We start from the raw sequence: 230,686 nt of genomic DNA, 5'->3' as shown, positions 1-230,686 counted from the left end.
AATCAGGTTAATATTCCAGTCACGTTAACACTGAACGGCAATACACTTACATCCATTCGCAACGGGAATGCAACGCTGGTCTCAGGTACAGATTACACGTTGACAGGCAATGAGGTCGTATTAAGTAAAAACTACCTGGCTTCACTGCCAAATGGCGCAGCGACGCTAACCTTTCAATTCAGCGCAGGCGCTCCTGCGACCTTGAATCTGCTCATTAAAGACACGACAGCTGCACCTGTTGGAACCTTACGTATTGAGATGTTTAACAGCAACACTTCAGCAACGGGCAGCTCGATTAGTCCCAAATTCAAACTGACAAATACGGGTACTACAGCCTTGAATCTGTCTGATGTGAAAATCAGATACTATTACACGATAAACGGTGAACAGCCTCAGAACTTCTTTGCTGACTGGGCGACTGCTGGCAGTGCGAATGTAACAGGCACGTTCAGTGCACTCAATCCGGTACGGACAGGTGCTGACCACGTGCTTGAGATTGGATTCACAGCTTCCGCTGGAACTCTGAATGCAGGACAAAGCACGGAAATCCATACGCGCATCTCCAAGAACAATTGGACCAACTATACGCAAACGGATGATTATTCTTTTGCAGGTAGTCAGACTTCCTATACGGACTGGTCCAAAGTCACCGGTTATATCGCGGGAAGTCTCCAATGGGGAATTGAACCATAAGTGAGTGATTTAACGAAATAGGATTGAAATAGGGGTCCTGATTCGCCAAATGATCAAATGGCGAGTCGGGGCTTCTTATTTTGTCGAAATATAGTGTAAACTATAGATAGTTACCATTGCTTAAAGGATCGTTTTAAGATATAAAAAGATGTACAATCAATTTAAAATTAATGTAACCGCTAACACTGGAAAGTGTTTATAACCGATATATAATAGTTGGTATAGCCTGTACAGATATAGAGGAAAGATTAGACAAGGGGGTCGCGATCATGAACCGGTTGTGCAAGGTGCTGATTGTTGACGATGAGTTTCTGGTAAGACAGGGCATAAAGCACCATATGAACTGGGAAGCGGAAGGATTTATCATTGTGGGTGAAGCTTCCAACGGTGAAGAAGGATTACAGCAGGTGAACCTGTTAAAACCGGATATTGTGATCACCGATATTGTCATGCCTGTCATGGATGGCGAAACGTTTGTCCGTACACTAAAAGCCAGTAATCCACAGATTGAAGTTATTGTACTTAGCAGCTTCAGTGAATTCGAGTATGTGCGTTCAACGCTTCAGCACGGGGCAGCCGATTATATACTGAAACCCAAGCTGGATACAAATGAATTATTGCAAGTCCTTCAACGCACAGCGGGTAAAATTCCCGAGCTACAGTTCGAGCCTTCGCACGATGGCTGGAGACTTGGGCAACTGATGGAGAAGATGCTGTCCGGATTTACACTGGATGAAGATAGCGAAATGCCGATGATTCGAGATACCTTTCCGTATGAATCCTTTCGCTTGCTTGTGTATAAACCCGTGGGTGCTGGAGGGTATCCACTGAAGCTGGATCAAGAACAGATTGAATCCAAGCTCCGCAGCGATCTGCCTGAAGTAGAATGTGCAATGGTTCCCGCAGAGGGTACATTACCTGTGATGCTTCTTAATGTCGATCCTGCGCGAGATGAATGGATGCTTGAACGGATCAGACAGTTGGCCAGTGAAAATGCAGCAGGAGAAGGCAGTCCTGGTTGGGTGCTTAGTGAAAGCTTTACTTCATTTGAACAGATGGGTGTTGTTTACCGGGAACATCTGATTAAGCTGATTGAATATCGCTTTTATTATAAGCATCGACCAATCCTGGTGTATGGTGAACTGCCTCCAATGCATCCCGCAGGTTACCAGTTTAATGTGAATATGTTTTTGCAGCATGTGAAGCGTAACCGGGTCGAAGCGGCAAGGGAGTATTTACAGGATCATGCAAAAACACTTGGACGGGATTATATTGCCGATGTGTTTGAGATCAAATCATTTCTCGGTAACTTGATCTTCAACGTGACCATTACCCTCGCGGATATGGATGTCCAGTCCGCCGGGCTGGAAGAGAGCAAATATACGTATTTTAAAAATGTGGACGTGGCTTCAAGTCTGGACGAAGTTATGACTGTGCTTGACCAATTCATGACGGAAGTTCAGGAGTGCACCGTTGGTGCGGGTGGAAAACGAAGTGATCCCAACATGAAGATGCTGCTGGATTACATGCATGAGCACTTTGATCAGCCGCTCGGGCTTGCTGAAGTAGCCAAGCATTTTCATTTTAATCCATCGTATTTATCAAGTTATTTCTCATCTCACAAAAAAGAAGGATTTAATGAATACTTAAATAAAATTCGGATAGAAAAAGCCGAGGAATTGCTCCGATCCGATGATGTAACGATCTCTGAGATTAGCAGTATGGTAGGCTATTCCGATCATAGTTACTTTTGCAAGGTGTTCAAAAAATTCACCGGATTATCACCAAGCCGATACCGGCGCAAATTCTGGGCATAAAGTCAGAAGGATAAGATCATGAAGAAATGGATGAACCAATTATCTCGTCTCGGATTGTTTCCCAAGTTGTTTCTGGTTATGGTGGTCAGTATTGTCCTCGTTTCTGTACTCATCTTATGGACGACCATTCACATGTCAACCAATCTGTTTACCGAGACGTTCAGTATCACAAACTCCAAGGTGCTTAATCAGATCAAGACAAATTTTGAGTCATTTAACGAGGCCATTGCTGCCGTATCGAATAATGTGACGCAGAGTGGATCGATCCGAGGATTCCTGTCCGAAGGAGATGCCGATTCCCTCACGATGGCCAAATCCTTCTATAATATGAGGGAAACGATGGATCGAATTCAATCCATAACCGAATCCTACGAAGTAGGGATAACGATTATCGGGATTAATGGACGGAGCTATTCCACGAATCGCGCTCACCTTCAGTTGTCCGTGGATGAATTGAAGCAAGAGCCAATTACGATGGAAGCTGCTGAGACGCCCAGTCGTCTTATCTTTGATGATTACCAAAACGAGGCAATGATCGGGAGTCAGCAGATGATCTCTGCGACGAAGGCGTTGACGGACCGAACACGCAGCCGAATATACGGTACGCTCTATGTCACGATGAGAGAAGACATATTCCGGCAATTTTACAGCAGCTTTACAAGTCGTGGCAATGATGTGGTCATTATGAATGAAAAAGGTGAGATTGTATCATCGAATCGTGAAGACTGGATCGGAACAACTCAGCTGGATTTGCTATCGTATGCCCGGGATATGAACAACAACTCTCCGAGAAGTATTAATGCTCGTGTGATGGATCAGGATAGCGTTGTGCTATCCGAGTATCTACCGTTCTATCGGTTTTACATTGTCAATGTCGTGGATAAGGATCTGGCGATGGGTCAACTCATCGACATGAAGACGGTTGCCCTGATCTGTGCAGCTATTGTTGTAGGTGCCCTTATTCTGGTATTTCTCATCACCAGCCAGATTACCAAGTCCCTGCGCAGACTTGTGAAGCAGATGTCCAATATTACAAAAAGTGATCTGGACAACTATATTCCGGTGAGTGGAAGCTACGAGAGCAGGCAGCTGGGCCATGCTTACAATTACATGCTTGATGAACTGCATGATTATGTGGATCAGTTAGTACAGACCCAGCATGAACAACGTAACGCAGAGCTTGCGGCATTACAGAGTCAGATTAATCCTCACTTCTTGTACAATACACTTGCATCTGTCAAAGTTCTGGTGCAACAAGGCAACAAAGACAGGGCTGCGGAGACCATTAATGCATTAATTGGATTGCTGCAAAATACGATCAGTGATGTGAGTCAGACTGTTACAGTGGAACAAGAAGTCGAGAATTTGAAAAATTATGTCTTCATTAATCACGTCAGATATGGTGGCCGGATTAAAGCAGCTTTCTACGTGGCTCCGGATTGTACACACTATCATGTACCCAAACTGATGATCCAGCCGTTTATCGAGAATGCATTTTTCCATGGATTCATCAAGAAAGAAACGGGTACGATTCATGTCATGGTTTCCAGAGCGGGAGAATCACTCATCTGTGAGATTATGGACAATGGGGATGGAATTGAAGGGCTTGTCATGGGAGAAACGTTGCCCAATCCAAAGAACAATCGTCAACTATTCAGCGGTATCGGTATTCGCAATGTACATGACCGTATTGAGTTATTATATGGTACACCTTATGGTGTCACCATTATGAGTACGGTTGGGGAAGGAACGAGAGTCACCGTTACACTGCCTTTAATCACGAGTTGAATCGAAACCCGATTCGATTAAATACACTTAAAATCGAGATCCCTCGCTTCTGTTTTCTACAGAGACGGGGATTTTCACGTGTCAGAGGTAAAGCGGGTGAAATCATTTTTGTACTATTTCAAGATCAAGAAATTACAAAATCAAAAGAAATTACAAAAAACCAAATTTAATGCAAACGGTTTCTGTAAAGGTTTTCATTGTGGCAATAAGATGACAAATCCGTACAAAATTATTACTAACGAATGGAGATATGGGAATGATAAGATGAATACATCGAAAGCAACCGCTTTCAGAAAACGCAAACAAATTACACACAAAGAGGTTGAAGGGGAGTTGAATGTTTTGAAAAAAATGTGGGTATTGATGCTCGTTACAGTACTGCTGTTGTCCGCATGTTCATCCGGTGGCGGAGGTAATTCCGCTAGTGGTGGTGACGAAAAAACAAACGAAATTACGGTCTGGGCTTGGGACAAAGCTTTTAACGTAGCTGCAATGGAAACAGCAAAAGAAGCATATCAAAAAGCAAATCCTGATGTGAAAATTAACATCATTGAATACGCTCAAGCTGATATCATTCAGAAACTGAACACAGGTCTTAACTCCGGAACTGCCAGCGGTCTTCCAAACGTAGTTCTGATTGAAGACTATCGTTCACAAAGCTTCCTGAATGCATATCCGGATGCGTTCAAAGATCTGTCTTCCAGTATCACGGCTTCCGATTTTGCAGATTACAAACTCGGACCAACAGCGTTTGATGGCAAACAATACGGAGTACCATTTGACTCCGGCGTTGCTGGTTTGTACTACAGAACAGACCTGCTGGAGCAAGCTGGCTACAAAGCAGCTGACCTGCAAGACATTACTTGGGATGATTACATCCAAATTGGTAAAGACGTAAAAGCTAAAACAGGTAAAGAGCTTCTTTCTCTTGACCCGAATGACCTTGGTTTGATTCGTATGATGATCCAAACTGCAGGTAAATGGTATTCCACAGAAGATGGTAAAACACCTGACATTGCTACTAACGCTGCACTGAAAGAAGCTTTCATCACATACAAAGCGATGATGGATGCCAACATTGTTAAATTGCACTCTGACTGGAGTCAATTCGTTGCCAACGCCAATAACGGTAGCGTAGCAACAATTCCTACAGGTAACTGGTTCTCACCATCTGTACGTCAAGAAGCTTCCCAATCCGGGAAATGGGCTGTAGCTCCAATGCCGAAAATGGCTGGTCAACCAAACTCTGTTCACGCATCCAACTTGGGTGGTAGCTCTTGGTATGTTATGAACAACGTTCCTGGTGCAGATCAAGCAGCTGATTTTGTAGCAAAAACATTTGGTTCTGACAAACAATTGTATCAAGATCTGTTGAACAACATCGGCGCAATTGGTACGTACAAACCAGCAGTTGATGGCGAAGCTTATGCGAAAGCAGACGAGTACTTCGGCGGACAAAAAATCTTCACAGACTTTGCGAATTGGACGAAAGAAATTCCAAGCGTAAACTATGGTATCAACACATATGCCATTGAAGATATTCTGGTTGTAGAAATGCAAGCATTCCTGAACGGTAAATCAATCGATGACGTTCTGGCTGATGCACAAAAACAAGCTGAAGCACAATTAAACTAAGATACCCAAGGTAACTTATAGAACCCTAGGAAACATCGGAGCCGTCTCCCATGTCCGGCGCAAGTCGAACCGGATATGGCGAGAGGCTCCGTGGGTTCTACCCATGTTCCATGGAGAGAGAGGAGCCATACTGTGAAAGCCATGAATACAGGAGACAGTCTCCAAAAGAAAAATAATTTGACTGGATGGGCTTTTGTTTTGCTGGCTGTTGTCGGGATTGTTGCATTTTACTTCTACCCGATGATCCAAGCGCTGCTCTTATCGTTCAAGTCTGGTGTAGGAGCCAATCTTGAATTTTCGGGCCTTTCTAACTACAAAAGATTGTTAGTGGATACAACGTTCCGTACAGCATTATCGAATACATTTATCTACTTGATTATTCAAGTGCCTGTAATGATTATTCTTGGTTTGTTTATTTCCGTATTGCTGAATGACAGCACACTACGCTTCCGGAGCTTCTTCCGTACAGCGATTTTCTTGCCTTGTGTAACTTCATTGGTAGCGTACTCTGTTGTATTCAAATATTTGTTCGCACCAGATGGAATGGTGAATCAATTCCTTATGGGCTTGCACATTATTGGCGATCCAATTCAATGGATCACAGACCCGTTCTGGGCTAAAATTACGATCATAATCGCCGTTACTTGGCGTTGGACCGGATATAACATGATTTTCTATCTGTCATCCCTGCAAAACATCGATCAATCGATCTATGAAGCTGCAAGAATTGACGGAGCGAATGCTTTTACACAATTCTTCAAAATCACAGTACCTTTGCTTAAACCGATTATCCTCTTCACGTCCATCACATCAACGATTGGTACATTGCAAATCTTCGATGAGATCATGAATATTACCAAAGGTGGTCCAGGTAATGCGACCATGTCGATTTCACAATACATCTACAACCTTTCGTTCAAATATTCACCGGACTTCGGTTATGCAGCAACAGTGTCTTATTCCATCGTAATCTTGATTATTGTATTGTCCATCATCCAGTTTAAAGTGGCAGGTGATAATAAAAATGGCTAAAGCTAAAGCAAAACGGATTTTCACGTATGTGTTCCTATCCATCGTCGCCTTTGTATCCATTTTCCCTTTCTTCTGGATGCTGGTCAGTTCAACAAATGCATCAGTCGATGTCACCAAGGGTAGACTGCTGCCCGGTTCAGCTTTTATTGATAACTTCAACAAACTGATTGATTCGACAAATCTGGTACAGGCTCTCGGAAACTCGGCGATTATCTCTGTAATCTCCACTGTCTTGGCACTGTTTATTGGTTCCATGGCAGGTTATGGCTTCGAGGTATATCGCACGAAGTCCCGTGATGTCGTGTTTAATATCCTGTTGTTGTCCATGATGATCCCGTTTGCAGCGATTATGGTACCATTGTATCGTATGTTTGCAACAATCTCGGGAGTTGCACCGGTTATCGGAATCAACACGATGGCAGCAGTGATCCTGCCAACCATCGCAACAGCGTTCCTGATCTTTTTCTTCCGTCAGAACACCAAAATGTTCCCGAAAGACTTGCTGGAAGCTGGACGTATTGATGGTTTGAGTGAACTCGGCATCTTCTTGAAGATCTATATGCCAACCATGAAAACAACATATGCAGCGGCAGCAATCATTACATTCATGAGTAGCTGGAACAACTATCTGTGGCCACTCATTGTATTGCAAACACCTGACCAACAAACGATTCCACTGTTGATCTCAAATCTGGGTGCTGGTTATTCTCCGGATTACGGAGTAATCATGACAGCGATCGTTATTGCAACACTGCCCACAGCAATCGTTTTCTTCATCATGCAGAAACATTTTGTTGCAGGTATGGTAGGTTCCGTGAAGTAATGAAAACAGCATAATCCGTGCAAATGACGGGTGCAGGAAAGAAGAGAGGGCGCTGTTATGGCGTACCTCTGTCTTTTTTGTTTATGTAAAGCAAAAAGGAAATCCAGAGTAAACCTTGAATAAGTCAAACTATAACGTTTTAAAGGGAGAGAGAGCCGATGAAAGCAACAAAGGCAGATATCAACTGGTTGGGGGACGTAAGTGTATTTGAGGTGAACCGTCTTCATGCCTATTCCGATCACCGTTATTACCAAACAATGGAAGAGGCAGTAGGTTCAGGCGCGATGTCCATGCGTTATGATCTGAATGGTACGTGGAAATTCAACTATGCAATTCGTCCAGACAGCCGTTCTGAGTTTTTCTATACATCCGATTTTTCCAGTGAAGGCTGGGATGATATTGAAGTTCCGGGGCATATCCAACTTCAAGGATACGGACAGATTCAATATGTAAATACACAATATCCTTGGGATGGCTTGAACGACATTCGTCCACCAGCATTACCACAGGATAAAAATCCGGTTGGAAGTTACATTCGCACATTCCACCTGCCAACAGGTTGGGAGTCGAATCCGGTATATATTTCTTTCCAAGGTGTGGAGTCTGCATTCTATGTATGGCTTAACGGACAATTCGTAGGATACGGGGAAGACAGCTTCACGCCATCTGATTTTGACCTGACGCCATTCCTTCAGGATGGAGAGAACAAACTCGCAGTTGAGGTGTATCAACGCAGCACAGGCAGCTGGCTGGAAGATCAGGATTTCTGGCGTTTCTCCGGTATTTTCAGAGATGTGTATCTGTATACGGTCCCAACTGCACACGTACGTGATGTTCATGTTCGCACAGATCTGGACAAGTCCTATACCAACGGTACATTGCAACTAGATTTGAAACTGGAAGGAAAAGCGGTTGCTGGAGCGCGAGTAGAGGCTGAACTTCGTGATCGTGAAGGCAATACTGTTAAAACGTTTGAATCCAAAGTTAACGATGGGCAAGTAAGTCTTCGTGAAGATATCGGTACAGTAAACCTGTGGAGCGCAGAGATTCCGTACTTGTACCGTCTCTATATCCGTGTATATGATGCTGCAGGTACACTGGTTGAGGTTGTTCCTCAAGCCGTTGGTTTCCGTACATTTGAAATGATTGATAAAGTGATGCACATCAACGGTAAACGTATCGTATTCAAAGGTGTGAATCGTCATGAGTTCAACCCGCGTCGTGGACGTGCGGTTACGAAGGAAGATATGCTGTGGGATGTTCGTACGATCAAACAGAACAACATGAATGCTGTACGTACGTCACACTATCCAAACCAAAGTCTTTGGTATGAGTTGTGTGATGAATACGGACTTTATGTTATTGACGAGATGAACCTGGAGACACACGGATCTTGGCAGAAACTTGGCGCCGTTGAGCCTTCTTGGGTTATTCCAGGTGACAAACCGGAATGGCATGATATCGTTATGGACCGCGCTGTGTCCATGGTGGAGCGTGACAAAAACCATCCGTCCATTCTGATCTGGTCTTGTGGTAATGAATCACATGGTGGTGAAGTCATCTACAAAGTATCCCAATACTTCAAATCAGCTGATCCAACACGTCTGGTACATTATGAAGGTGTATTCCATGATCGCCGTTTCGATGAAACAAGTGATATGGAGACTCGCATGTATGCCAAACCGGCGGACATTGAGGAATTCCTGAATGCAAACCCGACGAAACCGTATATCAGCTGTGAGTACATGCATGCCATGGGTAACTCTATTGGCGGTATGCACAAATATACGGAGTTGGAAGACAAATATCCGATGTATCAAGGTGGATTCATCTGGGATTACATCGACCAATCCATTTATAAAAAAGATCGTTACGGCAAAGAATTTCTCGCTTATGGCGGAGATTTTGGTGATCGTCCATCAGACTATTCGTTCTGTGGCAACGGTATTGTCCATGCTGACCGTAAAGTAACTGCGAAAATGCAGGAGGTTAAATTCCTTTACCAGAACATCAAGCTGTTCCCGGATCGTGAAGGTGTCAAAATCGTGAACGGTAATCTGTTCGCAGATACATCTGCGCTGGAACTGGTATACAGCCTGGAGCGCGCGGGACATGAAGTGCTGCGTGGAACATTGGAAGTGAACGTGGATGCACAAAGCGAGACGGTAGTGAAACTTCCGCTGGGTGCAGAAGCTCTGGTGAGCGGCGAGTACGCTGTGAACACTGCATTTGTGTTAAAAGAAGCTACAATGTGGGCTGACAAAGGCGAAGAAGTGGCATTTGGACAGTTTATTTTCACACAGGATCAGGTAAATGATGCAGTCGAGACGGACCTGAACCTTGTAAGTGATGTACAGGTTATTGAAGGTGACGTTAATATCGGTGTTCGTGCTGGCAAGACACATGCGCTGTTCTCCAAACAGTTTGGGACACTGGTTTCCCTGAAATTGTCCGGTCGTGAGACTATTGCTGTACCACCTGCACCGCTCTTCTGGCGTGCAATGACGGATAATGACAAAGGTATGGCGATGGGCTTCGAACTGGGCGCCTGGTATGCAGCGAGCCTGATGCCACGTTCTGTAGAGTGGAAAGCGGAACAGAAACCGGATCAATACCGGATCGAGTTCACGTACAAGCTCAACATTTCAGAGGATGTACAAGTAAAAGTGGCTTATACCGTGCATGCAGATGGAAGTGTACGTGTTCATAATACGTACAAAGGTACAGCAGGATTGCCGAACCTACCAATTCATGCATTGTCCTTCAGAACATCACCTGACTTCGAAAACGTGGAATGGCTCGCGATGGGACCAGAAGAAAATTATGCAGACCGCGCATTTGGCGCACGTCTGGGCATCCATGGCAGCAAGGTAGCTGATACCATGGCTCCATATCTGGTACCACAGGAATCAGGCAACCGTACGGGCGTACGTTGGGCCAAATTGACAGACAACGCGGGACGTGGCTTCAAAATTGAAGCATCCGGAACTCCGGTTGAGCTGAATGTATCACCATATACAGCATTTGAGCTGGAGAACGCACAGCATGCGTACGAATTACCTCCTGTGCACTATACGGTCGTGACTGTAGCAGGTAAACAAATGGGTGTTGGCGGTGATGATAGCTGGGGTGCTCCAGTTCATCCGGAATACCTGATCCCTTCAGACGGCGAACTGACATTTGAATTTGTCATTCGAGCACTGTAAGTAAAAGAATCGTACAGAATAAAGAATGTATACTATAAAGAACAGAGGTCTTCGCTCATCGGAGGCCTCTGTTTTGTTATGTCAACGAACAGCTTGAGAGGCATTGTATGAAACCGTTCTCTCTCCAACCTCGTAATGTACGAGACAGGAAACATAAGAGGGGGTTCAAGATGAGTAAAAAAGCAAAGACAGGTATATGGGTGACGGTGTTGGTCTTTCTGGGCATCATTGTTGGATGTTTCATATGGTATTTCAATACCGCTTCAGGTGAACGTGCACTCAAAACGATGAGGTCCAATAACTCGGGCGGCCTGGAGAGGGTTGTTAAAGTGTACAGCAATAATGGTGAATTGATTCAGACCTATGACGGCAAAATTGACGTGGAAGATACGGAATACGGCAATAAAGTATTATTTGATCTCAATGGGAAACGTGTTGTGATCTATAATGCAACGATTGTTGTAGAAGAGAAGTAAAGCGTAAATCGCAGTCTTGAAGGAACGCTGGTTCGGAATTTGGAATGACACCCTATTGCTTATATGGTAAAATTAAGGAAATGATATTAGGGTCGGGTGAGATTTTTATGGTGGAGATGTACCTCATAATCACTGTTGCAATTTTGGGAATGATCCTGTTCTATAGCTTGATCGCTTATTTTTTGATTCGTTTCATTTCGAAAAAAGCTTTCAAGCTGACGTTAACCAAATATGAAATGATGGAGATTATAACCTGGCTCGCCGTGCTGTTTATTACCTTCATGATGATTAAGACGGGTTCGATAAATCTTCTCTTGCCGGTTGTTTTACTTATCATTCCATTGATCAATTTACGACTTGCCAATCGGAAACATAGAGAGCTGAATTAGCATAGCTTCCTGAGTTTGTAATACACAAGAATGATAAACATTAGGAAAGTAGGAAAGGTTGACGGAGTTTACATCACTAGTCAGCCTTTTTTAGTTTCATTACGAATGTTGAAAATGAACAAGGAGGAGTTTAGTGATGATTCTGGGCCGATCAACTGACACTTCAGGTTTAACGCAAGTTGCCAATCTTGCGCATGTGAAGAAGGAGAATGTCATCTATTTTGATCTGGTGGTCAGTGAGGATCGGTATAAGACATTAAGCAAAAGCAAACAACGGTATGTGTTAAGCCATGAGTTTTATGCTTTTTTGAGTGAAAAGATTAAGAAATACAAGATTGAACATCTAGATTCAAATGAATTTATCGCAAATATGGGCATGTGGCTGAGGGAGATCGGATGGTTGCAGACTGAAGAGGAAGCCGAAATAAGTGAATTTGAAGAAAAATATAACTAACATAATAAATGAAAACTTAAACAACAAAAAGAAGCCCTCTTTCGAGAGCTTCTTTTTCATGGGAGAGGAGAAACCGGACGAAGAGCTTATGGGGAAACGTAAGTCTTCTCCGCGGTTGTCTACGACACTTGTGATGTCGATAATTATAGAATCGCCCGATTGTTTCCTTTTTATACATATGCGTCAACAATTCGTCAACAATTTTCCAAGGGAAATGAAGACCGCACATTTTTCAAACTGAACCCGAGTGTGGTACGATAGTTGTATCAATAAACTTACATAGAGAAAAGGTGACTCGTCAAGTGAGAGTGGTATCTGGGAGTGCAAAAGGCAGGCCGCTGAAGGCTGTTCCTGGCACGGGTACGCGGCCGACCACCGACAAGGTGAAGGAAGCGTTATTTAGCATGGTTGGTCCTTATTTTGAGGGCGGCACAGCATTGGATCTGTTTGCAGGCAGTGGAGGTCTCGGTATTGAGGCGCTGAGCCGCGGCATGGACAAGGCTGTTTTTGTTGATTTGGAATCGAAAAGTATTGAAGTTATCCGCATGAATCTGAAGGCAACCAAGCTTGAAGACCAGGCGGCCGTATATCGTAATGATGCAGGTCGGGCATTGAAGGCACTCGCCAAACGAGGCACAACGTTTGATCTGGTGTTTCTTGACCCGCCATATCGCATGAAGAACGGGCACGAGTTGATGTTAACCATGCACGAACTGGAGCTTCTGGAACCCGAAGCAACCATCGTGCTTGAATATGAATCCAAACATGATTACCCTGAGCAATTCGGCCCGTTTGAACAAACGCGCAAGGCTTTGTATGGGGAGACGGCAGTATCCATCTACTATTATTCGCCTGAAGCAGTTGAAGATGGAGAATCCATTACACCGGAAGAGGAGGCTCCTCATGACTGAAATGATACATCGACAGGAACGGATCGCCGTATATCCTGGAAGTTTTGATCCCGTAACGATGGGGCACCTGGATATTATCGCCAGAGCGTCGAAGCAATTTGATCGCGTCATTGTGGCTGTGTTGAACAATATGAGCAAAAATCCGCTGTTTACGGTGGAGGAACGCAAGAAATTGATTACGGAAGTAACCCGCCATCTACCAAATGTAGAGGTGGACAGTTTCCGCGATCTGACAGCCAATTACGTCCGGCAAAAGGAAGCTCAGGTCATCGTTCGAGGTATACGCTCGGTAACTGATTTTGAATACGAGTTGCAATTGGCATCGACCAACAGCAAGTTGAACCCGGATGCGGAAACCATATTTATGATGACAAATCCTAAATATTCCTATTTGAGTTCCAGCATCGTCAAAGAAATCGCTCATTATCATGGAGATGTTACAGATCTTGTCTCACCTGAAGTGGAAGCTGCGCTCCGTCAGAAAATCAGCGAGAAAACCGGCGGTTAAACCAGAAGGTAAGACCCGATAGACTAATCATGACTGCAAGAAGTAACGCAAGACCCATACATGCAGCAGGGAAGACACTCCAAATGGTGTTGATCGTGTATGTGTTACCTGGACTATGTATGAATAGCCAACCGAATGGTGTTGAAAGGTCCTGCTCTGCATTCGTCTGTAATGTGGTCCAGACTTCTGTGCTTTATAACGGCTGAACGGCATCCATAGGAACAGACTGATGAAAAAGGCGATTAATCCATGAGTCAGGCGAACTCCAGCAAAGTACAACATCGATTTGGTGCCCGGACCAGTTGTTTTCAAGACAACAGAAACTTGCAGATGGGAGCATAAACCACCCCATCCGAGAACGGCTGCAAGTAGAGACATGAGCAGCATGGGTGTTAATGAAGTCTGGCTCAAATGATAGGTGCCCAGGTGAAGCTCGAAGAAGGCTGGCCAAAGCGCAGCAGAGGAGCCGGGAGTCAGATAAAGGGAGACCAACCGGATAAACACGGCAAAACCGATCATGTATCCTCCAGTCATCATCAAGGTCTGTACAGCTTGGGATACGGTGTCACCGAGCAGTTTGCCAAATCCTCTTCCATCACGACTATGGGCTTCCCTGGCTGCAATCATCATATCGGACCATATACTGCGTCGTTTAGACGTAGCATGGTGGGGTGCAGATGAGCGACTTGTGCAACTTGCAGGACTTGTAGGCTGAGAATCAAGAGAGCTGTTATCTGCTTGCAGGGCTGTCGAGCCAACCCTGTTTGTTCGGTTACCCGGTGCAGGCAGGAGACGCGTGGCAAGAATGGCAGCAATCCAGCCGCTGATCCAGTGGACCACGAGTAGAAAATATCCGGCCGCTGGCTGGTGGAGAAAAGCAGCACCGACGACCAGTATGATCATCATTGGATTGGCAAAATGAGATGCCGCCGCAAGGACAACCGCCTGCTTGGCGGTAATTTGTCTATCCTGAAATAAACGGGATACCGCATCTGCTCCTGCCGGGAATCCGCCGCACATGCCAACGGCAATCGCCAGACCTGCGTTGCCTGGAAGTCTAAACCACCGTTGCATCAACGGTCCGAGCAAGGCGCCGATCGCGTGGGTGAAGCCAAACGCAGTGAGCATTTGGGATAACATAAGGAACGGGAGCATGGCAGGGAAGATGATTTTCCACCATATATCCAGACCTTGAATAGAGGCATCAAACGCTTCTTTGGGGGACGCAACTACCGCAATGACCAACATTAAAGCGCCGGTGCTTAGGATTATCGTTCGTAACGGGCCAGAATCTCTAACCTCGCTCTGTAATGTCATCGTTTCACCTCATATCAGATAACGCCGATTTGGCATCTGAATCGTTATGGACGGCCGAATGACGCCCGAAGGGCGGTTCGGCCTTGACCGGACAGGCTATTGTTTACAGCGGCCTATCCGGCCTGTACCATTGTATGCACAAGGACCAGAGTGTTAGACTTGAAAAAATGATTAAACAAGATGGAATTACTATCGCTGATTAGTGTAGAGTTCAGCTTATATAGAGATACAAAGAACGGAGGCTCATGCGATGAATCGGATTCGGAAATCTGGCGGATTCAGAGCTTCGATCTTTGTGATCGTGGTGGCTCTGGTCGTCTATGTTGCCGTGTACATGCCAACGCCGTATATCATATATATGCCTGGCAGTGCAGATGAAGTAAAACCAATGGTAACCGTTAAGGGTGGAGACCAGGAAGAACGCGGTGTGTTCATGATGACAACCGTGTCGGCAACATATGCCAATGTGTTTTTGCTAGGAACCTCTCTGTTCAATAAAAATGCTCAAGTGGATAAAAAGGAAGACCGACTGCGCGGCAAAAGCGAAGCGGAATACTCTGCTGAACAGGTGTGGTTCATGAGTGACTCACAATCCTCCGCAATGGAGGCTGCATATGAGCAGGCTGATGTGGCTTACTCTATTGTACCTGAACATATCTTTGTATTTGGACTGTCCGAAGACCCCAAACCGGAAGGAGACATTGCTCCGGGAGATATCATTCTGGGAGTGAACGGAACAGCTACGCCGGATAATACGGTGCTTTCTGCCCAGTTAAAAGATAAAAAGGTCGGAGATACAGTCGAAATGCAACTGGAACGTGGTGGAGAGACCATTAGCCGGGACGTGAAACTGATTCAGGTAAAAGACAGTAAAACGGGTGAAACCCGCCCGGGACTCGGCGTTATGATTGGTGCGGTTCAGAAGGTGAAAGCTGAAGATCCGGACAAACAGATCTCCTTTACAGATACTCAGGTTGGTGGTCCGTCTGCCGGCTTGATGTTTACGTTGGAGATCTATAACCAGTTAACACCTGGAGATCTGACCAAGGGGCATCGAATTGCGGGTACGGGTACCATTACCAAGGACGGTGTGGTGGGTGCCATTGGTGGTGTAGTGCACAAGATTGTAGCAGCTGATCGAAAAGAAGCGGAGATCTTCTTTGTGCCGAAGGATAACTATAAGGAAGCAGCAGCCAAGGCTGAACAGATCGGCACCAAAATGAAACTTGTGCCTGTGAGCACGGTGGATGATGCGCTGGCTTATTTGAAAACCTTGTCCGTGAAATCATAGGTTATAATCGGGCGGGAAGAGATCGAGTTGAGTTGAACCGCATGAATAAAGAACGGATGAAATCGGAATAATTGAATACAGTGGAATGAAGTGTGATCAAGAGATTTGAGAAGATCAACAGAAGTTAATAAGGAAATCCCCTAGTTGCGAGGTGCCTGAGAGGCGCGCAGCAGCTAGGGGATTTTTTAATTTTATAGTTGAGTAACGAATAGTGGATATCAATAATCTGTTTGATGATGGAATGAAAAGCTTCTTAGGAGATGAAGCCTTATGGGCCAAAGCGGATTACAGTCTCACAGGCGACTCATAGTAGTCACTGAACATCTTGCGTGTGTCCCTATGCTCGCAAGCGAGCCCATACGCAACCTGAGCTTGTATATCCAGTTCAAGTTGATTGTGTGTGAACGTCGACGGTTTCAGCACAACAGGAAGCGATGCAGTCTTCTTCATTTGTTTAAGCAGGCTCTGCCCTTGAGCATTAAATCCGAGGACTCGTAGATATCCGGGTCCGGCAGCCAATTGCTCTGGTGAACACTCGGCTTTGGTGTGATTCAGGAGCAGGTGGGCGAGCATACGCTGGAGTTTGGTGCGTGTGTATCGTTTGGTCTTCAGTGCATTCAGGAGTGCTTCGACTGAAGGCTCCGGGAGCTGAGCGAGTGCACGGCTCAGTCGGTGTTCCAGGCCTTCCGTGACTTCGGCGATGCGTTCCAGCTCGGAGGCACGGCGGGTGGCCGCAAGGTGCAACAGCGGCTGTGCAAAGCGCTCCCAGTGTATGGGAGCGCGCCCTTCCTGCCATTCGCGATGCAGAATGGCAAGGGTTGCCGCCGGCACGTATGGCGCGGCGGCGTTGGGTCCGTCCGCCATCAGCAGGCGGCGGACGGCTGTGGCACTGGCGATCGCCCCCGGCCCGGGCGTCGCCTCATGATACGCGGCACCGGTACGCGCCGCCGTAAAGGGCTGGATCGCGCTGCCAAGTCTTTGCAGCGCGATCAGGTAGTGCAGCCCAAGCGAATTGTTGGGCTGCTCCAGCAGTGCAGCGGCGTCGTGAGCATCGACGCCGCCGGGCGCCAGTGCCGCCGCCGCGCCTGCGTACGCGGCGGGGTAGCTGGCGCCTTCCCGCAGGCGGCGCGCGATGTCCTCGCGCATCCCTGCGGGCTCCACAGCCAGCACGCGCGCAATGCGCTGCAGGCTGTCCAGGTCGCCAGACTCGCTGCCAAAGCAGAGCGAGTCCACAATGCCGGTGCGGTGCAGCAGCGATACCGCACCGAAGGCAAACCACTCGGCCGGTTGGACCGCGTACGCAACCGGCAGTTCAAGCACGAGATCCGCGCCTGCGTGCAGCGCCATCTCGGTGCGTGCCCTTTTACCAACGATGGCGGGTTCGCCACGCTGGAGAAAAGGGCCGCTCATAACTGCAACAACGGCGTCTGCGCCGCTTAGCCGCCGAGCTTCTTGCAAATGATAGACATGCCCATTGTGCAAGGGGTTATATTCAACAATGACGCCTACGGCTTTCATGATTAGACGTACTCCTTTCGATTGGATAACCGAGTATGTATAACATCCATTCCATCATAGGGGATGTCATGTATTAGATCAAATCATGCGCCAATTCAGACAAGAAAAAGGCACAAATCCAACATCAGCAGATGTCAGACTGTGCCTGCAAATCTATTGTATATTACAGATTTTTGATAATTGGAGAACGACTTCTTCATCTTAATAAGTCATCTTAATAAATCATCATACATCTCGCAATCAGCACGCTTAGACACTTTCCGGCGCGGGAGATAGACTTGCTTTCGGCCCAAAAAATTCATAATGAATGTTGTCCGCTGTAACACCAAGCGCCTGAAGTTCCGTATACACTGCCTGCATGAACGAAACGGGTCCGCACAGATAATAGGTGGCATCCAGTTCATCAATCACTTGACGAAGCCAGGTAGCATCCATATAACCTTCCTTATGAAAATACTCATTTTCACGATCAGCCTCCTCAGGTTGAGTATAACAATAATAAGCTTTAACGCCCTGATTACGTTTGGCCAGACTGTTCACATGATCACGGAACGCGTGCGATTGACCATTGGGACTTGCATGCAAAAATGTAATGGGACGATTCTCATTCAAGTTAACTAGCGTGTCTAACATGCTGATCATTGGCGTTAAGCCAACACCACCACTTAGGAGAACAACAGGTCGTTTATCGTCTGCAATCAGCGTGAAGTCGCCAGCAGGAGCGGATAGCTCCACCAGACTACCTTCTTCAATGTGATTGTGGAGATACGTGGATATAACTCCGTCAGGGCGCTCTAATACACCTCGCTCACGTTTAACGGAAATGCGATAGTAGGGTTTACCCGGGGTATCTGAAAGGCTATACTGACGAATCTGGGTAAATGACTGTGCCTCTGGCTGGATTTTGATACTGATGTATTGTCCCGGTTCATAACTGGCAATGGGCTGACCATCGTCTGGAACGAGGTAGAAGGACGTGATGATTTCACTTTCCTGCACTTTCTTGGCAACCTTGAAGGTACGAAATCCTTCCCAGCCACCCGTCTGGTTTTCCGCTTTTGTATACATATCCTGTTCGATCCCGATAAAGGCACCTGCGATGACATTATAGGCTTCGCCCCATGCTGTGATAATCTCATCCGTTGCTGCGTCTCCAAGGACATCTTTGATGGCTTGAAGCAGATAGGTGCCGACAATCGCGTATTGCTCAGGAACGATACCCAGGCTGCGATGTTTATGTGCAACTTGCCGGACGGCAGGCAGGATGGATGACAGATTATCGATATGCAGGGCAGCGGTGTATACCATATTGGCGAGGGCGGCTTGCTGTCGTCCCTGTTTCTGATTTGCGTGATTGAAAATATTCAATAGTTCCGGATGAGCTGCGAACATCGTTTCGTAAAAATGGCGTGTGATCGCTTCACCGTGAACTTCAAGTACGGGTACTGTAGATTTAATGACTCTAATGGTGTGCTCACTTAACATACATTTTCCCTCCCGATATGATATGAAATAGTTGGATAATAAATCGGTCATGGAGCTGATCGTGCTTTGGTTTATAGCAAGTATAGATAGGGGGCAAGCGGGTCTGTGTGATATAGATCACACTAAACGTTAACGAAATGTGACCAGTGTTTGCAAGGAACTACAACTAAAATGACGACTTGTGATTTATCTTGAAGTGAGTCTATAATAGACCAGATGGAGTAAACGGTTCTGAGCCATTGGTTTTAAAAAGGGTGTAAAGTTAAAAGTGTTGACAAACGTCTTGAAAAATCGGTATAATGATTTTTGTTTGTTAAGTCAATTTCATAATACTTTTAACGATGAATCGTCAGAATACATACAGTCAGGATATATTGCTTTACAAAAGCAGTCTTGACCTGTATAACTGTCGTGATACGTTTGACATGCATTATGAAATTGGTTTCGTTTGGAGTGATGGAAATGTTAATGCCATTTCGCAAAGTGGCTACCAGTGATGGCCCCCTGAAGTTTAACGAACAGTGGGATATCAAGGAACTGGTTTCTAACCGACAAGATATCACAGCCGTTACCCCGCTGACTGCGGACTTATCTGCAGAATTCAGAGAAGGTGACGTTGTGGATGTTCATGGCAAGCTGACCATAGGAGTGGACATGTTGTGCTCCCGTTGTCTTAAGCCGATCAATGAACATTTTCATATTGATTTTCATGAGCAATTCAAGCAGGGAAAACAGCCAGAGGAATTACACGAAGACGATGATACGCTCTATGTGGATGGAGATAGCGTTGATCTGAAGGGTTATGCCGAGGAAGCTTTTCTGCTGGATCTTCCGTTTATACCGCTATGTAGCGATACATGCAAAGGGTTATGCCCCAAGTGTGGCCATGAGCTGAACGAAGGTGACTGCGGTTGTGATAACCAGGTTATCGATCCGCGGCTTGCAGGGCTCAAGGATTTTTTTAAATGAGCATGATTGAAAATCGAACATTTTAAGACTACCTGCAAAGGTTGATTTTGATAAGGAGGTGGGAATAATGGCAGTACCTCAACGGAGAACGTCCAAGACGCGTCGCGACAAACGTCGCACTCACTTTAAATTGGCTGTACCGGGCATGGTGAAATGTGAACAATGTGGCGAACTTAAACTTAGTCACCACGTGTGCAAAGTGTGCGGAACGTACAAAGCAAGAGAGATCATCTCTCAATAATAGTTGGACATTAAGTAGCACTTCATTTCGATGAGGTGCTACTTTTTTTGGATTAGAGAGTGTAGGTAGAGTGAGCTAACAAGCATGAAATCCTTGCTCCACAAGGGTGAATTGTTTTTGTTAGGCCAGTCTTTCTTTTTGACACGGGATGAGATATACTATAGTTTAGTACCAGGTTCTAAGATTTGACGTTACATATAGATGAACCATAATCCGTTTGAGAACGACCCTGGTGACCAGGGATGCAACTATAGAAGCAACACGAAAGAATGGTTGAACTGGCCGGACGGGACGGTTCCGTAAACGATACAGCGGGGGGTGTCAGGCATCGAACGTGTACCGAAGAGACAGAGGCAACAGCAGTTAACCAAAATGATAGAAGAGAACCCGTTTGTGACGGATCAGGAACTTACACGCCAATTGAAGGTGAGTATTCAGACGATTCGTCTTGACAGGCTGGAACTTGGAATACCCGAACTTCGGGAGCGGATGAAACTGATGGCAGAGCTCTCGTATGATCAGGTACGCTCGTTGCCCTTGCATGAGATTATCGGTGATATTGTGGATCTACAACTGGATAAAAGCGGGATTTCCCTGTTTGAGATTAAGGAAGAACACGTGTTTTCCAGAACAGGCATTGCACGTGGACACTATGTCTTTGCACAGGCCAACTCCTTGGCTGTAGCGATTATTAATGACGAGATCGCGTTGACTGCATCAGCAGACATTCGCTTTGTCCGTTCGGTTCATTTGGGAGAGAAATGTATTGCAAAGGCTTATGTGAGATCGATTCCGGGTCAAAAGGGCAAAGCCAAAGTGGAAGTATTCACTTATGTAGGTGAAGAAATGGTGTTTCAAGGCAACTTTGTAATCTACCATTCAGGTGGAGAAGACAGCGGAGAAGGAGGTCATTTGGAATGAAAATCGTCATTGATGCCATGGGAGGCGACAATGCACCTGCATCAACGGTAGAAGGTGCGATTGCCGCAGCCACGGAATGGGCGGATACACAGATCGTCCTGATCGGCGATGAAGCCAAGCTGGAACCTCTTTTGAGTCAGTCAGGTGTGAGACCTGCCAATCTTACGGTCCGGCATGCTTCCGAAGTTATTGGTTCGGATGATGAACCCGTCAAAGCAGTGCGTCGCAAGAAGGATGCCTCCATGGTGGTCGCAGGCCGCATGCTGAAAGAGGGCGAAGCGGACGCGATGATCTCGGCGGGCAATACTGGAGCGTTGATGACAGCGGGTTTGCTTGTTGTAGGTCGCATGGAAGGCATTGAACGTCCGGCGCTTGCGCCTATGATTCCAACGATTGATGATGTAGGTGTGCTTGCGCTGGATCTCGGAGCGAATATGGATGCCAAACCGGAGCACCTTGCACAATATGGCCTGATGGGCAGTTTGTATCGGCAAAAAGTGCAGGGCATTGAGTCCCCACGAGTGGGCTTGCTCAATGTAGGAACAGAGCCAGGCAAGGGAAATGAGTTAACCAAACATGCATACCCTTTACTGGAACAACTCCCAATTCGGTTTGTCGGTAATGTGGAGGCACGTGATGTGCTGACTGGTGCTTGTGATGTGCTTGTATGTGACGGTTTTGCAGGAAATATCCTGCTGAAGTCGCTGGAAGGCACAGCAGGTGCCATTTTCGCCTTGCTTAAGGAACAATTTTCATCTTCTCTCAAAAGTAAACTGGCTGCAGCTGTACTAATGCCTGAGCTGCGTGGGTTGAAACGAAAGCTGGATTATACGGAGCATGGCGGAGCGCCACTCCTCGGTTTGAGCAGACTGGTTGTGAAAAGTCATGGATCTGCTGATGGCAATGCCATCAAAAATGCTGTGCGCCAAGCTCGGATTGCAGTGCAGAACCAGCTGGTAGAGAGCATATCTAAGGAAATTAGCGGGAAGTGAGTGACGATATGAATAATTTGCGCCCAGTAGGGGTTATTGGTACAGGGAAATATGTGCCTGAGAAAATTTTGACGAATAGCGATCTGGAGAAAATGGTCGATACCAATGACGAGTGGATCGTCAGTCGTACAGGAATCAAAGAGCGTCACATCGCTGCACCTGATCAGGCAACTTCTGATCTGGCATACGAAGCGGCTATTAAAGCCCTTGAATCTGCAGGCATGACAGGCAGTGATCTTGATCTGATTATTGTTGCAACCATTACTCCGGATTCTTCGTTCCCGTCGACAGCCTGCATCTTACAGGACAAATTGGGTGCAAAAGGTGCCGCGGCATTTGATCTGTCGGCTGCTTGTTCCGGATTTGTATACGGTTTGGCTAGTGCTACGAGCTTCATCCAAAGCGGTATGTACAACAATGCACTTGTTATCGGTGCGGACTGCTTGTCTCGCATTACGGATTATACAGACCGTAACACATGTGTCCTCTTTGGTGATGGAGCTGGCGCGGTAGTCGTTGGTGAAGTTCCGGAAGGTCGCGGCTTCAAAGCATTCGATCTAGGTGCTGAAGGTTCTGGCGGTAGTCTTCTTCAGATGGAAGGCGGCGGTTCCCGTCTGCCTGCTTCCGCAGAGACCGTTGAAAATAAAAAACATTACATCTACATGAACGGTCGTGAAGTGTTCAAGTTTGCGGTACGTGTCATGGGGACGGCTACCATTGAGGTATTACGCAAGGCTGGTATGGAGCGTACGGATGTGGATCTGTTTGTTCCTCACCAAGCGAATATTCGGATTATCCAATCTGCGATGCAACGACTTGAACTTCCTGAAGAAAAGGTTGTAGTCAACGTGGATAAGTATGCAAACACATCGGCAGCTTCCATCCCGCTTGCTCTGGTAGAAGCTGCGGAGGAAGGTCGCATGAAAGCCGGAGATACCGTCCTGATGGTTGGATTCGGTGGCGGTTTGACATGGGGAGCATCGGTACTCGTTTGGTAAAATAGACATCTGGGAGATGAATGAGATGGGTAAAATAGCATTTGTATTTCCCGGACAGGGATCACAGGCTGTAGGCATGGCCAAGGACGCTTATGAGTCCGTGCCTGCGGCAACCGAGATTTTTCGCACAGCAGATGAAACATTGGGTTTCTCGCTGAGCAACCTTGTATTTGAAGGACCGGAGACCGAGTTGAAACAGACATCAAATACACAACCGGCTCTGTTGACAGCAAGTATTGCCTTGCTTGAAGCTTTCAAAGAAAAAGGAATTCAGCCTGACTATACGGCTGGACACAGTCTGGGAGAATACAGTGCACTGGTGGCAGCGGGCGTTCTTTCGTTTGCTGACGCAGTGAGCACTGTGCGGGCACGTGGTCAGTATATGGAACAGGCAGTACCGGGTGGACAAGGAGCGATGGCTGCTGTGTTGGGTGCGGATCGGGAAGCGCTGGGGGTGCTTTGCCGTGACGTATCTGAAAGTGGTCATGCGGTTGAACTTGCCAATATGAATTGTCCGGGACAAATCGTCATTTCTGGTGTGAAGGAAGGCGTAGCTGCTGTCGCGGAACGAGTGAAAGAAGCAGGCGGTAAACGCGCCATTGCATTGGAAGTAAGCGGTCCGTTCCACTCTTCATTGATGAAGGGTGCAGCCGAGAAGCTGGCAGAGAAACTGAAAACCGTTACGTTCTCACCAGCAGCGGTTCCCGTAGTCGCTAATGTGACTGCAAGACCTGCAGAGGATGGACAGGTTCAGGATTTGTTGACAGCTCAGGTCTATTCTCCTGTATTATGGGAAGACAGTGTGACATGGCTTATTGAGCAAGGCGTGGATACGTTCATCGAGATTGGATCTGGCAGTGTATTGACCGGTTTGATTAAAAAAACAGATAAAACCGTAAAACTGTACAATGTGAACAGTCTTGAAACGCTCGAAGCAACGGCAAGTGCGTTGAAGTGATTAGCAGGGATTAGATTTGGGGAAAGGAGGAATGATTATGTCTAAACCATTAGAAGGTAAAAATGCACTCGTTACCGGGGCATCCCGGGGCATTGGGCGCAGTATTGCACTGGCACTTGCAGAAGCTGGAGCGAACGTAGCCGTGAATTATGCGGGTAGCCAAGCGGCAGCTGAGGAAGTGGCGGAAGCGATTCGTGCCAAAGGTGTCAAGGCGATTACACTTCAAGCCAATGTTGGCCTGATGGATGAAGCTGAACAAATGGTCAAAGCCACACTCGAAGCATGGGGCAACGTTGATATTCTGGTGAACAATGCCGGTATTACCCGTGATAATCTGATCATGCGTATGAAAGAGGAAGAATTCGATCAGGTTATTGAAACCAATCTCAAAGGTGTGTTTAACTGCCTTAAGGCGGTTACACGTCCAATGATGAAACAACGGTCGGGAAGAATTATCAATATCTCCTCGGTTGTAGGTGTTCTCGGTAATGCTGGACAAGCGAACTATGTTGCTGCCAAAGCAGGAGTTATTGGCCTGACAAAGGCATCTGCTCGTGAACTGGCTTCTCGTGGAATCACAGTTAACTGTGTTGCACCAGGTTTCATTGAGACAGATATGACAAAAGAGTTGTCCCAGGAGCTGGTGGACGGTATGCTAAGTGGTATTCCGTTGTCCCGTTTGGGTCAGCCGGATGAAATCGCCGGTGTAGTCACTTTCCTGGCTTCACAGGCTTCATCTTATATGACAGGGCAGACGCTGCATGTCGATGGTGGCATGTACATGTAATTCTTCCCGGACTTGAACAATAGTCGGGGAACAGGCGCTGGACGATCCGAAATGCCGGAAAAAGGCCGGGTTCCCCGGCCGGGAGCCGCATATGTCTTCTATGGCATTTTGCCTGCGATTCTCGTATAATACCAAAGAAGGAGGTGAACCGGATGTCCGATGTATTGGAGCGTGTAAAACGTATCGTCGTCGACCGCTTGGGCGCAGACGAAGCTGAAGTTACACTTGAAGCATCTTTCAAAGAAGATTTGGGTGCTGATTCTTTGGATGTAGTGGAATTGGTCATGGAATTGGAAGATGAATTTGATTTGGAAATCTCTGATGAAGATGCAGAAAAAATCACGACCGTAGGTGAAGTTGTAAACTACATACAATCTCATACCTAAAGTCATTTTTAGTCCCGCACATGTTTTCGAACAGGCGGGACTTCTCATCATTCATTGGTTTTTCTCATTCCGCAAGCAGCTCTATTCAAACAGGCCTATCTTGGTTGAGTAGATGTCTGTTTGCGGATATTCCCACAAAATACTTGCGTAATGCAGTCGATATAGAGGTGACTCGGTTTGAAACAAAGAGTAGTAATTACCGGAATGGGCGTAATGACATCGCTCGGAAAAGATTTGGAAACGTTCTGGGGCAGTTTAATGGCAGGAAAGTCCGGAATTTCTCAGATTGAGGCGTTTGATGTTAGTGAATACACGACACAGATTGCAGCTGAGATCAAGGATTTCAACCCGGAAGAATATATGGATCGCAAGGATGCTCGCAAAATGGACCGTTTTGTACAGTTCGCTGTGGCAGCCGGCTTCAAAGCCGTTGAAGACAGTGGTCTGAAAATTAACGAGAATATTGATGCAGAGCGTTTCGGTGTATCCATCGGATCAGGTATTGGTGGATTGGGTACGTGGGAGGACCAACATAATGCATTGTTGCAAAAAGGTCCAAAACGGGTAAGCCCATTCTTCATTCCCATGATGATCTCCAACATGGCTTCAGGCCAAATGTCCATTTCTCTTGGTGCCAAAGGTCCTAACATTAACGTGGTTACCGCTTGTGCAACAGGTACACACTCTATCGGAGATTCCTTCAAACTGATTGCCAATGGTGATGCAGATGCCATGATCTGTGGTGGTGCGGAAGCAACAATCAGACCAACGGGTCTTGCAGGGTTCTGTGCGATGCGCGCAATGTCTACACGTAATGATGATCCTGCGAAGTCCAGCCGTCCTTTTGATACAGAACGTGATGGTTTTGTTATGGGCGAAGGCGCTGGTGTTCTGATTCTGGAATCCCTGGAGCATGCTCAAAAACGTGGTGCACGTATTTATGGTGAAGTGATCGGTTACGGTCTGACAGGTGATGCACATCACATGACAGAACCAGATCCAGACGGAGCAGCACGTTGCATGAAGATGGCACTTCGCAATGCGGGTATTGAGCCTGAAGAAGTGGATTACATCAATGCACACGGAACTTCGACGCCTGTAGGTGACAGATCCGAAACGCTTGCGATCAAAAAGGCGTTTGGTGATCATGCGTACAAGCTCGCCGTGAGTTCCACTAAATCCATGACGGGCCACATGCTTGGCGCTGCTGGTGGTGTAGAAGCGGTCATCTGCGGATTGTCACTGACACATCAGACACTGGCTCCAACGATTAACCTGGAAAATCAGGACCCTGAATGTGATCTGGATTATGTACCAAATGTTCCACGTCAAACCAAAGTTAATATTGCCATGTCCAATTCATTTGGATTCGGCGGTCACAATGCCACCATTATTCTCAAAAAATTTGAAGCATAAGGGGCTAGTTCGTTTGAGTGAAGATCTGAAGCAGTTACAACATAAACTTCAAATCAAATTTGACAACAGGCAGCTTTTAAAACAAGCGTTTACCCATGCTTCTTATGTAAACGAACACCGGTTCAGTCAGCATCAGGACAACGAGCGCCTGGAGTTTCTGGGCGATGCCGTGCTGGAACTGACTGTATCGGAATACTTGTATCATTTGTATCCTAACCGTCCGGAAGGTGAATTAACTAAGCTGCGGGCATCCATTGTCTGTGAGCCTTCCCTCGTCAAATTTGCTGAAGCGTTGGGTTTTGGGCAGTATGTACTTCTTGGTAAAGGTGAGGAACTAACTGGAGGACGGACACGGCCGGCTCTGCTGGCGGATGTGTTTGAATCTTTCATTGGTGCATTGTATCTGGATCAGGGGCTTGCGCCTGTCCGGGCATTTCTCGACCAGCATGTCTTCCCATTAATCGTATTGGGCAGCAAGCTGCAAATGAGTGATTACAAAACGGAACTGCAGGAACTTACTCAGCATCACAATATGGGAGCTTTGGAATACCGTATCGTTGAGGAACGGGGACCTGCCCATGAACGTGAGTTTGTCTCGGAGGTCCATATGGGTCAAGAACGGCTTGGTAGAGGCACAGGACGTTCCAAAAAGGAAGCGGAACAACAGGCTGCATCTGCAGCACTTGATCGACTGAAGCTTCCGGAAGCCGGAGCTTAACCGATAGCGCATAGACAAACGAAGAGCAAAGAGCAGCCCGCGGGTCCGCCCCGGCGGAAGTAATCGGCCGGACTGCTTTTTGCTCTTTTTTTTGTAAAGAGGTTCAGGGGGAGTTAGCCTGATACTTAGGCGCTGGAATGCAATACTTGAAATTTGCAAGAGGAGGTGACGAGAAACCCTATGTTTTTAAAACGGATTGAATTGGGTGGATTCAAGTCATTCGCCGACAAAACGGAGATGGAGTTCGTTCGTGGCATTACGGCTGTTGTAGGTCCGAACGGAAGTGGCAAGAGTAATATATCGGACGGAATTCGCTGGGTTCTGGGGGAACAAAGTGCCAAGTCGCTGCGTGGTGGCAAGATGGAAGATATCATCTTTGCAGGCAGTGACGCACGGAAGGCCGTTAATTTCGGTGAGGTGTCGCTAACACTCGATAACGAGGATCACGCACTTGCGTTGGATTTCGGAGAGGTGACGGTGACTCGTCGTGTACATCGCAGCGGAGATAGTGAATATTTTATTAACAAGCAATCTTGTCGTTTGAAGGATATCACGGAGTTGTTTATGGATACCGGCATCGGTAAGGAAGCCTACTCGATTATTGGACAGGGGCGAATCGAAGAGATTCTCAGTACCCGTTCAGAGGATCGCAGAGGTATCTTTGAAGAAGCTTCAGGTATCGTTAAATATAAATCCCGCAAGCGGGATGCGACGCGCAAACTGGATGAGACAGAGCAGAATTTGCTGCGTATTCATGATCTGGTGACTGAACTGGAAGATCAGATTGGACCGCTAAAGGAACAATCGGAGAAAGCGATCCACTATAAAGAACTTCGTTCTCAGCTCAAATCGCAGGAAATTTCCATGTATGTGTACCAGATCGAACAGATTCATGCATCCTGGAGTAAGGCCAATGAGCGACTGCAATCCCTGAAGCAGGAAGAGGTTGGACTCGCAGCGATTGTCTCTACCCATGATGCCAAGCTGGAAAATGATCGGAATGCGCTGCGTATCCTGGAAACAGAGACAGAGCAACTGCAAGCCGCTTTATTGCAATTCAGTGAAGCGACAGAGAAAAGTGAAGGGCTTGGAGAATTGCTCAAGGAGCGCTCCCACCATCTGCAAACAAATCAGGAGCAGCTCAAAGTAACGCTTGCCGCCAGTGAAGAGAGACATCGCGAACGGGAAACCGAGCTGCTTGCACTTCGTGAGAAGTTTGGCAAACTTGAGCATGAACTGAATGATGTGAGAAATCAGTTGTCTCAGGAAGAAGCCAAACTCATCGGTGTCACAGGCGGCATTAGTCAGCAGCAAGAGGAAAGCCTCAAAGGCAATTTGCTGGAACTGATGAATCAGATGGCTCAGACACGCAATGAAATTCGTTATGTGGATCAGCAGAAAGACACGCTGGAGCGCAGAATGAATCGCGCGGCTGAGGAATCGGGCAAATGGGAAGATCAAAAAGAGACACTGGAAAGTCGCAAAGCGGACATTGAGAAAAAAGTTGTTCGCTTGGGCAAAGAAATCAGTGATCTACGTGGTGGTTACATTACGGAAAGTGAACGACTCCAGTCGCTGCAGAAGCTGCTTGAAGAAAGTCGGGGCACAGTTCGTAAATGGGAACAGAAGCGTGAAGCTCAAGTTTCCCGCCGCGATACGATGAAAGAGATGCAGGATGATTTTGACGGATTCATGTTGGGTGTCAAGGAGGTCCTCAAGGCTTCACGCAAAGGCACACTTAACGGTGTTCATGGAGCTGTAGCTGAACTCGTCAAAGTTCCAGAAAAGATTGAACTTGCTGTAGAGACAGCGATGGGAGCATCCTTGCAGCATGTGGTCATGGAAAATGAATCAGTTTCCAGACAGGCAATCGCTTTCCTGAAGCAACGCCAGTTGGGGCGTGCAACATTCCTGCCTCTGGATGTCATTCGTCCTCGTGCCATTGGAGCAGCTGAACGTTCCATGATCGAAGGTATGGAGGGTTTTGTGGGGATCGGTGCTGATCTCGTTCAATTCGAATCCAAGTACGCTTCGATCATTGGCAGCTTGCTCGGTAATGTTATTATTGCCGAAACGCTGGAGGTTGCGAATAAAATTGCGGCGCGCTGCCAGTATCGTTTCCGGGTTGTGACACTTGAAGGTGACGTGGTCAATGCGGGTGGTTCCATGACGGGTGGTAGCCAGCACAAGAAAAATGTGAGTCTGCTCAGTCGGAAACGGCAGCTGGACCAGCTCGATCAAGATATTTTGGATACGGAAAATCAGATCGTGAAACTGCATCGCAGTGTGGATGATGTAAAAGTTCAACTGGAGCAGTGTCAGGACAAACTGGATGAACTTCGTCAGTCCGGTGACGATACCCGAAATGCAGAACAGCAGGCTTCGATGGAAATGAAGCAGGTAGAGCATGAGCTTCGCCATGTGCTTGAACAGGTTGCCGTTGCCGGGCAGGAGAAGAGCGGCTTTACTGAAGAGATCAAAGAGCTGGATACGGCTCGCATCGTCGCTGTGAAGAAGCTAGAGCAGCTTGAAGAGGAAGAAAAAGCGACTCATCGTGCCATTCATGCAGCTGAGTTTGCTCGGAAAGCCAATGAATCCGCGAAGGAAGAATTGCAGAGCCAACTCACCGAATTGAAAGTGCGCGAAGGCAAGCTCGATCAGGAGCGATTCTCCAATGGAGAACAATTGCGACGTCTGGAGCGAGAAGTGGAGTCGTTGGTGAAAGATCTTCGTCAGAATCGCACGTTGCTGGCTTCGATGGAAGCAGATTTCAAGAAAACACAGACCGAGAGTGTCAAGCAGATTGAAGATCTGAACCAGTACAAGCTGAAAAAAGCGGAAGCTTCCCAGGAGCTGGACTTCAAACGTGCTGCCCGAAGTGAGTTGTCTAAAAAGCTTGAGCTTGCCGAGAGCGAAACGAAGGAACAGCGCACGCAGTTAAAAGCTGTGGAAGAGCAGATGCGACAGACGGAAATTTCCGTGAACCGGCTGGATGTTGAGCTGGAAAATATACTGCGAAAACTGACGGATGAATACGAACTGGGCTATGAACTGGCCAAAGAGCGTTATCCTGTGCCGGAAAATGTGGAGCATACACAGGCAGAAGTACAGAAGCTGAAACGCAGTATATCCGCCCTGGGTGATGTTAACCTGGGAGCGATTGAGGAGTTCCAGCGGGTCAATGAGCGATACGAGTTCCTGAGTGAACAGAAGAATGACCTGGTGGAAGCTAAAACAACGTTGTATCAGGTTATTCGGGAAATGGAAGACGAGATGGCGAAGCGATTCAAGATCACGTTTGATGCCATCCGCCGTGAGTTCGGTACCGTGTTTACCAAGCTGTTTGGCGGGGGACGTGCTGACCTTGTTCTGATGGACCCGGAGCGCTTGCTTGAAACGGGAATAGATATCGTGGCTCAGCCACCAGGCAAGAAACTGCAAAACCTGCAACTGTTATCCGGTGGGGAGCGGGCTTTGACGGCAATGGCTTTGTTATTTGCCATTCTGCATGTCAAACCTGTACCATTCTGCGTGCTGGATGAAGTTGAGGCAGCGCTGGACGAAGCTAACGTCGTACGTTTTGCCCAGTACTTGCGTGAATTCTCCGAACAGACACAGTTCATCGTTGTTACCCATCGGAAAGGTACGATGGAAGAGGCTGATGTGCTGTACGGTGTTACGATGGAAGAGGGCGGAGTATCCAAGCTTGTTTCGGTTAAACTGGAAGATGAGGAAGCAGTAATTGCCTGATCTGATCCAAACCTGCGAGACAAATGAACTCATTGTAATCATTGAAAATCATTCAGATTGAGCATTTTTGCAAAAGCGCTTAGATTATGTACACGATGGAGGGGCTTTATGAGTTTTTTTAAAAAGCTGAGAGACAGCATTGCAAGCAAAACGGAGTCGGTCACCAAACAGTTCAAGGATGGATTGGAAAAGACACGTAAAGGGCTAGTGGAAAAAGTGTCGGATCTCGTAATCCGCCGCAAAAAAATCGATGAAGAGTTCTATGAAGAATTGGAAGAGATTCTGATTGGAGCAGACGTTGGCGTTAATACCGTTATGAATCTGATCGAAGATCTGCGCGTTGAAGTGAAAAAACGCAAAATTGAGGACGCGGCTGAACTGCAGCCTGTGTTGTCTGAGAAACTGACGGATCTTCTTCGCGGTGAACAGAATAACGAATTGAAAATGAACCCGAATGGCATTACCGTTATTTTGTTCGTTGGCGTTAACGGTGTTGGTAAAACAACAACGATTGGCAAGCTTGCACATCGATTTAAACAGCAAGGTAAAAAAGTCATCATGGCAGCTGGAGATACGTTCCGTGCCGGAGCCATTGAACAGCTGGAAGTATGGGGACAACGTGCCGGTGTCGATGTTATCAAACAGCAATCTGGTTCTGATCCAGCAGCGGTTATGTATGATGCGGTACAGGCAGCGAAACAACGGGGTGCGGATGTTTTGCTCTGTGATACAGCAGGTCGTTTGCAAAACAAATCGAACCTGATGGACGAGCTTAACAAGATCTATCGTGTCATTCAGCGTGAAATTCCGGATGCTCCGCATGAAGTACTGATGGTACTGGATGCAACAACAGGTCAAAATGCTTTAAACCAGGCTAAACTTTTCGGTGAGAAAAGCGGTGTAACTGGCCTCGTACTGACGAAACTGGATGGAACAGCCAAAGGGGGGATCGTTGTTGCGATCCGTCAGGAGCTGGACTTACCTGTGAAGCTCGTAGGACTGGGTGAGAAGATTGATGATCTGCAGCCGTTTGATTCTGAGCAATTTGTGCATGCTTTGTTCGCCGGATTGATCCAGGAACAGCCAGCGGAAAGTGCTGAAGAAGAGGAAGCTAATTCCTAGAATCATTAATAATAGGATGAATTAATAATGTTAACCGTATTGCCAGTGATATACGTGATAAGTGTCACGTGTAATGTCACTGGCAATACGTGTATAATGGAGGAATAAAGAAGGCAATGTTAAAGGGTTAGAAAGGACGGTTGAAAATGGCCAATACGTATACCTATTCTCGCCGTGAAGAAGTCGCCAATGCGGTGACACATGGAATCGGCGCTGCACTCAGTGTAGCTGCACTGGTGATATTGATTGTATTTTCAAGTATGAAAGGCACGGCTTGGCATGTGGTCAGTTTCACGATTTACGGGATCACCATGCTGCTGCTCTATACAAGTTCTACACTCGTGCATGCATGGAAAGATGGAAAAGTGAAAGATTTATTTGAGATTTTCGACCATTCTTCCATTTATTTGTTTATTGCGGGATCGTACACTCCGCTTTTGTTTATTGCTGTTCGCGGTACACTTGGATGGACCCTGTTTGGTATAATCTGGGGTATCGCATTATTCGGCGTGATCTTTAAGGCGTTTTTTACGAAAAAGTTTCTATTCATGTCCACGATTTTCTATATTGCGATGGGCTGGCTCATCGTTATTGCCTGGCAACCTCTTATGGCTGCCATTCCTACAGGCGGCATTGTGTTGCTGGTTGCTGGAGGCCTGATGTATACACTGGGTACGCTCTTTTATGTGTGGCGTGGATTTCCGTACCACCATGCGATTTGGCATCTCTTTGTGCTAGCAGGAAGTATTCTTCATTTCTTTATGGTACTGCTGTACCTGACACCACTTCGTTAGAACACCATAAACGGATGCATCTCCACGGACTGAGACGCATTCGTTTTTCTTCTACATAGAGGTGATCGCAGAGATACAGATAGGATTTCCTTGTTGTAAAAAAGGACATAAACCACCGGTTAAACATCGAAATAACATATCATCAGAGCTGTTTTGATTGTGACAAGTATTTTTGCTTGACAACCTGATTTGTTTTAGGTATTATTAGGAACGTTGCAAGAGTGTAAAGTGTTTTTCCTTGACGAAGGGAGTGCCCCGATGTGAGTCAAGAAAATCGGCTTGAGAAGACAAACCGGATTAACTTGCTGTTTGCTTTTTATGAATTGTTACTTACCGAGAAACAGCAGACTTTTCTAAAGTATTACTTTCATGACGATTTCTCACTTGGTGAAATTGCAGCCGAGTTTGAGATCAGCCGCCAGGCGGTATACGAGCATATCAAGCGTGCCGAGCAAGTGCTGGAAAATTACGAAAGCAAGCTGGGCTTGCTGGAAAAGCATGAACGGCGTAATCGCAATCTTGAAGATTTGCAAAATGCATTGGAACGCGCAGGCGTATCCATTGATAACAACAAACAAATACACGATATTGTTGCTCAGCTTAGTGAATGAAAAATTGGCTGAGCGGAACGTATCGGTCTTGAAAACAGTATTAAAGCTTAAGGAGGTGGGATCATGGCATTTGAAGGATTAACGACCCGATTACAGAATGTGTTCAGCAAGCTGCGCGGCAAAGGCAAGGTGTCTGATGAAGATGTAGCCGAGGCTATGCGCGAGGTACGTCTGGCATTGCTCGAAGCGGATGTAAACTTCAAAGTGGTCAAGGAATTCATCGCCAAGGTGAAAGAGAAGGCTGTTGGCAAAGAAGTGATGGAGAGCTTCACGCCGGGAATGGTCATCATCGACATCGTTAACAAGGAACTAACGGATTTGATGGGTGGAAGCCAAGCCAAATTGGCTAAAGCGAACAAACCGCCTACGGTGCTGATGATGGTTGGTTTGCAGGGTGCTGGTAAAACAACCACATCGGGTAAACTGGCTAAAATGCTGCAAAAGCAAAACAGCAGACCATTGCTTGTTGCAGGAGATATTTATCGTCCGGCAGCGATCAAACAGTTGCAAGTACTTGGCGAGCAGATCAAAGCGCCGGTATTCACACTGGGAGATCAGACAAGCCCTGTTGAGATCGCACGTCAAGGTCTTCAACATGCCAAAGATAACGGTAATGACTATGTTATTATCGATACAGCTGGACGTCTGCATGTTGATGAAGAACTGATGGAAGAACTTCGCCAGATTCACAGCGTAGTGAATCCAGATGAAGTACTGCTTGTCGTAGACAGCATGACAGGTCAGGATGCGGTTAACGTAGCAGAACACTTTAACCAGCAGCTTAATCTGACCGGGGTTGTCCTGACAAAGCTGGATGGAGATACTCGTGGTGGTGCTGCGCTTTCTGTCAAAGCAGTTACGGGTTGTCCAATCAAGTTTGCTTCCCTTGGAGAGAAACTTGACGCTTTGGAGCCGTTCCACCCGGAACGTATGGCTTCACGGATCCTCGGTATGGGTGATATGTTATCTCTGATTGAGAAAGCACAATTAAACATTGATACCGATAAAGCCAAGGAAATGGAACGGAAGATGCGTAATGCAGAATTCACGTTTGAAGATTTCCTGGAGCAGATGGATCAAGTGAAAAAGCTGGGACCAATCGATCAGATCATGGATATGATTCCCGGCATGGGCAAGATGAAACAAGCCAAGGATCTGAAGGTTGATGATAAACAGATGGGCCGGATCGAAGCGATCGTTTACTCAATGACGACCGAGGAGAAACGCAACCCGGACATGATCAACCACAGCCGCCGGAAGCGTATTGCTACCGGAAGCGGAACATCTCTGGCTGAAGTAAATCGTCTGATCAAGCAATTTGATGAGATGCGCCGCATGATGAAACAGTTCTCGGATATGATGGGACCTAAAGGCGGTAAAAATAAAGCGATGAAGCAGCTTAAAGGTATGGGTAAAGGAATGAAGTTTCCTTTCCGTTGATTTAAGCGAAGCTGGATCATATACAGATTTCATTGAAGGAGGTGAATTTTCAAATGGCAGTTCGTATTCGTCTGAAACGTATGGGTGCTCACAAAGCTCCTTTCTACCGCGTAGTGGTATCGGATTCCCGTTCCCCACGTGACGGTCGTTTTATCGAGGAGATCGGTTACTACAACCCGGTTGAACAACCGGCTGTTGTTAAGATCGATGAAGATAAAGCATTGGCATGGCTTCAAAACGGTGCACAAGCATCTGACACTGTCCGCAACTTGCTTAGCAAAGCGGGCGTGATGAAGAAGTTCCACGAGTCTAAATTATCTAAATAAAGTGCTGATTCGGAGGGTCATCTATGGAAGAATTAGTAAGCATAATTGCTAAGGCTTTAGTCGATCATCCGGAAGATGTGGCGGTTCGGACGGTTGAGAAAGACCGGCTTGTCGTTTATGAGTTAACCGTTCATCCTGACGATGTCGGGAAGGTAATTGGTAAACAGGGACGAATCGCGAAATCACTTCGTACGGTCGTCACATCAGCAGCAGTTAAGATGGATAAACGGGTTACCGTTGATATCATATCTTAAAGATATACGAAAGGGGGTTAGGATGCATGTCCTAGCCCCTTTTCGTGCATGCTGAACTTAATAGGTTGGATTAGATATTGAATTAAAATATTTTTGGGTATGAGTGACTTCGGAGTAGTGTAGGGGACGGGATCGATTCTGGAGAAGCGTTAGCGTTAGCGTTCGCCTTTATCACCTCATTTTCACCTTTTAAAGTAAGTTCGAAAAATGAGGGGTAACAGCGATCGAATGAACGAACCGTCGCCGGAACGACCGTACGAGAGTCGAAGTAGCTGTTTAGTTTGATTTAATTTCGTAGGAGGAACGTATGGCAGAGTTTATGAATGTAGGTAAAATTGTCAATACGCATGGAATTCGCGGCGAGGTAAGAATCATGCCTTTAACTGATTTCCCGGAAGTGCGTTTCGCGAAAAATGCAGAGTTGTTTTTCTTTACACCAGATAATCATCCCGTTATGGTTAACGTGGAATCTTCACGTTTGCATAAAAATATGTATATTCTTCGTCTGAAAGAGTACGGCAACATTAATGAAGTAGAAAAGTTTAAAGGCGGCATGGCCAAAGTGTTAAAAGAGAACCTGGCTGAGCTGGACGAAGGTGAATACTACTTCCATCAAATCGTTGGGTGTTCGGTCATAACCGAAGAGGGTGAAACGCTTGGATCCATCTCTGAAATTTTGACTCCGGGTGCCAATGATGTATGGGTTGTCAAAACGCCAGCAGGTAAAGAAGTGCTGATTCCCGTTATTGATGATGTAGTGCTTGATGTAGATATCGAACAGAAGCAAGTGAAGATTCACCTGATGGAAGGGCTGCTGTAACATGAAAGTGGATGTATTAACGCTATTCCCGGAGATGTTTGACGGTGTGTTCGGAGCAAGCATTCTGGGTAAAGCTCAAACGAAGGGGCTCGTATCCCTTGGTGCAACCAACTTCCGAAATTATGCGACCAATAAACACAATACAGTAGATGATGCTCCTTACGGCGGAGGTGGCGGCATGGTGCTGAAACCAGATCCGATCTTTGCTGCTGTAGAAGATGTTCTGGAGCAACGCGGAGAAGCTGCGGCATCGATGAAACCTCCACGTATCATTCTAATGTGTCCGCAAGGTGAGACGTTTACACAGAAAAAAGCAGAAGAACTTGTGCAAGAAGATCATCTGATTTTTATATGTGGACATTATGAAGGTTACGATGAGCGTATCCGCGAATTTCTCGTGACGGATGAACTATCCATTGGTGATTACGTACTCACGGGTGGGGAGTTGCCTGCAATGGTTGCGATTGACAGCATCGTACGCCTTATTCCCGGTGTGCTTGGCAATGAGACAAGTGCCGTGACAGATTCATTCAGCACTGGACTCCTCGAATATCCACACTACACACGTCCACCCGAGTTTAGGGGCATGAAAGTACCGGATATGCTGTTGTCGGGACATCATCTGAACATTGAGGCATGGCGCAGAGAACAGTCGTTGCTTCGTACGCTGGAGCGCAGACCGGAGATGTTGGAAACGGCCGATTTGACGGATAAAGAACGTATTTGGTTGAAAAAGATACGCTCAAACCGTAAACATAGCACAGAGTAAGTATATGTATCGTATAAACACGTAAATATTATTTTCCAGAGTTCGAAAAGGTCGACCTTGATACCAAAGGTTGGCTTTTTTTTGTGTACATTGAAAAGAATACTGGATTTTCATTAGTATATTTTATAAAATATAAGTATAATTAATGAAACAAAGTTTCATTAAGTGAAACAAAAGGCGGTGTATGAATGACTTACAATATTATTGGTCTTGATCATATTCAGCTCGCAGCACCAGAAGGTTGTGAAGCGGAGGCGCGTCATTTTTTCCATAAAGTACTGGGCTGGACGGAGATTCCCAAACCTGAAATTCTGAGAAAACGAGGTGGTGTATGGTTCGAGTGTGGCAGACACCAAGTGCATATTGGAGTACAAAAAGATTTTATTCCCGCCACAAAAGCTCATCCGGCATTTCATGTACAACATTTGGATCAGTTACGTGATCAGCTCATTCATAACCAAATTCATATCGTAGATGACGAAGCAAGGGCAGATGAAGGTGTAAGACGTTTCTATATAAATGATCCTTTTGGCAATCGTCTTGAGTTCTTAGAGTGGGTTTAAAATCATTCATTTAAATCGTTTAATTACGTAGGCACTTTTTTGCATGATTCTAAATAGGGTTGTAAAAGAAAGGAATTTTCTTTATGGTGAACTCAGCTGGATTTGAATAATAAAGATAGCTGAGGAGGAAGGTTATGAATCATCAGCCTTATGAAATCGCCAGAGTAGATATTAGCCAAGCTGGAGAACGCTGCAAAATGCTTTTGGGAGATCTAAACGGGGATGGCAGACTTGAAATGTTGCTGGTACAGGCAGATGGGGGTATAGACGATCGGTATGTCCCACATCAGGTATGTTGTTTGACTGCGTTTGATCTGGAAGGAACATTACTATGGCAGGTTGGAACTCCTGATCCCGATGCAGGTGGTCCGGGTTCAGACTATCCCGCTCAGATCGCAGATTGGGATGGAGATGGAAATAATGAAGTATTGTGTGTTATGGACAAACAATTTCTCGTGTTGGATGGCCGGACCGGAGAGATCAAAGAAACACGTGATCTGCCAGGGGATGAAGCACATGACTGCATTATTCTCGCCAACCTGACTGGTAACCAGCAGAAAATGGACATTATACTGAAAGACCGCTATAAGACGTTATGGGCACTTGACCATGATTTTAATTTGTTATGGAAGCATGAAGGGAATCCGGGACATTTTCCATGGGTATATGACATCGATGGAGATGGGAAAGATGAAGTGATGGCCGGATATGACATGCTGGATCATGATGGGACGTTGTTATGGTCTTGTCATAATCTCGAGGATCATGCTGACTGTATATGGTTTGGAGACGTTGACGGTGATGGGGAAGTTGAGGTTGTTATCGGTGGCAGTGTCACGGTCATGATGGACCGCTATGGTAATGAGAAGTGGCGTTATGAAGATTCGATTGAATCACAGCATATTGCATTGGGTCATTTTTGTACTGGAATGGAAGGTTTGCAGATTGCAGGCCTGGACCGGATTGTCCGAGGGGATGAGCATGGTAAGGATGGAATGTTCATGCTGGATAGCGCAGGGCAAGAAATTTGGAAAGAAAATCGCGCGACTCGGGGCTGGTTAACCATTATAGAGCCTGTGTGTGACTGGGATGAGGGTGGACTCGATTATATTTTGGCGTATCGCAGAGGTGGAGATGTGTTGCCTTCTTTGGTAGATGGAGATATGAAAACGGTTACTGAATTCCCGAAAGAGGGATATGCGGTACATGCAGATCTGGTTCAGACAGGGAAAGAACAGATCATTATCTATGACGCAGAGGAAGCGGTGATGTATTCCAGCTCTCCGATGACATTATCACTTACCGATGCAAAAAAAGCCAAGCCACAGCTTAAAAGGCTGTATAGCTCGACTCTGTATCTAGGCGGTGAAGTTAATCTCTAGGTTTCACTGCTCATTCTCAGATGCAGGTAATCCATTCTGCGGACTGGATTCCGGCTGAAGCAAGGACGCCAGGTCAGTACCTGTCGTGACCGTCAAGCGAGGTAGCTTCATGGGATGATCTCCTGGATGCACAAATCCAGACTTTACGGTAAAGGCCATGCGATATCCATGTTGTTGTAACTTGTAGATCATCTGTGTGCTGGTATAACCAAAAGGATAGGCCAAATAAGGTGTGTCTATTCCGGTTTCCTTCATTTGTTCGATATCATCATCCAGAAGACTGGTGTCCAGACCGACAGGTACGCTGTTCCCACAACGCATAAATCCCTTATGATGCAGGTTATAGGTATGGCTGTTGAACTCAAATACGTCGGTTGCTGCCTGCATCTCTGGCTTGGAGATGAAACTGTTGATGGCGGGCTCAAATACCGAAGGTTTATCCTGAATTTTACTGCCTATGACAAACAGCGAGGCATGAAAATTATATTTTTGAAGCACAGGGTAAGCTAATGTATAATTGTTCTGGTATCCGTCATCAAAGGTAATAACAATGGACTTCAGTGGTAGGGATATCTTCCCGTTAACATATTGTTCAAGCTGATCCAGTGTAATCGTACGGTAGCCTTCATCGTGCAGGTATTTCATATTTTGCTCAAAATCCTCCAGATTAATGATGGATTTATTATCTGTCTCGTGATTGTTCAGTTTGGGCTCTATGTAATGATACATCAGTACAGGAACTTCTGTAGCAGTACCTTGTTCAATCTTGAAGGTAGAACGATCCAGTGCAGATTGGTTAGAGAAGTCAGTGTGTGACAGCTCGAATGCTTTGCGTTTGACTATGTCCCAAGATGTGCAGGCTTTGTGTGACAGTGCGTTCGTTGGATGAGTTACGGCATATGCATATAGTGTAATGGAGCATGTGAGCATGGCAAGTAAGACAAGTGTGATCTTTTTCCAATATTTCATAAGTCTAAGAGTTCTCCTTTTAAAGTGGTCAATAAGTTATATCATAGACGATATTTCTACACCGGAAGTTACAGTATTTTTTCCTGTATCAGGTTGACTTGCAGATGAGAGCGTTGATTCACGGTCCATATGAGAGAATGTATTTTAGAATGAAGTCAACATGAGATGGATGAGTATCAGCATTGCTGATTGATCAATAGGCATTTTGTTTAATTTCTCTTGTGTTTTGATATGCTGCGTGATACAATAAGTCTGTTATGTGGAATACGGCGGTCCTCTATGGATAATGAAGGAGACAAGGTGATCTCTGGAAGAAGTATGAACGCCTGTACGGAAGGAGGGAGTCATAGATGAATATCGTTCAAGCGATTACACAAGAACAACTTCGTAAGGATATTCCGAGTTTTCGTCCTGGTGACACTTTGAAAGTGCACGTTAAGGTAATCGAGGGAACTCGTGAGCGTATCCAATTGTTCGAAGGTGTTGTGATTAAACGCCGTGGTGGTGGAATCAGTGAGACTTTTACAGTTCGTAAAATTTCTTACGGTGTAGGTGTGGAAAGAGCTTTCCCGCTTCATTCCCCAAAAATCGATAGAATCGAAGTGGCTCGCCGTGGTAAAGTGCGTCGTGCGAAGCTTTATTATCTTCGTGAACTACGCGGTAAAGCAGCGAGAATTAAAGAAATTCGTTAATATAACGGATACCGGGAAGGGCTTGGAGACAAGCCCTTTTCGTTTTTGTCCGGGAAAAGTTGAACCGGAGGTACACTTCCGAGTAAAATGGTATGGCAACACATGCGGTGAATAGTCCGGGAGGCTTGTAAAATCAGTTATTGAAGTGCGTGTTCAAAAGACCGGTTTTAGTACCGACTTTTTGAACAACCTCTTGAAGGCATTTGAATTGTGGATTAAATGTACTGTAATGCTTGGTGAAAGATTACATAACTGATGTGAATGTTTTGTATCCATCCATTGAGTTATTGGAACGATACAGAATGCTGGATGTGTGTACTGCTATAAACATGTACTGTGAAGAGAGGAAGATCTTGAATGGAACAAGAAGTTCAACATGACCGGGGCAATCCTGCCGAAGAGAAAAACAGTCGATCCAAAAAAGCCAAAAATGAAATTGTTGAATGGCTTAAAGCCATTGTTATCGCATTAGTTCTCGTCATTCTGATTCGGTGGTTGCTCTTCAAACCGTTTGTTGTGGACGGTCCGTCCATGCAGCCGAACTTTGAAACGGGTGAACGTGTGATCGTCAACGAGATCTTATATGATATCAGAGAACCGAAGCGCGGTGAAGTTATCGTCTTCCACGTACCATCCGAAGGTCGAGATTTCATTAAACGTGTTATTGCTGTAGAAGGTGATACAGTTGAGGTTCAGGACGATACCGTGATGGTTAACGGTAAAAAGGTTGATGAAACGTATATTCAAGGAGCCATTGATGCAGCTGAAGCCAATGGTGGAACCTATAACGTGAAGGATTTCCCGAATGAGCAGTTCCCTGATGGCAAAGTGCCGGCAGGTCATGTGTTTGTCATGGGAGACAACCGTCCAAATAGTACAGACAGCCGTATGATCGGTTATGTTTCGTTAAAAGATATTATTGGTCGTGCAGATGTGATTTTCTGGCCGATCGGTGAGATTAAGTGGATCAACCACTGAAATTGAAGTAAATAATGAGGTGAAGACAAGGTGACGATACAATGGTTTCCAGGTCATATGACTCGAGCCAGACGCCAGATTCAGGATAAGTTAAAGCTCATCGACGTGGTCATCGAACTATTGGATGCCCGTCTGCCTGTCTCCAGCCGTAATCCGATGATTGACGAAATATTGCTGGATAAACCCCGGATGATTTTGTTGAACAAATCGGATTTGGCAGATGCTAAAGTGACGCAAGAATGGATTGAATATTTCAAAAAAGAAGGAATTACTGCTTTTCCTGTAGATGCTTCGACGGGAACCAATGTTAAAGATATTCCCGTGCAGGCCAAGCTTCTTCTTAAAGAAAAAATTGACCGTCAAATTGCCAAAGGGATTAATCCTCGTGCGGTTCGTGGGTTGATCGTAGGGATTCCCAATGTAGGTAAATCAACACTGATTAACCGACTGGCTGGACGGAGTATTGCGTTAACAGGAGATCGTCCTGGTGTGACGAAGGGGCAACAGTGGATCAAGGTAGGCAAAGAAATGGAGTTATTGGATACTCCAGGTATTCTGTGGCCTAAGTTCGAAGATCAAAATGTAGGTTATCGTCTTGCCGTAACAGGTGCAATCAAAGAGGAAATTCTGAATGCAGAGGATATCGCTTTTTTTGGAATCAGTTACCTGATGCGTTATTACTGGGACGCTTTGGAAGAGAGATACGGACTTCAGGAGTTCTCCAAGGATGCAGATGATTCAGACAGTGTTATTGCGATTATGGAACAAGTCGGACGTATCCGTGGATGTGTTGTAAGCGGTGGACGCATTGATCTGGAAAAGGCATCACGAGCATTTCTGCGTGAACTGCGAGCGGGTAAAATGGGACGTTTTTCTATGGAAGCTCCCTATTAAAAAAATGGACTCTACACGATGAAGATCATTATCTTCATTTGTTCATTTCATATATACAAGTGCCGAAAGAAGCGGCCGTTACCGGATTACCGGGAGCGGTCGTTTTTTTGTGTATACAAACGCGGAAGTAGAGCTGGAACATACGTTGAAAACGATAAAATGGAAGAGGATTGAAGAACAGTACGCTTTATGGAATTGGCTGGCCTATATATCAGGTGGGTCAGAATCGTGCTATGATAAATGGTGGTGCAATTTAAACTAGACGAGGTCTGATATATTCAATTTAAACCATCAAATACCGATAAATGAAGACATCACTATCTTTATATTGTAAATCTCAAGGAAAAGTTTTGCTGAGAGAGACAGGTTGTACAGAACAAAAGACAGAGGATCTACGTCTATATTATAAAAAGTTGTAAGTGATACGCATGCTGAAAAAGCGTGGGTAGAGGAGATGAGTATTATGTTTGAAAATAATGAAGAGATCGGGTTGAATCTACTGGATACCCCGATTGGACAAAAGAAGAAAAAAGAAGCCAGTGAACCTCGAGACCTGTTGCTCTACGAGCGGGAGTATTGGGACAGTGGATTTGAACGTATTGCTGGCATTGATGAGGTAGGACGGGGCTGTTTGTTTGGGGATGTTGTTGCAGCGGCGGTTATTTTACCGAAGGATCTCATCCTGGAAGGTGTGAATGACTCCAAGAAATTAACGGAGAAAAAACGAGATGTACTGTATGACATCATTATGGAAAAAGCGCTGGCGGTAGGTATCGGGTACGCGGATGCAGAGACAATTGATCGGCTTAACATCAAGCAGGCTGCGAGACTTGCGATGAAACGAGCTGTTGAAGCATTGGGAGAAACTCCTGATTATATGCTGGTGGATGCCGAGAAGGTGGATGTGAATGTACCTCAACTGTCCATTATTAAAGGTGATGCCAATAGTCAATCGATCGCAGCGGCATCTATTATTGCCAAGGTAACGCGAGATCGGCTGTGTAAGGAAGAATGGAATACGTTATATCCGGAATATGGTTTGTCGATACATAAAGGATATGCAACAAAAGTTCATCGGGAGCAAATTATGGCATTGGGGGCAACCCCGATGCATCGGCGCAGTTTTCTGGGCAACCTGCTTGGAGAGCAGCAATCTTTGTTTTAACACAGGTTTGAAGAAAGGAGGGGGAGAGATTTGAATATCGGTTCCATGATAAAGGGGTTAATGGGAGATAGTAAGCCCGGCAATGCCAAACCGCTTGAATTAAAGGAAGGTCAGGTGGTTCGTGGCTCCGTCGTTAGTGTATCCGATGATGGGGGAGAAGCAGTTCTGCAGATTCAAGGTGTGCAGGTGCGCGCCAAGTTGGAGACTCCACTCCGTCCGGGTGAGACCACGTTGCTTCAAGTGCAGCCTCCAGGTGAAAATGGCATAACGGTAATGAAACCTATGTCCGGAACACTTGCTGAGCTGCCACAAGCTTCGCTGAACAACCTGCTTAAGGATGTAGGACTGCCGGATACAAAAGGGAACCGGGAACTGTTACTTGCCATGCAGCGTAGCGGAGTGCCGCTAACGAAGGATAATGTGGCTATGGTCCAGAATATGATGACTGCCAAACCTGCACAGGTCCCTGTGGAAGAATGGGTGCAGGCGACAGGGATTGCTTTTCAGCGTGGCCTTCCGGTTACGGCGGAAACAGTAAAAGGATTACACCAGACGGTGTTTGGTCCCCCTCTGCACCAGTTGTTAAGCGGGTTGGCTGACCAGTTGGAAACGATGCTGACTCAAACAACAGGCAAACCGGTATTAACCGGAGAACAATCTGCTGCGATGAAACCAGCTGTTGTGGCTGGTGTACCTGTCGTGCTGAATGGAGCACAGATGGAAGAAGGATTAGCTGCATCAGGCAATGGTCGTCAGGTGACTGGAACCGGAACACCTGCTTTGTCAACGCAACAAGGACAAGCGGGATTGGCAGGATCTATATCCATGACGGATGGCGGAGCAGAAGATGCAGGTACTGCGGTGAAAGGAAACCTGCAGACCGGCGGAGGCGCAGCAAATGCTGAATCTGCGACGAAGGCAGTTGCCAGCAACGTTGAAACGGCTGGCAAAGGGGGCGCAGGTATTCCGTCTGGAACCGGAATACCTGGAGAGAGCCCGCGAGGGGCTGACGCGGGGCAAGCTGGGAGCCGCCCGGGTTCACCGGGGGCGGCAGCTGAATCTCTGGCTGGCCGTGTAAGTGCGGGCCAGCCTGAAGCAGGCGCGGCCGGGCGGACTGACGGCCGCGCTGAAACGCCTGCTGCTGCGGGGACTCCGTCCGCAGCAGGCCAGGCGGCGCCAGCAGCGCCTACGGCAGCGCAGCTGGCGCCCAAGCTGCTGGCGCTGCTGGACGCCCTGCGCAGCGCGTCCACTGCCGCACCGGCACAGCCTGGTGCGGCAGCACAGGCCGCCCCTGCATCGCAGGGCGGCCAGGCGGCTGCGGCTGCCGGAGGCGTGCCGCAGCCGTTGCCAGCCGGCGCTGATGCGCCGCCGGCTGGCGGTAGTGCCGCAGCACCTGCGGGAGCTGCGGCAGTGCACGCGCCTGTCACCCACGAGGGGGACCCGTGGGTGGGGCGCGTGCTGAAGCTGCTCGGTGCGGAGCACGAGCAGCAGGCCGTTCACGGCGCGGCAGCGCAGCCGCGCGTGGGGGATGCGGCGAGTCCGGCGAATGCGGACACGCTGAAGGGCTTGCTGCTGCAGCTTGCCAGCAGCGAAGGTGCACCAGCGGCGCTTAAGGATGCCGCCGGACAGGCCGTGCAATATCTGACAGGTCAGCAGTTATTGCTGACAACAGATCGCAGTGCTACCTTTGCACAGATGCACTGGTTTATTCCGATCACTGGACCGGACGGGGAAGAAACGGCGTCTGTTCAGATTCAATCACGTCGTGGACCTCGTGGAGAGCTGGATGCGTCCAACTGCCGTCTATGGTTTGATCTGGACATGAAAAGTCTTGGGCCTACTCTGGTAGATGTCCATGTGGTTAATAACATTGTCAGTCTGCGTGTATTAAATGATCGCGAAGGAATGGGACCGCTCCTGGAGAGCGGACGAGAGGTCATCCATCAGGCATTGGACAAGCTGGGCTATCAACTGCTGACCTTCAAGGCGGAACCGTGGCCTGTGGGGCAGGAACCGGGCGCGGAACGAAAAACGCGGGCCTCGGACTATAGTCCTGAACGATACAAAGGGGTGGACTTGAAGGTATGAAAGACGAGTCGTCACAACCGGACCTGCTTTCCAAAAAGGCGGTTGCCCTAAAATATGTCCCTGGAGAGAGTGAAGCACCTGTTGTTGTAGCCAAGGGGCGCGGCAAAGTGGCAGAAGCCATTCTGGATAAAGCCAGAGAAAACGGCGTGGCTGTTCAGGAGGATGCAGCACTTGTGGAGGTGCTCTCCAAATTGGATCTGGATGAACAGATTCCGGCAGAACTGTATCAACTAGTCGCAGAGGTGCTAACGTATGTCTACCGTGCAGATCGACTGGCCTCAGGACGTGAGGAAAATGAGTCATGGTAGAACGTAGATTGGGCCAGGGGCCGGATCTAAAGCTCACACGACAGCAGAAGGGTCGATTAGGTGAAGAGGCTGCCTGTCAATGGTTGCGAGAGAACGATTATCGGATCATTAGACAGAACTGGCGTTGCCGTAGCGGTGAGATTGACATCATTGCTTCCTGCGAGGGTCTGATTGTCTTTGTAGAAGTAAGAAGCAGAAGTGGAGCCGCTCAGTACGGTACACCTCAGGAATCGGTTGATATGCGTAAAATGCAACAGGTGCGTTCAACCGCATCCGTGTATTTGCAAATGAAAGGAGAGACGGAACTTCAGATCCGTTTTGATGTAATTGCCGTAATGCTTGATCAAGCAGGAAAAACTGTCTCTGTGAATCATATTGTTAATGCTTTTTAAGAATTACACTAGAAGTTATTGCTGTATTAGATGATACGAAACGTATCTTTTTTTAATGTGAGTCGGTCAGTGATTTCGAAGTACAAGTTTAATTATGTCTTATCTTTGCATTCGTTTTAGTTTTAAAATTAGTTAATATACTAAAGCCGTAGTTCCTATTCATACAGGAACTGCGGATTTTTTTGATTTAACTATGAAATCACTAAACAGAGGAGAGAGCATTGATAATAAAATCATTGTATTTCAGAAATTTATAGATACAAAATGTATCATTTGTAATAAACTAAGAAAGTTGAAAAATTTAAAGAGAGGTTGGTGGGATGTATGAAAGAGCTTCAGAATACTTCGAACAACACAGTAAAAAAAGTATGGGAGTGCCCTCGGATGGAAGTGATGGATATCAGCGAGACCATGAACGGTGGACAGGGGATTTGGCAATATGTTTGGGACGGAGAATTCTGGAAGCTTGAACTTATGGTCAGTTAATTTAAGAGGCTAAAGAGGAATGTTTGATCAATAAAATAAATGGTGAGGTGTAGTGAGAAGATGCAGATAAGTATCAAATGGATAATACGACTAAGTAGACTATCTTTATGTTTCATTTTGTTTGGAATCATGTATTCCGGAGTTTCTTATGCAGCCGATCCATCTACACAGGCAAGTGTATCAGGTAAAGTTATTGATCGTCAGGGACTACCTGTCAAGGACGCTACTGTCAAGTATTGGCTTAATTATCGTGGGGATACGTCAGAAAAAAGCGTGAAGACGGATGGGAATGGACGGTATCATATTATAGAGTCCGTTGAAGACAATACGGAAATTACTTTTGTAGTTGAAGCAGAGGGTTATGTGAGGTACAGACACTATAGCTCCTACGGATTGTCCGGTGGAGAACAAATACAGCTAGATTTTCGTATTTATGAACCTTCCACGATTGTGGGAACAGTCAAAGATCAGGCGGGCAAACCTGTTCCAGATGCTCGTATAAAAGTATCAAGTGTCTTTGATCGTATAGTGAAATCTGATCAGCAAGGTCGATATGTGGTTACAGGAATTGATTACGCATATAATCCAAACACTGCAATATGGGTAGATGCCGATGATTATATGCTATATGAACAGGGTCGCTTGAGTGTCCGTGAGGGAGGAACCTTGAGAGTGGATGTTGTTTTGGCAGAGGCGGCACACGTGCGGGGAAAAGTTGTAGATGAGTCGGGCAATCCAGTAAGTGGGGCTAAAGTTAATGCTGGAGGTTCGGCAACAACAGATGCTCAAGGTAACTATTTTATAAAGCGCGTGCCAACAGGCACCAGAACAATAACGGGGGAAGCAACAGGATACTTAAAATCTACTCAGAACGTTATCCTCGTACAAGGAGATCATAATACGTTTAATATCGTACTTAAGAAAGATGCAGATATTACACCTCCAGTAACCAAGTACAGATTAGTTCCTATTACAGATACTGTGAACGGGAAAATATACATCAAAGGATTTACATTCAGACTTCAGGCAACAGACGAAGTCAAAGGTTCGGGCGTAAAAACAACGCAATATCGAATCAATGGGGGAGAATGGAAGAACTATGAAGGACCCGTCAAGTTTTATGCCCCTGATGTCAAGGTGGTAGAGTACTATAGTACAGATGTTGCAGGTAACCAGGAGAAGTACAACAAAATGGATTTTGTTAATGGCACATTTGAAGGGAATGGCACGTTTGAAGGGGAGAGTTACGACGATTGATTAATCGTTGATATGATATGTGAATGAATAACATGAGAATAAAAGACGGTTCTGACTTGATGATCTCTCGTGGTGAATCAAGATTCAGAGTCGTCTTTTCTGTTCGTAATGACCTTAACGGTAATGACCTCAGCCGCCCCTTTGAATCTCGTGATCAGATGGGTGTATAATCAAGAAGGTAAACTGGTATTTTTTTATGTCATAAAGAAATTATATTGAATGTACAAGACCGCGAATCACTATTGCGGCTGCAAATGATTTTATAAACAGGAGGTACGGCCGATGAGTAAAGCTACGAAAACAATAAATGAAGTCAGAAATGCGATTCAAAACCGTCGTACGGTGAAAAAATTCAAAAAAGAAGCTGTTCCTACACAGCAGATTATAGAATTGCTGGACACCGCAGTCTGGGCTCCTAACCATAAACTGCGTGAACCTTGGAGATTTTTGTTGTTTACCGGAAATGGACGGAAGAAACTGGCTGAGGCTATTGATGCAGAAATGGGAGAAGACAATAAATTCTCAGCCAATATTATGCAAGTTCCATCCGTTATGCTTGTCGTGCTGGAAGAAGACCCAAGACAGAATATCTGGGACGAAGACTTCGCTGCGGTCAGTGCATTGGTTCAGAACTTTATGCTTGCAGCCTGGAGTGAAGACATTGGAACGTTCTGGGTGACCAAGCCATTCTTGTACGCTCCCAAATTCCGCAAACCGCTTGGAATAGAGGCGGGAGAGAAGATTGTAGGCATGATTTATATGGGATACCCTGATGTTATTCCTTCTGCCAAAGAACGCACACCAGCTAAGGACAAACTCACTCTTTTTGAATAATAAATTATTAAATTATTGTAGACCTTAGCTATATACGATCCCCTTATGTTTCAGGGAGATCCACGTACAAGTACCTTTCTTCACAGAAGAGAAGGGCTTGTACGTTTTTTGTCATGTGGGCGTATCCGTATTGTAGAATCTCTATAAGAATCCTTCTCGATCTTCCTCTGCTGTCTGCAGTTTCATGCCCATTTCACTGCCTTTGGGTAAATCGGTCTGTTCTTTCCTCCATATGCTTCTAAAATAGCTTTAAAATAAATTAAGATCCAGTTGACGATACTGGATGGCTTCAGCCACATGAGCTGTCACAATTTCACCTTCATGGTCCAGATCGGCAATGGTCTGTGCCATCTTGATAATCCGATCATGTGCACGCATGCTCAGGTTTAACGTTTGCAGTGTTTGCTCTAACAGTTGCTCTGCCTCTTGGGGGAGATGGATCGTTCGTCGCAAAAGCGTGCCGGATAGCTGGCTATTCCAACGAACCGAACTATTGGCATAACGTGTAGCCTGAATTTGATGAGCGTGGATCACTTTTGTCTGCATTTCTTCAGAGGAAGGGGAAGCAGCAGACTTGCGCCACTCGCCTGGTGGAGGAACCTCAACCTGAAGATCAATACGGTCCAGCAGTGGTCCTGAAATCTTAGCTCGGTACGCGGCAACACGGGATGGACTGCATATGCAGCGTTGCTCCTCCGAATGAGCGGACAAATAACCGCAGGGACAGGGATTCATGGAACATGCTAGCATGAACTGGGCCGGAAAGGTGAATGCAGCGCGTGCCCGACTAATTGTCACTGTGCGATCCTCTAACGGCTGCCTTAATACCTCCAGCACTTGGCGTTGGAATTCAGGTAATTCATCCAGAAACAATATGCCCCGGTGGGCAAGGCTCACTTCACCCGGTTTTGGGATACCACCGCCTCCAATCAGACCAGAAGTGGATATTGTATGGTGAGGCGAGCGAAAAGGTCTATCTGCAATCAGGCCTTGAGGCGCTTCTTTCAATTTGCCTGCGGCACTTAATACTTTGGTTACTTCTAACGCTTCATCTTCTGACAAAGGTGGAAGGATGGTAGGCAACCGTTTGATTAACATTGTTTTGCCCGTGCCTGGCGGTCCAACGAGCAGTATATTATGCATGCCGGCTGCAGCAATCATAAGCGCGCGTTTTACATGGTGCTGCCCCAGAACATCGCTATAGTCGTCTGCAAATAATGGTGTTTGTCTCGGCTTCCTATCCGCCATCTTATGAGTCTTATCAGTTATAGGAGCAGCGAGGTGTACATAATTTTTCAACACGACTGGTCCTGCATTCGAATTATTTGGTATTTCCACTGAACTAGCGGGTTGATCTGGGTTTTCTGGAGCAATATCTTGTAAATGACGAATGCCAAACACCTGGATACCTCGAATCAGTGACGCTTCCTCCACGTTATCCAAAGGCAAAAGCACGGAAGTAAAGCCTTGTCGTTTGGCCAGATCCACCATGGATAAAATGCCGGGCACGGACCTGATCGAACCGTCCAGCGCGAGTTCGCCAACCACTAGTGTCCGTTCCTGGGGGGGGAGCACAAGCTGGCCGCTTGTCATGAGTAAACCAATAGCAATAGCTAGGTCAAAGGAGGATCCTTCCTTGCGCAGATCAGCGGGGGCCAGATTGATTGTGATCCGCTGTAACGGATACTGATATCCGCAGTTTTTAATCGCTGCACGAACACGTTCAACGGCCTCCCGAATGGCTGAATCCGGTAAACCGATGATGGATGTCTGTGGCAGACCATTGGATAAATCGGTTTCCACTTCGATCAGAACGCCATCGATTCCGTACAAACACGCACTGTGTAATTTTCCGTACATGACAAAGAAACACCTCACTCGATTCTTGACTCCGCATGATACGGGCCAGTCTACGAATTAAGGTGCTTCCTCAGCTTCTACTAAGCATTTTATATAAAAGGAATCATGGAGTCAACCTGTCATTATCATTGCTGTAGTCATCTTTCCTGATCCCTGAATTTTAGTTATGGAAGGAAATCATTAAAGCGAATTTATTCCATTGACCTTATGTATTATTTTTATTGAATCATGGGGATGTACTGCTGGTCATCTATTCATGTTTTTATTTTACACAATCTAATTTAACATAATTAAATTGAATAGTAAAATCATTTGTGCTCAATTATTCTGTTTTTTTTCTAATTTGTGATAAGATAGATTTATAGTTCCTTTTTTATAAGGAATAGAATGCACAATAGGCAGGTGAGAAAGATATATGCAGACTGACAGTTTGAAGCTGGATAACCAATTATGCTTTGCCATATATGCTTGTTCACGTGAGATTACGAAGATGTACCAGCCCTATCTAGAGGTGCTCGGCGTAACGTATTCACAGTATCTGGTTCTGATGGTATTGTGGGAACGTGAAGAATGTACGGTTAAGGAGATCGGGGAGGCACTCTATCTCGATTCGGGAACGTTGACACCACTTCTCAAACGGTTGCAGTCAGCAGGACTTATTAATCGCGAACGCTCTGCTCAGGATGAACGAAAAGTATTAATTACATTAACCGACTCCGGCCGTGAGCTGCGAAACAAGGCATTGTCCATACCTGAATCCATTCAGGGAGATGCGTGTTTGAACAGTACAGAGTTTGAAGCTTTGCTGGGTCAGTTCAAAGGGTTGCTGGAAAAAGTTCACGAAACCAACACGAACGCAGCCAAAAAATAAAATGTAGTTTTACATCAAGGAAACCTTAGCTTTTAGCTGAGGTTTTTCCATATATACCCAAGCATTCACAATATGGGATCATACTCATATCAAAATACTGTCTATTAACCATTAATTTTTTAAGGAAAGCGTTTTAAAAACGTGTTACAATGAATTGGGTTTAAGTGAAAATAGTCAACATTTGTCTTTTGTTAGTCTACCAACCCGCCTTGTTGCAGTCATGTTGATAGGAGGATTCGAGAATGAATATCCATGAATATCAAGGAAAAGAAGTACTGAAACAGTATGGAGTTACCGTTCCAAACGGAAAGGTTGCTTATACAGTCGATGAAGCGGTTGCGGCCGCAGAGGCACTGGGCAGTCCGGTGACTGTTGTTAAAGCGCAAATTCACGCAGGTGGCCGGGGTAAAGCCGGCGGCGTAAAAGTGGCGAAGAGTACGGATGAAGTTCGTGCCTATGCTTCCGAAATTCTGGGCAAAGTATTGGTAACACACCAGACTGGACCAGAAGGCAAAGAAGTGAAACGTCTTCTGATTGAAGAAGGATGCGATATCCGCAAAGAGTATTATGTGGGTGTTGTTGTGGACCGTGCCACAGGCCGTGTAGTTATGATGGCTTCCGAAGAAGGCGGTACTGAGATTGAAGAAGTAGCTGAAGCTACACCTGAGAAAATTTTCAAAGAAATCATTGACCCTGCCATTGGATTGCAAGTGTTCCAGGCCCGTAAACTGGCTTACAGCATTAAGATTCCGAATGAACTGGTGAACAAAGCTGTTAAGTTCATGCTCGCGCTGTACACTGCATTTGTCGAAAAAGATTGCTCTATTGCCGAGATCAATCCTCTCGTTGTTACCGGAGATGGAAACGTTATCGCGCTAGATGCAAAATTGAACTTTGACTCCAACGCCCTGTTCCGTCACAAAGACATTTTGGAACTGCGTGACCTGGATGAAGAGGATGAAAAAGAAATCGAAGCTTCCAAATACGACCTCAGCTACATAGCACTTGATGGCAACATCGGCTGTATGGTCAATGGTGCGGGACTTGCGATGGCGACGATGGACATTATCAAATACTACGGTGGAGACCCGGCCAACTTCCTTGACGTTGGGGGCGGTGCAACAACGGAGAAGGTGACTGAAGCATTTAAGATCATCTTGTCCGATGCCAAAGTAGCTGGGATCTTTGTTAACATTTTCGGTGGCATCATGCGCTGTGATGTTATCGCCAATGGTGTTGTTGAAGCCGCGAAGCAGCTTGGCCTGACCAAACCGCTGGTTGTTCGTCTTGAAGGAACTAACGTGGAGCTTGGCAAACGTATTCTGGGTGAATCTGGCCTGAATATCGTTCCTGCTGATTCCATGGCCGATGGTGCACAGAAAATTGTTGCCCTCGTAAAATAAGTTCATTCCTTAGTACCGGAGCTGTCCGGGAATTGAAAAATAACCGTAAGGATGTGAAGCAACGTGAGTATTTTGATCGATAAAAATACAAAAGTCATTACGCAAGGCATTACGGGTTCAACGGGAATGTTCCACACGAAGGGCGCATTGGACTACGGAACCCAGATGGTAGGCGGAGTTACACCGGGTAAAGGCGGAACTAATGTGGATATCACGTTGGAAGACGGTACAGTAGCTAGTTTGCCGGTGTTCAACACTGTGCAGGAAGCGAAGGAAGCTACAGGCGCAACAGCGAGCGTCATTTACGTTCCTCCTGCATTTGCAGCAGATTCCATTATGGAAGCTGTTGATGCTGAGCTGGACCTCGTAATCTGTATTACAGAAGGTATTCCGGTTCTTGACATGATCAAGGTTGACCGCTTCATGGAAGGTAAAAATACCGTCCTGATCGGACCAAACTGTCCAGGTGTCATTACACCAGGCGAATGTAAAATCGGTATCATGCCTGGTTATATCCATATGGCAGGGCATGTGGGCGTTGTTTCCCGTAGTGGAACACTTACCTATGAAGCCGTTCATCAACTGACGACTCGTGGCATTGGACAATCTTCTGCTGTAGGAATCGGGGGAGACCCTGTAAAAGGCTCCGAGTTCATTGATATCCTCAAACGGTTCAATGAAGATCCACAGACTCATGCGGTCATCATGATTGGTGAGATTGGTGGTACAGCTGAAGAGGATGCTGCAGATTGGGTACGTGAAAATATGACCAAACCGGTTGTTGGTTTTATCGGTGGCGTAACAGCGCCTCCAGGCAAACGGATGGGCCATGCTGGCGCTATTATCTCTGGCGGTAAAGGTACAGCCAAAGAGAAGATTGCGAAGCTGGAATCATGTGGAATCAAAGTAGCACCAACTCCTGCTGAGATGGGTTCGACTTTGGTGAGTGTACTTGAGGAACGCGGTATTTTGAATTTGTGCACGACACATTAATTCTTTTTCGTTATAATAGAAGAAACGGCTCGGAAATGATCTATTTCTGGTAGACCGACTATCATGGTTACGGAAAAGGTAAGCAACCTTTTGTCCTTGAACAGGGCGAAGGGTTGCTTTTTTGCGTTTTTTTACGGGAAAAGAGGGAGGAATTGTCCCTCATCCGCGTAAACGCTTGCATTCCGTGGTCACTTAACACACAATATGAGGGAAGATCTCTTCCCGCTCTGGGAGGTTTATGGTATGGAAGAACGATGGATCTTGTTTGGGTTACATGAGATGGAGGGCATTGGCAAAAAAACAATCTCGAAACTGATTCTGGGACAACATGAATTACCCGATCTATTGAATTATGGGGAAAGCGACTGGGTAGCAGCAGGCTTGCGCAAAGATCAAGCTGCACGTTTGACTAGCCAATTTACTATCGACTGGATTGAGAGTAAAAGAGAACACGTTTACAATCAGGGGATAGAGGTTATTACTTATCTGGATCAGAATTATCCCATATTAATGAAGGAAACCGTTCAGCCTCCCTGGGTAATGTATGCTCGAGGGGATGTTAGTTTGCTACACAATTCGTCTATTGCCATGGTGGGAACTCGTATGCCGACCGTGTATGGGCGCAAAGTTGGAGAAAAGCTGGCAGAGCAATTATGCAATGCAGGACTGACGATTGTAAGCGGGCTTGCCCGCGGTATTGATAGCGTGTGTCATGAGGCAGTACTACGTGCTAAAGGAAAAACGATTGCAGTATTCGGAACAGGGATTGATAATATATACCCACCCGAAAATACAAGCCTCGCCGAGCGAATCGCGGAGACGGGTCTGCTTTTGTCGGAATATCCACCAGGTACGCGAGCGCGCCAGGGATTATTTCCGGAACGGAATCGAATCATTGCCGGTCTGACATTGGGAACATTGGTTGTTGAGGCTGACACTCGCAGTGGTTCACTCATTACAGCAGATGCTGCGCTTGAAGCAGGCAGGGATGTATTTGCAGTCCCTGGACCTATTACATCGCCGAAAAGTCGGGGAGCACATAATCTTATCCGTCAAGGGGCCAAATTGGTCACTTGTGCAGCAGATGTATTGGAAGAGTATCGATTGGGCTTGCCAAATGCAGAACAACTTCCTTACAATAGAGGACGTTCGACCGAAACAACCGAGCCTTCCGGGCGAGGGATATTCGCTGAGGTTAAGCTCTCTCCAGATGAACAACGTGTGATTTATCTGTTGGAACAGGGAGAACAATCATTGGATCAACTGGTTGAGCTGCTTGGTTGGGATTTTGGACATTTGCATTCAGTTCTGTTATCTTTAATCATAAAAAAGCAGATTAGCCAATTACCAGGCACTAAATACGCGAGGGTATGACGAAGCTACAACCTACGTAGTGCGTGGAAATATATAATTAGCAGAAGTTATTAACTATGCATAAGCTTACAGAAACAGTTTCATGACAGTTTCATGACTGAGAGGAGGATGAACCTATGGCGGATGCACTCGTAATCGTGGAGTCGCCCTCAAAGGCGAAGACGATAGGCAAATATTTAGGCAGCAAGTTCATCGTAAAAGCTTCGATGGGGCATGTTCGCGATTTGCCAAAGAGTCAGATCGGCGTTGAGGTAGAGAATGATTTTAATCCGAAATATATTACGATCCGCGGCAAAGGTTCAATCTTGAAAGAACTGAAGGATGCACGGAAGAAAGTGAAAAAAGTGTATCTCGCAGCTGACCCGGATCGCGAAGGTGAGGCTATCGCATGGCATTTGGCCCATGCCCTTGAACTGGACGATACGGCAGATTGCCGGGTTGTATTTAATGAAATTACAAAACAGGCGGTCAAAGATGCGTTTAAAACGCCGCGGAAAATCAATATGGATCTGGTTAACGCGCAGCAGGCAAGACGTATTTTGGATCGGCTTGTTGGATATAAAATTAGTCCGTTATTATGGAAGAAAGTGAAAAAAGGTTTGTCTGCAGGCCGGGTTCAGTCCGTGGCTGTTAAAATCATTTTAGATCGTGAAAATGAAATTGATGATTTTGAGCCGGAAGAATACTGGAGCATTACCGCCAAACTGACAGCAGACGGCAATCCGTTTGAAGCCAAGTTTCATAAACTGAACGGGGCCAAAACAGAGCTGGGCAGTGAAGCGGAAGTGCAAGCGATCCTGAAACAGATCGAAGGTGCAGACTTTACGATCAAGGAAGTTAAAGAGAAAGAACGGAGCCGTAACCCTTCCGCCCCGTTTACGACGAGTTCTCTGCAACAGGAAGCGGCGCGTAAATTGAATTTCAGAGCTTCCAAGACGATGTCGGTCGCCCAACAACTATATGAAGGTGTAGACCTTGGAAAAGAAGGCACAGTAGGTCTCATCACGTATATGCGTACGGACTCCACACGAATTGCGGCATCTGCACAAGAAGAAGCCAAAGAGTATATCGTTGGTAAGTATGGTGAGCCATTTGCACCTGAGACTCCACGAAACTATTCCAAAAAAGCAGCTAATGCTCAGGATGCGCATGAAGCGATTCGTCCAACTTCAATTCTGCGTGATCCTGACTCAATCAAGTCATTCATGAGTCGCGATCAGTTCCGGTTGTATAAACTGGTTTGGGAACGTTTTGTAGCGAGCCAGATGTCTTCGGCTATCCTGGATACACTCTCTGTAGATATTGCTGCGGGGGACACCATTTTCCGTGCAGCAGGTTCGAAGGTACGGTTCCAAGGTTTCATGAAGGTATATGTTGAAGGAAACGACGATGGTACAACCGATGAAGATCGTCTGCTGCCTCCGTTGAAAAGTGGAGATGTGCTTGAGAAGCAGGAGATTGAGCCAAAACAGCATTTTACACAACCGCCACCCCGATATACGGAGGCAAGGTTGGTTAAGACGCTTGAGGAATTGGGTATAGGGCGTCCAAGTACATATGCGCCAACACTGGAGACCATTCAGAAGCGCGGATATGTTGCGATAGAGGAAAAGAAATTCATGCCAACGGAACTTGGCGAACTGGTCATCGAACAGATGGAAGAGTTTTTCCCGGAAATCCTGAATGTAGAGTTTACCGCAAACATGGAAGGTGATCTTGACCATGTGGAGGAAGGTTCCGAGGATTGGGTCAAAGTACTCGCAGAATTCTATGAATCTTTTGAGAAACGCCTTGAGTTTGCGGAAGAAGAAATGAAAGAAATCGAGATTGAAGACGAAGTATCGGATGAGATCTGTGAGAAGTGCGGCAAACCGCTGGTTTATAAACTCGGACGTTTTGGCAAGTTTCTTGCGTGCTCTGGCTTCCCTGATTGCCGGAATACCAAACCGATTATCAAGGATATCGGCGTGACTTGTCCGAAGTGTAAGGAAGGTCATGTTGTTGAGCGTCGTAGCAAAAAGGGACGTATTTTCTACGGTTGTGACAAGTATCCTGAATGTGATTTTGTCTCATGGGACAGACCTTCAGCCAAACCATGTCCAAGTTGCGGATCGCTAATGATTGAAAAGCGGAACAAAAAGGGAGCACGATTGCAGTGTACTTCATGTGATCATCAGGAGCCGGTGGATGAACCGGATGACGAATCAGCAGATTAGTATATATGTGAATCAATTCAATTATAGTGAAATATGAAATTGCTTTATGGGGGTAAATGATTTTGACGAATGAACAACAAGTAACCGTTATTGGTGCCGGGCTGGCAGGAACAGAAGCGGCCTGGCAGATTGCAAGTCGCGGCGTACGCGTAAAATTATACGAGATGAGACCTGTTGTGAAAACGCCAGCTCATCATACGGATAAATTTGCAGAACTGGTATGTAGCAATTCGCTACGTGCGAATGGATTGACCAATGCAGTGGGTGTGTTAAAAGAAGAAATGAGAATGCTCAATTCTCTTGTATTGTCAGCAGCAGACAAACATGCGGTTCCCGCAGGTGGAGCACTTGCAGTGGACCGGGATGGCTTCTCGGGTGAGATTACGTCTACGTTGCACCAGCATCCGCTCATCGAAGTGGTGAATGAGGAATTAACTTCTCTGCCGGAAGATGGCATCGTTGTTGTTGCAACGGGGCCGCTGACTTCACCTGCTTTGTCTGAGCAAATCAAGGCACTAATGGGGGAAGAGTATTTCTACTTCTATGATGCAGCTGCACCGATCATCGAAAAAGATTCAATTGATATGAATAAAGTGTATCTGGCTTCCCGTTATGATAAGGGTGAAGCGGCATATCTGAACTGTCCGATGACAGAAGAAGAGTTTGATGTCTTCTATGAAGCTCTCATTACTGCTGAAGTCGCTCAATTAAAAGAGTTTGAGAAAGAAATCTACTTTGAAGGCTGTATGCCAATCGAAGTGATGATGAAACGCGGAAAACAGACGGCTCTGTTTGGTCCAATGAAACCGGTAGGTCTGGTTAATCCTCATACAGGAGAGTTGCCACATGCGGTTGTTCAGCTTAGACAGGACAATGCAGCTGGAACCCTGTATAACTTGGTGGGCTTCCAGACGCATCTGAAGTGGGGAGAACAGAAACGAGTCTTTTCCCTTATTCCTGGACTTGAAAATGCAGAGTTTGTCCGTTATGGCGTAATGCACCGCAATACATTTATTAATTCCCCTAAACTGCTTCGTCCAACGTATCAGTTTAAAGAGCGTCCAAACCTGTTCTTTGCAGGTCAGATGACGGGTGTAGAAGGATATGTAGAATCTGCTGCATCAGGGCTTATTGCTGGCATGAACGCAGCCAAAGCAGCTCTTGGGCAGGAACTGGTGGTATTGCCGGTTGAAACAACCCTTGGCAGTATGGCTCAGTATATTACAACAGCTGACTTCAAACACTTCCAACCAATGAACGCAAACTTTGGTTTGTTGCCGAAGCTGGAAACGAAAATCCGTAACAAAAAGGAAAAAAATGAAGCTCTTGCACAGCGTGCACTGGATGGTATCACTAGTTTTGCTGCGGCAGAAGGTCTAACTGTTCCGGAACGCGTATAAATTATTCGTGGGAGGAGGCTGATATCATGGATATGTCATTTCATGCTACAACGATCTGTGCTGTTCGTCATAATGGTAAGGCGGCAATTGCTGGAGATGGTCAGGTGACCATGGGCCAGAGCGTCGTGATGAAGAATACAGCCAAGAAAGTAAGACGGTTGTACCGTGGACAGGTTGTTGCCGGATTTGCCGGTTCTGTGGCGGATGCCATTACCTTGTTTGAGAAATTCGAAGGCAAGCTGGAGGAGCACCATGGTAACCTGCAGCGTGCTGCTGTAGAGCTTGCCAAGGATTGGCGTCAGGATCGGATCTTGCGTAAGCTTGAGGCATTGTTGATTGTGATGGACAAAACAGGCATGTTGCTCATCTCAGGTGGCGGCGAAATTATTGAGCCTGATGATGACGTTATCGCTATCGGATCAGGCGGGAACTTTGCCTTATCTGCTGCACGTGCATTGAAACGTCATGCTGTGAATCTTGAAGCGAAGGACATTGCGCGCGAATCGCTTCAGATTGCCTCGGAGCTTTGTGTGTATACCAACAGCAATATTATTGTAGAAGAGTTATAGGCCGAAGAAATCTCCCGTAGTGGAGCATGATATTGAATCTGCTCCAGGACGTCTAGGGGATTCTTTGTCCTTGTAAGGTAAAATAACTTCAGCATACTGGTAGGAGGGAAGCAATATGAATACTCAAGCGTTAACACCGAGACAGATTGTTGCAGAGCTTGACAAGTATATTGTAGGTCAAAAGAAAGCCAAAAAATCGGTAGCGGTAGCTCTTCGCAATCGTTATCGGCGTAGCCTTTTGCCTGAGCACACTCAGGACGACATTGTGCCTAAAAATATCTTGATGATTGGACCTACCGGTGTGGGTAAAACGGAGATCGCCCGTCGCCTGGCTAAACTGGTAGGTGCGCCATTTGTGAAAGTGGAAGCTACCAAGTTCACTGAAGTAGGTTACGTTGGTCGTGACGTTGAATCGATGGTGCGTGATCTGATTGAGACATCACTGCGGATGGTGAAGCTGGAGCGGACTGAAAAAGTGAAGGACAAAGCTGAAGAAGCTGCCAATGAACGAATTGTACATATTTTGGCTCCTTCACAGTCCAAGTCCAAGAATCAGCGTAATCCCTTTGAGATGATCTTTGGGAATAATGGCAACAACGTTCAGGAACAGGATGAGCCTGAACCGGATACTGGGGTTGCCGAACGCCGCCGTAAGATCAAGTTTGATTTGTTATCTGGCAAGTTGGAGGATGACATCATTGAAATTGATGTCGAAGACACTGCACCTAACATGATGGACATGTTTGCTGGTCAAGGTAATGATCAGATGGGCATGAACATGCAGGAGATGTTTGGTAGCTTGTTGCCTCGTCGTACGAAAAAACGTAAACTCGCTATTAAAGAAGCGCGTAAAGTGTTGATCCAGGAAGAAGCAGGGAAATTGATCGACATGGACGATGTTACCCAGGAGTCCATTCGCCGGGCGGAGCAGACAGGTATCATATTCATTGATGAAATTGACAAGGTTGCCAGTCAAGGACGCGGTAGTGGACCCGATGTATCCCGTGAGGGTGTGCAACGTGACATTCTGCCTATCGTAGAGGGCTCTACAGTAATGACGAAGTATGGTCCTGTCAAAACGGATTATATTCTGTTTATGGCAGCTGGCGCATTCCATGTCGCCAAACCCTCTGATCTGATTCCGGAGCTTCAGGGACGCTTCCCAATTCGTGTGGAACTAAGCAGTCTAACACTGGAGGAGTTTGTATCCATTCTGACTGAACCTCAAAATGCACTGACCAAGCAGTATGTTGATCTGTTGCGGACAGAGAATATTGAGATTGAGTTCTCGGATGAGGCCATTCGCGAGATTGCCAAATTGGCTGAATCCGTCAATCAAAATACAGAAAATATAGGTGCTCGTCGATTGCATACGATTCTTGAAAAGCTTTTGGAGGATTTATCTTTTGAGGCACCTGAGCTTACACTGGAACGTATGGTGATTACTCCGGAGTATGTCCGGGAGAAATTAAATGATATTGCGCTTGATCGTGATTTGAGTCAGTATATCCTGTAACATGGAGCTAGCAATGTAGCTGTTAAAACGATGCTATAAATGAACGATATGCACGAGAGTAGAGAACATTTGTGTGATCGACAAAGGGAAGCAATCCTTTAGCGAATCACAAAGGCCCTCATACTTAACGCATATCGTTTATTTTTGTTTCCATCTAAAGGATTTCGATGTTACAACCGATAAAAGATGTGGGGTTGTTGTACGGGATCGACAAAACCTAGGACTTGTGCCGCATGTATACGAAGTTAAAACCTATCGGAGTGATAATTATTCTTCGTTTCAATACCCAACGATTCCCATTAAAAGGATTTTCCTTATTCCAAGTCTGGTCATCGGTTTAGTCGATAGATTGGTAAATGTTGCGTAAATGCGCAAAATGATGAATTGTAGAAAAGTGTGAAGCCACTAATTGTTTTCTTAAAATTAAAATATAGAGACTCTACTTAATTGTTAAGAAAGTGTTGTGTAGGAAGGGCGAGTTTTCTTCATTCTTGAAAGATAACTTGTCAATTGATTAATATACAGCTTTGTATGTATACCTATCGTATTGTCCATAAACCCTTAGTATAACGGCAAAAAATTCTAACATAATCAACTATGAAATATTCGGAAATATACATAATTACGGGCGTTGTAAGCTCATGTTGAGACTTGAAAGCTTTTTTAAATTTAAAGAATGTTTAAGAACAATAAGGGAGAGTATTAACATACTTTTGTTTTGGGCCCGAACATTTACGAAAAAATTCATAATTTGCAGAAAATACACAAAAAGCCCCGTCTTTCAGAAAAGATAGGGCTTTTTTCTTATTGTAATAAATCCCAAACTCGAAGAAACTTATGTTATACGACAACATCAGAGTTAATTCTACTTAAGTCCTAGAAAACCGTGTAAAGACGAATGTTTTTGTCGAAAAAAACATAAGAATTTTCAAGGGAAAAGATTCAATCTTTTTCCATTACTTCTAAAGAGAGGAGGGGGATTGTGAATCTTTTAAACGATATCAGCTTTAAAAGATTGCAAGGTGCACTCGATGCGTCCAATATCAGACAACGAACGATTGCTGACAACATCGCGAACGCCGATACCCCGTATTTCAAGCGCTCGAACGTTTCTTTTGAAGAAATGTTGCAAGGGCAAATGAATGGAGATATGCCTGTTCTTAAGGGTAAAGTAACTGATGCAAGGCATTTTGTCATAGGTCCTTCCTCTTCCGTACCAACGCCAGTAGTTAATATGGACCAGTCAACCTCCATGAATAACAACGAAAACAATGTCGATATAGACAGAGAAATGAGTCTTCTGGCGGAGAATCAGTTGCGTTATAACGCTTATATTCAGCAAGTGAACGAACAAATTAAAATCATGCGTGTTGGCGTGGAAGGGAGATAACCTAAATTGAACATTAGTAATAGTTTTAGTATCAGTAGCTCAGCTCTGACAGCCCAACGGTTGCGGATGGACGTTATATCTTCCAACATTGCTAACGCAGAGACAACGCGCGCGAGCGTATCTAATGGTGAAGCGGTCCCTTACAAACGTAAAATGGTTGTGCTTGAGCCGAATAAAACGTCATTTGGTACGATGCTGCAAAATCAGATGAGAGGTAGCGGTTCAGGAGATGGTGTAAGAGTAACGGAGATTCGCGAGGATCAGTCACCTTTGAAACCTGTGTATGACCCTTCTCATCCGGATGCCAATGCAGAAGGATATGTATTTATGCCTAATGTGGATATTGCGAAAGAAATGGTCGACATGATTTCTGCCTCGCGTTCCTATGAAGCAAACGTAACAGCACTGAATTCAACCAAAGCGATGATCTCCAAAGCTTTGGAGATTGGAAGATAATCTGCTTAGAAATGAAAATAAGAAAATACAAACCAGGGATGAAGGGGAGGGACATTAATGATTCAGAACAACATGTTTAGCACACAGGGGATACAACCGCTACAGATGAAGAGTGCAACCGAAAGTAAGCCTTCTACACCAGCCGAAACCATTCAGAGCTTCGGTACATACTTACAGAATGCATTAGGGTCCGTTGCAGCACAGGAGGCTCAATCGCATGAAATGTCGAATCAATTTTTGGTCGGCAAAGCGAATGTGGATCAGGTGATGATTGCTTCAGAACAGGCCTTGTTAAGCCTACAACTCACAACTCAAGTCCGAAACAAAGTGGTCGAAGCATACCAAGAAGTTATGCGAACGCAGTTATAAAATAACCTACTTGCGCTTCGATAATAGCGCTGATCATTACAACAAAGCAGCTGCGATGCTGCTCCTGATCGTCAACCTATGAAACGGCTAGGGTTGAGTAAGGACAGACTAAGCAAAGTTTCGGATGGGGTGACAGAGTGAATGAGAGAATCGCCCAGTACAGGGATAAGGCATCCCAGTATTGGAATAGTTTTAGCAAAAAACAAAAAGTATTATTTATATCCACCTTCCTGTTTCTGATTTTGGCTGCAGTTGTACTCACGATGCAATTGTCAAAAACGGAATATGAAGTTGCTTTTACAGATTTGAATGCAAGTGATTCAGCGGGCGTGATCAGTTATCTCGATTCATCTAGCATTCCATACAAATTAAGTTCAGATGGCAAGACCATATCTGTACCGAGTACAAGTGTTGCAATTGCAAAGGTGAATGTTGGATCTCAAGGGATTATTCAGAATGGTTCATTAGGGTATAAGTCATTCGAGGAGTCATCATCCCCCATCGGGATGACGGATAAAGAGTTTGATGTAAAGTACAACAACGCTATAAACGGAGAAGTTGAACAGTTACTTCAGCGGATGCAAGGGATACAGGATGCCAAAGTACTCGTTAATATGCCGAAAGATAACATCTTTGCTGGTTTAGAAGAACAAGACAAAGCATCAGCATCGGTAGCTCTCCAATTCAAACCGGGTTATCACCCAAATCAGGCAGCGGTAGATGGCTACTTTAACTTGGTTAAGACTGCAATTCCTAATCTGCCTGTTGAGAACATCACAATTACGAACACAGATGAAGCAGAATTGATTCCAACTGCCCGAGGTGGCAGTGGCGGGTTGTCTTCCGAAGTTCAAGAGAACATGGCATTACAGAAAAAGTTTGAAAACGATGTCCGTAACAACGTAAAGCAATTCCTTTCCCAGATTGTAGGCGAAGACAAAGTTAATGTTTTGGTAGCCTCCAAGCTTAATTTCGACAAAGAAACACGTAAGGAAAATCTGGTCACACCTGTTGATGTAGATAATATGAAAGGCATCGAAATCAGTGTGCAGGAGATTCAAAAGAGCTACACTGGCGCAAGCAACCCAACAGGTGGTGTTGCTGGCACAGGACAAGAGGAAGTTCCGGGTTACCCTTCATCTGATGCAACCGGTAATTCTACCTCTGAAGAATCATCAAGCACTATAAACTACGATGTTAATCGAATCGCCAAGGATATCATTTCCAGTCCGTATACTGTAAAAGACTTAACCATTAACGTTGCAGTTGAACCACCAAATGGAGAAACAGAATTACAGGGACCGGTTCAGGACGCAATTGAGAACATTTTGGTTAACATTGTTCGTGCTTCACTGGCAGACTCAGGTACTGTAATAAGTGACGCCGATCTGACAAAGAAAGTTTCAGTCATGTCACAAGGATTCCAGTCTGCCTCTGCAGACAATACAGGTTTCCAGCTTTCCTCAACGATGATGTGGGGTGGAGGCGCACTCATAGCGGCATTGATCGCAGCGGTAGTTATTTTGTTAGTACGCCGTCGCCGCAAACAAAACGAAGTCGAAGAAGAAGAGATTCCTCTTCCAATAGCAACAGAGTTCCCGTCCATTACGCTGGACAGTGTAACGAACGAAAGTCAGGTGCGCAAACAATTGGAGAGTTTGGCCAAGAAAAAGCCAGACGAATTCGTCAATCTGCTGCGTACATGGCTGGCTGACGAATAGAGGTGAACGCATTGGCGAAGGCAAGCAGTCAAGGTTTGACTGGCAGACAAAAAGCAGCAATTTTGTTGATTACATTAGGTCCGGAAGTGTCGGCTCAGATCTTCAAACATCTGCGTGATGAGGAGATTGAGCAACTTACATTGGAGATTGCCAACGTTCGCAAAGTTGATTCTTCCGAAAAGGACATGATCATGGCCGAGTTTCACCAGATCTGTCTGGCGCAGGAATATATCTCCCAGGGCGGTATCAATTACGCCAGAGAAATCCTGGAGAAAGCTCTGGGTTCTTCCAAAGCACTTGAAGTCATTAACCGTTTGACAGCTACGCTGCAAGTCAGACCGTTTGACTTTGCACGCAAAGCTGATCCAAATCAAATTTTGAACTTTATTCAGAATGAAAGTCCGCAAACGATCGCTCTGGTTCTGTCTTATCTCCAGTTCGAACAAGCTGCAGCGATTCTGTCATCTTTACCACAAGAGAAGCAGGCAGATGTCGCTCGCCGCGTCGCAGTTATGGACAGTACTTCGCCAGAAGTTATCTCTCAAGTGGAGCGGGTTCTGGAACAGAAGTTATCTTCTACCGTAACGCAGGATTACACCAATGCGGGTGGTATCGAATCGATCGTTCAGATTCTGAACGGAGTCGATCGGGGTACAGAACGTACCATTTTGGACTCGCTCGAGATTCAGGATCCGGAGCTTGCAGAGGAAATCAAAAAACGCATGTTTGTATTCGAAGATATCGTCAATGTGGATGATCGATCGATTCAGCGCATTATTCGGGATATCGACAACGCAGATTTGCAGCTGGCACTCAAAGTGGCAAGCGAAGAAGTTCGGGATGCCGTGTTCCGGAATATGTCGAAACGGATGTCCGAAACATTCAAAGAAGAGATGGAGTTCATGGGACCTGTGCGATTGCGTGATGTTGAGGAAGCTCAGACACGTATCGTAGGAACGATACGCAGATTGGAAGAAGCCGGTGAGATCATTATCGCACGCGGTGGAGGAGATGATATCATTGTCTAATTTGATTAAGTCTTTCCAGTATGTACCCGTTGATGACCGTAAAAAACTTGAAAATCATCATCATTATGGTGGTGCTGAGGAGTCTGAAACGGAATTATACGGTGATAGTGCTGAAGATTCTGAAGCAGAAACGCTTCAAGCACGCGTGGACGAAGAAACAAAACGTCTTACCGCAGAGATGCTGGAAGATGCCAAGGAGTTTGCAGAAAAGCAAGTACGTGAAGCTTCAGAAGAGGCAGAGCGCATGCTTCAAGAGGCCCGTGAACAGATCGACAGCTGGTGGCAGGAACAACGACAACAGGATGAACATCTCACCGAAGCGCTACGTTCACAAGGTTTCCAACAGGGTTTTGAAGAAGGCAAAGTACAAGCTGAACTGGATCTCCAGGTGCAGATCGAAAAGATGATGAATGAAGCCCAGGAAGTGCTCAAGGAAGCTTATGTAGCTAAAGATCAGATCATTCAGGAAGCCGAACCGTTCCTCGTGGAGCTCGCTTGCGGGATCGCTGAGAAAGTCATTGATAAGCAACTTACCATTGAACCCGATCATACATTGGAACTGATTCGTGAGAGTTTGTCACGTAAACGGGAGCAGGGTTTGATCACACTCTGTGTGGCACCTGATCAGTTTACATTTGTACAGGCAGCTCGTGAAGAATTGTCTCTGTCCATTGACTCTCAGGCAGAATTGCAGATTTTGCCTGATTCAACGGTCAAAGATAAAGGATGTGTCATTCGTTCTTCGTTCGGAAGTGTAGATGCGAGAATTGATACACAGCTTGCTGAGATTAAAAAAGAACTGGTCCGCATAGCACTTGAGGATGAGGAGCGAAAAAATCAACATGAAGGTTCTTAGTTCACAGCGATATATGGAACATTTGCGCCAATTCGATCCTGTTCGTATTAACGGCAAAGTTACTCAGGTCATTGGTCTTATGGTGGAGTCAGAAGGGCCAGATGCAAGTATCGGTGACGTATGTTATATCTATCCTGGTAAATCGGCCAAACCTCTTCAAGCCGAAGTTGTTGGGTTTCGAGATAACAAAGTGCTGCTTATGCCACTGGGAGAACTTCAATCCATCGGTCCTGGTTGTGATGTAGTAGGTACAGGTAAACCACTCGGCGTTCAGGTAGGCTCCGAATTGCTCGGTAAAGTGCTGGACGGACTTGGGCAGCCGCTAGACGGCTCCCTTCTCCCATCCAGAATGCCGATGTACTCTACCTCCAATACACCGGTTAATCCAATGGATCGTCCACGTGTACTTGAAACGATGGGTGTTGGTGTAAGAGCTATCGATGGATTGCTGACCGTAGGTAAGGGACAGCGTGTAGGTATTTTTGCCGGCTCTGGTGTTGGTAAGAGTACATTGATGGGCATGATCGCTCGTAATACAGCAGCAGATGTCAATGTCATCGCGCTTGTGGGTGAGCGTGGACGTGAGGTGCGCGACTTTATTGAACGGGATCTGGGTCCAGAAGGACTGGAACGCTCCGTAGTCATTGTTGCAACTTCAGATCAGCCTGCTCTGATCCGGATAAAGGGAGCAGTTATTGCGACCACTATTGCAGAGTATTTCCGAGATCGTGGAATGAACGTGATGCTCATGATGGATTCGGTAACCCGATATGCAATGGCACAAAGGGAAGTTGGTCTGGCCGTAGGTGAACCTCCGGCAATGAGAGGATATACGCCATCGGTTTTTGCAAGTTTGCCCAAACTGCTTGAACGGGCGGGTACAGGACCTACCGGTTCGATTACAGCCTTTTACACCGTTCTGGTCGATGGGGATGACATGAATGAACCAATCGCGGATGCGGTAAGGGGTATTCTGGATGGACACATTGTGTTAAATCGATCCATTGCAAATAAAGGTCATTTTCCAGCGATTGATGTGCTAGCCAGCATAAGTCGTGTTATGAAGGATATTGCTCCGGAAGAGCAGTTGGAAGCCGTTAATAATATGAAACGTTTGATGGCTGTGTACAAGGAATCGGAAGATTTGATCAATATTGGAGCATACCAGCGGGGATCAAATGCAGCCATAGATGAATCGATAGACCAGATTGATAGTATATGGAACTTTACCAAGCAGAAAGTCGACGAGAAAGTCACTTTAAGTGAAGTACAGGAACGTTTGATTCTTGAATTTGCAAGGAGATGAATGGTTAAGCGATGAAATTTCGATATCATTTCCAGAAAGTTGTTGACCTGAAGAGTAATGAAAAAACACAGGCAGAGTGGATGTTATCCACAGCGATCGGTAAACTTCAGACAGAGGAAGAACATCTGATACAACTTCTGAACGATAGAAATAATCTGATCGGGATTATCCAATCTGCTACGGAAAATACAGCGTCTGTAAACAGTCTGCAGGAGATGCAACGTTATGTACATCACCTTGACGAGTGCATTTCACGCAAAAACAGTGATGTTAAACATGCTCAGGTCAATGTGCAACGGAATCAGACGTTTCTGAACGGTAAGATGGTTGATGAAAAAGTATGGCTTGGAGCGAGAGACAAGGCCAAGATCAAATTTCAGCAGGAGATGCTCCTCCGGGAACAGAACGATCTGGACGAGATGGCTACTGTACGCTTCGCTGCCAAAGCCGGACGCGCGAATTGATGTGAGCCGGACGCGAAGTTGTCTCGTGAAGGAGGAATAAACGATGGCTGTTAAAGATGATAGCGACATTGAAAAAGAGTCGGGAGGCGGTTGGGAAAAATTTCTGATGATTTCAATCCCGATTGTATTCACCGTAGTACTGCTAGGTGTACTACTTACGCTATTTAATGTAGATATTCGTAATAATTTGTTTGAATTCGCCAACAAGATACCAGTAGTCAAGGAATGGGTACCTGATCCTGTACTGGATCCGGAGAAGGAGAAGCTGGAGAAGAGTGAGCAGCAGGTTGAAAGTGCTGAAGCCACAATCGAAAAGCTGAAATCCCAAGTAACTGCCAAAGAAACAGAGCTCAAGGCAGCACAGGAAGCGACAACAACTGAAGCGAAGAAGGCCACGGACCTTCAGAAGAAGTTGGATGATGCGGAAAAAGCGGCTGAAACGGCTACAGCAGCAACGCCAGAGACGGAATCTGATTATCAAAAACAAATCAAAGATTTGGCTAAAATGTATGCGGACATGAGCCCAAGCAAAGCTGCACCGATTTTGCAAAATATGACGAATGAAGAAATGGTATTGTTGTTGAATGCCATGCAGTCATCTGCTCGGACCAAGGTACTTGAAAAGATGGACCCGAAAACAGCAGCCGATGTCACCATGATGATGAAGGATGCTAAACCGTCCGGGGATCTGGCACTGGACGCACTGCAATCCAGATTGAAAAAAGAAACCGCAGCAACTTCAACTGCATCCACAACCACAAGCAAAAATCTGGATAAAAACCAGCTTAGTCAAACATTTGCTTCGATGTCTGCTTCAAGTGGTGCCAAGCTATTATTGGAAACATACAAGTTAAGTCCTGACAAAACATTGACCATTCTGAATTCAGTAGATGATGCAACACGCTCTCAATTGCTTGAGAACATGTCTTCAGAAGACTCGGTTGCAACTGCAAAAATTTTGAACAGATTAATGGGTAACAAGTAGAGCTGATTACACTGTATAACCGAGAGGAGGTGAAAATAAATGTCGATTGTATATCAAATGGCATCCACAGCATCTGCAAAAGCAACGGGAACAGGTCAGACAACCGGAGCACAATCCAAAGGTTCAGCTGCAGGTGCTAGCGGTGAATTTCTCCAAACTCTTGCACAATCGCTATCTGGAGGAAACACAGAAGGTGATAGTTCAAGCGCTACCGGAAGCTTAACTGCCAATCCGTTGGTGTTTTCCTTTGCTACAAGTGAAGAAGGAGAAACGGCATCAATCACGGCTATACTGAATTCGTTGTTCACGGACTTGGATTCACTTGACGAAGCTTTGGAAAATGACCCAGCTCTACTTGCAGGTTTGCAAACTCTGATTCAACAGATGTATACACAATTAAGTAATCCTTCAGGTACTAATGCAGAAGATTCCGACGAGTCTTCGAACGGAGCGGAAAGCGTAAAAACAGTACCCGCAATTGAACTGTCGCAGCATCCGGCAGCAGTACGTTTTGTTCTGCAAGATATGCTTACACAATTAGTAGCTGGAATGAATGACCCTGAGAGTAACGTTGCAAAGAACACTCCTGAATTCAAACATTTGTTACAATCTCTGCAGAGTCAGCTTCAAGAGGCTGGAGTCGATACCACTAGTAACAAAGGATGGACTGAACTGAAATCCATACTGGATACATTGACTGCAGTTAAGGATCAGACTGCACAGGTCGCTCCAAGTACTTCGCTTCAAACATCCAAACAGGATTCGGTCGTACCACAAGTTCTTGTTGCGGCAGTGGCAAATTCTGGAACCCAGGTAAAAGCTGAGGCTGAGACAACATCTGCTTCAAATGCAGGTGGAGAAGTGGAACACTCAACCATCATTACTGCAGGAGAGCTGTCCTTGCGTTCATCAGGTACTACAGCAGGAAAACCGGCTGAACCTGTAATGCAAACATCACAGTTTGCCAAGGAAATGACACAGTTTGTTGTTAACAAGCTGGATATTGTCCAGCAAAAAGGATTTTCCGAGGCGACCATCTCACTTCGGCCTGAGCATCTAGGTAAATTGGATGTTCAAATTACCTTGCAGAACGGGCAGTTGGTTGCACGGTTTATGACTGAGCATACGATGGCTAAAGACATGCTTGAACAACAAATGACGCAGCTGCGTTCTTCACTTCAAGCCCAGGGGATTCAGGTGGAACGACTTGAGGTTACCCAGAACAGTTCAATTGGATCACAGATGTATCAGGACGGAGGCCGTCAGCCGGGAAGTAACTCTCAGCAACAACGCCGTTCGCGTGAGCGTGAGGAACAATCGGATGATGCTATAGCTACAGCAGGGATTCAAGAAGAATTGCGTAACTGGCGTAGCGAGCAAGTCGAAGGAAACGAATTACAAAGAGATACATTTAGTGCTAAGGCTTAAACAGAAATGAGGTGAGCATATGGCTAATGAAATTGTTTCAACGAATAATACCTGGCCGAACTATTCGGCAGCCAATAAAGCAACCACAAGTGCTGCAACAAAAGAATTGGGTAAAGATCAGTTTCTAAAAATCCTGATTACCCAGCTGCAAAATCAAGACCCGATGCAGCCGATGGAGGATAAGGAATTTATCGCTCAAATGGCACAGTTCAGCTCAGTGGAACAACTGGTCAATATTTCTACCCAGCTCAAAACATTGAACCAGTCCCTTGGTGCTGTATCCGGTATGATTGGCATGGAGGTAAGTTGGCTTTCTTCTAATAAAGATGATAACGGAACTCTTCGTCAGGGTATTGTAGATTCCATCATTGTAAGAGATAGCGTTCAATACGCAAAAGTGGGCAACGACGAGATTAAGCTGGATGAGATCATTCAGGTGAATTATCCAAAACAGGCAGAAGAGAGTCAAACTCCAGTACAGAACGTTCAGGATGTAACCCTTGAAACGAACGAGAGCCAAGAAGTTGAATCATCCGCTGAAACGGGTGATACGGAAGATAGCGGGAAAACGATATGAGTGATCGCATAACGGTTGGACAATTATACGCAGGCCCGATTACACCGAATATGCTTCAAAGACCCAAAACGGGAGAAGCTTCGGCTATACCCGAAAAACCTTTTGCAAAGGTGCTGGAAGATAACCTTCTGAAATTGAGCAATCATGCTGCCAAACGATTGGAACAGCGTGGTATTGAACTCAAGACCGAGCAAATGGAACAGATTGGTTCTGCTTTGGACAAAGCTGCTGCCAAAGGAGCCAAAGAGTCATTGATTTTAATGCAGGATATGGCTTTTATCGTCAATGTCAAAAATCGTACTGTGGTTACAGCTATGGATAGTGAGAGCATGAAGGATAATGTGTTCACTCAGATTGATAGTGCCGTAATCATTTCTTGACCGGCTGGCCCTTCTCGGGAGCCGGAATGCCGCTGACCGACTGATGCGGTAACCAAATGAAGACTGGGAGGATTTTTAAAAATGTTGAAATCAATGTACTCAGGCGTTTCCGGGATGCGGGGTTTCCAAACAAAACTCGACGTAATTGGTAACAATATTGCGAACGTAAACACGGTTGGCTTCAAAGGCAGTCGGGTTATGTTCAAAGATATTATGAGCCAAACAACGGCAGGGGTAACTGCCCCTGGCGATGCAAGTGGTGGTGTCAATGCAAAACAAATCGGTCTTGGTGTATCGGTAGGTTCAATTGATACGCTGCATCTGGCAGGTAGCCCAATGACAACGAATAATCCAACAGATCTTCGGATTAATGGAGATGGATTCTTCTTGGTACGTTTGAGTGAAGATCAGGAAGTACCTTACCTGACTCGTGCGGGGGATTTCCATGTGGATGCTGCACGTAACCTTTTGACTTCGGATGGATTGTTTGTTCTGGATAACGGTGGTGGAAATATTACGATACCGGATGATGTTGTTTCCTTCACGATTGGTCAGGATGGAACAATTAACCAGACCATGGCAGACGGAACCATCGAAGCGGGTCCACAGATTGGAATAGGTAAAGTTGTCAATCCAGAAGGCCTTGAGAAAATTGGGGGCAACTTGTACCGTATGACAGCAAACGCGAATCCGGATGGGGTGCTGGAACCATTGACAGCGAACAGTGCTGAGGACGGAACAGGAGCAATCATTGCTGGACAGCTCGAGATGTCTAACGTGGATCTGACTGGAGAGTTTACTGAGATGATCGTAGCTCAACGTGGATTCCAGGCAAACTCCCGGATCATTACAACGTCGGATGAAATACTTCAGGAAGTTGTTAACCTGAAACGTTAATAACTGATTAATGAATTTTTAAAACGTGGGGGAGCTTGCTCCTCCCACTCTGATCAAGGGGGCTTAGCATGATTTCGGTTACGCGGTTAAATGGTTCTCCCATGTGGTTAAATGCGCTGATGGTTGAAATTGTGGAAGAGACGCCGGATACGTATATTACTCTGGTAACTGGAAAGAGACTGATTGTGCTTGAAAAAGCCGCAGACGTTATTTCCAAGATTAAAGATTACAACCGTGAAATCGGGGTTCAGGCAGCCACTATTAAAGTGCAGCAAACGGAGGAATCCTGATGAAAAAAATGATGCCCTGGCTTGCAACAATGTTGCTGGCGATAACACTCATTGTGGTGGTTGTGTTTGTATTTATGCAAGGACAGAACGGGAATAAGGACGACACACATACGGCGGCAGCTGCTGAAGAAAAAAAATTGACTGCGGATGAAATTGTAGAGGTATCGTCAGAGCTTGCACAGATTAAAACGAATCTGGCCGATCCGGATCGTATTATTATGGTTAGTTTTTCTTTCAAGTTATCTGACAAAACAGCCAAAGAAGATTTTGAAAAAATTAAAAGCATTACGGTGAAGCCCATTATTATTCAGGCACTTGCAGATACCAAGGCTGAGGAACTGAGTTCGGCCAAGGGTATGAAACAATTCAATGAGAAACTGACAGGTCTAATTAATGAGGCATTGCCTGAGCCGAAATTGAAAAGCACTAGTTTTTCAGACATTGTTATAGCACCAATGTAATGAACAGAACACGCTGTAGACCTGTAAGGGGGTGAGAACATGGTGGATGTATTATCACAAAATGAGATTGACGCCCTATTAGCAGCCCTTTCTTCTGGTGAAATGGACGCAGAAGAATTGAAGAAGGAAGAAACTCAGAAGAAAATTAGATCGTACGATTTTAAGCGGGCAGTGCGTTTTTCCAAAGACCATATCAGAAGCTTGACTCGTATTCACGAAAACTTTGCACGCTTTCTCACCACTTATTTTTCAGCCCAACTGCGGACGTTCGTTCAAATCAATGTCGTTCAGGTCGAACAGTTGCCTTATGATGAGTTTATCCGTTCTATTCCTAAGATGACGATATTGAACATTTTTGAAGCGGAGCCACTACAGGGACGAATGGTGATGGAAGTCCATCCAAACGTGGGATATGCGATGCTGGATCGCCTTCTTGGTGGAACCGGGAGTGCTCCAACAAAGATTGCATCGATGACGGAGATTGAAACGACCATCATGGAACGAATATTCAGCCGTGCATTTGAAAGTTTGCAAGAAGCATGGAAGACCGTGTTGGATATTACCCCGAGGATGGAAGCGCTCGAGACCAATCCGCAATTTATGCAGATTGTATCTCCCAATGAGACCATTGCTCTGATCTCGCTCAGTACCAAAATTGGTGACACGACAGGCATGATCAATCTATGTATACCGCATGTCGTTCTTGAACCTATTATGTCACGGTTGTCAACTCATCAGTGGTTTGTTTCGGAGAAGAAAACGAGAGCTCCAGAGGAGTATGATGCTCTAAGAGAGCGCGTGAACAAAGCCAAGTTACCCATCGTTGCGGAATTGGGAGAATCCAGAATTTCAATTGCAGAATTTCTGGGTCTATCCGTTGGTGATGTCATTACGTTGAACAAACCAGTTGATGAGGGACTTTCCATTAAAGTGGGTGACAAACTGAAATACATGGGCAGTCCGGGAACAATCAAGGACCGTGTGGCTGTGCAAATAGACGAGATTGTCACCGAAGGAGTTGAAGAATTTGACGAGTAAGGATTATTTATCCCAAGAAGAAATCGATGCTTTGCTCAGGCAATCGGAATCGATAAACAGCTCGGAACCCGCAGAAAAGACGGTTGATGATTTTTTGACCGAGCTGGAGCAGGATGCCTTGGGGGAGATTGGTAACATTACATTTGGTAGCGCGGCAACAGCCTTATCCACGCTATTAGGCCTCAAAGTAGATATTACAACACCTAAAGTTTCTATCATTAGTCGAACGCAGTTTGAAGAAGCTTTTCCTAAGCCACATGTTGCCGTTCATGTGAATTACGTGGATGGATTCGAAGGCATTAACTCACTTGTTATCAAGAAGAGAGATGCTCAAGTCATCGCTGATTTGATGCTGGGTGGCGAAGGAAATCCGGTCGATGAAGAACTGAATGAAATCCATATTAGTGCGGTACAGGAAGCGATGAACCAGATGATGGGTTCCTCTGCAACCTCAATGTCCACGATTTTTAATCGTTTTGTGAATATTTCCCCTCCGGGAATCGATATTCTCAATCTGGAGAGTGGAGAGGGTGTAAGTAATCTTCCAGCAGATGAGACCCTCATTCAAGTTTCATTTCGTTTGTTAATCGGGGATCTGATCGATTCCAATCTGATGCAGTTGCTTCCAGTTCATTTTGCCAAAAACATGGTAGATATGCTAATTGGAGGCGCTCAGGAGTCAACTGCCAGCGCACCAGTGGCATCAACACCTGAACCTGCGCCAGCAGCTGTACCAGCAACGCCACCACCGGTTGCGGAGCAGCCGCCCGTTCAGCACCAACAGGCTCCACAACAGCCTGCTCAGGACTATAACGGATATGGACAGGCCCCGATGGGTATGCCTCAAGGAATGCCGCCACAGCAGCCGTATGGCATGCCACCGCAGCAACCTTATGGTGCACCTCAACATTACGGTGGAATGCCAAATAGGAATGTTAACGTACAACCAGTTCAATTCGCCAATTTGCAAAATGGGGCGTATGGTCAGGTAGACGAAAACAATTTGAATTTATTGATGGACATTCCCCTTAAAGTCACCGTAGAATTAGGAAGGACCCAGAAGCAAATTAAAGATATTTTGGAACTGTCACAGGGTTCGATTGTCGAACTGGATAAGTTAGCCGGGGAACCTGTCGATATTTTGGTGAATAACAAACTGATCGCCAAGGGAGAAGTTGTCGTTATTGACGAAAACTTTGGTGTTCGTGTTATAGATATCGTTAGCCAATGGGACCGAATTCAGAAATTACAATAAGCACAATTTAGGGAGGACTTGAATCAAGATGGCAAACCGAATTTTAGTCGTAGACGACGCTGCATTTATGAGAATGATGATCCGGGACATTTTGTCCAAAAATGGATATGAGGTTGTTGGTGAGGCACAGGATGGCTCACAAGCAATTGAGAAATTTAAAGAGCTTCGTCCGGATCTGATCACAATGGACATCACGATGCCTGAGATGGACGGTATTGCAGCTTTGAAAGAAATCAAGAAGATTGATGCTAACGCAAAAGTGATTATGTGCTCCGCGATGGGTCAACAAGCGATGGTAATCGACGCTATTCAAGCAGGTGCTAAAGACTTTATCGTTAAACCGTTCCAATCTGACCGGGTTATCGAAGCGATCAGCAAGACACTGGGCGTTTAAGAGACATGATGATGGCTCAGGGTGATATTCCAGGAGGAGCTGGCGTGGGAAGTAATTATTATTTACAGCTTGTATGGGTGATTGTTGTCCTGGCCGTCATCCTGGCCCTTATTGTTTATCTGATTCGTTTTTTAAACAAACGGAATCAGCAAATGTTCCGGCACGGCACAATTCGTACCCTGGGTGGGGTTGGACTGGGGCAAAACAAGTCGTTGCAAATTATGGAGATTGGTGGATGTGTATATCTGCTTGGTGTAGGTGAAGACATCCAGTTGATAGACAAGGTTTCGGATCTGGAAGAGGCCCAAAGAATTATTGATTCCTTCGAACGAGATGCTGCTGCACAACAAGGAAATCTCTCACCTCTCATTGCCAAGCTCACAAAACGTTTCCGTAGAGAAGAACCGCCGCGGGAAATGGAACTAGAGGACACAACTTCTTTTCACGAAATGTTTGAATCCAAACTTCGGCAGATGCCTAACCGTAAAGAGAAGATGGAAAAGCTCCTGGATAAAGACAATACTACAGATCGGTCGAGGGATTCATGAAGAAAAAGATTTGGTTAGCGTGTTGTTTATTAGGACTTATCAGTCTGGCATCTGTAACGGTTGCCTTTGCCGAACCCATTCCGAATATTGATATTCAGATTGGAAACGGTGATGGAGGGACACCAAGCACGAGTTCACTGTCCATCATTCTGTTAATTACGGTGCTTAGTATTGCTCCAGCAATGCTTGTACTGATGACCAGTTTTACTCGGATTGTGATTGTGCTCGGTTTTATACGTACATCTTTGGGTACACAACAAATGCCACCCAATCAGGTGCTGGTCGGATTGGCGCTATTTCTGACACTTTTCATTATGTCGCCGACGTTGTCTTCCATAAATCAGGTAGCGCTTCAGCCCTATCTCCAGGGAGAGCTTACGCAAACCGAGGCACTTGAAAAAGCAGCGGATCCCATAAAGAAATTTATGTTTAGTCACACCAGAGAAAAAGATCTGTTACTGTTTATGAAGTACAATCAGACTGAACAACCAAAGACCTACCAGGATATCCCAATTACTGTTATGGTGCCGGCATATGTAATCAGTGAGTTAAAGACAGCATTCCAGATGGGGTTTATGATTTTTATTCCGTTTCTGGTTATAGACATTGTTGTCGCGAGTACACTCATGGCAATGGGGATGATGATGCTTCCGCCGGTCATGATCTCATTACCTTTCAAAATACTGCTCTTTGTCCTTGTGGACGGGTGGTACCTGGTAGTCAAGTCACTGTTACTGAGTTTTAACACTTGATCCGGAAAGTTAAAGGAGGACGGTCATGACTTCGGAATTTATTATCGGTCTGGCCGGGAAAGCGGTATACACGTCATTGCTGGCCAGCGCACCCATGCTTATACTAGCTCTGGTTGTAGGACTTGCAATCAGTATTTTTCAAGCGACAACTCAAATTCAGGAACAAACATTAGCTTTTGTACCCAAGATTGTTGCCGTACTTCTGGCAGTACTTTTGTTTGGACCTTGGATCTTAAATATCTTGGTCGATTTTACGTTTAACATTCTCGATAATCTATACAGATACATAGGGTAGGCTTTAGCAGATGGAGACATTGTTGCAAAGTTTCCCTGTCGCTCTGCTTATGTTTTGTCGAATCACATCATTTTTTGTAACTGCGCCAGTTTTTTCGGCTCGAAATGTGCCGGCTTCAGTTAAAATAGGTATCTCTGCATTTGTCACATTATCTGTCTATCTGATTTACGGAATAGACCAGACCGTACCCACAGACCTGAGTTATGTCTTATTGATCATCAGAGAGATTCTAATTGGCTTGCTTTTAGGTTTTGTGGCTTATCTGTTGATGACGGCTGTTCAGACTGCGGGGACCTTTATCGATCTACAGATCGGTTTTGGTATGGCCAATGTATACGATCCAATGACAGGTGCTTCAGCTCCACTTACGGGTAACTTGAAGTATGCATTTGCTATGCTTCTGTTTCTGACGATGAATGGTCACCATTATTTGCTGGATGCGATAGTTTACAGTTACCGGTGGGTACCATTATCTAATGTGTTTTTCCTACGGTTGGCAGATGGAAGTATTGCTGAATTTTTGATTCAGACCTTAGGTCAATCATTTATGCTGGCTTTTCAGATGTCGGCTCCGATTGTAGTTGCGTTGTTTTTGACGGATGTTGGATTGGGTTTTTTGGCCAAAACTGCTCCTCAATTTAATGTATTTGCAGTTGGGTTGCCGCTTAAGTTACTCGTTGGTCTTGCTATTTTGCTTTTGCTGGTTCCCAGTTTCTCCTTTGTATTTAGTCAATTGTTCGAAGCGATATTCAGATCGATGGAAAAATTGCTTGGAACCATTGGACAAAGGCCCGGCTGAGTGAAACGGAGGAAAAGACACGGATGAAACTTCAACTCGACCTCCAGTTATTTTCAGGGGAGAAGACGGAGAAAGCTACCCCGAAAAAGAGACAGGATACACGAAAAAAAGGACAGGTTGTAAAAAGCGCTGAACTATCTGGCGCATCCATTCTCCTAATCGTGTTTTTGATCATGATGGTATTCAGCAATTTCTATAAAGAACGTATAGTTCGTCTGTTTACAGATATCTTCATCAATCGATTGAGTATGGATATCACCGGAGAGAATGTGATGGCGCTTATGATGCGCTATGGCATTGAAGTTTTGTTATTGATCGCTCCCGTTTTGCTGGGTGCGTTACTTGTTGCTTTGATCGTTAACTACATGCAAGTTGGTTTTCTTCTTGTAGGGGAAGGTTTGAAGCCAAAACTTGAGAAACTGGACCCGATTAAAGGTTTCAAAAATATATTCTCTCTCCGCTCATTAGTGGAATTTGCTAAATCCATTTTGAAAATGTCGATTATCGGTTATCTCGTTTACAGTACAATTAAAGGCTACCAGTCAGATATTGCTTCACTTTCTCATTTTTCATTGGATGCTATTTTACATTTCGCTGCATCGATCACTTTAAGTCTTGGTATCAAGATTGCAGTGGCATTAATGATACTTGCGATATTTGATTACATGTATCAGAAATATGACCATGAGAAGAAGATTCGTATGTCCAAGCAAGACATCAAAGACGAGTACAAGAAAATGGAAGGTGATCCGCTGATCAAAGGTAAAATCCGGGAACGCCAGCGTCGTATGGCTATGCAGCGCATGATGCAGGAAGTGCCGAATGCGGATGTAATCATCACGAACCCAACTCACTTTGCGGTTGCGCTAAAGTATGAAGGTTCCGAGATGGAGGCACCACAGATTATTGCCAAAGGTCAGGATTATGTCGCCTTGCGTATTAAGGAAATTGCCAAAGAAAACGGTGTTATTACCATGGAAAACAAGCCGCTGGCACGGGCATTGTTCCAGAGAGCCGAGATTGGTGACGCTATACCGGCCGATTTGTTTCAAGCGGTAGCTGAAGTGCTGGCTTATGTATATAAACTAAAGGGCAGAACGAAATAAAAGGGGATCGGAGGCCGTACATTCATTGAAGATTAAAGATATAGCTGTCCTTGCGGGTATCATTGGCATTGTGTTGATGATGATTCTTCCGATCCCAACCTGGCTGTTGGACTTGTTGCTGGTCGTCAATATTTCAATTGCACTGATGATACTCCTTGTTGCAATGAACAGCAAAGAAGCGTTGCAGTTTTCTATTTTTCCAGCTTTGCTGTTGATCACTACACTATTCCGACTGGCACTGAACATTTCGACAACCAAGCTAATCCTTGGTGATGGGGATGCCGGAGCCGTAGTTGCTACCTTTGGTAGCTGGATTGCTGGAGGGCAAATTGCGATTGGATTTATCGTGTTTTTGATCCTCGTTGTCGTTCAGTTTATCGTCATTACAAAGGGGTCTGAGCGTGTAGCTGAAGTTGCTGCCCGATTCACCCTCGATGCGATGCCTGGTAAACAAATGAGTATTGATGCGGATCTGAATGCGGGTCTAATCAACGAGCAACAAGCTCGTGAGCGTCGTTCCAAAATTGAACGTGAAGCCGATTTTTATGGAGCGATGGATGGAGCAAGTAAATTCGTAAAAGGTGACGCAATTGCAAGTATTATCATCCTCCTGATCAATCTCATTGGTGGATTTATAATCGGTATGACTGTGCATGGGATGGCTTTTGCAGATGCAATGTCAACGTACTCTGTATTGACTATCGGAGATGGACTGGTAAGCCAAATCCCTGCTTTGCTTATTTCCACAGCAGCAGGACTTATCGTCACCAGAGCGTCTTCAGAAGGAAACCTGGCAGATGATATTACGGGGCAACTGTTTACATATCCAATACTTATTTATATCGTAGCTTTCGTTATTGCCATGCTCGGTTTCTTCACACCAATTCATGTTATTACTACACTTCCGTTGGCAGGTGTGTTGGCATATGCCGCGTGGCGTATGCAGAATAATCTGAATTTGAAACAAGTAGCGGAAGAACAGTTGGAAGAAGAACAGCAGATTGAAGAGGTTAGAAGTCCTGAAAGTGTAATTAACCTGCTTCAGGTGGACCCTATTGAGTTTGAATTTGGTTATGGTTTAATACCGCTTGCTGATAATCAGCAGGGTGGGGACTTATTGGATCGGATCATTATGATTCGGAGGCAGTGTGCTCTTGAACTGGGGTTGGTCGTTCCGGTCATACGGATTCGAGATAATATCCAGCTCAGACCTAATGAGTATGTTATCAAAATCAAGGGTAATGTGGTAGGTGGCGGAGAACTGTTGTTGAATCATTACCTTGCCATGAGTCCTGGCTATGATGAGGAGTCTGTGACAGGTATTGAAACGACAGAACCTGCTTTTGGACTTCCGGCACTATGGATTGATGAAGTAACCAAAGACAGAGCCGAACTTGCAGGATATACGGTCGTTGATCCGCCTTCCGTTGTGGCTACACATCTCACGGAACTGATTAAGAAACATGCGCATGAGTTACTTGGAAGACAAGAGACAAAAGCACTTGTGGATAATCTCAGAGAGAACTATTCTGCCCTTGTGGATGAACTGATCCCTTCTCTACTTTCCATTGGTGATGTACAGAAAGTGCTTGCTAAGTTATTGCGTGAGAAAATATCTATTCGGGATATGGTTACCATCTTCGAGACACTGGCTGATTATGGTACGTATACGAAGGATCCTGATGTGCTGACTGAATACGTCAGACAATCCCTCTCACGTCAGATTACTCAGCAGTTCTCACAGAAAGGTGAGACACTTCGAGTGATCACGGTTGGACCTGGTCTTGAGAAGAAAATTGCTGAAAGTGTGCAACAATCGGATCAAGGCAGTTATCTTGCGCTAGACCCTGTATCTACACAAAGTGTATATCAGAAGCTGAGTGAACAAGTGAACCGATTGATTCAATCAGGTCAACAACCTGTTGTATTAACTTCTCCAACCATTCGGATGTATCTGCGTCAGGTTATTGAACGTACTATGCAGGACATTCCTGTGCTTTCCTACAGCGAGTTGGAGCCGAATGTTGAAATTCAAAGTATCGGGGTGGTGAACTTATGAGAGTAAAACAATACGTTGTTGAGACCATGCCCGAAGCTATGCTTCAAATTCGCAAAGACCTGGGAAGTGATGCCGTTATTCTGTCCACCAAAGAGATTAAGGTGGGCGGTGTGCTGGGAATGTTTCGTAAAAAAAGGATTGAAGTTGTAGCTGCAGTGGATAAGGAAGAAAACAAGCAAACAACAAAGCCAGTACAAAATCAATTCACACCTGTACCTCGTGCATTTGTACCTGAGGCTTATCGGCAAACAGCTCGTTCGTTTGTTGCGGCTTCTGATGAGTCGGCTACAACGAATACAGCTGATCAAAGTTTACAGGACCAATCTGCTGCTGCCCCGTCTGTGTTTGAATCGCGTAAAATCGGTTCAGACATAGACAGCGGCTCAGGTTCTTCGAGCACGGATCATAAACCGCGACCGCAAGGGGCGGATTTTTCGGGTTCAACAACTGGTCCAAAGCCAACAGGTTCAGACCTGCAGCAGGATAAGTTGATGACTGAATTGCAAGATCTTAAACAAATGGTGACTAGGCTTTCAAAGCAAGGTACTTCTGCGGACCCTGTGCCAGAGGAACTGCATACGATCCGAGAACGTTTGACAGAACAAGATGTCTGGCCTGAAGTATGGGAATCCTGGTTTGATTCAATTCAAGCAAAATGGTCTGAGGATGGATTGAAAGAACAGGATGTAGAACAAGTGGTGAAGCTTGAGGTCATGCACTTTTTGGAGCAACGTATTGAAGAAGGCATTCTTCCTACCACGCGAATCGTCTATGTAGCTGGACCAACCGGTGTAGGGAAAACGACGACAATTGCGAAATTAGCCGCTGAACAAATGTTCAAAAAACAGCGTAAAGTTGGATTCATTACATCAGATACGTATCGGATTTCGGCAGTAGAACAGCTTAGAACGTATGCATCTATACTGAATGTTCCACTTGAGGTGGTGCAATCGCCCGGTGATACACAACGTGCCATTTCTCGATTAGAGAATTGTGATTTGATCTTTATGGATACAGCGGGTAGAAACTATAGAAATGAATTACTTGTTTCGGAACTGCAAAGTTTGCTTGCTCCTGTAGAGAATAGCGAAACCTTTCTGGTCATGAGCATGACCTCCAAAAGTGCTGATATGGTTCAGATCACGGAACATTTCAGTAAATATGGTCTGGATAAGGTGATTTTCACCAAAATGGATGAGACTGGGAGCTGCGGTCCGCTATTTAACTTGTTACACCGTTTTCCACTCAAGCTCGCATATGTGGCAAATGGACAAAATGTTCCGGACGATTTGTTGAAACCAGATGCAGATTCGTTGTCTAAACAGTTGCTGGGAGAATGGTCACAATGAAGGATCAGGCAGCTGCACTTCGAAGTATGGTCTCCGCGCCATTGGAATTGGAAGGCATTGAGCGAGATATTCGATCCTCAAAAATCATTACTGTGGCCAGTGGTAAGGGAGGCGTTGGTAAATCCAATTTCACACTGAACTTTGCCTTGGCATTGCAGGCTTTGGGGCAAAAGGTACTTGTATTTGATGCCGATATTGGAATGGCTAATATTGATGTTCTTATGGGTACGTCTTCTTCCTATAATCTTTACCACCTGTTGTACCGACAAAAATCCATAAGGGAAATCATACAACTGGGTGCCAGTGGCTTGCCTTACATTGCTGGAGGATCGGGCATGAAAGAGTTGTTCTCATTGTCAGATCGTGATCTGGAGTTTTTCGCCAGTCAAGTCGAGGATATTGCCCAGGAAATGGATTATGTCATCTTTGACACTGGGGCAGGACTCTCCAGAGAGAATATGAAGTTCATCGGTGCTGCTGATGAATGCCTGATTATAACTACACCTGAACCGACTTCAATAACCGATGCTTATGCTTTAGTCAAAGTTATGCACGGCCAGGAAAATGCTACGCCCTTTCGGATGATCGTTAACCGGGTGGAAGACGAACGAGAAGCGGAACGGGTGGCAGAAAAAATAGCTGGAGTGGCGAGGCGGTTTTTGCAGACGGATATTCCGCTGCTTGGGTATATTTCAGAAGACGCCCAGGTAGTCAAGGCGGTTAAAAGGCAAATGCCCTATAGTCTGGCTTATCCGAATGCCAAAGCCTCCAAAGATATAGAGAAACTTGCTCTTCGTTATCTGGCTGTACCTGCAACTCCGGGATCCGGAACCTTGACAGGAATCAGGGGATTTATGAATAAGTGGCTTAAACGGACAACATGATTTCTGAATAAAGGAAACAGGGGTGACACAACATGGCGGTGTATCAAGTATTGGTTGTCGATGATTCCGCTTTTATGCGTAAGATTGTTACGGATTTGATCCAAGCGGATCCGGAATTCAAGGTTACGGCAACGGCATCAAACGGTAGAGAAGCGATTCAAAAATCACTAGAATTGAAACCCGATATTATTACAATGGACGTTGAGATGCCCGAAATGAATGGGTTGGATGCATTAAAATCAATTATGAAGGAATCCTTCGTTCCTGTGATTATGCTCTCTGGTATCAATGAACAAGGCATGAAAGAAACCATTATGGCGCTTGAAGCCGGGGCATTTGACTTTATTCGCAAACCATCTATTTCACATGACCAGGATATTGCTCAAGTAGGTAAAGCCTTGGTTGAGCGCATGCGTGCTGCGATGAATGAGATCAAAAGAAAAGCTGATCGTGAGTTATCCATGAAAAATAGAGACATGTTGCGAGGAGCAGTTGCTTCCCCAACTCAGCCAGTGCAGAAAGAAATGCCGGTCAGGGATCCAGCGGAGCCTGTGAAAAAAACGATCGAACCTGTCCAAACGAGTCAACGCTCTCTTCGAGAGCGGACTGAAGCCTTTCAGGCCAAATCAAAGAAACCAATTGAACCAGTGTCACCTTCAAAACCAGGTCGCGTAGAGAACAAACCGGAGCCATTGCCAAAAGCTGAGCGCAATTTGGGGACGAAGGCAGAAAAAGCAGTGAGGTCAGCTAATCCAGTACAGACTCCAAAGGAAGTTCGACTACCTAATGCAGCTAGAGTGGCAGCTGATCAAATAGCGGCAACCTCTGCCTCTGCAAAAGCCAAGGATGTAATCAAGCCCAATCCTGTCCCCAAAGGTGGAGGGGGGCTGGAAGGACCATTCAACAAACTTGTGGCAATAGGTTGTTCTACGGGTGGACCGAGGGCTCTCAAGACATTGCTTGAGCAGTTGCCTGCTGATTTGCCTGCACCAGTCATTATTGTGCAGCATATGCCGCCCAATTTCACACGTTCTCTGGCTCAACGATTGAATACATTCAGTCCACTGCATGTGGTTGAAGCTGAAGAGGGCATGGTTCTGAAAAAAGGAACCGCCTATATAGCACCCGGCGGATTCCATGTGAAAGTTAACAAAACAGCAGACGGGAAGTTTATCGTGAAGCTGACTGAAGATCAACCAGTGAATGGACATAGACCTTCAGTGGATACGATGTTTGAGTCACTTCTGCCGTTTACATCTTTACAAAGGCATCTTGTTTTGCTAACGGGAATGGGAAGTGATGGAGCACGTATGATGAAGAGATTATACGAAGCTGGAGTTACATCAACCTTTGCCGAGAATGAAGAAACATGTGTTGTATATGGTATGCCGCGTTCTGCTGTAGAGCTGCAATGCGTTCGTCATCTTCTGCCATTGCAGGAGATTGCTTCTAAACTTGTTCAAGCAGTGAAATAACGGAGTGTAACTCACGGAGGAGGTGCCTCACAATGGACATGAACCAATATTTATCCATGTTTATTGATGAGTCTAATGATCATCTGCAATCGCTTAACGAAAACATGCTTCAACTTGAAGGCAATCCGGAAGACCTGGGCATAGTTCAGGTTATATTCCGCTCTGCTCATACCTTGAAGGGTATGGCAGCAACTATGGGCTTTGAAGATTTGGCATCACTGACACATAAAATGGAAAATGTGTTGGATATGGTTCGTAATGAGAAGTTGAAAATGAAGGATTACATTTTTGATACCATGTTCAAGAGTCTGGACGCTTTGGAAACCATGGTTCAGGATATTACCGAAGGTGGACAAGGTAAAGCAGATGTATCGTCAATCGTAGCTTCACTTCAGGCCATTGAAAATGGTGAAATGACAAACGGAAATGGACCTGCTACAGAAACAAACAAGCCGACTAACGTTTCAATCTCTTCGGCTGTGGAGCTGGATGAATTCCAATATTCAGTGCTGGATCAGTCGATCGCCGAAGGTCATCGTGTGTTCTACGTGGATGTGCTTGTTAGCGAGCATAGCCAGTTAAAAGGTGTACGGGCTTATATGGTCTTTGATATGCTGGAACGTTCAGGTGAAGTCGTTAAGGCTTACCCATCCGTTCAGGATATTGAGCAGGAGAAGTTTGAGCGCAGTTTCTCGTTGTATTACATAACAACTAAAGAGGCGCACGAACTGGAAGAAGGCATCATGAGTATCTCTGAAATTGAAAGTGCAAAGCTCATTCAACTGGATCAGGAGACTCTTCAGCAGATGGCCAATCAGGTAGCAGCTACAGTTGAAGCGCCACCCGCTCCAACAGCTGTAGCTGAGGTTGCTTCGCCGGATAAGAATTCTGTACCCAAAGAAGAAGCCACAACGGCACCAGCTAAAACAGCTGCACCGAAGCAAGCTGCTGCACCTTCACGTACCATTCGTGTGGATATTGAACGTCTCGACGTATTGATGAACCTGTTCAGTGAATTGTTGATTGACCGTTCACGTCTGGAGCAACTGGCCAGTGAAACAGGCAACAATGATCTATCCGATACAGTAGCTCATTTAAGTCGAGTTAGCACAGATTTGCAAAATATTGTACTGAAACTGCGGATGGTTCCGGTAGATACCGTATTTAATCGATTCCCGCGCATGATCCGTGATCTGGCTAAGACACTTGATAAAAAAATCGATCTGGTGATTACAGGTGCTGAAACGGAACTGGATCGTACGGTAATTGATGAGATTGGTGATCCGCTTGTGCATTTACTGCGTAACGCGGTTGACCATGGTGTGGAATCCATTGCAGAGCGTGTAGCTGCAGGTAAACCAGAGATGGGTACAGTAAACCTGCGTGCCTTCCACAGTGGAAATCACGTATTTATCGAGATTGAAGATGATGGTAAAGGTATCTATCGCGACAAGCTTTTGAAAACCGCGATCAAACGTGGTGTTGTAACCGAAGAACAAGGTGCCAAGATGAGTGACGATGAAGTGAACCAACTGTTGTTCGCACCTGGTTTTAGTACTGCTGATATTATCTCGGATATCTCTGGCCGGGGCGTTGGCTTGGATGTAGTAAAATCGAAGATTACTTCGCTTGGCGGTAATGTAACGATTCATTCAACTCCAGGCAAAGGCACGAACTTCTCTGTTCAGCTTCCGTTGACTCTATCCATTATTGCTGCAATGCTTGTACGACTTGGTTCAGAGAAATACGCTGTTCCGTTGTCCTCCATTGTAGAGACGGCCATTGTACAACGTGAGCAAGTTCGTAATATTCACGGCAATAAAATGATCACGTTCCGTGAGTCACTGATTCCGTACTTGTCTTTGAGCGAAGTTTTCTCCGTACCGGATTTCAATGACGCTGATGAGCAGGAAACAGAAATTGTCGTGATTCGCAAAGGCGACCGTCTTGCAGCCGTAGCTGTTGAAGAATTTATTGGACAAAGTGAGATTGTTCTCAAATCAATGGGAACCTATCTTCCTGCTATTGAAGGAATCTCTGGAGCAACCATTCTCGGAGATGGACAAGTAGCCCTGATTCTTGATCCTAATGCATTTATTAAATAAGCATAGAGCTAAGTCTTACATTTAATAGGGAGGTTTTTTACATGGAAGAAGAGTTGAAAGTCATCGTCTTTAAATTGGGTTCCGAAGAGTATGGTATTGAGGTAGACAAGGTTCAGACGATTGAGCGCATGATGCCAATTACCCGTGTTCCCAAAACACTTTCCTTTGTAAAAGGAGTTATTAATCTACGCGGTGTTGTAATTCCAGTCATTGATCTACGCGGTCGTTTCTCCCTTCCGGAAACGGAATACACGGATCAGACTCGTATTGTTATCGTAGGTGTAGACGACATGCAAGTTGGCTTTATCGTAGATTCTGCCAATGATGTTATTGATATCAAGAGCAGTGCGATCGATAGCCCGCCAGAAGTGGTTGGCGGCGTCAAAGCGAGATACCTGCGAGGTGTTGCTAAATTGGAGGATTCACGCTTGTTGATTATGCTCAACCTAAATGAAGTATTAAATAAAAGCGAGATTGTACAGCTGGAAAGTGTTGAGGGCTAGTACCGTGGAGATGTTCAACCGATTTGAGGTATTCCAGATGGATGTGCTCAAAGAGGTCGGTAACATTGGAGCAGGCAACGCCGCAACGGCGTTGTCTCAACTCCTCAACAGACCGATTGACATGGGTGTACCTACAGTACAAATGCTCCCTTTTGAAGAAGTTGCCGAAAAAGTGGGCGGAGATGAACGCATCGTGGTTACCGTGTTTCTTCGTGTAGAAGGCGAAGCACCGGGAAATCTTTTCTTTATGATGACACCAGAGGCTGCTAAAATGTTGTTGAATAGACTTGCAGGGTTTGATCTGAAAGAAGGGCTCGCTTTTACAGATATGGAACAATCAGCGCTTTCCGAAATTGGAAATATTTTGGCCGGATCCTATCTCTCTTCTTTGGCAGATTTCACAAAGTTGTCTATGTATCCAACTGTTCCAGGACTTGCCATCGACATGGCAGGTGCCATTCTAAGTTATGGTTTGCTGCAATTTGGCGAGATGGGGGACGCTGCATTGTTGATTGACACATCTTTCTTTGAAGGTGAAGATCAAGTGGAGGGTCAGTTTTTCCTCATTCCGGATCCACCATCCTTTGCAAAGATATTTGAATCGCTAGGGGTGCCACTGAGCCATGATTGAGGACAAAAGCGTCGTTAAAGTCGGTATGGCGGATTTAAACATCGCTCATCTTCCTGGTGTGATCCGTACGACTGGCTTGGGTTCGTGTGTGGGATTAACAATGTATGACCCACATTTGAAGCTGGCTGGAATGGCGCATGTCATGCTTCCTACTTCAGAGATCGCCCGTGAAGGGAAACTGAACACTGCGAAATATGCGGATACGGCGTTGCCTGAGCTTTTGGAAAAGATGATAAAACTAGGCGCTTCTCACTCACGTATTGTGTCTAAAATGGCCGGAGGCTCTCAGATGTTTGCCTTTGCTGGCGCTGGAGATACAATGCGCATTGGGCCAAGGAATGCAGATTCTTGTCGAGAGTGGCTTCAAAAACTCAACATCCCTCTTCTAGCAGAAGATACGGGTGGGAATTATGGACGAACGATTGAGATGGATTGTGAAACTGGACTTTTGACTATTCGAAGTGTACAAATGGGTGTAAAGGAACTATAAGACTATGATAGGAAACTACCGCATTAATCTTGGAGCAGGCATCGTTGGGTTTATTCTTACTTTTTTTGTAGCATACAGCAGCAATGTGCTGATGACCAGTTTAATTCGCGGATTGATCGGATTCGTAGCCTGGTTTGTCCTTGCATATGGTTTACGCTGGGGATTGGGATTGCTGCTGAACCCTCAGATCGAGGGAAATGGGTATGGTTATGATTCACCAAATGCTCAAGATCAAAGAGGTTCACAGGTGGACATTAAAATCGAAGACGATGGACAAGAGCTGAATGATTTGCTCAAGAGTGGACAGAACCGCTTCATCTGGGGACGATCTTCCGCCATCTGAGACGAAAGCTCCAACGGGATTCGCCCCTTTGGATCCGCCTAAACTTGTCCGGACCAAGGATCCGGAGGAATTGGCGCAGGCCGTTCGTCACCTGACAGACAAATAAGGAGGGTGAAAGCAATTGAACGAGCGTAAAGCTTCACATTTGAACCATTCTGATCTGTGGGAAAAGTGGAAAGAACATGGAGATCTTGAAGCCAAGAAAACTTTGATTGAAAAGTATCTTCATATTGTAAATTATGTATCCGGTCGACTGGCTGTGGGTTTGCCCAAAAATGTTCCCAAGGATGACTTGGAAAGCAATGGCGTTATGGGTTTAATTGATGCATTGGAGAAGTTCGACTATGAACGTGGTCTGCAATTTGAAACTTATGCATCATGGAGGGTCCGCGGAGCCATTCTTGACGGTCTGCGTCAAGGTGATTGGGTTCCGCGTTCTGTGCGGGAGAAGGCCAAGCGAATCGAAGACGCCTACCAACAGCTGGAACAAAGTTATCTCAGGTCTGTTAGTGATGAGGAAATGAGCGAGTACTTGGACGTATCCACTAAAGATTTTCAACATATGCTTCAGGAAGTGGCAGTCATGTCACTTTGCTCGCTGGAGGACCCAATTCGTGAGGAAGAGTCTGAGACTCGTCTGTCTTTGATGGTGGATGAGAAAGCCAAAAATCCGGATTATAAAGTGAATGAGTTTTATTTGAAGGAAGCTTTGGTGCAAGGGCTTGACAAGTTGACGGTAAAAGAGAGAACGGTTGTTTCACTATTGTATTACGAAGATCTTTCTCTTAGTGAAATTGCTGAGGTTATGTCTCTTTCTCCGTCTCGTATATCCCAGTTACATTCCAAGGCAATATTACGATTACGCGGCACGTTGGACAAACAGAAAGATTTGTTGATGCGTAAAGATTAATAGAGAGAAGTAATATCATTGGAGTTTGGGGAGTGGAAAGTCTAAAAGGGGGAAGAATTGCGGTGACACAGCGGACTGCTTTGGAACAATGTTTAAACATTGTTTTATCGGACGACAAATGCACAGCCTACCTTGAATTTTCCAAAGAGGAAGAAGGCTTTGCCTGCACGATCGATGAACTTGAACAATTTGTGGCAAACAAGGGCATCAAACAAGGTGTATCGCGAGAGGCACTATTACTTTTTGTGAACAACCCTGAAACCTATTTGAAAGATAAATACAAGATTGCAGAAGGTGTCGCTCCCATTCAAGGAACAGATGGCTTCATCAAGGTTCTGGTTGGAATGGACGATACGAATGAACGACGACCACTGGAATCGGAAGATGGAACTGTCGATTACAAAGAAGTGACCCGGTTAAACAATGTCCGTAGTGGCCAGATCATTGCAGAGCGGATCGCTCCTAGCGATGGCATACCAGGCAGGGCAGTAACGGGTGAGGAAATTCCTTATCGTCCGGGAAAAGAAGCTCGGTTTAAAGTTGGGAAAAACGTTGTGATTAACCCGGATGGTTCTGCGATGTATGCTGCACTGGATGGGCTGGTTACCAAAACGGACGGTAACAAACTGAATGTTTTTCCGGTCTATGAAGTCAATGGTGACGTTGACTACAATAACGGTAATATCGACTTTGTAGGTACAGTTGTCATACGCGGCAATGTACTTACCGGATTTAAAGTAAAAGCAGCAGGTGACATTCGTGTCGTCGGAGGTGTCGAAGGAGCTGAACTGGAAGCAGGCGGCTCAATCGAAATTACCGGTGGTATTATTGGTTATAACAAAGGACTGGTACAAGCAGGCCATAATGTTAAATGTACTTTCATTCAAGAAGGCAACGTGGATGCCGGTGAAGATGTTCTGGTTTCCCAAAGTATTATGCATTCCAATATTCGTGCAGGCCATGGTGTCATCTGTGCGGGCACCAAGGGTCTTATCGTTGGTGGCTCGATCCAAGCTGGTCAGAACGTCTCAGCGCGTGTTGTGGGCAACAGCATGTCCACGGTCACTTCCATTGAGGTTGGTGTGCTACCAAAGCTGCGTAACGAACTCAATGATTTGCGCAAGGAAGTCAGAGAGCAGATGGATTCCTTGGATAAAACGAAGAAAGCTTTGACATTGCTGGATCAATTAGCTGCCGCTGGACAACTAACTCCAGATAAGATGTCGATGCGAATCAAGCTGAATGCTACGCAGAAATCTGCTCTTCGCATAAGTGAAGAAACGAAAATGCGTATCTTTGAAATTGAAAAGGCACTTGAAGATACAAGTAAGGCTCGTGTTGATATTCTGAAGATGATTTATGGAGGCTCTAAAATAGTTATCGGCAGATACACGAAATTTATTAAAGATCCAGTGAGTCGAATTTCATTTTATTATCACGATGGTGATATTACGATGGTTCCATACGTTTAAGTACAGCATTCAGGCACAGGAAGAAATCCATTCGAAACCGTGAGGTGAGCGTATGAGTTTCAAAGCAGTGGAGTTGCAGATTGCGGTACCACGAACAAGTGAAGCGGGACGTTATCAAAGTGAAGCCCAGCAGCGACCGATTACGGATCAGAATCTTTTGGCAGAGCAAACGTCGAAAGAAGCAAATGAAGCAAGGCAACGAAGTGAAGCAATGGACGAAACTTCACAGACTTCGGTGCGTGATGGTCATAACCATGATGGGGATCAGCAGAGTGGTTCCGATGGACAGGAGACTGCTCAGGCTCAAGAACATGTCAAACCTGCAGAGCATCCGTATAAGGGAAAACACATAGATCTGTCTTTATAATAAATGGTTGTTATGGACATGCAGTCTTGCGCACCGATGGTTGAATCAGAAGGAGAGAACCCAATTTGTCACCATGGATCATTATTGTCATATTAGGGGCCTGCGCCATCGCCTACGCTTATATTATGCCTCGGAAAAACAAGGCGCAAGAGCCTGGGCATCAACTGGTGCAGGAAATGGAATCTACGCTTGAACACTACATGACCGAGATCGAAAACGATAATGATGCTCTTATTCAACGTGTGGCTGAAATGAAGGGAGAAGCGACAGCAGCCGATCAACGTATGCAATTGCAACTTCAGGAATTACAGCAGCGGTTGGATCAGCTGGAACAGAGCAAAAAGAATGAACCTGTCGCAACTGTTCCACATTCCGGTAATGTATCCGTACAATCTTCCGAAGGTTTGCAAGCACAAGCGCTTGTGAAAAGTGTACAAGCAGAGGCAGCCCAGCAGGCGTTAGAAGCAGACCTACAGACCAGTGAAGTCGAATCTTTGCCTGGGCGTGATTCGATTAAAGATCGATATGCAGAACTCTTTAATCTACATGCTGAGGGTAAGTCGATGGATGCCATATCCAAGCAGACAGGCATTCAGCGTGGTGAGGTACAGTTAATACTGCAACTGGCAGAACGGGAGGAAAGCTAAGTCATGGACAAGCGATCCTTATGGATTGGTCTGGGGAGCGGTATGATTATTGGTGCAGTTTTGCTTCAACTGGCCACAGTAGGACAAAATGCATTATCTGATAGTAATCTTGACCCTGAGCAGACCGCCAATATGACGAAAGAACAGCTGGAAACAGTCGCAAAAAGCCTGGATATGAAGTTGGTCGGTTCTGAGGAGGAATTGTACACAGAAGCTGAGTGGGTAGAGAAGAAAAAGCAGGAAAGCAGTGAGTTGCAAGGGGAAACAGCAACACCACCTGAGGCAGTAACCTCTACGGAAACACCTGCAGAGCCTGAGAAGCCACAAGAGCCTGCTGCAAGTGAAGGTGAAGGGCAGAAAGAGATAACTGAACCGAAGACAACAGAACCTGTAACGCCGAGCAATCCGAAAGGCGCAACAGTATCATTTAAAGTACGTTCAGGCAATAGTCTGGCGATCGTTGCAGCAAACCTAAAAACCGCGGGAATCGTAGATGATGCTCAAGCATTCATAAAGGCTGGCAAGGCTGAGCGAATCAATACCAAAATCCAAGTGGGTACCTATGCGCTTGAAAAAGGCGAAAGTTTCAAATCCATTATCGCAAAAATTACGAAAGAACCGTCAAACTGAGCATGCTCGGACAGGACGGTTTTTGCGTATTAAACGGTGCATTTTCAAAGCTTGATAATAATTAGCGTTGAGTTACATATCAAGTTTAAATTGATTCGATACTAGGAAAAAACGAAAAGTAGATTTTAGCTTTAAAGACTGTTGCATCGGACAGTCAGTTATGCTATATTAGATAACGGTGTTAAAACACACGCATGTGCTAATTTTGTTGAGGGTGCTTTCCTTATGGAGAGTCTTGGCGAAAAATGATGCCGGCGGAGGACACAATAAAAACCATATTAGGAGGTGTGTGAAGATGGCAGTAATCTCCATGAAGCAGCTTCTCGAAGCTGGGGTACACTTCGGTCACCAAACTCGTCGTTGGAACCCAAAAATGGATCGTTATATCTTCACTGAAAGAAACGGAATTTATATCATCGACTTGCAAAAGACGGTGAAAAAAGTCGAAGAGGCTTACAACTTCGTTAAAGGAATCGCAGGAGAGAATGGTAAAATTCTTTTCGTGGGTACTAAGAAACAAGCTCAAGATTCCGTTAAAGAAGAAGCTGAACGTGCTGGTCAATTCTACATTAACCAACGCTGGCTCGGCGGTACCCTGACTAACTTCCAAACTATTCAAAAACGTATTGATCGTTTGAAACAGTTGGAAGCTTGGGAAGAAGACGGTACATTTGCTGTATTGCCTAAAAAAGAAGTTATCTTGCTTCGCAAAGAAAAAGATCGTCTGGAGAAATTCTTGGGCGGTATTAAAAATATGAAAGGCCTGCCAAGCGCCCTGTTCATCATCGATCCACGCAAAGAGCGTATCGCTGTTGCGGAAGCTCGCAAATTGGGTATCCCAATTGTTGGTATCGTTGATACTAACTGCGATCCGGACGAGATCGATTATGTTATCCCAGGTAATGACGACGCGATCCGCGCTGTTAAATTGCTGACAGGTAAAATGGCTGACGCTGTAATCGAAGCTAACCAAGGCGAAGAAACTTCAGCTTAATAGATTCGAACATATGTTATAAACTAAATGAAAAGGGTGGTTGGCAGGTGGATAACCTCTCACTGCCCTTTTTTTAGAGTGTACGTACAATACTTAATTTTGGAGGGAATTTATAATGGCAGTTAATGCGAGTGCAGTAAAAGAACTTCGCGAAAGAACGGGCGCTGGTATGCTCGATTGTAAGAAAGCACTGGAAGAAGCAAACGGTGATGTAACAAAAGCAGCTGAATTGTTGCGTGAGAAAGGTCTTTCTGCAGCAGCAAGCAAAGCAGGCCGTGCAGCAACTGAAGGTGTTGTTGAATCTTACATCCACGCTGGTGGACGTATTGGTGTCTTGGTCGAAGTTAACTGTGAAACAGACTTCGTTGGTAAAACGGATCAATTTAAGGATTTCGTTAAAGATGTAGCTATGCAAATCGCTGCAGCTAATCCTAAATTCGTTACACGCGAAGAAGTTCCTGCAGATGAGCTGGAAAAAGAAAAAGAAATCCTGAAAGCTCAAGCTCTTAACGAAGGCAAACCAGAGAAAATCATTGAAAAAATGGTTGAAGGCCGTATCGGTAAATACTACGAAGAGTACTGCCTGATGGAACAAACTTTCGTTAAAGATCCAGACAAAACGATCTCTCAATTGCTGAACGAAAAAATCAGCCAAATTGGTGAAAATATCTCCATCCGTCGTTTCGTTCGTTACGAACTGGGTGAAGGTCTTGAGAAAAAAGTAGACAACTTCGTAGAAGAAGTAATGTCCCAAGTAAACAAATAAGACGGTTTCTATAAACCGGCGAGCAGAATTGATTTTCGAAGATATAAGAATGATGAAACTTCGAAGCGTAAACTCCCTTATATCTCAGGAAAACAGTGCCTTACCGGTTAAACGTTTTTCCTAAAAGAGCGGAACACAACTGTGTTCCTTTCTTTTTAAGCAGGAGGCCATGCGCGAGAAGTTTTGTTGGTTGGACACCAAGCGTGTTCGATTCAAAGTGGAGGGTGAATAATTGGAACAGCCAGTATTTAAACGTGTTGTCTTAAAGGTCAGCGGTGAGTCTCTTTCCGGTCAAAACGGCTACGGTATTGATGCAGATACGATCTCGTCGATTGCCCAACAGGTAAAAGAGGTTGTTGCACTTGGTGTACAGGTTGCTATTGTATGTGGCGGCGGAAACATCTGGCGTGGAATTGCCGGTAGTGAAAACGGCATCGATCGTGCAACTGCCGATTATATGGGTATGCTGGCGACAGTAATGAACTCGCTGGCACTGCAAGATGCTTTGGAACAGATTGAAGTGCCTACGCGTGTACAGACATCTATTGCAATGCAACAGATTGCAGAGCCTTATATTCGTCGTAGAGCTATTCGCCATCTGGAGAAAGGCCGGGTCGTTATTTTTGCAGCAGGTACAGGTAACCCGTTCTTTTCCACGGATACAACAGCAGCACTGCGCGCAGCGGAGATTGAAGCAGAAGTTATCTTGATGGCCAAAAATAAAGTTGATGGTGTATACTCAGCAGATCCATTTAAGGACAGCACAGCTGTGAAATTTGATCAGTTGACTTACATGGATATTCTTAACAAAGACCTTGGTGTAATGGATTCGACGGCATCCTCGCTTTGTAAGGACAACAACATCCCGTTGATCGTATTTGCCATTACGGAACAAGGTAACATCAAACGTGTTGTTCTGGGCGAACGTATCGGAACAATCGTTAAAGGGAGTGTAGATTAATGCCACAAGCGGTTAAACAACATGCCGAAGAGCGTATGGAAAAAGCAATTCAAGCATTGCGTCGTGACCTGGCTACTTTGCGTGCAGGCCGCGCAACTCCAGCTCTTCTGGACCGAATTCAGGTAGAGTATTATGGAGCAATGACGCCATTGAATCAACTCGCTAATATCAGTACTCCGGATTCCCGTACACTGATGATTCAGCCTTGGGACAAATCCTCCATGGGTGACATCGAGCGTGCCATCATGAAATCGGATCTGGGTCTTACTCCAGCCAATGATGGTAGCATGATCCGTTTGTCTATTCCGGCATTGACGGAAGAACGTAGAGCGGAACTTGTTAAGTTGACGAAGAAGTTCGGTGAAGAAGGTAAAGTAGCGATTCGTAACATTCGCCGTGACGCGAATGATGACATCAAGAAAATGGAGAAGTCAGATATTTCCGAGGATGAATCCCGGAGACATCAGGACGATATCCAAAAATCGACCGACAAGTTTATTGCTGAAGTCGATAAGGTACTCGCTGCCAAAGAAAAAGAAATCATGGAAGTGTAAGACAAGCGCAGCCCCTCCAATACGGTGGGGTTTTGTCTCTTTTTCCAAGCTTCAGATAAAGAAACTTCAGGGATTTTGGAGGAACAGGAATGATCAAACGGGTTCGGTCGTGGTGGAATGGGGCTGACAAGCAGGAAACGCTGACTATATCCGAGGACAATATCCCGCAGCACGTCGCCATCATCATGGACGGCAATGGACGATGGGCCAAACGTTTGGGACTCCCGCGTATAGCCGGGCACCAAAATGGCATGAAGGCGGTCAAACGTGCGACCATCGCGGCGGATGAACTGGGCATCAAATATCTGACGATGTACGCTTTTTCGACAGAAAACTGGACGCGTCCAAAAGAAGAAGTGGATTTTCTGATGCGACTTCCGCAAGAATTTCTAGCCATAGAGCTGGATGAACTTATAGAAAAAAATGTGCGCATTCGCATGATGGGTCAAGAAGAACATTTACCTTCTCATACCATTAATGCCTTGCGGGAAGCCATTCGTCTTACGGAACATAATACAGGCCTCGTTTTGAACTTTGCAATGAACTATGGAAGTCGTCGTGAAATGACGGACTGTGTTAAACAGATCGCTCTGCAGGTGAAATCGGGGGAACTATCGGCAGAGGACATAACACCTGAACTCATTGATAGACATATGCTGACGGCTGACATGCCCGATCCGGATCTGCTGATCCGGACGAGTGGAGAGTTGAGATTAAGCAACTTTATGCTCTGGCAGCTTGCATATAGTGAATTATGGTTTACGGATATATACTGGCCCGAATTTGGCAAAAAGCATTTGCTTGAAGCAGTAGCCGAATATCAGCGCAGAACAAGGCGTTACGGCGGTTTGAAATAGATGGAGGATGAAGCCGTTGAAACAGCGATTAACGACAGGAATCATAGCAGGTGTGTTGTTTTTAGGTTTTTGCATGCTGGGCGGACCCTGGTACCATGGTTTGGTATTGCTTATGGCTCTCATCGGTTATTATGAATTTGTTAAAATGACCGGGGTGATGCCTTTTTCAGGTGTGGCCCTGATTGGATATGCTGGTGTTTTTGCCATCGTGTTTCCTTGGGAAATGCTTTGGGAGGTAAGACCGCTATCCTTATTTCAGGTCATCTGGATAGTAATGCTTGTACTGATGACAGCTTCGGTTGTCACCAAAAATAAGGTTCCCGTGAATACAGTGGCGATGCTTTTCCTTGGCGTGTTGTATATAGGAATCGGTTTCTATTACATTGCAGAATCCAGACATCTGCATCATGGATTGTTCTGGACGTTCCTGTTGCTGGGCTCCATATGGGCCAGTGATGCAGGAGCTTATTTTGTAGGGAAACTAATTGGTAAAAACAAACTGTGGCCTTCCATCAGTCCAAACAAAACCGTGGAGGGTGCACTGGGTGGCATCGTGATTGCAATTGTTACTTCTGTTATTTTTGCATTAGTATCAGATGGTTTGCTTTCCTGGCAGAGAGCGATTGTGATCGGAATTGCCTGTGCAGTTGTAGGTCAGATGGGTGACTTGATCCAGTCTGCATACAAACGTGTATATAATATCAAGGATTCAGGCAGTCTTCTCCCAGGGCATGGAGGCATTCTTGATCGGTGCGACAGCTGGATTGTTGTTTTTCCATTCGTACATATACTAATGCTACTGCCCTACTAAAGAAGAACATGAGTCTGAGATAACAGCATTGTTCGCCGTAGGCATTGGATAATTAAAGATGAGGTGCAGCATGAAAAAAATTGCGATTCTCGGGTCAACCGGTTCCATTGGAACCCAGACACTGGATGTAGTTGATATGCATCCAGAACTCTTTCAAGTGGAGGGACTGGCTGCCGGAGGCAATACAGACCTGCTGATCGAACAAACCAAACGTTACCGACCGAAGAAGGTATCGGTGGGGTCCAAAGAATTAGCGGAGAAGGTAGCTCCACATTTGCCTGTAGGAACGCAACTGTTTTATGGCACAGAAGGACTCGTAGAAGTTGCGGCAGGAACCGATGCGCATACGGTTGTTACAGCGGTGGTGGGGAGTGTTGGATTGGAGTCAACGCTTGCTGCCATAGACGCAGGCAAACAGATCGGGCTGGCCAACAAGGAGACATTGGTTACGGCGGGGCATATTGTTACTACAAGAGCGGCTGCCAAAGGAGTCTCTTTGCTACCCATCGATAGTGAGCACTCTGCGATATACCAATGTTTGAATGGTGAAAACAGAGAACGCTTGACAGGCATTACACTCACCGCTTCAGGTGGATCATTCCGTGATCTTACCCGTGAACAGTTGAAGAGCGTGACTATAGAGGATGCACTTAAACATCCGAATTGGTCAATGGGGTCCAAAATTACGATAGACTCGGCAACTATGGTTAACAAGGGTCTCGAGGTCATTGAAGCACATTGGTTATTTGGTCTTCGATATGATCAGATTAATGTATTGCTTCACCCAGAGAGTGTTATTCATTCCTATGTGGAATTTGATGACACAAGCATCATCGCACAACTGGGTAATCCGGATATGCGAGTTCCAATTCAATATGCACTGACTTACCCTGATCGCTTGCCATCACCAGCACAGCGTCTGTCTCTTGCTCAAGCTGGGAAATTACATTTCCGTGAAATGGATATGGAACGGTTCCCGTGTTTAAGAATGGCGTATGAGTGTGGTAAAATGGGAGGAACCGCAACAACGGCGTTTAATGCAGCCAACGAGGTTGCTGTAGCCCGTTTCTTGCGTAAAGAGATTTCATTCCTTAAAATAGAAGATATTATTGCTTCTGTGCTGGAAGCACACCACAATGTGGACGAGCCTGATCTGCAGGAGATCGCGCGTTGTGATCAGGAGAGCCGTAAGCTTGCGGCCAGTCTGTAATCTCTTTTTTCATAACAAATTGGAAGAAGTGATTCTCTTGTGCGGCATCAGAGAATAATGATAATCTAGAGGGACAGACTGCGGTATGTGCCGTGAAGGAGGATGGATAGGGATTGGAAACCATACAAGTGGTATTTCTAACGGTGCTCATGTTCTTTGTCATCGTGACGGTTCATGAATGGGGGCATTATTATTTTGCCAAACGCGCCGGTATTCTTGTACGGGAGTTTGCGATCGGTTTTGGTCCCAAATTGTTCTCATATAAAAGAAACGAGACTCAGTTTACATTACGTTTGTTGCCTTTTGGTGGATATGCACGGATGGCAGGGGAAGATCCGGAACTGGTAGAGATCCAGGAAGGACAGACCATCGCGGTAAGATCAGCGGATGACCAGGTGAAGATGATCTATCTGGATCAGTTGGATAATCGTAAAAATGTAATACGTGGTGAAGTCATCTCCATTGATATGGAGAATGCACTGAAGCTTCAACTGGATGTAGATGGTGAGATTCAGGAGTATCGTATTCATCCTCAAGCAATGTTGGTAAGCCGTGGCAAACAAACGCAGATTGCACCGAAAGATCGTCAATTCGGCAGCAAAACCGTTGGACAGCGTGCATTGGCTATTTTTGCGGGCCCACTCATGAACTTTATCTTGGCCTTTGTGCTGTTTGCTGTATATGCACAGATGGCAGGAGTTCCGGTGGAAAATCCAAAAAATCTTGAAATTGGTGAAGTGCTTGAAGGTGGGGCAGCCGATCAGGCGAACCTGCAAAAGGGTGATATTATTGAGACGATCAATGGTACTGTTATTGGTACAGATTCACAAAAAATGGTGTCGATGATTGCCGATTCCAAAGACAAGCCGATGGAATGGACGCTGCGCCGGGGTTCGGATACGTTTAATATAACGATTACTCCACGTGCTGTAGAAGGACAAGAGGGCGGTAAAGTGGGAATCGTACCTACGTTACCAACCCGATCTGTTGGATTTGTAGAGACATTTAAAGTCTCAGGCGTGGCCATGGTTGATACAACCAAAATAATATTTGAAGGTTTTAAACATCTGATCAATCAATTCAACATGGATGATATTGGTGGTCCAGTTCGTACATTTGAAGTGACAGGGCAAATTGCTAAACAAGGGATTGAACAGTTAACGAGATGGGCAGCGATTTTGAGTCTATATCTTGGGATATTTAACCTGCTACCAATACCTGCACTGGACGGCAGTCGTCTGGTATTTTTGGGAATTGAAGCGCTGCGCGGCAGACCTGTTGATCCCAATCGTGAAGGCATGGTGCATTTCATCGGATTTGCGATGTTGTTTGTGTTAATGCTGGCAGTAACTTACAATGATATATTACGTTTAATTAACGGATAATTACGGTTGGACTAGGCTCTGGACATTCAGAGATAGTCGTTATGGGAGGACGCTGGAGTCTTATGTCAAAGGAAAATGATAAACAGTTCGTGACTGAAATCACACCACAGGGTGAGGACTTCTCACGCTGGTACATTGATGTTATCAAAAAAGCTGATCTCATGGACTATGCACCCGTACGCGGTTGTATTGTGTTTAAACCAGACGGCTTTGAAATCTGGGAACATATTAAGGATGAGTTGGATCGTCGTTTCCGGGAAACGGGTCATCGCAATGCGTACTTCCCGATGTTCATTCCTGAGAGCTTCTTTCAAAAGGAAAAAGAGCACGTGGAAGGTTTTAATCCTGAATTACCATGGGTTACGGAAGCCGGCGGAGAGAAGCTGGAAGAACGTCTGGCAATCCGTCCTACATCCGAAACGATTATTGGTCACATGTATTCCAAGTGGATTCAGTCTTATCGGGACCTTCCGGTACTGATCAACCAGTGGGCTAACGTAGTTCGTTGGGAAAAAAGAACGTTGCCGTTCCTTCGCACAAGTGAGTTCCTGTGGCAGGAAGGTCATACTGCGCATGAGACCGAAGAAGAAGCACGTGAAGAAACGATGAAAATGCTTGAGATTTATCGTGAAGTGGTTGAGGAGTACTTGGCTATTCCTGTAATTGTGGGTCAGAAAACCAAATCCGAGAAGTTTGCGGGTGCGGTGGATACGTACTCGATCGAAGCCATGATGAAGGATGGACGTGCAGTACAAGCAGGTACATCTCACTACATGGGGACGAACTTTGCAAAAGCATTTGAAATCCAGTATCTTAGCCGCAATAATGTGCTGGAGCTGGCTTACACTACTTCATGGGGAGTAAGCACACGTTTGATCGGTGCATTAATTATGGTTCACGGAGATGACCGTGGTCTCGTACTTCCTCCTAAAGTGGCACCAACACAAGTGGTTATGATTCCAATTGGACCTCCGAAAACGCGTGATGCTGTTGTTGGTCGTGCAGATGAGTTGTTCACTGAGTTGAAAAAAGCTGGAGTCCGTGTGAAAATGGATGATCGCAGCGATGTTCGCCCAGGTTGGAAGTTCAATGAATACGAGATGCGCGGTGTTCCGATTCGTCTGGAGATTGGTCCACGTGATATGGAAAATGGCGTTTGTGTACTCGTATCACGCATCACAGGTGAGAAGAAAGTGGTAGAACAAGCAAACCTGGTAGAAGAGATCCAGGCTATGCTGACACAGATCCAGGTAGATATGTTAGAGCGTGCTCGCACATTTATGTCGGATAACTTCTACTCTGTGGATACACTCGATGAGATGAAAGAACTGATGGAAAATAAACGCGGGTTTACACTGGCTGGATGGTGCGGTTCAGAAGTTTGTGAAGATAAAGTAAGAGAAGTCACAGGTGCAACAAGCCGGAACATTCCGTTCCAGCCTGCGGAAGAAAAGCATACGTGCCTGGCTTGTGGTGAACAGGCGGAACACACGGTTGTGTTTGCAAGAGCATACTAAGTCAGGATCACTTGACGAAAGGCACTTATTCACCGTTTAAGTAATGAATGGAGAGCTTCTGTCGGATAAAATGAGTCGGTGCGAGTTCGGATCGGTGACATTTTTGAATGCAGGGGCTTTTCATGCTTTAAGGGGGTACAAGGAGGAACACGATGAGCGGATTCGAGGAGAAGAGAAAACGGTTTGAGTTGTTGATGAAACAGGCAGAGCTTCCGGCTGGTCTGTTAGAGCCCTATTTTTTGGATGGATGGATTGAACAAGTAGAGACCAATCGAAGTAATCGGGAATGGAATATTCTGATTGCGAAGGATACGTTGGTACCCGCTCCAATCTATCGCACATTTTGCCTGCATATTCAAGAGAAGATGAATCATATCGCCAAAATTTCATTTGGCTTCAAATACACGGACCAAGTACAAAATGGTGATATCGTCAGTGAATATTGGAATCTGTTTCTGGAGTGGGTTACCCGTGAGATTCCATCTGTAAATGGTTGGATGAACCGGACAACCTTTGAATGTGAAGAGGATCTTCTACAACTGACAATGAGTGATGCAACGTCGATGGAATTGGCTCGTAAGAAACAGATTGATCAGGCTATTACGAAATTCTATGAAAAATACTTTCATCTACCTCTTCGCATCAAGATGCAAGTGGGTGAAGTGGGAAGCAATAAAGAGGCCATGGAACAGTTCCAAGCCCAAAAACGTGTAGAAGAACTTGAGGTCATCGAGAAGATGATGAGTGAAGTGGACACAGAAATCCTGGTGGATGAGGAGCAGGGTGATCTGCGTTTGCAAATGGGTTATGACATCAAGGAACCTGCAGTACCCATGCAGGAAATCCAGGATGAAGAGAAAAAGGTCACGCTTCAAGGTTCGGTGTTTGGACTGGATCGTAAAGAACTGCGAAACGGAAATACGTTGTTTACCTTCTACCTGACCGACTTCACGGATTCCATGCAAATGAAGATGTTTGCCAAAACAAAAGAGGATGTTAAAATTCTCAGTTTGTTGGCTAACGGTAAATGGGTAAAAGTGCGTGGTCGTGTAGAATATGACCGGTTTATGCAAATTCCTGAACTCGCCATGATTCCTTCGGATTTGATTGAAGTTAAAGCACCGCCGTCTCGCAAAGATAATGCACCAGAGAAACGGGTGGAGTTCCATTTGCACTCTACAATGAGTACGATGGATGCTGTAACTTCAATTGACAAATACGTGAAAATGGCAGCCGAGTGGGGACATAAGGCGATTGCTGTCACTGATCATGGTGGGGTGCAGGTATATCCCGAGGCTTCCAAGGCTGCTAAGAAAAACGGGATTAAGATGATCTACGGCCTTGAGGCCAATGTCGTGAATGACTCTGTTGCCGTTGTAATGGCTCCTCAGCCATTGGATCTACAAACAGCAACATACATCGTATTTGATATCGAGACCACAGGTTTGTCGGTAACACAGAACAAAATCATTGAGATTGCAGCCGTGAAGATGCAAGATGGTAAAGAAATCGACCGATTTGCAACGTTTGTGAATCCGCATGAACGCATTCCCTACAACATTCAGCAGTTGACCAATATTAATGATGACATGGTTAAAGACGCACCTGAGCTGGAGCCTGTTATCCGTGATTTTGTGCAGTTTGCTGGTGATGGTGTGCTTGTTGCGCATAATGCACGTTTTGACATGGGCTTTATCCAGGCTTCCCTGAAGCAAATTGGAATGCCAGAGCTTCCTAACCCAGTCCTTGATACGTTGGAACTGGCACGATTGTTATTTCCAAAAAATAAGAACCACCGTCTGAATACGATGGCGGATAAATATAAGGTTGGACTTGAAAGTCATCACCGTGCCATTGATGATACGGTTGCACTCGCGGGTATACTGATCGGATTATTAAATGATGCTGCTCAGATGAAAGGATTAACGAGGCTTGATCGCTTGAACGATTATGTAGGTGTCGACTTGTCGAATACAAGACCTTTCCATTGTGGCATCTATGCATTGAATGATGTCGGTAAGAAAAATCTATATAAGCTGGTATCTCTCTCTCATACGGAACATTTCAAGCGGGTACCGTGCATTCCCAAATCAAAACTGATAAATTTGCGTGAAGGCCTTGTTATTATATCGGGCTGTGAAAAAGGGGAGTTTTTCGAAGCGGTGCTTAACAAATCGCTCGAAGAAGCGGAAGAGATCGCTGAGTTCTATGACATACTGGAGATTCAACCACTTACAATGTATATGCATTTGGTGGATAAAGGGTTGGTGGCTACACCCGAAGAAATCAAAACAGCGATCCGTAAAGTCATTGATATAGGTGCAAAACTTAATAAACCGGTCATAGCCACAGGTAACGTGCACTATTTGGAACCACGTGACAAGTTATATCGGGATATCACCATTCACGGTATTACAGGATTTAGTCCACTGAAAGATCAACGTAAACCGGATGCACATTTTAGAACGACAGAGGAAATGCTGGAAGAATTCCAGTTTCTGGGTCAAGAGAAAGCATACGAGGTCGTTGTTACAAATACGGTGGAGTTGTCTGACCGATTTGAGGAAATTAAGTTATTCCCGGACAAACTGTTTACTCCGATTCTGGAAGGTGCGGACGAAGAAATCCGTAATACCTGCTATAACACTGCCAAGTCCATCTATGGTGAGGAATTACCAGAAGTAATCGTGGCACGACTAGAGAAAGAACTCATTCCAATCATTAAATACGGTTTTTCTGCCAACTATCTGATCTCGGAACGCTTGGTTAAAAAATCAAATCAGGATGGTTATCTCGTAGGTTCGCGGGGATCGGTAGGCTCCTCGGTTGTTGCTACATTCCTGGGGATATCCGAGGTTAATCCACTGCCTGCTCATTACATTTGTGTGAATTCGGAGTGCAAACACAGCGAGTGGTTCCTGGACGGCAGTGTTCGGAGTGGTTTTGACCTTCCAGAGAAAGAATGTCCGAATTGTGGTGGCACACTTAAAGGAGAAGGCCAGGATATTCCGTTTGAGACCTTCCTTGGATTTAAAGGAGATAAAGTTCCCGATATTGACTTGAACTTCTCTGGTGATTATCAGCCTCATGCTCATAACTATACGAAAGTACTATTTAGTGAGAAGAGTGTTTTCCGTGCGGGGACCATTGGTACGGTGGCTGAGAAAACAGCATTTGGTTTTGCCAAGAAGTATGAGGAAGAACATCACAAGAAATGGCGCGGAGCTGAATTGAATCGTTTGGCCTCTGGCTGTACTGGGGTGAAACGGAGTACTGGACAGCACCCCGGCGGTATTGTCGTGGTACCTGATTATATCGAAGTCGAAGACGTTACACCTGTTCAGTTTCCGGCTGACGACGTTAATGCGGAGTGGAAAACCACACACTTTGATTATCATGCTTTTGAAGAAAACTTGCTGAAACTTGATATTCTGGGGCACGATGATCCAACTATGATGCGGATGTTACAGGATTTGACAGGGGTCGATCCGACGACCATTCCGATGAATGATCCCAAAGTCATGAGCATGTTTAACTCAACCGACGCTCTGGGTGTAACACCGGAACAGATTAGGTCGCCAGTCGCGACGTTTGGCGTGCCAGAGATGGGAACGAAGTTTGTACGTCAGATGCTTGTTGAATCCCAGCCGACGTCTTTTGCCGATTTACTGCAGATTTCCGGATTGTCCCATGGTACAGGGGTATGGCTTGGAAACGCTCAGGATCTGATTAAGAACGGAACGTGTAACATTAAGACGGTAATTGGTTGTCGGGATGATATCATGTTATTCCTGATCTATAAAACGGGAATGGACGCAAGTCTTGCCTTTAAGATTACCGAGAGTGTTCGTAAGGGACGGGGGTTGCCACAGGAATGGATTGACGAGATGAAGAATTGTAAAGTGCCTCAATGGTACATTGATTCGTGTCTCAAAATCCAGTACATGTTCCCGAAGGCTCACGCGGCCGCTTATGTTATTTCGGCAGTACGTACGGCGTTCTTCAAGCTGTATCATCCGATTGAATATTACGCAACTTACTTTACCGTGCGGGCGGATGAGATTGATATCGAACTGATGTGTCAGGGATATGACGCGATCTATCGCAAAATTACGGAAATTGAGCAATTAGGTTTCCAAGCACCTCCAAAAGAGAAAAACATGTTACCTGTCCTGGAAATGGGTCTGGAAATGGCAGCACGCGGATTCTCGCTGAAGTCCATTGACTTATACCGTTCGGAAGCGACAAAGTTCATCGTTGACGGAAAATCACTAATCCCTCCATTTTCGGCGTTGGCAGGAATCGGGGATAATGCTGCTCGCAATATTGCTGCAGCAAGAGATCATGGTGAGTTTCTATCGGTCGAGGACTTCCAGCAGAAGTCGAAAGCAAGTAAGACCATTGTTGAACTCCTGTCGAATATGGGATGTTTCCGTGGCTTGCCAGAGAGCAATCAGCTTTCCCTTTTCTAGGATTGAATTTGGATTTAAACATAGCGATTGTTGGGGGAACGTAATTTTTCCTTCATTAGTAAGTAAACTACCTGAACCATCGCTTACTTGTCACTATTACCAGACTATGTTATAATTTTTGAAGTGAACGAGATAGTACGAATTTCTAAAGAGTGGGGAAACCCACTCTTTAGTCTTTGGTATACAAGAATCTTGGGTATTGAATAATCTGCCAGTGCTTTTTTGCTGGTGTAACCTAAGTTGGAGGTTATTGGTTTTGAGCACAACGAACATTAAATCTACCGTGGAAGAAATGATCCAACCCTACTTGAACGAACAAGGCTTCGAGCTGGTTGACATCGAATACGTCAAAGAAGGCAGCAACTGGTTTTTACGGGTGTATGTCGACAAAGAGGGTGGCATCGACATCGACGATTGCGTCTTGATCAGCGAAAAGCTGAGCGCCAAGCTGGATGAGAACGATCCGATTCCAACCATCTATTTCCTTGAAGTGTCTTCTCCCGGTGCGGAGCGTCCACTGAAAAAACCTGAGGACGTTACCAAATCTGTAGGCAAAAATGTTTTTGTTACAACCTACGAGCCGGTGAACGGATTGAAGGAATTTGAAGGCAAGCTGCTTTCCTTTGATGACGGGGAACTCGTGATCGAAGCAGGCAAAAAACAGCATGCCATTTCTTATGATAAGGTTGCCAGTGCGCGCCTAGCTATTTTGTTTTAAGTGCCTTGTTCACTTTATTAATGAAAAAGACACATCTCACGATAACGGCAAGGTGCTCATGAGTTCAGAGCCTTTCGCCGTTTTACGTATGAGATGCCATGTTTGAAAGGGGGATCAACATTCATGAGTATGGATTTTATTGAAGCAATGAATGAATTGGAACGGGAAAAAGGGATCAGCAAGGATGTGCTGTTTGAAGCGATCGAGGCTGCACTAATTTCCAGCTACAAGCGGAATTTCAACACGGCCCAGAATGTGCGTGTTGACATGAACCGTAATACGGGAGTTATTCGGGTGTATGCCCGTAAATTGATCGTGGAAGAAGTCCTGGATTCACGTACCGAAATTTCATTGCCTGCTGCACGAGAAATCAACCCACACTTCCAGCTGGAAGATATTGCGGAGATTGAAGTTACGCCGCGTGATTTCGGACGTATCGCCGCACAAACTGCCAAACAGGTAGTGACCCAGCGGATTCGTGAAGCCGAACGCGGCCTGATCTACAACGCTTTCGTAGATAAGGAAGAAGATATCGTTACGGGAGTGGTGCAGCGTCAGGATTTGCGCAATATCTACATCGATCTGGGCAAAATCGAAGCGGCTTTACCGCTGACCGAATTGATGCCGAACGAGAAGTTTGTTCATGGTGACCGTATTAAGGCGTATATCACCAAGGTCGAGAATACGACGAAAGGGCCGCAAATCATTTTGTCCCGTACCCATCCGGGCCTCTTGAAACGTCTCTTTGAACTGGAAGTGCCCGAGATCTTTGACGGTGTAGTTGAAATTCGCTCCGTCGCTCGCGAAGCAGGGTTCCGCTCCAAGATTGCCGTTCATTCCCGCAACGAAGAAGTTGATCCAGTTGGATCATGTGTAGGTCCTAAGGGAATGCGCGTGCAGACCATTGTGGGTGAGCTGCGCGGTGAAAAAATCGACATCGTTCGTTTCTCCGATCAGGTAGACGAATATGTTGCTAATGCACTGAGTCCTTCCAAAGTATTGGAAGTTCATGTATTTGAGGAAGAAAAGATGGCTCGGGTTATCGTTCCGGACTATCAACTGTCGCTCGCAATTGGTATCAAAGGCCAAAATGCCAGATTGGCAGCCAAATTAACCGGCTGGAAAATCGACATTAAGAGCGAGAGCCAGGCGGAACAGGAATTCGGCAGAGAAAAAGATTCTTCTTCTGAAATGCATCAGGATTCCGTCTCCGTCGACTAAAGTAAAGTACGGGGGGCGCTGACGTATGAAACCAAAAAAAGTGCCGCTGCGCAAATGTGTGGCATGCCAAGAAATGATGCCCAAAAAGCAGCTGATTCGCATTGTTAAAACGCCAGAGGATGAAGTGCTGATCGATTTGACTGGCAAAAAATCCGGACGTGGTGCCTATTTATGCGGCAAAGAGTCCTGTTTTAAGCTCGCACTCAAAAACCGGGCTTTGGATCGGGCGTTAAAAGGCAAAGTCTCACCTGAAATTTACGAGCAATTAGCAGCTGACTTCATCGCGGTTGAGGATGAATTCAAAGCAGCACAGGAGCGTGAACATGACTAATATTAAAACGCTGTCTTATTTGGGACTCTCTATGCGTGCAGGTAAACTTGTAACAGGTGAAGAAATTGTACTTAAAGCGATCCGTTCTTCCGAAGCTAAAATGGTTATTGTTGCGGGTGACGCCTCAGCCAATACACAAAAGAAATTTCGCGATAAATGCGGAACTTATAAGGTTCCTCTGTTGATCGGATTTGACCGGGATAGTCTGGGTTCAAGTATCGGTAAAGACACGCGTGTTGTTCTTGCAGTAACGGATCGAGGGTTTGCAAAAATGATCTCCAAGCAAGTCGGTATAATGTCGGAGGTGGAGTATATTGAGTAAACAGGAAAACAAGGATAAATTGCGAGTTTATGAATATGCGAAGTCCCTTAATATGAGTAGTAAAGAAATTATAACCATTCTTAAAAAGCTGGAAATTCCCGTAAACAATCATATGAGTGTCATGGAGAATGGTTCAGTCGGTAAGGTGGAACAATTTTTTAAAGATATAAAATCCACTGCTGCTTCGAAACAAGGCAACGATGCAAAACCAGTTGCTACTTCGGCAGTGCGCAGTGACAAACCAGTGGACAGCAACAAGCCGGCCGGCGGAGTGAACACGCCGAAGAGCAGTAACCCATCCGGTAGTCCCGTACAAACAAAAATACAACAGGAAAAGCAGGTAGGTATGAACAATAGACCAAATTCCAACAATAACAATGGCACCCAAAGACCCAGCGGCCAAGACAGCCGCAACAGAACGAACTCTTCCCAAGGCTCAAGCCAAGGAGGACAATCAACTAACCGTCCAAGACCAGCTCAAGGTGGACAAAGCAGTACTGCATCCCGTCCGCAAGGATCGGGTCAACGTCCGAATAACAGCGGTGGCGGTCAAGTAAGAACTTCAGGACCTAACAGCGGTGGTAATACAGGTACTGCTGGCAACCGTAGCGGTGGGCAAGGTCAGAGCCAAGGACAAGGCCAACGTCGAAGCGGCCCAGGTGGTACTACTGGCAGCAACAACAACAGTGGTAACCGTTCGAACAGCGGTGGCGGTGGACGTCGTTATGATGACAACCGTGGCGGTAACTTCCGTGGTAACCGTGGTGGCAAGAACAACCGCAACAGAAATCAACAACAGTACCAACAACGTGAGAAAATTGATAACACACCTAAGAAAATCATCGTTCGTGGTGATATGACTGTAGGTGAAACAGCGAAGTTGCTCCATAAGGATGCTTCCGAAGTTATCAAAAAGCTCATCGCTATGGGCGTTATGGCAACAATCAACCAAGAGCTTGATATCGAAACGATCCTTCTGCTTTCAGGTGAATTCGGTGTTGAGGTTGAAGTGAAGATTGTGCTTGAAGATGACCGTTTTGAAACACTGGAAGAGAATGATGATGCTGCTGACTTGCAAGCTCGTCCTCCCGTAGTTACAATCATGGGTCACGTTGACCATGGTAAAACAACTTTGCTGGATGCCATTCGTTCCACGAATGTAACAGGCGGCGAAGCAGGCGGAATCACGCAACATATTGGTGCATACCAAGTCGAAATCAACAACAAAAAAATTACGTTCCTGGATACTCCGGGTCATGAAGCGTTTACAGCGATGCGTGCACGTGGAGCACAGGTTACGGATATTACAATTATTGTTGTAGCTGCCGATGACGGTGTTATGCCACAAACGGTTGAGGCAATTAACCATGCCAAAGCTGCGGGGCTTCCAATTATCGTGGCTGTCAATAAAATTGACAAACCGGGCGCTGATCCGGATAAGGTAAAACAAGAATTGACTAACTATGAACTCGTTCCGGAAGAGTGGGGCGGAGATACCATCTTTGTTAACGTATCAGCAAAACAAAGAATGGGTCTGGAAGGTCTGCTTGAAATGATTCTGCTCGTTGCAGAAGTGAACGAATACAAAGCGAACCCGGACAAACGTGCCCGTGGTACAGTGATTGAAGCCGAGCTGGATAAAGGACGTGGCCCAGTTGCACGTATCCTCGTACAGCACGGTACATTGAAAGTCGGCGATGCTTTCGTAGCAGGTAACTGCTTCGGTCGTGTCCGTGCGATGGTCAATGACAAAGGTCGTCGTCTGAAAGAGGCTGGACCTTCAACACCTGTAGAAATCACAGGTTTGACTGAAGTTCCAGGTGCGGGAGATCCATTCATGGTGTTTGAAGATGAGCGCAAAGCGCGTTCCATCGCTGACAAACGTGCGATTACGCAACGTGAATCCGATCTGGGTACACATACTCGCGTAACGTTGGATGATTTGTTCCAGCACATCAAAGATGGCGAGATCAAAGATCTGAACGTAATCATCAAAGGTGACGTACAAGGTTCGGTTGAAGCGTTGAAAGGTTCCCTTGCGAAGATCGAAGTTGAAGGTGTACGCGTGAAAATCATTCATAGCGGCGCTGGTGCAATCACTGAGTCCGACATCATTTTGGCGGCAGCATCCAATGCCATCGTGATTGGTTTCAACGTTCGTCCTGATAACCAGGCGAAAGCAACTGCAGATCAAGAGCAAGTAGACATTCGTCTGCATCGCGTAATCTACAGTGTTATCGAAGAAATTGAACAAGCGATGAAAGGTATGCTTGATCCGATCTACAAAGAAAAAGTTATCGGTCATGCTGAAGTTCGGAGCACGTTCTCCATCAGTAAAGTGGGTACCATCGCTGGTTGTATGGTTACCTCGGGTAAAATTACGCGTTCTGCGGAAGCACGCCTGATTCGTGATGGCATTGTCCTTTACGAAGGTAAGCTGGATTCCCTGAAACGTTATAAAGATGATGCCAAAGAAGTAGCACAAGGTTACGAGTGCGGTATCACACTTGATAAATATAATGATCTCAAAGAAGGCGACGTTATCGAAGCTTTCATTATGGAGACAGTACAACGATAAGCAAGGAAGCATGAGGTGAACAACGATGGCTAAGATTCGTACAGGTAGAGTGGGCGAGCAGATCAAGAAAGAAATCAGTCTGCTCATCCAGTCTGAACTGAAAGATCCACGTATCGGCTTTATTACGGTAACGGGAGTCGAAGTGACAGGAGACTTGTCGCAAGCCAAAGTTTATCTGAGTGTCTTCGGTGAACAGGAACAAAAAGATAACACGCTCAAAGCTCTGGCAAAAGCAAATGGATTTTTGCGTTCCGAGCTGGGTAAACGTATCCGGTTCCGGCATGTTCCCGAATTGATATTTAAGATTGATGAATCCATCGCTTATGGCAGCCGAATTGAGAAGCTGCTTGGCGATATTGGTTCCGACAAGAACGAATCCCAGTAACAGAATAGAGGAGACGGCAATGCACACTTATGAACAGGCGCTCCAGGCCGGAAAGCAATTTCTGCTGGAGCATGATGATTACCTGGTCGTGTCGCATGTACAGCCGGACGGTGACGCAGTCAGCTCGACGGTAACGGTGGGCTGGCTGCTGTCATGTCTGGGTAAGACATTCACGATGATTAATGAAGGCGAAATCCCCGGGCGCATGCAATTTTTGTGGGAAGCAGGCAACATTGTGAACATGACCGAACAACCACTGCAGCGAAAATATAAAGCTGTTATCTGTGTGGATTGTGCAGACTTTGCCAGAGTAGGTTTGACACGTCATTATTTCGAAGACGATGCTGTTATTTTGAATATTGATCATCACCCTACAAATGACGGTTATGGTACAGTCAACATCATTAAGTCAGATGCTGCTGCAACGGCTGAAATTTTGTTCGATTTTCTTAACCTGTTCCAAGTAACATGGGATAAAGATGTTGCGACGGCAGTTTATACAGGATTGCTTACCGATACAGGTGGGTTCCGCTATGCCAACACCAGTCCAAATGTAATGACAACGGCATCCAGACTGCTTGAACATGGCGTGGATGGACCCTATCTCGCCCAGACCTTGTTGGAGCAGGTGACTCTTCCACAAGTTCGGATTTTGAATCAGGCACTATCAAGCCTGCAGATGACAGATGATGGAAAGATAGCCTGGGTTGTTATTACACCAGATGATATGGTCGCTTGTGGAGCAGCTAATGAAGATCTTGAAGGGGTAGTGAACTATCCGCGCAACATTCAGGGCGTGGAAGTTGGTATCTTTTTCAAAGTCATCAACGAGAATGCAGTCAAGGTTTCTTTGCGTTCAGCTGGTAAGATTGATGTTGCTGCACTAGCACAGACCTTTGGCGGAGGCGGGCATGTGCTTGCAGCCGGATGTCGTCTGGAAGGCAGACTTGATGATATTGTCGCAAAAGTACTGAAGCAGGTGAATTCACAATGGTAAAGCCATTTGAAGGTGTACTTCCGGTATATAAACCGGCGGGATTTACTTCTCATGATGTTGTAGCCAAAATGCGTCGCATTCTCAAAATGAAGCGCATTGGCCATACGGGCACACTTGACCCACAAGTTACAGGCGTTCTGCCGCTCTGTCTTGGACGGGCGACACGTGTGGTGGAGTACATGCAGGAGCTTCCGAAGGAATATCTGGCTACGCTTAGATTGGGACTGTCTACTGACACAGAGGATATGACAGGGGAAGTCATTGAGCGGGCTGAAATGACTGTGGAAGTAACACAAGAACAGGTTCAACAGGTGCTTGAGCAGTTTCTGGGCACGATCTCACAGGTACCACCTATGTATTCTGCGGTAAAGGTAGACGGCAAACGTCTTTATGAGCTTGCTCGTGAAGGTAAGACGGTAGAGCGTAAGAGCCGTGAGGTCACAATCTATGAGCTCGAACTTACAGGAATTGAGACTCAGGGTGAGACCACCGATATATCCTTCCGGGCCTTATGTTCAAAAGGTACCTATATTCGGACATTGTGTGTAGACATCGGCCGACAACTCGGATATCCATCGACCATGGTTCGACTGGAGCGTACGATATCGGCAGGTATCTCTGCAGATCGTTGTCTTCGTATTGAAGAAGTGGAACAACTTATGGCTGATGGGACTTTGGCGGAGGCGCTTATTCCTGTTGACGAGGCTATTGCTTCGATTCCGGCCCACAAGGTTGGAGAAGAACAGGCCAAAGGAGCACTTCAAGGTCAGAAACTGTCTGCACGTCTTCTGGAACCCCCTGTAGAGCAACCTGGTTTGTTACGGTTGTATGCTCAGGATGATACGTTTCTGGGGATATTTGAACGGGATGAACTAAAACCAACGGTGAGGGCAGTTAAAGTCTTTTTACCGGAATAAAGAGGTCTCGGGCTTGAAGCTGTTGTGGTGATGCTCAAGCTTGGCCTATCTAGTGAAATGCAGGTGAATGATTGTGAAAACCGTAATGCTAACCTATCCGCAGACGTTACATTCGACTGAGCTGAGCACACTTCCGCAAGTGCTTGCGATTGGTCAATTCGACGGACTGCATCTCGGACATGCAAGTGTCATTTTATCAGCTGTCCGCATTGCGCGGGAAACGGGCATGCAGGCAGCGGTCATGACCTTTCATCCACATCCGAAGGAAGTTATGCGCAAAGGGGATTACGAGGGTTATTTAACTCCCTTAAGAGATAAAGAAGACATCTTGGCAGGAATGGGCGTTGATGTACTTTATGTGGTGGAGTTCAATGAAGATTTCTCCCGGTTGACGCCACAACAATTCGTACAGGACCTGTTGATTCCTCTTCAGACACGAACAGCAGTGGTGGGTTTTGACTTCCGTTTCGGTCATAAGGGTGCTGGGGATGAACAGCTTCTTCGTACTTTGGGAGAAGGAGAGATGACGGTGGAAACCGTTCCTCCTTTCTTGTTAAATGGTGAAAAAGTGAGCAGTTCTCTCATTCGTGGCCTGTTGAAGCGTGGGGAGATGGATGAGGCCAGTCAGTGGCTTGGCCGACCTTACAGCATCAGAGGAACCGTCATTCACGGGGAGAAGCGTGGACGAACGATTGGATTTCCTACAGCCAACCTTGAACTCACGGATCATTACGTTACCCCGTCGAAGGGTGTTTACGCTGTTCGTGTGCAGTATGGCGAACAGGAACTGCACGGCGTAATGAATCTCGGTGTGAAACCTACGTTTCACGAAAGCGGGATGAAACCTACGTTTGAAGTGCACCTGCTTGATTTTGAGGGACACTTGTATGACCAGGAACTAAAGGTTGAGCTCGTTCACTATATTCGTGCAGAACGAAAGTTTGACTCTATTGATGCATTGATTAGCCAGATTCGTGAAGATGCATTAACTGCCGGCCGCCTGTTATCTTAAAGGTTCTGGATTAAATGCATGTTTACATTTACTTTAACTAGGCAATTATGATATACTGTACTACGTTGTCGATTGAGACAACATTAACCTTGGCTTGGTTGCTTGCTCTCACCGGCGGTGACGAGGCTAATGGCGATTATATTGAAGGAGGTGAACAGGATGGCATTGACTCAAGAACGTAAACAACAACTGATCGACGAGCACAAAACTCACGAGTCCGATACAGGATCTCCAGAGGTGCAAGTTGCTATCCTTACGGAAAACATCAGAAGTTTGACAGACCACTTGCGTACGCATAAGAAAGACCACCACTCACGTCGTGGACTTTTGAAAATGGTAGGTCAACGTCGTAAGCTTTTGGCTTACGTGAAAAACAAAGATGTTAAACGTTACAGCGCACTGATCGAAAAACTCGGATTGCGTCGTTAATTATCGTACATGTTTTCAAAACCAACCTGGCTGTTATCCGTCATTCTTTTGTCTAAAAGGACAAGCGGAACTTACAGCCGGGTTGTTTTGTAGATGAACATGTTGCCATATATTTGTAGATGGGGCTCCGTGAGGAGCTTTTGTTGTGCAGGTTAGCATGTTGAAAGTTCCATACATAGCTAATGAATGCTGGACAAGCAGGAAATACTGTGAATATGCAGAATCCATTGAATTAGGAACGAATAAAAGGAGGGGTTTCATGGAACAGCGTGTTGAAATGCAGCTTGGTGGAAGAAAGCTTACGTTTGAGACCGGGCGTTTGGCCAAGCAGGCTAATGCTGCCGTTAAGGTAACATACGGGGATACCGTGGTATTGTGTACCGTGACAGCATCAAGTGAGCCGAAAGATCTGGACTTTTTCCCATTAACGGTGAACTATGAAGAAAGATTGTACGCCGTAGGTAAAATCCCGGGTGGATTTATTAAACGTGAAGGCAGACCGAGTGAGAAAGCTATTCTTTCAAGCCGTCTGACAGACCGTCCAATTCGTCCATTGTTCCCGGAAGGCTTCCGGAATGATGTACAAGTTTTGAACATCGTTATGAGTGTGGACCAGGATTGCGAACCGCAAATCGCTGCAATGATCGGTACATCAGCAGCATTGAGCATTTCGGATGTTCCATTCAGCGGACCGATTGGTGGCGTGAAAGTTGGACGTATTAATGGTGAGTTCATCATTAATCCAACGATTGCACAGCTTGAAGTCAGTGAACTTGAGCTGGTGGTTGCAGGAACTAAGGATGCCATCATGATGGTTGAGGCTGAAGCAAACGAATTACCGGAAGAAGTAATGCTTGAAGCAATCATGTTTGGACATGACGAGATCAAAAACATTGTTGCGGTAATCGAACAACTCGTGCAAGTTGCTGGTAAAGAAAAAATGGCTGTTAAGTTGCATGCCGTTAATGCTGAAGTCAACAGCAGTGTGCGTGATTTCGCAAGTGCTCGTCTGGTTGAAGCCGTTAAAATTGCCGAGAAGCATGCTCGTCAAGATGCAATCGATCTAGTGAATGACGAAACTGTTGCTCACTTTGAAGAGAAATATATTGAAAGTCCTGAATTGCTTAAAGACGTGAAGGAAGTCCTGCACGATATCGTTAAAGAAGAAGTGCGCCGTCTGATCACACATGATAAAGTTCGTCCGGATGGGCGTGGACTTGCTGAGATTCGTCCAATTGAATGTGATACTTCCCTGCTGCCACGTACGCACGGTTCAGGTTTGTTCACACGTGGACAAACTCAAGCACTTAGCATCTGTACCCTTGGTGCACTGGGCGATGTTCAGATTTTGGACGGAATCAGCCTTGAAGAAACGAAACGTTTCATGCATCACTATAATTTCCCACCATTCAGCGTAGGTGAAGCTCGTCCATTACGTGCTCCAGGCCGTCGCGAAATCGGACATGGTGCTCTGGGTGAGCGTGCGCTTTCCAAAGTCATCCCTTCCGAAACAGACTTCCCATACACGATTCGTCTCGTATCTGAAGTTCTGGAATCCAACGGTTCAACTTCCCAGGCAAGTATCTGTGCCAGCACACTAGCTATGATGGATGCAGGTGTACCAATCAAAGCTCCAGTTGCGGGTGTAGCTATGGGTCTGATCAAAGATGGAGATCATGTATCCATTCTGAGTGATATTCAAGGTATGGAAGATCACCTCGGTGATATGGACTTCAAAGTAGCCGGAACACCTGAAGGTGTAACTGCGATTCAAATGGACATCAAAATTGATGGTATTGATCGTCAAATTTTGTCTGAAGCATTGGCTCAAGCCAAAGAAGGTCGTTTGCACATCTTGAGCAAAATGACTGAAGTGATGAATACGCCACGTGAGCAGTTATCACAATATGCACCTAAAATTACAACGATGCATATCAATCCGGACAAAATCCGTGATGTGATCGGTGCAGGTGGTAAAATTATCAATAAAATCATCGAAGAAACCGGTGTTAAAATTGATATTGAACAGGATGGACGTGTCTTTATCGCTTCTTCCAACCAGGAGATGAATGATAAAGCCAAAGCGATCATCGAAGGTATTGTGCGCGAAGTATTGGTCGGCGAGATTTATGTCGGCAAAGTAAAACGCGTAGAGAAATTCGGTGCATTCGTTGAAGTGCTTCCGAACAAAGAAGGTCTGGTACACATCTCGCAACTGTCAACTGAACGTGTTGCCAAAGTGGAAGATGTTGTAGCTATCGGTGATTCCATTACGGTAAAAGTAACGGAAATTGACCCACAAGGTCGAATCAACTTGTCCCGTAAAGCAGTTTTGACTGCTGAAGCTCCGGCTCAATCCTAGGATACCGAAGCGACAGGTTATAAATGGATAGATTGAATGAAGAGACAGAATGTGAATTTCTGGCTCTTTTTTTAACGTTTAAATTTGTAAAGCAAGGATGAAACCATGGCTTAGCATTCATATTTTTGCCCTTGTCCTCATATGATGGGGACAAAGACGGCGGGAGGATGGAGCTGTGGGAAACCAATCCAAAAAGCTGGCGGCTGTTCTGGCGGGTGTGACTGCGGTCATATTGATCGGACAAGTTGGCAGTGTACGTACATACATTACGGAGATCCGTGATGGGCCAGGTACGCAAAATGCTTTTGATATGTTTAAGGAGGCAACTGGGGAAGATGCGCTGTTGTCTGCGATTCGGGATAAAGCGGCTGAAACGAAAATTGCTCCGGTGAATGCCAGAGTGGATCGGGTATGGAAAGCGATTCCTGGTTATAATGGCATTGAGATTGATGTGGAAGCGACATACCGTAAGGCGCTGAGTGGAACGTTGAATACCAAAATAGCGTATGTCTACCGTCAGATTGAGCCGGAGATTCAGCTTAAAGATTTGGGTGCACATCCGATCTATCGGGGCAATGCAAACAAACCGATGGTTTCTTTTATGATTAATGTAGCCTGGGGGAACGAGTACATTAAACCGATGCTGGATACGCTTGATGCCGAGAAAGTGAAGGCTACTTTTTTTCTGGATGGAAGTTGGTTAAGCAAAAACGTTGAACTGGCCAAAGAAATTCAGAAACGTGGGCATGAGATGTCCAACCATGCATATTCTCACCCTAATATGAGTCGATTGAGCGCAGAACGGGCCAAGCTGGAAATTAGCAAAACCCAGGATCTGCTCCATAAAACACTGGGCGTAGAGAATCGTTGGTTTGCTCCGCCTTCTGGTGACTTTAATCAAAAGACCGTTGACATTGCTTCATCCATGGGACTGCAAACCGTGTTATGGACAGTAGATACTGTGGATTGGCGTAAGCCAAGCCCGGATGCCGTTGTTGCCAAAATTGCTAAAAATACCGAGGCAGGCACGTTAATTCTAATGCACCCTACAGCTGCTTCTTCGGGAGCTTTAAAGGGCATGATTCAATCCATACGGGCCAAAGGTTTGGTGCTCGGAACAGTAAGTGAGACGCTGTCTTCGGAACGTGTAATTACCTCTGCGGTTGAGTGAACGTTGTTTTTTTGTTAATATCAAACAGTTGGAACCAAATGTCGATTTCAATTTCAAGGTTGAGATCAAGGCAATTATAGAGATGTAGGAGGGCCACCATGAAAAAAATTCAGCTGGGCAATGGCCTCAGAGTTGTCATGGAACAGATACCGACCTGCCGTTCTGTGTCTTTCGGAATATGGGTCAAGACAGGTTCGCGCAATGAGCAACCTGCAAGTAACGGAGTATCACATTTTATTGAACACATGTTGTTCAAAGGAACAGATCGTTATGATGCCAAGGCGATTGCGGAGCAGTTCGATGCGATCGGTGGTAACGTGAACGCGTTCACTTCCAAAGAATACACGTGTTATTATGCTAAAGTGTTGGATGAACATTTGCCGATTGCGGTTGATGTATTGTCTGATATGTTTTTCCGCTCCAAAATGGATGATGGTGAATTGATCAAGGAGAAAAATGTCATTCTGGAAGAAATCTCGATGTATGAAGATACGCCTGATGATATGGTTCATGATCTGATGGCCTTGGCCGCCTATGGTGAGCATCCACTCGCATACCCAATCCTGGGTACGGAAGAACGTCTCAAAGCGATGGATTCCAGTCATCTGCGTGCATATATGAAGGAGCACTACACGATTGAGAACACAGTCATTAGTATCGCGGGTAATATTGATGACAGTGTAATCGATCTGATGGAGAAACATTTTGGTGCTTTTGATGTAAATGGAGTAACCGAAGCAGTCACGATGCCAGCCTTCCAAAGCGGACAGCTCTTTCACAAAAAGAAAACGGAACAGAATCATATCTGTATTTCGTTCCCGGGGTGTAAAATCGGAGATCCCCTGCAATTCGCTATGGTTGTTCTGAATAACGCCATTGGTGGAGGCATGAGCTCCAGACTGTTCCAGGAAATTCGTGAGAAACGGGGTCTTGCGTACTCCGTGTATTCCTATCATAGCTCTCATGCGGACAGCGGACTTTTCACGATATATGCGGGTACAGCACCGAAACAGACCAAAGAAGTGCTTGATCTGACCAAAGAGGTTCTGCGCGACCTGGCTGTAAACGGCTTGTCCGAAGATGAACTTCGTAAAGGAAAAGAACAGCTGAAAGGCAGCTTGATTCTGAGCTTGGAAAGCACAGGCAGTCGCATGAATCGTCTGGGTAAAAACGAACTCATGCTGGGCAGACACCATACGCTGGATGAGATGATCACCAAAATTGAGCAAGTTACCATGGACGATATTAACGCGGTACTTGATCTGATGTTTGCTGAACCTTTTGCACTTGCTATGGTTGGCGCTTCAGATAAGACGATCGCTGGATTGAGAAGGGATGATTTTGTTGCATTACGTTCAAATACAGAAACTGCCGGGCAATGAAGATATTAAACTGCCTCAAAAAATGTCGGAGCTGGCATCCGGCTTTGATGTAGTAGCTGCACTTCAGGAAGATGTTGTGTTGCAGCCGGGTCAGCGTACGCTGATTCCTACCGGACTTGCGATGGCAATGCCAGCTGGATTGGAAGCACAGATCCGTCCTCGGAGCGGACTGGCTTTCAAACATGGAATTACCTGCCTCAACACACCGGGGACCATTGATGCGGATTATCGCGGAGAAGTTAAAGTTCTGTTGATTAATCTGGGTCAGGAACCGTTCACGATTGTACGGGGAGAGCGCATCGCACAGATCGTCTTCCAGACCGTGCCTGCGGTTGAATTGACGGAAGTGAATGAACTTTCGGAAACGTTACGCGGTGAAGGCGGATTCGGTCATACCGGGAAATAAGCAGCGTAAATATACCCATTCTTTAGAGTCGCCCCTGACAGGGGCGGCTCTTTTTTACATTCGAGAAACGGAAGGTGGAATGCAATTATTGTTTTCACCCCCCTGTGGGCCCCTGCATACGATAAGGCATACATGTGGTGAAAGGAGTGACGTCCCGATGCTGACCGGAGTCCGGATTGTAGTCCTGGGCGGAGATGCGCGGCAGCTTGAAGTCATTCAAAAGTGCGCTGAGCTGGATGCAACGGTAAGTGTGGTGGGTTTCGATAAAATAGAGCGTTCCATTCCAGGGATTGAGCACCAGGAACTGGAGGACGAAGTGTTTGCTTCCGCAGATGTACTGGTACTGCCTGTCGTCGGTTGCGATGACCTGGGAAAAGTAAGTACTTCATTCAGTGACACACCGATCTATTTGAAAAAGGAACATATTGCAGCATTACCGGAGCATTGTATTGTGTTCACAGGTATGGCAAAGCCGTTCTTGCGCGAACTTTGTCTTGAAAATGGGCTGCGACTTGTTGAAGTACTTGATCGTGATGATATTGCACTTTACAACTCTATTCCAACAGCTGAGGGAGCCATCGCCATAGCTATTCGGGAGACGGACTTCACAATCCATGGTTCGGAATGCATTGTGCTTGGCATTGGTCGAACAGGATTCACAATGGCCAAAACACTGCAGGGACTTGGAGCAAATGTACGGGTGGGAATCAGGCGGGAAGAGGATGCTGCCCGCGCTACAATAATGGGCTGGAAGCCTTTCATGACAACGGATTTGGCCGCTCAAACCGGGGAAGTTGACTTGCTTTTTAATACGATACCGACTATGATAATCACAGCACAAATCCTGTCCAGAATGCCGCAAAAGGCTGTCATTATCGACCTCGCATCCGCTCCTGGCGGCTGTGATTTCAGGTATGCCGACAAACGCGGTATCAAAGCGCTACTTGCGCCTGGCCTCCCCGGCATTGTTGCTCCCAAAACGGCTGGCGGCATTATTGCCAACGCGTTGATCCGTTTGCTTTTGGAAGAACTGAACGCACGGGAGGTTAAATCATGAACTGGCAGGGAAAAACGGTAGGTTATGCAATTACGGGTTCTCATTGTACGTTTGAAGAGGTTATGCCGGTAATTAGCCGCTTCGTAGCTGAAGGTGCCAACGTCATTCCGATTATTTCGAATTCGGTTCTGACGACGGATACACGCTTTGGTACGGCGCAAAATTGGCAAAAACAGTTGAAAGATATAACAGGTAATGATATCATTTCTACAATTGTTGAAGCGGAGCCATTAGGGCCTTCCAAGCTGCTTGATGTGCTGGTTATTGCTCCATGCACAGGGAATACAACAAGCAAGCTGGCTAATGCGATGACCGACAGTCCAGTGCTAATGGCAGCCAAAGCGCAGATGCGCAATCAGCGTCCGCTTGTGCTCGCGATTTCCACGAATGACGGTCTGGGCTTGAATGCTGCGAATATCGCCAAATTGCTCGTGGCTAAATACTTGTATTTTGTGCCATTTGGGCAAGACGATCCAGTGAAAAAACCAAACTCGTTAGTCGCCAAAATGGAATTGATTCCAGAGGCTTGCTGGAGTGCTCTTGAGGGCAAACAGTTGCAGCCGATGATTGTGGAGCGTTCTTCACAGGCTTGATGGAACAATGATTCGGTGACAACGTTTATGCGCTTGGAGAAATGAAGAAGGGTTCGAGAGACAAAGAAAATCATGGGGGACGATATGCTGGATTGAACAGCTACTATGTCCACGTTCCTGTCTATAAGGCATTCCTGCTTGCGGGCAGTACAGGTTAAGCAAGCGGGAGAGGTCTATTGTGAATGTATGCGTCATGACCTCGATAACTGAAATTATCGCATCAGAACGCTCCCTAGAGTGATCCATTTGTTAATTTGACCCGTGTCCAGTCTTCTTGCGTACACAAATGGAGGAATAAAGATGCGTATCATGGTACAGAAATTCGGAGGCACGTCTCTCTCCACTGTTCAGGCGAGAGAGCATGTGCTCCGTCACGTTAAACGTGAACTTGAAGCAGGATTGAGTCTGGTCATCGTTGTGTCTGCGATGGGACGCCGCGGCGAGCCATATGCGACTGATACGTTGCTGGACTGGGCTGCACAGAACGGAAACGCACTATCCGCACGCGAAAAGGATTTACTGCTGTGCTGTGGTGTGAAATCATATCTGCGACAACGTTGAGCAGTTTACTCGAACATGAAGGCATTCCAACTACAGTGCTGACCGGTGCACAAGCAGGTTTTGTGACGGACGACAATTTCGGGAATGCCCGGATATTGGATGTCCGTCCTGTTCGTGTGTTGGAGCAGCTTCAACTTGGCCGTGTCGTTGTTGTAACCGGATTCCAGGGGCAGACAGAGAACGGAGACTTCACGACACTGGGTCGTGGGGGAAGCGATACGTCTGCTACAGCTCTGGGTGCAGCATTACGTGCTGAAATGGTGGATATCTACACAGATGTGAACGGGATACTTACCGCTGATCCGCGAATTGTTGAGGATGCACGTCCACTGACTGTTGTGAGTTATGCAGAGATCTGTAACATGGCCCACCACGGGGCCAAGGTAATCCATCCACGTGCGGTTGAGATTGCGATGCAATCCCAGATTCCAGTACGGGTAAGATCTACTTTTGCAGACACGGAAGGAACGCTGGTTACGCATCCGGAAGGATTCCAGGATGTGCAGACAGGCATTGTTGACCGTTATGTAACAGGCATCGCCTACGTGAGCAATGTAACGCAAATTACGGTGGATGTGGCTGGTGGTGCAGATCGATTGCAACTAAAAGTGTTCAAAACCATGGCTGAGAATTCAATCAGCGTTGATTTTATTAATGTTACCCCCTCGGGAGTTGTCTATACGGTTTTTGACAGTGATTCCGAGAAAGCCATACAGGTATTGCAGGAGATAGGTCTCAAGCCACAAAGCCTGTCCGGTTGTGCCAAAGTGTCCGTCATTGGCGGAGGCATTAATGGTGTACCTGGAATCATGGCTCGAATCGTGGAGTCCTTGACACTGGCAGACATTCAGATCCTGCAATCGGCAGATTCGAATACAACGATCTGGGTACTCGTAAAAAAAGAAGATATGGTTCAGGCCCTGAGGGCACTTCACGCCTCATTCGAACTTCATTTGTAAATAACTGAAGTTAGAGGAGCCAAACCTGTTTTGAAGGAGGAATCGAATTGGACTTTGGAAGATTGATTACAGCAATGGTCACTCCGTTCAATGAACAAGGAGAGATTCATTGGGAGGAAACGGCACGTCTAATCGACTATCTAATTGTAGATCAAAAGTCGGAGACGCTTGTGGTTTCTGGAACAACAGGGGAGTCTCCAACACTTAGTGATACTGAGAAAGTTCAATTATTCGAATTTGCAGTGAAACATGCGGCCGGTCGGTGCAAAATTATAGCCGGAACGGGAAGCAATAACACGGCACATTCCATCCATTTGACACAGGAAGCTGAACGTGCCGGAGTGGATGGCATATTGTTGGTTGTTCCGTATTACAACAAACCTAGCCAAGAAGGTTTGTTCAAACATTTTGAAGCGATTGCAGGCTCCACCAAGCTGCCAATTATGCTCTATAACGTGCCTGGGCGTACAGTAACCAGCCTGTCAGCAGCGACAACGCTTCGTCTTGCACAGATTCCTAACATCGTCGCTACGAAGGAATGTGCGTCTATGGAGCAGGTTACTTTGATTGCAGCAAGTGCTCCAGAAAATTTCAGAGTTTATTCCGGTGATGATGCTTCAGGCTTACCAGCGATTGCGGTTGGAGCACATGGAATTGTCAGCGTGGCCAGTCATGTCGTAGGGGCAGAAATGAAGAAAATGATTGACGCCTTCTATGGCGGAGCACCTCTTCAGGCTGCTCAGATTCATCAGCAGTTGTTCCCGGTGTTCAAAGGCCTGTTTGAGTGTCCACAGCCTCTACCAAACCCTGTAGCGGTGAAATATGCGCTGACATTGCGTGGTCTAGACGTTGGTTCCGTACGGTTGCCACTTATTCCGCCAACGGAAGAGGAGCAGGTTTATATCAAAGGTTTGCTTAATTTGTAATCATTTTGGTTGTATATGGACTATTTTATTAATCATGGGAATATCCTTCAGATCAGCAAAAGAACCGCTCCTCTTCGTAGAGGCTGCGGTTCTTTTTTTTACGAGTAATGTGAGGTTTCTTTTCCACTGCTAAGGGGAAACCTACAGGTTAACGAGAGAGTGACTTGTTTTTTTTGTTTTTAATCATGTATAATGATGTCAAGTGACTGGGTGCGGTATTTTTTTGAAATTGAAAGCGACATCGTTTCGTGGTGTAGCTTTGCGGTGAAAAAGGAAGGAACGGCTAAGAGGGAATTTCAACTCCAACTTGTTGGTCAAAGGGAATAACTTCGAAGAACTTCTTCCAAATATCGTGAATAAAGGTGTTCTTTTGCATTCATCCCGATAGGTGGGTATGTGATGTATGGACTACTTTTCTTAACTTACAATAAATAATAAGGTACGACGTCCAACTACCATAGGAGGTTTAGATTCATTTGTCTAAGAAAAATAATAACGATAAACTGATGATTTTTGCTTTGGGCGGCGTAGGCGAGATTGGTAAAAACATGTACGTCATCCAATACGCCAACGACATTGTAGTCGTAGATGCTGGTCTTAAATTCCCGGAAGAAGATATGCTTGGTATTGATATTGTCATCCCTGACATTTCTTACCTGACTGAGAACCGTGACAAAGTAAGAGGAATCATCCTTACTCACGGACATGAAGATCACATTGGTGGTCTGCCATATGTTCTCAAACATCTGAATGTTCCTGTATACGGAACAAGACTTACGCTTGGACTTGTAGAAAACAAGTTGAAAGAAGCGAATTTGCTGGGTGAAACAAAACGTATTCTGATTGATGCTGATTCCGAGATCCAACTTGGATCTGTTCTGAAAGCATCGTTCTTCGCTACTAACCATAGTATTCCGGATTCTGTTGGTGTATGTGTCGAAACACCGGAAGGTGCAGTTGTTCACACAGGTGACTTCAAATTCGACCATACTCCAGTCAATGGTCAATATGCAGATCTTCAGCGTATGGCACAGATCGGAACAAATGGCGTGTTAGCGCTGTTGTCCGACAGTACGAACGCTGAGAAACCTGGATTCACACCATCGGAGAAAAATGTAGGTATCGTTCTGGAAGATATCTTCCGTAAAGCTAGTCAACGTGTTGTTGTAGCGACATTTGCTTCCAACGTACACCGTATCCAACAGGTGATCAATGCAGCAGAAGTGACTGGACGTAAAGTTGCAGTTATCGGACGGAGCATGGTGAACGTGGTTGGTATTGCTTCAGAACTGGGTTATCTTGAGATTCCGGATGGCATGATCATTGAACCTGAAGAAGTAGGCAAAATGGCTGCTGATCGTGTCGTGATTCTCTGTACAGGAAGTCAAGGTGAGCCAATGTCAGCATTGACACGTATGGCTCGTTCCACACACCGTAAAGTGGACATCCTGCCAGGCGACACCGTTATTATCGCAGCAACACCGGTTCCAGGTAATGAAAAATATGTAGGCCGTACGATTGATGAACTGTTCCGTTTGGGCGCTAACGTGCATTACAGCGGTGCTAACAGTGGTGTCCACGTATCTGGTCACGGTAGCCAGGAAGAGCTGAAACTGATGCTCAACCTGATGAAACCGAAATTCTTCTTGCCAATTCACGGTGAATTCCGTATGCAGCGTCGCCACGCGGTTCTTGCTGAATCTGTAGGGGTAGAACCTGAGAACATTTTCATCACGGATATCGGTGAAGTGATTGAAATTCAAGGTGGAGCAGCACGTAGAGCAGGTAAAGTTACTGCAGGTAATGTGTTGATCGACGGCTTGGGTGTAGGCGATGTGGGTAACATTGTACTTCGTGACCGCAAATTGTTGTCACAAGATGGTATCCTTGTTGTTGTGGTAACACTGAGCAAACAGGATGGAAAAATTGTTTCCGGTCCTGACATCATCTCTCGCGGATTTGTGTATGTACGTGAATCGGAAGGACTACTGGATGAGGCTAACCGGATCGTTAGCAGCACATTGCAGAAGTTGATGAGTGAGAACGTTAACGAGTGGGCTTCACTCAAAACAAATGTTAAAGATGCACTGGGACGCTTCCTGTATGAGCAAACTCGTCGTAGACCGATGATTTTGCCAATCATTATGGAAGTTTAAAATAGGCTAAACAAAAACATATATTCAGGCACACAGTCGCCCCTTCTCTACGAGTAATATTGGACGGTTCCTCGTAGAGAAGGGGCTTTTTTGCGTTTTCAGGAAGATCTGCAATAGGGTCAATATGTGAAGCAATTTGATGTAGTGAGTATAAGGTGGTTGGAAAAATCCCCATACTAAGGAAATACATTAAATGTTTCTGGAGAAGGGGATTATTGAAATGAATGAACGTATGAATGGCAAGCAGGCATCAAGATCCAATCAACCGGAAGTTGAAGCACCGGAGATTCCGATTCAGGAGGACAAGGCCATCTCTCCCGTGACAGAGACTATTCAGCAATTTGGGCAGACACAGTCGCCTGCAGGTGAATCGAATATTTTCTGTATGACCATTATTGGACAGGTCGAAGGGCATTTGATTTTGCCACCACAAAATAAAACAACAAAGTATGAGCATATCATTCCACAGCTGGTGGCTGCAGAACAGAATCAGCGTATTGAAGGTATACTGATCATTTTGAACACGGTAGGGGGAGATGTAGAGGCGGGTCTGGCCATTGCAGAGATGATTGCTTCTCTGAGCAAACCTACGGTTACTGTGGTCATTGGAGGCGGGCATAGCATTGGAGTACCGATTGCTGTAGCTTCAACATATTCCCTGATTGCCGGAAGTGCCACGATGACGATCCACCCGATTCGGATGAACGGCCTTGTCATTGGTGTACCTCAAACGTTTGAGTATATGGAGAAAATGCAGGAAAGGGTTGTTCGATTTGTGACTTCTCATTCGAATATCTCTGAAGAGATGTTCAAAGAACTGATGTTTAAGACCGGTGAGTTAAATCGGGATATTGGTACAGCTGTAGGAAGCGCAGATGCAGTGAAATATGGATTGATGGATGCAGTAGGCGGGATTGGGCAGGCTATTGCCCAGTTAAATCAGCTCATAGGAGACAAGAGACAGACCCTGCAGGCGGGAGGTTATACCCAATGACATTATATACAGTGATGCCCCCGGAACAACTCTGGTCGGGAATGTGGAAAGAGGGCGAAGATACAAAGGAGATCAAGATGAATGGTTTATTGATGCAGGTGAGACCTGTTAATGACAATGAAGCCGTTATTGTACGTTTGCTGGATTGTCCACTTGAAGCTTATCTCAATCCTGCTAATATGCCCGGTTCGACCATTCCGCTTTCGGGTAACTTGGGATCAGCATAACGCGACGAATTCAGACAAATTGAGCAGAAAAAGAACATATGTACGGATTATATTTGTATGGTATAATATTCTTCTGGGGGTGACCTGATTTTGGCCAGAAGAAAAAAGAGGAAAAAAAAGGGCGCTGGTTTTAGTGGCGTTTTAAAATATGAAATTTACGGGATTGTGCTTATTACCCTTGCTGTCATAGCATTATCGGGTGAAGCCACCGTTGGACGTTCGCTTTCCAAGATGTTCGGACTGATGCTTGGTAAGTTTTATTTTGCGATTCCACTTGTTGGTATTTATTATGGTCTCATGGTGATGATTCACCGGAAATGGCCGAGTGGCTGGACTACACGCAAAACAGGACTGGTATTGCTGGTCTTTGCTTTAACCCTGATGAGTACCGTCTCTGCAATGCACCAGAAGCTCATTCCGGTTGGTGCGCTTGAGCCTGGTGCTGTGATTACGCAGGTACATAATGATATGCAAACCGAGTTGCTAACCCCTGCTGCACCAGGGGAGAGGGACTCCATGCTTAACAAGGACATCAGCGGTGGTTATCTCGGAGCAGGGCAATTTGCTCTTTTCCTGTGGCTGTTCGGCAGCCTTGGGGCGAGACTCATCATGATTGTCATGTTTATCATCAGTTTTATGCTGATTACAAGTCTATCTTATGTGGATCTGATTCGAATATTCCGAACCAAGATCTGGGATGCCGGGAGTTCGATGTACAAAAAGCTGGAGTCGAGGCCCTCTGCACGTTCTGCTTCAGCATCTGATGGAAGGAAGAAAGGTAACACTCGTAAAGTGGTGCCTGTTCCTGTTGAAGATGACGAAGACGAGTATGAGGATGAATTAGAGGAACAGCATCTGCCAAAACGAAAAGCGCCAATATTCTTCCAACTTTTTGGGAAATGGGGAGCTAATCGTGAACAGGCGACATCAGGACGTGAAATGGATGAGGTCGATTCGGCAGAAACAGAACAGATTGTGTACCGCGCCGAACAAGAACACAATGTAGAGGCGTGGCAGGATGCGACCGAAGACGTAGCGAACAAATCAGCTTCATCACGTGTTCCTGTTCAGGCTAAACCTAACTCAGCGCCGATCATTCGAGACTTTTTCGAGCACGTCAGAGCAGAAGAGGCAAGCATTGAAGATGATCTGGACGATGCTTATCCGTTCCCGGATGATCTGGCCGATCCAAACGTAGTACAACAGGGCGAGCATGCCATTAAAATAACGGATGAACTGGTTGAGACAGAGTGGTCTGCATCCGATGCGGGTACGAACGGATTGAATGCTGTGGATGAGATACAGAGTGGAGAAGAAGTACCTAATGATGCAATGCAGGGAACAGATACTCCTACTCCTGAAGGGCAGGACACACAACCGGTGAAACCACCACCGCCACCTCCTAAGCCGTACAAGCTGCCGTCATTCCGTCTCCTTGCCAAGCCAAACAATGGGGGCAAGGCGGGTGACCAGAAGGATTATATGCAGACAGCACGCAAGCTGGAAGCTACACTGGAGAGTTTTGGTGTTCGCGCCAAGGTGCTTGAAGTGGTCCGGGGCCCTGCCGTTACAAGGTATGAAATTCAGCCTGATATTGGTGTTAAGGTCAGCAGGATTGTCAGCCTAACTGATGATATCGCGTTGGCTCTGGCGGCAAAGGATATTCGGATGGAAGCACCGATTCCCGGAAAGTCTGCTATTGGTATCGAAGTACCTAATGGCGAGGTATCGGTTGTAACGATGCGTGAGGTAATGGAGACGGCGACGTTCCAGGATGCAGAATCCAAAGTGACCATTGCATTTGGCCGAGATATCTCGGGTCAGACGATTATTGGTAACTTGGCTCGTATGCCCCATTTGCTGGTCGCAGGTGCTACAGGTTCCGGTAAGTCGGTGTGTATTAACGGTATTATTACCAGCATATTGTACAAAGCCAAGCCGGATGAAGTGAAGTTCCTGATGGTCGACCCCAAGATGGTTGAGTTGAACGTATATAACGGAATTCCACATCTGATGGCACCAGTAGTAACGGATCCTAAACGAGCGTCACTTGCTCTCAAAAAGATTGTGGTTGAGATGGAGAAACGATATGAACTGTTCTCCAAATCAGGTACGCGTAACGTCGAGGGTTACAATAATCTGATGAAAGATAATCCTGCGGCTGTTCTGCCTTATATCGTTGTCATTGTGGATGAGCTTGCAGATCTGATGATGGTTGCAGCCGGAGATGTGGAGGATGCCATTGCACGACTCGCTCAGATGGCTCGTGCAGCTGGAATCCATCTGATTATTGCCACACAACGTCCATCTGTTGACGTTATTACCGGGGTAATCAAGGCTAACATTCCATCGCGGATTGCCTTCGGCGTATCCTCCCAAGTCGATTCCCGAACGATTCTGGATATGGGTGGGGCTGAGAAACTGTTGGGCCGTGGAGACATGTTGTTCATGCCAATGGGCGCATCAAAACCGGTTCGTGTACAAGGTGCATTTATGAGCGATGAAGAAGTCGAGAATATTGTAAACTACGTACGTGGTCAAGGTGAAGCGCAGTATGATGAATCCATTGTACCTGAAGTGGATGATTCCATTCAGGCAGCAGATGAAGTACAGGATGAGTTATATGAGCAAGCTGTACAGATTATTTTGGAGGCAAAACAAGCTTCAGTCTCCCTGTTGCAACGTCGTATGCGGGTTGGTTACACACGTGCAGCGCGTTTGATTGACTCCATGGAAGCCCGGGGGGTAATCGGTCCTTACGAGGGCAGCAAACCAAGGGAAGTGTTGGTTTCGCTTGAACAGTATCAACAGAATAAAATAAGCTCGTAGTGTAACATGGATACAATGAATCGTTTAAGCCCTCAACCTTATTGGTTGAGGGCTTTTTGCTTGCTCAGGAGACTGAAGTTTTGCCATCTACTCCAAAGATCGGATGATTTGGTGCATAGGAAACAAGCAGGCTTGTCATAATAACCTTAGCGATTCTGTTAATCCCACAAGAGAAAGGTAGAGCACAGTCGATGCGAAAAATGAACCTATGGCTTTTCACTGCTATTTTGCTGATATCCGCATTGGGGATTCGTTATTTGCTTCCTGCGAATACAGCAACTGAAAGTTCAGCCGAGCGTACACCGCAGGTAGAAGAAAAGGCCTTGCCTACGTTTAGCAGCAATACAGTGAAATATGGAAGTTATGGTCAGGATGTATATGAGCTTCAGGGGCGTCTGAAGTACCTGGGATTTTACAATGGTAAAATCGACAGTAATTTTGGCAGCAGCACGCTGAAATCCGTCAAATGGTTTCAATCCGAGTTTGGCATGAAGGCAGATGGTGTGGTTGGAGCTGAGACCAAGCTCAAGCTGTACAATGCGTCAACCAAATGGTCGCCAACAGAGCCGCCGCTACACAAGGGATCCTCAGGTGGGGGTGGAGGCGGCAACAATACGGCAGATAAAGAGCAAGACAATATGGGATCTGCCAATGCACTTGGTCTCTCGGAGAATGAACTCAAGATTATGGCTAACGCAGTATATGGTGAAGCCCGAGGGGAACCGTTTGAAGGTCAAGTCGCAGTAGCAGCAGTAATTCTGAATCGCGTAAATTCACCAAGTTTTCCAAGTACGCCTTCTGGTGTGATTTTTCAACCAGGTGCATTTACGGCTGTAGCGGACGGACAGATCTATCTGGAACCGAACGCACAAGCCAAAAAGGCAGTTGAGCAGGCCCTGAATGGATGGGATCCGTCCGGTGGATGTCTCTATTATTTTAACCCGAAGACAGCAACATCCAAATGGATCTGGACCCGTCCACAAGTGAAAACAATCGGACAGCATATCTTTTGTATGTGATGATGTTGGAAGCAACCAGAAGGCGTGACTTCGGTTGCTTCTTGCCTTTTGAATGGGTTAAAATGGTTGTTACGTTTAGCTTAATACGATTGCATGATAAATGACGCCGTAAAGGGGTTTTGACATTTGAATACATCAGGATTCGAACGAGGTAGCAAGAGAGAGTTTCGTATACATGTGCTTCCGACTAAACGTTTTAAAACGTTTGCTATATCGCTATATGCAGGAGTTCCCTTACGGGAAGATACAGTAACCAAAGTAGCGCTGACACCTTTTGTTCTGCGACGGGGCACGGAGTCCTATCCGGAAACAACGCAATTTCGTGAGCAACTGGAGCATCTGTATGGAGCAGGTTTTGGTTTTGACGTTTATAAACGCGGGGATTACCAGATTGTACAGTTCCGAATGGATACCATTAATGATTCCTTTGTTGGAGGAGATGAACAGCTACTGGATCGTTCATTTGCCTTCCTTGGAGAGGTTCTTACACGACCTGCACAGGAGAATGGACATTTCAGGACGTCTTATGTACAAGCAGAGCGAGAGACTGTTCGTAAAAAGCTGGAGTCCATCGTGAATGATAAAATGCGCTATGCTGCTGAACGCAGTATTGAGGAAATGTGCAAGAACGAGCCGTACCGTCTTCACCCACTGGGTGAGCGAAAGGATCTGCCCGGAATCGAGCCTGACACACTGACTGCGTCTTATCAGGAGTGGCTGCAGCAGGCGAGTATGGATCTGTATGTGGTGGGTGATACGACATTGGAGGAGGTTGAGAACCTTGTTCAACGTCATTTCAATGTAGATCGAACGTCCTCCTCCGATTACCAGACACAGGCAGCGTTTCGAGGAGATAAGGAAGTGGAGACCGTTGTTGAGCGACTGAATGTGAGTCAGGGAAAACTCAATATGGGACTCCGTACATCTATCACTTATGGAGATCCTCAGTATGCTGCAGCACTAATGTACAACGGGATTCTCGGTGGTTATCCTCATTCCAAACTGTTTGTCAATGTTCGTGAAAAAGAAAGCCTGGCGTATTACGCGTCTTCGCGATATGACGGACATAAGGGCATTGCAACGATTCAATCCGGGATTGAAATCCCTAATTATGAGAAGGCCGTCACGATCATCAAGCAGCAGCTGGAAGAAATGAAAAGCGGTACAATCAGTGATCTGGAAATGTCCCAGACCAAAGCAATGATCCGTAACCTGCTTAAGGAAATGCAGGATTCTGCTTTTGAGATGATCGCTTATGACTTCAATCGACAGTTGTCTGGCAAAGAAAGAACGGCTGAAGAACTGTTGGCTCAGGTAGAACATATTAGCAAGGAAGATGTGCGTGAGGCGGCAGAACAATTCCGTCTGGATACGATTTATTTCTTGCGGGATGAGAAGGAGGAATAATCGGTGGAGAGCATTCGGTATGAGCATTTGCAGGAGACACTATATTACGAAGTAATGGATAACGGACTGCATGTCTATATTTTGCCAAAACCGGGATTCCAGAAAACGTATGCTACGTTTGCAACCAAGTATGGATCGGTGGATAATCATTTTCAGGTTGAAGGACAGGAAGAAGTGAAGGTCCCTGATGGGATTGCTCATTTCCTGGAGCATAAAATGTTTGAAGAACCAACGGGCGATATTTTTGCCACGTTTGCATCTCATGGTGCTTCAGCTAATGCGTTTACGAGCTTTGATCAGACGGTTTATTTGTTTTCAGCGACCGAATATGTGAATGAAAATATACAAACATTAGTCAACTTTGTGCAAAATCCTTACTTCACGGATCAAAATGTGGAAAAGGAAAAAGGCATTATTGGACAGGAAATTGACATGTATGCTGATAATCCGGATTGGCGTGTTTATTTTGGATTGATCGAAGCCATGTATCTGAAACATCCGGTGCATATCGATATAGCAGGAACGGTGGAATCCATCCGTACGATTACCAAAGAGATGTTATATGAGTGTTATAACACCTTCTATCACCCGAGTAATATGCTCTTGTTTGTGGTGGGTGGTGTAGATCCACAAGAGGTCATTGATATGGTTCGATCGAACCAGGAGCGGAAGGATTATAAGCCACAGGGGAGTATTCAACGCTTCTTCGAACCGGAGCCTGAGCAGGTAGGAGAAGCCAGACGGGAAGCAAAACTGGCTGTTTCACTGCCCAAATGTCTGTTTGGATTCAAGGAGATGGACATTGGACTTACCGGAGAACAATTGTTACGGCGAGATATGACAACGCAGCTGATGATGGATCTTTTGTTTGGCTCAAGCACACGATTATTTCAGAAGCTCTACGATGAAGATCTGATCTCGGACAGCTTTGGACATGAGTATAACAGTTCGCCGCAATATGCGTTTTCAGCCATTGGTGGTGATACAAAAGACCCGGATCAACTGCTCGCGCGTATACGTGAAGAAGTGGATGCCATTGTAGAAAAAGGGTTTGATTCCACGGATTTTGAACGTGCACGCAAAAAGAAAATAGGCGGATATTTGCGTATGCTCAATTCTCCGGAGAACATTGCACATGAATTTACACGTCAGCAATTCCGTGGCGGTGATTTTTTCAATATGCTCCCGCTCTATGAATCGATTACACTGGAAGATGTAAATCTCAGACTGAGAGAGCATATTCGCTGGGATCAACTGGCTGTATCGCTAGTCGTGAGTCCTTGATATGGAGAGGGGAACAGGACAATTGAAGGCAATCGGGGAAATGACTGTACTGGTAACTGGCGCAAGCGGCGGCATTGGAGCGGCTATCGCAGAACGCTTCGCCAGAGTGGGAATGAATGTTGTTATACACTATATGAAATCGCATGAAGCAGCGAATGAAGCCGCCAGACGGTGCATGGAACAGGGCAGTGGAAAAATCATGACCGTGTCTGCGGATCTTCGCAGCCGGGAACAGATTGAGCGCATGCGTGAGAAGCTCGAGTCGCATAATCTCATGCCAGATATTCTTGTGAATAATGCAGGAATCTCGCACTACGGGATGTTGTCTGATGTTACAGAGGAGATCTGGGATGAAGTGATGGCGATTAACCTCAAAGGCACGTTTATGTGCACACAGGAAATGATGCCTCACATGATCTCCCAAAGGTATGGCCGAATCATTAATGTATCGTCGATCTGGGGACTGTCTGGTGCTTCTTGTGAGGTGCTGTATTCGACAACCAAGGGTGGGGTAAATGCATTCACCAAAGCGCTTGCGAAAGAACTCGCACCTTCCGGAGTAACTGTAAATGCCGTTGCTCCTGGCGCCGTTCAGACATCCATGCTGAACCATCTGGATCAGAGTGAACTGAAAATGCTGGAAGAGGAAATTCCGGCAGGAAGACTTGCTCAACCTGATGAAATCTCATCACTGGTTTATTTTCTGGCCCTCCCTGAATCGGGTTATATCAATGGGCAGATCATCAGTCCAAATGGCGGTTGGTTAACGTAAAAAGCAAGAAAGCTTGACTGGCTGTGAACAAAACAGGTGAAGGTTGCTGAGAAGCAGTCGTCTTCCGGATTATTTTCAAAATGTTCGTATATAAAATGCCTCGAAAGCACATATTACAACTGTTGATTTTAAATCTCATGCGTCATCTAAGGAGGATTTATCATGTCAACAGAAAAAACAGTGCTCTCCAGTTTTGACACATGGAAGAAGTTTCTGGGTGACCGCGTACTGCAAGCAGAGAAGATGGGGATGAGTGAAGAAACCATCAACAAACTTGCGTATGAAATCGGCGACTTCCTTGATGAGAAAGTCGATCCGGCGAACCATTCCAACCGGGCATTGAAAGAGTTATGGGATGTCGGCGATGCAGATGAGCGTCGTACGATTGCGTGCCTGATGGTCAAATTGGCCAAACAAAACGCATAAGATTACAGATGAAGAGCTCCCGCAAGGGGGCTTTTCTCTAATATTACAAACGGATTACAGAGCTGTTCTTGTAATTCATTTTCATTTTATATATCATTAACGTGACCCATTTTTAGAAGATGTCTCAGATTGTTGTCCAGTGGACACGTTCTGTTGCTGTCGAATAATGTGGAATAATGCATTACGGGGTGTTGAAATGGAATCTAAACAATGGTACATGGAATATAAAATACATAAGAACAGACCCGGTTTGTTAGGCGATATTGCCTCTATGCTGGGGATGCTTGAAGTGAATATATTGACCATTAACGGTGTTGAAGGCAAAACTCGAGGCATGCTGCTTGAATCGGATGATGATGAAAAAATCCGTTTGCTTGGTGAAATGCTTGGCAAAGTAAACAGCATCACCGTATCGGCTTTGCGTCAACCTAAATTGGTGGATATTTTGGCCGTGCGTCATGGCAGATACATTGACCGTGACTCGGATGATCGCAAGACATTTCGTTTCACACGAGATGAACTTGGGTTACTTGTGGACTTTTTGGGTGAAGTATTTAAGAGGGAAGGCAATCAGGTCATCGGTTTGCGCGGAATGCCTCGTGTTGGTAAAACGGAGTCTATTATTGCGGGCAGCGTATGTGCAATGAAGCGATGGACGTTTGTTTCCTCCACACTTCTTCGTCAGACGATAAGGAGTCAAATGTCCGAAGACGAATTGAACCCGAACAATGTCTTCATCATTGACGGAATTGTAAGTACGATTCGTTCCAGCGAGCGGCATTACAATTTGTTGCAGGATATTATGTCGATGCCAAGTACTAAAGTTATTGAACATCCGGATATTTTTGTGCAGGAATCCGAATATGATTTTAATGATTTTGATATTATTATTGAACTTCGCAACAATCCGAATGAAGAAATTATTTATGATACGTTTACGGCTAGCTACACCGACGAATTGTAAGGAACCGTACGGAATCATGAAATAGATTAGCAACAACTCAAGAGATAAACATAAGGAGGAGATGGCATGTCTGAACTGGGTCAGCAGTTAAGGGAGGCCCGGCTGCAAAAAGGGATGAGTCTTGACGATGTACAGGAAATGACAAAAATTCGCAAGAGGTATCTGGAGGCCATAGAAGCAGGAGACTATAAAGTGCTGCCGGGTAGCTTCTATGTGCGTGCTTTCATCAAAACCTATGCGGAGACCGTGGGACTGAATCCTGATGAGCTGCTGGAGGGACACAAAAAAGACGTACCCGCAGAAGAGACGGAAGCAACGATGGAACCGGTTATTCAGAAGCGTTCCAGCCGTCCGGTTGAGCGTAGTAATCGGTGGATGTCTGTCGCGCTGATGTGGACCTTCCCTGTTTTGATCGTAGTACTGTTGTATGTATACGTGGTGTATAACAATGGTGATGAATCAGACAATCCGGGGCTTGATTCAGTCAAAATTACAGACAGTCAACAACAGCCTGAGGATAAACCGGATCCACCTGCCGACAACGGTCAGGCATCTAATCCGCCTGCGACAGATTCAGGTACTGACGGTACTGGTGAGGGCGACGCTGGCGGTAATGGTGGCGGTACAGACACTGAAGGACAGACGGACGGTCAAACTGATGGTCAAACTGATGGTCAAACCGACGGACAAACGGGAGAAAATCAGGAAGAACCGACAGACAATTCACCGTCTAATGTGACTGTTGCAGAAGATGGGAAATCAGGAAATATTACGAACTTTAAAGTTAACGGTAGTGCAGGGCAACCTGTAACGGTTACGATCAAAGCAACAGGTCATAGCTGGCTGGAAGTGTACAAAGGCGAAAACTCCAGTGGAGAGAAGTTGGAGTATGGTAACACAGCCGAAGGTGACAGCTATACCTTTGAGTTGGATAGTACAGGCATGTATATTAAGTCCGGTTACGCTGCAGCGACCACGATTGAGGTTGGCGGGCAAGTTGTAACGGATGGCAAGGCGACCAATCGGATCCGTCTGAAGCTTGGTGAAGACAGTAGTAACACTACTTCTTCCACAGGTGTTGAAAATGGATCAACGGACGGTACAGGGGGTACCACGGGTAGCGAATAACCAGGTCAACTGCAGGAGACAATAATCGTGTCTTAACTTGCAGTTAACTTTTGGTGAAGTGAGGTGGATGGCTGTGACAGTCAGCTGGATCGTAACAGGTTTAGGGATCATTGTCAGCCTCCTGGGTTATTACCTGACTCCAAGTGCTTGGGGTTACGGAATATTGGGTTTTGGACTTGCACATGTACTTTTGGGTGTGCTCGATATGTTCAGACAGCCCAACCGCAGCCGCTATTAGTTGGAAGCTGGATCAGCAAGCATTTTTGGCAGCCACTTGAAGTGGCTGCCAAAAATGCTTTTTTCTTTGTGTAAAACAGCTTGAAATTAGACTTTTGCTTAAGGTATCCTCTATAATGTTACAGAACATACGATTAACTGAAAGGGTGACTGGTTTGAGCTCAGAAAATTCATTTGATATCGTGTCCAAAATGGACTTGCAAGAACTGACAAATGCCGTTACACAAACCGAGAAAGAAATTGGCACTCGTTATGACTTCAAGGGCAGCAAGAGCAGCCTGAAACTGGATAAGGATGCGTTAACGATCGTATCTGATGATGAGACCAAACTCAAGGCTGTCATTGACGTGCTGCAATCCAAAATGGCGAAGCGTGGTCTACCATTGAAAAACATTGATTACGCAAAGGTAGAGCCAGCGTCTTCTGGTACAGTCCGCCAGCGTTTGAATTTTAAACAGGGGATTGATCAGGACATCGCCAAGAAAATCAATATTCTTATTCGGGACTCCAAGATGAAAGTGAAGAGTCAGATTCAGGGAGACCAGCTGCGGGTAACTGGTAAGAGTAAAAATGATTTGCAAGCTGTCATGCAGCTGCTAAATGGTGCTAACCTACCTCTGGATTTGCAATATACAAATTTTAAGTAATATGGTCTTTTTGTAGCTAAAGTGTTTTTTGACACGGTATTGGGCGTATATTATACTAAGTGTGCATTGCTGGCAGTCAAGCATCAAGTCCAGTCCTCATCGTTTGCTGACTTTGTGAAAAGCAGTACATCTTCTGGAAGTCACCGGAACGTTTAAAGCGGTTTTGCTTTTGAGCGGTTGACTTTATTTTTTGCGTTTCTACATAGTGGGATCATGTTAATCTGGATTGACATTGAAACTGTACATTTCATGTTCCGGATGATGATAACGGGATTATGATGATTGTTTGGAGTAATGGAGGATATGAGGGAGGGCGTCTTGTGAATTTACCCAACCGGATTACGCTTGCACGAATTTGCTTAATCCCTTTTTTGATGGTGTTCCTGCTCGTGGATTTTCCATTTTATCCAGAGCCGTTGCAGCTTGGAAGCTTTTCGCTTCCGTATAATCAACTGATTGCTGCTGTTATTTTTATCATCGCCGCAAGCACAGATGGAATTGACGGATACCTTGCGCGGAAAAATAACATGGTTACCAATCTGGGGAAACTGCTCGATCCACTCGCAGACAAGCTGCTGGTTACTGCAGTATTGATCTCGCTTGTGGAGATGGGCAAGCTGGATTCCTGGATTGCAGTTGTTATTATTAGTCGTGAATTCGCAGTTACCGGCTTGCGTCAAATTGCATTGCTTGATGGTTCGGTTGTTGCCGCCAGTGCTTGGGGCAAGCTGAAGACTGTAGTGCAGATTGTGGCGATTGTGCTGTTGCTGTTGAACAATTTCCCGTTTTCATACACGGGTATTCACGTCGATATTATTGCGGTATGGGCAGCAGCGCTTATTACCATCTGGTCGGGTATCGATTACTTTATCAAAAACAAAAATTTGCTTCATTTAACAAAAGCATAATGGTTTGTTCTTAAATGGGTAATCATGAAGGAAGCATTGGGTCAGGGGCAATAGGAAATTATCCTATTGCCCTTTGATCACTCACCACGTGTATAGGAGGATGCTCAATGAAGGCAGAAATCATTGCAGTTGGCACAGAGTTGCTGCTTGGACAAATCGTCAATACCAATGCCAGATACCTATCCCGTGAATTGGCTGCGATGGGGATCGATGTATATTTCCAAACGGTGGTTGGGGATAACCTGAACCGACTTAGTGAAGCTATTCGCATTGCGCAGAGCCGTGCAGACGTTATTTTATTTTCCGGTGGCATCGGACCTACCCAAGATGATCTGACCAAGGATGCGCTCGCAGCTGTTCTTAACCGAAAACTGCATACAGATCGAATGGCAATGGACAAAATTGAGAGCTTTTTCAGAGATCGTAATGTGGACATGACAGAGAATAACCGACGTCAGGCGATCGTTATTGATGGCGGAACACCTCTGGCCAATGAAACGGGCCTTGCGGCAGGAAATGCGATTTCTGACAATGACAAATATTATGTTGTGATGCCTGGACCACCTAAAGAGCTGATTCCAATGTTTGAACAGGAAGTCAAACCTTGGCTGTTCCAGCATGTACTTACAGAAGAGATGCCGATCTATTCCCGAATGCTCAAATTCGCAGGTATTGGTGAATCTGCTTTGGAAGATCGACTATTGGATCTGATTGATGCGCAGACAGACCCTACGATTGCTCCTTACGCGAGCGAAGGCGAAGTTACGGTACGTGTCTCCACAAAGGCTGCGAGTGAGGGAGAGGCGAAGCTGAAGCTGGATGCGATGGAGGTTCAGATTCGGGAGCGTTTGACAGAACATCTCTACGCGAACGAGGATGTGCCTATAGAGTACACGATTGTAACCATGATGTCTGACATGGGGCTGACGCTCAGCGCTGCTGAGAGCTGTACAGGAGGGCTTGTCATGCAAAGTCTGACCTCTGTACCCGGAAGCGCATCAATGCTCAAAGGTGGAATTGTTTGTTACTCCAATGAAATTAAAGAAAAGCTGCTGAATGTGCCTCATGATTATCTGGAAGGTGAAGATGCACCTGGGGCGGTAAGTCCTGAGGTTGCAAAAGTGCTTGCTGAGCAGATCCGCATGATTGGCGATGCTGATTTTGGCCTGGCTGTTACCGGTGTAGCTGGACCGGGATATTCGGAACGCAAACCACCCGGGCTTGTCTTCATCGCTCTTGCTGAACGTGGAAAAGAGACGGAAATTCATGAGCTGCGTATTAATGGTAATCGCGAGACGGTTCGCATTCGTTCAGCCAAAGCGATTCTCTATCGCTTATGGCAAAAACTTGTGGCGATGGATTGATTAGTTAATAGCTTCGATTGCATTTACAGTTCCAAGCAAGTATAATTAAGGAAGACGGAAGAACCGTAGAATTAGGCTTTACAGCCTTGTTTACGGTTCTTTTTTCTGTTTAATGGAAAGTTTCCTTGAGGAAGAGGCGCCTCGGCCTTTACAAAAAAAACGAATGTATGTTCGAAAAAAAGCTTGGCAAACGTGTTAAAACAAGGTATCATTATCTTATAAACAGTAAAGGGTGTGAGCTTATTGTCAGACCGTCGTGCCGCGCTTGATATGGCGCTCCGTCAAATAGAGAAGCAATTTGGTAAAGGATCCATCATGAAACTGGGTGAGTCCACTCATATGAATGTGGAAATTATTCCCAGTGGTTCCTTGGCTTTGGATATTGCATTAGGAACAGGCGGCTTGCCTAAAGGCCGTATTGTTGAAATATATGGACCTGAGTCTTCGGGTAAAACAACTGTCGCATTGCATGCGATTGCTGAAGTACAACGCGTTGGTGGACAAGCAGCATTTATCGATGCCGAGCATGCTCTTGATCCTCAATATGCAAGCAAATTGGGTGTTAACATTGACGAATTGCTTCTATCTCAGCCAGATACGGGTGAGCAAGGGCTGGAAATTGCAGAAGCTCTTGTGCGCAGTGGTGCAGTAGATATCGTTGTTATTGACTCTGTAGCCGCATTGGTACCAAAAGCAGAGATTGAAGGCGAAATGGGTGATTCACACGTAGGTTTGCAAGCGCGTTTGATGTCTCAGGCGCTGCGTAAATTGTCTGGTGCAATCAGCAAATCCAAAACAATCGCAATCTTCATCAACCAGCTTCGTGAGAAAGTCGGCGTTATGTTTGGTAACCCGGAAACAACACCTGGTGGTCGTGCTCTGAAGTTTTATTCCACAGTACGTCTGGATGTGCGTCGTATTGAGAGTATCAAATCAGGCAATGACATGATTGGTAACCGTACTCGTATTAAAGTCGTGAAAAACAAAGTAGCACCTCCGTTTAAACAAGCGGAAGTGGATATCATGTATGGTGAGGGTATCTCGAGAGAAGGCAGTATCATTGACATTGGTACAGAGCTGGACATCGTTAATAAAAGTGGTGCATGGTACTCATACGAAGGCGAACGTTTAGGACAAGGCCGTGAGAACGCAAAGCAGTTCATGAAAGAGCATAAAGATATTGCTGAAATCATTGAACAAAAAATTCGTGTAGCAAGTAACTTGACTACTGCAGTTCCTGCGCCAACTAGTGAAGAGCAACAAAAAGAAGCAGCAGAAGAACAAGAATTGTTTGAAATCAACGAGTAATGTCCCAAAACCCTCCCCTTGTGGGGAGGGACCGGAGGACGTTGCCCTCTGGACTCCGTAAACTTATCTGATTGAGCTTGAGCTTGGATCAATCTGGATAATGGATTGTAGTGGGAGTTCTCGTGCTGTGCTAACAGCCCCTGTCCATTGGGACAGGGGCTGTTAGCACGCTAACTGTGGAGTAAAGGCCGGGCTGAGTTCCCGGTCTTTTGTATTATTAGTGTTCTTTGTCTTATGTGAAGATGTGTTTGGCGTAGTCAGAATGAAAATGTTATGAAAGGGGAGACCAGAATGGATCAACATGACGAGGATTTATATGAAGAAGCAGAACAGGACGGCCTATCCCAATTTCCGGACAACGAAGAACTTATTATTACACGTGTAGAACGAACGAAGAGCAGGCAAGCTCGTTATCGAATCACTTTTGGCATCCACTCTATTACGGTTCTTGAAGATGTGATGATTAAATACAGGATGACTCAAGGCAATACGTTTATGAAGAAGGATCTGGAAGAAATCATTGTAGCTGACGAGCGACAGCGGACGTATGCACAGTCTCTGCGCTTTTTGGAGCATAAGCCACGTACGCGCCATGAATTAAGTCAGAAACTTCGTCAGAAGGAGTTTGCTGCGCCATTAATTGAAGAGACGCTGGATCGACTTGAGCAGGAGAAGTTAGTGGATGACGATCTATTTGCGAAGGAATGGACAAGACAGCGTATGGAGGGCAAGCGGAAGGGAAAACTGTGGATAAGGCAAGAGCTGCGTCAAAAGGGCATTGCCAATGATCTCATTGTTGAGGCACTAGAAGGTATTAGTACAGATGCGGAATTTGAGACTGCTTTGAGTGCCGGACGCAAAAAATGGAATCAGGTCAAAGGGGACGTCAAAGAGAAGAAAAATAAAACGCTTCCCTTCCTAATGAGACGTGGTTTTTCAATGGATATGGTGCGCCGGGTCGTGAATTGTTTAATTGAAGAAGATGAGGCTGGGGACCCTGAAGATGACGAAGCGTTGTTATGGGATTAGCAGACCAGAGTCTCTATACTGCATTCTCTTGACAATTTCTTTCGTCAAATACTAAAATGGACATGAGTCTGTAAGAAATGGACAACCCTTTTTCCTTCCAAAAAAGCGGTTTCGGTTTCTTAAGATTTATACCATTCTTAATTATGGGTTCGCTGGAAACAGTGAATAGTACGTGGAAACATGTACATGTGAAATGAAAATCGGCGGGGGATCGCCGTGAGTATTCGTTATTCCCAAACATATGTAAGGTTTGAAAACTGCAAATTGACCCAAGGAATGCCTTGGAGGAACCAACGAGGAGGTGAACAGTATGAATCCTGCAATCACGATCGCTCTCGTTGTGGCCGCGCTAATCATTGGGTTCGGAGTAGGGTATTTTATTCGCAAATCTCTTGCAGAGGCTAAAATCTCTAGTGCGGAACAAGCTGCCGTACAAATCGTGGAGAACGCGAAGAAAGAGGCAGAGGCACTGAAGAAAGAAACGGTGCTGGAAGCGAAGGATGAAATCCATCGCATTCGTGCTGAAGCTGAAAAAGACACTCGTGAACGTCGGAATGAAATTCAACGACAAGAAAGACGATTGTTGCAAAAAGAAGAGTCGCTGGATAAAAAATTGGAATCACTCGAACGTAAAGAAGAGCAAGTGGCTAACAAAGAGAAACGAATTGATGAGACTCAGCAGCAGATCGAAATGATTTACAAAAACCAGGTGACAGAGTTGGAACGTATATCCAACCTCACCATGGAAGACGCACGCAGTATCATACTGTCCAACGTAGAACAGGAAGTTCGTCATGAGACGGCTCAAATGATCAAGGACATTGAACAACAAGCGAAGGAAGAAGCGGACAAAAAGTCCCGCGAGATTATTACACTCGCCATCCAACGCTGTGCGGCTGACCACGTGGCGGAAACAACGGTATCTGTTGTTACCCTGCCAAATGAAGAAATGAAAGGCCGGATTATCGGTCGTGAAGGACGTAACATCCGTGCGCTTGAAACCCTTACAGGGATTGACCTCATTATCGATGATACGCCAGAAGCTGTTATTCTGTCGGGCTTTGACCCGATTCGCCGTGAAATCGCCCGTACTGCCCTGGAGAAACTGGTGGCTGATGGACGTATTCACCCGGCGCGGATTGAAGAGATGGTTGAGAAATCCCGCAAAGAAGTGGATGAGCGCATCCGTGAATACGGTGAGCAAGCTACCTTTGAAGTGGGCGTGCATGGTCTGCATCCGGATCTGATCAAAATTTTGGGCCGGTTGAAGTTCCGTACAAGTTACGGTCAGAACGTCTTGAAACATTCCATGGAAGTCGCTTATCTGGCTGGACTGATGGCTGGCGAACTCGGAGAAGACGTAACTCTGGCAAGACGTGCAGGTCTATTGCATGACATCGGTAAAGCGCTGGATCACGAAGTGGAAGGATCACACGTCGAAATTGGCGTGGAACTGGCGAAGAAATACAAAGAACATCCGGTTGTAATCAACAGTATCGCGTCCCATCACGGAGATTGCGAAGCGACTTCGGTCATTGCCATGTTGGTTGGCGCAGCAGATGCGCTCTCCGCAGCAAGACCAGGCGCACGCCGCGAAACGCTGGAAACGTATATCAAACGACTGGAGAAGCTGGAAGAAATCTCAGAGTCCTTCGAAGGTGTCGAGAAATCGTACGCCATTCAGGCCGGACGCGAAGTTCGCGTTATGGTACAGCCTGAGAAGATCGATGATGCTGAAGCCTTCCGCTTAGCCCGTGACATCACGAAGATGATTGAGAATGAACTCGACTATCCGGGTCACATCAAAGTCACCGTCATCCGGGAAACCCGTGCGGTTGAATACGCAAAATAGAGCATTACGGAAAAGTGGCCGCAGTAGTGGGCCACTTTTCCTGTTGATAGCCTGTTAAAAGGCAACTACACATCATGGAGCATGAGATAGAGTCCTGCAAAGGTTCAACATTTGAAGTAAGAGGACTTTGCAGGAATTGAGGAGGCAGTAATCAATGAAAGTTTTGTTTATTGGTGACATTGTAGGTAACGTGGGACGTAAGGCACTAAAGGAAAATTTACCATATCTGAAATCGAAGTATAAGCCACATGTGGTGATTGTGAATGGTGAAAATGCGGCAGCAGGTCGCGGCATTACCGGTGCAATCGCAAATGAGTTTTTCAACTGGGGTGTACATGGTATTACACTTGGTAATCATACTTGGGACAATAAGGATATTTTTGATTTTATAGATGATGAGCCGCGCATGATTCGTCCAGCGAACTTTCCACCAGGAACACCAGGACGAGGATACACGGTTGTCAAAGGCGAAGGGAAAGAGCTGGCAATTGTCAATCTGCAAGGAAGAACGTTCCTGCCTGCTCTGGATTGTCCATTCCGTGTAGCTGATGAAATTGTAGATGAGCTGCGCCAAGACCATAAATGTATTTTGGTCGATATGCATGCTGAAGCAACCTCAGAAAAGATTGCCATGGGATGGCATCTGGATGGACGTGCGTCTCTCGTTGTAGGTACACATACGCATGTACAGAGTAATGATGATCGGATTTTGCCTGGAGGAACAGCTTATTTGACGGATGCAGGCATGGTAGGGCCTCGTGACGGCATATTAGGCATGGAGCGTGAGGCCGTGCTGCGTAAGTTCTACACCCAGCTACCTGTACGTTTCGTTGTGGATGATGGCAAATGGCACTTCCATGGTGTTTTTGTTGAAATTGATGAAGCTACAGGTGCGGCAACACGCATCGAAAAAATTCGTCTGATGGAGGACGAGTGGCGCATGGAATAGGGGCATTGTCCCAATTTGCAGGGAAACCCGTCTAAAAAGAAGGAATTTTTTTGCCTCCCGCGAATAACATCTAGTAAGATGGAAACAAACTTTCAACATTCCCAGGGAGGTACTTACCATGGATGTATTAAAAGTTTCAGCAAAGTCCAATCCTAATTCTGTAGCCGGCGCTCTTGCAGGGGTTCTTCGTGAACGTGGAAATGCTGAACTGCAGGCAATTGGAGCGGGAGCACTGAACCAAGCCATTAAAGCGGTAGCGATAGCCCGGGGATTTGTAGCACCAAGCGGAGTTGACCTGATTTGTATTCCAGCTTTTACAGACATTGTGATCGACGGCGAGGACCGAACGGCCATTAAGCTGATTGTGGAGCCCAGATAATACATGCAGTATGCATTGAACCTGTTTACGTTGTAGACAGGTTTTTTTGCGTTTTTTTTGCAATAACATATTGAGGAGGGTTTAAGATGTCCAAGTCTGATTGGCGTGTAGCTGATTTTCACTGTGATGCACTGAGCAAAATTTTGATGCAGCCTGCTCTTTCATTTGAAAATGCTCCACAACTGGATGTGAACTTGCAACGTTTGAAAGAGGGGAATGTAGGGTTGCAGGCGTTCGCCATCTATTTGCCCGAAGTACTTGGCAGAGGCAAGTTTGAACATGTGATGGGGCAATTGGAGATTTATCGTAGACGTGTGGAGAGAAGTCAGGAGCGGCCTGACGGCACACAAACGTTGTTATGGCGTGAACAGGTGGCTCAGGTGGGGCAAACCGAGGGTCCGTGGGGATTAATCACACTGGAGGGTGTGGATGGCCTGGAGGGCAACCTGTTCTATCTGGAGTTATGTTATCAGATGGGCGTTCGAATCATTGGACTAACGTGGAATTATGCCAATTGGGCGGCTGACGGAGTAATGGAGAAGCGTGGAGCAGGTCTGACCGAGAAGGGGAAGGAACTGGTGCGCCAGTGTAATGAAATCGGAATGCTGCTCGACGTGTCACATCTGACAGAGAAAGGTTTTTGGGAACTGGCTGACTTGAGTAAACGTCCTTTTATCGCCTCCCATTCCAACAGTTATAGCGTATGTCCCCATGTGCGTAATCTGAAAGATGATCAGATTCAGGCTATCATTGCCCGGGAAGGGCGGATCGGACTGACGTTTGTGCCCTGGTTTGTAAAGCAGGAGGGTGAGGTACGTATAGAAGATCTGCTGCCTCATATTGAGCAATTCTGTTCTCTCGGCGGGCAGCATCACCTGATGATGGGGTCCGATTTTGATGGAATTTCAACGTATATTCAGAGACTTGAACATTCAGGACATTATCCGAGACTGACGGAAATCCTGCTCAAGCATTATGATGAACATCTGGTTCGTGGCTGGTTGTGGGGGAATGCAATGAGTTATTTGGGGGAACACTTGCCAGAGAGCAATCCAAAGATAAAGGGGGCTTCCATGAAATAGTGAACTGGTGTGTGCGTTGAATGTGTTGAATTGAAACTAATTTTCCAAATAAAGGACGGGAATGATGGTGAAATAAGTGTATTTCATGAATTTTCATCAGTTCGTTTTCATTTCACTCCAAAAAGGGGTATAATACCATTGGATTGTTAAGAGCCTGAGTACAGGCCATAGATAAACAAGGAGTGAAATTTACAATGAGTAAAACAGTACCAGTGGGCGTATCTGCCCGTCACATTCATGTATCCCAAGAGCACGTTGAAATTTTGTTTGGCAAAGGTTATGAACTGACTGAATTTAAACCTCTGTCCCAACCTGGCCAATACGCTGCTAACGAAACTGTAGCGGTAATTGGTTCGAAAGGACAGTTTGATAAAGTGCGTATCCTTGGACCTGTTCGCCCTGAAACGCAACTGGAGATCTCCATGACAGATTCATTTGCGATTGGTGTTAAAGCACCTGTACGTGAATCTGGAAGCATTGAAGGTACACCAGGAATCACAATTAAAGGCCCTGCTGGCGAAGTTACGATTGATAAAGGTGTTATCGTTGCTGTTCGTCATATTCACTTCCATACTTCTGATGCTGCTAAATGGGGTATCGAGGACAAACAAATGCTGAAAGTTCGCTTGGGCGGAGATCGCGGTCTTGTACTGGAAAATGTACTGGCTCGTGTATCCGATTCTTTCGCACTGGACATGCATATTGATACAGATGAAGCTAACGCTGCTGGCGCTCGTAATGGCGACACTGCTGAAATCATCGATTAATTACATGTAATAACTTTAGCCGCCAATTGGGGCGGTCTGAATAACATATAAACCTGAGCACAGCCAACAAGGGCCGGTTAATTCCAGCCCTGATGGCAAGGCTCAGGTTTTTGTATTTTCTGAGTGTTCTTCTGAACATGGCATGTTACGGATTAGACGAAGGGACATGCGCTTTGGATGTGGAACTACAGCCCAATTCATGCTATAATTTGCTGTAATGCTCTTTTAGTGTTCCAAGCAAGAAATTCACCTGGAACAGGGATGAATGAACGATTTTTTATTAATAGAGGCTGTAAGGAGTGACCGAAGGAAATGGCTAAAGACTCAAAAAAGGATTACTCCCAATATTTTGATTTCTCCGATGCCAAAGTAATTTCGCAAGATGAATTCAGCAAAAAGATAAGAATCCGGGGCCGTGAGATTAACATCAAATCGGAACCCAATCATCGTCAGGAGAAACAGCGGGGCAAGGAAGACGTCCAGGTGCTTTACGAAAATGCCGTTCCCGATGAACTGAAAAACATAGGGAAAGGCAAACATTATATTGTATATACGTATGGATGTCAGATGAACGAGCATGACTCGGAAACCATCAAAGGACTGCTTGAGTCTATGGGATATCAGGCTACAGAGAATCGCAAAGAAGCTGATATTATTCTGCTCAATACGTGTGCCATACGGGAAAATGCGGAAGATAAAGTATTTGGTGAGCTTGGTCACCTGAAAACGCTAAAACTCGAACGTCCGGGATTGTTACTTGGCGTATGCGGGTGTATGTCCCAAGAAGAAGGCGTCGTCAACCGAATCATGCAGAAGCATGGCTTTGTGGATATGATCTTTGGTACACATAATGTGCATCGACTGCCACATCTAATCCAGGAAGCGCTGTTCAGCAAAGAAATGGTTGTTGAGGTGTGGTCCAAGGAAGGCGACATTATTGAGAACCTGCCGAAGAAACGTGAGGGTATGCGCGGCTGGGTGAACATTATGTATGGCTGCGACAAGTTCTGTACATATTGCATCGTTCCGTTCACGCGGGGCAAAGAACGCAGCCGTCGTCCTGAAGATGTCATTGCCGAAGTTAGGGATTTGGCACGACAAGGCTTTAAGGAGATCACGCTGCTTGGTCAAAATGTGAATGCGTACGGCAAGGACTTCACCGACCTGAACTACAGCTTTGGTGACTTAATGGATGCCATTCGCCAAATTGATATTCCGCGAGTACGGTTTACAACCAGTCACCCACGTGACTTCGATGATCGCTTGATTGAAGTGCTGGCCAAGGGCGGAAATTTGGTGGAGCACATTCATCTTCCGGTGCAATCTGGCAGTTCAGAAGTACTCAAACGTATGAGCCGCAAGTATAGCCGGGAACACTATCTGAAGCTGGCTGACAAAATTAAAAAGGCCATCCCGGATGTTGTGTTGACAACGGATATTATTGTTGGTTTTCCGGGGGAAACGGAAGAACAGTTTGAAGATACACTTTCCCTTGTCCGTGAAGTAGGGTATGATTTTGCCTATACCTTTATTTATTCTCCACGTGAAGGTACACCGGCTGCAGTGATGGAAGACAACGTACCGATGGAAGTGAAGAAGGAACGTTTGAAGCGCTTGAACGAAACGATCAACGAATACAGCCATCGAAGCAATGAAGAGCAACGGGGCAAAATCGTTGAAGTACTCGTTGAAGGCGAGAGCAAGCGGAATTCTGAAGTTCTGGCAGGACGTACGCGCAGCAACAAGCTGGTGCATTTTGAAGGACCCAAAGAACTGATTGGTACTTTCGTACAAGTGGAAATCACCGATCCAATGACTTTTTATATTCGGGGCAACCTGCTCTCTGAGCCGGTAGCTGCCAATCAGTAATACACACAACAATAAGATGAGAATTTTGGGGTTCAATATCAGGTTCGGACATTTGCGCAAGTAGCGGAGGGGACGGAATCGGTCTGTAGAAGCGAAGCGTTCGCCTTTGTCTCCGGAGTTTAACCTTGAACAGTTGTAATCAGAAAAATCCGGAGACAACAGCGATCAAAAGAACGATCCGTACCCGCAGCGGTCATGGAGCAGACGTTTGAACTCATTTGAGCCCAGGTTCTCATCTTATATCATCTCATAGAATGGAGCGATTTCAGTGGCGCAGGAAGAAGTGCAGTACAACCATTATGGAATGCCAACCTACGATACGCGCAATCTGGTCATACGCGACGACATTATGGGAAAAGCCAAAGAATTGGCTGATATGCTCGGAACGAGTGAGGAAGTTAGACAGTTTCAACAGGCTGAAACCAAAATTCGTGATCATGAGCGCATCCAGCAGTTGATTGCAACGATCAAGAAAAAACAAAAAGAGATTGTTGCTTTTGAAAGCTTCAAAAATGTAGAGATGGTCAGCAAAATTGAACAGGAAATTGACGATCTGCAAAGCGAACTGGACGGTATTCCATTGGTTACGGAATTCCAGCAGAGCCAGAGCGACATCAACTACTTGCTTCAACTAGTGATCTCTGTAATCCGGGATACGGTTTCTGAAAAAGTAAACGTGGAGGCTGGAACGGATTCACCTCCGACTAGTTGCGGTTAAATGACGGAAGGGTGCGGACGCTGTCCGCGCCTTTTTTGACATTACATAACCGTTAACGTGGAGTGGCTATCGCCAAGTACTCGGAATATAATTCCAAGCAAAGCTCCACGCTGTGGGGTTATTTTGTGTGGCATAGCTGATTTTTAATGATAAAGGCACATGACATCAAGAGAGCTTGATACGTACAGTAAATAAAGGAGAAATGAATAATGAGTATTTTGGACAAAATGGTGGAAGACGGAGACGGACGATTCTGGGGATTTCTCGGCTGTCGTTATATTAAAGGAGACGGCAAAGAAGTACAGATCGCGTTGACAGCAGGCGAACATCATACCAACTCCATGGGGATTATTCATGGGGGTGTATTAACTTCACTGATGGATCAGGCGATGGGTATGGTTGCAACAGCAGCAATGGAAGTGGACGGCTGTGTGACAACGAATCTGAACGTACATTTTCTCGCACCAATGAAACAAGGGGAGTTAACGGTGACAGCTACGGTACTGCATCAAGCAGGACGCAGTGTGACGACTCAATCGGAGGTTCGTGATGCATCGGGCACGTTGGGATGTATGGCTACGGCGACATTCCGCATAGCACGCCCTAGAACGTAACGCACGAATCCTGCGGTTGACAAAAGATATTATTATGTCATAATGAAATTATCAAAATGAAAATAGTCGGTGGTGCCCATGAGCGAAAACTACGAACACTTTAATGCAGAGAGCGACGAACAAGCAGCACGTGCTTATAGTTCCAAAAAATATCGTACCCCCGATGGTGTTCCTGCGGATATCGTTATGTTCACCTTGACCAAGCGGGAGCGCAAGACGGTGACGAAGACACTTCCCATTCGGGAACTGAAAGTGATGCTAATCAAGCGCAAAGGCTGGCCTTTTGCAGGCAGATGGGCATTACCCGGTGGATTTTGTCAGGAGAATGAATCCATCTACGGTGCAGCTAAGCGTGAGCTGATGGAAGAGACAGGTGTAGATGGTGGACATCTGGAGTACTTAAATGTATACAGTCAGCCGGGTCGTGATCCAAGGGGCTGGATTATCTCTCACGCATTTTTCGCACTTGTGGAAGAATGGATGTTGGATCAACGCCAAGCAGCAGATGATGCTGAGGACGTTGGATTGTTCACCATTCAGGAGGCGCTGCAAGAACTGGAACTCGCCTTTGATCACAGAACAATCATCGAAGATGCTTATCGACGCATTCAACAGCAGATGCTGGAAACGACGATTGCTCGTCAGTTCCTGCCACGTGATTTTACATTAAGTGAATTATATCAGGTTATTCAAAGTGTTGTACCGGATTTTGAAGAACCAAACTTCATTCGCAAGATTACGTCTACCCGCAGCCGTAAAGGCATTGTGGAAGAAGTACGGGATGAAGAGGGGAACCTGGTGAGTTCCAACCAGTACTCGCAGCGTCCGGCGCAGCTATATCGTTTTACAGAACTCGTACCACGCCTTTCCATCTATACGTAATAAGGTGTAGATGTGTCAATTGGATTGAATCAGAATCAACCATTTCTGGGATAAGGGAGTGTTGACGATGAAAGCACTGATTGTCATTGATTTTACGAAGGATTTTGTGACAGGTTCTCTGCCTGTAGGTCAGCCGGCAATAGAGATCGACGAGACGATTGCAGCTGTAACCGAGGCCTATTGTAAGAACAAACATGAGGTAATCATGGCTGTGGATCTGCACGAAGAAAATGATCCGTATCACCCGGAGACTGTACTTTTCCCACCTCATAACATTAGAAATACGGAGGGAAGACAGTTATATGGTCGTCTTGCCCAAGTGATGGATGAACGGAAAACAGATATACAGTGGATGGATAAGACGAGATATAGTGCATTTTGTGGGACCGATCTGGAACTCAGACTGCGTGCACGTGGCATTACGGATATTGCACTAATAGGGGTATGCACGGATATTTGCATATTGCATACCGCAGTGGACGCTTACAATAAAGGTTTTCATATTACAATATATGAAGATGCTGTTGCCAGCTTCAATCCGGCAGGGCATGAGTGGGCACTTGGACATTTTCGTTCCAGCCTTGGTGCTTCGGTGGTTAAGGCGAGCGAGACAGTCTTGGCTTAATTTACTCCATAGTCATGTTTGGTTGACTTCATGTTAGGAACCGGATGAATGTGGTGAATGGTGTATAGAGTTTTACGGGAGACTTGTTTGTTTAATACGGATGAACAGAATCATGAAGAATAAGTCTCCATATGTTAACCCGTGTCCACAGATGAAATCTGGGGGCACGAGCGGAAGTCAGAGAGGATGAGACAAATGCAGACAACTAGCCTGGCTTTACATACGGATAAATATCAGATCAATATGATGTACGCCCATTGGGTGAATGGTACTCACAAGCGGAAGGCGGTATTTGAAGCCTATTTCCGTAAGCTTCCTTTTGGCAACGGATATGCGGTATTTGCCGGATTGGAACGTATTGTGAACTATATTAGCCAGCTTCGGTTCACGATGGACGACATCAAATTTTTATCCAAACAAGAGGAAAATTACGATCCGGTCTTTCTGGAAGAATTGCTCCAGTTTTCATTTCAGGGGACGATTCATTCCATGAAGGAGGGTGCAATTGTTTTCCCTGACGAACCGCTCATTCGGGTAGAAGGCTCCATTATGGAGACACAATTGGTGGAGACGGCGATACTTAACTTCATGAATTATCAGACGTTGATTGCAACCAAGGCTTCGCGGATCAAACAGGTAGCGCAGCAGGATACGTTGCTCGAATTCGGCACACGGCGTGCACAGGAAGCGGATGCTGCCATCTGGGGCGCACGTGCCTCTTATGTAGCAGGTTTCCATGCAACGTCTAATATGCTGGCCGGAGAGCGCTTTGGGATCCCAACAGCAGGTACACATGCCCATTCCTGGGTACAGAGTTTTATGAGCGAACAGGAGGCGTTTGACGTGTATGCCAAAGTGTTGCCTGATCAGGTTACGCTGCTGGTTGATACCTTTGACACGTTGAACAGTGGAGTACCTCACGCTATCAAGACAGCCAAGAAGTTGGAGAGCCAAGGCAAAAAGATGAATGCCATTCGTCTCGACAGTGGTGACCTAGCGTACTTGTCGATTCAGGCACGTCAGATGTTGGATGAGGCTGGGCTGGATTATGTGAAAATTGTAGCATCCAATGATTTGGATGAAAATACGATTTTCAACCTGAAGGCTCAAGGAGCACGGATAGATACATGGGGTGTTGGTACACAGTTGATTACGGCTTCTGACCAGCCATCTTTGGGTGGAGTGTACAAATTGGTGGAGCGTGAAGTGGACGGTGCCATGCTGCCTACCATCAAAATATCTGCCAACCCTGAAAAGGTGTCCACTCCAGGTAAAAAGGAAGTGTTCCGGATCATTGATCCGAAACATGGCAAAGCGATTGCAGATTATATCTGCTATCCAGATGAAGAGCAGCCGCTACAGGGCGGACCGCTCAAGCTGTTCAACCCGCTACACCCTTACCTGAAAAAGACCGTTACCCGCTACGAAGCGGTTAATATGCTGGAGCCAATCTTTGTGAATGGACGTAAAGTGTATGAACTGCCTAATCTGGATGAGATTCGGGCGTACCACCGGGAACAGATGAACCTCTTCTGGCCGGAATACCAACGGAAACTCAACCCGGAGATCTACCGTGTGAACATCAGCCCTGCGGCATGGAATATGAAGCAGAAGCTCATTGCGGAACATGTGAAATCCACAGAGGAATAATTCACACATACAATATGCAGAGAGGCATAACCAGTGAGGAATACTGGTTATGCCTTTTTGAAGATCTTAGGATTATACGTTTTCAGCGGAGCTGAACGATTCGATGATCGCAAGAAAAACCTCAGCTAAATGCGGTCTGTCTTCTATGGAAGTACGTCGATAGACTTTTTCTTATATGATCCCGATGGGTTGGACCAGTGATGTAAGAAATCTCATGGACAGACTGCCAAGGTAACAGGCTATACTGGAAATGGTCATGCCCAATTCAAGAGGTTGTAGGGGGAAAACAGTAATTATTTCTCGGGAAAGCGCAGGAGACGCCAAATTCTGCAACTATTGATTCAATCCCACAGCTGTAGGGGATGAAAGTAAGAGGAGGTGCAGACATGAGATGGATACTAGGACTGGTCTGGATCGCTTTTATTGCCTATGCATTGTTGTTGGCACCGGGACAGTCACCTGGAAGTGATCCGGTATTCAAAGAACTGATCACAATGCAAAGCAAAGAACCTTGGTTACTTACTGTGTTTTCGTGGTTAGGTATTTTCCCGGCAGTTTATGCCTGTATGCTGTTAAGAATATCGGTGAAAGAACGAGGTGGCCGTGTACCGGCTTGGCCTTTTGTCATACTTTCTTTCGGACTGGGTGCTTTTGCCCTGCTTCCCTATTATGCATTGTCGTCGTCCGCAAATAGAGCTTCGGGTTACGCAAGCTTGCACTTTGGTCGTCAGCGGGAGTCGGGAATTGGACGGGTAGCAGCCCATAAGTTGACGCATGTAGTCCTTCTGCTGTTGACGCTGGGGACAGCATTCTATGCCGTGACGCAAGGTCATCCGGATGTATATATGGAAGCATTCAAGCAATCTGCCTTTGTACATATCATGACGATTGATTTTGTACTGTTGACCTTACTTTCCATGATTGCGATATACAGGGATACTGAAGTGAGTCGACGTTCAGCAGCTTGGACCGCGGCAGGTATCATCCCTATTGTGGGTCCACTAATCTATCTGTTGACGCTCAGGAGAGACAGAGCTTGATCATCAACATCTGAAGAATCCAGAAGTAAAAGGTAGCCGTTAAGCCTGAATACGAACAATTCATGTGCTTAATGGAAAATATACAAGATCCAAAGAAGGAGTGGCAATCGATGAAAAACCATTTTAACGCATATGTGGTCCGTAAAGAAGAACAGGGCGGAGTGAAAGCTGCTATAGAGCAACTGAAGAAGGAAGATCTGCCAAATGGAGATGTAACGGTACAGGTGCAATATTCCAGTGTCAATTATAAAGACGGACTCGCGACTCTTGAAAAGGGTGGTGTCGTTCGTGAGTACCCGATGGTACCGGGAATAGATCTGGCCGGAACGGTAGAGGAGTCGGTCAGTGGACGTTTTGCACCAGGAGATCGGGTGATCAGTACAGGATTTGAACCTGGCGTATCCCATTACGGAGGGTACAGCGAGTATGCTCGTCTGCGCAGTGAATGGCTGGTGCCTCTGCCACCGGGTCTCAGTGAGAAAGAAGCCATGGCAATTGGAACCGCAGGATTTACGGCTGCACTTTCGGTAGATGCGCTGTTACAGGCTGGAGTGACACCGGAGATGGGCAAGGTTCTGGTTACGGGTGCAACGGGTGGCGTTGGCAGTATGGCAGTTGCCATTCTGGCGAAACTTGGTTTTGAAGTAACAGCCAGCACAGGCAAGAAGGAGCTGGAGGAGTCATTGCTCCGAAACTTGGGCGCCTCAGAGGTTATTACTCGTGAAGAAGCTGATGCTCCAGCTAAAGGAGCCATGGGGAAACAGCTATGGGCGGGTGTTGTTGATCCAACAGGAGGACCGGCTCTCGCGGAGCGATTGAAACAGATTCAATATGGAGGTGCAGTAGCGGTATCCGGGTTGACCGGAGGTACAGCTTTTGAATCTACGGTACTTCCGTTTATTCTGCGTGGTATCCAGCTTATTGGTATAGACTCTGTATATTGTCCGATGGAACGTCGGGAACGGCTGTGGGAACTGCTCGGTGGAGAATGGAAACCGGAGCGTGCGCTGGAACTGGGAATCCGCGAAATTTCTCTAGATCAGTTGCCGCATACGCTTGAGACGATACTCCAAGGTGGTGCGGTAGGTCGGACTGTGGTCAATACAATATCAGATCTGCCATCCGCATAAGATTCTAAGTCCTTAGACATGCTAATTCTACCTGATTGGGTCACAGTACATGTGGCTGGAAAGGAAGGATTGGCATGTGGTTTGGTAGAAAAGGGCGAAGTCTGGTTGGAAGAACAATGAAGTCGGTACTTGTAAGTGGCGTGTTGATCACAAGTATCTGGTCCCTGGTGGCTTGTTCGGCATCATCCATTGAGCAGGAGCGGAAGGTCTACACCCGTGAAGCGACAGATGAAGGAAATATGCGGGCACAGAGTCAGGGACACGGATTAAACGGTGAATTGGTGAGTGAGATCAGTAAGAGTTTTGAAGCAAAAGGCATTCAGCTGATGAATAATATGTCTGCCGATGACGGCCATGGTGGGATCTCTTATATGTATTTGTTGAATGGAAGTGGCAGACACATCGTGAAAGTCCATATTTTCAGTGATGCGACAACCCGGGCGGCCAGCATGAAACAAATGTATAGTGAGAATCGTGATGAGGCTGTCTTGGAGAATGCGCTTGGCCGGACAACGATTCGCAGCAAAGGGTACGTCTCACTCGTATATACAGCTTCTGGTGGGGAAAAGGACAAGTATGAACAGGATGTTATGCAGGTGTTCCAACATGTGCTGGGGCAACTAAGGTAAGTTGAGCGAGATCCCCTTCGTACTTTACCGTACAGCTGAAAATAAACCCGAAAACCCGTCTGATCTTTCAGACGGGTTTATATATTTCACGCATCACATGCCGCAGCTCGGGCAAAATGAGTTTTTCCATGGCCAATTTGACAGCTCCTTTGGAGCCCGGCATGGAGAAGACGGCTGTGCGTCCAATCGTTCCGGCGACGGCTCTGCTCAGGATGGCAGCGGAACCGATATCCTCGGTGTAACTGAGAAAACGGAAGATCTCACCAAAGCCCGGGAGTTCCTTGTCGAGTAGTGAGGACACCGCTTCGTAGGTTGTATCTCGGGGTGCAATCCCTGTTCCACCGCTAAGCAACACGGCTTCGACATCATCACGAACAGCTGCATCCTGCAGGATGCTTCGAATGTTCTCCGGTTCATCTGGTGTAATGATGTATTCAACGATCTGATACCCTGCTTCATTCAGAAGCTGATGCATGAGCTGGCCACTGGTGTCCGTGTCTTTGGTACGCGTGTCTGACACTGTAACAATCATGCACGATACCGTGGTCGGAGCTTCCTGGCGATGTTGTTCCACTGAATTAGTCATGAAACTTCCTCCTTCAATCAACATGTCCTCATAGCATAGACCATCCGTTAGCATCAGGCAATGTACTGGGGAAGAATTGAACATGATTGCATAACGAATGCGGGATGGTGTACACTCGCTAGATATAGATAGACTAGGTTACAAGAAGGACAATCAGAGAGGTGTATACGCATGAATGAAACGATTTTAAAAGAACAATCCATACCTGTATATATACTGTCAGGTTTTTTGGGGAGTGGCAAAACAACACTGCTTGTTCAGTTGATCGAACATTGGCAACAGCAGGGTTTGCGTCCCGCAGTGGTCATGAATGAGTTAGGCGAAGTCAATCTGGATGGTCAGATTGTGGATTCCACCGTTCCAATGACAGAGATGTTAGGTGGCTGCATCTGTTGTACCGTACGTGGTGACTTGGGATTGCAGCTTGCTGATCTCGTTCAAGAGGAATCACCGGATGTGATCATCATTGAAGCAACCGGTGCGGCAAATCCAATGGAGATTCTGGATGCGGTAACGGAGACTTCACTATACATGCGATTGGAACTGAAAAGTCTCATTACTGTTGTGGATGCAGCACATCTATCTGGTCTGTATCAGGAGCAGAAGGGGCAGACGTTCAAACTAATGCAGGAGCAGATTCGTTGTGCGTCTGTGCTTCTCTTGAATAAAACGGATCGGGTGAGTGCACAGGAACTGCAAGATCTGGAACAGCTTTTGGCAAAATGGAATGGCTTCGCACCTGTAATCCCTACGGTCAAATGTGAGGTGGAGATGGATCTGTTGCTTCGCAGTGGGGCAGACGTGCATGTACGTGATTCAGCTTCTGAAGCGGATAAGTCAGCTCACCAAGAGCATCATGTGCATACGGAAACCTGTGGTACACATGGCTGCAATCATGGACATGAACATACTGATCATACAGTCCAAGGCGATGATACGAATACTGACGCATCCCATAGCCCTGTCCATGCCCACAGTCACGAGCATTCCGCTCCTCATGCATCACACGAACACGTTATGGTATATACACATTATTTCAGTCATCCGGTGAACAGCGAAGCGTTTGAACAGTTTGTATCTGCTTTGCCACGAGACGTGTATCGAGCAAAAGGCATTTTATCGTTTAGTGACACGGCGAGCCGTTTCTGGTTCCAGTATGCTTACCGTGAATCGGACTACATGAAGATCACACCTCAGGGAGATGTCCCTAATGTTGCTGTGTTTATAGGTGAACATTTTGACCAAACTGTCATTCGTGATCAATTACTGGAATTGGAAGCGATAAAGTAGGTTAGATGATTCAATATTCCTCCGAAATGGGTATTAAGATGCATAGCAAACTTTGCCTGGGAGGTAACTTTAAATGACACAACAACAATATCAACAATGTATCGATGCTTGCCTGGAGTGCATGAATGCTTGCAACGTATGTTACATATCGAGTCTGAAAGAATATGATCTGGCGATGCTGCGTGATTGCATTCGTTTGAATCGGGAATGTGCGGAGATCTGCAGTTTTGCTGCACAAGCGATGACACGTGGAAGTGATTTCATTGCTGAAATATGCGAATTGTGTGTGAAAGCTTGTGAAGCTTGCGCCGCAGAGTGTGGCAAACACCACCATGATCACTGCCAAGCATGTGCAGAGACTTGCCGCAGATGTGCAGAAGCTTGCCGGTTGATGGCAGCAGTAGCGTAAATATTATTTCACTGGAATATATAATTAAAACCGATAATGACCGTTGTCCCCTAAGGAAAGGCAGTGAACACAGGCATCTGAGACGATGTGCTTTTGTGTTGCCTTTCAGTAGGGGATTTTTAATGCAGGTTGCCAAGTCTGATCGTGGTATGTATAATGATGGCAATGAATTGAAACGAAGAATATCAATGATCGGGAGAGTAGCCAGATCCATACATGACAGCGAGCCGGGAGAGGTGGAAGCCGGTATGACATGACCTGAGTGAACCGCACCCGTGAGATGGTTATCCGAAAAGATGTACGTATCCCGATTGGGGATAGGCCATATCTGTCTGAGGGTAACCCGGCTTGCGACCGTTATACGCATCGAGCGGAACAGGTTCTACTGGTATGCATGTTGATGCATATTAGGAGTAGTTGTTCACCTAGAGTGGTACCGCGGGAACTGTTAAGTCAGCTCTCGTCTCTTATGTAGAGACGAGAGCTTTTTTGTGTTTATTTTCAGCCGATTATGAATTATAAGGAGTGTTCGACATGTTGATGAAGCAGGCTGCGGCCGATATTGCCCCTTTAACGGGATTGAATGAAGAAGAGGTTCTGAGATTACTGGAAGTCCCACCACAGGCGGAGATGGGTGATGCAGCATTCCCTTGTTTTGCATTAGCGAAGTCATTAAAGAAAGCACCGGCAGTCATTGCGACTGAGCTCGCAACGGGATTGCAGACAGCAGGACTTGAAGCGACTCCCGCCGGGCCGTATGTAAATATCCGTTTCAACCGGGAGAAGCTCGCGCCGAATCTGCTAAAAGAACTAGAGAATGCCACATTTGGTAAGCTTCAGCTTGGTCAAGGTTCGCGTGTAGTGATTGATATGTCTTCCCCTAACATCGCAAAACCCTTCGGGATCGGACATTTGCGTTCTACTGTAATCGGTGCAGCACTGTATCGGTTGTATAACGAAGCAGGTTATACCTCCGTAAGTGTGAATCATCTGGGAGACTGGGGAACCCAGTTTGGCAAGCAGATTGCAGCATACAAACGGTGGGGCAATGATGAAGCGCTGCAGGCAGACCCGATCCGTACTTCTCTGGAGCTGTACGTGCGCTTCCACGATGAGGCGGAGAACGATCCTTCACTGGAGATTGAGGCACGCGAGTGGTTCCGCAAGCTGGAGCAAGGAGATGATGAAGCACAGCGGTTATGGGCGTTCTTTGTGGAAGTGAGCATGAAGGAATTCAACCGGATGTATGAACGCCTGAATGTACAGTTCGACCATACGCTGGGGGAGAGCTTTTACAATGACAAGATGGGCGCGGTGGTTGAAGAACTCAAGACAAAAGGTTTACTTGAAGAGAGTGATGGAGCACTCGTGGTACGTTTGGAGGACGAGAACATGCCTCCGTGCCTGATTATCAAAAAAGATGGCACAACGATCTATCCTACACGGGATTTGGCTACGGCGGTTTATCGTCATGAGGTGATGAAGGCAGATCGGTTGTTATACGTGGTCGGAGGCGAGCAGAAGTTACATTTCCGTCAGGTATTTGCGGTCCTATCCCGGATGGGTCATGAATGGTCTGCGAAGTGTGAACATATCCCGTTTGGCTTAATGCGTTTTGAGGGACGGAAAATGTCTACCCGCCGCGGTAAAGTTGTCTTTTTGCAGGAAGTGTTGGATGAGGCAGTTGCTCGTGCCTTGCAGATTATTCAGGAGAAAAACCCGAATCTGGAGAACCCTCAGAAGGTGGCTGAGGCAGTCGGTGTAGGTGCCATTGTCTTCGGTGATCTGCGGAATAATCGGTTAAATGATGTGGACTTCTCATTGGAAGATGCGGTGAGTTTTGAAGGGGAGACCGGACCTTATGTGCAATACACCCATGCCCGGATTCAAAGTGTGCTTGCCAAGGCAGAAGAGGCGACCCGTATGGAAAATGAAAACCCTTTGACTAAACCCAACCTTGCGGATGGTGAGAATAACACAGTAACCACTCCATCCCTTATCGGAGATACCTCATGGGCATTGCTGAAACTGCTTGGTGAATATCCCGAGTATTTGGAAAAAGCAATTCATCGGAATGAGCCTTCGGTTATTGCCAAATACACAATAGATGTCGCTCAAGCATTCAACCGTTTCTATCACGCCGAACGGATTGCGGATGCGTCATCTGATGAAAGATCCTTCAGGGTGGCATTGGCCAAACGGACTGCCGAACGCCTCGCGTACAGTTTACATTTGCTAGGTGTGCAAGCTCCAGAGCGGATGTGATCCCAGGTGATATGGAGTACACGTGGACTTTTTAAGAAAGCCGATCAAGATGTACCAGACTCATTAGGTCGAGGTATGTTGCTTCAACAAGTGAGCAAGCGATTAGGTAATGCTCAAGTACTTGATGAAATTAATCTGGAAGTGAAGCAGGGAGAATGTGCTGTACTTGTTGGCAGAAACGGGTCGGGCAAAAGCACGTTGCTACGTATGTTGGCAGGTATTTTGTTACCCGATACAGGATCGATCCAGCGCACAATGAAGGGTTCTGATGGGTATGCAGTAGATGGCCTGCCACGTTTACCCTTTACCTCAGGAGAGTACTTGTTGGACATGGGACGGATTCGGGGCATTCGCCCCGAAATACTGCGTGAGCGGATTAGAGAACTTAGTGAACTTTTATATCTGGATACCGCGATCGATCAGAAGTTACCCTTATTATCCAAGGGCACATTGCAAAAAGTAAATTTGATTCAGGCCCTGTTACCTGGACCGGGTGGTCTTTTGTTGCTGGATGAACCGTTGTCAGGCTTGGATATTCCAGCTCAAGAGGGCATTGTATCCTTATTGGGGCAATGGAAGGATGAAGGGACATCCATCGTTACAGCTTGCCATGAACCGTTGCTTATTGAACGTTTGGCAGACCAGGTGATTGTGTTGAAGAAAGGCCGCGTGCTCCGCTACTGGAGTCGTGAAGATATACTACAAGCTGGCGAACTCGTTGTACGTATTCAAAGTCTGACGAAAGCTGGAGAGGATCTGGCTAACGATCTATCTATTGTACAACAACCGGGAGTACTGTCTTTAGTTCGTAATACAAGCTTGGAGAAATCCAATTCTTGGTTGTGGGATTGGAAAGTGGTTCAGAAATCAACAGATGATGTTCTCAGAATGATTCTGGCATCTGGGGGTTCGGTTGTGTCTGTACAACAGGAAGAAAGTCAATTACATATGGAAAGTCTGCTGGAAGGACAACATCCAGCTGTACATGCGAGTCGTGGAGGTATCACGGAATCTGTGGACTTAAGCTCTTCCATGGATGATGCGGGGGGAGAAGTCGAATGATCTATCTAACCCGATATTTGTTAAGGCACCACATTCGCTCACAGAAATATTTTGCACCGGTTATCTTTTATATCATCGCCATGCTGCTGATCTATTCCTACAAACCCAACCCTATTGCGGACAGTTACAGTGTCACGGCTATGTTGTTATTTCTGGCAGCTGCTTGGCTCGGAGTAATGGTGATGAATACCGAACCTGCAAAGCAGTATCAATTACTTGTCCTTCATGCAGGAAGCAGGCGTAAGGTGGTAACAAGTCAACTCATCTGTGCCTGGATAATGCAATTCATGCTCACCGCAATCACTGTGCTGTATCCCGTGTTCGCGGGAATGTTCGAAAGACAACCCACAGGTGAGGAGTGGATGATGACTTGGTTAGGACATCTGGGGTTATCACTGCTGGGGTTGGGCATCAGTGTATTTTTTCAAAAATCGTACATTCCCTTGCTTAGTCGAAGTATGCCTGCTCTCATTATTGTATTATTATTTTCGTTTATCCAAGGTTCCTTAAGTGAACGTTTGCCTGAATCGTTAGAATGGCTTGGCCGCATTCTTCCGCCAGCCTTTTATCTGGTTCGTGAGATGATGTTATTTGATGAATCAAAGATGGACTCTTTTGTTTCGGTTACGCTATGGACTGTGTTCTATGCATCGGTGTTACTAATCATCCATGTGTGGCTGTCCGAAAGAAGAGATCTGCGGAGTTAGAAGACGCGCTTCCCGATAACTTGAATGTTGCTCTTGGTTTGGTTAGGATAGAGGGACATGGAATGGTTAACATTGTAGGGTTGAAGGGGGCGCTCGCATATGCAAAATACAGATATCCAGAATGGTGACATGCTGGACAGCGAACACTCCAGGGAATTGTTTGCCTATTACGGATTGGCAGTGTACTACGGGCAGGCGCTTGAACAGCAGCTGGTCAATCTGATTTTATTAATGAAAATGTCTCAGGGCAAAGCCGTGTCTGAAGAGGATTTGGAAGATCTGTACGAACGAAAGATGAGCAGTTCACTGGGGCAGCTCATTCACGAAGTGCGCCATCATTTTACATTCTCTGAGGAAGAGACTCGCCAATTGAATGAGTTATGGCAGCAACGTAACCGTATCGTACATCATTATTTCAAAGAACGAATTCACGAGACATTCAGTCCGGAAGGACGATCACGCATGATTAAGGAATTGGAGGATTTCAAAGACCGTGCACAGGAGTTGGAGATCCGTCTTCAGCAATATACGGGTGCATGGATTGCAGAGCTTGGTCTGGATGCCGAATCCGCAGCAGCTCTGCAAACGCTGGAGCGTATGCATACCGAGAGTATGCAAGCAAGGGCTTTGGAAGAGGACGAATGACAAGCAAACGGATAACGAAACGCTGGATATTAATGACGGTTCTGGCTGTAGTATTAGTTGGAATCCTGTGGACTGTGGTTACGGCAGTACGTATCTCAGAATACACGGATGAGGATTCATCCAGGATATCGGATGCAGCGATCATTCTGGGCGCAGCCGTGGCGGGGGATAACCCTTCACCTGTATTTCGTGAACGTATTGAACACGGGATTGAATTATACCGTCAGGGTACAGTTCGTAATCTGCTTTTCACAGGCGGATCAAGTGGTGATGGAGAACATACGGAAGCTGAAGTGGGTCAAAAGTATGCCATCGCACATGGAGTAGATCCTGCGGACATTCGCATAGAGACCAAATCCAGAATTACCGAGGAGAATCTAGTCAATTCAATTCCAATTGGTGAACAGGCCGGTTATCAAACCTATACGATTGTGAGTGATCCGTTACATATGAAACGGGCCATGAAGCTGGCTGCCGGACTGGGTATGGATGCCGTACCATCTCCGACACGAACTACGGCGTATCGAACCTGGCGCAGCAAGTTTCCTTTTCTCGCAAGAGAGACCGTGATGTACATGGGATATACGATCAAAGGATGGATAGACAATCCGCAGCAGCCATGAGGTTGCACGCGGATTGTTTTTTGTCTGGACGAAATAAACAGTAACCGAACATGCCTCCAGATGAAAATACAAAAAAACGATCTACACCGCAAACCCTGAGGTAGCTGTGTAGATCGGTTTTTGTGTTGCCGTCGAGTACATCATTTTTGGTTGGTTACTTAAAGAGCTTTCTGTTTTACTCTGTTATGCATTGCCTCTGGCAAAGGAGGTTGAGGTTGGAACGGAATCACCTGACGAATTCTCGACAGTTGCGACCGCTGCTGCTTGCGCACCTTGTTGAAGCTGATACATTTTATAATAGCGGCCTTTAAGCTCCATCAGTTCATCATGTGCACCTTGCTCAACGATACGCCCACGATGCAGAACCAGAATTTGATCTGCCGAACGAATGGTGGACAGACGGTGAGCTATGATGAAGGTCGTACGTCCTTTTTTGAGGACCTCGAGTGCGTTCTGAATTAGTGCTTCCGTTTCCGTATCAATATTGGCAGTCGCTTCATCCAGAATGAGGATGGCTGGATCAAACGCCAGTGCACGAGCAAAGGAGATCAACTGACGCTGTCCAGCAGACAATGTACTTCCTTTTTCGATGACAGGTTCGTCAAAGCCTTGAGGCAAATGAGCCAGTATACGTTCAGCGCCTACATCACGCAGCGCCTGTTCAATTCGTTCACGGGAGATCTTCTCATCGCCAAGACTGACGTTGGAAGCAATGGTGCCTGTGAACAGATACGGGTCCTGTAATACAATCCCCATATGCTCGCGAATCCACTGTTTAGGCAGATCTTTGACGTTCTGACCGTCAATCGTGATCTTGCCTTTTTGCGGATCATAGAACCGGAATAGCAGGTTGATGATTGAGCTTTTACCCGAACCGGTGTGGCCAACCAGAGCCACCGTCTGACCTTGGGATGCTTTGAACGAGATATTGTTAAGCACGTAATCTTTTTTATAGGCAAAGGATACATCATCGAAGACAACATTCCCTTTGTATCTTGGCATGGAGCCATCGGTTACAGCTTCTCCCTGTTCATCCATCAGCTCAAAGACGCGACCAGCAGATACGAGGGAGGAGTCCAGGTTGGCGAGTTGATTCACCATACCGGTGATTGGCTGGAACAAGCGACCCAGAACATCAACAAAGGCATACAGAACACCCAGAGAGATAATACTTGTGCCATCCAGCACACTGGAACCGAAGTACCACAGGACCACCGCAAAGGCGATATTCCGTAATACGTTAACCAGGTTGTGTGAGGTGAAGGCATTCAGGTTCAGCATTTTGTTCTGGTGTTTCATATAGTCATCATTCAGATCTTCGAATTCCTGTTTGGTTTGTTTCTGATGGCGGAATACGCGGATAATGGACATCCCCTGAATGGACTCGTTAATGATTGCATTGATCTCACTCAGTCGGGATCGAATGATCGTGTTGTAACGAGTGGCGAATTTGCGATAGAGCACAATCCATGTAATGAGCATCGGCACAACGAATAATGAGATTAGACCCAGGCGAACATCAAGCAGGAAGAGTGCGACATACACACCTGTAATCGTGATGATTCCTGAGAAAAAGTTCGAAAGAACAGCAACGAACAGATCCTTGACGGCTTCTGTATCGTTTGTGACCCGAGATACAACTTTACCTGCGGGCAGATTATCAAAAAAGTGCACCGGCAGTCGCTGAATATGGGCATACACATCGTTACGCAGTCTTTGAATGACCTTGTTGGCCGAGGATTGCAGCCAGAAAGTTTTACCAAACTCCATAATGACCGAGATCACGAGGAAGATCATGTAATACACAATTAATTGATAGATGCTGGGCATCTCCGGTTTGTAAAAAGCAAACAGTTCACCAGCGGACAGGGGGGTTGCCGCATATTGGCCTGTTACCTCACCTGCGCGTGTAACCGTGAGGGTTCCATCCGTATATGTGCGGTCCCCGTCAGGTGCATTGACCGGTTCGTTTACAAAATAAAAACTTCTGCCGGCTTGTAATACCCGCACTTCGGAACCTTTGTTTTCATCCGGTTCGAACAAACCTTCGCGTTTGTAGTTCTTACCGTTGTAGACTGCGGCTTCATCTGAAGCTGTTGTCTCATAGAAAGGCTGCTCAATCGCGAGCAAGTGATTGTCGATCATGGATTTGGCGATGAACGGCCCGGCAAGCTCGGCCGCAACACCAATAGTAAGCATAATTAATGCAGCAATAAATGTTCCTTTGGCTTTCAAGGCGTAATCAAGCAGCCTTTTGCCTGTATTAGACTTCAATGAATTGACCTCCTACGTGGACAGATTGGACTCGACCTGTTGCCGTTCATACTGTTCACGGTACCAGCCGTTCATGGCTAACAGTTCCTGGTGAGTGCCTTCTTCCGTAATTTTCCCGTGCTCCAGTACGATGATTCGGTCAGCATGTTCAATAGCAGACAGGCGATGAGTCGAGATCAGCGTGGTTTTGCCCGAGCGTTTGTTGCGTATATTTTCAATAATTTTGGCTTCAGTACGTGCATCGACCGCAGATAAGGCATCATCGAGGATCAGAATATCAGGATTAGCAATAAAGGCACGCGCCAGCGATACCCGCTGTTTCTGTCCACCGGACAGAGAGATTCCTTTTTCACCAACGAGTGTATCCAGTCCATCGGACAAGGTTCCCAGATCCCCGTCAAAAGCGGCGGTACGAATGGCTTCCATGATGACTTCATCACTGGCCCCGGGTTTACCGAATTGAATATTTTGACGAACAGATTTGGAGAAAAGAACCTGTTCCTGTGGTACGTACCCGATCCAGCTGTGCAAGTCATCTTTGGCGATATCCTGAATCGGATGACCCGAGATGCTTAATGTGCCCGAACCGGCAGGGTATTCATGAAGCAGTTGTTTGAGCAAAGTAGACTTACCGCTACCCGTACGACCCACAACACCCAATGTTTGACCCCGTCGCAGCGAAAAGCTGATATGACTGAGATTGTCGACAGTGGAACTTGGGTAACGGAATGTAACATCCTGCATCGCAATTTCTTCCGGATTTGTAACGTCGGCAGGTTGCTCCACATCTTGTACGGCAGGTTCTACCGATAAAGTCTCGTTGACCCGATCAAGCGAAGCGCTACCACGTTGCATCAGGTTAATTAATTCGCCAATGGCAAACATGGGCCAGATCATCATCCCCAGGTACATGTTAAACGATACGAGATCCCCCAGGGTAATTTCATTATGAAATACAAGATATATGCCGTAGGCAAGTGCAATCACATAACTGAGTCCAACGAAGAGGCGGATGGTGGGTTCAAATAGGGCATCCATTCTGGCAACAGCCAGATTTTTGCGATACACATCTTCGGTCACGTCGGCGAACCGTTTCTCGTCGAGACGTTCTTGCACATAGGCACGCACAACACGGATCCCGGCGATGGATTCCAGCACCTGGTCATTCATATCTCCGAATGCATCCTGTGCCAGGGTGTAACGTTGATGTACAGCTTTACCATAGATCATCATAGCAATGGCGATAAAAGGTAATGGCAGGATTGCCGCCAGGGTCAGTTTCCAACTGACCAGGAAACCCATGGCGAACAATACGGTGGCCAGAAAGGCTGTAGAGTCTGTTAAGGTCAGCATGCCGAAGCCTGCTGTAGTAGCAATGGAACGAAGATCATTGGTGGCCCGAGCCATCAAATCTCCTGTTCTGTTTTTCTCAAAAAAGGGAGGAGTCATCCGTAACAAGTGGTCCATAAAGCGTGAACGAAGCAGCCGCTCCACCAGATTGGCACCACCAAACAGTTTGTGCATCCAAACGTATGTAACCAGATAGATAATGATGACCGTTCCCAGAATAAGCAAGATATAACGCGTAAGTGAGGTGCCGGTAATGGAACCGCGCACAATCTCGTCGATGGCATTACCAAGAAGACGAGGAGGCAGCAGTTCGGCAATGCCTACCAGAATAAGCAAGATGACACCGGTTAGGTATCGTTTGCGTTCCAGCCGGAAGAACCAGGCCAGGTTTTTAAGTACAGAGAACAAGTGTTATCCCTTCCTTTCGATGTCCGAGAAATGCAGATTCCGTTCATGTATGCCGAAATGTACCCACAAAAAAAGACATACCGCACGCAGGCGGTATGTCTTCATATAATCATACGGCAGCATGGCTCAGAGAACAGAGCCGTCACCATATATAAGTTCGATTGTGAGTATACATCACAGAGGTTCTAATGAAAGAACGCCTTGTCATGCCGACTTATGAACGGAATAATGATTTCGGGTGTGCTCCGGTATTTAGTTGTGTGCTGAATTGACCAATCATATGTTTGTTAAACACCGTAATCACCCTTTCTTTTTTTGGAAATAAATACAATGTAGACCTCGTATGTTTGCATCTTAACACCGGCTTTTACAATCTGTCAAACATTTTTCACAACTTATTTTGTCTTTATATGGTCACTCGGGTTTGTATTCAAGTCCCTGTCGAGATATGATGGAACATATATATACAGAAGGAGCTGACACCAAATGAGTACCATACATGTATCCGATCAAGCTGCTCGCTGGTACAAGGAAGAACTGAATTTGAACGAGGGAGACAGCATTCGATTTTTTGCCCGGTATAGCTCTGGCGGAGGTCTTCACCCTGGATTTTCGCTAGGTATTGCTGTGGAGAAACCAAGACATCCTGCGGATCAAACCGAGGTGTCGGGGATTCAATTCTTTATGGAAGATCACGATTATTGGTATCTGAAAGGGCACCAACTGCATGTGGATATCGTTGATGAAGGTCAGGATATCGAATATCGTTACACGGAAGTCTAATCCTTGAAGTATTCTGCTAAGCAATAGTTGGATTACAGGTCGCCACCGGCTTCCGAGTAGGAGGAGGGGATAAGCAGTGAATCTGCCAGCACGAGATTTGGCCCAGTATATCGCGAAACGCTCTCATATTGTTGTAAAGGCGGCTGTGCGGGCTGAGAACGAACAAGGTGAATTACTGCTGATTCAGCATGCTGAACACGGTCACTGGCGGTTGCCAGCAGGTGAGATGCGCCCGGGTGAGGCCATTGAAGATGCTGCACATCGGGAGTTATGGGAAGAGACAGGTTGGACTGCTGATACCATGACACTGGAAGGTCTCTATTCGGGGCCTGACCTTCGGTATCTGCATTCAAGCGGAGATGAAGAGTATTATGTCATTGCTCTGTTCCGGACAGTGATCATTCAGGATGACCTTGTGGAGTCGCGTGTAAATAGTGATGCAGGTCTGAAGTTTTTTGCGCTGGAGTCGTTACCACCTCTGAATCAGATTAGCCGAATCCTGTTAGCGCGGGATATTGCAGAATAAAATAAGTGTTGACGCAAAAAAATGACCTTGGCATGCACGATAAAGTGGATGTCAAGGTCATTTTTTTAAAATCCGATTCAGGTGCTCAGAGTATGAATTACACCTGATCCAGTGGTTCATCATCCATCGCAAAATCAAAATCATCAATATCGAATACCTGCACAGGTGATTCAGACTCAATAATACGTGCAATCAGTTCAACCTGATCGGTGAGAATCGGGATACTCAGACGCTGAGATGTCAGCAACAGTTCTGTTTCAATGGGATCGAAATACTCCCCGTACTGTGCCGTATCTATTGCATTGATAATGGCAATGGATACTTGGTCACCAAATAAAATGGAGGGGCTTTTGGCCCATGGAACAAGTAACGCACGCTCTATTTTTTTCTTATTCAGCGGTTCCTCGAAATAAGAAATCATTTCATTGATTTTGGATTTCACATGCTGATCATCTGCCGGGTTATCCATCATGGGATCAGGACTGGTCTGAAATTCATATAGCTCAAGGATGGTGGTATAAGGAACGATATATTCTACAGGCGCGGGCGGCGCTAACAATTGACCGTAAATGGCCACCATCACGGCTTCTGTAATAAACTGACGTGACATGGTTCCTGAATCCTCCTGCGCCATTAATAGTTGCAAAGTGAATCTATACGTTTATGCAACAGCATAACCACAATAGAACGTGTTCAAAAAGGACGGTTTTCAGTACCGAGAAGATGGGATGAAGCTAGAAATGGAGTAGCGGAGCGTAGGCAAAACTACGTGAGCAACGGACATTTCGGCTGAATTCCATATTCGATGCTGATGATGCCTCTAGGCATCCTTCGTAATCAAAAGCGGACTTTTTGAACAACCTCTAATATGGATTATTCTGCTGTAGACTCGTGTACATAATTTGCATGAATAGAAGTATATCACACAACGGTGGGAAATACAGCCAATCTGCATAGCATGTCAGGTCACAACCTTCACAACTTGAATCAGGATTTGCCCAGTAGCAATGATAAAATTCCCGCCGCAATCAATGGACCCACAGGTACACCCTTGAACAGGGCAACCCCAAGTACCGTTCCGATTAACAGCCCTGCAACGACAGTTGGCTGTGTACCCATCAGCGTAGCGCCACGTCCTCCGAGATATGCCACCAGTAATCCTACGCCAATAGCGAGTAGTGATTTCCAGTGCAGGAAAGACTCGCCGATCGTCTGCAAACTCATCTTGCCACTGGCAAGAGGTGCCATCACGCCAATGGTCAGAATGATAATGCCCAGTGTAAGTCCGTATTTTTCAAGCCATGGAAATGCCTGATTCAGGTTCAGGACTCGTAGCAATAACAGAAATACCATCGCTACGGTCACAGGTGTGTTGCTGCTGATAATCCCGAGAGCTGCAAATACGAGCAACAGCAGGGAAGTCATATCCATTGTTTTCATTTCCCTTCAGTCTGTCCACGTTGTTTGCTAACGATATGTTCTGCAATGTTACGTCCATGCCAGCGCCCGGATTCAATAAAGACTTCATTGGCATTACGACCCGAAGCGATGACTCCGCCCACATATACACCAGGTACGCTGCTTTCCATCGTTTGTGCATCATATAGAGGTTTATCCATATCATCAGACATCTCCACACCTACCGACGTGAGTAGTTGACGATCCGGACGGAAACCGGTCATGGCCAGTACGAAGTCATTATCCAGTTCTCGAGTGGAACCATCGGTGTGTATAAGACGAATCGAATCATCCAGTATTTCATTCACGCGTGATTCCAGGTGCAGTGTGATACGACCTTTTGTCACCATGCTCTCGAATAGCGGACGTACCCATGGTTTAATATGCTGGGACAGACCACTGCCGCGATAAACCATATCAATATGTGCTCCGACTCGCACCAGTTCCATGGCCGCATCCACGGCTGAGTTGCTTCCGCCAATAATGGCGACACGTGTACGGGTATAAGGGTGGGCTTCCCGGAAGTAGTGGGTTACTTTATCTTTATCTTCTCCAGGAATGCCCAGATAGTTAGGATGGTCAAAATAACCGGTAGCTACAACTACATTGCGTCCAACATGTACGATGGCCTCCCCGCGGCGATTGAGCGTATGTACCTCAAACGTACCATCATCCTTGCGTTTAATTTCACGGGCTTCCTCATAGTTATGAACACGCAGACCAAAATGTTCGGCTACCCTGCGATAATAGGCAAGTGCTTCATAACGAAACGGTTTATCATTAGGTGTGCTGAACGGAACGTTCCCGATCTCAAGTAGCTCGGCTGTGCTGAAAAACTGCATATGGGTTGGATACAGATAAATAGATTGAACGATATTGTATTTCTCAACGATCACGGCGGACAGTCCCAGCCGCTCACATTCAATGGCAGCAGACAGACCGCATGGGCCTCCGCCGATAATAATGACATCTTCCATGTTCTTAATCCTCCTTATTTCAAGCAATATAATCCTACCGTAAATAACGAGCCAATGCCAGTTCAAGCGTGAGTTTAAATTAGACAAGCTTACTTGAATCCAAAGGAGTTGACGTGGAGAGGAGAAAGGACTAATATCAAATTAGATATATATCTAAACGAAAGCGAGATGAACGATGATGCAGCTGGAGAAAATTGTGGCTTATCATAAAGCGTTGGCTGATCCGACCCGGCTTCGCATGCTGCTGTTGTTGGCACAGGGTGAACTGCACGGACAGGCACTTGCCGAGCGGCTGAATCTGTCACAACCAACCGTGACACATCATGCATCCAAGCTGAGAGAGGCGGCGCTGATCAAGGAACGACGAGAGAAAAATACAGTGTATTTCACACTCAATCCTTCGTTTATCCGCGAGAATGCACAGGCTTCGGTTGATTTTATCTTTAAGCGAGAGGAGGTTGCGGATATGAGTGATGTGAATGAAACATTGAAAGCGTCTGTCATGAGAAATTTTTTCTCCAAGGATGGACGACTGCGTCAGATTCCGGCTCAATACAAGAAAAAACTGATTGTACTTGGTCATCTGGTCGAGCAGCTTGAATTTGGTCGGAAGTATACGGAAAAAGAAATCAATACATTTATAAAGCAATACCATGAAGACTTTGCCACGATTCGGCGGGAATTTATCATGCATCAGTTCATGTATCGGGAAGAGGAGATCTATGAATTGAATCCGAAGGAAATGTGGACACGCTGGGATCAGGTCAAATAGAGTAGGCTGGTGGTAAAAATAGTTTGGGCTTGACAACTGTAAAGCTCAGTGTGTAACATAATGGATAATTCTACAAGGGAGGCGATTGTTTATGACAAACTTAAATGCAGTATACGTTAATTTGAATATGAACAGCGTCTCCGGAACGGATCAAAGCATGTAATTTTGCGTTAGCTGGATAGCAGTATCCATTGTAACGTGAAGTATCACATGCTCAGATGAAGCCACGGGTGACGCACCCGTGGCTTTTTTGTTTGCCGATAAAAGGGTGTTCCTGAATTGTTTATAGCGGATGGTTAAGTATTCTATCCGATAGATCTACAAGAAGGGATGATCTTTGATTCGGCTAACTACTTATTGCCGCGGGTGTATTTCTACTCGTGGTTTTTTGTTTTGATCTGAACCGGAGATGATTGTTCACTCGGCTTGAACGAGGTAAACAAACTTATTTTGGGAGGAATTTTTATTTTAGATAACCATATTGAGAAGTACGGCTGGTCTGCAAAGTGGCAGGAACTATGGCAAGAGACAGGGATGGAAGAGCAGGAGAAAAAGCCAGCCAGAATTATCGCAGACCATGGACATCTGCAACGTTTGATTACAGAAGAGGGCGAATGCTGGGGAAGAATTTCGGGCCGAATGCGTCATGATAGTCTGGAGACCAGCTTGGCACCGGCGGTTGGAGATTGGGTGGCAATTACAGGTCAGGCAGGTGAAGAAGCAATTATTCACAATCTGGTGCCACGTCGGAGCAGGGTATCGAGACAGGCGGCAGGTCCAGTGACCAAGGAACAATTAATCGCCGCAAACGTAGATACACTGTTAATCGTGGCTGCACTTAATCATGATTTCAACCTTAGACGACTCGAAAGATACGTGCTGATGGCCTGGAATGGTGGCGTAAGGCCAGTCATTGTTCTGAGCAAAAGTGATCTGTGCAATAATGTGGAAGAACAGATCCGAAGTGTAGAGGGAATTGCCCCAGGCGTTGAAGTGCTTGCGATATCTGCAGTGGAGGGTCAAGGGAAATCCTTGCTGGAACGATATTTGCAGCCAGGGCTGACTGTTGCGCTCACAGGATCTTCTGGCAGTGGCAAGTCTACGCTGGTGAACTGGATGATGGGTGAGGATGTGCAGCTTACGCAATCCGTCCGCGAGGGAGACAGCCGTGGGAGACATACGACAACACACCGGGAGATGTTTGTACTTCCACAGGGAGCCGTATTGATCGATACTCCAGGAATGCGTGAGCTTAATCTCTGGGATGAGGGCAATGATGGGCTGTCGCAGGCGTTTGGAGAAATTGAAGAACTTGCCGCCACGTGCAGATTTCTGGATTGCAGTCATACACGGGAAGCTGGATGTGCAGTGAAAGAGGCCATACAGGATGGTTCATTGGATGAAAAAAGACTGAATAATTATCTGAAAATGCAGAAGGAATTGCAATATCAGCAGCGCAAGGAAGAAGTGGCGTCCAGAAGGCGTACCGCCTCCAGCAAACCGGCCAATAGTCGTAAACCAAAGCATTCCCGTAGTGTGAAAGAGTGGGAAGAAGTCTGAAATCAGGCGGGCATCATCCGGCATCTTGCATAAGATAGGTCAGGAGGGATGTCATTATGCCAGATTACAGGATCATTGTGGATCTATCCGACCACATGTTATATCTTCTGGATGGTAACCAGGTGATTAAGGGCTATCCAGTGGCAACCGGCAAGATGCTCACGCAGACTCCTAGCGGGGAGTTCACTATTATTAACAAACAATCGAATCCAGGAGGGCCATTTGGCGTGTTATGGATGGGACTGTCTGCACCCCATTATGGCATACACGGAACCAATGAGCCTTGGTCCATTGGCAAATCCGTCTCCCATGGTTGTATACGCATGTACAACTCGGATGTACTGGATCTGTCTTCCAAGGTATCTGTAGGCACTAGGGTAACGATCCGGCCGTAGGGCCGGATTTTACTTTATAAGAGGTAGTTCAATGGATGAGTTTGGAATTATAGAAAGAAGAACATATAATATGGTAAAGCTGCGGCAGTTACGAGAGAAAGTGAGTGATAGCTATGCTGATCAGGCGGGCGCGTGAAGGGGATGCGCAGGGAATAGCCCATGTACATACAGAGAGTTGGAAAACAACGTATCGGGGAATTGTGCCTGACGATTTTTTGGATCATTTGACTATAGAATCAAGATTGTCCCAGTGGGAGAAGACTATTCGTTCTGGCGAAAAGGATCAGATCCTGGTGATAGCTGAACAGGATGATGGGAACATTGTCGGATTTGCTTGTGGGGGTAAGGAGCGTGAAGGCAAATTACCTTATGATGGAGAGTTGTACGCTATATATTTGCTGAAGGAAGTGCAACAAACGGGGATAGGTCAGCAACTGGCGACACATGTCGTTCATCATCTGCAGACCCACAATATGAAACGTTTGATCATATGGGCTTTGGAGCGTAATTCAGCTTGTCGCTTCTATGAAAAGATGGGAGGAATTCCGGTTCAGACACAGTCCCTCCGCATTGGTGGTCAAGATCTGATCGAAGTTGGCTACGGATGGGAAGACTTGAGCCTCTTTGGAGAGAAGAGCCTGCCCGACTGTTGAAAGAGGTCCAGATGGCGAGAGAATAGTGTGGGTTGTGTTGTTTCCTTAAGCTTAAAGAATGGAATAGCTAATTCAGGTCTGCACGTTTGCGTAATTCTGAACAAGGTTAATGATGTATTACACCGTTGTGCAAATGTGACATTTAATCTTGATCAGGAGGCGTATTCACATGACTTTAATGGACACTGAACATACAACATGGACGAAACAATATATTAATGGCCAATGGGTAGATGGCTCCGGTGAGAAAACAATGGAGAATATCAATCCTTATACGGGAGAAGTTATTGCCACATGGCGCTCTTCCAATAAAAAAGACATAGATAAGGCTTATGAGTCAGCTCAGAAAAATTCGATTGAATGGGCGAAGTCATTACCTGCTGCGAAAGAAGAGGTATTGCGTAAAGTTTCATCCCTGATGGCAGAGCGAAAAGAGGAGATCATTCAACTGTTGATCACGGAATCCGGGAGTACCCGAATCAAATCGGAGGCGGAGTTTGCAGCGGCTAAACGGATTGTGGATGAAGCAGCATCTTTTCCTTATCGCATGAAGGGTGAGATTATTCCGTCCAATACTCCTGGCAAAGAGAACCGTGTGGTTCGAGAGCCGAAGGGAGTGATTGGTGTTATCGGGCCATGGAACTTCCCTTTGCATCTATGCCTGCGATCTGTAGCACCAGCGATTGCTCTTGGTAATGGTGTGGTGATTAAACCGGCATCGGACACTCCGATTACGGCAGGTTGGCTCATTGCCGATTTGTTTGAACAGGCTGGTCTGCCTGAGGGCGTGCTGAATGTCGTTGCGGGAAGTGGTAGCGAGATCGGGGATTACTTTGTCGCTCATCCGCTTCCCAAAGTAATTTCATTTACGGGTTCCACCGAAGTTGGACAAGGGATCGGTAAACTGGCGGGTGAACATTTAAAAGATACGGCACTGGAACTTGGCGGCAACAACGCGATGGTTGTGCTGGAAGATGCGGACATTGAACGTGCTGCCGAAGCGGCGGTCTTTGGCAAGTTTCTGCATCAGGGACAGATCTGCATGGCTCTGAATCGTATCATTGTGCATGCCGATATTTACGACCAATTTGTCGAATCATTTGTTGCCAAAACGAAGAATGTCCAGGCAGGTGATCCAGCGGATGCCAAAACACTCGTGGGTCCTCTCATTCGGGAAAAAGAGGTAGAACGATTGCTGGAGCTTGTGAACAAAACCAAGGCCGAAGGCGCACGGTTAATGCTCGGGGGGACCAGTAAAGGCAGCGTGCTGTCTCCTACTGTACTTACCAATGTTAAACCTGAACAGGATATCGTGCAGCAGGAATTGTTTGGCCCAGTAGCAGTGATCATGAAGGCTCATGATGAGCAGGAAGCTGTACGTTTGGCGAATGATACTCCTTATGGACTTAGTGGTTCCGTATTCACCAAAGATCTGAATCGGGGATATCAGGTTGCCCAGCGCATTGAATCGGGTATGGTGCATGTAAATGATCAGTCTGTGAACGATGAAGCGCATGTGATGTTTGGCGGTGAAAAAGATTCAGGGATTGGACGTTTCGGTGGTGATTGGGTCATTGAGAAGTTTACACGTACTCGTTGGATCAGCATTCAGCACCAATATCGGGAATATCCGGGAGTGAAATAAGTCGAAAAAGAGTGAACTAGCAGGGGCATTTATGAATGAATAGAATGGGTAACAAAAAGATCGACAAATCATGCGAAAGTCCGTCTCCAGCTTGGTGGGACGGGCTTTTTGCACAATTTTACACCTCAGCAAAATACGGAATAATATAAGAACGGAAAAGCTGTTTGGGGCTGACGCTATCTGGTTATTTATGGATACACGGAAGAATCGATCCGTAAATCCAATGGCAAAGGGGCTTTAATTTCATGTCCATTGACCGCTTTATTCTGAGGAAACTGAATACCTGTCAGGAAGAACATACACGTGCCAATTTGGTTCGGCTGTTTGTCATTCGTATTCGTAAAGCCGAGATTGCGGAAGAACATGATGCCGCCTATGTCCTGAGCAAACTGCACTGAGTGATGGCTGATAATGATTGTGATCCGCTGTTAACGTGTATACAACTCAAAAAAGGAAGCTTGTCTATAACGACAGCTTCCTTTTTCATGTCTTGTAATAAATGTGTCTTGGTTGACTCCTTTTAATATAAGGATAAAGCAAGGGAGTCGTTTTCACTTCGACTGTGGAGAATGGCTTCTCCATTAACAATCTCAATACTAATTAAAGAATGCAGACATTTTTGAATGGCGCGTTTACCGTTGCTAATTTTATGCTCAAGAGCACTGCTAAGCAATCTTAATGTCTTCTGCATAGGTTGTTTGTTTTCTTGATTAAAATATACAGGGATTGATTTGTTTTGAAAGGTTATTAGGGTTCTCACTTGAAATCACCTCACGGTTGTTATTTCATACAGCTAATATTAAATTCCAATGCTTAAAATTACCTTAAAATCAGCTTATGAAAACATAAAGGTGGGTAATGTTTGAAAAGTGTTCACAATTCAATTGTGAGCGAAGGAATAAAAGTCCTGAAAAACGTAACTTAATTACCATTTAAATGGAACGAAAAACGAAAATTTTCGTATCCTCGCAATATTTAATTGCATACCTGCCACGAAAGTTCTGAGTCGAATGTACGATATTTTAATATATACGTGGGTCATATGTAACAAAATTACAGGTGGTACATTGCAAACAGGGTGTTTATGTAAGAAAATAGGGTTGATATAACGATTCATTCTCTTTTTTTTGATTTAATCTGACATTAGGACAATTTACATATGAGACCATGGGAGGGATTCGGATGATTCTAACCGTGTATTCCGGCCGCGAGGAAGGAGAATGGTTCGACATCGATGTTCCGGACGAATGTACCATTGAACATTTGAAGACATTACTCGGCGTTCGCATTTTTGGACAGGCACCGGGAGACGGCATTCAGTACATCCTTGAAGCCAAGTTTCCGGAAGGTCTGTGGTTCTCTCCACAGAACGCACAGCAGTTAATGGAAACAGGGCTGCGACAAGGCAGTTGCGTACGTGTCCAGCGGGCTTTTTCAACGACTTCGGAAGAAGCGCCTGTATACGGAAGACGTTCATTGTTTCAACAGGACAGCAACGAATAGGGCTTTTGAACGTATACATTCATTATTGAACGAACTAAAGGAGGTCTTCTCTTCGTGAATGTGTTATATCAGCGTTCTCCAAGAATGACACCGGTTCTCAAGGAAGAGAGACTCGAAATACTCAGGCCTCCAACAGAACCGAGCAAACCCACGTTTTCCATGATATCCATTATTGTGCCGATCATGATGACCATGGTTAGCATTGGTTTCTACGTATATATCAATATGACCGGCAAAATGGGCAACAGCAATTATATGATGTTTCAGATGATGACGGTCATGATGATGCTTACTTCTTACACCATTCCATTCTTCGTGTATCTGAGCAACAAGAAATCATATCGCAAAAAATTAGAAGAACGAAAAACAATGTATCTTGCCCAATTGGACAAACACCGGGAAGAACTGAAGGAAGCTCAGGCGGAGCAAGTGAAGAGCCTGTACGAAATTCATGGTGATCCGGGTGTGTGTCTTCAAGTGGTGAAGAACCGGAACAGTTCCTTGTGGGAGCGTTCACCAGAGGATGATGATTTCCTTCAGGTACGCATTGGTACGGGAGAGATTCCATTCCGCATCAAACTTCAGGTTCCGCGGATTGATGGTTACGAGAAGGATGAGCTGATTGAAGCGGCCCATGAACTTGCGGCTGAATTCCAGACGGTACCGGAGGCTTCCATTACATTGCCTTTGTTCCAATCGAAGGTTATGGGACTTGTCGGCGATCGGGAGGAAGTGCTTGCTTCCCTGCGAGTCATCATCTCACAACTGACGGTACGCCATTCCCCGGATGAACTGAAGCTTGCTGCTTTCTATGAAGAAAAGGACAGCAAGGAATGGGACTGGCTTCGCTGGATGCCCCATATCTGGGATGAAGACCAAGGACAACGCTATATGGCCGACAGGCACAGCGGTGCGCATCAATTGGCGGACAGCTTGTTTTCCGTGTTGAACCGGCGCCGTAACAATAAGGAAGACCGTTATAAGAAAAGCGTACAAACGCCGTGTTACGTTGTGATTCTCTCCGATACGCAATTGATTGAAGAAGAACCGTTACTTCCGCTGCTGTTGGAGTCGGCTCAGGACATTGATGTATGCACTATCATACTGGCTAATCGCAAGGAGTCTCTACCGATGCATTGTCAGTTGATTATGGATGCCTCCAAAGGCAAAGGGGTGTATATCAAAAAAACGGAAGATGCGGATGTTATTCAACAAACGTACAAGCCTGATGTGATCTCAAAGGAAATGGCAGAGGCGCTTTCCCGTTATATGTCACCGATCCGGTTAAAACGGTCATCTGCATCAGATATCCCGCAAGTGCTTCCGTTATTCGATATGCTGAGTACATCACGCGTGGAAGATCTGGATGTGGTGTCCAGGTGGGGACAGACGAGATATCCTGACACGCTGCCCGTACCCATGGGTGTACGAGCTGGCGGCAAAAAAATAGCGATAAATCTGCATGACAAAATTGAACGTCAGGGTCATGGTCCACATGGTCTGATTGCAGGTACAACCGGTTCAGGTAAAAGTGAAGTTATCCAGTCCATCGTAGCTTCACTCGCTGCTGAATTCCATCCACACGATCTGGCCTTCATGCTGATTGACTATAAAGGTGGCGGGATGTCCAATACATTTGTCGATCTGCCACATGTAGTGGGTACGATCACCAATCTGGATGGAAATCTGATTGAGCGGGCGAATATTTCCCTTCGTGCCGAACTGGTCAGAAGGCAAAAAATATTAAATGATGCGGGAAACCTCCAGCATATTGATGAATATTACAAGATTCTACGTTCCAGACATGAGCAACCACTTCCGCATCTGGTCATTATCATTGATGAGTTTGCTCAATTGAAGCGGGACCAGCCGGAGTTCATGGATGAATTGATCAGTATAGCGGCCATTGGACGGACACTGGGGGTCCATCTAATTCTGGCAACCCAAAAGCCGGCTGGCGTTGTGGATGATAAAATATGGAGTAATTCGCGCTTCCGGATCTGCCTACGCGTACAGAGTGAGGGAGATAGCAGGGACATGATCAAGATCCCAAATGCTGCCTGGATTACGAAGCCGGGGCGTGGATATTTTCAGGTCGGTAGTGATGAAGTATTTGAAGAGATGCAATTCGCCTGGAGTGGTGCCCCGTATAACCAGCAGGAGGACGCAACGACTGTATTGCCTGTTATGGAAGTGCGCCTGAACGGTAAGCGGGAACCCCTGCTAACCGGAGAGCGGAGAGCCGTTCTTAAAGGGGAAGATGTTCCGAAACAGCTCCAGGTCTTTATTGACTATGTAGCGAAGGCTGCAGCAGATGCAGGTATCCGTCGTTTGCCAGGACCGTGGTTGCCACCTTTACCAGAGACACTGGAATGGGAAGGTCTTCAGGATTGGCAGGAAGAAGAGAATCGCGATTTGCTGCTGCTTGATGGCGGCGCGAGTGGTCTGAAACCACTGGTTGGATTGCTGGATGACCTCCCTAATCAACGCCAGCAGCCGCTTGCATTGCCTGTGGATCAAGGCCATTTGGTCGTGTACGGCATGCCAGGACTGGGCAAAACAACATTTGTTCAGACCTTGCTTATGTCTCTGGCCCGTTCCCACAGAACTGAGCCTTGGCATGGTTACATTATCGACATGGGTCGCATGATGAAGGACTTTGCAGCACTACCTCAGATCGGTGGCGTGATGATGGCTGAAGAGGAAGACCGGATCAAGCGGTTATTCCGCTATATTCTCAAGCTGTCAGCACAACGCAAAGATATCATCTCGGAGGCGGGGGTTAAAACGATTTCGGCGTACCGCCGTTCAGCTCACGCGGCAGTCCCGCAGGTTGTGGTCGTTATTGATGGTTATCTTTCATTCCGCAATGCCTATCCGGAAGAAAATGAACTTCTGGAGACGATCCTGCGTGAAGGCGGAAGTCTGGGTATCACCTTTGTGCTCACCGCCAATCGGGTAACAGATGTATTTGAAAAATTCAGAAGTAATATTCCCAATGCGGTTTCATTTGAGTTATCCGATCCAAGCGATTATTATTATGCCGTGGGGAGACCTTCCAAGGCACCAAGCCAACTTCCGCCAGGAAGAGGTCTGGTCAAAGGGCAAGTGCCTCCATTAATGTTCCAGGCGGCATTACCTTCTTCAGGAGAAGATGAGGGCAAGCGTTCATCGGCACTGCGCCGTACGATTGCTGAGATTCGCCAAGGCTGGACAGGGGAAGAAGCGCCGCAGATTGCTCCACTTCCGGAAGAGATCAAACTGAAAGATCTGCTCATTCGGACAGGATCATATGGTCAGGCTTGGGATACATCGTCTGTAACTGTCCCTGTGGGATTGCTTACGGATGATCTGGAACCATTCGAGCTTAATCTGCGTGAAGGTCCGCATTTCATGGTAACGAGTCCGATGGAAGGCGGCAAAACGACATTTTTATTGACATGGATGTTATCACTGGCTTATCATGCTTCTCCGGAAGATGTGCAAATATACACAGTAGATATGCGTTATGGCTCAGGTGGGCTGGGGGAAATCAGCAGTTTGCCCCATGTCCGTGGACATGTATCGCGAGAAGAACAGCTTGCACCTGTCATTCAACAGTTGTACGATGAAGTTCTGAAAAGAGGCGAGATTTCCGGTGGACCGGAACTTGTGCTCGTCATCGACGATGCGGACACCTTGTCCAAGCAGCTAAACGATTTTAATGTAAAAGATCAATTGGGAGCGATTGTTCGTCAAGGAAGGGATCGCGGTGTACACGTGATTCTGTCCGGGGTTCCGGCAGACTTCCCAACCTTTGGTTCTGACTGGGTAACGGATGTGAAGGCTTCCCAGAGCGGAATGCTGTTCGGGACTTTAGACCCTAACGATCTCTCGTTCTTCCGTATACCTTATTCCGAATCTGGAGGTAGTTCAGGTGGGCTGAAGGTACTGCCTCCGGGTCAAGGTTATTATGTAAAACGTAAATATTCCAGGGTTAAAGGTGCAGTTCCATGTGATGACAGCTGGAAAATGACCGATTGGATTTCTGAAATTCGTGACCGATGGCATGTTGTAGTTTGAGGGGAGGTGGCTCATAATGTTGACGGTTCATGATTCTAAGCAAAAGGTAGTCACGTTGCAAACAAAGGAACTTTTTTTCCTGGCTGGTATTCTCGGTTCAGACCGACTGCTTGGTGTAGAAGATCCGTTTCGCGGCTATATGGCGGAGGATATCGCGATGGAGTGGGAGCGTGTCAAAACCTCCCTGCTTGACAAAGGATATCTGATTCGGGATCAGGATACCGATGAGCTGATCATGACACCGACCGTTTTCTCCAGGGTAGCCATTGCCGGATTGTCCGACAGAGCTTGTTGGATTCGCTACACGATCAACGGCAAGTCGTATGAGAGTTATATCCATTGCACGGATGAGCGGGTCGTTGAAGTTTCCCGTGTTGACGACGTACCGGACTCGTTCCGGCTCAGCGATCTGGGAAATGTTCGTGAAGCCATTGATGTTCTGATAGAGCGGATGAAATGGAGCGGCCATTCTCCAGCGGAGAAACCGGCCCTAATGTGCTCCAAGAAAAAATTTTATGATGTCATGAGTGAGCTCGAAAACAGCGGAGTACAGACCGTAGCAGCGGAACTCGAACAGGAGACAAGTGATCCTGAAGGCTCACTAGCACTGGCACGCTGTCTGGTGGGTAAGGAGTCAGACGGGGAGCTTAGGTTGCTTGTATGGAATGAAGACGGGTGGAAGTCGCAGTCGGCAGCATTTGCTGCAAGTGCGGTATCCAACTGGTTGTTCCGGATGAGCACTGCGGCTTCAGATGATTGGCTTGTTGCAGCACTAACGACTAGAGAACAGTTTCACGAGATGCTGCTGGACTGGCTTAAACAGCCTGCAGGGGAAGAGGAAAGGTGATGGTAAATGCGCATTCGTGTGGAACCGGATGTGCTTCGGGCACTGAGCAAGCAGATTCAGTATGCAGCGGAGCAAATACAGCAAAAGATGACAGTGTTGGATCAGGCGATTCATTCGCTGGAGTGGGAGGTTGAATCCCGCGCAGCGGTGATGAATGAATGGAATCACAGTAAACGACTGGGCGAGGATGCACTGCGTCGATTAATGGACTTAAGCGTACAGCTGGGACGCAAAGCGTTGTTATTCCAGCAGGCAGACATGGAGTATCGTTCCGTGCTGAGTCATGTGAACACAGCCTATGGTAATGCGGTCAATATGCTGAATGTTCTTCAGAACAATCGTACAGGAGAAATCATGCCTGCACATTCTGCAACTGTAGCTGTAGTATCCGATCCCCTTTCCGCAATGGCGGCCGTATATCGTGTACAGGATTCCGCTCCGCCTGATGGCTCCCCGGCTACACTGGTGCAGGCCATACAGCCTGAGCCTGTAGCATGGAGATTCACAGATCCTTCCTTTCGGGGAAGAAGGGGTACCGAGCCTGTGGTTTCCTGAACAGGGGGAATAAAAGTAACAGCAGAAAGTGAATCTTTTTTTGTAAATAGGCTGTTAGGAGAAGTTTCAAGTGCTGAAAATGGGGTAAATAGGATTAGGTCCTTCGGCTTTTGTCCGATCGATCCTGGTATAGTACAATTTGAACAAGCAAAAATTTAATTGCACAAACCAAGGAGGAATTTACCAATGGCAGGACGTATTTTAGTTACCCCAGAGCAGCTTGATCAGGTTTCCAACCAATTTAAACAAAGCGGTGAGCAAAGTCAGCAAATCGTATCTACATTGACTCAATCCATCACAAGCATGGAAGGACAATGGGAAGGTATGACAAAACAACGCTTCTTCCAGGAGTTCCAAGAAGCTAGCAAACAAATGCAATCATTCGTTCAAACGCTGAACAGCATCAGCGCTGAACTTACAGCTATTGCTAACAAATTCCGTACAGCTGACCAAGCTCGTTAATCTGCTTTACATAGATCAGGCCGATGTGAAGTCTGAACTCGCCCTGAATTATAGGTGGATAGCAAGCTGAAGATGTACAACTACAGCAAAAACCGGGCGTTGTCACAACACCCGGTTTTTGCTGCAACTATGACACTAGGACAGAGAGAGGGATAAGCATGTCTTTTCAACCAAATCCCGGGGATGAAGTGGTGATTAACGACATTGCCTATACGATTGGGCAACATCCGGCTGCGCCGGGTCTGGCTTATGCCCAAGCCGGAAGGCAGGGGATTGTTTATCAGTTGATACCCCGTAATGGTTCCATTCATGGGGCTAAAGCACTAAAAGTATTTTTTCCTAAATTCCGTATTCCGGCTATGGTATATCAGTCTGAGCATATGGAGTCTTATAGTGAACTGCCAGGTTTGCAGGTATGCAAGCGTGATGTGCTCACTCCGGAAAGAAACGGAGCGCTCATTGGAAAACATCCCGATCTGTTATATGCGGTGTTGATGCCATGGGTGCAAGGTCAGACCTGGTTCGATGTGATCAGTGATCAGAGACAGTTGACGGCTGAGGAGAGCCTGAAGCTGGCTAGAGCGCTTGCAGGAACGGGTTCGGCTATGGAACAACGTGGACTGGCTCACTGTGATATGTCCGCTCCCAATGTAATGATTCCGTTTTTTTCCGAAGTGGAGAACCTGGGGAAGACGTCTGCGGTAGAACTTGTGGATGTCGAGCAGATGTACGGTTCCAAGATGGATCGTCCGGATGCCTTGCTTGCCGGGTCACCCGGTTATGCAGCCCATCGAACAGTGCACAGCGGTTTGTGGAGTTCATATGCTGACCGATTTGCCGGAGCTGTTATCATTGCTGAAATGTTAAGTTGGTCGGACCCTGTGATTGTAGAGAAAGCGTGGGGCGAAAGTTATTTTGACCAGCATGAAATGCAAACGGTGAGTGAACGGTATTATGCGATGCGGGAGTCCATTGAGAAGCGTTGGGGTTCCAAACTGTCAGATCTGTTCATTCGAGCTTGGGAAAGTCACGATCTGAGCAGCTGTCCGACGTTTGGTGAGTGGTATGTTGCATTGGCTGCGGTAGACGTGGATCAGGCCAATGCGGCGGCTGCTGCGACATCGGAAGAAGAAGCTGCCAATCCGTCGGAAGCTGATGTGAATCTGAAAAAGAGCTCAGAACCAGTAAGTGAACCGGTGAATACGCAAGACGGGAACCGTCCCCAAACGCCGCACTCTCCCGATCAGGAAGCGGTTGTGAACCGTCTGTTCCTGCAAGCAAGAGCCCTGGAGGATGAAGATAAACCGGCTGCAGCACTGGAAGTGTACCGTTCGCTTTATCATTTTATTCCTCATAACAGCGCGATGCAGATGGAAGTCGAGGCTGCAATTAAGGAACTGGATGCCAAGCTTAATCCAAAAGAAGACACAGACAAACCTGTACCTGTGCCATTCTACAGATCCAAAAAGTTCATGATATCCTCCGCTGTGCTTATTGTATTGCTGGCAGGTGGCGTGCCAACGGTCAAAATACTCGCCGATCAGGCAGAGGTGAAACAGAAAGAACAGCAGGAAGCCACACGACTGGCAGATATCAAAGCTGCGGAAGAGGCTGAAGCAGCAAAGGCAGCTGCGCTCAAACAGCAGGAAGAACAAGAGAAGCAAAAGGCCGCAGATGCTGCAAAACTGGACGCAGAGGAAAAGAAAAAGCTCGCTGAAGCCAAGCAGAAGGAAGCTGAAGCAAAGAAAAAAGAAGATGAACGTAAGGCGTTACAGGCCAAGTACGACAAACAGGCGAAATATGAGGCCTATCTGGTGAAGCAGGAGCTGCAGAAGAAAGAAGCCGCTAAGAGAGCGCAGCAGGAGAAGTACGATAAACAGGCAAAATATGAAGCTTATCTGGTCTGGAAAAAAGAGAATGATGCCAAGCTTGCAAAACAGGAAGCGGAGCGTAAAGCGGCAGCTGAAGTTAAACGTCAACAGGAGATTGCTCAGAAAGCAGCTCTGAAGAAAAAACGTGCCCAGAATGTGGTCACGCTGATTGCTCATTACAATAAAACGTATAACGCGCAAAAAGGCAGAAAAATTGAAAATGCGGAAGCGTATGCCCGTGATTTCAAAAATCTCTACAATACCGATGCTTCCTATTTCAAAGGTGTCGGCAAAGTGGCTGCTCGAATGAGTGCCATTAACAAATTCCTGAGCAACACTAATTATACGTTGCCCAACTTATAAATAACACGTGAACGATGGAGGTGACTCACCCTAGATGAACTACACAATTCAAGCATCACAGCGTACACCTGCACTTATTATATATTTAATTGATATTAGCGCCTCCATGAACATGGTTCTGGAAAATCGTCGACGGATTGACGTCGTCTATGATGCCCTATCTCTCGCGATCCGCCAAATGGTATTTCGCTCTACAAAGGGAAATCGTCTGACACCTCGCTATCGTATAGCCATATTGGCTTACAGCGATGATGTATATGACTTGTTGAACGGAATCAAAGGGATTGACGAGATCGCTGCAGTTGGTTCTTTGCCTGACCTGACTCCGAGACGGTTTTCAGATTCTGCGAAGGCTTTCCTACAGGCGGAAAAGATTCTACAGGCCGAAATTCCGAATATGCAGGATTGTCCTGCGCCACTTGTATGCCACATGACCGATGGGGTAGCCACAGGTGAAGATCCCGAACCTATTGCAAAAAGAATCATGGGGATGAGTGTACCTGACGGCAATGTACTGGTGGAGAACATTTTTATATCGGATCATCTGCTGGAAGGGCCAATTGCTGAACCAAGAAGATGGAAGGGAATCTCTTCGGAAACGAATCTACAGGATGAGCATGGAGAGAAGCTGCGGAATATGTCATCCGTCCTGCCCGAAAGTTATCGGGAAATGCTTGTTGAAGCTGATTATTTGCTTGCACCCGGTGCACTCATGATGCTGCCAGGTACATGTGCAGAATTGGTATCAATCGGGTTCCAGATGTCCGCTGCTACGCCTGTGAGATAGGAGGGGAATCATGAGAGCGATGCGTTTGGCAACATTGTCTGCTGGAGATAAGGGGGGCCATGCCGAGCAACGGCATGGCAACTTTCGCTATGTGAGTGTACAGACCGGGGAACAGCCGCTAACTCGCTATCAGGGCACATTTAAGTGCAGATATGGTTATGGCAGAGCGGCTGAGACGGTACATCAGGGAGATACCGGACAGGACTTTGCTGCGGTACGTATGAAAGGGAATATCTGCAATTTTGTTTTGTGTGATGGCGTAGGCATGAGTTACTTGGGCGATTTTGCAGCGCGTTTTCTGGGGAATGCTTTGCTGGATTGGTTGGAAACGACGCAACACACAACGGTAGAGGGTGTTGAGCGTCTTCTCCATGATCTTACCCTTCCCGCATCTGAGCAATTGGAGAAATTACAGCCACTGGAAAGTTCCCCTTTGTTGCTGCGTGAAGTGTTGATGGAAAAGCGAAGTCGGGGCAGTCAGGCCATGTATGTGTGTGGACGGATTGAGCTTACGGGAGGCGGCCGCAAAAGCCGTGTATGGTTAGCGTGGCAAGGAGATTCCCGTATTCGCCTGTGGCGTAATGGTCAGGAACAGTCTGAATTATTTCAGACTCACTGCAAGACAAATGAGCGTTGGTCTACACTTGAAGGTCCCGTTGGAGGTAAACCGCACATCTATGAGACAAAAGGTTCAGCAGGTGATTCGCTGCGACTCCAGTTATATACGGATGGACTGAACGACCTGGATGCCATTCAAGCCTATGTCCCGGATGAACACATTCAGGTACTGCTGGATGCTACACATACTGGCGGACTTGAAGATGATGCCGCTTTCATTGAGCTGGAATGGTGAGTGCCAGTTACAAAGTTGTGGACCGATCCTGATGTTGCTGGGACGTTGGTGTAGATCAACGGTGAAAAAACTTGTTGATGTTGATTTAAAAGACACTCTTTTTGGGTAATCTTGTGAAGAATTGATTTTAAGTGTGTGTTCAAAAAGGTCGGTTTTCAGTACCAAGAAGATGGGATAAAGCTAGAAATGGAGTAGCGGAGCGTAGATAGAGCTACGTGAGCAACGGACATTTCGGCTGAATTCCATATTCGATGTTGATGATGCCGTTAGGCACCTTTCGTAATCAAAAGCGGACTTTTTGAACAACCTCTTTAACGATGAGCTTGAACGTACATTCTTACATAATTGCCAAATCAAAGGAGTGGAATGGATAATGACACAACATAACGGCAAGTCACGGTTCCAAGGGAAGATTGCGATTATTACCGGAGCAGGCTCTGGGATTGGGAAAGCCACTGCGGTCAAGCTGGCTAAAGAGGGTGCACATGTTGCATTGTTTGATCTGGTGAATGATCGGATCTCGGAAACGGAAGCAGAGATTAATGCGCTGCACCCTGGTGCGGCAAGAGCATTTGATGTAGACATTTCCGACCCGGCACGTGTGGAAAAGGCTGTACTGGAAACCGTTGAGTTATTCGGCGGTTTGGATATTGTTTTTGCCAATGCGGGCATTAACGGTGTCTCGGCACCCATTGAGGAAATTCAGGTTGAAGATTGGCAGCAGATTATTACAACCAACCTGAATGGTACATTTTTCACGATTAAATATGCATTGCCTCACGTGAAAAAACGGGGTGGCGGCAGTATTATCATTACGAGTTCCATCAACGGCAATCAACGCTTCTCAAGCTTTGGCATGTCGGCGTACAGCACGTCCAAGGCAGGGCAGGTTGCTTTTGCGAAGATGGCTGCGCTTGAGCTGGCGAAGTTCAAGATACGTGTAAACGTGATCTGCCCAGGAGCGATTGCGACAAATATCGATCAAAGTACGGTCAAAACGGATGATTTGCAACAGATCATTATTCCGATGGAGTTCCCGGAAGGACAGCAACCACTTGCGGACGGGCCGGGTCAGCCGGAACATGTTGCCGATCTGGTAAGCTTCCTCGCATCGTCCGAATCCAGACATATTACTGGAGCAGAGATCGTCATTGATGGTGCCGAATCATTGCTCAGCTAAGTGAGCATTCTGGATAAATTTCATTTTTACTAAGGCGTGTCTTAGGGTGTGTCTGCGATAGTCGTTCCTCTGGAACGGCTTTTTTTGTTATAATGCTAACATTCGAATAGAGATACTGAAGAGCAGTAGGGTACATTCATTAGGAGCGATCATATGCATATAGAGTTACCGATACAAGAGATTATTCCTGAGTTAAGACAATTATTTCGGGATCAAGATACAGGGGTGTTAATTGCAGAGCCGGGGGCGGGAAAAACAACTGTTGTACCGCTGGCTTTGATGGAGGAGCCGTGGGTTGGGGGACGGAAAATCATTATGCTGGAACCCCGAAGGCTGGCTGCGCGTTCGGCTGCATCGAGAATGGCGGCAACGCTAGGGGAAAAAGCGGGTCAGACCGTAGGATATCGTGTACGCATGGATACCCGGGTGAGTCAGGGGACACGCATTGAAGTTGTGACGGAAGGGGTATTGACCCGGATGTTGCAGCAGGACCAGGGTCTTGAGGATACGGCGATGATTATATTTGATGAATTCCATGAGCGGCATCTACACGGGGATTTGGGCTTGGCCCTGGCATTGGAATCCCGAGCGATGTTACGTCCAGATCTGAAATTGCTGGTGATGTCGGCGACCCTTGATCCTGTTCCCGTCTGTGGGTTGCTTGGCGAAGGTACAAAATCAATTCACTGTCCCGGGCGCACTTTTCCGGTGGAAACACGATATGTGCCAAGACCGGCAGCTATGCAGTTGGAACAATTCACGGCTCAAACGGTGACCAGGGCATTAGCTGAACAGGAGGGAGACGTGCTTGTTTTCCTTCCTGGCGCAAGAGAGATACACCGTACAGAGCGAGAGTTATTAAACGGTCCTCTTCCTGCGCATGTGAAAGTTCATTCCCTGTATGGCAGTATGCCGGTGGAACAACAGGATGAGGCCATACGGCCGGTCCCTGAGGGGTCGCGCAAAGTTGTGCTGTCCACTTCCATTGCGGAATCCAGCCTCACACTCGCTGGAGTCAAGATTGTGGTAGATGCAGGGCTGAGTCGTGCATCGGCATTCTCGCCGCGGACGGGCATGAGCCGGCTTGTCACCCTGCCGGTGTCCAAGGCGTCAGCCGACCAACGGCGGGGGCGTGCAGGGCGAATTGCCCCGGGGGTGTGTTACCGGCTATGGAGCGAAGAGGTTCATGGGGGACTGCCTGAGGCAGCTCGCCCGGAGATCACTTCCGCGGATCTTGCGCCGCTGGCGCTGGAGCTTGCCGTCTGGGGTGTCCAGTCCCCAGCAGAGCTGCAATGGCTGGACACCCCGCCTGACGCCGCCTACGGCCAGGCACAGGCGCTGCTGCGCCAGCTGGGCGGCCTGGACGACGCAGGCCGCATCACGCCCTTCGGGCGGCGGATGAACACGCTGGGCGTGCATCCGCGACTGGCCAGCATGCTGCTCCGTGCAGCGGAGCTTGGGCTGGCCAGCTACGCCAGCATGCTGGCGGCACTGCTGCAGGAGCCTGCCGGCCTCCGCAGCAGTGGCAGTGCAGGCGCGGGCACGGACCTCCGCCCGCGTGTAGAGGCGCTGCTGACCGCGGACAGCAGCGGCATGCCGCAAGCGGCAGTGGCTGTCGCAGACGGCGCTGCCGTGCGGCGCATGCTCCAGGAGAGCCGCCAGCTGCGCTCGGCGCTCGGCCCGGCGGCCGATCCGGTGCGGCCGGATGAGGACAGCTGCGGATTGCTGCTGTCCTTCGCCTATCCGGACCGGATCGGGCAACGCCGGGAGGACGGCCGCTATCTGCTGAGCAGCGGCCGCGGCGTACGGCTCGCAGCGACAGAATCGCTGAGCCGTTCAGCGTATCTGGTCGCAGCCGAGGCAGACGACCAGGGCGCAGATGCGCGCATCCTGCTGGCTGCGCCGTTGCAGGAGCACACATTGGTGCAGGCAGGTCAGCACTTGCTTCACAATGAAGTGCAAGTGGCCTGGGATTCCAACACTCGCAGCGTGCGCGCACATAAGAGACTTCGTATTGGAGCCCTTGTGATTAAAGAGAGCAGTATTGCACAGCCACCTGAAGATCAGGTGCTGGAAGCACTATTAACCGGAATTCGAATGGAAGGGCTGGATTGTCTACCCTGGACAAAAACATCCAGACAACTTGCGGACAGGCTGTGGTTCCTGCATCTCCATCTACCTGAGTGGCCCGACCTGATCGAAGATGATCTGACCGAAGAGTTGGCTGAGCATCTTACACCTTATCTGACAGGCATGCGATCGGCAGCCGACCTCAAGAGATTGTCGATGCAAGATGTATTGCTTGGTGGTCTGAGCTGGGGGCAACGACAACAACTGGACGATGAAGCTCCGACGCATATACAGGTGCCCAGTGGATCGCGTATTCCTGTGGACTACAGCCGTCCCGAGGCTCCTGCTCTGGCGGTGAGATTACAGGAGATGTTTGGACAACAGGAGACACCGCGTATAGCTGGTGGGCGAGTCCCGTTGACCATCCAGCTATTATCACCGGCTCAGCGACCTGTACAGGTCACACGAGACTTGGCGAATTTCTGGCGAGACACATACTTTGACGTCAAAAAAGATCTGAAAGGTCGATATCCGAAGCACTACTGGCCGGATAATCCACTAGAAGCGGTCGCGACTAATCGAGCCAAACCACGGGGGAAATGATGAATTAATTTCTCTTTTCAGATTAGTATATTGACTTGCAAGCGTTTGAAAGAAAACAAGGCGGGTAATAACATAGCGAGCCACTCAATTTAAAGAGGAGGAATTCACTATGCAGAAGAAAATCGTAGGTGTGTTTAATACAGAACGTGAGGCATCTCAGGCCATCGAGGGTCTGAAAGCACAAGGATTCACTTCAGACGAAATTTCAGTAGTTACGCAAGACCGGGATGAATTGAAGGCAATTCGGGAAGAGACAGGTACCAAAGCCCCTGAAGGCGTGGCTGCTGGTGCAGCTACAGGTGGAGTGCTTGGTGGCGTAGCCGGTCTGCTCGCAGGTATCGGTGCACTGGCCATACCCGGCATAGGACCCATTCTGGCCGCAGGCCCTATCGCAGCAGCATTTACCGGTGCAGCTGTAGGTGCAGGAGCTGGCGGATTGGTGGGTGGACTTGTGGGTCTTGGTATTCCGGAAGAGGACGCTAAACAGTATGAGGAGTATGTACAGAATGGTAAAATCCTGCTGCTCGTAGATTCTACGGATCGGGACTCCGATGTGTACGATGTATTCAGTGGCAACAGCCAGCTTAACCGGGACAGAGCCGAAGCAGCTCATCGCGGAGATGTGCCAGCCGAACGTCCGGATCTGGATATGGAAGAACGCAGATTGGAAGCCCAAAACAAGGCAGCGCGATTCGGTAACAATACATTCCTGTAATCTTGCCGCAAATATAATCGATATGAAATAGAACCCAATGACTTAATATCTGTAAAATGGAATGACATATATGATCCACCAGATGGTCATTAGCCGGTTTCCTTAAGGGAAGCCGGCTTTTGTCCCTGTGTTGCATATGGGTGGGTGTCAATAATGTCGGATGGTGTTTTTACCCAGTCAAGCAGGGAATAACAATACATATAACAGTACAGCCAAAGCGAGTCCAATCACCAGTAGCATCCATGTGAGAAACCGAATTAAACCGGTCGATGCCTGAAACGTCTGTTCATTGATTTGTGTACGCTTCCGATGATAGGCTGCTGCCGAATACACAATGATGGATATGCCGCCAATCAGAGAAGTAATACCAGTGATAATCGCCGCAATATGTGCAAGCCGATCATACGCCGACGAATTGAAGCCAAATCCGGCAGCAAGAAAGCCGATGCCCGCCATGGCAATACCGGTGCGTACCCAGGCCAGAAAAGTTCGCTCGTTAGCTAGATGTTGTTGGACATACTTGGATTCGGTAGTGGTTACGTCTTTGTCTGTTAAAGAAATGTGAATCAACTCCGTTCATTAAATATACGGCTTCATTGTACTTTGTTTTTATCGCAAAACCAAGAAAGGATGGCTGAATGCATGCCTCGCAAAGAACGAATTACAGAAATAGAGAGCTTAAGGGGAATTGCCTTTGGAGCGGTGGTTCTCCAGCATTCCATCGCACATTACTCTCTGGTCCCGGAAACGAGACTGGAGGATGGGGTGTTACTGACCATACTGCTGATGCTCTCCAAATTTGCAGTTCCTTTATTCATATTCATAACAGGGATGGTGCTTTTTTATAACACGGGAGACAAGCTGCACTATGGCCAGTTCATGAGAAAAAGAGTAAACGACGTGATCGTGCCTTATCTGATCTGGTCACTCATTTATTTTACACTTGCACCGCGTGGTTGGACCGGATTCGGATGGAATGACATCCCAGACCTAGGCCTGAAGTTGCTTACGGGCAAAACGACTTCACACTTTTGGTACATCATTATGTTGATCCAGTTTTATCTGTTATTTCCGCTCTTCTTGCGAGCCATTCGTTATGTATATAACCGATATGAGGCCAGGGGGCGCTTGATCGCATTACTGATTTCTGGTGTGGTGTATCTTGTACTTGCGGATCAATTAAGAAACATCGCCAAATTCATGGAACGGGTGAATATCCCGGTGCTGACAGATGCTTTTACAACGTATGCAGACCGCAATTTCCTCTATTTCTTTATTTATTTTGTACTTGGTGCAGCAGCGGGGTTATCCGTCCAGCACTGGAATGAATGGATTCATCGATTGCGCTGGATATACTGGACGGTGTTTATTGTTCTGGGTCTGCGGTTTACATATCTATTAATGCTGGAGTTTCAGAAGCCGGAAGGAATCAAAATTACGTTCTACACGGTTAGCTTGATCCGCCCTGATATGGCACTCTTTCTGATCGCTTCCATTATGGTCATGTATCAGTTGGCAGGAAAACTTCATAACCTCAGGGCTACACGATTGCTGGGATGGATTGGTGGTGTATCGTATGGTGGTTATCTGATGCATATGTTGATGCTGCGGTATAGCTACATTCCGGATGAGTTGTTTTACGTTGCTATGGGCTGGAACCCTGTCGTCCGAATGATCATCACCTGGTTGTTGGCTCTTACATTATCCTGTGTAGTGACATGGCTTATCTCGCGTGTAAGCTGGGGCAAATGGATTGTGGGAACCGTACCGAAGTCTGTCCGCGATAAATGAATCCATCAACATATGAAAAATTCATAATAGATCACCACAGCCGCACAGGAGTTTACGGGAGTACGAGAGTATACAAACACAAGATACAGGAGCACAGGTATTACAGCTTTTACAGCTTTTGCACAGACTCTCTTGTCATTAAAATTCGATCTCACGACTCCATGAGCCCTGAAATAAACAACTTTTGAATATAAATTAAAATTTCATTACATGAAAAATTCACAACAGAAAACCTTTTTCCGTGCTTCCCCCAGCTTAACGCGTATTCACACGATTTCTTTCTCACCTTCTTTGAAGATGGATAAAAGGCAGACCAAGCGGAGAAAGATGGCAGAACCCGAACATAAGTTTTATAATACTAGATATATAGGTTCTGACAGGAGGGGAATGAACGTGGCTTTTATGATTGCACAGCGGGCATTTATCAAGCTGTATCTGATTACGATGGTTGAACAGCACAGGGGGTATGGTTACGAGATGCTGGAGGCGATGAAGCAGGAATTCAAAGACTACGGTTATGTACCACCCCAGAGCGAGGTATATCGGGCACTGCATGAATTGGTACAGCAAGGTGTTTTTTATCGCACGAAGAAGCTGAAGGGCAATGATCCAAAGGTCGATTTTCAGGAAATCGTTCTATATCATTTCACAGATGATGGTGCGGAAAAAGCTGAGTTATATAAGAAACAGGTCAAAACGGATCTGGATCGTTGTCTCGGCATGTTACACAAGGCAGAAGAGGACAATTACGGTACGAAAGGAAGATGAGCATGAACAGACACTTACAGTGGGGAGTACTCGGTACGTCAACCATTGCCAAAAATGCAGTCATTCCGGCGATCCAGCAGTCTGAACGTGGTGAGGTGTTGGCGATTGCCAGCCGTAGCAAGGAAAAAGCGGAAACCCTTGCCGAAGAACTCGGCATTGCCAGATCATATGGCAGTTATGAAGAGCTCATCGCTGATCCGGACATTGAAGCCGTCTATATTCCTTTGCCTAACCATATGCACAAAGAATGGACCATCAAAGCGGCACAGGCTGGCAAACATGTGTTGTGTGAGAAACCAGCTGCCCTGAATGCAGATGAATCAGCAGAAATGATCGAGGTGTGTGAGCAGCATGGTGTTCTTTTTGCAGAGGCGATTATGTATCGATATCATCCCAAGCACAGACGTGTGCAAGAGATTATAGCTAGTGGAGAGATTGGCATCGTTAGAGCCATCCATGGTAACTTTACCTGTAATACCGCTGATGACAAGGAAAATGTAAGGTTCAAAAGAGAAATGGGCGGCGGATCATTATTTGATCTTGGCGTGTATCCGATCTCGGCAGCCCGAATGTATCTGGGACAGGAACCGGAAGCGGTGACAGTACACGCTCTATTCTCGGACGAGCATGATGGCGTGGATATGATGGCGTCGGGACTGGTAGAATTTCCGAATTCGGTCGCTTTAACTTTTGACTGCGGCATGTGGGCTTCAGGACGGGCGGAGATGGAGATTCTCGGGACGGAAGGGCGGATTGAACTGCCAAAAGTATTTGGCTGGGAGAATAGTGATATTCCACCTCAGATTATTGTGCACACCGATTCGGTCAGCCGTGAGGAGCGTGTATCCGTGTCGAATTCCTATGTGCTTCAGGTAGAGACGTTTGCAACGGCTGTGCTTGAAGGAGAAGCCTTGCCTTTCAGTCCGGAAAATACCATTCAAAACATGCGCGTTATTGATGCGTGCCTGGAATCGGCTCGAACTCGTCAACGTGTGCAACTGATCGATTAGGTCAGGTCAGTTTAAACATACTAGAAAAGTAGACTCCATCTTCAGGGATGAGAGTCTACTTTTCTGTCTTAAAATGTTACAATTATAATATTTTACAATTTAAACGTCTTCATTTGATATTTCTACCAAAATGATGTGATATAAATAGTCATGAGATGACTTGTTTACTATAATCTAGCAGAAAATCCAACTAGAGCGTTGCGGCTTACAGAACGCATATCGTGACAGGTTCATCTACTTTGAAGGATCGGGAGGCTGAATTAATGAAAAGATTACTATCAACCGCTGTACTGGCATTGTTGTTAACGTTTGTTTTCCTTACAGGCTCACAGCTCACTCCAGTTCCACAGCAGAAGGCATCTGCTGCAACATGTACCATCATCAATACGTTTACAGGTGTAGCAAACTATTTGAGTGCAAACGGAACGTTGCCATGTAACTTTATTACCAAATCACAGGCAACAGGACTCGGCTGGGTAGCGTCAAAAGGAAACTTGGCTGTAGTGGCTCCTGGGAAAAGCATCGGTGGGGACACATTTGGCAATCGGGAGGGACTTCTGCCTTCGGCAAGTGGACGTACATGGCGCGAAGCGGATATTAACTATACTTCCGGCTTCCGTAATTCGGATCGGATCGTGTACTCCAATGATGGACTCATCTACAAAACGACAGATCACTATGCATCATTTACACGCATGAAATAGAGGAAGGAGCAGCCATGATTACCGTGATTCTGGATGGAGAAGACTTTGCGAGTAGCGCTGAACTTCATCAACAATTAAAGGACAAGCTGAAGCTGCCGGATTTTTATGGCGGTAATCTCGACGCTCTGTGGGATTGTCTGACGGGTACGATTGAACTTCCACTCGAGCTAAAATGGACCAACTACCAAATCAGCGAAGAACGACTGGGGAATGAAGCAGGCCGGGTACGTGATTTGATGTTGGAGGTACAGGCTGAACAGGCTGGATTTCAATTAAGTGTTGAGAAGTAGCAGCAATAAAGGCAGTTCAAATACATTCCATCCCGAGCAGACCACTTGTGGTCTGTTTTTTTGTGTTATAGGAGGTTGTCCAAAAAGGTTGTCCAAAAAGGTTGTTCAAAAAGTCTTTGTGTTGATTACGAATCATCTGAAAGAAGAGCGAGTTTTTTACTTTGCCTACTTAGCGTTAAAATTATTTTCACGGAGGTATTGATTTCTGCATAATTTACGTTAAAATAAAATTAACATGAAAAATATTTTAACGTTGAGGAGAGAAAAAGAATGAATGATAGCTCAGCAGTTGGCAAGCAAGGTATGGGTGAGTTAATACGAATCAGACCGTACATGCAATTTATGCTTAGTAAAGTGGTATCCAGATTTGGTGATTCGATTGACTCGATTGCCTACAGTTGGATGGTATACATTCTAACCGGTTCGAAAGTGTTGATGGGTACGTTGCTGGCGGTGAATTTTTTGCCCAATATCCTTCTGGGTTTGTTCGCCGGGGCTTTGGTTGATCGCATGTCTCCCAAAAAGGTCATTGTGATTACGAATACGGGGCGCGGGTTGTTGGTGGGTATTACAGCTCTGCTGTTTGGATTGGGCCAACTTGAAGTCTGGCATCTGTTTGTCATTACAATTCTGAATTCTTTGCTGGAATGCTTCACTAGTCCTGCAGAAGTGTCCAGTGTCCCCCGATTGCTTCCCCCATCGATGCTGCTTTCAGGTAATGCCATGTCCTCTTCCGCAACCAGAGTGGCCGAACTCGCAGGACTTGCAGTGGCTGGTGCCCTTATTGCTACAATAGGCATTGCCTGGACGATCCTGATTGATGCGGGGTTGTTTGCGCTAAGTGCTTTAATAATGAGCCGAGTGGGCTATCCTGAAGTCTTAAAATCTTCTAACAATGAAGATAAAACATCAATTGAAATGAATTCTCTTCCATCCGACAAAAGTAGTATATTCTCCGAAATGGCAGAAGCTTTTCATTTTCTCCGTAAACATGCCTTATTGTTAATTGTCTCCATCCTGTTTGCCTTCGTTAATTTCTGCCTGATGCCGTTCAATGTTCTCCGTACACCCTATGTCATTGAAACGTTGCATGCTGGCGCTGGGGGATTAAGTCTGCTCAGTGGGCTGATGGTGGGAGGTATGTTGCTTAGCGGTGTATGGTTGACACAAAGGGGAGCGAATTATCGTAAAAGTGTGCTGGTCATCAGCGGTATTGTCATGTTGGGTCTCAGTTATGCCATGACGGCACTACCAGCCTATATGACTTCCTTCCAATTGCCAGTTGCGGCTGCCTTTTGTCTTCTGATGGGGATGGGGATTCCACTGGCTACAACCCCGCTAGGTACCTATCTAATGGAAGTTACCCCTTCGGAGATGCTGGGCAGAGTGTATGCCCTTCAGACTATGCTCGTCTTGAGTGTTGCACCACTTGGGAGTCTGGTTTCGGGAGCACTTGCAGATTGGATGACCATGCCTGTTCTGTTTATCGTTTTTGGTATTATGCTTGCCATGTCAGCAGGTATGCTATTATTTAGCAAAAGTTTTCGAAGTGCTCTGTGAAGATATTGAGAAGTGATCATTAGCCGATTTTCTGTATCCAGTCATTTCTGGCTCGTTTTGACCGAAGTCCTCACGCAGCGGTATAATAGAGATATCGATGGACAACAGGTACCCGGAAATGAGGCTACAGGGATGCAGCACAAAGTTCTTTCAACAATTGAAGAAATTAAGATCTACTCCGATCCGTATCGGATACAGATTATGAATATGTTTAACAAGCAAGGTAGACCATCCACTGTCAAAGAGATCGCGGATCAGATGGGTGAGGTACCCGCCAAAGTGCACTATCATGTAAAAAAGCTGGAGAGAATTGGTCTGCTGACGATCGTTTCCACACGTGAGATTAATGGGATTATCGCAAAATACTACGAACCATTCACCGGAGAGATCCATCTCCGTCACGAAGATGAAGACAAGGAAAACTCACCATTGAAACAGGTGTTTCGGTCCGAGACGCTCAAATTATTAAATGAGATGTTCGAACAAAGTCGTCAGCGATTCATGCATCAGGCGGAAAACGAAGATCGGATGTTTCTCTCGGACATTACGCTGTATGCAACCCGTGAGGAAGTAGAGCAGTTGTATAAAAACATCATAAAACTCTGTGAACCCTATACTACAAAAGAGAATCAGCAAGGGGAACAGGAGGTTTTTCAGTTATTCTCTGCTCTCTCCAAACCTATAGTGAAAATACCTGCTTCCAAGACAGATGCAAAAGAGAAAAAGAAAGCTACGTCTGATAAGGGCAAATCAACTTCGAAAACGTCTCGATCTGTGTCGAAGCGGCAGGGATCTGCATCATCTGGTCGTGAGTCTGAAGAATAAACGAACGGAATATATGGGTTCAGTGTTATCGCTGGAAGCAAGTAACGGCAAACGTGAGAGACTGCTATGGAGAAAACTAGAAAAAGCCGCCCAATGGCGGCTTTTTAATGCGTGATAAGGAAGGCTAATGGTGGAGCAGCCTATGGAATCAAATTCAATTTTGACGCCTACCGTTTCAGTTCATGACGAAGTTACATGTTCTCATCGTAACCCTTCACATCACGTTTGGCTGCGGTTGCGGGGGAATTAGATGTGCCATATTCTTCGACCGCTTCCCAGGCATCTGCGTTGTCGAACTTACCGGCCCGCTGCTGTCTTCCTTCTCCAGCACCACTCGGAGGCATGGTCATCACTTCTTCTTCAACAGGCCGATCGTTGCTGATCTCCCGATTAGGCGTGTCGTCAATACAGTAAGCGGTATAGGGGATAGCCTCAAGTCGTTCGAAGGGAATATCTTCGCCGCACGTTACACAGGTTCCATATGTACCTTGCTCCATACGTTCCAATGCGTCGTTCACTTGATTGAATTCGTCTGTTAATGTATCGTCGATCGCCAGATCACGGCTGCGTTCAAATGTTTCCGTACCGGCATCTGCCGGATGATTATCGTAGGAGGACAGCTCACCGGTTGAATCTTTCAGCGACTCGACTGGAGCACCGTCTTCCATGCTGGATTCAAAATGACGCTGCAAGTTTTCACGTTGCTCCAAAAGGGCGTTTTTCAGTATTTGATGTTGATCTTTAGTTAATGTACTCATAAGGACATGCTCCTTTCCCGTTGTGGGGTGTAGTGTGTCTTTACCCGAAATGGATGAAAAGCAATCATTTTCGTGAGGAATAGGGCTGTATCGTTTTATATCTGACGGATTATGTGTTATAAAAAATAGAGAGAGAAAATGCCGTATGTTCTTCACAGGAAATAGAACCACGGCTTGGCCTATAATGGAGGTTGTCAATATGGATGAACATATGAAACGAAGATTGGATAAACAGAGACAATTGTTCAAACAATTGGGAGTGCAGCTAGATGCGTTATCGATTCATGAAAAACAATTTAATTATAAACTTCGTGGTTATGATCCGGATGAGGTAGATGCTTATCTTGACCTGGTCATCAAAGATTACGAACGTTTCTATGCCAATATTGCAGATCTGATGGACAAATGGCAAGAGCAGCAGTTAACGATCCGAGATCTCAAGTCGTCCGCGAAACCGGTGGAAGATCCAACCAAGATTGATCGCAAACAGCTGGATGATATTGTGAAACAACTGGAATATAGTGTGCGACAGCTCAAGATCAGAGCACGTCCCGAGAAGGATCTGTTCTCTGAATAAAATCAGCATGACTAGGATTATATTAAATAAAGGTGGTTAATCATGAGTACTCATTTTTCGGTCAGTGTGCATTGTTTGTTGTTATTGTCACTCAGCGCGCCTGAACGAATCACGTCTGCACATATTGCAGGTAGCGTGAATACCAACCCTGTCGTCGTCAGACGTATACTGGGCGGGCTGAAAAAGGCAGGATTAGTGAACTCTTCTCCTGGAACAAGAGGTTTCTACCTGGCGAAGCCATCAAGTGAAATCACATTAGACATGATCTATCAGGCTGCGAAGGACGAAGGTCCATTGTTCCCGATTCACGGCAACTGTAACCCGGATTGTGAAGTGGGCTTGCATATAGACAGCTTGCTGACCAATCTGTATCAGGTTGCCGAGGCGAAGGTGGAGCAGTTCTTCGCATCCATTACCCTTGAAGATATGGAACGTTCCAGTTCCCAGATGTTAGCTGTCCCATCGCAGTCAGAGTAGATTGTAATCAGAGGTAACGGAAAGGTGGGTTGTGATATGAAAAAAATTGTAGTCATTTCCGATACGCATTGTTCACGTAAATCACAGAAGTTACCTGCCAGGCTCGTTGATGTACTTGCGAGTGCCGATCTCATTCTTCACGCTGGTGACTGGTCGGATTGGAGTGTATACCCATTGCTTAGTGAGTATGCACCAGTTGAAGGGGTAGCTGGTAATACGGACCCGTCCGAAATCGCTGAAAAACTAGGATATTCCCGTATTGTTGAAGTGGAAGGACTTCGTCTGGGTCTTGTACACGGTCATCTGGGATCAAAGGGTACGGAGCAGAATGCAATTCATACCTTTGCAGGCCAGCATGTGGATGCTGTGATTTACGGACACTCACACATCCCGGTGATGCATACTGTTGACAACACGCTGGTATTTAATCCGGGGTCGCCTACGGATAAACGTTTTCAGAAGCAATACTCATTTGGTATCATGACAATAGAGCAAGGTAAGATACAGGCTGAACACGTGTTCTTTGATCGGTATTAGTCAAATTTGTTCGGATTGTAAATTGGACGAGTACGAAAGTCAGAACCAGAACCGGAATCTGCTACTGAAGTTGCGATTGGATAATGGATAGGAACCTTTTCCTCAAATTTCACCTTATATATAGTTATTGTACAAGGCATCTTTGAACAGAATTGAACTCTGTTCCAAGGATGTCTTTTTGATTTGAGATCATAAGATGATCTTGAGAAGTTATCTCTGAATGGGGAATGTGCTCTGTTCGTTATCTGTCATTCATCTGTTGGCGTTTGCCCCTATGGTGACGTTCGCCGGAGTGATACAATGCCTTTACGACATGAAATGAATACGTTTACATAAGGAGATGGATCATGATGAAACTGTCTGTATTCACCGTGGCTACCCCTGATCTGAATGCAGAGGAATTGGCATCGGCTGCGGCAGCAGCGGGGATTGATGGAATAGAGTGGCGTTTCCGCGGAATTCCTGAAGATGCGATATCTGAGAAGCCTTCTTACTGGAGAAATAATCGATGCTCGGTAGATCCAAGCCGCTGGCAGGAACAGGTTCCTGTTTTTCGTGAAGCAGCGTCAGGGCAAGGTCGGAAATCCATTGCACTTGTACCGTATCTGAACTGCGGAGATATTTCTGCCACCGAGCAGGCGTTTCAGGCTGCGGCTGGTTTAGGAGCTTCAATGATGCGTGTGGGTGTTCCTGGATATGATCGCAAGACCAGTTATCCTGAGTTGTATCGTAAAGCCGTTAATTACCTGAGCCAAGTACAGGATTTGGCCAAACAGTACAACATCATGGCAATTGTAGAGACACATCATCAGACGATTGCACCGACCGCATCGCTGGCCTATCGGCTTGTGCAATCGCTCGACCCGCAGCATGTTGGTGTATTGTACGATCCAGGCAATATGGTACATGAAGGATATGAGAATCATCGGATGGGACTTGAGTTGTTAGGCCCTTACCTGGCTCATGTACATGTAAAAAATGCCGGGTGGTTTGAACCAGAAGGGAAAGATTCGCAAAAGGCTAATGTGACTGAGAAGAGCAGCGGAGTGGCTCTGAATACAGCCTGGAAATGTCACTGGACACCGCTGACTGAAGGCATGGTGGATTGGGTACAGATGGTGCGGGATCTTCGTGCCGTCGGGTATGACGGATATTACGGGATTGAGGACTTTAGCGGTGCTTTGGAATCCAAGGCGATGTTACAGCATTTTGCAGACGTTTTTGCCGAAATTGAGCGTCGTGTGGACGAGGAGGAGCAGTCATGAGTATCGTACGAGTAGCGGTGATTGGTATTGGAAACATGGGAGCAGCTCATGCCAGAACATTGGTTGCCGGAGAAGTACCGGGTGCAGAATTGGTCGCCGTATGTGATGTAAGAAGAGAAATGGAGAGCTGGGTATCCAGTCATCTTCCGGCTACGGTCACCTATTGGCAGGATGCAGAGCAGATGATGGCTTCGGGTACGATTGATGCGGTCATTATTGCAACGCCGCACTATGACCACCCGGAACAGGCGATTCAGGCTTTCCAGCATGGCTTGCATGTCATGATCGAGAAGCCAGCAGGCGTGTATACGAAACAGGTACGCAAGATGAATGAAGCGGCCGCAGCCAGCGGTAAAGTCTTTTCCATGATGTACAACCAGCGTACCAACCCACTCTACATTAAACTGAGAGACTTGATTGCTTCGGGAGAGCTAGGAGAGGTACGGCGCACCAACTGGATTATTACGAACTGGTATCGGTCCCAAAGTTACTATGATTCCGGCGGCTGGCGGGCAACCTGGGCAGGTGAAGGCGGCGGTGTGCTGATTAATCAGGACCCGCATCAACTGGATCTGTGGCAGTGGACGATCGGCATGATGCCGGTGCGAATGCGTGCTTTCTGTTCGTTTGGCAAGTATCGGAACATTGAAGTGGAAGATGATGTAACCGCTTATGTGGAGTATGAAAATGGAGCAACAGGTGTTTTTGTAACGACTACTGGTGAAGCACCAGGTACGAACCGATTTGAGGTCAACGGAGACCGGGGTAAAATTGTCATCGAAGATGGAAAGCTTACGTTCTGGAGACTTCGGGAATCTGAGCCGGAATTCAATCAGCGGTTTACCGGAGGTTTTGGACAGCCAGAATGCTGGAAATGTGAGGTTCCAATTACAGGTGTGGAAACGGGGCACCCGGGTCTGATTCGTAACTGGGTGGATGCGATTCGTACAGGCGCCCCACTTATAGCTCCCGGTGAGGATGGTATTCACGGATTAACATTATCGAATGCGATGCTGCTGTCCACTTGGACGGATAATTGGGTGGATCTGCCGATCAATGAGGATCTGTTCTACGAACATCTGCAGGAACGCATTGCTAGTTCAACGACGAAGAAAGACAAGGCATTCAGTGGCAGTCAACCTGCTGATCTGAGTCAGACGTTTAAATGAAGACGATTTGTTATATAAGTTAAACTAATCATTTACACGTAACGGAGAGGACAGAAAATACCTGAAAAAGCGAAGCGTTCGCCTTTATCTCCGGATTTTCCCCTCTGGAAAAGGGAATCGAAAAATCTGGGGATAACAGCGATTGGAAGGTAATTCTGTCATCGTAGTATCAGTGTAGATAATCTTTAGTTCAGCTTATATAGGCGAGTTCATTGTAATCAAAATTTTATAATAAGGATGGGATGACATGGCTAAAGACGGGATGTTCTATGCACCGAAAAGTGTCACAAAAGAGGTCGTATGTGGTCCGGGTGAGTTCACGATTGCTGCAGTTGCGCTGGATCATGGGCACATCTACGGCATGGTTGGGGGATTGTTGGAGGCAGGGGCTACCCTCAAGTGGGTATATGATCCGGACCCGGCGAAGGTAGAGGCATTTCAGAAGCACTTCCCACAGGCTCAAGTCGCTGGATCTGAAGCAGAGGTGCTTGCAGATGATGAGGTGTTATTGGTGGCAAGTGCAGCAATCACTTCAGATCGCGCGCCGCTTGGCATGAGAGTTCTGGCCGCAGGCAAAGATTATTTTACAGACAAAGCCCCATTTACGACGCTGGAGCAATTAAAGCTTGCACGAGAAGAAGTGAAGCGAACAGGCAAAAAGTACATGGTGTATTACAGTGAACGACTGCATGTAGAAAGTGCGATCTACGCAGGACAGCTCATTGAACAAGGGGCAATCGGCAAGGTAGTGCAAGTTATGGGTACTGGTCCGCATCGCTTAAATGCCGGAGGAAGACCCGACTGGTTCTTCAATCATGAGCAGTATGGCGGCATTCTCTGCGATATCGGAAGTCACCAGATCGAACAATTTCTGACGTTTGCATCATGTACAGACGCTGAGGTAGGGTTCAGCCGGGTGCATAACTTCAATCACCCACAGTTCCCGGAATTGGAAGACTTCGGCGAAGCTTCGCTGATTGGTGATAACGGTGCTTCCGGTTACTTCCGAGTGGACTGGTTCACACCGGATGGTCTGGGCACATGGGGGGATGGGCGTACAGTTATTCTGGGAACAGACGGTTATATCGAGCTGCGGAAGTATATCGACATCGCAAGGGAGCCAGAAGGTGATCAGGTGTACCTGGTCAATCATGAAGGGGAATACCGCTACAATGTAAAAGGCAAGGTCGGTTACCCGTTCTTCGGCCAACTCATTCGTGATTGTCTGGACCGGACCGAGACAGCCATGACACAAGAACATGCCTTCAAAGCGGCAGAACTCTGCCTGATTGCACAACATAAAGCGATGAGCGAGCGCGTGGTGTGGAGTAGCGGAGCGAAGTAAATGTTTTAGGTGAAAGGAAGCAAAGGTTGATCACTAAAGGTTAACCGTAATTTTTCTTTTATTGAGTGAGGAAAGAGCAGCCTAAATGTTAAACTGCATCCTACATGTTAGTCTTTTCTAACGAATGGAGCAGTTCACACTGGGGCTGCTTTTTTAAGTATGTTCGTGACTTCGCAGATGGATTAATATGGGTTATATTATATTTAGTTAGGGTGTGGATTGAAAAGAGAGGTATTTACGAATTAGTAGATATGATGTTAGCTGAAATAGACCTATTACATTTTAGGAGCAAATAATGAATATCACTTTCTCGAAATGGGTGCAATATTATCGAAGAAATAATCAAAACCTCAAATATATTCATTGGGATGACAACTATAAATTAACAACTAATGAAAGAGAAATAATCATTAAGTCAATTCAACAGTTTCAATTAGGAGAAAACTCTGAAGGTAAACATCTAATTAAACGTGCGCAAGAATATGTACATCAGACACAAGATCAGGATTACTATGAAGCGCTTATAGAATTCATTAAAGAAGAACAGAGGCACGCTAGAGATCTAGGCAGATTTATGAAGGTACAGGGAATCCCACTCCTTCGTAGACATTGGGTGGACAATGTATTTAGAAGATTACGTCGATATGCGAGTCTAGAACAATCAGTCATTGTTCTATTAACTGCTGAGATCATTGCTAAGTTGTACTATAAAGCCTTGCAAAAATCTACAAAGTCAGAAGTATTAATCGATTTATGTAATCAGATTTTAAGTGATGAGGAGAAACATGTTCAGTTTCAATCCGAAACACTTCATAAATTTGCTCAAAATAGAAACGTTCTCTTTAACAGAATAGTTTATATCCTTCGTAGAATTCTTTTTGAAGGAACGCTAATTATAGTGTGGTATCAACATAAGTCTGTATTTAAAGCTGGGGGATATAAACTCAAAAGTTATTACTATGAATGCCGTCATGAGTTTAACTTAACAAAGAAGATTATAACTAATTCACAGTAGAGGTTTACGTCAGTTAACATTATATCCAAGCTTTGGGTCCTGACGCTCCCTCGGTTAGCCCGAAGGGAATTGGCAGGGAAGTGGAATCAGGCGGACACATCCGCACGGACTAACTGCATCGCGGCCGCCCCTAACGTGGTTTAAGTCGGTGGGCGTCGTGGATACAGTAACGTTATAGGAAATTAGCGTATAAAAATACAAAATAAAATTATTCAAACTCTGAATAGGAGTGAAATCATGCTGGAAGCGGTTATTTTCGATATGGATGGTACACTATTTCAAACAAACAAAATCTTAGAGTTATCGTTAGAAGAAACGTTTTCTATCTTGAGGTCTCGTAATGAATGGTCGAGTGAAACTCCAATTCAAAAATATCGTGAAATTATGGGAGTTCCTCTACCAGTAGTTTGGGAAACGTTATTACCGAACCATTCAAACGAAATCAGACGAGTTGTAGACGAAATCTTCTTGGAGAAGTTAATTGCAAATATTAATTATGGCAACGGTGCGCTTTATCCGCATGTCAAAGAAATTTTTGATTTTTTAAAACAGGAAGGCTACTTAATTTTTATTGCAAGTAATGGACTAATCGAATACCTCAATGCTATCGTTAACTGTTACAAGTTAAATAATTGGGTGACAGAAACCTTTAGCATCCAGCAAATAGAGACTCAGAATAAGGATGACTTAGTTAGATACATCCTTATGAAATATCACATCAGCAACGCTGCTGTAGTTGGCGACAGGATCTCTGATATCAAAGCAGCAAAAAACAATGGATTGAAGGCTTTCGGTTGTCGATTTGACTTTGCCCAAGAATGGGAGCTTAAACAAGCGGATTATATTATTGATGATTTACTTGAATTGAAAAAATATATTTAACATCATGGGAAGTGGAATATTTGTGTAAGTATTTTCGAATAAGCCGCTGACATCATATTCAAGCAGCGGCTCCTCACGGAGCCTTGGTCTGCAAGGATTTCGGAGAGGAATTTCGACAGACAACCCCTTGGGGGTTCATGAATACGGGAACGTTATGTCCATAAGAGCTTTAAAACATAATGACACTTTTTGGAGGTTAATTGATGGGAGCATGGGGAACTGGAATTTTCGAGAACGATGATGTATTAGATTGGAAGGCAGATTTACTTGATTCTGATGACATCGAATTAATTGAAGAGACGATTGAAGGAGTACTAGAAGAAGATTATATTGAGTCAGATTTAGCTTCCAATGCTCTAGGCGCAATTGAGATCCTTGTAGCATTACAAGGTAATCCTGGGAAAGAAATTTTGAATAATCAAAGTAATACAGAGGATCTATATGACTGGATCGATAAACATAAAGGTAAAGGAAAAAAACTCATTTCAAAAGCTAAACGAGCAGTTAAGAAAATTAAGAAAGATTCAGAACTAAAAGAGCTATGGGAAGAATCAGAAGAATACCCAATCTGGTTAAATACAATAAATGACTTAGAAAATCGATTGTAAAGAAATGGATAGCTTTTCGAGAAGAGGGAACTTCACATAACAAAATATTCAAGCTGGGGCTCCGTTGGAGCCTTGGTCTGCTAGAAGGATTCCGATGAGGCAATTTCGGCAGACAACCCCTTTGGGGTTCATGAATAAAGGAACGTTAGCAGAAATCAGGGGAATGCTTAATTAAATTATAAAGATTAGATAAACTATTAGTTAAGGACGGTGATTTCAATGAGTAGCTTGTTACTAACCTCTTGTGGTTTTTATACTGAAGATATTAAAAATCAATTTCTGGATTTTATTGATGGAGATATTTCTCAATTAAAAGTCTCAATTATTACAACAGCATCCCCTAGAAAAGAAACTAATAGATATGCACAAAGAGCAATGCAAGAGTTTAAGGACATGGGATTTCAACATATCAATTTTGTAGATATTGAATTTGATGACCCGCAAATTCTCTTACATAGAGATGTTATATATATCAATGGTGGAAATCCATTTACATTATTGTATTACGCGAAGAAAAGTGGTGCTGATGAAGTTATTAAAACACTGGCTGCACAGAATGTAATTATAGTTGGTGTAAGTGCAGGAACGTTATTACTGGGCCCGAATATTAACATTGTCGATTTCTTTACTCCACAGATGAACATAATGGATTTGACGGATTTTAAGGCATTAGGTGTAACTGACAAGCTTATTTTTCCTCACTATGATCGAGAGGACATATTTAAAGATAGCACTAATAAAACAATTGAAGAGAGAATACTAGAATTTGAACGCAATGAGAACTGTAAGGTGACAAGGCTTAAAGATGAAGAATATATCTCAATCTTAATGAACCAAACACATTGAAAGTCGTAAATTCATTGAAAGTAGCTCGAAGAAGCCCCTGAAATCTTGCCAACACCGTATTCACGCTGCTGTGCTACGCCCCATGGGCTCCCAGTGGGATTTCGAGAAAGTAGCGTCCAGCAGACACAACTCCTGAGAGGCTAAGTCTTCGACCCAGTCTCTCGGGTTCGTGAATACAACAACGGTAGATAAAATAACGAAGAAGTCTATATTGGGAGTTGATTCATTGAAGTATTCAACTGTAGTTCTTGACTTGGACGGAACATTATTAAATTCAAAAAAAGAAGTATCTAAGAGAAACGTAGATGCGGTCTTATCTTGTTATCAGAAAGGAATGAGAATAATATTTGCAACAGCTCGACCGCCCAGGGCGGTAAAATGGTTGCTTCCACAAGGATTAGTAGATATCGGGGCTTTTGTATATTACAACGGAGCTCAAGTGATATGTAAGGAAACCAAGATAGAAATTAATGAATCAATCCCTGCTAATGTAACTACAGAAATTCTTGATTACTGTTTGAAGTGTGACCCTCAAATTGAGCTGACTATGGAAGTGAAGGATGAGTGGTTTAGTTTAAGAGAGCTTGATTATATTAGCTCAATGGACACACAATCAAACCCCATAGTAAAACCCTTAAAAGAATTAAAGCAATATGATGCTACGAAGATACTTCTGAATGGCAATAATCACAATTCTGGATTGTTTGAAAAATTCGAGGGTAGAGTGAATATACTAATTACGGATAATAATAAATTAGTACAAATCATGCCTCTTCTGGCATCTAAGGAAATGGCAATTACTAAACTCTGTGAATTATATAATGTAAAATTGGATTCCGTTATTGTATTTGGTGATGATCATAATGATGTAGGCCTCTTTAAGATGGCGGGATATTCTATTGCTATGGGAAATGCGATTAGGGAATTGAAGGAAATCGCTGATGAAATAACCGTTAATAATGATGAAAACGGTGTTGCTGTAAGTCTAGAAAGATTTTGTGGGTAACTTAAGATTACTTTATCTCACAGTACATTCATACACCGTCGCACTTGCTCCTCGGTCGCCAAGAAGGATATCGGAGAAGTTGATTAAGGCGACACATTCAATCAGCTAAGTCTATTGCCCGTTCCCTACGGTAAGCTGCTTGAACGTCAGGAATACAAAAAGGTTAGCCGAAAGAAGTTCTTTTTTAGGAGGAGTCTATATGATATTAGAAAAAGTTATAAATAGAATTGCAATACAAAGTGAATATAAGGATTTGGTTAATAAGTATATAGATCATATACTTAACGAATTTAAAGGTAAGATTCATAGCATTTATATGTGTGGCTCGATTCCAAAAGGAACAGCTCAACCTTTTAAGTCAGATGCAGACTTTACTATTGTATGTGCAAATCCCGAAGATATTGATTACGAAAGATTGTCAATGATTAAAGACAGGCTTTTGGAAGAATATCCATTCGTCACTAAGATGGATACGATCATTTGCTCGATTGATGATGTATTAAGTAGACCGAATGAGTGGGGTTTTTGGGTTAAGATCATTTGTGTTTGCATACACGGGGAGGACATTGGTGAAAAAGTACCCCCGATCATAATTTCTCCAGAATTCATTGTAGACTTAAATACAGATACCAAGGAGGAAGTAGATCGTGTACATCGTTCACTTTCTAATGTTAGTGATCACTCATTGAAAACTAGATATATTAAAGGTTACTCTAAGAGATTAATTCGTGCATTATACTCTTTGGTTTTGGAAGATACAGGGGTATGGGAAGATGAAATCATTAAGATGAAGGATGCCATAATAATCTATTGCTCGATTGACGGTGCTTTAGTTGAGTATCTGTATGCTTGTTACTTGGATAGCGATGTATCTGTTGAAGAGTTTCTGGAAATTGCAGATGAAGTATATCACTATTTTGAGAATGCCTTAAAAATAATGGCTGCTTCAAGAACTTCCTCTGGCTAACAACATTTTGATGATATTGGTCACTCTGAGAGGCGATTTCGTCGTATAACATAATATTCAAGCAGCGGCTCCTCACGGAGCCATGGTCTGCTAGACGTATTTTGTGGAAACGCTTCATCGAACCCATTCAACTAATGTTGAACGTTATGATTACAGGAACGTTAGGCGAAATAATTGCTAGTGGAAGGAGATTTAAATGCATATTAGAGGAATAATTCTTGAAGGATACTCAAATGCCGGGAAGACTTCAGTATTAAAAGCAATTAAACGTTATCAATCACAAGAAGAATCCTCAGAACGGAGCGTAGTTATTCTTGGAGAACATTATTCTCAAATTTTGAATAATAAACATGGAGAATATGTAAGTCTAACCCGAGAAGGACACATTGAGTTACTTAAAGAGCGGGTTGAAATGCTAAAGAAACTTAACGGATGGGCAATTCAACTTGGTCCTGCATCTAGAGGATCTAGGGGACTATTTTATGTTCTGGAAAGGTTTCACTTAAATCATAGAGCTGCATTTGTAGATTCGGATTTGGATGAGATAAATAAAATAGAAGAACAGCTTGAGTCTTTAGGTGCCAAGTGTATTCTGCTTACAATCTCGCCCGAAGTCGTAGAAGAAAGAATTAAAAGTAGACAACCAGAAGAATGGATCTATAAAACAGAAGAAGAAGTAAGATAGTCGGTAAGTGAATTATTAAGAATCCAAAATGTATTAAGACATCAAGCTCAAATCTCAAGAGTGCCAACAATAGAAATCAATACAGATGATAAGAATTGGGATGAGTATGTGAGGGTAATCATGGAGGGCAACGACATTGCCTAACCAGATGTTCAAGCATCGTCGCTAGTGCTACTTGGTCGGGTAGAAACTATAAGCAGAAGAATGTATCCAGCCAGTCGTATCAGGCATTCGCCAGTCGTCGTGAACACAAAATGTTAGATGAAATCAGTTAAAATCAAAATCAAAATCAAAATCAAAATCAATATGAGGTGCGTAATGGATCGTAAGTTTATTCAAACCGCAAAAGAGATTGCAATAAGAATTATTCGCGAAGCAGGTCTAATCTCTAAAGAAAAGTTTGATAACTTTGTTGAACTGAGATCTAAAGATGAATTTGGGGATGTGGTTACTGAAGTAGATCATATCTGTGAAGAAATCATCATCAAACAAATACAAGACGCATTTCCAAATCATCAGATACACAGTGAAGAGGCAGGGCTTATCGGAACTAAGCACGATTGGTTATGGTTAATTGATCCTTTAGATGGAACTAATAATTTTGCAATTGGTTTACCTGTTTTTTCGATATCAATTACCTTAATGTACAAAAGAGAGCCTGTGCTTGGAGTGGTCTATGAACCTCTAACAGAACGTTTATTTGTATCTGTTATTGGTGAAGGGACAAGCTGTAATAATCGACAAATACAAATTAAGAGTAACCCGAATATTTTCAAAGGAAATATAGGTTGGATTCAAGGTCACAGAGTACAAAACGATCCACAAGCAGTAAAACTAAGACAATACATTGATATTAGATTTAAACGAATGTTAAGATTATGGGCTCCAACGCTTCAATGGTGTATGTTGGCCAAAGGAGATATTGATGGAATTGTTCTGTACAATTCTGAAGGTGATGACTTGTATTCAGGTATCTTAATGGTCAAGGAAGCGGGGGGACTTGTTATAGATTTTGAAGGAAATAAGTTTAGTGGAATGAAAGAAGAACCTTATTTAATTGCATGTCACGCAGACCACAAAGAAGAATTATTGCAAATTGTAAGAGAAGGATTGAGTTAACGCTAGAAGCAGCTGACTTCATCTAACATTATATCCACCCTTCGGAGCCTGACAGGCCCTCAGTCTGCGAGAAGCAATCGGCAGGGAAGAGAATTCAGCGGACACATCCGCCCTGACTAACCGCATCGCAGCCGGACTCTTAAGGGTCCTTAAGTCGGTGGGAGGTTGTTGATACAGGAACGTTATAGACAATCTCTAATTATATTTATGTGGGCTAATTACATAGAAGCAGGGAGGACATATTAATGATTAGAACAGTTTCACTTTGTGTTATCCGAAGAGGGGAAGAACTACTGTTAGAAGAGTTTTTTGATGAGGCTGTAGGCATAACTTATTATCGACCTATTGGGGGAACAGTTGAATATGGAGAAAGTAGCAAAATTACTGTAATTCGTGAAGTCAAAGAAGAAATTGATGCAGATATTTCAGAACCAATCTTGATTGGTGTAATTGAGAATATATTCAACTACCAGGATCAAATTGGACACGAAATTGATTTTATTTATGAGGCTGAACTTATGAATAGATCACTTTACGATTTGAAAGAAATAGATGGAATAGAAGGAAGAAAACCCTATAAAGCAGTGTGGAAACCACTTAATTATTTTAAGGGGAATTTGACAGTAAAACTGGTACCAGATGGGTTATTAGAGGTGCTTCAAGACGGGACAGATGGAAGATATATTAAACACTTAAGTAAACGATAGCTTGGGGGGAATTAAAGAAGCGGGAGGTTATAAAGACGCAAAAAGTTTATTCGAAAGATGGTGAAGTGATGAGTATTATACATATTGGATCCGTACAAAACGAAATTATGAAAGATATCGAAACAAAATATTCGAGGTGAAATCCGTAGAACCGGGCGCATGCACCTTAAGCCCCTCTGTTTCGTTGATACAGGATTGTTATCGGAAATATTAGTAAATACTTTATTTTTTGGGGGCATCTCAAGGATGAGTGAAAAAAAAATAATTATTGAAGATTACAACAATGAATGGTCTGAAATGTTTTCTGATCTCAAATCTATTATAGAACATAGACTCGGGGATCTAGTACTTAGAATTGAGCACGTTGGCAGTACCGCAGTACCTGGACTAGCGGCAAAACCTATTTTAGATATTGATGTAGTAATTGATTCTATGGACTTGCTTCCAGATGTAATTCAAGAATTAGAAAGTTTAGGTTACGATCATGAAGGGAATTTGGGTGTTGAGAACAGAGAAGCTTTTGCAATGAAAGATGCAAACGTTCCCTATAGTATAGTGAATATACAGAAACCTAAACATCATCTATATGTTTGTAATAAAGAGAGCAAAGAGTTATTAAGACATATTTCCTTCAGAGATGCATTACTTAGCAATCCCGAATTTGTAGTCGAATATGCCAATCTAAAGAAAGAACTTGCTATTAAATATGGAGAAAATCGTCAGTCTTATACGGATGGAAAGACCGAATTTGTAAATAAAGTACTTAATAAATGTGGAAAGAATTTGTAGGTATTTCAATGTACTAAGACATCAGATAACAAATTATTCACGCTGCGGGGGCTAACGCACCTTAGTCTGCTGCCAGAGATATTTCGAGGAAGTCATATCAGGCAGACAACTCTTACAAGGCTAAGTCTTCGACCCAGTCGCTGGTGCTCTTTTAAGCCTCTCGGGTTTTTGAATGCCACAACGTTATCGGAAATCTCACAAAGGATATGAAAACGTGAATACTAAAGATTTTAGAAAACTAATCAGGGTGTATTTTGCTCCAAAACTACATGAGCTTGGGTTTATGGGAACCGATCATCATTTTGTTAAGACAACTGATAATCACTTTATTTATACTCTGGTGATTCAGGCAGATAAATCCGGTGGATCTTGTGTTATGGAGATGGGGGGCATCTAGATTTCCTCCCTAATTCTTGTGAAAGATGGTTTCAATACGGAGAAATAGAGGAGGATACAATAGTTACTATAAATGAGATGAGACAATTATTTTTGGATCAAGGAATAAGTTACTTTTTCAATTCAATGATTTTCCTAGGATGATTACATCAATTTCATTAGCTGAGATAATAGCTGGATCTAAGAAAATTGAAGATTTTGGAGCTCCACTTGATTTAAGATTGGCTTTGTTAATTGCACGAACGTAAAAATTTTTAGGTAATGATAGGGACGCGAAAGAATATACTCAATGGGGATTAAATAATATTGGGAAAGCAACAGGACTCATTAAGGACTTTGTGGGCATAGACCGAGGGAGTTTATGAGACATCATATGCGTGCTTCGGCGCCTAAAGGCTCCTCGGTTCACTGAAAGGGAATGGCAGGGAAGTGTATTCAGCGGACATATCCGTACCGACTAATCGCAATCGCGGCCGGTCGTTTAAGTCGGTGGGACGTTGTTGATACAGTAACGTTAAGCGCCATTAAAGGAGATTAATTTATGAAAGGTAAGATACTCTTATTATTTTTTATTACTGTAGTGTTTTCAGCTTGCCAAAATAGTAGTAGTCAATCGATTACCTTGAACAGCGAAACTAATTCAACAATGAATTCTGAACTGCCTCCTGATGTTGTGAGTACAGGTGATGGAACAGAGTTAAAAGAAATAACGGAAGGTCTATCAGATACTGCTAACAATAAAAAAATATTACCCATAAGCATTGGGAACCTTGATTTAAAAGGAGAATTTTATGATGAAATGCTTCGAAATCTTATAGATCATGATTATGAAGTGGAATTTAATGAATTTCAAAATTCCAAAGAGATTATTACAACATTGGAATGGGGGGCATTTGAAAGCAAATATACAGAGATTTGGGATAAAGAGTTGAATCAAATATATAAAACGCTTCTTTCTAAGTTGAATGAAGAACCAAGAGAAGCACTAATTGAATCGCAGAAAGAATGGTTACAGTATCACTTAAAGGAAACAAAATTTGTAGAGAAGACATTTATTAATAATGGTTACCTAGGATCACAAGGATCGGTAAGCCTAGGCACGGTTATACGGGAGAGAATTAGGGAAAGAACAATGCAATTATTTGAATATCGATATTTGTTAGATGGTGAAGTTGAGTTTTTATACCAAAGTAAAAAATAGAGTTGGAATATGGATTAAAGGTTTTAGGTGATACTTCGAAGTCAGTAACGGCACATAACAATATATTGAAGCTGCGGGGATACCACCCTTTGGTTGTAAGATGTATAATCATGGAAGAACACTCAGAAAACACGACTCAGCCTAAGATAAGAGCTATCTAAGGCTGGGGATTTTCGTGAACGTGCAGGACGTTATACGACGGAATCAAAAACAATAGAAAAAGAGGGTCATATAACCCTCTAAATACTAGAATTCTGCAATTCACTAAATAGTTGTAGGGCATCTTTGAAACCTTGTATGCAGATACTTCTTTCTAGGATGGTTTGGAATGAGATTTATGCGTCTTCGTAAAGAAAACTGTATGTTGAAGTTGATCGGGCAAAGCATAACGAAGTGTTTTAAAGTATTTATCTGTCTCCGTAGAAAGCTGAGTATACTCGCTATGACACTCCAGAAGCTTAGTATAGAGCAAATCTAAACGTATTCTTATCAGTGGTTCTGTTGATGATTACTAATATGAAAGATAAGATAGAATTATCGAGGGGAAAAGATGAACATAATCAAGTGTAATATACGAGAACTCATGGCGGAACATCGAATAGATGATATAACAGAATTGATGGCAAAATCGGGCTTAAGTCGGAATTCGATCAATAAGCTCTATAGGGAAACAAATATAGAAACAACAAAGCTGGAAACCTTATTCAAGCTATGCGATACATTTAATTGTAAATTATCTGATTTGATTGAATACGTACCAGGAGAAAATAGATCGTGAAGGTCAATTCGAGAAGCGATTCCATCCTATAACATAATATTCAAACATTGCTCCTTGGGAGCCTGGGGCTGCGGATGGATTTTGAGAAGAGTTTCAGCAAACATCCCCTTCGGGGTTCTTGAATATAGAAACGTTGTCCAATACTCCCAATCCAAACAACAAGCATAGGAGCAATATAATGACAATCATTTTCAAAGAAATAAAAGACATTGATACACAAGCAATACAAGAACTGTTTCACTCGGTGGACTGGAAATCAGGAGATTTCCCAGAAGATCTTAGACAAGCAATAAACAACTCGCATACGGTTATTACTGCATGGGATGATACCAAATTAGTTGGTTTAATAAATGCATTGTCTGACGGCGTGATGACAGTATATTTTCATTACATGTTAGTACACAAAGAATATCAATCATTAGGAATTGGAAAGAGAATGATGGAACAAATGCTTAGTCGATATTCTAATATCAAAACAAAAGTGCTTATATCCTATGATAGTGCAGAAAAGTTCTATGGATTATTTGGATTTAAGCCAGAAGAAGGAACTAAAGCCATGTTTATTTCAGATATGGTATAGCATGAAGAGGGATTTCAGTAGCAAGGAATCATACTCGTTGGACACATCCGCACCGCCGTTGAATTCTAGCGGGGACTTAAGTCGGTGGGACGTCGTGAATACAGGAACGTTTTCGACAGACTCAAATGAAAAGAGAGCCATTGGCTCTCAATTAGATGATATATTTAATTCATTATGTAATTGAAGAGCATCCTTAAAACCTTGTAAGTAGATTTCACGTTCTAAGATTGCTTGAACAGAAAGGTCTGCGTCATCGTAAAGAAATAGAGTTTTATGCATATCCTGAGGTAAAAGTTCATGTAACTGTTTGAAGTAAAGATTCCGATCGGAGGAGTATTGATTATAGATGGAGTTATTTTTGAGAAGATCGATATATAGAGCTTCAATCCGATTACGTATCAAAGAATCAAGTAGGACTTCTAAAGAATTGTGCATAAATGATCACCATCCGTTATGTTTTATTTTGCGAATAAAAATTTAACTTATTAAATATTATTTTATCATAATGAAATTTATAGTCAAGACATGTCAAAGATATTTTTGATTAAGAAAATATAATTTCATATAATTAAAGAAAAATTTAATTCGGAAATGAAGGGATACCAGATGATAAGTTATAAACCATTTCAAAAATTATTGATTGACAGGGAGATTAAGAAGCAGGATTTATTGAAAATGACGGGGATTTCATCGGCAACGATGGCAAAACTCAATACGAATGAGTATGTATCTTTAGAAGTAATCGATAAATTATGTACGGCATTGGGATGCCAGCCCGGAGATCTATTGGAGCATATAGAAGATCAATGATGGGATGAGAGCATCTTCTGGTTACTCAAAGATGAGATTCTGTCGTATAACATAATATTCAAGCAGCGGCTCCTAATGGAGTCATGGTCTGCTGGATGGATTTCGAAGATGATATTATGGTAGACACCTCCAAGTTTGTTGATCTGCATAAAAACAGGAAGGTGATTAGGAATCACTGCAATAAATTAAAGAGGAGAAGCTAATTATGTCTAGACCTTTAAGAATTCATATTATAGGTTCAACCGGTAGCGGAAAAACATATCTTGGTCAAGTTTTGTCAGAGAAGTTAAATATAAAATTTTACGAACTAGATACAGTCATGTGGAGCAGTAGAGTGGAATTTTCAGGGAAGAATCCGCCAGACGTGAGAGATAAATTACTACATAAAATAATTGATAATGATAGTTGGATTGTAGAGGGAGTATATTATAAATGGCTATCTGATAGCTTTTCAAGAGCAGATGTAATTTATTACCTAGATACTAATGTGTTGATTCGACATTTTAGAATTATCATGAGATTTGTTAAACAAAGAATAGGCGCCGAAAGATCTATATACAAGCAAACATTAAAAGGACTAATTGAAATGCTTATCTGGAATCATAAATTTAATAGTACAAATCGGAAAGAGATCTGTAGTTTCTTATCCCCTTATAAAGACAAAGTGATAATCTTAAAAACCAACAGGCAAATGATAAGTTTACTCAATGAAGGCAGTGAAATCACATAACTCCGCATTCACACATCGGGATATACGTCCTTCTGTCAGCAGAAGTTTCAGCAGAGAATCAGGAGACGTGTATATCAAGAATTTATTTTGTTCCTTGTTTAAAGTGAATAAAGGATATTGGGAAGGTCATAGAGAATTAAAGAACGAATTAGATGAAGCGATTAGAAGATATGAACAAGCTAGAAACATGATAGAAGCTCACATAAGTGATTACAGAACTAGTGACTTGTAACAGGGTGCAAGAATCTCGACATTCATTCGCAGTACACCCAGCACACGCTGGGTCTTAAATACAGAAAAGTTTTGTGAAATCGACGAAACTATTTAACAAGGGTGAACAATGAAGATAATAAGAGATAGGGAAGAACTTGAAGGAACTGGTTATATTGAAGTTTTACCCGGGAAGTACCTTGGGCAATGTTGGAATGAAAACTCAATTTACTTTGATGAAGAAGTATTCGGCTATATAGAGAAATCAATAGAAAATATATTTTCTGGATATGATCATTATGCATTTAATGAAATACATCGAAAAACGTGGGGGCCTATCCTTGAGAATTTGAAAACGTTTGCTAATCTTCTTGATGAGAAAGTAACAATTGAATTAATAAATGAACATGTATATTTCTTCTTCGGCAGTTCTAAAGATGAGTTTCAACAAGATTTTCTCAATAGTGTTCAGAGACTTCGTGAATTAATCATAGAGTTTGTTGTATGGATTAAAAAGCAATTAACAACTCAAGATTATGTTTCAGTTCTAGGCATTTAGCATAGCTATTAGAGGAAGAGTGGTTATTTAAACCAACATAGGAGGAATTAGAATGAAATTTATCGTTTCTGCAAGTGTAATCGTTCTCAATGAACATAATGAGATTTTACTCATGAAAGGTCGAAGAGGTTGGGAAATGCCTCAAGGTTGTGTTGAAGAAGGAGAGACTATTAGGCAGGCAGCAGTTCGAGAAGTGAAAGAGGAAACAGGGATTGACATCGAATTAATTAAATTTTGTGGTTTGTATCAGAACATAACGCGCGGCGTATGCAACAATATATTTACTGGAAAACCGATTGGTGGAGCTTTAACTACCAGTGATGAAAGTGAAGAGGTGGGCTACTTTACTTTAGAAGAAGCTCAACAGATGATAACATGGGGGAATTTCTATAACAGAATTCAAAATGCATTAGATGAGAAAAGCCATCCTTTTTTGATTGAATTTTCAGAATGAAGGTCATCCATCAGATCACAATAAATTCACGCTTCGGAGATTAGCTCTCTATCCGGCATTCTCCGGACACCCTGCGTAAGCTGGTTAGTGAATACAGGAACGTTAGATGAAACACTCCGAAACTCACACTTGAATGAATTAACATTGAAGTAGAAAAGGAGAATCATTTTGGTTGGTAATGAAATACTTTCTCAAGCAGCTAATTCATTTGGATTTGATACTAATACGTTAAAGTTCGTAAGCAACTCTTGTAATGAAGTATACAGGTTTAATAAAGGGAATAAGGAATATTTTTTACGTTTATCTAAAAAACCAGTTGAATTTGAGCTTAATATTAAGGCAGAAGTCCATTGGGTACGGTATTTAGTTGAAAGAGGGATTCATGCAGCTTTGCCAATCCAAACTATAGAAGGTGAATTAACTGCTGTATGTAACCACTATGAAAAGTGTTATATTGCAACTGTGTTCGAAGGAGCTCCTGGCATTTTTTTCGATAGCGATCCACAATTATGGGGACAGAGCTTGTTTAAAACATGGGGCGAAACAATGGGGTCAATGCATCGGTTGACAAAATCTTATGATCCTGGCGATTTGAAAGACAAAAGGATGGAATGGAATGTAGCGGAAATAAACAATCCACATTTACATTTTGGTAATTATCAAATACTCCTCAATAAACTCAGAACAATTGAAAAGGAAATGAAAAACCTGCCTAAAAACAAAGAATCATACGGTTTGATCCATTATGACTTTCATCCTTATAATTTTCTTATCGATCAAGGGGAAATAACTGTTTTTGATTTTGATGATTCGTTGTACGGGTGGTTTGCACTTGATATTGGAATCGCCGCTACTCACGCTGTTTGGTGGGGTTCACATTATAAGGCTTGGAGATCGAAACATGAATTTGCAAAGCATTTCTTAAATGAATTTCTAGAAGGTTATTTCAAGCAGAACAGCATTGAGCAAGAATGGATCCATAGGATCCCTTTGTTTATGGAATATAGAAATATTAGTTCCTTCTTTTGGTGGCTTAACAATTGGAATGGGAAGGAAGAGAATCTTAATGATTTTCAAAAGAATGCTATTATTGAAGCGGTAAAACTTATTGAAAGTGACAAACCTCTTGATGGATGTGATATCAAATTATAGGATGTGGGGGCCCTGACGTAAAGGAGTAATGAGGGTCGTCTAACAATACATAAAGCATCGGACTTACTTCCTTGGCCCGCAGACGAAACCTCAATAAATTGGAGAAAAATATACTCCATATGACACTCTATAAGCTCTGCATTATGGGTAGACTCCACCTTAAAGTTGCTCCTCTCTTGGGTTGGTGATGTTCTAGACAAACACCATTCGACCCAAGTTAGAGGTTGCTTCTTTTTTTTGCTTTTACACTTCGCAAATGGAACATTGTGGGTTATATTGGATATGATTTGGTTCTATAGTAGAGAAATGGAGAGGTGGTCAACTTTGGATGAGAATATACGCTTTCCGATCGGACACTTTGAGCCAAGTCTTAAATTCTCTAATGAGGACCGAATACACATCATAGGTCAAATTCCCGGAATTACGAAGTCCTTAAGAGAAATTACACAACATCTCAACGATGATCAACTTTGTACTCCTTATCGTGATGGTGGTTGGACGATTACACAGATTGTGCACCACCTTGCAGACAATGACATGAACGCTTATATCAGATTCAAGAGAGCGTTAACTGAAGATGAACCAGTGGCGAGCTCATATCGAGAGGATTTATGGGCATCATTACATGATTACAGGAGTATGCCCCTCGAAGATTCAATTTTGCTGATGGAGATACTGCACAAGCGACTTCTCACGCTGTTGTATGGTTTACATCCCAATCAGTTTAGACGAAAACTCCGAACAGAAGTGTTAGGTACAACTACATTGGATATCGCGATTCAAAGATTTGTATGGCACGGACAGCATCATATTGCTCAAATTAAATCTTGTATAACATTGCAAGGGTGGTAGGGTCTATACATCTCAAGTGTGGAGGTCACATATGGGGAATTGTGAATTGAATTTCTAATGAGGAGCCTTTGGTCTGCTGCTATCATTTACCGGGGTCTGTATGTAAACGGATTCAGAACAAGGTGAGTGACTGCGTTTGAAATATAAAGTCAAATATAAGAAAACTAGATTAGGGGGATACGGATATTGATTGAAGATGAAAAAGTATACCCTGACGGTTCAGTTGAAATAAGAATTGTAAACGTTGGTGGCTTAACAAAGCCACAACTTATTGAGAAACTGGACGAACACTCTATTCTATTGAATAAATATGGAGAACAGTTGATAAATGATGAGAGATTTATAGTTTCCAGTATGAAGCGAAACTTGCAAACGGTCGAGTTGACCGTCAGACAACTTGGATTTTCGGATGGTGCTACGACTCTCCAGTTATTTCGAAGAGCAAATGAACTTGGGTTGGAATGTTGTCCGGTTGAGTTAGGACCTTATTTAAGACTGCAATATTTGGATCAGCCTGAGATAGGTTCTACCCATATTTCAGAGGAGAAGAAAGCTCCGTCCGGCTCCATTACTATAGCATCTGAAGCCCTTACGGAGGATATTGATTTTCCAAAAGGTTTTTATCTCAGACGAAAAAACGACAAGTTATGGTTACGGGGATATCTTGCGGACCATTTACATACTTGGAGTCCTTATGATCGCTTTATCTTCTGTCGCGCTTAGCTACTATTGTATGAAGAACGAAAGGTATTTTGGTATTTGAAAGGGAAGGAGTTCAACACCAATGGATATTAAAAACAAAAGCGGAGATGTGCTTGGAAAAATTCAAATTGAATCCTTACGCAAAGATAGTGCGATTGACCGGATCGTCATTGACTTAAAGCCTGGTGAGGGGAAGGCGATTTATACCGCAGATGTTACAGAGAACCAATTCACGCAACAGACCAATTATGCAGCCATTCCATGGGAAGACGGGTTCGAACAATTGCAGAAACTTTATTCTCCATGGCAGCCGAAATTTCCGATTGATTCTGATATCGATGCCATTCATGTATTTTATGGATTTGATAATTTAACTCCGCAAGAAATCGAAGAAATGGTTGAAGAAAGTAACAGGTCAGGCAGCAATGTAGTGATACGAGATCTGAAGCCAAATAAGAGGGTTGTGGGCATGAGCATCACGTATCAAGAATACGGTGGTTATAAACTTAATATTTTTGGAACAACAAAGAGCCGAATCACGTTGCCTGATCATGATGGTACTACGGTTAAGCAAATAGCCATACGTGGCGTCCAAACATTTTATGTTGTCAATAACGAAACTTCCCAATTGATATGGATCGAAGAGGATGTGCATGGGAAGGCACTTCAATACGAGATCATTGGCAGAAATATGTCAGAAGATCTTGTGATGGAGATTACGAATTCAATGAACGGATAAATTTTATATTATTTTGAGTGAGGTGCAACGATGAGTTACAAAGCTATTCTCATAGACCAATTAAACGCCTGTTATCATGACAAGAGCTGGTTTACTCCGCTTCATGATATGTTGACAGACCTCAATGCTGCGGAAGCCGCTTATGTAAAGAATGAGGGAGAGCATTCCATTTGGGCGATCGTCAATCATCTTGTTTTCTGGAATGAGAGGTGGCTTGAGAGATATGTTGCCGAACAGGTCGACGGGCTGCATTCAGTGAATAATGAGGATACATTTGACATAGATCCGTCTAACCTGAACGATGTGGAGTGGCGCAAGACACTACATAGACTGAAAACCGTTTTTAGTGATTGGAACAGGGCACTCGAAGATAGCGATGAACATAAACTGACCCGTGAAATTCCTTCTTATTTCAACGCGCCTTGGTGGGGAGTTGTATCGAATCTATGTATTCATAATGCCTATCATATTGGCCAGATCATGCTGCTCAAAAAATCAATGAAACACACGTAGTACACGCTGTATTGCGTTTACAAAATTATACTTAAGCAAAGGAAGATGACTTTCATGGAAAAAGGCAAAATTATATTTTTGAACGGTGTAACGAGCTCTGGTAAAACTTCAATTGTAGAGGCGATGCAATCATACGATGATCCGTTTTTCTATGTGGTCGCTAATGATCTTTTTGAAAATACGATCGGGGATAAACATCTTCAGACGGATTACTGGAAGTATCTGAGTGAAGCGATTGTAATGATGTATCATACGGCAAAAGTATTCTCAGACCATGGCAAGCATGTACTGATCGATGGCATACTTGTGGAAAGACCGGAGCTTGCGCCGCATTATGAACAAGTCAAACAGATTTTTGAAGGGTATCCACTGGATATCGTTGAGTTATATTGCCCTCTCGATATCTGTCGTCAGCGTAACATTGAGCGTGGTGATCGCAGAGAAGAGCAATCGGATGAGCAACATCAAATTATGGCTTCCGACATTCAGTATAGTTATTCGGTGGATACGAGTGTGCATACACCTGAGGAATGTGCCGAGATGATTATCAATACGCTGTTTAAAAGTGAATAAAGGTTCACTGTATGAATTGAAGAGAATGATTGTCCTCGAATTGTATTGAGGAGAACAATAGAGACCAGTGATGTAAACAATGAGTTGTTTTTTTAATCACACGGATGCAGATATCATTGTAACTGTTGAAAGAGATTGGTATTCAAGGATCGTACTACAAACGTTATATCGATACCATCTGGATGAAGCGTCCTTTCAATTTTTTTAATAAAACAGCTGGGTATTATATTTCCGATCAGGTGATTATACCAAGCTACATAGAGAAAGTAGTTCACTTGGTAGAAAGGCTTTTGCCAGAGGAGTTAAACTGCGATTTACAACGAATTTATATCCTTTAAGGGAGGCTGTAGTAAACTCAGATTTCAAGAGTTTTGGGATACACTGGTTCAATCATGCCAGGAAGCTGTAGGGTTCGAACATAGTAGGTTAGGGGGATGACATTGCTTTCTGCATATTGGAGGTACTTTTTATATGTAACTGAACATAAATTGAATGTTTTAATCGAGTGCTGGCATGAAGGTTTATATGCACAGGGGTTACTTCATGATTTATCCAAGTTTTGTCCTCAAGAATTTATTCCTTATGCAATCAAGTTTTATGCGGGTCGTAAAGATGAAGATACAGAACTAAGATGGAAGAACGCATGGTTACATCACCAGAATCATAATAAACATCATTGGGAGTACTGGATTGTAAACAGAACTACAAAAGAAGCTCTGCCTATGCCACAAAAATATTTTATAGAAATGGTATGTGACTGGAGGTCTTTTTCGAGAAAATGGGGCCGCAGAGTCAAAGATTCCAATTTGGCAGAACGCATGATGAACTCGGAAGATGTTATTCTACATCCAATGACGAGAGAAGCGCTTATGCAGTACTTATTAGAGAGGTGAATAATGTTGATCCAAGATGATATGCGCTTTTTGGAATTGGCCATAGAAGAGCGGGCTGCCGTAAAACGAAAAATGCGGAAAGAATGGAATGTTAGACGGGGAATTATCAATACAGTGTGGGATGAAAGGTTCATATGATAACAGGTGGAATTACAAAAAACACTCTGATTAATGATTTAAGACGATTAGTGTTAAGAAGGGCATGACGATAATCGTTCATTCCTCCTTCAAAGCAACAGGTAAGGTTATAGGCGGCCCGGTAAGTGTTATTTTAGCTCTGGAAGAAGCCGTTGGAACCAATGGAACCATTGTCATGCCCACTCAAACAGAACATCTTTGTGAACCTTCAGAGCATGACGCGAACCTGTCTTCAGAGGAAATTGAGTTTATCAAAGACAATATGCCTATTTATTATCCTGACTTAACACCAACCTCGTATATGGGCATCATTCCTGAGGTGTTTCGGAGGCAAGATGGTGTGTTTCGAAGCTCACATCCGCACATGTCTTTTGCTGCCTGGGGGAAAGAGGCAAAACGGATAACGGAAGATCACAACTTGCATTATGCATTAAATGAGAAATCTCCGTTAGGAAAAATCTATGATTTGAGTGGATACATTCTGTTACTTGGTGCACCTACAAATAGTAACACCTCCTTGCACCTGGCCGAATATAAACAGCAGAATACATTTGTTAAGCCAAAAGTCTGGGGAGTAAAAATGCTGGTGGATGGACTTGAACAATGGACTACATACGATGATATTAACAATGAATCGGATGATTTTGAATTAATTTTTAATGAGTTTAAGATCCAGACTAACGCTGTTACCGAAGGAATGGTAGGGAACGCTGTGAGTTATATGATACCCCAAAGAGAGATGGTTGATTATGCTTTGGGATGGATGAATCGGAACCGAAGAGAACATATAGAGCAGTGAATCATTTCAAAAAGATAGAAGGGGGAAATGTAATCATGACCAAAGAGATTGAAGATTTGCTTCAAACTTTTGAAGAATGGGCGTTGTTTGTCAAGACGATGACTCATCTCGACGAGAGCATATGGAATTCAAGCATGGAAGAAGGGAATTGGACGATAAAATCACTAGTAAGTCATATCATGTTATGGGACCGATATTTTTACAAGGAAGCGATTGAGAAGATTGCGCTGAAGCAGGAAGTTACGTTGAAACATACCAATTTTGAAGAGTTTAATCGCAAAGCTATTGAGTACGGGAACCGAACAGTGACGTCCGAAATCGTAAATAAGGCTATCACGTACCGCCATAAAATTATGAATGACATTCGAGGGTTATCGGAAGAACAGCTTCATCAGACGTATTTGGACGCAGAGGGTAACGTATTTTATATTCCCCAATACCTTAAAGATTTTATATGGCATGATCAGCATCATATGGAACAGTTGAAGAAATATCTTATCAACCTTGAAGCGTAAAGGATTTAGCAGTTAGGGGCCGGCACGGAATACAGCATGTTGCTTGCTTTGAATATAATATGTATCCCAAATCAGGGAGGGATTGTAGTGAGTACTCATACGATTGAATTAACTCAGGAAAATCTGATTGGTTTATTTACCAATGAGGTAACTCCCATATTGAGCGTGAAATCTGGTGACTCCATTCGTTTTCAGACGCTGGATGCGGGCTGGGGAACGGGTGTGAGTTATGCGGAACGCATGAAACCTTTTAATCGACAAGGTGAAAAAGATGGAGGTCATGCCTTAATCGGTCCGGTCTATATCGATGAGGCGAAGCAAGGGCAGACGTTGGAGATTGTTTTTAATGAGATCGTACCCGGGAGTTACGGGTTTACTTCCGCTGGCGGATATCCGAACTGGCAGAACCAGAAGTTACATCTAACAGAGGTTGAAGAACTGTCGCTGAACTGGACACTTGATCGCCAAACGATGAATGGAACCTGTGAAATAAAAGGAAAGTCCTTCACTGTATCTCTCTCGCCGTTTATGGGTGTAGTGGGCATGCCGCCAGAGTCAGGAGGAATTCATACGACTTGGCCGCCTCGCTATTGTGGAGGAAACATCGACTGCAAGGAACTGGTGCAGGGAAGTAAATTATATTTACCTATCCCCGTAGACGGAGGTTATCTCGCGATTGGTGATGGTCATGCACGGCAGGGAGACGGTGAAGGCAGCTGTCAGGCCATTGAATGTCTGATGAAAGTGGTGGATGTCACGCTTAATGTGATTGATGATATGATTTTGACCAATCCTCGTGCACATACGCCATCCGGCTGGATTACCTTCGGTTTTCATGAAGATCTGAATGAGGCTACGGTTCAAGCATTAGACGGCATGCTCAATCTGATGGGTGAGTTGTACGGATTA

The 230,686-nt window shown here is 45.4% G+C and carries 231 protein-coding genes and 2 pseudogenes (2 of these 233 cut by a window edge); 217 read left to right on the top strand and 16 right to left on the bottom strand.

Annotation, left to right across the window (positions count from 1 at the left end):
• The 12 genes from QF049_RS12545 to coaD all read left to right on the top strand — a co-directional run.
• Positions 1-693, top strand: the 3' portion of a protein-coding gene (locus QF049_RS12545) for a X2-like carbohydrate binding domain-containing protein (RefSeq protein WP_307537773.1). 84 nt of this gene lie to the left of the window's left edge; only the last 693 of its 777 coding nucleotides appear in the window; its start codon lies off the left edge, out of view; it ends in the stop codon at positions 691-693.
• 269 nt (positions 694-962) lie between these two features.
• A complete protein-coding gene (locus QF049_RS12540; protein WP_307537771.1) occupies positions 963-2,510 on the top strand; it encodes a response regulator transcription factor in 1,548 nt (515 codons plus the stop codon).
• 18 nt (positions 2,511-2,528) lie between these two features.
• Positions 2,529-4,298 (top strand): sensor histidine kinase, encoded by a 1,770-nt coding sequence (locus QF049_RS12535; RefSeq protein WP_307537768.1) that lies wholly within the window; start codon positions 2,529-2,531, stop codon positions 4,296-4,298.
• 342 nt (positions 4,299-4,640) lie between these two features.
• Positions 4,641-5,933: an extracellular solute-binding protein gene (locus QF049_RS12530; RefSeq protein ID WP_307543226.1), complete on the top strand. Its 1,293-nt coding sequence runs from the start codon at positions 4,641-4,643 to the stop codon at positions 5,931-5,933.
• Positions 5,934-6,074: 141 nt separating this feature from the next.
• Positions 6,075-6,965 (top strand): carbohydrate ABC transporter permease, encoded by an 891-nt coding sequence (locus QF049_RS12525; RefSeq protein WP_036610887.1) that lies wholly within the window; start codon positions 6,075-6,077, stop codon positions 6,963-6,965.
• Positions 6,958-7,788, top strand: a complete 831-nt coding sequence (locus tag QF049_RS12520; protein WP_062833750.1) for a carbohydrate ABC transporter permease — start codon at positions 6,958-6,960, stop codon at positions 7,786-7,788. The genes QF049_RS12525 and QF049_RS12520 overlap by 8 nt, the downstream gene beginning before the upstream one ends.
• 158 nt (positions 7,789-7,946) lie before the next feature.
• Positions 7,947-10,994 (top strand): beta-galactosidase, LacZ type, encoded by a 3,048-nt coding sequence (lacZ, locus tag QF049_RS12515; protein WP_307537765.1) that lies wholly within the window; start codon positions 7,947-7,949, stop codon positions 10,992-10,994.
• Between the two features lie 170 nt (positions 10,995-11,164).
• Complete coding sequence (locus QF049_RS12510) at positions 11,165-11,470, top strand: hypothetical protein (protein ID WP_017689244.1); 306 nt, start codon at positions 11,165-11,167, stop codon at positions 11,468-11,470.
• A gap of 116 nt (positions 11,471-11,586) precedes the next feature.
• Positions 11,587-11,859 (top strand): hypothetical protein, encoded by a 273-nt coding sequence (locus QF049_RS12505; protein ID WP_307537763.1) that lies wholly within the window; start codon positions 11,587-11,589, stop codon positions 11,857-11,859.
• Positions 11,860-11,995: 136 nt separating this feature from the next.
• Positions 11,996-12,313, top strand: a complete 318-nt coding sequence (locus QF049_RS12500; RefSeq protein ID WP_307537761.1) for a hypothetical protein — start codon at positions 11,996-11,998, stop codon at positions 12,311-12,313.
• A gap of 302 nt (positions 12,314-12,615) precedes the next feature.
• Positions 12,616-13,224, top strand: a complete 609-nt coding sequence (rsmD, locus tag QF049_RS12495) for a 16S rRNA (guanine(966)-N(2))-methyltransferase RsmD (protein ID WP_124114041.1) — start codon at positions 12,616-12,618, stop codon at positions 13,222-13,224.
• Position 13,225: 1 nt separating this feature from the next.
• Entirely contained in the window at positions 13,226-13,732 is a 507-nt protein-coding gene (gene coaD / locus QF049_RS12490) for a pantetheine-phosphate adenylyltransferase (RefSeq protein WP_307543224.1), read from the top strand.
• Positions 13,733-13,759: 27 nt separating this feature from the next.
• Here coaD and QF049_RS12485 read toward each other — a convergent pair whose 3' ends face one another.
• Positions 13,760-15,049, bottom strand: a complete 1,290-nt coding sequence (locus QF049_RS12485) for a nucleoside recognition domain-containing protein (protein WP_307537758.1) — start codon at positions 15,047-15,049, stop codon at positions 13,760-13,762.
• Between the two features lie 250 nt (positions 15,050-15,299).
• Here QF049_RS12485 and QF049_RS12480 point away from each other — a divergent pair, with 250 nt between their 5' ends.
• On the top strand, positions 15,300-16,340 hold the full coding sequence (locus QF049_RS12480) for a SepM family pheromone-processing serine protease (RefSeq protein WP_307537756.1): 1,041 nt from the start codon (positions 15,300-15,302) through the stop codon (positions 16,338-16,340).
• Positions 16,341-16,625: 285 nt separating this feature from the next.
• Here the strand turns inward: QF049_RS12480 and QF049_RS12475 are convergent, their stop codons facing one another.
• Entirely contained in the window at positions 16,626-17,858 is a 1,233-nt protein-coding gene (locus tag QF049_RS12475; RefSeq protein ID WP_091031958.1) for a nucleotidyltransferase, read from the bottom strand.
• A 249-nt stretch (positions 17,859-18,107) separates the two neighbouring features.
• Positions 18,108-19,343: an NO-inducible flavohemoprotein gene (gene hmpA / locus QF049_RS12470; RefSeq protein ID WP_307537752.1), complete on the bottom strand. Its 1,236-nt coding sequence runs from the start codon at positions 19,341-19,343 to the stop codon at positions 18,108-18,110.
• A 462-nt stretch (positions 19,344-19,805) separates the two neighbouring features.
• Here hmpA and QF049_RS12465 point away from each other — a divergent pair, with 462 nt between their 5' ends.
• The 21 genes from QF049_RS12465 (at position 19,806) to QF049_RS12365 (ending at position 39,560) form a co-directional block, all read left to right on the top strand.
• Entirely contained in the window at positions 19,806-20,312 is a 507-nt protein-coding gene (locus QF049_RS12465) for a YceD family protein (protein WP_091031953.1), read from the top strand.
• Positions 20,313-20,379: 67 nt separating this feature from the next.
• Positions 20,380-20,553, top strand: coding sequence for a 50S ribosomal protein L32 (rpmF, locus tag QF049_RS12460; protein WP_017689233.1), 174 nt, complete (start codon positions 20,380-20,382; stop codon positions 20,551-20,553).
• A 372-nt stretch (positions 20,554-20,925) separates the two neighbouring features.
• A complete protein-coding gene (fapR, locus tag QF049_RS12455) occupies positions 20,926-21,474 on the top strand; it encodes a transcription factor FapR (RefSeq protein ID WP_047842457.1) in 549 nt (182 codons plus the stop codon).
• Entirely contained in the window at positions 21,471-22,466 is a 996-nt protein-coding gene (gene plsX / locus QF049_RS12450) for a phosphate acyltransferase PlsX (RefSeq protein ID WP_017689231.1), read from the top strand. The genes fapR and plsX overlap by 4 nt, the downstream gene beginning before the upstream one ends.
• An 8-nt stretch (positions 22,467-22,474) precedes the next feature.
• Complete coding sequence (locus QF049_RS12445) at positions 22,475-23,464, top strand: beta-ketoacyl-ACP synthase III (RefSeq protein ID WP_076209487.1); 990 nt, start codon at positions 22,475-22,477, stop codon at positions 23,462-23,464.
• A gap of 25 nt (positions 23,465-23,489) precedes the next feature.
• Positions 23,490-24,422: an ACP S-malonyltransferase gene (gene fabD / locus QF049_RS12440; RefSeq protein ID WP_150364882.1), complete on the top strand. Its 933-nt coding sequence runs from the start codon at positions 23,490-23,492 to the stop codon at positions 24,420-24,422.
• A 37-nt stretch (positions 24,423-24,459) separates the two neighbouring features.
• The gene (fabG, locus tag QF049_RS12435) at positions 24,460-25,209 is read left to right on the top strand and encodes a 3-oxoacyl-[acyl-carrier-protein] reductase (protein ID WP_017689228.1); all 750 of its coding nucleotides are present in this window, start codon (positions 24,460-24,462) and stop codon (positions 25,207-25,209) included.
• 152 nt (positions 25,210-25,361) lie between these two features.
• Entirely contained in the window at positions 25,362-25,595 is a 234-nt protein-coding gene (gene acpP, locus QF049_RS12430) for an acyl carrier protein (protein WP_024630176.1), read from the top strand.
• Between the two features lie 177 nt (positions 25,596-25,772).
• Complete coding sequence (fabF, locus tag QF049_RS12425) at positions 25,773-27,011, top strand: beta-ketoacyl-ACP synthase II (RefSeq protein WP_062833763.1); 1,239 nt, start codon at positions 25,773-25,775, stop codon at positions 27,009-27,011.
• 13 nt (positions 27,012-27,024) lie between these two features.
• Positions 27,025-27,729, top strand: coding sequence for a ribonuclease III (rnc, locus tag QF049_RS12420; RefSeq protein WP_091031948.1), 705 nt, complete (start codon positions 27,025-27,027; stop codon positions 27,727-27,729).
• A gap of 180 nt (positions 27,730-27,909) precedes the next feature.
• Positions 27,910-31,479, top strand: a complete 3,570-nt coding sequence (gene smc / locus QF049_RS12415; RefSeq protein ID WP_307537743.1) for a chromosome segregation protein SMC — start codon at positions 27,910-27,912, stop codon at positions 31,477-31,479.
• A gap of 108 nt (positions 31,480-31,587) precedes the next feature.
• Entirely contained in the window at positions 31,588-32,601 is a 1,014-nt protein-coding gene (gene ftsY / locus QF049_RS12410) for a signal recognition particle-docking protein FtsY (RefSeq protein ID WP_307537741.1), read from the top strand.
• 146 nt (positions 32,602-32,747) lie between these two features.
• On the top strand, positions 32,748-33,395 hold the full coding sequence (gene trhA / locus QF049_RS12405) for a PAQR family membrane homeostasis protein TrhA (protein WP_017689222.1): 648 nt from the start codon (positions 32,748-32,750) through the stop codon (positions 33,393-33,395).
• 260 nt (positions 33,396-33,655) lie between these two features.
• Positions 33,656-34,006 (top strand): YlxM family DNA-binding protein, encoded by a 351-nt coding sequence (ylxM, locus tag QF049_RS12400; protein WP_017689221.1) that lies wholly within the window; start codon positions 33,656-33,658, stop codon positions 34,004-34,006.
• Between the two features lie 63 nt (positions 34,007-34,069).
• Positions 34,070-35,446, top strand: coding sequence for a signal recognition particle protein (gene ffh / locus QF049_RS12395; protein WP_062833767.1), 1,377 nt, complete (start codon positions 34,070-34,072; stop codon positions 35,444-35,446).
• A 53-nt stretch (positions 35,447-35,499) separates the two neighbouring features.
• Positions 35,500-35,772, top strand: coding sequence for a 30S ribosomal protein S16 (gene rpsP, locus QF049_RS12390; protein ID WP_017689219.1), 273 nt, complete (start codon positions 35,500-35,502; stop codon positions 35,770-35,772).
• Between the two features lie 23 nt (positions 35,773-35,795).
• Positions 35,796-36,026 carry a KH domain-containing protein gene (locus QF049_RS12385; RefSeq protein WP_024630185.1) on the top strand — a complete coding sequence of 77 codons (231 nt, stop codon included), beginning with the start codon at positions 35,796-35,798 and terminating at the stop codon, positions 36,024-36,026.
• Between the two features lie 307 nt (positions 36,027-36,333).
• Positions 36,334-36,846: a ribosome maturation factor RimM gene (gene rimM, locus QF049_RS12380; protein ID WP_307537737.1), complete on the top strand. Its 513-nt coding sequence runs from the start codon at positions 36,334-36,336 to the stop codon at positions 36,844-36,846.
• 1 nt (position 36,847) lies between these two features.
• Positions 36,848-37,615 carry a tRNA (guanosine(37)-N1)-methyltransferase TrmD gene (gene trmD, locus QF049_RS12375; protein ID WP_124114050.1) on the top strand — a complete coding sequence of 256 codons (768 nt, stop codon included), beginning with the start codon at positions 36,848-36,850 and terminating at the stop codon, positions 37,613-37,615.
• Positions 37,616-37,803: 188 nt separating this feature from the next.
• Positions 37,804-38,178 (top strand): VOC family protein, encoded by a 375-nt coding sequence (locus QF049_RS12370; protein ID WP_307537733.1) that lies wholly within the window; start codon positions 37,804-37,806, stop codon positions 38,176-38,178.
• Between the two features lie 134 nt (positions 38,179-38,312).
• Positions 38,313-39,560, top strand: coding sequence for a hypothetical protein (locus QF049_RS12365; protein ID WP_307537731.1), 1,248 nt, complete (start codon positions 38,313-38,315; stop codon positions 39,558-39,560).
• A 3-nt stretch (positions 39,561-39,563) separates the two neighbouring features.
• Here QF049_RS12365 and QF049_RS12360 read toward each other — a convergent pair whose 3' ends face one another.
• On the bottom strand, positions 39,564-40,529 hold the full coding sequence (locus QF049_RS12360) for a polysaccharide deacetylase family protein (RefSeq protein WP_307537729.1): 966 nt from the start codon (positions 40,527-40,529) through the stop codon (positions 39,564-39,566).
• A gap of 350 nt (positions 40,530-40,879) precedes the next feature.
• On the opposite strand from QF049_RS12360, the gene rplS reads away from it, so the two are divergent.
• The 10 genes from rplS to QF049_RS12310 all read left to right on the top strand — a co-directional run bounded on the left by rplS (position 40,880) and on the right by QF049_RS12310 (position 49,623).
• On the top strand, positions 40,880-41,221 hold the full coding sequence (rplS, locus tag QF049_RS12355; protein ID WP_024630190.1) for a 50S ribosomal protein L19: 342 nt from the start codon (positions 40,880-40,882) through the stop codon (positions 41,219-41,221).
• A 357-nt stretch (positions 41,222-41,578) separates the two neighbouring features.
• The gene (gene lepB / locus QF049_RS12350) at positions 41,579-42,199 is read left to right on the top strand and encodes a signal peptidase I (RefSeq protein WP_017689211.1); all 621 of its coding nucleotides are present in this window, start codon (positions 41,579-41,581) and stop codon (positions 42,197-42,199) included.
• A 30-nt stretch (positions 42,200-42,229) separates the two neighbouring features.
• Positions 42,230-43,093 (top strand): ribosome biogenesis GTPase YlqF, encoded by an 864-nt coding sequence (ylqF, locus tag QF049_RS12345; protein WP_036670353.1) that lies wholly within the window; start codon positions 42,230-42,232, stop codon positions 43,091-43,093.
• 463 nt (positions 43,094-43,556) lie between these two features.
• The gene (locus QF049_RS12340; protein WP_307537727.1) at positions 43,557-44,258 is read left to right on the top strand and encodes a ribonuclease HII; all 702 of its coding nucleotides are present in this window, start codon (positions 43,557-43,559) and stop codon (positions 44,256-44,258) included.
• 60 nt (positions 44,259-44,318) lie between these two features.
• Complete coding sequence (locus QF049_RS12335) at positions 44,319-46,346, top strand: TrbL/VirB6 family protein (protein ID WP_307537725.1); 2,028 nt, start codon at positions 44,319-44,321, stop codon at positions 46,344-46,346.
• Positions 46,343-46,654 (top strand): EscU/YscU/HrcU family type III secretion system export apparatus switch protein, encoded by a 312-nt coding sequence (locus QF049_RS12330; protein WP_124114058.1) that lies wholly within the window; start codon positions 46,343-46,345, stop codon positions 46,652-46,654. The genes QF049_RS12335 and QF049_RS12330 overlap by 4 nt, the downstream gene beginning before the upstream one ends.
• A complete protein-coding gene (locus QF049_RS12325; protein ID WP_307537722.1) occupies positions 46,648-47,046 on the top strand; it encodes a YraN family protein in 399 nt (132 codons plus the stop codon). The genes QF049_RS12330 and QF049_RS12325 overlap by 7 nt, the downstream gene beginning before the upstream one ends.
• 324 nt (positions 47,047-47,370) lie before the next feature.
• Positions 47,371-47,532 carry a paeninodin family lasso peptide gene (locus QF049_RS12320; protein ID WP_307537720.1) on the top strand — a complete coding sequence of 54 codons (162 nt, stop codon included), beginning with the start codon at positions 47,371-47,373 and terminating at the stop codon, positions 47,530-47,532.
• 129 nt (positions 47,533-47,661) lie between these two features.
• On the top strand, positions 47,662-48,789 hold the full coding sequence (locus QF049_RS12315; RefSeq protein WP_307537718.1) for a carboxypeptidase-like regulatory domain-containing protein: 1,128 nt from the start codon (positions 47,662-47,664) through the stop codon (positions 48,787-48,789).
• A 282-nt stretch (positions 48,790-49,071) separates the two neighbouring features.
• Entirely contained in the window at positions 49,072-49,623 is a 552-nt protein-coding gene (locus QF049_RS12310) for a nitroreductase family protein (RefSeq protein ID WP_105598201.1), read from the top strand.
• Positions 49,624-49,872: 249 nt separating this feature from the next.
• On the opposite strand, the gene QF049_RS12305 is transcribed toward QF049_RS12310, so the two are convergent.
• Positions 49,873-51,483 (bottom strand): YifB family Mg chelatase-like AAA ATPase, encoded by a 1,611-nt coding sequence (locus tag QF049_RS12305; protein ID WP_307537715.1) that lies wholly within the window; start codon positions 51,481-51,483, stop codon positions 49,873-49,875.
• A gap of 415 nt (positions 51,484-51,898) precedes the next feature.
• On the opposite strand from QF049_RS12305, the gene QF049_RS12300 reads away from it, so the two are divergent.
• From QF049_RS12300 to QF049_RS11785, 104 genes and pseudogenes are all read left to right on the top strand, one after another.
• Positions 51,899-52,354 carry a MarR family winged helix-turn-helix transcriptional regulator gene (locus QF049_RS12300; protein WP_017689201.1) on the top strand — a complete coding sequence of 152 codons (456 nt, stop codon included), beginning with the start codon at positions 51,899-51,901 and terminating at the stop codon, positions 52,352-52,354.
• 242 nt (positions 52,355-52,596) lie between these two features.
• Positions 52,597-53,757, top strand: a complete 1,161-nt coding sequence (sucC, locus tag QF049_RS12295; protein ID WP_036609384.1) for an ADP-forming succinate--CoA ligase subunit beta — start codon at positions 52,597-52,599, stop codon at positions 53,755-53,757.
• 63 nt (positions 53,758-53,820) lie between these two features.
• Entirely contained in the window at positions 53,821-54,750 is a 930-nt protein-coding gene (gene sucD / locus QF049_RS12290; protein WP_036609382.1) for a succinate--CoA ligase subunit alpha, read from the top strand.
• Positions 54,751-54,993: 243 nt separating this feature from the next.
• Positions 54,994-56,124 (top strand): DNA-processing protein DprA, encoded by a 1,131-nt coding sequence (gene dprA / locus QF049_RS12285; protein WP_307537713.1) that lies wholly within the window; start codon positions 54,994-54,996, stop codon positions 56,122-56,124.
• Between the two features lie 116 nt (positions 56,125-56,240).
• Positions 56,241-58,340, top strand: a complete 2,100-nt coding sequence (topA, locus tag QF049_RS12280) for a type I DNA topoisomerase (RefSeq protein WP_124114065.1) — start codon at positions 56,241-56,243, stop codon at positions 58,338-58,340.
• Positions 58,341-58,396: 56 nt separating this feature from the next.
• Positions 58,397-59,740: an FADH(2)-oxidizing methylenetetrahydrofolate--tRNA-(uracil(54)-C(5))-methyltransferase TrmFO gene (trmFO, locus tag QF049_RS12275; protein WP_373428235.1), complete on the top strand. Its 1,344-nt coding sequence runs from the start codon at positions 58,397-58,399 to the stop codon at positions 59,738-59,740.
• A 26-nt stretch (positions 59,741-59,766) separates the two neighbouring features.
• A complete protein-coding gene (hslV, locus tag QF049_RS12270; RefSeq protein WP_062833786.1) occupies positions 59,767-60,309 on the top strand; it encodes an ATP-dependent protease subunit HslV in 543 nt (180 codons plus the stop codon).
• Positions 60,310-60,424: 115 nt separating this feature from the next.
• Positions 60,425-61,825 carry an ATP-dependent protease ATPase subunit HslU gene (hslU, locus tag QF049_RS12265; RefSeq protein ID WP_076208906.1) on the top strand — a complete coding sequence of 467 codons (1,401 nt, stop codon included), beginning with the start codon at positions 60,425-60,427 and terminating at the stop codon, positions 61,823-61,825.
• Positions 61,826-62,807: 982 nt separating this feature from the next.
• Positions 62,808-63,215, top strand: a complete 408-nt coding sequence (flgB, locus tag QF049_RS12260) for a flagellar basal body rod protein FlgB (RefSeq protein WP_076208905.1) — start codon at positions 62,808-62,810, stop codon at positions 63,213-63,215.
• 6 nt (positions 63,216-63,221) lie between these two features.
• Entirely contained in the window at positions 63,222-63,671 is a 450-nt protein-coding gene (gene flgC, locus QF049_RS12255; RefSeq protein ID WP_017689191.1) for a flagellar basal body rod protein FlgC, read from the top strand.
• Positions 63,672-63,728: 57 nt separating this feature from the next.
• Positions 63,729-64,040, top strand: coding sequence for a flagellar hook-basal body complex protein FliE (fliE, locus tag QF049_RS12250; protein WP_017689190.1), 312 nt, complete (start codon positions 63,729-63,731; stop codon positions 64,038-64,040).
• Positions 64,041-64,177: 137 nt separating this feature from the next.
• Positions 64,178-65,761, top strand: a complete 1,584-nt coding sequence (fliF, locus tag QF049_RS12245) for a flagellar basal-body MS-ring/collar protein FliF (protein WP_076208903.1) — start codon at positions 64,178-64,180, stop codon at positions 65,759-65,761.
• Positions 65,762-65,772: 11 nt separating this feature from the next.
• On the top strand, positions 65,773-66,789 hold the full coding sequence (gene fliG / locus QF049_RS12240; RefSeq protein WP_047842476.1) for a flagellar motor switch protein FliG: 1,017 nt from the start codon (positions 65,773-65,775) through the stop codon (positions 66,787-66,789).
• Entirely contained in the window at positions 66,782-67,645 is an 864-nt protein-coding gene (locus QF049_RS12235) for a FliH/SctL family protein (RefSeq protein ID WP_307537708.1), read from the top strand. Before fliG ends, QF049_RS12235 begins: the two co-directional genes overlap by 8 nt.
• Positions 67,632-68,951 (top strand): flagellar protein export ATPase FliI, encoded by a 1,320-nt coding sequence (gene fliI, locus QF049_RS12230; protein ID WP_036609365.1) that lies wholly within the window; start codon positions 67,632-67,634, stop codon positions 68,949-68,951. The genes QF049_RS12235 and fliI overlap by 14 nt, the downstream gene beginning before the upstream one ends.
• Positions 68,952-68,962: 11 nt before the next feature.
• Positions 68,963-69,415: a flagellar export protein FliJ gene (fliJ, locus tag QF049_RS12225; RefSeq protein ID WP_307537706.1), complete on the top strand. Its 453-nt coding sequence runs from the start codon at positions 68,963-68,965 to the stop codon at positions 69,413-69,415.
• Positions 69,416-69,458: 43 nt separating this feature from the next.
• Positions 69,459-70,400 carry a MotE family protein gene (locus tag QF049_RS12220; RefSeq protein WP_307537704.1) on the top strand — a complete coding sequence of 314 codons (942 nt, stop codon included), beginning with the start codon at positions 69,459-69,461 and terminating at the stop codon, positions 70,398-70,400.
• A 39-nt stretch (positions 70,401-70,439) separates the two neighbouring features.
• Positions 70,440-71,828 (top strand): flagellar hook-length control protein FliK, encoded by a 1,389-nt coding sequence (locus QF049_RS12215; RefSeq protein WP_307537702.1) that lies wholly within the window; start codon positions 70,440-70,442, stop codon positions 71,826-71,828.
• 19 nt (positions 71,829-71,847) lie between these two features.
• On the top strand, positions 71,848-72,405 hold the full coding sequence (locus tag QF049_RS12210; protein ID WP_307537699.1) for a flagellar hook capping FlgD N-terminal domain-containing protein: 558 nt from the start codon (positions 71,848-71,850) through the stop codon (positions 72,403-72,405).
• A complete protein-coding gene (locus QF049_RS12205) occupies positions 72,402-72,785 on the top strand; it encodes a TIGR02530 family flagellar biosynthesis protein (protein ID WP_047842481.1) in 384 nt (127 codons plus the stop codon). Before QF049_RS12210 ends, QF049_RS12205 begins: the two co-directional genes overlap by 4 nt.
• Positions 72,786-72,866: 81 nt before the next feature.
• Positions 72,867-73,682: a flagellar basal body rod protein FlgG gene (gene flgG, locus QF049_RS12200; protein ID WP_264929307.1), complete on the top strand. Its 816-nt coding sequence runs from the start codon at positions 72,867-72,869 to the stop codon at positions 73,680-73,682.
• A 68-nt stretch (positions 73,683-73,750) separates the two neighbouring features.
• Entirely contained in the window at positions 73,751-73,972 is a 222-nt protein-coding gene (locus QF049_RS12195; protein ID WP_017689179.1) for a flagellar FlbD family protein, read from the top strand.
• Positions 73,972-74,433: a flagellar basal body-associated FliL family protein gene (locus QF049_RS12190; RefSeq protein ID WP_307537696.1), complete on the top strand. Its 462-nt coding sequence runs from the start codon at positions 73,972-73,974 to the stop codon at positions 74,431-74,433. Before QF049_RS12195 ends, QF049_RS12190 begins: the two co-directional genes overlap by 1 nt.
• A 39-nt stretch (positions 74,434-74,472) precedes the next feature.
• A complete protein-coding gene (fliM, locus tag QF049_RS12185) occupies positions 74,473-75,471 on the top strand; it encodes a flagellar motor switch protein FliM (protein WP_124114075.1) in 999 nt (332 codons plus the stop codon).
• Positions 75,461-76,726 carry a flagellar motor switch phosphatase FliY gene (gene fliY, locus QF049_RS12180; RefSeq protein ID WP_307537692.1) on the top strand — a complete coding sequence of 422 codons (1,266 nt, stop codon included), beginning with the start codon at positions 75,461-75,463 and terminating at the stop codon, positions 76,724-76,726. Before fliM ends, fliY begins: the two co-directional genes overlap by 11 nt.
• A gap of 28 nt (positions 76,727-76,754) precedes the next feature.
• On the top strand, positions 76,755-77,120 hold the full coding sequence (locus QF049_RS12175; protein ID WP_017689175.1) for a response regulator: 366 nt from the start codon (positions 76,755-76,757) through the stop codon (positions 77,118-77,120).
• 11 nt (positions 77,121-77,131) lie between these two features.
• Complete coding sequence (locus QF049_RS12170; protein ID WP_091017292.1) at positions 77,132-77,668, top strand: flagellar biosynthetic protein FliO; 537 nt, start codon at positions 77,132-77,134, stop codon at positions 77,666-77,668.
• Positions 77,665-78,420, top strand: a complete 756-nt coding sequence (gene fliP, locus QF049_RS12165) for a flagellar type III secretion system pore protein FliP (protein ID WP_017689173.1) — start codon at positions 77,665-77,667, stop codon at positions 78,418-78,420. The genes QF049_RS12170 and fliP overlap by 4 nt, the downstream gene beginning before the upstream one ends.
• A gap of 25 nt (positions 78,421-78,445) precedes the next feature.
• On the top strand, positions 78,446-78,715 hold the full coding sequence (gene fliQ, locus QF049_RS12160; RefSeq protein ID WP_047842485.1) for a flagellar biosynthesis protein FliQ: 270 nt from the start codon (positions 78,446-78,448) through the stop codon (positions 78,713-78,715).
• 10 nt (positions 78,716-78,725) lie between these two features.
• Positions 78,726-79,514: a flagellar biosynthetic protein FliR gene (gene fliR / locus QF049_RS12155; protein ID WP_036609353.1), complete on the top strand. Its 789-nt coding sequence runs from the start codon at positions 78,726-78,728 to the stop codon at positions 79,512-79,514.
• A gap of 23 nt (positions 79,515-79,537) precedes the next feature.
• Complete coding sequence (gene flhB / locus QF049_RS12150; protein WP_176872693.1) at positions 79,538-80,620, top strand: flagellar biosynthesis protein FlhB; 1,083 nt, start codon at positions 79,538-79,540, stop codon at positions 80,618-80,620.
• A gap of 25 nt (positions 80,621-80,645) precedes the next feature.
• A complete protein-coding gene (flhA, locus tag QF049_RS12145) occupies positions 80,646-82,679 on the top strand; it encodes a flagellar biosynthesis protein FlhA (RefSeq protein WP_017689169.1) in 2,034 nt (677 codons plus the stop codon).
• The gene (gene flhF / locus QF049_RS12140) at positions 82,676-84,028 is read left to right on the top strand and encodes a flagellar biosynthesis GTPase FlhF (RefSeq protein WP_307537685.1); all 1,353 of its coding nucleotides are present in this window, start codon (positions 82,676-82,678) and stop codon (positions 84,026-84,028) included. The genes flhA and flhF overlap by 4 nt, the downstream gene beginning before the upstream one ends.
• Positions 84,025-84,912 (top strand): MinD/ParA family protein, encoded by an 888-nt coding sequence (locus tag QF049_RS12135; protein WP_017689167.1) that lies wholly within the window; start codon positions 84,025-84,027, stop codon positions 84,910-84,912. Before flhF ends, QF049_RS12135 begins: the two co-directional genes overlap by 4 nt.
• A gap of 32 nt (positions 84,913-84,944) precedes the next feature.
• Entirely contained in the window at positions 84,945-86,387 is a 1,443-nt protein-coding gene (cheB, locus tag QF049_RS12130) for a chemotaxis-specific protein-glutamate methyltransferase CheB (protein ID WP_307537683.1), read from the top strand.
• 32 nt (positions 86,388-86,419) lie between these two features.
• Entirely contained in the window at positions 86,420-88,492 is a 2,073-nt protein-coding gene (locus tag QF049_RS12125) for a chemotaxis protein CheA (RefSeq protein WP_307537681.1), read from the top strand.
• A 41-nt stretch (positions 88,493-88,533) separates the two neighbouring features.
• The gene (locus QF049_RS12120; RefSeq protein WP_036609340.1) at positions 88,534-88,995 is read left to right on the top strand and encodes a chemotaxis protein CheW; all 462 of its coding nucleotides are present in this window, start codon (positions 88,534-88,536) and stop codon (positions 88,993-88,995) included.
• Positions 88,996-89,005: 10 nt separating this feature from the next.
• Positions 89,006-89,626, top strand: coding sequence for a chemotaxis protein CheC (locus tag QF049_RS12115; protein ID WP_091034987.1), 621 nt, complete (start codon positions 89,006-89,008; stop codon positions 89,624-89,626).
• Entirely contained in the window at positions 89,619-90,116 is a 498-nt protein-coding gene (locus tag QF049_RS12110; RefSeq protein ID WP_017689162.1) for a chemotaxis protein CheD, read from the top strand. Before QF049_RS12115 ends, QF049_RS12110 begins: the two co-directional genes overlap by 8 nt.
• A gap of 4 nt (positions 90,117-90,120) precedes the next feature.
• Positions 90,121-90,459 (top strand): hypothetical protein, encoded by a 339-nt coding sequence (locus QF049_RS12105; RefSeq protein ID WP_307537678.1) that lies wholly within the window; start codon positions 90,121-90,123, stop codon positions 90,457-90,459.
• A 121-nt stretch (positions 90,460-90,580) separates the two neighbouring features.
• Positions 90,581-91,369 carry a FliA/WhiG family RNA polymerase sigma factor gene (locus QF049_RS12100; protein WP_017689160.1) on the top strand — a complete coding sequence of 263 codons (789 nt, stop codon included), beginning with the start codon at positions 90,581-90,583 and terminating at the stop codon, positions 91,367-91,369.
• 62 nt (positions 91,370-91,431) lie between these two features.
• Positions 91,432-92,841, top strand: a complete 1,410-nt coding sequence (locus tag QF049_RS12095) for a flagellar assembly protein A (RefSeq protein ID WP_307543222.1) — start codon at positions 91,432-91,434, stop codon at positions 92,839-92,841.
• 52 nt (positions 92,842-92,893) lie between these two features.
• A complete protein-coding gene (locus QF049_RS12090; protein WP_307537676.1) occupies positions 92,894-93,208 on the top strand; it encodes a hypothetical protein in 315 nt (104 codons plus the stop codon).
• Positions 93,209-93,273: 65 nt separating this feature from the next.
• Positions 93,274-93,855 (top strand): hypothetical protein, encoded by a 582-nt coding sequence (locus QF049_RS12085; protein WP_307537674.1) that lies wholly within the window; start codon positions 93,274-93,276, stop codon positions 93,853-93,855.
• 3 nt (positions 93,856-93,858) lie between these two features.
• Positions 93,859-94,485, top strand: a complete 627-nt coding sequence (locus tag QF049_RS12080; RefSeq protein WP_307537672.1) for a hypothetical protein — start codon at positions 93,859-93,861, stop codon at positions 94,483-94,485.
• A 295-nt stretch (positions 94,486-94,780) separates the two neighbouring features.
• Positions 94,781-95,479, top strand: coding sequence for a 30S ribosomal protein S2 (rpsB, locus tag QF049_RS12075; RefSeq protein ID WP_017689155.1), 699 nt, complete (start codon positions 94,781-94,783; stop codon positions 95,477-95,479).
• 115 nt (positions 95,480-95,594) lie between these two features.
• Positions 95,595-96,245: a translation elongation factor Ts gene (tsf, locus tag QF049_RS12070; protein ID WP_124114084.1), complete on the top strand. Its 651-nt coding sequence runs from the start codon at positions 95,595-95,597 to the stop codon at positions 96,243-96,245.
• A 232-nt stretch (positions 96,246-96,477) separates the two neighbouring features.
• On the top strand, positions 96,478-97,206 hold the full coding sequence (gene pyrH / locus QF049_RS12065) for a UMP kinase (protein WP_017689153.1): 729 nt from the start codon (positions 96,478-96,480) through the stop codon (positions 97,204-97,206).
• Complete coding sequence (gene frr / locus QF049_RS12060; RefSeq protein WP_017689152.1) at positions 97,206-97,760, top strand: ribosome recycling factor; 555 nt, start codon at positions 97,206-97,208, stop codon at positions 97,758-97,760. Before pyrH ends, frr begins: the two co-directional genes overlap by 1 nt.
• An 89-nt stretch (positions 97,761-97,849) precedes the next feature.
• Positions 97,850-98,617 (top strand): undecaprenyl pyrophosphate synthase, encoded by a 768-nt coding sequence (locus tag QF049_RS12055; protein ID WP_105410033.1) that lies wholly within the window; start codon positions 97,850-97,852, stop codon positions 98,615-98,617.
• Positions 98,618-98,633: 16 nt separating this feature from the next.
• On the top strand, positions 98,634-99,428 hold the full coding sequence (locus tag QF049_RS12050; protein ID WP_307543220.1) for a phosphatidate cytidylyltransferase: 795 nt from the start codon (positions 98,634-98,636) through the stop codon (positions 99,426-99,428).
• 70 nt (positions 99,429-99,498) lie between these two features.
• Positions 99,499-100,638 (top strand): 1-deoxy-D-xylulose-5-phosphate reductoisomerase, encoded by a 1,140-nt coding sequence (locus QF049_RS12045; protein WP_307537668.1) that lies wholly within the window; start codon positions 99,499-99,501, stop codon positions 100,636-100,638.
• A gap of 113 nt (positions 100,639-100,751) precedes the next feature.
• Positions 100,752-102,023 carry an RIP metalloprotease RseP gene (gene rseP / locus QF049_RS12040; protein ID WP_307537666.1) on the top strand — a complete coding sequence of 424 codons (1,272 nt, stop codon included), beginning with the start codon at positions 100,752-100,754 and terminating at the stop codon, positions 102,021-102,023.
• Between the two features lie 62 nt (positions 102,024-102,085).
• Positions 102,086-103,540 carry a proline--tRNA ligase gene (proS, locus tag QF049_RS12035; protein WP_307537664.1) on the top strand — a complete coding sequence of 485 codons (1,455 nt, stop codon included), beginning with the start codon at positions 102,086-102,088 and terminating at the stop codon, positions 103,538-103,540.
• A 152-nt stretch (positions 103,541-103,692) separates the two neighbouring features.
• Positions 103,693-108,012, top strand: coding sequence for a PolC-type DNA polymerase III (locus tag QF049_RS12030; RefSeq protein WP_307537662.1), 4,320 nt, complete (start codon positions 103,693-103,695; stop codon positions 108,010-108,012).
• 256 nt (positions 108,013-108,268) lie between these two features.
• Positions 108,269-108,730: a ribosome maturation factor RimP gene (gene rimP / locus QF049_RS12025; protein ID WP_091017262.1), complete on the top strand. Its 462-nt coding sequence runs from the start codon at positions 108,269-108,271 to the stop codon at positions 108,728-108,730.
• Positions 108,731-108,853: 123 nt separating this feature from the next.
• Positions 108,854-109,951 (top strand): transcription termination factor NusA, encoded by a 1,098-nt coding sequence (gene nusA, locus QF049_RS12020; RefSeq protein ID WP_062833827.1) that lies wholly within the window; start codon positions 108,854-108,856, stop codon positions 109,949-109,951.
• A gap of 25 nt (positions 109,952-109,976) precedes the next feature.
• Entirely contained in the window at positions 109,977-110,282 is a 306-nt protein-coding gene (gene rnpM / locus QF049_RS12015; protein WP_017689143.1) for an RNase P modulator RnpM, read from the top strand.
• Positions 110,275-110,604, top strand: coding sequence for a L7Ae/L30e/S12e/Gadd45 family ribosomal protein (locus QF049_RS12010; protein WP_017689142.1), 330 nt, complete (start codon positions 110,275-110,277; stop codon positions 110,602-110,604). The genes rnpM and QF049_RS12010 overlap by 8 nt, the downstream gene beginning before the upstream one ends.
• A complete protein-coding gene (infB, locus tag QF049_RS12005) occupies positions 110,597-113,182 on the top strand; it encodes a translation initiation factor IF-2 (protein ID WP_091031850.1) in 2,586 nt (861 codons plus the stop codon). The genes QF049_RS12010 and infB overlap by 8 nt, the downstream gene beginning before the upstream one ends.
• A 25-nt stretch (positions 113,183-113,207) precedes the next feature.
• Positions 113,208-113,567, top strand: coding sequence for a 30S ribosome-binding factor RbfA (gene rbfA / locus QF049_RS12000; protein WP_017689140.1), 360 nt, complete (start codon positions 113,208-113,210; stop codon positions 113,565-113,567).
• A gap of 19 nt (positions 113,568-113,586) precedes the next feature.
• A complete protein-coding gene (locus QF049_RS11995) occupies positions 113,587-114,564 on the top strand; it encodes a DHH family phosphoesterase (protein WP_307537657.1) in 978 nt (325 codons plus the stop codon).
• On the top strand, positions 114,558-115,481 hold the full coding sequence (gene truB, locus QF049_RS11990; RefSeq protein ID WP_307537655.1) for a tRNA pseudouridine(55) synthase TruB: 924 nt from the start codon (positions 114,558-114,560) through the stop codon (positions 115,479-115,481). Before QF049_RS11995 ends, truB begins: the two co-directional genes overlap by 7 nt.
• 73 nt (positions 115,482-115,554) lie before the next feature.
• On the top strand, positions 115,555-116,493 hold the full coding sequence (locus QF049_RS11985; RefSeq protein WP_373428232.1) for a bifunctional riboflavin kinase/FAD synthetase: 939 nt from the start codon (positions 115,555-115,557) through the stop codon (positions 116,491-116,493).
• A 159-nt stretch (positions 116,494-116,652) separates the two neighbouring features.
• Positions 116,653-116,922, top strand: coding sequence for a 30S ribosomal protein S15 (rpsO, locus tag QF049_RS11980; RefSeq protein WP_056700672.1), 270 nt, complete (start codon positions 116,653-116,655; stop codon positions 116,920-116,922).
• A gap of 259 nt (positions 116,923-117,181) precedes the next feature.
• The gene (gene pnp, locus QF049_RS11975; RefSeq protein WP_307537653.1) at positions 117,182-119,284 is read left to right on the top strand and encodes a polyribonucleotide nucleotidyltransferase; all 2,103 of its coding nucleotides are present in this window, start codon (positions 117,182-117,184) and stop codon (positions 119,282-119,284) included.
• A gap of 175 nt (positions 119,285-119,459) precedes the next feature.
• Positions 119,460-120,455 carry a polysaccharide deacetylase family protein gene (locus QF049_RS11970; RefSeq protein WP_307537651.1) on the top strand — a complete coding sequence of 332 codons (996 nt, stop codon included), beginning with the start codon at positions 119,460-119,462 and terminating at the stop codon, positions 120,453-120,455.
• A gap of 98 nt (positions 120,456-120,553) precedes the next feature.
• Complete coding sequence (locus QF049_RS11965; RefSeq protein ID WP_062833834.1) at positions 120,554-121,837, top strand: M16 family metallopeptidase; 1,284 nt, start codon at positions 120,554-120,556, stop codon at positions 121,835-121,837.
• A complete protein-coding gene (dut, locus tag QF049_RS11960; RefSeq protein ID WP_307537649.1) occupies positions 121,797-122,243 on the top strand; it encodes a dUTP diphosphatase in 447 nt (148 codons plus the stop codon). Before QF049_RS11965 ends, dut begins: the two co-directional genes overlap by 41 nt.
• Before the next feature lie 157 nt (positions 122,244-122,400).
• Positions 122,401-123,300, top strand: coding sequence for a dipicolinate synthase subunit DpsA (gene dpsA / locus QF049_RS11955; RefSeq protein WP_307537647.1), 900 nt, complete (start codon positions 122,401-122,403; stop codon positions 123,298-123,300).
• Positions 123,297-123,893 (top strand): dipicolinate synthase subunit B, encoded by a 597-nt coding sequence (locus tag QF049_RS11950; RefSeq protein ID WP_062833836.1) that lies wholly within the window; start codon positions 123,297-123,299, stop codon positions 123,891-123,893. Before dpsA ends, QF049_RS11950 begins: the two co-directional genes overlap by 4 nt.
• Positions 123,894-124,193: 300 nt before the next feature.
• Positions 124,194-125,413: pseudogene (gene dapG / locus QF049_RS11945) on the top strand (aspartate kinase).
• A 47-nt stretch (positions 125,414-125,460) separates the two neighbouring features.
• The gene (gene dapA, locus QF049_RS11940; RefSeq protein WP_124114093.1) at positions 125,461-126,339 is read left to right on the top strand and encodes a 4-hydroxy-tetrahydrodipicolinate synthase; all 879 of its coding nucleotides are present in this window, start codon (positions 125,461-125,463) and stop codon (positions 126,337-126,339) included.
• 476 nt (positions 126,340-126,815) lie between these two features.
• Positions 126,816-128,495 (top strand): ribonuclease J, encoded by a 1,680-nt coding sequence (locus QF049_RS11935; protein WP_076208870.1) that lies wholly within the window; start codon positions 126,816-126,818, stop codon positions 128,493-128,495.
• 220 nt (positions 128,496-128,715) lie between these two features.
• A complete protein-coding gene (locus QF049_RS11930) occupies positions 128,716-129,489 on the top strand; it encodes a ClpP family protease (protein WP_223869123.1) in 774 nt (257 codons plus the stop codon).
• Entirely contained in the window at positions 129,486-129,716 is a 231-nt protein-coding gene (locus QF049_RS11925; protein ID WP_036670404.1) for a YlzJ-like family protein, read from the top strand. The genes QF049_RS11930 and QF049_RS11925 overlap by 4 nt, the downstream gene beginning before the upstream one ends.
• A 90-nt stretch (positions 129,717-129,806) precedes the next feature.
• Positions 129,807-132,545, top strand: a complete 2,739-nt coding sequence (locus tag QF049_RS11920; RefSeq protein ID WP_307537643.1) for an FtsK/SpoIIIE family DNA translocase — start codon at positions 129,807-129,809, stop codon at positions 132,543-132,545.
• 191 nt (positions 132,546-132,736) lie between these two features.
• Positions 132,737-133,564 (top strand): spore cortex-lytic enzyme, encoded by an 828-nt coding sequence (gene sleB, locus QF049_RS11915; protein ID WP_307537641.1) that lies wholly within the window; start codon positions 132,737-132,739, stop codon positions 133,562-133,564.
• A gap of 126 nt (positions 133,565-133,690) precedes the next feature.
• Complete coding sequence (gene yfmF / locus QF049_RS11910; protein WP_307537639.1) at positions 133,691-134,971, top strand: EF-P 5-aminopentanol modification-associated protein YfmF; 1,281 nt, start codon at positions 133,691-133,693, stop codon at positions 134,969-134,971.
• 3 nt (positions 134,972-134,974) lie between these two features.
• Positions 134,975-136,255, top strand: a complete 1,281-nt coding sequence (gene yfmH, locus QF049_RS11905) for an EF-P 5-aminopentanol modification-associated protein YfmH (RefSeq protein WP_307537637.1) — start codon at positions 134,975-134,977, stop codon at positions 136,253-136,255.
• A gap of 1 nt (position 136,256) precedes the next feature.
• Positions 136,257-137,027: an elongation factor P 5-aminopentanone reductase gene (gene ymfI / locus QF049_RS11900; RefSeq protein ID WP_026081137.1), complete on the top strand. Its 771-nt coding sequence runs from the start codon at positions 136,257-136,259 to the stop codon at positions 137,025-137,027.
• A gap of 162 nt (positions 137,028-137,189) precedes the next feature.
• Positions 137,190-137,453 (top strand): DUF3243 domain-containing protein, encoded by a 264-nt coding sequence (locus QF049_RS11895; protein ID WP_017689119.1) that lies wholly within the window; start codon positions 137,190-137,192, stop codon positions 137,451-137,453.
• A gap of 196 nt (positions 137,454-137,649) precedes the next feature.
• Complete coding sequence (locus tag QF049_RS11890; protein ID WP_047842510.1) at positions 137,650-138,417, top strand: DUF3388 domain-containing protein; 768 nt, start codon at positions 137,650-137,652, stop codon at positions 138,415-138,417.
• A 66-nt stretch (positions 138,418-138,483) separates the two neighbouring features.
• Positions 138,484-139,545, top strand: a complete 1,062-nt coding sequence (locus tag QF049_RS11885) for a helix-turn-helix domain-containing protein (protein ID WP_124114098.1) — start codon at positions 138,484-138,486, stop codon at positions 139,543-139,545.
• A gap of 67 nt (positions 139,546-139,612) precedes the next feature.
• Positions 139,613-139,783 carry a hypothetical protein gene (locus QF049_RS11880; protein ID WP_017689116.1) on the top strand — a complete coding sequence of 57 codons (171 nt, stop codon included), beginning with the start codon at positions 139,613-139,615 and terminating at the stop codon, positions 139,781-139,783.
• Between the two features lie 154 nt (positions 139,784-139,937).
• Positions 139,938-140,429: a YajQ family cyclic di-GMP-binding protein gene (locus tag QF049_RS11875; protein WP_017689115.1), complete on the top strand. Its 492-nt coding sequence runs from the start codon at positions 139,938-139,940 to the stop codon at positions 140,427-140,429.
• Positions 140,430-140,749: 320 nt separating this feature from the next.
• On the top strand, positions 140,750-141,337 hold the full coding sequence (gene pgsA, locus QF049_RS11870) for a CDP-diacylglycerol--glycerol-3-phosphate 3-phosphatidyltransferase (protein WP_062833849.1): 588 nt from the start codon (positions 140,750-140,752) through the stop codon (positions 141,335-141,337).
• A 107-nt stretch (positions 141,338-141,444) separates the two neighbouring features.
• A complete protein-coding gene (locus QF049_RS11865) occupies positions 141,445-142,701 on the top strand; it encodes a competence/damage-inducible protein A (protein ID WP_036670416.1) in 1,257 nt (418 codons plus the stop codon).
• Positions 142,702-142,944: 243 nt separating this feature from the next.
• Entirely contained in the window at positions 142,945-144,009 is a 1,065-nt protein-coding gene (gene recA, locus QF049_RS11860) for a recombinase RecA (RefSeq protein WP_053783851.1), read from the top strand.
• A gap of 291 nt (positions 144,010-144,300) precedes the next feature.
• Positions 144,301-145,038, top strand: a complete 738-nt coding sequence (locus QF049_RS11855) for a regulatory protein RecX (protein ID WP_307537632.1) — start codon at positions 144,301-144,303, stop codon at positions 145,036-145,038.
• Positions 145,039-145,348: 310 nt separating this feature from the next.
• Positions 145,349-146,890: a ribonuclease Y gene (rny, locus tag QF049_RS11850; RefSeq protein WP_036609258.1), complete on the top strand. Its 1,542-nt coding sequence runs from the start codon at positions 145,349-145,351 to the stop codon at positions 146,888-146,890.
• A 154-nt stretch (positions 146,891-147,044) separates the two neighbouring features.
• Complete coding sequence (locus QF049_RS11845) at positions 147,045-147,839, top strand: TIGR00282 family metallophosphoesterase (protein ID WP_017689109.1); 795 nt, start codon at positions 147,045-147,047, stop codon at positions 147,837-147,839.
• 118 nt (positions 147,840-147,957) lie between these two features.
• A complete protein-coding gene (locus QF049_RS11840; RefSeq protein WP_007430104.1) occupies positions 147,958-148,218 on the top strand; it encodes a stage V sporulation protein S in 261 nt (86 codons plus the stop codon).
• An 86-nt stretch (positions 148,219-148,304) separates the two neighbouring features.
• Entirely contained in the window at positions 148,305-149,300 is a 996-nt protein-coding gene (locus QF049_RS11835) for a dipeptidase (RefSeq protein ID WP_307537629.1), read from the top strand.
• A 194-nt stretch (positions 149,301-149,494) separates the two neighbouring features.
• Positions 149,495-150,067 (top strand): phosphate propanoyltransferase, encoded by a 573-nt coding sequence (pduL, locus tag QF049_RS11830; RefSeq protein WP_307537627.1) that lies wholly within the window; start codon positions 149,495-149,497, stop codon positions 150,065-150,067.
• Between the two features lie 312 nt (positions 150,068-150,379).
• Positions 150,380-151,936: a tRNA (N6-isopentenyl adenosine(37)-C2)-methylthiotransferase MiaB gene (gene miaB / locus QF049_RS11825; RefSeq protein WP_124114101.1), complete on the top strand. Its 1,557-nt coding sequence runs from the start codon at positions 150,380-150,382 to the stop codon at positions 151,934-151,936.
• Between the two features lie 304 nt (positions 151,937-152,240).
• Complete coding sequence (locus QF049_RS11820) at positions 152,241-152,654, top strand: YlbF/YmcA family competence regulator (RefSeq protein ID WP_373428344.1); 414 nt, start codon at positions 152,241-152,243, stop codon at positions 152,652-152,654.
• Positions 152,655-152,863: 209 nt separating this feature from the next.
• Positions 152,864-153,268, top strand: a complete 405-nt coding sequence (locus QF049_RS11815) for a PaaI family thioesterase (protein WP_036609249.1) — start codon at positions 152,864-152,866, stop codon at positions 153,266-153,268.
• A 78-nt stretch (positions 153,269-153,346) separates the two neighbouring features.
• Positions 153,347-154,150 (top strand): NUDIX hydrolase, encoded by an 804-nt coding sequence (locus QF049_RS11810; protein WP_062833857.1) that lies wholly within the window; start codon positions 153,347-153,349, stop codon positions 154,148-154,150.
• A 67-nt stretch (positions 154,151-154,217) separates the two neighbouring features.
• Positions 154,218-154,775 carry a cysteine hydrolase family protein gene (locus QF049_RS11805; RefSeq protein WP_307537622.1) on the top strand — a complete coding sequence of 186 codons (558 nt, stop codon included), beginning with the start codon at positions 154,218-154,220 and terminating at the stop codon, positions 154,773-154,775.
• A gap of 195 nt (positions 154,776-154,970) precedes the next feature.
• Entirely contained in the window at positions 154,971-156,425 is a 1,455-nt protein-coding gene (locus tag QF049_RS11800; RefSeq protein WP_091017227.1) for a nicotinate phosphoribosyltransferase, read from the top strand.
• A 386-nt stretch (positions 156,426-156,811) separates the two neighbouring features.
• Positions 156,812-157,465 carry a hypothetical protein gene (locus QF049_RS11795; RefSeq protein WP_307537620.1) on the top strand — a complete coding sequence of 218 codons (654 nt, stop codon included), beginning with the start codon at positions 156,812-156,814 and terminating at the stop codon, positions 157,463-157,465.
• Positions 157,466-157,575: 110 nt separating this feature from the next.
• A complete protein-coding gene (locus QF049_RS11790) occupies positions 157,576-158,595 on the top strand; it encodes an oxidoreductase (protein WP_307537618.1) in 1,020 nt (339 codons plus the stop codon).
• A 74-nt stretch (positions 158,596-158,669) separates the two neighbouring features.
• Positions 158,670-159,224, top strand: coding sequence for a hypothetical protein (locus tag QF049_RS11785; RefSeq protein WP_307537617.1), 555 nt, complete (start codon positions 158,670-158,672; stop codon positions 159,222-159,224).
• Positions 159,225-159,291: 67 nt separating this feature from the next.
• Here the strand turns inward: QF049_RS11785 and QF049_RS11780 are convergent, their stop codons facing one another.
• Complete coding sequence (locus QF049_RS11780) at positions 159,292-159,810, bottom strand: MogA/MoaB family molybdenum cofactor biosynthesis protein (protein ID WP_307537615.1); 519 nt, start codon at positions 159,808-159,810, stop codon at positions 159,292-159,294.
• Positions 159,811-159,981: 171 nt separating this feature from the next.
• Here QF049_RS11780 and QF049_RS11775 point away from each other — a divergent pair, with 171 nt between their 5' ends.
• The 8 genes from QF049_RS11775 to QF049_RS11740 all read left to right on the top strand — a co-directional run bounded on the left by QF049_RS11775 (position 159,982) and on the right by QF049_RS11740 (position 166,811).
• A complete protein-coding gene (locus QF049_RS11775; protein ID WP_307537613.1) occupies positions 159,982-161,100 on the top strand; it encodes a CobW family GTP-binding protein in 1,119 nt (372 codons plus the stop codon).
• A 73-nt stretch (positions 161,101-161,173) separates the two neighbouring features.
• Positions 161,174-161,509: a four-helix bundle copper-binding protein gene (locus tag QF049_RS11770; protein WP_307537610.1), complete on the top strand. Its 336-nt coding sequence runs from the start codon at positions 161,174-161,176 to the stop codon at positions 161,507-161,509.
• Positions 161,510-161,631: 122 nt separating this feature from the next.
• Positions 161,632-161,766 carry a hypothetical protein gene (locus QF049_RS11765; protein ID WP_256704105.1) on the top strand — a complete coding sequence of 45 codons (135 nt, stop codon included), beginning with the start codon at positions 161,632-161,634 and terminating at the stop codon, positions 161,764-161,766.
• A gap of 277 nt (positions 161,767-162,043) precedes the next feature.
• The gene (gene argS / locus QF049_RS11760; RefSeq protein WP_307537608.1) at positions 162,044-163,774 is read left to right on the top strand and encodes an arginine--tRNA ligase; all 1,731 of its coding nucleotides are present in this window, start codon (positions 162,044-162,046) and stop codon (positions 163,772-163,774) included.
• Positions 163,775-163,780: 6 nt separating this feature from the next.
• Positions 163,781-164,836 carry an ATP-binding cassette domain-containing protein gene (locus QF049_RS11755; RefSeq protein WP_307537606.1) on the top strand — a complete coding sequence of 352 codons (1,056 nt, stop codon included), beginning with the start codon at positions 163,781-163,783 and terminating at the stop codon, positions 164,834-164,836.
• Positions 164,833-165,543 carry a hypothetical protein gene (locus QF049_RS11750; protein WP_307537604.1) on the top strand — a complete coding sequence of 237 codons (711 nt, stop codon included), beginning with the start codon at positions 164,833-164,835 and terminating at the stop codon, positions 165,541-165,543. Before QF049_RS11755 ends, QF049_RS11750 begins: the two co-directional genes overlap by 4 nt.
• 99 nt (positions 165,544-165,642) lie before the next feature.
• Positions 165,643-166,188: a hypothetical protein gene (locus QF049_RS11745; RefSeq protein WP_053061520.1), complete on the top strand. Its 546-nt coding sequence runs from the start codon at positions 165,643-165,645 to the stop codon at positions 166,186-166,188.
• A complete protein-coding gene (locus QF049_RS11740) occupies positions 166,185-166,811 on the top strand; it encodes a YdcF family protein (RefSeq protein ID WP_307537601.1) in 627 nt (208 codons plus the stop codon). Before QF049_RS11745 ends, QF049_RS11740 begins: the two co-directional genes overlap by 4 nt.
• A gap of 183 nt (positions 166,812-166,994) precedes the next feature.
• Here the strand turns inward: QF049_RS11740 and QF049_RS11735 are convergent, their stop codons facing one another.
• Positions 166,995-169,085 carry an ABC transporter ATP-binding protein gene (locus QF049_RS11735; RefSeq protein ID WP_307537599.1) on the bottom strand — a complete coding sequence of 697 codons (2,091 nt, stop codon included), beginning with the start codon at positions 169,083-169,085 and terminating at the stop codon, positions 166,995-166,997.
• Between the two features lie 12 nt (positions 169,086-169,097).
• Entirely contained in the window at positions 169,098-170,843 is a 1,746-nt protein-coding gene (locus tag QF049_RS11730) for an ABC transporter ATP-binding protein (RefSeq protein ID WP_307537597.1), read from the bottom strand.
• 486 nt (positions 170,844-171,329) lie between these two features.
• On the opposite strand from QF049_RS11730, the gene QF049_RS11725 reads away from it, so the two are divergent.
• Positions 171,330-171,626 (top strand): HesB/YadR/YfhF family protein, encoded by a 297-nt coding sequence (locus QF049_RS11725; protein ID WP_036609218.1) that lies wholly within the window; start codon positions 171,330-171,332, stop codon positions 171,624-171,626.
• A 76-nt stretch (positions 171,627-171,702) separates the two neighbouring features.
• Positions 171,703-172,152 (top strand): NUDIX domain-containing protein, encoded by a 450-nt coding sequence (locus QF049_RS11720; RefSeq protein ID WP_210107808.1) that lies wholly within the window; start codon positions 171,703-171,705, stop codon positions 172,150-172,152.
• A 97-nt stretch (positions 172,153-172,249) separates the two neighbouring features.
• Here the strand turns inward: QF049_RS11720 and QF049_RS11715 are convergent, their stop codons facing one another.
• From QF049_RS11715 to QF049_RS11705, 3 genes are all read right to left on the bottom strand, one after another.
• Complete coding sequence (locus QF049_RS11715) at positions 172,250-172,762, bottom strand: hypothetical protein (protein WP_036609214.1); 513 nt, start codon at positions 172,760-172,762, stop codon at positions 172,250-172,252.
• A gap of 377 nt (positions 172,763-173,139) precedes the next feature.
• Positions 173,140-173,583 (bottom strand): DUF441 domain-containing protein, encoded by a 444-nt coding sequence (locus QF049_RS11710; protein ID WP_036609212.1) that lies wholly within the window; start codon positions 173,581-173,583, stop codon positions 173,140-173,142.
• Between the two features lie 5 nt (positions 173,584-173,588).
• Positions 173,589-174,587 (bottom strand): YpdA family putative bacillithiol disulfide reductase, encoded by a 999-nt coding sequence (locus QF049_RS11705; RefSeq protein ID WP_307537593.1) that lies wholly within the window; start codon positions 174,585-174,587, stop codon positions 173,589-173,591.
• Between the two features lie 178 nt (positions 174,588-174,765).
• Between QF049_RS11705 and QF049_RS11700 the strand changes: the two genes are divergently transcribed.
• The 6 genes from QF049_RS11700 to QF049_RS11675 all read left to right on the top strand — a co-directional run bounded on the left by QF049_RS11700 (position 174,766) and on the right by QF049_RS11675 (position 180,010).
• Positions 174,766-175,359, top strand: coding sequence for a DUF2087 domain-containing protein (locus QF049_RS11700; protein ID WP_215075559.1), 594 nt, complete (start codon positions 174,766-174,768; stop codon positions 175,357-175,359).
• A 450-nt stretch (positions 175,360-175,809) separates the two neighbouring features.
• Positions 175,810-176,919, top strand: coding sequence for a ribosome small subunit-dependent GTPase A (gene rsgA / locus QF049_RS11695; RefSeq protein WP_307537590.1), 1,110 nt, complete (start codon positions 175,810-175,812; stop codon positions 176,917-176,919).
• Positions 176,920-176,975: 56 nt separating this feature from the next.
• Entirely contained in the window at positions 176,976-177,314 is a 339-nt protein-coding gene (locus QF049_RS11690; RefSeq protein ID WP_062833875.1) for a L,D-transpeptidase, read from the top strand.
• A 113-nt stretch (positions 177,315-177,427) separates the two neighbouring features.
• Positions 177,428-177,967, top strand: coding sequence for a GNAT family N-acetyltransferase (locus tag QF049_RS11685; RefSeq protein WP_307543214.1), 540 nt, complete (start codon positions 177,428-177,430; stop codon positions 177,965-177,967).
• 169 nt (positions 177,968-178,136) lie between these two features.
• Complete coding sequence (locus QF049_RS11680; RefSeq protein WP_307537587.1) at positions 178,137-179,612, top strand: aldehyde dehydrogenase family protein; 1,476 nt, start codon at positions 178,137-178,139, stop codon at positions 179,610-179,612.
• A 245-nt stretch (positions 179,613-179,857) separates the two neighbouring features.
• The gene (locus tag QF049_RS11675) at positions 179,858-180,010 is read left to right on the top strand and encodes a hypothetical protein (RefSeq protein WP_164783094.1); all 153 of its coding nucleotides are present in this window, start codon (positions 179,858-179,860) and stop codon (positions 180,008-180,010) included.
• A gap of 122 nt (positions 180,011-180,132) precedes the next feature.
• Here the strand turns inward: QF049_RS11675 and QF049_RS11670 are convergent, their stop codons facing one another.
• The gene (locus QF049_RS11670; protein ID WP_074094612.1) at positions 180,133-180,372 is read right to left on the bottom strand and encodes a hypothetical protein; all 240 of its coding nucleotides are present in this window, start codon (positions 180,370-180,372) and stop codon (positions 180,133-180,135) included.
• 422 nt (positions 180,373-180,794) lie between these two features.
• Here QF049_RS11670 and QF049_RS11665 point away from each other — a divergent pair, with 422 nt between their 5' ends.
• The 11 genes from QF049_RS11665 (at position 180,795) to QF049_RS11615 (ending at position 195,483) form a co-directional block, all read left to right on the top strand.
• Positions 180,795-181,115 (top strand): hypothetical protein, encoded by a 321-nt coding sequence (locus tag QF049_RS11665; protein ID WP_074094613.1) that lies wholly within the window; start codon positions 180,795-180,797, stop codon positions 181,113-181,115.
• 54 nt (positions 181,116-181,169) lie between these two features.
• Positions 181,170-185,177 (top strand): type VII secretion protein EssC, encoded by a 4,008-nt coding sequence (gene essC / locus QF049_RS11660; RefSeq protein WP_307537584.1) that lies wholly within the window; start codon positions 181,170-181,172, stop codon positions 185,175-185,177.
• A gap of 16 nt (positions 185,178-185,193) precedes the next feature.
• The gene (locus QF049_RS11655) at positions 185,194-186,024 is read left to right on the top strand and encodes a hypothetical protein (protein WP_307537582.1); all 831 of its coding nucleotides are present in this window, start codon (positions 185,194-185,196) and stop codon (positions 186,022-186,024) included.
• Between the two features lie 6 nt (positions 186,025-186,030).
• The gene (locus tag QF049_RS11650) at positions 186,031-186,579 is read left to right on the top strand and encodes a WXG100 family type VII secretion target (RefSeq protein ID WP_307537580.1); all 549 of its coding nucleotides are present in this window, start codon (positions 186,031-186,033) and stop codon (positions 186,577-186,579) included.
• 186 nt (positions 186,580-186,765) lie between these two features.
• Entirely contained in the window at positions 186,766-187,041 is a 276-nt protein-coding gene (locus QF049_RS11645; RefSeq protein ID WP_017689071.1) for a WXG100 family type VII secretion target, read from the top strand.
• A 158-nt stretch (positions 187,042-187,199) separates the two neighbouring features.
• Complete coding sequence (locus tag QF049_RS11640) at positions 187,200-189,275, top strand: protein kinase family protein (protein ID WP_307537578.1); 2,076 nt, start codon at positions 187,200-187,202, stop codon at positions 189,273-189,275.
• A 34-nt stretch (positions 189,276-189,309) separates the two neighbouring features.
• Positions 189,310-190,062: a vWA domain-containing protein gene (locus QF049_RS11635; RefSeq protein ID WP_017689069.1), complete on the top strand. Its 753-nt coding sequence runs from the start codon at positions 189,310-189,312 to the stop codon at positions 190,060-190,062.
• 10 nt (positions 190,063-190,072) lie between these two features.
• Positions 190,073-190,915, top strand: a complete 843-nt coding sequence (locus QF049_RS11630; protein ID WP_076208839.1) for a hypothetical protein — start codon at positions 190,073-190,075, stop codon at positions 190,913-190,915.
• Positions 190,916-191,288: 373 nt separating this feature from the next.
• The gene (locus QF049_RS11625) at positions 191,289-192,095 is read left to right on the top strand and encodes an SDR family oxidoreductase (RefSeq protein ID WP_307537575.1); all 807 of its coding nucleotides are present in this window, start codon (positions 191,289-191,291) and stop codon (positions 192,093-192,095) included.
• A gap of 153 nt (positions 192,096-192,248) precedes the next feature.
• Positions 192,249-194,768 (top strand): ATP-dependent helicase HrpB, encoded by a 2,520-nt coding sequence (gene hrpB / locus QF049_RS11620; protein WP_307537573.1) that lies wholly within the window; start codon positions 192,249-192,251, stop codon positions 194,766-194,768.
• Between the two features lie 109 nt (positions 194,769-194,877).
• Positions 194,878-195,483 carry a general stress protein gene (locus tag QF049_RS11615; protein WP_017689064.1) on the top strand — a complete coding sequence of 202 codons (606 nt, stop codon included), beginning with the start codon at positions 194,878-194,880 and terminating at the stop codon, positions 195,481-195,483.
• A gap of 177 nt (positions 195,484-195,660) precedes the next feature.
• Here QF049_RS11615 and QF049_RS11610 read toward each other — a convergent pair whose 3' ends face one another.
• Complete coding sequence (locus QF049_RS11610) at positions 195,661-196,053, bottom strand: YidH family protein (protein ID WP_307537570.1); 393 nt, start codon at positions 196,051-196,053, stop codon at positions 195,661-195,663.
• A 72-nt stretch (positions 196,054-196,125) separates the two neighbouring features.
• Here QF049_RS11610 and QF049_RS11605 point away from each other — a divergent pair, with 72 nt between their 5' ends.
• The 7 genes from QF049_RS11605 (at position 196,126) to QF049_RS11575 (ending at position 202,431) form a co-directional block, all read left to right on the top strand.
• Positions 196,126-197,274: an acyltransferase gene (locus QF049_RS11605; protein ID WP_307537568.1), complete on the top strand. Its 1,149-nt coding sequence runs from the start codon at positions 196,126-196,128 to the stop codon at positions 197,272-197,274.
• 393 nt (positions 197,275-197,667) lie between these two features.
• Entirely contained in the window at positions 197,668-198,042 is a 375-nt protein-coding gene (locus QF049_RS11600; RefSeq protein ID WP_036609188.1) for a replication termination protein, read from the top strand.
• Between the two features lie 2 nt (positions 198,043-198,044).
• Positions 198,045-199,052 carry a Gfo/Idh/MocA family protein gene (locus QF049_RS11595; protein ID WP_307537566.1) on the top strand — a complete coding sequence of 336 codons (1,008 nt, stop codon included), beginning with the start codon at positions 198,045-198,047 and terminating at the stop codon, positions 199,050-199,052.
• A 263-nt stretch (positions 199,053-199,315) separates the two neighbouring features.
• Entirely contained in the window at positions 199,316-199,756 is a 441-nt protein-coding gene (locus tag QF049_RS11590; RefSeq protein ID WP_124114126.1) for a ribonuclease, read from the top strand.
• Between the two features lie 14 nt (positions 199,757-199,770).
• Positions 199,771-200,046, top strand: a complete 276-nt coding sequence (locus QF049_RS11585; protein WP_105598244.1) for a barstar family protein — start codon at positions 199,771-199,773, stop codon at positions 200,044-200,046.
• 270 nt (positions 200,047-200,316) lie between these two features.
• The gene (locus tag QF049_RS11580; protein WP_307537561.1) at positions 200,317-201,606 is read left to right on the top strand and encodes an MFS transporter; all 1,290 of its coding nucleotides are present in this window, start codon (positions 200,317-200,319) and stop codon (positions 201,604-201,606) included.
• Positions 201,607-201,738: 132 nt separating this feature from the next.
• Entirely contained in the window at positions 201,739-202,431 is a 693-nt protein-coding gene (locus QF049_RS11575; protein ID WP_307537558.1) for an ArsR/SmtB family transcription factor, read from the top strand.
• Positions 202,432-202,622: 191 nt separating this feature from the next.
• On the opposite strand, the gene QF049_RS11570 is transcribed toward QF049_RS11575, so the two are convergent.
• On the bottom strand, positions 202,623-203,189 hold the full coding sequence (locus QF049_RS11570) for a TraR/DksA C4-type zinc finger protein (protein ID WP_036609176.1): 567 nt from the start codon (positions 203,187-203,189) through the stop codon (positions 202,623-202,625).
• A gap of 199 nt (positions 203,190-203,388) precedes the next feature.
• Here QF049_RS11570 and QF049_RS11565 point away from each other — a divergent pair, with 199 nt between their 5' ends.
• From QF049_RS11565 to QF049_RS11480, 18 genes are all read left to right on the top strand, one after another.
• Positions 203,389-203,766 carry a DivIVA domain-containing protein gene (locus QF049_RS11565; protein ID WP_017689054.1) on the top strand — a complete coding sequence of 126 codons (378 nt, stop codon included), beginning with the start codon at positions 203,389-203,391 and terminating at the stop codon, positions 203,764-203,766.
• Positions 203,767-203,808: 42 nt separating this feature from the next.
• A complete protein-coding gene (locus QF049_RS11560; RefSeq protein ID WP_150367632.1) occupies positions 203,809-204,243 on the top strand; it encodes an Rrf2 family transcriptional regulator in 435 nt (144 codons plus the stop codon).
• A 36-nt stretch (positions 204,244-204,279) separates the two neighbouring features.
• Entirely contained in the window at positions 204,280-204,780 is a 501-nt protein-coding gene (locus QF049_RS11555) for a metallophosphoesterase family protein (RefSeq protein ID WP_307537554.1), read from the top strand.
• Between the two features lie 350 nt (positions 204,781-205,130).
• Positions 205,131-206,045 (top strand): sugar phosphate isomerase/epimerase family protein, encoded by a 915-nt coding sequence (locus tag QF049_RS11550; protein WP_307543212.1) that lies wholly within the window; start codon positions 205,131-205,133, stop codon positions 206,043-206,045.
• On the top strand, positions 206,042-207,214 hold the full coding sequence (locus QF049_RS11545; protein ID WP_307537552.1) for a Gfo/Idh/MocA family protein: 1,173 nt from the start codon (positions 206,042-206,044) through the stop codon (positions 207,212-207,214). Before QF049_RS11550 ends, QF049_RS11545 begins: the two co-directional genes overlap by 4 nt.
• A 247-nt stretch (positions 207,215-207,461) precedes the next feature.
• Positions 207,462-208,559 carry a Gfo/Idh/MocA family protein gene (locus QF049_RS11540; RefSeq protein WP_150367623.1) on the top strand — a complete coding sequence of 366 codons (1,098 nt, stop codon included), beginning with the start codon at positions 207,462-207,464 and terminating at the stop codon, positions 208,557-208,559.
• A 295-nt stretch (positions 208,560-208,854) separates the two neighbouring features.
• Entirely contained in the window at positions 208,855-209,574 is a 720-nt protein-coding gene (locus QF049_RS11535; RefSeq protein ID WP_307537549.1) for a ferritin-like domain-containing protein, read from the top strand.
• Positions 209,575-209,811: 237 nt separating this feature from the next.
• The gene (locus QF049_RS11530) at positions 209,812-210,456 is read left to right on the top strand and encodes an HAD hydrolase-like protein (RefSeq protein ID WP_307537547.1); all 645 of its coding nucleotides are present in this window, start codon (positions 209,812-209,814) and stop codon (positions 210,454-210,456) included.
• A 203-nt stretch (positions 210,457-210,659) separates the two neighbouring features.
• Positions 210,660-211,064: a DUF4259 domain-containing protein gene (locus QF049_RS11525; RefSeq protein ID WP_307537545.1), complete on the top strand. Its 405-nt coding sequence runs from the start codon at positions 210,660-210,662 to the stop codon at positions 211,062-211,064.
• 219 nt (positions 211,065-211,283) lie between these two features.
• Positions 211,284-211,910 carry a Type 1 glutamine amidotransferase-like domain-containing protein gene (locus QF049_RS11520; RefSeq protein ID WP_307537542.1) on the top strand — a complete coding sequence of 209 codons (627 nt, stop codon included), beginning with the start codon at positions 211,284-211,286 and terminating at the stop codon, positions 211,908-211,910.
• 169 nt (positions 211,911-212,079) lie between these two features.
• Entirely contained in the window at positions 212,080-212,916 is an 837-nt protein-coding gene (locus QF049_RS11515) for a Cof-type HAD-IIB family hydrolase (RefSeq protein ID WP_307537540.1), read from the top strand.
• A gap of 199 nt (positions 212,917-213,115) precedes the next feature.
• Complete coding sequence (locus tag QF049_RS11510; RefSeq protein WP_307537538.1) at positions 213,116-213,883, top strand: nucleotidyltransferase domain-containing protein; 768 nt, start codon at positions 213,116-213,118, stop codon at positions 213,881-213,883.
• Positions 213,884-214,079: 196 nt separating this feature from the next.
• Positions 214,080-214,568, top strand: coding sequence for a hypothetical protein (locus QF049_RS11505; RefSeq protein WP_307537536.1), 489 nt, complete (start codon positions 214,080-214,082; stop codon positions 214,566-214,568).
• Between the two features lie 318 nt (positions 214,569-214,886).
• On the top strand, positions 214,887-215,687 hold the full coding sequence (locus tag QF049_RS11500) for an inositol monophosphatase family protein (RefSeq protein WP_307537533.1): 801 nt from the start codon (positions 214,887-214,889) through the stop codon (positions 215,685-215,687).
• A gap of 245 nt (positions 215,688-215,932) precedes the next feature.
• Positions 215,933-216,394 (top strand): NUDIX hydrolase, encoded by a 462-nt coding sequence (locus QF049_RS11495; protein ID WP_307537531.1) that lies wholly within the window; start codon positions 215,933-215,935, stop codon positions 216,392-216,394.
• A 246-nt stretch (positions 216,395-216,640) separates the two neighbouring features.
• The gene (locus tag QF049_RS11490; RefSeq protein WP_307537529.1) at positions 216,641-217,183 is read left to right on the top strand and encodes a GrpB family protein; all 543 of its coding nucleotides are present in this window, start codon (positions 216,641-216,643) and stop codon (positions 217,181-217,183) included.
• A gap of 214 nt (positions 217,184-217,397) precedes the next feature.
• Complete coding sequence (locus QF049_RS11485) at positions 217,398-217,580, top strand: DUF4304 domain-containing protein (protein WP_307537527.1); 183 nt, start codon at positions 217,398-217,400, stop codon at positions 217,578-217,580.
• A 540-nt stretch (positions 217,581-218,120) separates the two neighbouring features.
• Entirely contained in the window at positions 218,121-218,780 is a 660-nt protein-coding gene (locus QF049_RS11480; protein WP_307537525.1) for a lysozyme inhibitor LprI family protein, read from the top strand.
• Positions 218,781-219,019: 239 nt separating this feature from the next.
• Here QF049_RS11480 and QF049_RS11475 read toward each other — a convergent pair.
• Positions 219,020-219,273, bottom strand: a pseudogene (locus QF049_RS11475) (hypothetical protein).
• Positions 219,274-219,330: 57 nt separating this feature from the next.
• On the opposite strand from QF049_RS11475, the gene QF049_RS11470 reads away from it, so the two are divergent.
• Together QF049_RS11470 and QF049_RS11465 are read left to right on the top strand one after the other, a co-directional pair.
• A complete protein-coding gene (locus QF049_RS11470; RefSeq protein WP_307537524.1) occupies positions 219,331-219,558 on the top strand; it encodes a helix-turn-helix domain-containing protein in 228 nt (75 codons plus the stop codon).
• 178 nt (positions 219,559-219,736) lie between these two features.
• A complete protein-coding gene (locus QF049_RS11465) occupies positions 219,737-220,138 on the top strand; it encodes a GNAT family N-acetyltransferase (protein ID WP_150367609.1) in 402 nt (133 codons plus the stop codon).
• Between the two features lie 147 nt (positions 220,139-220,285).
• Here QF049_RS11465 and QF049_RS11460 read toward each other — a convergent pair whose 3' ends face one another.
• Complete coding sequence (locus QF049_RS11460; protein WP_076208813.1) at positions 220,286-220,573, bottom strand: hypothetical protein; 288 nt, start codon at positions 220,571-220,573, stop codon at positions 220,286-220,288.
• Between the two features lie 171 nt (positions 220,574-220,744).
• Between QF049_RS11460 and QF049_RS11455 the strand changes: the two genes are divergently transcribed.
• The 15 genes from QF049_RS11455 to QF049_RS11390 form a co-directional block, all read left to right on the top strand.
• Entirely contained in the window at positions 220,745-220,948 is a 204-nt protein-coding gene (locus QF049_RS11455; RefSeq protein WP_307537520.1) for a helix-turn-helix domain-containing protein, read from the top strand.
• Positions 220,949-221,153: 205 nt separating this feature from the next.
• On the top strand, positions 221,154-221,678 hold the full coding sequence (locus QF049_RS11450; RefSeq protein WP_307537517.1) for a P-loop NTPase family protein: 525 nt from the start codon (positions 221,154-221,156) through the stop codon (positions 221,676-221,678).
• Between the two features lie 340 nt (positions 221,679-222,018).
• The gene (locus QF049_RS11445; RefSeq protein WP_307537515.1) at positions 222,019-222,447 is read left to right on the top strand and encodes a hypothetical protein; all 429 of its coding nucleotides are present in this window, start codon (positions 222,019-222,021) and stop codon (positions 222,445-222,447) included.
• Positions 222,448-222,499: 52 nt separating this feature from the next.
• Positions 222,500-222,901, top strand: a complete 402-nt coding sequence (locus QF049_RS11440) for an NUDIX hydrolase (protein WP_307537513.1) — start codon at positions 222,500-222,502, stop codon at positions 222,899-222,901.
• 168 nt (positions 222,902-223,069) lie between these two features.
• Positions 223,070-224,053, top strand: coding sequence for a phosphotransferase enzyme family protein (locus QF049_RS11435; protein WP_307537511.1), 984 nt, complete (start codon positions 223,070-223,072; stop codon positions 224,051-224,053).
• Between the two features lie 282 nt (positions 224,054-224,335).
• Complete coding sequence (locus QF049_RS11430; RefSeq protein ID WP_307537509.1) at positions 224,336-224,905, top strand: YfiT family bacillithiol transferase; 570 nt, start codon at positions 224,336-224,338, stop codon at positions 224,903-224,905.
• Between the two features lie 183 nt (positions 224,906-225,088).
• Positions 225,089-225,628: a helicase gene (locus QF049_RS11425; protein ID WP_307543210.1), complete on the top strand. Its 540-nt coding sequence runs from the start codon at positions 225,089-225,091 to the stop codon at positions 225,626-225,628.
• Positions 225,629-225,689: 61 nt separating this feature from the next.
• A complete protein-coding gene (locus QF049_RS11420) occupies positions 225,690-226,346 on the top strand; it encodes a DUF4367 domain-containing protein (protein ID WP_307537507.1) in 657 nt (218 codons plus the stop codon).
• A gap of 30 nt (positions 226,347-226,376) precedes the next feature.
• Positions 226,377-226,859: a DinB family protein gene (locus tag QF049_RS11415; RefSeq protein WP_307537505.1), complete on the top strand. Its 483-nt coding sequence runs from the start codon at positions 226,377-226,379 to the stop codon at positions 226,857-226,859.
• Between the two features lie 54 nt (positions 226,860-226,913).
• Positions 226,914-227,432 carry a phosphotransferase-like protein gene (locus tag QF049_RS11410; protein ID WP_307537503.1) on the top strand — a complete coding sequence of 173 codons (519 nt, stop codon included), beginning with the start codon at positions 226,914-226,916 and terminating at the stop codon, positions 227,430-227,432.
• 79 nt (positions 227,433-227,511) lie between these two features.
• Positions 227,512-227,640, top strand: coding sequence for a DUF6886 family protein (locus QF049_RS31375; RefSeq protein ID WP_373428230.1), 129 nt, complete (start codon positions 227,512-227,514; stop codon positions 227,638-227,640).
• 226 nt (positions 227,641-227,866) lie between these two features.
• Complete coding sequence (locus QF049_RS11405; RefSeq protein ID WP_219845134.1) at positions 227,867-228,325, top strand: DUF5662 family protein; 459 nt, start codon at positions 227,867-227,869, stop codon at positions 228,323-228,325.
• 202 nt (positions 228,326-228,527) lie between these two features.
• Positions 228,528-229,262, top strand: coding sequence for an AAC(3) family N-acetyltransferase (locus QF049_RS11400; protein WP_307537499.1), 735 nt, complete (start codon positions 228,528-228,530; stop codon positions 229,260-229,262).
• Between the two features lie 35 nt (positions 229,263-229,297).
• Positions 229,298-229,777 carry a DinB family protein gene (locus QF049_RS11395; RefSeq protein ID WP_307537497.1) on the top strand — a complete coding sequence of 160 codons (480 nt, stop codon included), beginning with the start codon at positions 229,298-229,300 and terminating at the stop codon, positions 229,775-229,777.
• An 87-nt stretch (positions 229,778-229,864) separates the two neighbouring features.
• Positions 229,865-230,686 carry the 5' portion of an acetamidase/formamidase family protein gene (locus tag QF049_RS11390; protein WP_307537495.1) on the top strand. Its footprint extends 114 nt past the window's final position, so the window shows 822 of its 936 coding nt (coding positions 1-822); it begins with the start codon at positions 229,865-229,867; its stop codon lies off the right edge, out of view.

Origin of the sequence: Paenibacillus sp. W4I10, from assembly GCF_030816325.1 — a bacterium.
GTDB classification, from domain to species: Bacteria; Bacillota; Bacilli; order Paenibacillales; family Paenibacillaceae; genus Paenibacillus; species Paenibacillus amylolyticus_B.
Note: the sequence above shows the minus strand (reverse complement) of the source record. Positions and strands in the feature narration are given on the sequence as shown.

Excerpts from the sequence above, each read along its gene's own strand:
- QF049_RS12540 (WP_307537771.1), top strand. The coding sequence starts at position 963 with ATGAACCGGTTGTGCAAGGTGCTGATTGTTGACGATGAGTTTCTGGTA.
- QF049_RS12535 (WP_307537768.1), top strand. The coding sequence starts at position 2,529 with ATGAAGAAATGGATGAACCAATTATCTCGTCTCGGATTGTTTCCCAAG.
- QF049_RS12525 (WP_036610887.1), top strand. The coding sequence starts at position 6,075 with ATGAATACAGGAGACAGTCTCCAAAAGAAAAATAATTTGACTGGATGG.
- QF049_RS12520 (WP_062833750.1), top strand. The coding sequence starts at position 6,958 with ATGGCTAAAGCTAAAGCAAAACGGATTTTCACGTATGTGTTCCTATCC.
- lacZ (WP_307537765.1), top strand. The coding sequence starts at position 7,947 with ATGAAAGCAACAAAGGCAGATATCAACTGGTTGGGGGACGTAAGTGTA.
- QF049_RS12510 (WP_017689244.1), top strand. The coding sequence starts at position 11,165 with ATGAGTAAAAAAGCAAAGACAGGTATATGGGTGACGGTGTTGGTCTTT.
- QF049_RS12505 (WP_307537763.1), top strand. The coding sequence starts at position 11,587 with ATGTACCTCATAATCACTGTTGCAATTTTGGGAATGATCCTGTTCTAT.
- QF049_RS12500 (WP_307537761.1), top strand. The coding sequence starts at position 11,996 with ATGATTCTGGGCCGATCAACTGACACTTCAGGTTTAACGCAAGTTGCC.
- coaD (WP_307543224.1), top strand. The coding sequence starts at position 13,226 with ATGATACATCGACAGGAACGGATCGCCGTATATCCTGGAAGTTTTGAT.
- QF049_RS12485 (WP_307537758.1), bottom strand. The coding sequence starts at position 15,049 with ATGACATTACAGAGCGAGGTTAGAGATTCTGGCCCGTTACGAACGATA.
- QF049_RS12480 (WP_307537756.1), top strand. The coding sequence starts at position 15,300 with ATGAATCGGATTCGGAAATCTGGCGGATTCAGAGCTTCGATCTTTGTG.
- QF049_RS12475 (WP_091031958.1), bottom strand. The coding sequence starts at position 17,858 with ATGAAAGCCGTAGGCGTCATTGTTGAATATAACCCCTTGCACAATGGG.
- hmpA (WP_307537752.1), bottom strand. The coding sequence starts at position 19,343 with ATGTTAAGTGAGCACACCATTAGAGTCATTAAATCTACAGTACCCGTA.
- QF049_RS12465 (WP_091031953.1), top strand. The coding sequence starts at position 19,806 with ATGTTAATGCCATTTCGCAAAGTGGCTACCAGTGATGGCCCCCTGAAG.
- rpmF (WP_017689233.1), top strand. The coding sequence starts at position 20,380 with ATGGCAGTACCTCAACGGAGAACGTCCAAGACGCGTCGCGACAAACGT.
- fapR (WP_047842457.1), top strand. The coding sequence starts at position 20,926 with ATGATAGAAGAGAACCCGTTTGTGACGGATCAGGAACTTACACGCCAA.
- plsX (WP_017689231.1), top strand. The coding sequence starts at position 21,471 with ATGAAAATCGTCATTGATGCCATGGGAGGCGACAATGCACCTGCATCA.
- QF049_RS12445 (WP_076209487.1), top strand. The coding sequence starts at position 22,475 with ATGAATAATTTGCGCCCAGTAGGGGTTATTGGTACAGGGAAATATGTG.
- fabD (WP_150364882.1), top strand. The coding sequence starts at position 23,490 with ATGGGTAAAATAGCATTTGTATTTCCCGGACAGGGATCACAGGCTGTA.
- fabG (WP_017689228.1), top strand. The coding sequence starts at position 24,460 with ATGTCTAAACCATTAGAAGGTAAAAATGCACTCGTTACCGGGGCATCC.
- acpP (WP_024630176.1), top strand. The coding sequence starts at position 25,362 with ATGTCCGATGTATTGGAGCGTGTAAAACGTATCGTCGTCGACCGCTTG.
- smc (WP_307537743.1), top strand. The coding sequence starts at position 27,910 with ATGTTTTTAAAACGGATTGAATTGGGTGGATTCAAGTCATTCGCCGAC.
- ftsY (WP_307537741.1), top strand. The coding sequence starts at position 31,588 with ATGAGTTTTTTTAAAAAGCTGAGAGACAGCATTGCAAGCAAAACGGAG.
- trhA (WP_017689222.1), top strand. The coding sequence starts at position 32,748 with ATGGCCAATACGTATACCTATTCTCGCCGTGAAGAAGTCGCCAATGCG.
- ffh (WP_062833767.1), top strand. The coding sequence starts at position 34,070 with ATGGCATTTGAAGGATTAACGACCCGATTACAGAATGTGTTCAGCAAG.
- rpsP (WP_017689219.1), top strand. The coding sequence starts at position 35,500 with ATGGCAGTTCGTATTCGTCTGAAACGTATGGGTGCTCACAAAGCTCCT.
- QF049_RS12385 (WP_024630185.1), top strand. The coding sequence starts at position 35,796 with ATGGAAGAATTAGTAAGCATAATTGCTAAGGCTTTAGTCGATCATCCG.
- rimM (WP_307537737.1), top strand. The coding sequence starts at position 36,334 with ATGGCAGAGTTTATGAATGTAGGTAAAATTGTCAATACGCATGGAATT.
- trmD (WP_124114050.1), top strand. The coding sequence starts at position 36,848 with ATGAAAGTGGATGTATTAACGCTATTCCCGGAGATGTTTGACGGTGTG.
- QF049_RS12370 (WP_307537733.1), top strand. The coding sequence starts at position 37,804 with ATGACTTACAATATTATTGGTCTTGATCATATTCAGCTCGCAGCACCA.
- QF049_RS12365 (WP_307537731.1), top strand. The coding sequence starts at position 38,313 with ATGAATCATCAGCCTTATGAAATCGCCAGAGTAGATATTAGCCAAGCT.
- QF049_RS12360 (WP_307537729.1), bottom strand. The coding sequence starts at position 40,529 with ATGAAATATTGGAAAAAGATCACACTTGTCTTACTTGCCATGCTCACA.
- rplS (WP_024630190.1), top strand. The coding sequence starts at position 40,880 with ATGAATATCGTTCAAGCGATTACACAAGAACAACTTCGTAAGGATATT.
- lepB (WP_017689211.1), top strand. The coding sequence starts at position 41,579 with ATGGAACAAGAAGTTCAACATGACCGGGGCAATCCTGCCGAAGAGAAA.
- QF049_RS12340 (WP_307537727.1), top strand. The coding sequence starts at position 43,557 with ATGTTTGAAAATAATGAAGAGATCGGGTTGAATCTACTGGATACCCCG.
- QF049_RS12335 (WP_307537725.1), top strand. The coding sequence starts at position 44,319 with ATGGGAGATAGTAAGCCCGGCAATGCCAAACCGCTTGAATTAAAGGAA.
- QF049_RS12330 (WP_124114058.1), top strand. The coding sequence starts at position 46,343 with ATGAAAGACGAGTCGTCACAACCGGACCTGCTTTCCAAAAAGGCGGTT.
- QF049_RS12325 (WP_307537722.1), top strand. The coding sequence starts at position 46,648 with ATGGTAGAACGTAGATTGGGCCAGGGGCCGGATCTAAAGCTCACACGA.
- QF049_RS12320 (WP_307537720.1), top strand. The coding sequence starts at position 47,371 with ATGAAAGAGCTTCAGAATACTTCGAACAACACAGTAAAAAAAGTATGG.
- QF049_RS12315 (WP_307537718.1), top strand. The coding sequence starts at position 47,662 with ATGTATTCCGGAGTTTCTTATGCAGCCGATCCATCTACACAGGCAAGT.
- QF049_RS12310 (WP_105598201.1), top strand. The coding sequence starts at position 49,072 with ATGAGTAAAGCTACGAAAACAATAAATGAAGTCAGAAATGCGATTCAA.
- QF049_RS12305 (WP_307537715.1), bottom strand. The coding sequence starts at position 51,483 with ATGTACGGAAAATTACACAGTGCGTGTTTGTACGGAATCGATGGCGTT.
- QF049_RS12300 (WP_017689201.1), top strand. The coding sequence starts at position 51,899 with ATGCAGACTGACAGTTTGAAGCTGGATAACCAATTATGCTTTGCCATA.
- sucC (WP_036609384.1), top strand. The coding sequence starts at position 52,597 with ATGAATATCCATGAATATCAAGGAAAAGAAGTACTGAAACAGTATGGA.
- dprA (WP_307537713.1), top strand. The coding sequence starts at position 54,994 with ATGGAAGAACGATGGATCTTGTTTGGGTTACATGAGATGGAGGGCATT.
- topA (WP_124114065.1), top strand. The coding sequence starts at position 56,241 with ATGGCGGATGCACTCGTAATCGTGGAGTCGCCCTCAAAGGCGAAGACG.
- trmFO (WP_373428235.1), top strand. The coding sequence starts at position 58,397 with ATGATTTTGACGAATGAACAACAAGTAACCGTTATTGGTGCCGGGCTG.
- hslV (WP_062833786.1), top strand. The coding sequence starts at position 59,767 with ATGGATATGTCATTTCATGCTACAACGATCTGTGCTGTTCGTCATAAT.
- hslU (WP_076208906.1), top strand. The coding sequence starts at position 60,425 with ATGAATACTCAAGCGTTAACACCGAGACAGATTGTTGCAGAGCTTGAC.
- fliE (WP_017689190.1), top strand. The coding sequence starts at position 63,729 with ATGATTCAGAACAACATGTTTAGCACACAGGGGATACAACCGCTACAG.
- fliI (WP_036609365.1), top strand. The coding sequence starts at position 67,632 with ATGAAGGTTCTTAGTTCACAGCGATATATGGAACATTTGCGCCAATTC.
- fliJ (WP_307537706.1), top strand. The coding sequence starts at position 68,963 with ATGAAATTTCGATATCATTTCCAGAAAGTTGTTGACCTGAAGAGTAAT.
- QF049_RS12220 (WP_307537704.1), top strand. The coding sequence starts at position 69,459 with ATGGCTGTTAAAGATGATAGCGACATTGAAAAAGAGTCGGGAGGCGGT.
- QF049_RS12215 (WP_307537702.1), top strand. The coding sequence starts at position 70,440 with ATGTCGATTGTATATCAAATGGCATCCACAGCATCTGCAAAAGCAACG.
- QF049_RS12210 (WP_307537699.1), top strand. The coding sequence starts at position 71,848 with ATGGCTAATGAAATTGTTTCAACGAATAATACCTGGCCGAACTATTCG.
- QF049_RS12205 (WP_047842481.1), top strand. The coding sequence starts at position 72,402 with ATGAGTGATCGCATAACGGTTGGACAATTATACGCAGGCCCGATTACA.
- flgG (WP_264929307.1), top strand. The coding sequence starts at position 72,867 with ATGTTGAAATCAATGTACTCAGGCGTTTCCGGGATGCGGGGTTTCCAA.
- QF049_RS12195 (WP_017689179.1), top strand. The coding sequence starts at position 73,751 with ATGATTTCGGTTACGCGGTTAAATGGTTCTCCCATGTGGTTAAATGCG.
- QF049_RS12190 (WP_307537696.1), top strand. The coding sequence starts at position 73,972 with ATGAAAAAAATGATGCCCTGGCTTGCAACAATGTTGCTGGCGATAACA.
- fliM (WP_124114075.1), top strand. The coding sequence starts at position 74,473 with ATGGTGGATGTATTATCACAAAATGAGATTGACGCCCTATTAGCAGCC.
- QF049_RS12175 (WP_017689175.1), top strand. The coding sequence starts at position 76,755 with ATGGCAAACCGAATTTTAGTCGTAGACGACGCTGCATTTATGAGAATG.
- QF049_RS12170 (WP_091017292.1), top strand. The coding sequence starts at position 77,132 with ATGGCTCAGGGTGATATTCCAGGAGGAGCTGGCGTGGGAAGTAATTAT.
- fliP (WP_017689173.1), top strand. The coding sequence starts at position 77,665 with ATGAAGAAAAAGATTTGGTTAGCGTGTTGTTTATTAGGACTTATCAGT.
- fliQ (WP_047842485.1), top strand. The coding sequence starts at position 78,446 with ATGACTTCGGAATTTATTATCGGTCTGGCCGGGAAAGCGGTATACACG.
- fliR (WP_036609353.1), top strand. The coding sequence starts at position 78,726 with ATGGAGACATTGTTGCAAAGTTTCCCTGTCGCTCTGCTTATGTTTTGT.
- flhB (WP_176872693.1), top strand. The coding sequence starts at position 79,538 with ATGAAACTTCAACTCGACCTCCAGTTATTTTCAGGGGAGAAGACGGAG.
- flhF (WP_307537685.1), top strand. The coding sequence starts at position 82,676 with ATGAGAGTAAAACAATACGTTGTTGAGACCATGCCCGAAGCTATGCTT.
- QF049_RS12135 (WP_017689167.1), top strand. The coding sequence starts at position 84,025 with ATGAAGGATCAGGCAGCTGCACTTCGAAGTATGGTCTCCGCGCCATTG.
- cheB (WP_307537683.1), top strand. The coding sequence starts at position 84,945 with ATGGCGGTGTATCAAGTATTGGTTGTCGATGATTCCGCTTTTATGCGT.
- QF049_RS12125 (WP_307537681.1), top strand. The coding sequence starts at position 86,420 with ATGGACATGAACCAATATTTATCCATGTTTATTGATGAGTCTAATGAT.
- QF049_RS12120 (WP_036609340.1), top strand. The coding sequence starts at position 88,534 with ATGGAAGAAGAGTTGAAAGTCATCGTCTTTAAATTGGGTTCCGAAGAG.
- QF049_RS12115 (WP_091034987.1), top strand. The coding sequence starts at position 89,006 with ATGTTCAACCGATTTGAGGTATTCCAGATGGATGTGCTCAAAGAGGTC.
- QF049_RS12110 (WP_017689162.1), top strand. The coding sequence starts at position 89,619 with ATGATTGAGGACAAAAGCGTCGTTAAAGTCGGTATGGCGGATTTAAAC.
- QF049_RS12105 (WP_307537678.1), top strand. The coding sequence starts at position 90,121 with ATGATAGGAAACTACCGCATTAATCTTGGAGCAGGCATCGTTGGGTTT.
- QF049_RS12090 (WP_307537676.1), top strand. The coding sequence starts at position 92,894 with ATGAGTTTCAAAGCAGTGGAGTTGCAGATTGCGGTACCACGAACAAGT.
- QF049_RS12080 (WP_307537672.1), top strand. The coding sequence starts at position 93,859 with ATGGACAAGCGATCCTTATGGATTGGTCTGGGGAGCGGTATGATTATT.
- rpsB (WP_017689155.1), top strand. The coding sequence starts at position 94,781 with ATGGCAGTAATCTCCATGAAGCAGCTTCTCGAAGCTGGGGTACACTTC.
- tsf (WP_124114084.1), top strand. The coding sequence starts at position 95,595 with ATGGCAGTTAATGCGAGTGCAGTAAAAGAACTTCGCGAAAGAACGGGC.
- frr (WP_017689152.1), top strand. The coding sequence starts at position 97,206 with ATGCCACAAGCGGTTAAACAACATGCCGAAGAGCGTATGGAAAAAGCA.
- QF049_RS12055 (WP_105410033.1), top strand. The coding sequence starts at position 97,850 with ATGATCAAACGGGTTCGGTCGTGGTGGAATGGGGCTGACAAGCAGGAA.
- QF049_RS12045 (WP_307537668.1), top strand. The coding sequence starts at position 99,499 with ATGAAAAAAATTGCGATTCTCGGGTCAACCGGTTCCATTGGAACCCAG.
- proS (WP_307537664.1), top strand. The coding sequence starts at position 102,086 with ATGTCAAAGGAAAATGATAAACAGTTCGTGACTGAAATCACACCACAG.
- QF049_RS12030 (WP_307537662.1), top strand. The coding sequence starts at position 103,693 with ATGAGCGGATTCGAGGAGAAGAGAAAACGGTTTGAGTTGTTGATGAAA.
- nusA (WP_062833827.1), top strand. The coding sequence starts at position 108,854 with ATGAGTATGGATTTTATTGAAGCAATGAATGAATTGGAACGGGAAAAA.
- rnpM (WP_017689143.1), top strand. The coding sequence starts at position 109,977 with ATGAAACCAAAAAAAGTGCCGCTGCGCAAATGTGTGGCATGCCAAGAA.
- QF049_RS12010 (WP_017689142.1), top strand. The coding sequence starts at position 110,275 with ATGACTAATATTAAAACGCTGTCTTATTTGGGACTCTCTATGCGTGCA.
- rbfA (WP_017689140.1), top strand. The coding sequence starts at position 113,208 with ATGGCTAAGATTCGTACAGGTAGAGTGGGCGAGCAGATCAAGAAAGAA.
- QF049_RS11995 (WP_307537657.1), top strand. The coding sequence starts at position 113,587 with ATGCACACTTATGAACAGGCGCTCCAGGCCGGAAAGCAATTTCTGCTG.
- truB (WP_307537655.1), top strand. The coding sequence starts at position 114,558 with ATGGTAAAGCCATTTGAAGGTGTACTTCCGGTATATAAACCGGCGGGA.
- rpsO (WP_056700672.1), top strand. The coding sequence starts at position 116,653 with ATGGCATTGACTCAAGAACGTAAACAACAACTGATCGACGAGCACAAA.
- pnp (WP_307537653.1), top strand. The coding sequence starts at position 117,182 with ATGGAACAGCGTGTTGAAATGCAGCTTGGTGGAAGAAAGCTTACGTTT.
- QF049_RS11965 (WP_062833834.1), top strand. The coding sequence starts at position 120,554 with ATGAAAAAAATTCAGCTGGGCAATGGCCTCAGAGTTGTCATGGAACAG.
- dpsA (WP_307537647.1), top strand. The coding sequence starts at position 122,401 with ATGCTGACCGGAGTCCGGATTGTAGTCCTGGGCGGAGATGCGCGGCAG.
- QF049_RS11950 (WP_062833836.1), top strand. The coding sequence starts at position 123,297 with ATGAACTGGCAGGGAAAAACGGTAGGTTATGCAATTACGGGTTCTCAT.
- QF049_RS11930 (WP_223869123.1), top strand. The coding sequence starts at position 128,716 with ATGAATGAACGTATGAATGGCAAGCAGGCATCAAGATCCAATCAACCG.
- QF049_RS11925 (WP_036670404.1), top strand. The coding sequence starts at position 129,486 with ATGACATTATATACAGTGATGCCCCCGGAACAACTCTGGTCGGGAATG.
- sleB (WP_307537641.1), top strand. The coding sequence starts at position 132,737 with ATGCGAAAAATGAACCTATGGCTTTTCACTGCTATTTTGCTGATATCC.
- ymfI (WP_026081137.1), top strand. The coding sequence starts at position 136,257 with ATGGAGAGGGGAACAGGACAATTGAAGGCAATCGGGGAAATGACTGTA.
- QF049_RS11895 (WP_017689119.1), top strand. The coding sequence starts at position 137,190 with ATGTCAACAGAAAAAACAGTGCTCTCCAGTTTTGACACATGGAAGAAG.
- QF049_RS11890 (WP_047842510.1), top strand. The coding sequence starts at position 137,650 with ATGGAATCTAAACAATGGTACATGGAATATAAAATACATAAGAACAGA.
- QF049_RS11885 (WP_124114098.1), top strand. The coding sequence starts at position 138,484 with ATGTCTGAACTGGGTCAGCAGTTAAGGGAGGCCCGGCTGCAAAAAGGG.
- QF049_RS11880 (WP_017689116.1), top strand. The coding sequence starts at position 139,613 with ATGGCTGTGACAGTCAGCTGGATCGTAACAGGTTTAGGGATCATTGTC.
- QF049_RS11865 (WP_036670416.1), top strand. The coding sequence starts at position 141,445 with ATGAAGGCAGAAATCATTGCAGTTGGCACAGAGTTGCTGCTTGGACAA.
- QF049_RS11855 (WP_307537632.1), top strand. The coding sequence starts at position 144,301 with ATGGATCAACATGACGAGGATTTATATGAAGAAGCAGAACAGGACGGC.
- rny (WP_036609258.1), top strand. The coding sequence starts at position 145,349 with ATGAATCCTGCAATCACGATCGCTCTCGTTGTGGCCGCGCTAATCATT.
- QF049_RS11845 (WP_017689109.1), top strand. The coding sequence starts at position 147,045 with ATGAAAGTTTTGTTTATTGGTGACATTGTAGGTAACGTGGGACGTAAG.
- QF049_RS11840 (WP_007430104.1), top strand. The coding sequence starts at position 147,958 with ATGGATGTATTAAAAGTTTCAGCAAAGTCCAATCCTAATTCTGTAGCC.
- QF049_RS11835 (WP_307537629.1), top strand. The coding sequence starts at position 148,305 with ATGTCCAAGTCTGATTGGCGTGTAGCTGATTTTCACTGTGATGCACTG.
- pduL (WP_307537627.1), top strand. The coding sequence starts at position 149,495 with ATGAGTAAAACAGTACCAGTGGGCGTATCTGCCCGTCACATTCATGTA.
- miaB (WP_124114101.1), top strand. The coding sequence starts at position 150,380 with ATGGCTAAAGACTCAAAAAAGGATTACTCCCAATATTTTGATTTCTCC.
- QF049_RS11820 (WP_373428344.1), top strand. The coding sequence starts at position 152,241 with ATGCCAACCTACGATACGCGCAATCTGGTCATACGCGACGACATTATG.
- QF049_RS11815 (WP_036609249.1), top strand. The coding sequence starts at position 152,864 with ATGAGTATTTTGGACAAAATGGTGGAAGACGGAGACGGACGATTCTGG.
- QF049_RS11810 (WP_062833857.1), top strand. The coding sequence starts at position 153,347 with ATGAGCGAAAACTACGAACACTTTAATGCAGAGAGCGACGAACAAGCA.
- QF049_RS11805 (WP_307537622.1), top strand. The coding sequence starts at position 154,218 with ATGAAAGCACTGATTGTCATTGATTTTACGAAGGATTTTGTGACAGGT.
- QF049_RS11800 (WP_091017227.1), top strand. The coding sequence starts at position 154,971 with ATGCAGACAACTAGCCTGGCTTTACATACGGATAAATATCAGATCAAT.
- QF049_RS11795 (WP_307537620.1), top strand. The coding sequence starts at position 156,812 with ATGAGATGGATACTAGGACTGGTCTGGATCGCTTTTATTGCCTATGCA.
- QF049_RS11790 (WP_307537618.1), top strand. The coding sequence starts at position 157,576 with ATGAAAAACCATTTTAACGCATATGTGGTCCGTAAAGAAGAACAGGGC.
- QF049_RS11785 (WP_307537617.1), top strand. The coding sequence starts at position 158,670 with ATGTGGTTTGGTAGAAAAGGGCGAAGTCTGGTTGGAAGAACAATGAAG.
- QF049_RS11780 (WP_307537615.1), bottom strand. The coding sequence starts at position 159,810 with ATGACTAATTCAGTGGAACAACATCGCCAGGAAGCTCCGACCACGGTA.
- QF049_RS11775 (WP_307537613.1), top strand. The coding sequence starts at position 159,982 with ATGAATGAAACGATTTTAAAAGAACAATCCATACCTGTATATATACTG.
- QF049_RS11770 (WP_307537610.1), top strand. The coding sequence starts at position 161,174 with ATGACACAACAACAATATCAACAATGTATCGATGCTTGCCTGGAGTGC.
- QF049_RS11765 (WP_256704105.1), top strand. The coding sequence starts at position 161,632 with ATGCAGGTTGCCAAGTCTGATCGTGGTATGTATAATGATGGCAATGAA.
- argS (WP_307537608.1), top strand. The coding sequence starts at position 162,044 with ATGTTGATGAAGCAGGCTGCGGCCGATATTGCCCCTTTAACGGGATTG.
- QF049_RS11750 (WP_307537604.1), top strand. The coding sequence starts at position 164,833 with ATGATCTATCTAACCCGATATTTGTTAAGGCACCACATTCGCTCACAG.
- QF049_RS11745 (WP_053061520.1), top strand. The coding sequence starts at position 165,643 with ATGCAAAATACAGATATCCAGAATGGTGACATGCTGGACAGCGAACAC.
- QF049_RS11740 (WP_307537601.1), top strand. The coding sequence starts at position 166,185 with ATGACAAGCAAACGGATAACGAAACGCTGGATATTAATGACGGTTCTG.
- QF049_RS11725 (WP_036609218.1), top strand. The coding sequence starts at position 171,330 with ATGAGTACCATACATGTATCCGATCAAGCTGCTCGCTGGTACAAGGAA.
- QF049_RS11715 (WP_036609214.1), bottom strand. The coding sequence starts at position 172,762 with ATGTCACGTCAGTTTATTACAGAAGCCGTGATGGTGGCCATTTACGGT.
- QF049_RS11710 (WP_036609212.1), bottom strand. The coding sequence starts at position 173,583 with ATGGATATGACTTCCCTGCTGTTGCTCGTATTTGCAGCTCTCGGGATT.
- QF049_RS11705 (WP_307537593.1), bottom strand. The coding sequence starts at position 174,587 with ATGGAAGATGTCATTATTATCGGCGGAGGCCCATGCGGTCTGTCTGCT.
- QF049_RS11700 (WP_215075559.1), top strand. The coding sequence starts at position 174,766 with ATGCAGCTGGAGAAAATTGTGGCTTATCATAAAGCGTTGGCTGATCCG.
- QF049_RS11690 (WP_062833875.1), top strand. The coding sequence starts at position 176,976 with ATGCCAGATTACAGGATCATTGTGGATCTATCCGACCACATGTTATAT.
- QF049_RS11685 (WP_307543214.1), top strand. The coding sequence starts at position 177,428 with ATGCTGATCAGGCGGGCGCGTGAAGGGGATGCGCAGGGAATAGCCCAT.
- QF049_RS11680 (WP_307537587.1), top strand. The coding sequence starts at position 178,137 with ATGACTTTAATGGACACTGAACATACAACATGGACGAAACAATATATT.
- QF049_RS11675 (WP_164783094.1), top strand. The coding sequence starts at position 179,858 with ATGTCCATTGACCGCTTTATTCTGAGGAAACTGAATACCTGTCAGGAA.
- QF049_RS11665 (WP_074094613.1), top strand. The coding sequence starts at position 180,795 with ATGATTCTAACCGTGTATTCCGGCCGCGAGGAAGGAGAATGGTTCGAC.
- QF049_RS11655 (WP_307537582.1), top strand. The coding sequence starts at position 185,194 with ATGTTGACGGTTCATGATTCTAAGCAAAAGGTAGTCACGTTGCAAACA.
- QF049_RS11650 (WP_307537580.1), top strand. The coding sequence starts at position 186,031 with ATGCGCATTCGTGTGGAACCGGATGTGCTTCGGGCACTGAGCAAGCAG.
- QF049_RS11645 (WP_017689071.1), top strand. The coding sequence starts at position 186,766 with ATGGCAGGACGTATTTTAGTTACCCCAGAGCAGCTTGATCAGGTTTCC.
- QF049_RS11640 (WP_307537578.1), top strand. The coding sequence starts at position 187,200 with ATGTCTTTTCAACCAAATCCCGGGGATGAAGTGGTGATTAACGACATT.
- QF049_RS11635 (WP_017689069.1), top strand. The coding sequence starts at position 189,310 with ATGAACTACACAATTCAAGCATCACAGCGTACACCTGCACTTATTATA.
- QF049_RS11630 (WP_076208839.1), top strand. The coding sequence starts at position 190,073 with ATGAGAGCGATGCGTTTGGCAACATTGTCTGCTGGAGATAAGGGGGGC.
- QF049_RS11625 (WP_307537575.1), top strand. The coding sequence starts at position 191,289 with ATGACACAACATAACGGCAAGTCACGGTTCCAAGGGAAGATTGCGATT.
- hrpB (WP_307537573.1), top strand. The coding sequence starts at position 192,249 with ATGCATATAGAGTTACCGATACAAGAGATTATTCCTGAGTTAAGACAA.
- QF049_RS11615 (WP_017689064.1), top strand. The coding sequence starts at position 194,878 with ATGCAGAAGAAAATCGTAGGTGTGTTTAATACAGAACGTGAGGCATCT.
- QF049_RS11605 (WP_307537568.1), top strand. The coding sequence starts at position 196,126 with ATGCCTCGCAAAGAACGAATTACAGAAATAGAGAGCTTAAGGGGAATT.
- QF049_RS11595 (WP_307537566.1), top strand. The coding sequence starts at position 198,045 with ATGAACAGACACTTACAGTGGGGAGTACTCGGTACGTCAACCATTGCC.
- QF049_RS11590 (WP_124114126.1), top strand. The coding sequence starts at position 199,316 with ATGAAAAGATTACTATCAACCGCTGTACTGGCATTGTTGTTAACGTTT.
- QF049_RS11585 (WP_105598244.1), top strand. The coding sequence starts at position 199,771 with ATGATTACCGTGATTCTGGATGGAGAAGACTTTGCGAGTAGCGCTGAA.
- QF049_RS11580 (WP_307537561.1), top strand. The coding sequence starts at position 200,317 with ATGAATGATAGCTCAGCAGTTGGCAAGCAAGGTATGGGTGAGTTAATA.
- QF049_RS11575 (WP_307537558.1), top strand. The coding sequence starts at position 201,739 with ATGCAGCACAAAGTTCTTTCAACAATTGAAGAAATTAAGATCTACTCC.
- QF049_RS11570 (WP_036609176.1), bottom strand. The coding sequence starts at position 203,189 with ATGAGTACATTAACTAAAGATCAACATCAAATACTGAAAAACGCCCTT.
- QF049_RS11565 (WP_017689054.1), top strand. The coding sequence starts at position 203,389 with ATGGATGAACATATGAAACGAAGATTGGATAAACAGAGACAATTGTTC.
- QF049_RS11560 (WP_150367632.1), top strand. The coding sequence starts at position 203,809 with ATGAGTACTCATTTTTCGGTCAGTGTGCATTGTTTGTTGTTATTGTCA.
- QF049_RS11555 (WP_307537554.1), top strand. The coding sequence starts at position 204,280 with ATGAAAAAAATTGTAGTCATTTCCGATACGCATTGTTCACGTAAATCA.
- QF049_RS11550 (WP_307543212.1), top strand. The coding sequence starts at position 205,131 with ATGAAACTGTCTGTATTCACCGTGGCTACCCCTGATCTGAATGCAGAG.
- QF049_RS11545 (WP_307537552.1), top strand. The coding sequence starts at position 206,042 with ATGAGTATCGTACGAGTAGCGGTGATTGGTATTGGAAACATGGGAGCA.
- QF049_RS11540 (WP_150367623.1), top strand. The coding sequence starts at position 207,462 with ATGGCTAAAGACGGGATGTTCTATGCACCGAAAAGTGTCACAAAAGAG.
- QF049_RS11535 (WP_307537549.1), top strand. The coding sequence starts at position 208,855 with ATGAATATCACTTTCTCGAAATGGGTGCAATATTATCGAAGAAATAAT.
- QF049_RS11530 (WP_307537547.1), top strand. The coding sequence starts at position 209,812 with ATGCTGGAAGCGGTTATTTTCGATATGGATGGTACACTATTTCAAACA.
- QF049_RS11525 (WP_307537545.1), top strand. The coding sequence starts at position 210,660 with ATGGGAGCATGGGGAACTGGAATTTTCGAGAACGATGATGTATTAGAT.
- QF049_RS11520 (WP_307537542.1), top strand. The coding sequence starts at position 211,284 with ATGAGTAGCTTGTTACTAACCTCTTGTGGTTTTTATACTGAAGATATT.
- QF049_RS11510 (WP_307537538.1), top strand. The coding sequence starts at position 213,116 with ATGATATTAGAAAAAGTTATAAATAGAATTGCAATACAAAGTGAATAT.
- QF049_RS11505 (WP_307537536.1), top strand. The coding sequence starts at position 214,080 with ATGCATATTAGAGGAATAATTCTTGAAGGATACTCAAATGCCGGGAAG.
- QF049_RS11500 (WP_307537533.1), top strand. The coding sequence starts at position 214,887 with ATGGATCGTAAGTTTATTCAAACCGCAAAAGAGATTGCAATAAGAATT.
- QF049_RS11495 (WP_307537531.1), top strand. The coding sequence starts at position 215,933 with ATGATTAGAACAGTTTCACTTTGTGTTATCCGAAGAGGGGAAGAACTA.
- QF049_RS11490 (WP_307537529.1), top strand. The coding sequence starts at position 216,641 with ATGAGTGAAAAAAAAATAATTATTGAAGATTACAACAATGAATGGTCT.
- QF049_RS11480 (WP_307537525.1), top strand. The coding sequence starts at position 218,121 with ATGAAAGGTAAGATACTCTTATTATTTTTTATTACTGTAGTGTTTTCA.
- QF049_RS11470 (WP_307537524.1), top strand. The coding sequence starts at position 219,331 with ATGAACATAATCAAGTGTAATATACGAGAACTCATGGCGGAACATCGA.
- QF049_RS11465 (WP_150367609.1), top strand. The coding sequence starts at position 219,737 with ATGACAATCATTTTCAAAGAAATAAAAGACATTGATACACAAGCAATA.
- QF049_RS11460 (WP_076208813.1), bottom strand. The coding sequence starts at position 220,573 with ATGCACAATTCTTTAGAAGTCCTACTTGATTCTTTGATACGTAATCGG.
- QF049_RS11455 (WP_307537520.1), top strand. The coding sequence starts at position 220,745 with ATGATAAGTTATAAACCATTTCAAAAATTATTGATTGACAGGGAGATT.
- QF049_RS11450 (WP_307537517.1), top strand. The coding sequence starts at position 221,154 with ATGTCTAGACCTTTAAGAATTCATATTATAGGTTCAACCGGTAGCGGA.
- QF049_RS11445 (WP_307537515.1), top strand. The coding sequence starts at position 222,019 with ATGAAGATAATAAGAGATAGGGAAGAACTTGAAGGAACTGGTTATATT.
- QF049_RS11440 (WP_307537513.1), top strand. The coding sequence starts at position 222,500 with ATGAAATTTATCGTTTCTGCAAGTGTAATCGTTCTCAATGAACATAAT.
- QF049_RS11430 (WP_307537509.1), top strand. The coding sequence starts at position 224,336 with ATGATTTGGTTCTATAGTAGAGAAATGGAGAGGTGGTCAACTTTGGAT.
- QF049_RS11420 (WP_307537507.1), top strand. The coding sequence starts at position 225,690 with ATGGATATTAAAAACAAAAGCGGAGATGTGCTTGGAAAAATTCAAATT.
- QF049_RS11415 (WP_307537505.1), top strand. The coding sequence starts at position 226,377 with ATGAGTTACAAAGCTATTCTCATAGACCAATTAAACGCCTGTTATCAT.
- QF049_RS11410 (WP_307537503.1), top strand. The coding sequence starts at position 226,914 with ATGGAAAAAGGCAAAATTATATTTTTGAACGGTGTAACGAGCTCTGGT.
- QF049_RS31375 (WP_373428230.1), top strand. The coding sequence starts at position 227,512 with ATGAGTTGTTTTTTTAATCACACGGATGCAGATATCATTGTAACTGTT.
- QF049_RS11405 (WP_219845134.1), top strand. The coding sequence starts at position 227,867 with ATGACATTGCTTTCTGCATATTGGAGGTACTTTTTATATGTAACTGAA.
- QF049_RS11400 (WP_307537499.1), top strand. The coding sequence starts at position 228,528 with ATGACGATAATCGTTCATTCCTCCTTCAAAGCAACAGGTAAGGTTATA.
- QF049_RS11395 (WP_307537497.1), top strand. The coding sequence starts at position 229,298 with ATGACCAAAGAGATTGAAGATTTGCTTCAAACTTTTGAAGAATGGGCG.